This is a genomic window from Planktothrix agardhii, assembly GCF_904830935.1.
Classification (GTDB): domain Bacteria; phylum Cyanobacteriota; class Cyanobacteriia; order Cyanobacteriales; family Microcoleaceae; genus Planktothrix; species Planktothrix agardhii.
In genome coordinates, this window is sequence record NZ_LR882952.1 from 4195514 (window position 1) to 4426199 (window position 230686).

Below are 230686 nucleotides of genomic sequence, written 5' to 3' on the forward strand. Positions count from 1 at the left end.
AGCAAAAATACGATGAAGCCAAACATACTATTACCCGCTTCATCATGGGTATGGGCGACTGTTCCATGCCCTTCTAAGGCATGACTTGAGACTACATTGAGAGCATCAATATCAGTGGGATTCATGGACTATCTCCAGCGCATCAGGGTTAGCAACCAACGGTTCTGATTTCCCGTAACCATAGGGTTCAGCAATTACAATTGGCAATTCTTCAAAGTTTTCTGCTGTTGGAGGTGATGATAGTAACCATTCCAACCCAATAGCTCGCCAGGGATTTTTCGACGCTTTTTCCCCCTGCACCCAAGATCCAATCATGTTGAGGAGAAACGGCAATGTAGACATCCCCAACAAAAACCCCCCCAGACTGGCAATTACGTTCCAGAAGGCAAATTCGGGGTCGTAGGAGGCAACGCGGCGGGGCATTCCCTCTAATCCCATCGGGTGCATCGGGAAAAAGCAGATGTTAGTACCCAGGAAAGTTAGGGCAAAATGCAATTTACCCAAACCTTCGGAATACATTCGCCCGGTCATTTTCGGAAACCAGTGATATAGGGCGGCGTACATTCCCATGACCACAGCACCATAAATCACATAGTGGAAATGTCCGACCACAAAATAGGTATTGTTGACATGAATATCAATGGGGACTGCTGCCAACATAATCCCGGTGATCCCGGCAAACACAAACATCACCAAACCACCCAAGGCAAATAACATGGGGGTATTTAGGCGCAATTTGCCACCCCAAACCGTTGCCACCCAAGCAAAAACCTTAATTCCAGTGGGAACTGAAATCAACATCGTAGTTGCCATAAATACCATCCGCATCCAACCAGGAGTGCCACTGGCAAACATATGATGCACCCAAACAATACCGCTCAAACCTGTAATTACTAGCGAGGAGATAGCAACAACCTTGTAGCCAAATAATGGTTTGCGGGCATAGACGGGGAAAATCTCGGAGAAAATGCCAAAAATTGGCAAAATTATCACATAAACTGCCGGGTGAGAATAGAACCAGAAGAAGTGTTGGAATAGAATGGGATCGCCCCCCTTCGCTGGGTCAAAAAAGCTACTCCCAACGGTAAGATCGAGTAACAACATCACCGCCCCGGCGGTTAGGGCAGGTAGGCCAAATAGTTGAATAATTTGGGCTGCTAATACCGTCCAGACAAATACGGGCATCCGAAACCAGGTCATTCCCGGGGCGCGCATCTTAAAAATGGTGGTGACAAAATTTACCGCCCCCATGATCGAGGACACACCGGATATCGCCACCGCCAATATCCACAAAACTTGGCCGTTAATCAGGTTCCCGGTAGGATTTTGGAGACTCACCGGAGGATAGGCCCACCAACCCGATTGGGAGGGGCCGCCGGGAACAAAGAAGCTGGCCATGAGGATCACCCCAAATACCGGAACCATCCAAAAGGCCACGGCATTCAAGCGGGGAAAGGCCATATCCCTGGCCCCAATCATCAAGGGGACGAGATAGTTGGATAATCCTACCAAGGAGGGGAATGTCCACAGGAATAACATAATAGTCCCGTGCATGGTGAACATGGCGTTGTAAACGGCACGGTCAAGCAAATCGGCTTCCGGGGTGATCAGTTCACCACGAATAATCATGGCCAGAATACCGCCAATTAAGAAGAAAAAGAAGGATGTTACTAGATATTGAATCCCGATCACTTTATGGTCGGTACTGAAACCGAAAAATCTCCGCCAATTTTCAGGACTTTCGTCCATGGGTTGTTGGATATCCGCGATCGCATCAACAGAAATATTTGTCATGGTTTATAAGTAATCGTTGTTTAGTTAGGCTGTTTTAATTTGATGTAGGATCTTGATATACAAGCCTTATTTTGAATGGATTTGAAAATCAAACCTCTCTAACATGATTTGAATGATGTTTTTGTGATTGAATTTGGCATTATTCGATCCCAGAATTGGAATAATTGACTACGGGAGGAAGGGCTGGCTCAACGATTTTCCAGCGATCGCTATTATTTCTTTTGCTATATTCAGTAAAAGCGCGATTGTAAGCCGTTATAGGCTTTTGGGTTGCCGTATTTGCTAACCATTGTTGATAAGCGTCGGCAGACTCCACCACCACATCGGTTTGCATCGCCGCAAAATAAGTTCCGCTATATTGGGAATCCCGCAACCGATACCGTCCTTCCCGAATGGGCGTGAACTCAAAATCAATCACCCGACCCGGAATAATATCTTGTTTGACGCGAAAGGCAGGTACATAAAAGCCATGTAGCACATCCTCCGATGCTAGTGTCAGGCGCGCCCGTTCGTTGTTAGGTAAATGCAATTCCGTACTGGTAATATTTTGGTCGGGATAGTAAAATTCCCATACCCATTGACGGGCACGGACTTCGATGGGATGTATCGGTGTTGCCAAAGAAGCATCTAAGGGGGCTGCGATCGCCATTGACCCATGAATATGTTCCATCGGCCCCAAAATTGACATTTGGTCATAAATCTGGTAGCTGTAGGCTGCAATCGAGACCACTAGCACAAAGGGAATTGCCGTCCAGACTATTTCCAATGGCACATTCCCTTCGATGTGGGGGCCATCGCTGGTATCGTATTTGCCGGCCTGTTGAAACAATACTGAGTAGGTCAGTGTCCCCACCACTCCCAGAAAAATAAACGTCCCCAGCGTCACCAGAAAGCTGAATAACTGATCAATCAATTGGGCTTCTGCTGAGGCTTGGGGGGGAAACCAAGAATAGGATTGCTGTCCCATCCACAGGCTGATCAGGGCAAGGGCGATCGCAATGACGCCTAAAATTAAAATGGTACGAATTTTCATGTTTTCCCCTAGTTCAACAGCAAATTGGGATTTTCTCCGATCCGCAACAGCCGATCAGCAGTAATATGCACGCCAAACTCGGCTGCCAATTGCGCTCCCAGGGTTCCGTGAACGAACATCAAAGCGAAAATACCCAATCCGGCTACGAGGTAGAGCCACTGTACTTGCTGTGCTTGATCTTTACGCCATAGAAAGCGCTGAAACCCTCGCCATACAGTCATTGCCACGATTAACAGCAATAATACAACCCCACCGACTCCGTGCCAAAGCATGGTTTCCATCGCTTGTAAGCCCCAGGCGCTTTTGACATCTGCCTCTGGTGATGCTAACATGATTTCGTAGAAACCTGCTGCTACGGTAAAGAAGGTGATGATGGCGGCGGCGAGCATATTATACCAACCGACATCGAAGAAATTTGACCGGGTGGCGGGAATTGCTAAAAATTTGAAGATGGGTTTTTCCAGGGGAAATAGTACACCTACGATATCAAAGGCGATCGCCACAATAAACAATCCCAGGGTCAGATGCACTAGGTTAGGATGAATGGGCAGGGCGTAAGGTAAGCCATTAGCACCCAATTGTCCCTGGAGTTGGTCGATTAAATCATTATTCATTACAACAAGCCCTCCCGCACGGCTTCAACAACTCGAACTGTATGTAGTCCATAAACCCACACCAGCACATCTCCTAAATAAACTTGGAAAAATACTATTCCAGTTAACAGTATATTTACTCCTAAAAACGAGGGGGGCAAGGTTTTGGGATCGCGCGATCGCAATACATAGCGCCAGGCGGTAATTGCTGCAATAATCCCAGATAATGACCATCCTAGTATTGTATGCAGGTTCAAGGTTGATTCTGCTGCTGAGTAGGGTTCGGCTAATCCCGCTTCAATCTGTCCAAAAATAATAGCAATGAAGATGGAAATTGTCGCAAAAAACAAATTCCACCAACTGACTTCATACAGTCTAGGATTGCGGGTGACATAGCCAATTACATCACATAAAACCGCAAACAACACCATAGCAATCACAAAATGCACTACGATTGGGTGCATCGTGTCAGGATAGGGCAAATTATGGTCGTTAAGTGGGGGAAGATACTCGAACATGATATTTTTAATCTTGTAACTAAACCTAAAAATCCAGAATAAATTGCATCAAACCACTTAAAATAAATCAACCTGTCCGGTTGACAGCAGTTCTATAAAAGTTACTATGATCAGAAGTACCAATTCAGATCACAAAAAATTGCTTTGTCTTTAGGTCATATAATTTTAGCCTCATCCTCCTTTCTCGTTTTTAGTCAATTAATAATACATCATTTTGAGATAACTTGATTGAATTGAGTATATCAGCAATTTTGAAGCTGTATATCTTGTTCAATAAGTTTGACGAGTTGTCTTTTTCTAAATGCAGGATTTTGGGCAAAAATCAAGTGCTATAGCTACCCAATATACCGATTAAATATTGGCGATTTATAACATTTGACCTGACCTACTTTGCCCAAAATACAGTCAGGATGGTAGATATTTTTGTAACAAGCTATACATTATATCCGATGATACCGGAATATCTTCCTTTTCATCGGATAAATAGAACAAAATCCAGACAAAATTGTTCTATTTTTCCCTATTTTAAATATTAATTTAATTTTTAAAACCTTTGTAGTGCGAGGGTGATTGTTCCCTAGGTTGTATGTTTTAAATGCTGAACAGCTTATTGCGTACAGAAATATAAAATTGAGGTACAATCATAGAATATTTATCAATTGTACATCAACAAAACCGATGAATGAATTAGAACCGACGGTAGAAGAACTCAAGGATTTACTGGAACATCATGATCATGAACATTCTAGTCATCCCCATATTCATAGTCAAGAATCTTTGCGGAAAATAGTCAATCGTCTATCACGCCTAGAGGGACATATTCGAGGTGTCAAAACAATGGTACAGGAAAATCGTCCCTGTCCTGATGTCTTAATCCAAATTGCCGCGATTAGGGGAGCTTTAGATCGGGTAGCTAGAATTATTTTAGATGAACATTTGAGTGAATGTGTCGCCCGGGCTGCTAAAGAAGGAAATATTGATGTTGAAATTGAAGCATTAAAAGTGGCATTAGATAGATTTTTACCATAAATCAGTCATCAGTTTATTACGAATTACGAATTACGAATTATTACCCTAAGTTTAATTATGAAAAACAAGATCATTTTTGGTTTAATTTGGCTAGGATTTATTCTGTATGCGTTTATTTTTGCACCGCCGGATCAACCTGAAACTTTGGATTTAATCAAAAATCTATCAATGGGAAACTGGACAGGAATTAATCCGTTAATTATTGCCCTATTTAATATTATGGGAATTTGGCCGTTAATTTATAGTTGTGTTCTATTTATTGATGGACATGGACAAAAAACTCCGGCTTGGTTGTTTGCAACTTTATCTTTTGGGGTGGGTGCTTTTGCGATTTTACCTTACCTAGCTTTGCGCCAACCCAACCCTCAATTTTCAGGAAAAAAATCATGGTTTATAAAAATATTAGATTCTCGAATTACGGGACTATTATTAACATTAGGAACAATTATACTGGTGATTTATGGTTTAACCCAAGGCAATTGGGAAGATTTTATTCAACAGTGGCAAACTAGCCGTTTTATTCACGTTATGAGTCTGGACTTTTTATTATTAAGTATTTTGTTTCCAGTTTTATTAACAGATGATCGAGCTAGAAGAGGAATGGAAAAATCTGTAATATTGGAGTGGATTAGCTTAATTCCTTTGTTTGGGGCACTATTTTATTTAACAACAAGAGTACCTTTAAATGATCAAACTGAGTGATAAGAATTATTTTGCTGATCCCAAAATCATCAAAACATCATCTATAATAAACTTCCAATATTCTCAATTGAGTCTATTCTCCGTTTCCCGTTTTCGACAAAACCATGAACAAGCGTCTAGCATCTTGGAATTCCTATTTTCCTCTCATCCTAACTAGCTTTCTGATGAGTGCTTGTGGAGGTGAACCCCAAGCGGCGGCTCCTCCACCCGTCACGGTCAGGTTAGCAACCGTAGGCATGAGTAATGTTAGAGATACCAGCGAATTTAATGCCAGGGTCGAAGGAATTGAGAATGCGGTGATTCAACCCCGTGTTAATGGCTTAGTGAAACAGGTTTTTGTCCGCTTAGGCGATCGCATTTCCCAAAATACTCCCTTAATTGCAATTGACGGACAACAACAACAGGCGAATTATGAGGGTCAATTAGCCACTGTGAGCTCCAGAATCGCCCAACTCAATAGTGCTAGGGCTAATTTGGATGCCCAACGAGCAGAATTACAGCGAATACAGGCTCAACTGACCTATCAATCCCAAGAAGCGGATTTACAAGATGCTCAACAAAGCCTCGCCGCCGAAAAAAATGAAAAACAGCGATTAGAGTACGAATTAGAATATACCTCCGTTGCCGATGAGCTAAAAACCGCCCAAGAGAATGTACAGGTGGGAATCAAGGAACGCGATCGCCGACGGGCGATTATGGATGAACGAAAAAGAGCTTATGATCGTTATAAAGAACTGTATGACCAAGGGGTCGTATCCTCAGAAATCTACGATCAAAAATTGCGCGACTATCAAGCAACGGAATCGGATTTTGCCGCTCAAGAACGGGAGATTATGTCCCTCCAGGCGCGGGTAAGAACGGCCCAACAAAACCTAGAACGTCAAATTTCCACCTTAAATACCCAAATTGAGACGCAACAAAGACGGATCGATGCTTCTGGAGCCAAAGTTGAAAGTGCCTCGCAGAATTATAATCGTCAAGTCTCAACCCTGAGCGCTCAAATCGCCAGTCAAGAAAAGGTGATTGTGGCTCAAGAATCTGAGGTACAAAGACTCCAGCGCGATATTGACCAAGCTCGGTCAACCGCAACGGCTGGACAAATCCAATTGGGATATTATCAAATCAATGCCCCGATTGATGGGATAGTCGGGGAGGTAATGGTCAAAGCTGGAGATTTTGTCGATAGTCAAACTACAATTACCACCATTCGACAAAATGATTTATTAGAAGTTCAAATTAATATTCCCATTGAACGCCTTTCCCAAATTAGATCAGGAACTTTAGTCGAGCTTAGATCTCAAGAAACCGGAGCATTAATCGGAACCTCCCAGGTGTCCTATATTTCCCCCAGTGCGGGGACAGGAACCCAAACTATTTTAGTTAAAGCGATTTATGATAACCGTAATAATAGACTCCGAACCGATCAAATTGTCCGTGCTAAGGTAATCTGGGAACAACAATCGGGAATCACCGTTCCCGTAACTTCGATTAGTCGAGTTGGCGATCAAAGTTTTGTCTTTGTCGCCCAAGAACAAACTCAGGACGGGAACACTCGATTAATCGCTAAACAAAGACCCGTGCAGTTAGGCAGTATTCAAGATCAGAGCTTTGAAGTTCGCTCGGGTTTAAAAACTGGAGAAAAAGTGGTTATAGATGGCGTGGTCAAGTTACGAGATGGCACACCCATTACGGATAAAAAACAGCAACCCACCACCGACGCCCCCTCACCCGGAAAACAATAAATTACCTGGTTAATCGCCAACCCCCCACTAACTGCCAACCCCTGAGAAGATTGCTATGCTTCTGTTTGTTCAAACTTTTATTAAACGACCTGTCCTAACGACAGTCTGTAGTATCCTGATTATTTTGGTGGGTGCTATCTCGATTCCCCTGCTGCCGATTACTCAACTTCCTAACCTGGCGAATACCCAAATTAGTATTGTTGGGGTCAACACTGGGGCGGATGCGGAAACAACGGAAACCACCGTGACCACGATCATCGAGAGGGAAATTAACGGGGTGGAGGGGATGAAATATCTTTCCTCCAGTACGGGAAATAACGGCATCAGTAATATTTCCGTGTTTTTTCCCAATGATGTTGATCGGAATATTGCCCAAGTTAACGTTCAAAACCGAGTCGCTCAGGCTGAGTCTAATTTACCTGATGTTGTCAGGCAAATTGGGCTTTCGGTGCAGGCGTCATCCCCTAGTATTCTATTGGTGATCGGTTTTTATTCTGATACAGACGAAAGCGGAAAACCGATATATGACACCACATTTATTAGTAATTATATTGATCTTTTTATTGTTGACCAATTGAGCCGGGTTCCTGGGGTGGGTCAGGTGACAATCTTTGGAGAGCGCAAATATGCCATGCGGCTATGGCTTGATCCATCTCGAATGGCCGCCAGGGGATTAACGGCCCAGGATGTGGCCTCAGCATTAAGAACACAAAACGTCCAGGTAGGGGCCGGAAAAATCGGTCAACAACCCACACCCGCCGATCAACTCTTTGAAATTCCCCTACAGGCTGCTAGTCGCCTCCGCACCGTCGAGGAATTTGAACAAATGGTACTCAAAACCACCGACAGTGGAGAGTTAATCACCATTAAGGACGTGGGCCGAGCCGAGTTAGGGGCAGAAAATTATGATTTGGAATCGACCTATAATGGCAAACCGGCAGTGGGTTTGGGGATTTATCAACTTCCGGGTAGTAATGCCCTAGAAACCGCCGCCCAACTTAAAGCCACAATGGCGGAACTGAGTAAAAATTTCCCACCGGGCGTTAACAGCCAGATTGCCTATGACACCACCCTATTTATTAATGTGTCTCTGAGGGAAGTGGCAATTACCCTGATTATGGCTATTGCCCTAGTGGTGCTGGTGATTTTTGTATTTTTGCAGGATTGGCGAGCCACCTTAATTCCTGCCGTTGCTATTCCCGTGGCTCTGATTGGGGCGATGGCTGGGTTGAAAGCCCTGGGCCTGGAACTAAATACTTTAACCCTATTTGCTTGTACCTTAGCCGCAGGTTTAGTCGTGGACGATGCCATCGTGGTTGTCGAAGCGGTGATGATCAAAATTGAACAAGGGATGAAACCTCTGCAAGCCGCCCTAGATGCCATGTCAGAACTGACCGGGGCGATCATTGCCACCTCGATTGTTTTGCTGGCGGTGTTTGTTCCGGTCTTGTTTTTCCCAGGAACAACGGGGGTAATTTATAAACAATTTGCGGTGACAATTATTTTTGCGGTGGTGTTTTCTACCTTTAATGCCCTTTCCTTTTCTCCTAGTATGGCAGGGCTATTGTTACGTCGCCAAAAGAAAACCGGGGGGCCTTTGGGGTGGTTTTTTGACCAATTTAACCGAGGTTTTGGGTGGGTACAGGAAAAATATGCTGGAGTTGTTACCTTTCTCACCAAGATTAATGCTTTGGTGATGATTATATTTGTGGCCGGGTTAGCAGCAACGGTATTTGTTTATCAACAAGTGCCATCGGGGTTTGTCCCAGAAGAAGATCAGGGCTATTTAATCGTGATCTTTCGGACTCCTGATGGGGTGTCCCTCAACTATACCGCTAGGGCTGCTGAACAAATTGTGGATCGGACTTTGGCAATTCCTGAAATTGAAAGTGTGTTTGCGATTCCTGGGTTTGGTTTTGAGGGACAGAATCCCAGTCAGGGGATTGCTTTTGTGTTACTCAAACCTTGGGATCAGCGACCGGATGCCTCTCAATCGGTGTTTGGGGTTCTAAGACGATTAAATGGGTCGTTACAATCTATTCCTGAAGTTCAAGCCTTTGCGGTGAATGCTCCCCCGGTGCAGGGTTTGAGTACCACCGGAGGCTTTGAATTTCAGTTATTAGATACAACCGGAAATTTACCGATTCAATCCTTAGTGGAAAATGGCAATCGTTTAATTGGAGCGGCTAATGCTAATCCGACTTTTGCCGGGGTATTTAGTCAGTTTTCTGCTAGTAAGGCTCAGAAAAGGGTTGAGGTATTGCGCGATCGCGCTAATGCTTTGAATGTGGATGTGAACCAAATCTTTAGTACCTTACAAACCTATTTGGGGTCATCATATATTAATGACTTTGTTTTAGGTCAACGTCAATATCGGGTTGTGGCTCAAGCGGAAAAACAATTCCGCGCCCGACCGGAGGATATTACTCAATTATATGTGCGTTCCCGGGATGGAGAGATGATTTCCCTGAGTAATTTGGTGAAACTCACGGATTTTGTCGGGCCAGAAACTATTAACCATTTTAATATCTTCCGTTCCATGCTAATTCAAGGAAACCCGGCTCCTGGATTTAGTACGGGTCAAGCGATCGCTGTTATGGAAAAATTAGCCTCTGAGGTCTTAGACCCCGGTTTTGATTATGCTTGGCAGGGTAGCGCCTTGGAAGAAAAGTCTTCTGGGGGGGCGGCGATTTTAATTTTCGGATTAGCATTTATTATGGCTTTTCTGGTGCTATCAGCCCAGTACGAAAGTTATATTGATCCGATGATTATTATGTTATCGGTGCCTCTGGCGGTCTTGGGAGCGATGGCCGCGGTTTGGTTCCGGTCGAATGTTCTCTTGCAAGGGACGGTCTGGCCCCTGATTACTAATGATGTTTATGTGCAGGTGGCCTTGGTGATGTTGATTGGTTTGGCTTCTAAAAACTCGATTCTGATTGTGGAGTTTGCCAACCAACTGCGGGACAAGGGTTTAAGTATTACCCAAGCCGCAATTCAAGCGGGGGAACAACGGTTCCGACCGATTCAAATGACTGCTATTTCTAGTTTGATCGGGTTCTGGCCGTTAGTTATTGCTTCTGGTGCGGGTTCTAGTAGTCGTTGGTCATTGGGTACGGCTATTTTTGGGGGTTTATTAGCAGGAACCCTATTAAGTTTGTTAATTACTCCAAACCTTTATATTACGGTTAAAACCCTAGAAGAACGTTTTCTGAAAGGGAAAAAATCCGATAAATCTAATAACAATAAATCGGATAAAAATCAACCTCCCTCTCCACCGGAAGATCCCCATTCTCCGGGTAAAACTTCTGAGACTTTAGCCACCTCGGATAATGGTTCTATTCAACCAGATAGCAGTTTAAGTAAACCCTAAATTGTTACCGATCAATCATGATAGACTCAAGTTAACCCGGTTAGGAGGACTAGCATCCACAATGGCTAAAGATGTTTTCCATCAACAGGTTAGAAATGCTTTAATTAAAGATGGATGGGTGCGATTCGTTTAACCAAAAATAAGCTGAAAAGATTATGGGACGGTTAACCCAGTTGTTAAGACTGGTGATAACTGATTACATTTATGGGTGAGCCACCATGCGGCAAGTCCCATCCCTCAAGTGCTGAGGTGAAAGCATAACCCCTAGTTTGTTTGGGTAGCATCCATCAGGCTAAAGCGGGGTTAAAAGGTAGAACTACTAGAAGCCAAATCCAGTAACTATCGAGCAAGAAGTCTATGCGTAGCGAAAGCAAAGATGTGTCTGAACCATCGTAATTTTAAATGGTGCAATGGCTAAATCAAGATTAAACCCGTTAAAAATACGGTAAAAGACTGATTAGCACCAAGCCAAAAGGCAAGGATAGGGCATAAGCGGTTCCATTCTCCGACTTATAAGCACCGCCCAATAAACCCGGTGGATAGCATCACGCTAAAGATTTCAAACAAATGTGTAATCGGAACGAAGTAATCCCCATATATCTCTGGAGAGGTAGAAATCCAGTAAGTAGCTAACGAACGATATATGGGGAAGGGATGGTATCAAAAGCGAATGCTTTTTCGCATTAGCGAATCCATAAAATTACAAATTGATTTGGCGGCAGAAAGTGCGATCGGTGCAGAAAAAGATTCCGAAAAAATTGCTGTAGAAATTAAAAGCTTTATTGGAGACTCTGATATTAGCTCTTTTCACACTGCCTTGGGACAATATCTTAACTATTGTCAAGCCCTGGAAGAAAAAGAACCGGAGCGCATTGTTTATTTAGCAATTCCTTCTGAAACTTATAAGGATTTTTTTCAACTTTCTTTCATCCAACGTGCTTTGAGACGTTACCAAGTCAAGCTAATAATTTATGATCCAAAATTAGAGGAGATTAAGCAATGGATAAAGTAGAACATTATCGACAATTGATTAAACAAATTCTGACCGAACACGCCGAGATCGCAACGACTGAGGATACGGTGAAGGCAGAGTTAATCTTTGATAGTGAACATGACCATTATCAACTCGCTTATGTGGGTTGGCAAGGAGATAAGCGGGTATTTGGCCCGGTGATACACTTTGATATTCAAGAGGGCAAAATTTGGATTCAGTATAATGGGACTGAAGACTCTGTTGCCCAGAGATTGGTGGATATGGGCGTACCAACTTCAGATATTATTCTGGGTTTTCATTCCCCTTTCAAACGCCAATTTACGGGTTATGCAATGGGCTAGTTTAGTTGTATAAATGATAAAAAAACTGGGCCGAAGTTAACAGGTATTATGATGGCTATGGTTAGTCGTAAACTTTCAATCATCAATCCTCTATAAAATATGTCAAACGCATCGCAACAACCCAAACAGTCTAAACCTCAATCTCAACCTTTGAGTTTAGATGCTTTATTAGAACGAGTTGAACGCTTAGAACAGAAGTTAGATAAAGCGTTATTATTATTAACGGATGTATACCGATACCAAAAATTACGGGATTTTTTAGAAGCTGGAAATTGGAAAGAAGCAGATCAAGAAACCACAAGAATTATGTTAGAAATCATGAATAAAAATAGCCTAGACGATATTATTCCTGATGAGATTATGATTTTTCCCTGTAGTGCATTAAGTCTACTTGATCAACTATGGATGAGTTACAGTAAAGATCGTTTTGGCTTTAGTGTTCAACAACAAATTTATACCCGGTTGGGAGGAAATGATGATATTTCTGATATTGATATGAAAGTTTTACAGGCGATGGAGGCTGAATTTGGATGGAGCGTGAATAATAAGTTATTAGATTATGAAGATCTTGATTTTAGTTCAGAAGCTCCTGTGGGGTGTCATCCTTCTGGATGGTGGCGATCGCCATACGGGGGAAAAATGGCGGTTTATTTTATTGCTCGTTTAATTAGTTGCGGTGTTGATTGATCTGGAGAATTTATGAATTTCAATGGATTTAATCACTGGTTGAGTCAAAGACAAATTCAACTCTTAGAATCCGCTTATCAAAGCGCCCAAGAAATTAAAGCCCTAGAAGATAAATATTTTCAGGGATGGGAAGTTTTATTAGAAGGTGCGATCGCTCATTTTGGACTCCCAGAAAGTAGAGTAGCGGTGAATGCTTTTATTGCAACGGTTCCCGTGATTATTGATTCTTGTATCAAATTCTGGATTTTTAGCTATCTCACCCGTTATTCTCCGGCCGCTTCTGCTATTTACGAACGCATGAATACCTAATCTATATATAATTTGTAGCCTGCTGATTAATAGTTCCCATAAAAACTTATATTTTCAGTATGTCAGTTGAATATATCAGTATTTTATACTAACAAGGAAAGCCCCCATTTATCAAAGATTAAGCCTCTAAAATTCTACAAGTTGCATCAACTTTTTTTAATTTTTGTAAACAAGATTAAAAATATAGTTGAAAAACTGAAAAATAGAGCTACTTTTAGAATATAAGGCTATGATTGCAAAAAATTATATTTAGGGTTATCCAAGGCAGGTCATTATGAATATGCGACTGGTAATTTTTTCTGGAATGATGATGATGATAGTAGGTACAATTGCCGGACTAGGTGCTTCTAAATACAGCGAGAAACACTATCAATGCTGTAATATCGGCCCCGCCTTGGACTTAGGTTATAGTCAGTCAAGGGCTCCCCGGACTTATGCTATAGCAGGGGCGGCAATGGGTTTCATTTTTGGTTCTACCCTAGAGTTAGTCAGACAATCTACACCTCAAGAAGCGAAAAAGCGATAATAGGGAATGGGGATCACGGATTTAAGAGGATTTCACGGATTTCACGGATTTTAATCTGTGTTAATCTGCGTAATCATCTTCAATCCGTACTTTTCGGTTTTGTTAATAGCTTAATCGGCAATTGTGTGAATCTTCAAGAAATTTGTGCCTTTTGCTTTCTTGGTTGGAACACCTCCAATAATTAATATTTTATCCCCAATTTGAGCTAATGGCCCTTCTAGTAATTTAGTTTGGGCGAGATCAATTAATCCTTCAAAAGAGTCCACTTGATGTTCTAATAAAATCGGTTTAACACCCCAAACTAAGTTTAAACGGTGATAAACCTTTAGATTGGGAGTTAGGGCGATAACGGGAACTTTAGGTCGTTCTCCTGCTGCTAAAATAGCCGTATATCCTGTGCTGGTATAAGCAACAATACAATGCAAATTCAAGACTTTATCAATCGTATTTAAAGCTTCACTTAAAGCATGAGTTTCATCGGACATCACCGGAGGATAATTTTTAAACTCGATTTCCGGTTCGACATCACTGGCAATTCTGGATAACATTTGTACTGCTTTCACCGGGAATTTACCAACAGCAGATTCTCCAGATAACATGACCGCATCCGTACCATCAATAATTGCATTCGCAACATCACTTGCTTCTGCACGGGTGGGACGTGCACTGTGAATCATACTATCTAACATTTGGGTAGCAGTAATCACTGGAATCCCTTTTTGATTACACATCCGAATGATTTGTTTTTGCAATAATGGCACTTTCTCAGGACTCATTTCTACCCCTAAATCCCCCCGTGCTACCATTAAACCATCACATTCATTAATAATAGATTCTAAATTGGCGATCGCTTGAGGTTTTTCAATTTTTGCCATGACCGGAATATCCGATGCGCCCTTTTCAATTAATAATGCTTTTAAGGCTTGAACATCCTCCGCACGGCGAACAAAACTCAAAGAAACCCAGTCTACACCCTGGGAAATTCCAAAATCTAAATCCTGTTGATCTTTTTCCGTTAAGGAGGGAAGACGCAAAATTAGACTCGGTAAATTAACTCCTTTTCTACTTTTTAGGATTCCCCCTTCAATCACCCGACATATAACGGCATTTCCCTGAATTTCTTCTATTTTTAATTCTAATAATCCATCATCTAGTAAAACTTGCGCTCCGAGGTCGGCTTCTTCTGCTAAATAGGGATAATCAATGGGGGCTGTATTCGGTTGATTGTCAAAATTATCTAAGGGAACTAAGGTTAATAATTCTCCTTGAACTAATTCTATTTCTTCCGATGGTAGCTTACCAATTCTAATTTTTGGGCCTTGTAAATCTTGTAATAAAGTAATCGGGGCATTGCATTCTTTGGAAACTTGCCGCAACAATCCTACCATTTCCGCATGATCTTCATAACTACCATGGGAAAAATTTAATCGGGCGACATTCATTCCCGCATTCACCATTTGACGAATGATCTCTGGGGATTTACTAGCAGGGCCAATAGTCGCAACAATTTTTGTTCTGTGGTGTAAAGGTTTGATCATTTTCTCTCCTCAATTAACAGTTGTAAACAGGGGACTATATTCAGCAATATCTGCGATTAATCTGATTGATCAAATAACAATCTAGGATTAATTATAGCAAATTTAGCAATTTAATTCAACAATTATATTGATTATTTTTTTGAATTGACCAATCCATGTTTAATTTAATGACATTTAACATTTTCTTAACCTTTTATTGATTGAATTAGGCGATCAAAATAGCGATTTAATAAGGGAAACAATAAACTATGGAAATAATTTAAAATTTTCATTTCTAACCCGGGAGCGATCGCAAATTTATTTTTATTAATTCCTCGAATAATTGCTTGAGCAATATCTTCTGGTTCCCAAGGTTTAACAGTTCCCGTAATTGCTTTTGTTTCTAAAGGTTTGGTTTTATTTTCAGCGATTAATTGCGGGGTATTTGTATCAGGAGGATAAACAATAGAAACTTGTATTCCCAAGGGTTTTAATTCCCCGCGCAAGGATTCTGCTAACCCTCTTAAAGCAAATTTAGTTGGACTATAGGTTGTATAACCATAAATCCCAATTAATCCCGCTCCCGATGAAATTATAATAATTTTACCATATTTTTGCTCGATCATTTTAGGTAAAATCTCTCGAATACAATACAGAGATCCCCAATAATTAACAGCCATTGTTTGTTCAAATATTTCAATAGGAAGTTCTTGAAAATAACCAGGATATGCCATACCCGCCGAGAGAATTAAAATATCCACACTCCCCAAAAGATTAATTGCTGTTTCTATTATATTTTCCACTTCTTCCCGTACAGAAACATCCGCCGAAAGGGTAAAAACCTTCTGATTTTGAGATAATTTTACTGCTTCAATTTCTATTTTAGCTTGGTCGAGAGTTTTTTGATTTCTAGCAATAATTGTTAAATTTGCACCTAAACTTGCTAATAATTGAGCCGTTGCTTTACCAATTCCACTCGAACCTCCGGTAATAATAATATTTTTTTGATTAAAATTCATATAATTAAAAGAAGGTATAGTCTAGTTACTCTAGTTACTCTAGTTCCCTGGTTCTACCAGGGAATTTATAAAGGGAGGCTCTGCCTCCTCTAAACTCCTATATTAAATCATATTTTGGGGTTAATATTAGGAAAGAGGCAGAGCCTCTTTTTTTTGTTTCTAGGTAGAACCTAGAAACGAGGTTAAAGCAGGTTAGGGACGGAATAAATGGGAATGTTCCGGGTTATATAATTTAGATCTTAAAGTTGAAGTATGGGGAGTTTTTGCTAACGCAGGACTAATAACATATAATGTAGTTCTAATTAAGTTTTCTTCCTGGGTCACTTGTGCCATTTTTTCTAAGGGAACTACCCGGATTTTCTCATCAGGCCATCCTAAACGATAACAAATAGCAATCGGCATTTCTGGGGGATAATATTTGATTAACTTTTGCTGAGTTTCTTCCACATAACGCGCACTCAAATATAAACATAAACTGGCTTTATGAGCCGCTAAACTTTCTAATTCCTCATCCGCAGGAACACCAGTTGCTCTCCCACTCACCCTGGTTAAAATAATCGTTTGGACTAATTCTGGGATAGTTAATTCTATTTTTAATTTGGCTGCTGCATCTTGAAAAGCACTAATTCCAGGGACAATTTCAAACTCAATTTCTGCTTCTATTAACTGTTGTATTTGTTCATAAATAGCCCCATATAAACTCGGATCACCCGAATGTAATCTAACAACAGAATACCCTTTATCAACTCGTTCAATCATAAAAGGAACAATTTCTTCTAAAGTTTTATCAGAGGTTTTAACTAATTCTGCATCCGCTTTAACCCCTTTTAAAATCTGTTGAGGAACCAAAGAATCGGCAAATACAATCACATCCGCCGAGGCTAATAATCTTTGAGCTTTCACAGTTAATAACTCTGGATCACCTGGGCCAGCCCCAACAATATAAACCGCAGCTTTGAGTAATCCGATATCGGGTTCCATAAGGTTCTAAATTTCTTGAAATTGATGCTAGATTTTTACTTTTTCCGGATCTGAATTGATTTACCGAGAAGACAAGAATGGTAGATGCACCCTGGTTAAAGCCCTAGACTCAATTGTCAGGGCTTTTTTATTCGGATTCCGAGGGATGGGATTTCTGTACAATATCGGGTAAGGTTCGCTTCAATCCATATAACCAAATTAAACCGAATAACCCTAACATCATTCCCGTTAAACTGACCAGTTGAGCAATTTTTAAAGATCCCAACATTAAACTATCCGTGCGTAATCCTTCAATCCAAATTCTACCACTACTATAGGTCAATAAATAGACCAAGAATATTGTCCCTGGTTTTAAAAGATATTTGCCTTTTAAACCTTTTAAAAATAAGGTAATTAATAGGGCAAATATAGTTAAATTCCACAGGGATTCATACAAAAAAGTCGGGTGAAAATATTCGTAGGATTCAAAACCATCAGGGCGACGCTCCGGCGGAATATAGAGTTTCCAAGGTAAGTCCGTTGGACTTCCGAAGGCTTCAGAATTAAAAAAGTTACCCCATCTGCCGATAGCTTGACCTAAAATCAAGGAAGGGGCAATTATATCGGTTAATTGCCAAAAGGGAATTTGTTTGATTTTAGCGAATAGTAAAGTCGCTATTAATCCGCCTATAATTGCTCCATGAATGGCAATTCCTCCCTTCCAAATTGCAATAATATTACCGGGATTCTGGGCATAACTTTCCCATTGAAATACCACATAATATAGTCTAGCAAAAGGAATCGCCCCAATCACTAACCAAATCGCTAAATCTCCTATGAGTTCGGGATCAATTTGGCGACGACTGGCAAGATACCCAGATAAGGATACTCCAATCAAGACCGCCGAGGCAATTAACAAGCCATACCACCGAATTGATAACGGCCCAATTTCAAAGATGATGGGGCCGGGAGAGGTAAATTGAAATGCTAGAAATAAGGAATTTGTATCCATAATAGCTGATTTTGAGCCAAGCCATTTTATCATCTCCTGGGGATCAAAGGTCAGGTTTAATTTTTTTTCCTAGAATAAAGTTGATCAAAATATTATATCAAAGGAATTTTAAGATATTTTAATCGAGAAAATGGGTACAATAGGATTTATTATGCTTTTCGTCAATTTTTAACCCTTTAGATGAGATCGAATCAATCATTTTTATGATTTCCGGGTATGGATTTCCCCTGAAACGGTTAATGTTAATTTGTTTTAATTTTAATTTCTCCTATGTCTTCCTCCAATTTACCCCCCAATTCATCGGATTTAGCATCGGGATTAGCTGCATTAAAACAGAAGGATTATCAACAGGCGATCGCTTTTTTAGAACCTATTGCTCAATCTCAGGATTCGGGTCAATTCAAGGCGCAAATGGGGTTAGTGATTGCCTATGAACGCACAGGAAATACTAAATTAGCGATTAATTTATGTCAGAGTTTAACTCAATCTCAGCAGGAAAATATTAAAAATTGGGCTACGGATTATTTAAGAAAATTATTAAAACGCAATCCCCCTAAACCCCAAAATATTAACCCTAATATTGAACCTCAATCTTCAGAATTACCCCCTATTTCAGAAACGGGTTTTATCCCCTTAAATCCTAATCTACAACCCACAAAAGCTAAATCAACTCTAGCTAAAACTCCCAAACTTTCTTCCCCAGCACCTCCGAAAAATTCTCCGAATCCTTCTTTATCTCAACCCACGCCTTTAAATATCAAAAAAACCGAAAAAATCCCCCCAAATTCTAAAGCAAAAATTCCCGTTTCTCCGATTAATTTAGAACCGGAAATTATTTCACCTCCTCCCCCTCCCCCAGTTCAAGAATGGCAATGGCGACAAGCGGGACGAGCTACGAATTGGCAACAGCTTAAACCCTTACAATCGAGTCTTTTTAAACTAGAACAATTATTAATGGCTGTCGGTTTAACTTGGTTTATTCCGATTATTTTTGCTTTTATTAATAATAGTTTAAATCAAATTTGGATTTGGCAACCTATTTTAAATACTTGGGAACAATTATCCCGTCAACCTTGGCAAATTGTTTTGATTATTTTATTTATTTTTGCTGTAGGTTGGATTTGGCAAACTTCCCGATTGTTTGCTGAACTTTTCCTAACTGTTTTAGCAATTATTTGGTTAACTCCTCGTTTATTAGAGGAATTAATGAAACTCACGAATGATGGTTTATCTTGGCTGCCTATTGTACAACCTATTCCTTTATTTTATTATAACCCAACTCAAACAGTTTATATCACAATATTCGGTTTATTTCTATTCTCTCCTTGGTTATGGGATGGACTACTTAAACTTAGTTATGGATTAAAACCTTTACCTTTAACCACATTATTTAATCAGAGTCAAGAAACCAATAAACTATTAAGAAATTATTGTCAAAAGAAAAAATTTAAAGTTCCTCAAATTAAACTATTACCCATTGATGATCCGGTAATTTTTTCCTATGGAAGTTTACGACGATTTGCCCGAATAGTGGTAAGTCAAGGATTATTAGACCAATTAACAGAAGATGAAATTGCTGTGATTTTTGCCAGGGAAATTGCCACCATTGGGGAATGGGATTTCGCGGTGATGTCTTTTGCTACCCTGGTCAGTCAAATTCCCTATTTAATTTATTGGTATTTAGCAGAATTAACCGAAAAATTACCCAATCTTAATATTCCGATTCCAGCCAGTATCCGAGGTATTTTATATCAAATTTTGAATGCGATCGCTATTTTTATTTGTCCTTTATGTTATGGATTATATAAACTTTTAAGATTTCCCTCCTTGTATTTATCCCGTCGTCGAGTTTATTATAGCGATCGCATTGCTTGTAACCTGACTGGAAATCCTAATGCTTTAAGTCGTGCGTTGTTAAAAATAACGATGAAATTATCCCAAACTATTCAAAATCAAGGACAAACTAACTTTATCTTAGAATCTTTCGATAGATTGATTCCGATTAATCATCAACAAGCTTTAACCTTTGGTAGTTTAACAGCTTACAGATCAATCAATTCTTTATTAACCTGGGATTTAACTAATTGTTACACCCCCGAATTAACCTTAAATCAATCCCATCCCCTAATCGGAGAACGCTTAAAAATCCTCGGTCTTTATGCGAATTATTGGAAATTAGAACCCGAATTTGATCTATCGAATATTACCCCAGCTAAACCCCCCAAATTACTCACCAACAATTCCCCATTATTACTACAAGGAGCACCGTTTTTTGGTATTCCCGCCGGAATGATCATTGGGGGAATCATTTGGTTAATGGGAGGAGTTTGTTCTCTTTTAGGACTATGGCAGTTAGAATGGTTATGGGGAGACTATTGGATTATGGCAGGTTCAATTACCATTGGTTGTGGTTTAGGTATTTTAACTCGGATTAATTATTTTTTTCCTGAAATCAAACCCCCTAATATTTTAAATCAACCTAACTTATCAGATTTGGTGAGCAACCCCCAGACTATTCCCGTTGATAGTCAACCGATTTGTTTAAGGGGTCAACTCCTCGGTCGAAGGGGTTTAAGAAATACCTTTGCTCAAGATTTAATCCTACAAACCCCAAGCGGAATTATCAAACTCCATTATCTCCCCGAAAAAACCCCCCTGACCAATTTTTTGCCTAGAATTCGTCATCCCCATGAATTAATCACTCAAAATATTAAGGTAACGGGATGGTGGCGACGGGGGGCGATACCTTGGGTGGATGTGGAAACCTTAGAAACCTCCGATTCTAGGACAGTGCTACGAGGCGGACATCCCCTGTGGTCAACGATTTTAGCCGTTATTCTAACCCTATCGGGGGTTTATCTAGCATCTCAAGGAGGCTGGTAAAAAGAAGTTGATCCAGAAAGATTGCTTTTTTTGACCGATTAGTGATACATTCTTTAACCAAAGAGTCAAAACAACCTTATTCCTTTTTGGATAGAGTTATTCTGATTACTCTGTTGATGAAAGTTCAGAAAGTTTGCCAAATCAAATACAAAAATCTTGGCAGAACCCTAGAACTATGTTCCATGATGTGCTATCCTAGGGATTGTCTTATGATGATCCGGTACTGGAAAACCCAATAGCAAAGGTTCTAGGTTCCATTCAATAGCCTGACTAATACGAGGCGAAGCAGCAACTTAAAGAAGTGATCCAATTTTTGTTGAATGCTGTAATCAACTATTGGCAATGCAAAGTCAGGAAGTTAACATTCGGTGAGTTAACTTTATATGGTTTTAGCTATAGGAAGTTAAATCTATTTTTGAACACAGAGATAACAAGACTCTATAGCATTAAGTTTTGACAGATGGCAAAAAGTTTACAAGACAACCTAGCAAACCCGCTTTCCCTACATGATAAGTTCAACATGGAGAGAATAATAGGACTTTATCTTAATTTTAAGATGAAGTTGGTTGTTGAGTTTAATTTAACCAACCCAAGTGCTGATGGCTTGGGGGTTGATCCTCAACTTGTGTTTTTAAACAACACAGGTTGGGGATGATTTCGTTTACTTATTTTTCATTTAACTTGGAGGTTCTACTTATGTCCGTTCGTCTTTATATTGGTAATCTTCCTAAAGAATTGGAACGCAAAGAATTACAAGATGTCTTTGCAGAAGAAGGAGATACCGTTTCTGCTAAGGTGATTACCGATCGCAAAACTGGCAAATGTCGGGGTTTTGGATTTGTAACGGTGCAGACTGATGAAGTCGCGGATCAAATTGTTGAGAAATATAATGGGGTAATGTTTAGAGAAAATGCTCTAAAAATAGAGAAAGCATTACCTCGGAAAAAAGGAAAAGGTGACGGTGTTGGTGAGGGTGAAAACGGTGGGGAAGATGATCAACCCCAACAACAGCAACAGCCAGTTCAACAACCGATTAAATCGTCGGGTAATATGCCTAAAAGTGGCGGTAGTAGTAAAAACCGGAATAAAAAATCTAAGCATTCTTCCGGGGGTCAAACTTCTACATCGAAAACTAGCGGTGATGATTCCTTCCAACCCGATCCTCGTTGGGCTAATGAATTAGAAAAACTCAAACAAATTCTAGCTGCCCAAGCCGCCAATCCTTAATTTTATTGGCTTTTTTGGAATAAGAATGAACCCGCCTGAATCAATATTGAGGGGGGTTCTTTTTATTGAAGTCAATTAGAAATATTTTTTTCAGTGGAAATAATTAATTTTCTAATATTACAATACAGTATATCTGCATTGCTTTTCAGTAGGGAAAGATGTGATTATAGAAGTTGTTACAGTTAGTATTTAATGAACTGTTGAGCATTTAAACTGCATATTTTAGAGGCTGAAACCCCTTATTGGCTTGGATAGCCTCGAAAATTTAGATAATTAACAGCTTACTAATTATTAATATTTAAAAATTTGTATAATGGAGGTTCTTCTTCATATTTAGAAGAAGGTGAATCTTTTTTGCACTCTCCAACGCTGCTTTTAACTGCGTTGCATCCCGACCGCCAGCTTGTGCTAAATTTGGTGTTAGGTTTTGTTAACAATATCTACCTAAAAACTTAAATTTTAGCACCCGCTACTAACTGAGCCACTAATGGTTGATCTGTTGATAACTGACTCACAGCTAATACAGAAAACCCTAATAAATTTCCGGCTTCATCCACTCGTTCCATAATCGCATCATTATCGGTTTCTCGCATATAACCCGGTTGATCCGAAAATAAAACTTCTAAAAAATCGCCTTCTTTATCAAAATAAACTTTTACAGTTGAGGCCATAGTTGCTATCCTTTCTAAATCTAAAAATATAAAAAGCCCCTCTCCTAGCAGGGGAGGGGTTAACTTAACTTATTTCAACCCATCAACTAACTGGGTTTTTGCACTCTCCAACGCTGCTTTTAACTTTGTTGCATCCCGACCGCCAGCTTGCGCTAAATTCGGACGTCCGCCACCGCCACCGCCGCAAATTTTAGCAATGCCACCAATAAATTTACCCGCTTGTAAGCCTTTATTATTCACCGCTTTACTAAACGCCGCGACAAAATTAACTTTACCATCGGTGGTCGCTGAACCCAAAACAACGGCACTTTCTCCTAACTTTTGTTGTAGCCTTTCTGCGGCGGTTTTTAAGGATTCTGCATCGGCATCATGGAGTTCTGCTACAATTAATTTAAACTCACCAATGGTTTCAGCAGTGGTTAATAATTGTTGGGAATTGGCGATCGCTAATTCCGCTTTAACTCCTTCTAATTGTTTCTGAGTTGCTTTTAACTCCTGTTGTAAATTATTAATCCGTTCGGGGAGTTCTTCGGGTTTGGCTTTAAAGCGATCGCCTAATTCCTTAACCACCGTATCCCGTACTTTCAAATAATCTAAAACCGCCTGTCCCGCCACCGCTTCTATGCGTCGAATTCCTGATGCAATACCCGTTTCCGAAATAATCTTAAATAGACCAATTTCGGCGGTATTACTAACATGAATTCCCCCGCATAATTCCATCGAAACCCCCGAATAATCGACCACCCGCACAATATCAGAATATTTCTCTCCAAACATAGCGATCGCACCTTTAGCTTTAGCGGCTTCGATCGCCATTTCTGCAATAACCGCCGGATGTGCTTCGGTGATCCAACTATTAACTTGATCTTCAATTTGTTGCAATTCTTCAGCAGTTAACCCCCTGGGAGAATTAAAATCAAATCGTAAACGCTCAAAATCAACTAAAGAACCCGCTTGAGAAATTGAGGGATCTACTATTAATTTTAACGCCGATTGTAACAAATGGGTGGCAGTATGATTAGCTTGGGCACGACGACGACAGGCGCGATCAATTTGGGCGGTTAAGGTCATTCCTGGGGTAACTATTCCCCGTTCAATTCGTCCGAAATGGATGAAAATATTGGATTCTTTTTTAACATCTTCGATCTGAATTACGGTATCACCATAACTCAAATAACCGCGATCGCCAACTTGTCCCCCAGACTCGGCATAGAAGGGGGTTTTATTCAAAATAACTTGAATTTGTGTTCCCGCTTCTGCTATTTCTACGGGTTTTCCATTCACTAAAACCGCTTCAACTTTGGCATCAGATGTTAATAAAGTATAGCCTAAAAATTCCGTGGGGTGAATATGTTCTGCTAATTGATCTAAACTACCTTGAACGGTTAAATCAATAGTTTCATGGGCATCTTGAGAACGGCGGCGTTGTTCTTCCATTGCCGTTTCAAAGCCTTTAATATCAACAGTTAAGCCATTTTCTTCGGCAATTTCTTGGGTTAATTCTAGGGGGAAACCGTAGGTGTCATATAAAACAAAAGCATCTTGACCAGAAATTTCACCCCCCTCTAGTCCCTGCTTGGTAAGGGGGGAAGAAATATCTGTAGCCTCCCCTTTGGTAAGGGGGAGGTTGGTGGGGGTCGCCTGACCGGAATTACCCCCCTCTAGTCCCCCCTTATTAAGGGGGGAAGTTGTAGCCTCCCCTTTGGTAAGGGGCAGGTTGGTGGGGGTCGCCTTCGCAATAATTTCTGCTAACAGTTTTTCACCCCGTTCTAAGGTTTCTAAGAAACGGGTTTCTTCTCTTTGTAACTCTGCTTTAATTGCGGTTTCCCGTTGACGAACATTGGGATAAATAGCTTCTGATAATTGAATTGCAGTTTCAGCTACCAAGGTTGTAAATTCCTGATTAATTCCAATTAACCGACCATGACGAACTACCCGCCGAATTAACCGCCGGACAATATAACCCCGTCCAATATTAGACGCATTAACCCCATCGGCAATTAAATGCACAACCGCCCGAATATGATCCCCAATAACTTTGAGGGAAACCTTGGTTTTATCATCGGATTTGTGATAGTCTATTTGGGCAATTTCCGCCGCGGTTTTAATAATAGGAAAAATTAGATCGGTTTCATAATTATTAGGAACTTGCTGTAAAATTTGCGCCATGCGTTCTAACCCCATGCCCGTATCAATATTTTTATTCTGTAATGGGGTTAAAATACCATCATTATCTCGGTTATATTGCATAAATACTAAGTTATAAAACTCAATAAACCGAGAATCATCCTCTAAATCAATATTATCCTCGCCGCGTTCGGGGTGAAAATCATAATAAATTTCTGAACAGGGGCCACAGGGGCCAGTGGGGCCAGATTTCCAGAAGTTGTCCGCTTCTCCCATGCGTTTAATGCGTTGGGGAGATACCCCAATTTCGTCGCGCCAGATGGCAAAAGCTTCGTCATCTTCCTCAAACACACTCACCACTAAACGTTCAGGCGGTAACTCAAAAACTTTTGTAGAAATTTCCCATCCCCAAGCGATCGCTTGTTGTTTAAAATAATCTCCAAAGCTAAAATTACCCAACATCTCAAAAAAAGTGTGATGTCTGGCCGTTCTGCCTACATTTTCAATATCATTAGTACGGATACATTTTTGGGAGGTGGTGGCGCGGGGAAATTCGGGTTGTCGCTGTCCCAGAAATATCGGTTTAAAGGGTAACATCCCGGCAATGGTTAATAAAACCGTCGGGTCTTCGGGAACTAAGGAGGCACTAGGCAGAATTTTATGCCCTTTTTCGGCATAGAAGTTGAGAAACTTTTGCCGAATTTCGCTGCCTGTGGAATACTGAGGAAAAAAAGTCATAATACTCACGGTAAAAAAATTAGACCAACCTTTCAGAATAAATGAAAGATCAAACCTTACATCGGATAATTCCTATTTTAATTGTTAGTTTGTCTGCGGTGGGGGGTGCGGTCGGAGGAATTTGTTTTCGGCAAACTGTCATCGTTGAAAGGTTTCCTACCCTTTTGCCTCGGTTGCCCTTTGCCAATGCCTTGCCACCCCAGGAAATTATTGCTGAGAATGAAGTCCGTCCCTTGCCTGGGAAACTGGATCAGGTGTTAATGTTTAATAGCAATAGTCCAGAATGGGTGAAACAGGAAGGAATTTTACTCTCAACCTTTCCGGGAGGATGGCGGGGTGATCCCGAAGCTCATTTAGAATATCGTTTAAATGGGGAGTTTGAAGTATTTACACATCATTTTACCCACACTCCACCGGATTTAAAAACCTTGTATTTGGGGTTAATGGTTCATAATCCCGATAATGAACCTGTTACCGTTGAAGTATTACAAGCGGCAAGTTATTTATTGGAGCCTGATGCTCCGTTTAAAGAAAAGCCTGCCATGAGTGATAATTCCAAGGGTGAGATTTATTCCGGGCCAGGAATTCGGGCTGTTGATGATGTGTTAAGGGGAAAACGGCAGTCGGAATTTCCGAAAACCCTGGAAATTGCCCCTGGGGAAAGTCAAATGTTGATGAGTTTACCGATTCCGGTTAAGGGGTTAGAGCGTCGGGTGAATGGACGTTCTAGCTTGATGCGGTTAAAAGTCCGGGGCAAAACCGAAGATTCTCCCCCGGCTTCAATTTATCTGGCTAGTTTAGCCCAATTTGCGAAAATAGAACCTGATGGTAAGGAGCGATCGCCAACTTTAGAAGAATGGCAACAGTTACTTGACAATGGTAGTTTAGCACAACCCCGCGATAAAATTCCAACTCCTCCAGAACAAATAGGAGGTCAGTTAATTTATAGTCGAGTTGCAGGTATTCAAAAAGGGGCAAAATGGTCAGCAGATTTAGTAGATGAGGGCAAAGATTTTCTGACTATTCCTGATAGGGGAAAAGGTATTTCTTTTCTGATTAGTACAGTTAGAGCGGGAACATTGGGAACAAAACAAGTCCAAGCCGCACCATTAATTGTTCGTTATCCTGATACCGCATATCAATCTCATGGTAATTATGGAGTACACTATGATTTACAGATTCCCCTATTCAATGTAACAGATAAAACTCAAACAGTAGCAGTTACTTTGGAAACTCCATTCAAGGAAGAAAATTTATCAAAAAATGGATTAATTTTTCGACAACCCCCCTTAGATTTTCCATTTTTTCGAGGCACAGTTAGGTTAAGATATGAAGATGAACAAGGAAAAAATATTGTAAAATATATACATTTATGGCATCGTCGAGGGCAAATTGTTGACCCGTTAGTTCAATTAAAATTAAACCCGAAATCCTCCCGTTTTGTTAGAGTTGATTTTCGTTATCCTCCCGATGCTACACCCCCCCAAGTTGTGACCATTAAAACTTTAAATTAATCATCTCCTAGGACGAAATAGGTAGAAAGTGGAAAATTTCTGATAACTGATCTGAAAATGATCGGGTAATGATTGATAATAATAAGGAAAGCACCAATACAGGGATCTCCAGCAATGATAACAGGCGAGTTAAAATCCAAAGTTGATAAATTGTGGACAACCTTTTGGAATAACGGCATTAGTAACCCCCTGTCGGTGATTGAACAAATATCCTATTTACTGTTTATTAAACGCCTAGATGACCTACAATTAGCCCAAGAGAAGAAGATCAAACGCTTAGGGGGGCCATTAGAAAATCCCACTTTTACCCCAGAAAATAATCATTATCGTTGGTCTGAATTTAAGCATCAAAAGCCTGCTGATATGTTAGTTACGGTCAGGGATTATGCCTTTCCTTTTATCAAAACTATCGGTAAGGAAGGGGGGACTTATGCCCAACACATGAAGGATGCTGTATTTTTAATTGCTAACGCCGCCCTATTAGCAAATGTAGTAGCACAAATTGACCTAATCTTTGAATTACTCAATCAACAAGCGAGTCAATCTCAAGATAAAACCTATATAGATTTACAGGGAGATCTTTATGAATATATGTTATCAAAACTCACCACCGCCGGAACTAATGGACAGTTTCGCACTCCTCGCCATATTATTCAAATGATTGTCGAATTAATGAATCCTAGCGCCCATGAGGTAATCTGTGATCCCGCTTGTGGGACGGGGGGCTTTTTGGTGGGGGTGGCGGAATATTTGCGCCAGCAAAAAGATAGTGAGGGTAACTATATTTTGCATAATCCTGTTAATCAGAAGCACTTTAATCAGGAGATGTTTCACGGTTTTGACTTTGATGCTACCATGTTGCGAATCGGCAGTATGAATATGATGTTACATGGCATCGAAGATCCGAAAATTGAGGCGAGGGATTCCTTAGCAGAGGAGCATTCAGAAGTATCGGAAGCTTTTACTTTAATCTTAGCAAATCCCCCTTTTAAGGGATCGTTAGAAGCGAATACCATTGCTAAGGATTTAATCAAAATTATTAATACCAAAAAAACCGAGTTATTGTTTGCGGCGTTATTTTTGCGGTTATTAAAAAAAGGCGGAAGGGGGGCGGTAATTGTGCCGGATGGGGTGTTATTTGGTTCGTCTAATGCCCATAAAACCCTGCGTGAAACCCTTGTAGAAAATCATAAATTAGATGGGGTGATCTCCATGCCTTCGGGGGTTTTCAAGCCCTATGCTGGGGTTTCTACGGCGGTGCTGATGTTTACTAAAACGGGGGTAGGAGGTACGGATGGGGTTTGGTTTTATGATATGGGTGCGGATGGTTTATCGTTGGATGATAAGCGTCAACCTGTGGAGGAAAATGATATTCCTGATATTATTGCTAAGTGGCGCGATCGCGATCTAAATAAAGATATTGACCGCAGCAGTAAGGCTTTTTTTGTGGCGAAGGAGGAAATAGTTAAAAATGGTTATGATTTATCGATCAATCGTTATAAGGAGGTCGAATATGGGGAAGTTAGTTATGAGTCTCCGGCAGTTATTTTAGGTAAATTAAAGGTAATCGAAGGGGAGATTATGGCGGATTTGGAGGTGTTAGAGGGAATGTTAGGTATATTATAAATACTGTAAAATGTTAATGAACAATTAATGAACAATACCATGAGATATAAATACACTGCTAAATATACAAAAATCCCATCGGGATATATGGGGCAAATTATGGAATGGCAAGAAGTGGTTACGGAGGGAAAAACGGTTACAGAGTGTCGTTTAATGCTCGAAGATGCTTTAAATGAAATGATTTTAGCTTATCAACAGCAAGGAAAAACTATTCCTTCAAATGATAGTGATATTATTGAAAGTTTATTCATTGAGGTTGCTTAATGTCGGTAAAAAGAAGAGATTTAATTGAATACTTGGAAAATAATGGTTTTTATCTTTTACGAGAGGGAGGAAATCACTCTATCTATACCAATAATACAATTACTCTCCCCGTTAAGCGACATAAAATCTTTGACAGAATCACCGCTAATGAAATTTGTAAACAGGCTGGATTAAAGAAAAAATTTTAATTATCACAAATGATTTAGGACTACTCTAAAAAAAGAGGTTATTTCCAGATAAACTTGAGTTGATTATAATTTAGTGTAGGAGGTGGTTGTCAATCAAATTCTTCTTTTGTCCATTTTTGCTATAATGTCTAAAATAGTCAATCTTTTGAGATCATGAAAAGCTATACCCTGAAGCAAACCAGAAATCAACATGGTGAAGTCTTTGATCAAGCAAAAGTTGAGCCTGTGTTAATCACCGAGCAAAAACGTCCCAGCTATGTCATTCTTTCCGCAGAGTCTTATCAAAAACTAATTGATAAACTGGAAGAATTGGAAGATTTACATTGGGGGCAACAAGCACAAACTGCCCTAACTCAATCTTCAATGGTGGGAAGTGAGGAATTTAGCACAACTTTAGAAAGATTTGCCAATGGCTAAACTTGATAGGTGAATTAACTGAATTTAAAAATAAAGGTTATCAGGCATTGGTTAAAGATTCAAAAATTCTTAATTCTATAGGTTGGAATATTATGGAAGTTGTAGTAGTAAACAGTAAAGAGGATATTTTTGAGCAATTACGGAAGCATCAAAAAACCTTAGAAGGTTATGGGGTAAGGCGATGTGGGTTGTTTGGTTCGTTTCGGCGTGGGGAAGCCACAGAAAACAGTGATATTGATTTGTTGGTGGAGTTTAAGCCGGAGTTGAAAACTTTTATGAATTTTATGGATTTATGCTTTTTCTTTGATGATTTATTTGGGCGTAAGGTAGATGTCTTAACTCCTGAGTCTTTGAGTCCTATCTTTGGGCATAAGATTTTAGCGGAGGTGGAATATGTTTCATTCTCCTGATGATTATTTAGGTCATATTCTCCTAGAAACTTCTTTTATCCTCGAAGTATCTGAGGGTTTGGAGAAAGAAGTTTTCTTGGACAACCCCATTTTAACAAGGGCACTCGTGCGTAGTTTGGAGATTATCGGGGAGGCGACGAAAAAGTTACCGGATGATTTTAGGCAACAATATTCTCAAATTTCTTGGAAGCAGATGGCGGGGATGAGAGATAAGTTAATTCATGATTATTTTGGCGTTGATTATAATTTAGTCTGGGAGGTAGTTATTAATCAAATTCCTCTGTTACATCAGCAAATTCAAGATATCCTTAATCAGTTACAGGAATTAGATCCTCCCTATCCCCGTTAGAAAAGCGGTAAATTTTAGATAATATGTTAAGATCGCTATAGTTGTATTCAATTGCAGGGGTAATCAATTTTTTTTATGAATATTAAGCAGTTAATTGAGGCAGAATTGGATCATTTATCAACTCAGGAATTACAGGAATTTTATGAGTTGTTAAAAAGTCGTAGTCAAGACAAAAAAAAGGTTGATCATGATTCTGATTGGGATAAACTTTCCCAAATATTAGATGAATGTCAAATTGAGACTGGGATTACTGATTTAGCTGAACAACATGATCACTATATTCACGGCACTCCTAAACGGGAAAATTAATTAATGAAAAAAGTTTTTGTGGATACTTCCGCTTTTTTAGCATTATTAAATAACTCGGATACATGGCATAAAAAAGCTAAGGAGATAGAATTATTTTTAAATCAAAATCGTTATCTGTGGGTAACGACAGATTTTGTAATTTTAGAATTAGGTGATGCTCTATGTAGTGTTTATTGGCGTTCTAAATTTACTAGATTTGTCAATATCATTAGGGATTTAGAATCAATATCAATCATCCCTTTAGAAAAAAATTTATTCAATCAAGGATTAGCTTTATATGAATCAAGACAGGATAAGGATTGGGGGTTAACGGATTGTATTAGTTTTGTGATTATGCAACGGGAAAATATCACGGAGGCTTTTACTACTGATAAACATTTTGAACAGGCGGGGTTTATTCGTCTATTAACTTAATTAAAGGAAATTAAATTATGAATGATTTATTAATAAAACGTATTACTATAGATCCTAATATCTGTCATGGTAAGCCTTGTATTCGAGGTTTAAGGTATCCTGTGGAATTTATTTTGGAGTTGCTCAGTTCAGGAATGACTACAGAGGAAATTTTAATAGATTATGAGGATTTGGAATTAGATGATATTTTAGCTTCGTTATCTTTTGCTACAGAATAATTATTTAATTGTTTTTACTTCTTAATATCATTATTTTTTTAAAGGAGATGTCAGGATGGAATTAGTAAAATTAGGTAAAGTTGCAGACTTTATCAATGGTAAAGCATTTAAACCCTCAGATTGGGAAGATAAAGGGAAAAAAATTATTAGAATACAAAATCTTAATGATTGTTCTAAGCCCTATAATAGAACTTTACAAAATGTCGAAGATAAATATTTAGTATATCCTAATGATATTCTTGTATCATGGTCTGCCAGTTTAGGTGTTTTTGAATGGAAAGACTCTGAAATAGCGGTACTTAATCAACATATCTTTAAAGTTGTTCCTGATGAAAAATTAATTTGTAAACCATATCTTAAATATGCTTTAGATAAATCTATTGATTTAATGCTTAAATATACTCATGGTTCAACTATGAAGCATATAAATAGACAAGAGTTTTTAAATATAGAAATCCCCTTACCCCCGATCGCATCTCAACGTACAATAGCGAATATATTGGATAAAGCAGACGAAATCATCAGGAAAAGGAAAGAAGCGATCGCTCTTACCGAACAACTGCAAAAATCCATCTTTCTCGATATGTTCGGCGATCCTGTTATTAATCCTAAAGGTTGGGAGGTTGAAGAATTGAATAATGTTATTTCTATCATTTCAGGTCAAGTTGATCCAAAAGTTGAACCTTTTATTGATATGCCTCACATTGGCGGAGAAAATTTGCAGTCCAATACTAATAACATCCAAAATATAAAAACTCCTAGAGAGTTGAAGTTAAAAAGTGGAAAATATTTATTTCAGTCTGGAAATGTTTTATATTCAAAAATTCGACCATATCTCAATCAAGTTGTTATTACCGATTTTTCAGGTGTATGTAGTGCCGACATTTATCCATTAAGAGTTATAGAAACAAAAATTAAAAATGATTTTCTCATTTATTTACTAAGATCAAAATTCTTTTTAGATTATGCACAAAAACATTCAACAAGAACAAATATCCCTAAAATAAATAGACCTACTTTATTAAGTTTTAGATTTCCTTGTCCACCGATAAACATACAAAAAGATTTTTCAGATAAGTGTAATAAGATAACTCAAATACAAAAGAATTTTAACCAGTATTTGACAGAATCAGAAAATTTATTTAACTCCTTATTGCAAAAAGCATTCAAAGGTGAATTATAGATGAATAAAACCCAAACAAAAATTATCTGTCAAGGAGAATATATTTATGAATACAAAAAACACCCCATCAGAAAAAGAGGATAACGTAAAACGGTTATTTTACCTGTATTTCTGCCAGATGTCTGATGTTATATGATTTAAAACGCCATCTCAATAGAGACAGTTTAGATTTTAGTTGTGCTTCAGTTGCTCCTAGTGGCTAGTGGCCCATAATTTATGTTATACTATTTATAGCCAAACAATTATTAATAGTAAAATGTCCACAACTATTTCTTTAACTATTAATTTACCTCAAGAACTGGTCAATGCTTCAGAAGAACTAATCAAAGCGGGTAAAATCAAAAATTTTGATGAATTTATCGCTACTGCGGTACAAAATGAACTGCTTAAAAATAATTTTTCTGAAGATTCTTTATCCGATGAAGATCCGATTTTTGGTTTAGGGAAAAATCCCGTTAACGCTGGGATAATTGACGCTTCTAATAACTTAGACAAAACTACTATAAACTTTTAAAAACATGAAAAATATCATCATTAAAATATCGGAGAATATGACTAATTTAGAGATAGAAAAAATCAAGAGAAAAGCTAAAGCTAGTGATAACCTCAGTAAATTAATGGATCAAGCTAGTGAAGAAGCTCAAGCCAGAGGTTTAACCCCTGAAATATTAGAGAAAATATTAAACGAGAATGAATAACATTAGAATAGTTATAGATGTCAATGTAATCATAAGTGCATTATTGTTTCCTCAAACTAAACCAGAAACATCGCCATGTCATCCAACTTCGACTTTTTAAAACCCGACTTTCCCGAAATCTACGAAAGTGCCACCCGTGTCGAAACCCTGGCCCTAACCGATAGCCGTGCTTGTTGCTTCTATGCCCGTTATACCCTTGAGCAAGCCGTTATCTGGCTATATGATTATGACCCCTATTTAATACTACCCTACGATAATAATTTAGGGGCATTAATCCACGAACAAACATTCAAAGATAACCTACCTCCTAACCTTTTCTCAAAAGTTCGCATCATCCACACCATGGGCAACCGTGCCGCCCACAGTAACGAAAAAATCAGCGAAAAAGACGCAGATTATATTACTCAAGAATTATTCCATTTTCTCTATTGGCTTTGTCGCTACTACTCCCCCAACGGTAAAAACCTGCCTCAACTCCAATATATTCCCCCCGCTTCTACTCAGGAAAAGGTTAGAAGTGATCAAAAAACCCTTGCCCAACTGCAAAAACTAGAGCAAGAATTATCCCAAGCTCAAGAAATAGCAAGAATTGCCCAAAAAACACAGCAACAAACAGAAGCAGAATATAACCAAATTAAAGCAGAAATTAGTCAACTCAAACAGGCAAATAGTAACGTTAAAGATCACCATGACTATAACGAAACCGATACCCGTAAATACTTAATTGATGTATTACTTAAAGAAATGGGTTGGGATTTAACTCAACCCCATTTTACCGAATATGAAATCACCGGAATGCCCGAAGCTGTTAACCCCACGGGTAAAGGCTATATTGATTATGTATTATGGGATGATAACGGCTTACCCCTTGCTGTTATTGAAGCTAAACGTACCCAAAAAGACGCAAATCTAGGTAAACGACAGGCCCAACTTTATGCTGACTGTTTAGAAAAACAATTTAATCAACGCCCGATTATTTTCTACACTAACGGCTATCAAACCTATCTCTGGGATGATGGCAACTATCCCCCGCGCCTGGTGGAAGGCTTCTTAAAAAAAGATGAATTACAAAGGATAATTTATCGCCGCAGTCACCGAAAACCCTTTGAGATTGTTTTACCCAATCCAGAAATAGCCGGGAGAAGCTACCAACTCGAAGCCCTGAAACGAGTCACCGAAACCTTTAACAAAAAAGCCCGGAAAGCCTTGCTAGTCATGGCTACAGGCACAGGGAAAACCAGAACTGCGATCGCCCTAGTTGATATATTAACTAGAGCTAATTGGATTAAAAGAGTCTTGTTTTTGGCTGACCGCACCTCTTTAATTACCCAAGCTAAAAGAGCGATTCAGAAACACTTACCCCACGCCACGGCTATAGACTTAACCCAAGAAAAAGACGTAAGCGGTGCTGATATCATCCTCTCCACCTACAAAACTATGATGAATCGCATTAACAACGATATTCTTTTTTCTCCTAGTAGCAGAGGGGGTGAGGTTAAAACTTTCGGAGTCGGTTATTTCGACTTAATTATTATAGATGAAGCCCATCGCAGTATTTACCAAAAATATCAAGCTCTTTTTACCTATTTCGATGCTTTATTAATCGGTTTAACCGCCACTCCCAGAAACGAAATTAACCGAGATACCTACGGCATTTTTGAATTAGAAGCGGGTAATCCCACCTTTGCCTATGAATTACAAGATGCGATCGCCGATGGTTATTTAGTGCCTCCCACGGGTATCAATGTACCCTTTAAATTTCTCCGTAGTGGGGTGAAATATGCGGATCTTACCCCAGAAGAAAAAATAGAATATGAAGAAAAATTCTATAACGAAGAAACAGGGGAAATACCCAAGGAAATTAACGCCGCCGCCCTCAATCGTTGGTTATTTAATATTGATACGGTGGATAAAGCCTTAGAAATTCTTATGGATTGGGGTTTAAAAATCCATCAGGGCGATCGCCTGGGCAAAACTATTATTTTCGCCCGAAATCATCAACACGCCCAATTTATCGAAGAAAGATTTAACTATAACTATCCCCAATATAAAGGCAAATTTGCCCGTGTTATCGACAGCCATGACAATTATGCCCAAAGTCTACTCGATGACTTCTCAGAAGCCGAAAAAGATCCCATGATCGCGATTTCTGTGGATATGTTAGACACGGGGGTAGATATTCCAGAAGTGGTGAATTTAATGTTTTTTAAACCCGTTTACTCAGAGGTAAAATTTAATCAGATGATCGGCAGAGGCACTCGTTTATGCCCTAATTTATTCGGATTTGGCAAGGATAAAACGGAATTTTTGATATTTGACCTATGCGATAATTTTGCTTATTTTAATCAAGCAATCCCCGAAAAAGAACAATCCCCGACTGAATCATTACAAACTCGACTCTTAAAGGCAAAATTAGAGTTATGGGACTGTTTAAATACCGCAGAAACGACAACCCTTGGGAATAATCCTCAAAATCGCGTTAAAGAGTCTCAAGCGTCCTATACTGTCGTTAAAAGTGATAATCTTAAGGAAAAAATACTAGATGAATTATATCAACACGTTGCCAGTATGGAAGACAATAATTTTCTAGTGCGTCGTTACTTAGAAACCGTTTTAACATTCCGTAAGCGGGAAAAATGGCAGAATTTAAACCCAGAAGATCGGCAAGTTATTGTTAATACCCTGATCCCCCTACCCAATACTTTACCCGGAGAAAATCCTCGAATTAAAAACTTTGATCTGCTGTGTCTGAAAATTCAGTTAGCCATCCTGAAAAATAGCCCAAATTTTGAAAGGTTACGGGATCAAGTCAGGGATTTATTAACCCGTTTAGAAACTAAAAAAACGATTCCTATTGTTAAGAATAAATTGAATTTAATTGAACAAGTACAGACAGAAAGATGGTGGCAAGATGTGACGGTTTATTTAGTAGAAGAAATGAGGCTAAATCTGCGGGATTTAATAGTGTTAATTGATCAACGGGATGAAATCATTATCTATACTGATTTTGAGGATGAATTAGGGGATTTAGAAATATTAGAAGTACCTAACCGTCAAACAGGTTTCAGCCGATCTCAATACCGAAAAAAAGTAGAAAGCTATATTTTAGCCCATCAAGATCATATTGCGATCGCTAAGTTAAAAAGAAATCTACCTCTAACTGATACTGATTTACAGGAATTAGAAAAGATGTTATTTACCTCAGAGGCGCTAGAATCTAGGGATAAATTCGAGTTAGTCTATAGTAAAAATGTTAACCTGAAAAGTTTTATTTTGGAATTGGTGGGTTTAGACAGAAACACCGCCAAACAAGCCTTTAGTAAATATTTAGAAAATAACAATCTCAATGCTAATCAAATTCGTTTTATTGAACAAATTATTAACTGGTTAACCCAACGTGGGGTTATGAAGCCCTCTCGTTTGTATGAATCCCCTTTTACTGATATTCACACCGCAGGATTAGATGGAGTTTTTAACAATGAGGATGCTAATAATATTATTACCATAATTCGCTCTTTTGATCAACCGATAGAAACAAGTTTTTACTCTGCTTGATTGAAAGACTAGGTTTTTATTATATTAAATAACTCCAGCTTGAAATATTTGTTCAGCCGTTAAACTTAACTCTGGAAAAACCAAGGACTGAATACAGGTATTTTCTCGAAATTGAGTAACTTGGTATTCTCCATCGACTAAAAAGTAAACAGAAATAGTCGGTTTTTTGGGATTACCAATAAATTTACGAGCACCCAGGGCTAGATAATCTACAATCCAATATTCAACAATTCCAATATCTTCGTACTCCCCATATTTTTTATAATAATCATCCCGCCAATTAGTGCTAACGACTTCAATCACTAAAGGGATAGACTTACCCAAACTTACAGTAGAATATTTCTTCCAAAAAGGTTCATTCACTAAATTAGAACGATCCAATAATAAGATATCTGGCGAATAAGCCGACTCACTTGAAGCTGATTTAACCAGTGCCGTTTTCGGAATAGAATAAGAAAGATGGAGGCGCACATATTCTAAAGTCAGTTTTTCAGCTAAAAACCCCACAATATTTTCATGTTCTCCCGTCGGTTGTGGCATTTCAATAATTGCTCCTTGATGGAGTTCATAACGTTTGTTGTCCGGTTTCCACTGGATAAATTCAGCAAAATTTGTTGGTTTTGGTAAGGATTGAACCATAGTTTATATCAATTGCAATAAATCCGAGTTAGTAGTCATTTAAAAAAATAATAAGCATTTATATTTTAGCACAAAATTGACCTGTTTAAAAAGGGGCAAGGTGGGAGTGTTCTTGTTTTGCTGCTGTGATATATAATAGCAAGTCTAAATAGGTTGTAATAAACTCTATGACTAAAACCATTACCGTAGGGGCAATTTATGAATTGCCCCTACCACAAATCAAATAGGATTGCTATAGGTTAAAATAGGTAATATTAAAATAAACAGATTAGAAAAAATCAAGGGTATAACTCCTACCCATTTCCAAAATGTAGGATATTCAACCCCCTACATTACATTAAAGAATAATATAAAAATCAATGTTTGGAAAAACTTAATAAGTACCTGAACAAAATTAATTACACATCCTCTACCCTGTTCCCTCCCCCCCTAGCCCCGCGTGCACGGGGGGTTTGGGGGGGCTGTTCCCTCTCTCAACTAGGTAATTTATTTTGTGCAACTACTTAGAAGTTGATCATGTGTTTTTGATTGACCCGGAGGGAAATTGTTGTTTTGCGGGTTATGTGGCATGGGTTCGTCGTAAAAAATTCTATCGAGCTTTACAGCAAATTCGGAATGATTTTCCTGGGGTTTAAAGAGAAATCGGTTTTAATTTAATCATTTAATTAAAATATCAAAACCAATTTTTAGTTTTATTTCTTTGAGATTGAACAACAATAAACAGGGCAATAACCCCTAAACCAATTGTCATTCCAGGTTCAGGAACACTAGCAGCTTTAAGTGGATTATTCGGTTTATTTAACTGTTCTTTACCATCCTCTATTTGACGATTAAATCGATCCTTAGAGGCTTCTGCGTCTTTCAAGGCTTGACGTTGTTCATCATTCACTAGAACAATCATCGAAGAATAGGGGGTAACAATATTATAGGTCTTGGCGATCGCATGAATAGCATCTAATTTAGCTAATTGTTGTTCAGGGTTTTTCTGACTTAATCCCCGAACTAATAATCGCGCTGCAATTTGTTCAAACCCCTGGGATTTTTGAGCTTTTTCCGTCGTTTTTTCCATTAACCAAGCATAGCCATCCGCCACGGTTAAAACCTGGGGTTTTTCTGGATTTTTGCCAGGTTTAGATTGAGTTGAACCTGCCAATTTTTGGGTTAATTGTTCCGTTGTCGCCACCCGTTTCATCACTTCCGAAATATCGGTTGAAACCCCACCTCCATTATGTTGAATGATCTTTAAAGTTCCATCTTCATAAGCACCAGCCAGGGAACCCAAATGCACAATCCATAGGGGAACTGAAAGTTGAGGAACCCCGGTTTTATCTTCCGATAATTCATAACTTCCCTCATCACTAATTAATACAATTCCGTCGTAGGTTTTATTTCCTCGCAACTGTACAAACTGGCGCAACATCTCTTTAATTTGTAAGGTTCCATAAAAGACTTTTTGATTCACCTGAAACCGTGGCAAATCATTCATAAATTGGGGTTGATTTCCCGCCGTTGCTGTTACAAATAAATCAGCCTGATTCTGAGGAATAATATTCTGCTTAAACCAATCTAAGGTTTTCGCTAATTCCTGTTTATGGGTTCCCATACTGCGAGAGGTATCCAAAATAATCGCAAATCGTTGATTTTGGGGTAAAATATAATCCTTTTCTGCTAAGGGTTGAACCGTAATTTTATAATCATCTAAACTGACTTGATGGGATTGAATTGACTGTTGAGAAACTGGTAAATTAGCCTCTAACCAATCCTTTTCAAATCCTTTAATTGATTTTTGATTTCTAATTCTTTCCGTGGCTTTTGTCCAGAAAATATTACGTTTTTCTCCCAATTTAGGTAACGGCCATTGATTCCCCTGACCCATGACTTTATAGGTTAACCACAGATGCAATTCTGCGGGAGGATTAGGATTATTTCTATCCCAAGAAACTGATTTAGGCGGAATCGGAAATGCACGCAGTCGATAATGTTGGGTTCCCACCTGTTCTAACAATGCCGGGTCAACGGGACGTTCCCGTTTAACCTGAGAATTATACACTTTTTGAGCCGCACCCCTCGGAGAAACCGTAAAGGGAAAACGGGTAGCTTTATTATTAGTATCTCCTAACCAAAGTCCCGTAATTACGGCGGTTTCAGGTAAGGTGAAAGAGTAAAAAATCTCCTCTACATCCTTAGTTTGATTTTGATAAATTTCGTGGATTTCCACATCTCCCCAGTCCCCCTTTTCTTGAACAGTAACCTCTTGTTTGGCTAACCAAACTTTTTTCTGATTAATATTCAATAAGCCTGCTTTAGCATCATCTAAAATAACTGTAGATTTAAGCGCGTGTTGAATTGCCAGACGTTCTCCTTTTTCAATCGGAGCATCAAAAAAATTAGCATATAGTTTCTCAGCCTTATCCACATCCTTATCTAAATCTCCTTGATAAAGAAAGGGAGACATCAATTGATTATAACTATTTTGAAGACCATTTAATAAGGGTTGAGGTAAATTGAAAACATCTTTATACATTGCCTCAATAGAATTACTATCTTTAACGGCTCCTAAATAACGATATGGGGATAAATAGGCGTTAACTAATCCTCTACGAATAGATTCAGATTGGGCTAATAATTCTTGTTTTTGCGGTTCGGTTTGGGGAATATTTTCTAACTTTTGAAAGGCTAAAACTTGAGGTTGACGCAGAAAACTAATTAATAATACAGTCCAAAGGGTTACAACTCCTAATGAGATTTGGACGGTGCGAGTCCGACCATATTGGGCTGAAAATTTGCGTAAAATTCGTTGTCCTGAGTGAACATAAAGGGCAACTAAAGCCGAAGGCATTCCTAAAAATAATGTTGCTGTTCCGGCGCAAAGAATCGTCATCACAGCAAAACCTAACAAGAAATTATGAGTTAAATCCCACCACAAATATTCTAACCACTGAAATGAAAAAAACTGTCTTAACAGAACAACAGCAGCCGGAACTGCATAATATAGCAGAATAATTCCTAAATAAAATCCGACCAATAACATCAGGCTATGGATAGCTAATTGTATTCCCGATAAAATTCGAGATGTTTTATGCTGTTTTTCTCCTAAATATCCCCAGACTAATTCTACAAAAAAGGCAGTAATACAAATTAAAATAGTGGTTAATACGAAACGACTAGCTAGGGTCATTTCCCGCAGAATAAATAATCTTACCAGACAGAATAAAAATAGCGGTGCTTCTACACCATAAAATAACCGGATTAACTCTACAGGTCTTTGACGAAAATGCCGATTTGCAATAATTACGCAAACGGTGGGAATTGCAATTAAAGCCAGGATGGTTAGAGTAAATTCTAGTTCGATTTCTCCAGCAAAGGTCGCTAAGACCAGAAAAATTGCTAGAAAAGGTAAAATCCAAATATAAACAACGGTGAGGAACGTGATATTCCACAACCAAAAAATTAATCCGAACAGGGCATGAACGGTTTTAGTTATATTCATATTACCCGATTAGGCTATGTATCAAGGTAGAAGATTCAACCGAAAACTATCGCAGCCACTCTATCATCAAGTATAGCAGGAGGCAATAGGGAATAGGCAATCTCGCTATAGGTAAATACTTACTATGAGCAGCTTTTAGCTTTCAAGAATGTCCTAATAGATGCGGCAACTGCTATATAACTCTCTACAATTGAGCTATCACCGATTACTGAATTGTAAAAACAGAAATTATAAAAAAAGCTCAGGTATGATTACCTAAGCTTTCCTTATTTAGATGAAATCGAGGATATCCTGGGAATCAGTCCTAATCCAAGGGGTCAAAAAGCCATTTAATAGCGACCACGACCACCGCCACCGCCACCGCCACCATAGCCACCGCGACTGCCACCGCCACGATTGCCACCGCCACTTCCTCGGTCTTCTTTAGGTTTGGCTTTGTTAACTTTCAAATCTCGACCCATCCATTCCGCTCCATCTAGTGCTTCAATAGCTGCTGTTTCTTCTGTGTCATTTTCCATTTCCACAAAAGCAAAGCCACGTACTCGACCTGTTTCACGATCTGTCGGGAGTTGAACCCGCTTAACATTACCGTACTCTTTAAAGACCCCTCTTAGATCTTCTTCATTAACTTCATAAGAAAGATTGCCGACATAAATAGACATAGGGTATCTCCAAAATCAAAATAGTGCGGAGGTTAGAATTTCGGAGAGAAGCCTGTCCAAACCAAACGGGAAATGCCCATCAAGACTACAAACAAAAGCTACAACCGAATTTTACTCTCATTAATCACTCTAGTATAACCTATTTTTAACTAAATTGACAATTCTGAAACAATTAGCAAAATTTGGGCTTGAGTGAGGAACCTTTTAATCTAGGGATTCAGCCCTATCTAGCAACCTCAACTAATCTTAAATCAAAAAGCCTAGATATTACGACCTAACCAATAAAAAAGCTCAGGTATCGCGTATCGCGACCTAAGCCTTTTTATTGAGATGAAATCAAGGAGACCCTCAAAGTCAATACTAATCGAAGGGGTTAAAAAGCCATTTAATAGCGACCACGACCACCGCCACCGCCACCGCCACCACCGCGACCACCGCCACCGCCACCACCATAGGCGGAACGACCACCAACACCTGGTCCTCGGTCTTCTTTAGGTTTGGCTTTGTTCACTTTCATGGTTCGACCCATCCATTCCGCTCCATCAAGCTCTTCAATGGCTTTGTCTTCTTGCGTTTCAGTTTCCATTTCCACAAAAGCAAAGCCTCTGACTTTTCCTGTTTCACGGTCTTTAGGAAGTTGAACCCGTTTAACCTCACCGTACTCTTTAAAGACATTTTTTAGATCGTCTTCACTAACGTCATAAGAAAGATTACCGACATAAATAGACATAGGGTATCTCCAAAATCAAAATAGTGCGGAGGTTGGAATTTCGGAGAGAAGCCTGTCCAAACCAAACGGGAAATGCCCATCAAGACTACAAACAAAAGCTACAACCGAATTTTACTCTCACTGATTACTTTAGCACAACCTGTTGAAAAACAGGCACTTACACTCCTGCAACAATCCTGGGGATTCGTCTGGGAATTTTTTCTCCACTGAGGACTACTTTTAGTACAAATATAAGCATTCATTCTGCTATCCTTGTCCTTGCCGCAAGCTCCTCAAGCGTAAATTTTTTCCCAGTCCGGGAGTGGGTTTTAATGTCTTGCACTGACAACTTTCACTCTAAAAAATTACAGGGCAGAAGAGAAGTCAAATTTTAGTAGCTTCGTGAGCTATTTCTGTTATTTCCCCAGCCACGACCAGAATGATCAGAAGGCTTGCGATCTTCTCTAGGTCTGGCTTTATTCACCTTCAGGACTCGACCCATCCATTCTGCTGAATCGAGTTCACCAATTGCTTTGGTTTCTTCGTCATCCGTTGCCATTTTGATGAAGCCAAAACCCCGTTTTCTTTGGGTTTCCCGGTCAATGGGAATTTGAACATCTGTAACGGAACCATATTCACCAAACACTTGAGTGAGGTCGGTTTCTGTTACGTCGTAAGACAGATTGCCTACATAAATCGTCATTAATTACCTTTTCAGTCAAAAATCAAGGGGTGTGCGGAGATTGGAATTCGGAGGCAAGCGGGTAGAACTTACACTAAAGAGCGAAAACATTCCTGATGCCGTAGCAAACTAGGCTACCGATATCTAATCCTTATTAGAATCATAACATTCTTTTTGGGAAATGCTGTATCTATCTTTTGGTAGACTTAATTTTCATGACTTGATTGTGCTTAAACTGAATCCTATCTAGGCTCCGATCCGATTGTTACATATTGTGAACTACCTACACTGACCTGATGGTACAGTGTAGGCTTCCCAATTCAATGGGGACTGCCTCGGACTTCATGGATTTTTTACGTCCCGAAGATTTTGGTCTTACATCCCCTCCAAGGGCAGAGAATCTCGTTTTAAACCAACTTTTTACTTTTTTCACCCCGGCTTAAAAGCACGGGGCGTGATTATTTCTACACAACTTCAGTTAAAATTTTCGACTTTCAAACCCAACCCGGGGACAATTCATTTCTAATTCCCAAAAGTCAGTCAATCCCATCTTAATTGTTTGGAATGGGACAGGTCGCATAAACGGAATCGGATCGTAATCGGGGTTATCGGGTTCATCGGGGGCAGTTGTTCTAGGGGGGGCGGAATTAGTCGGGGGACGACGGGATTCTTGGGGTTCGTCGGTAGTCGAGGCAGAAGTGCTGGCGCGACGTGAGCCCAAGGGAACCACTTTGTTTTGAGTCGGGGTGGCGGGATCGAAAGTTTGGGTGGGTCTGGAAAGATCCATTTGTGCCGGATAAATCCGTTGGGCAGTCAGTTCTGCCCGCTTTTCCTTAAATCCTTCCTGTCGTTCAATGGTATTCATTCCCAAACGACCTTCGATAATAATTTGATCTCCTTGATGATATTTTTCGTGAACTTCCTGCGCGAAATTTCCCCATGCGATTACTTTTAAAGTGGCGGGCGGATCGACATCCCGTAGTCCGGGAAACTGAACCAACATTTCAGTAAGGGCAATTTGATTATCGGGGGTATAACGAAGTTGCGGATCTTGAATGATCTCCGCCATTAGAATAATACTGTTCATTTTTTGATCAATAAATTTGTTTGCCGTGGGAGTGTTCTCCCTCACTATTCATGAAACTCTCCCCAAGAGTTGAGTTTTTTCAATCATGACATTTTTATTGGAAAATTTAAACGGTTTTTGATTAATTTTTTACCCTAAATATCTTCGCGGTGATCCATCCCTTGGGATTGATTCACAAAATCATGAACTAAATTGCGGTATTCTCGCAGGGTCGTATCAACCCAATCTCGATCAACACTATTGGCAAAAATATGAACCTGCGGCTCTCCCGCATCGGGTAAAACCAGAACCCAGTTATCATCTTGGTAGTTAATTAATTTGACTCCATCAATTAATTCTAGGTTGTCGGGGGAATGGGTTTCGACTAAATGCCGCATTAATGCTCCTTTAATTGTCCAAGGACAACGCACGGTATAGCGACGATGGACGACATGGGGTAAATCCGCCCGTACTTGGGTTAGTGAGCGCTCTTGGCTGGTTAACAGTTCAATAATTTTAGCAATGGAAAACATCGCATCAAACCCGGGATGCAGTTGGGGAAAGATAAATCCCATATCGCCACTGCCACCTAAAACTACGTTAGGATTGCGGTGACAAGCTTCCATTAAGGCCGTTGGGTTTGCCTTGGTACGGATGACTTTAGCATCGTAACGACGGGCAATTTGTTCGACGGCCGAAGATGTATGCACCGGAACTACGATGGTACTGCGGGGATGGGAAGTTAAGACCATATTCACCATCAAAGAGGTTAAAAATTCCCCTCGAATGGGACTTCCGGTTTCATCTACTAACATAAATTGTTCCCCATTGGCATAAACCTGGGCTCCAAAATTAGCCCGTAGCGCTTCTACAACTCGTCCTAATTGATCGAGTAAATTTTCTCGTTCAGGAACCGATAAAGCGGTATGATTTAAACTAGCATTTAAAACCACCGCATCACAGCCAAATTTAGCTAAAAGTTGGGGTAAAATTGCCCCAGAAACCGCATAAACATAGTCAATAACTACCTTGGCGTTACTGTAGCGTAAAATTTCACTATTGATATGTTTACTAAAACTGGCACTATAAATATCTAATAAATCAACCGTATAACTGACGTTACCAATTTCAGGAATTTGCGCCCGTCTCAAATCTTCCTTGAAATAAGCCCCTTCAATTTTTTTCTCCTTGGCTTTGGTAATACTAATTCCTTTATTATCCAAAAATTCAATTAATAAATAGTCTGCCCGTTCTGGGGAGAGGCGAACGTGAATTCCCCCCGCTACATTTAAAGTAGGAATAGCCGTGCGAGTGATGGGAATGGCGGTGGCATCTAAGTTAATAATATTCACCCCAACGGACATTAAACCTGCCACTAAAGAACGAGTCACCATCCGAGAAATCGGCCGTTGATCCCGGGAAACTGCTACCAAAGAACCGGGTTTTAAAGTTGACCCAAAAGCCGCCCCCAATTTAACCGCAAATTCCGGGGTAATATCAATATTTGCTAATCCTTGCACCCCCCTTTGACCGAATAAATTGCGTTGGGCCGTATTCCCCCAAATTAAATTAATATTCAGGGTAGCCCCGGATTCGATTTTTTTACTTGGCCAGACCCGCACCCCCGGACTAATTTGGGCTTCTTCCCCGACACTGGATAAGGAGCCCACCACCGCCCCTTCGAGGACATGGGCACGACGTCCCACCCGCGCACCCCGGGCAATTACACAGGCCCGTAAATGGGCATCATCCCCAATAATCGCCCCATTCCAAATAATTGGCCGTTTGATATTGGCATCGGCCCCGATGGTGATATTATCGCCAATCACGCTTCCGGCTTCAATTTGTGCCCTCGCCCCAATGCGACAATTCCGACCAATCAAAACCGGGGTTTCGATCACGGCGGTTTCATCAATAAAGGTATTTTCTCCAATCCACAGACCCGGAGAAGGTTCGGGGTAGGCAATTTTCAGTTTCACTTTCCCCATTAAGGCATCATAATGGGCTTCTCTATAGATGTCTAAATGACCAATATCACACCAATAATTATTAGCAATAAACCCATACATGGGTATCCCTTTTTCTAGGAGTAAGGGAAATAAATCTTGGGAAAAATCACATTCTTGATCAAAGGGAAGATACTCTAAAACTTCTGGTTCTAAAATATAGGTTCCGGTATTCACCGTATCGGAGAAAACTTCACTGGCGGCGGGTTTTTCTAAAAAGCGATTAATTCGATGATTTTCGTCGGTAATGACCACACCAAACTCAATGGGGTTGGGCATTCGGGTTAGAATCAAGGTGGCTTTGGATTGTTTCTGCTGATGAAATTCTATGGCGGCAGTTAAATCAAAATCCGTAACACTATCTCCACTAATTACTAAAAAGGTTTTATCTAAAAGTTCGGCAATATTTTTGACACAACCTGCGGTTCCCAGGGGTTGATCTTCTTCCACCGCATAAGTGATTTGTACCCCTAAATGACTGCCATCATGAAAATATTCTCGCATCACATCGGGAAGATAATGCAATGTGGCGATCACTTCTGTAATATTATGTTGTTTGAGGAGATTGATAATATGTTCAGCAATCGGACGATTGAGTATGGGTACCATCGGTTTAGGCAGATCGCAGGTTAACGGTCTTAGTCGTGTTCCTGATCCACCGGCCATTAGCACTGCTCGCATATATCCTCCTGATTGATTTAGCTTGATTTGGTGATCCGGTGTTTTTCGGATTTGATCACAGCTAGGTTTATAATTAAAAACCTTCTCAATATATAGAATAGCAAATTTCCTATGGAATTGCTTCCCTTTTAACCTATGTCAACCCCAATCACCATTCTCTAAGATTAACTGCTAGAATAGACCTATGTTTACTGTGTCTATCATCCTTTAGGTATAAAATATTTCAGACATGAATTCCCTAATTACCCTAGTATTAGTCGTTATTTATGCAGGTGGAATCTGGAAATTTTGGACGGGGTTTGAAAATACCAACTTCAACCGCAGTTTCCAAAACCGTCTGATCTTCTCCCTGTTATGGCCAGTTTTATTTGTATTTAATCCTTCCTATCGGAAAAACTTTAAAAAAGCATTGAAAGGCTCAAAATAGACTGATATAGCAATTCGCGCCGATGTCATAATCTTTGATTGTGGCGGTTTGGTCTCCAAACCTAGGGGTTTTTTTCACAAATCTTACAATGAATGGCTAAATCTTCTAATTCATCGGGTTTTTTCAATTTGTCTGTGAGTTCCGACCCTTTAGAAAGGGCGATCGCTTCGATTGCCAATCGTTTTAATCAAGAATATCAAGGGGGATCTTTTGATTTACCTCCAGAGGTTGAAACGATGGCAATTTTTCGCGATCGCATAGCTGGAACTTTATCAGAAAAAATCACTTCTCCCTTTTGGGAAATTGCCAAACCGCAAAAAAATCAGCACTGTTTAGATATTGGTTGTGGGGTCAGTTTTCTAATTTATCCTTGGCGAGATTGGGGAGCTTTATTTTATGGTCAAGAAATTAGTACGGTGGCAAAAGACGCCCTGAATATTCGAGGGCCACAATTAAATTCTAAACTGTTTAAAGGAGTAACTTTAGCCCCCGGTCATCAATTGCAATATGAGGCAAATCAGTTTGATTTAGCGATCGCCACCGGATGGAGTTGTTACTATCCAATCAGTTATTGGAAATTGGTTTTAAAAGAAGTCAAGCGGGTAGTTAAACCCGGGGGAGATTTTGTTTTTGATGTTCTGATTCCCGATGCTGAATTAGCCGAAGATTGGGCAATATTAGAAACCTATTTAGGCACAGAAGTTTTCTTGGAAACCCTAGAAAATTGGGAAACGATCATTAAAGAAACGGGGGCTAAAATTTTAAAACGCCAGCCCGGAACTTTGTTTCAACTCTATAAAATCCGCTTTTAAACGGAATCATGATCATTGACGTATTGTTAATTGGTGCTTTAGGATTTCTGGGGAGTTTTGGTCACTGTTTGGGAATGTGCGGCCCCTTAACCGTTGCTTTTTCTGTTTCCGATGAATCCCTCTCCCCTGGCAAAATTCCCTGGCAATTTCACCTATTATTAAATTTCGGCCGGATTCTTAGTTATGCCTTAATTGGGGCGATGATTGGCGGGTTGGGTTCGGTTTTAATTGCTGGGGGACAAATGGCAGGAATTGGCAGTATTTTTCGCCAAGGGATGGCGATTTTTACTGGAATTCTATTGATTATTTTAGGATTAGCTCAAATTAATCCTACCGTCTTTCGTCGTTTCCCGATTATCCATCCCTTATCCCCGAAAAATTTACATAATTACCTAAGTAAAATCATGGTAAATGTATCTTTACAAAATCATGTTTTTACTCCAATTTTATTGGGATTAATTTGGGGTTTAATTCCCTGTGGTTTTCTCTACACAGCCCAAATTAAAGCCGCAGAAACAGGAAATTTAGGGTTGGGAATGCTAACTATGTTAGCCTTTGGACTCGGAACTTTCCCGACAATGTTAGGGGTGGGATTATTAACCGGAAAATTCACCGCCGACCGTCGCGGTCAACTCTTTAGACTGGGGGGATGGATTACTTTATTAATCGGAATTTTAACCCTATTAAGAACCGGAAATCATATTGATTATACTGGTTATGGATCTTTAATTAGTTTAATGTTCGCCTTAATTGCCCGTCCAATTAGTCGGTTATGGTCGCAACCTTTAAAATATAGACGCTTTTTAGGAGTTGGTGCATTTGTATTAGCTATTGTTCATACGGTGCAAATGTTAGATCATACGTTTCAATGGAATTTAACTGCTTTTGAATTTATGATTCCCCAACATCAACTGGGAATAATAGCGGGGGGATTAGCATTATTATTGATGATTCCGGCGGCGATCACCAGTTTTGATCATATTCAAAATTATTTAGGAATATTCTGGCGTAGAATTCATTTATTAGCCGTACCCGCATTAATTTTTATAGTGATTCATGCTCTGTTTATTGGTTCTAATTATTTTGGTAGATTTGATCTAACATTTTTTGATCAATTAAGAGGTTTTATTTTTATTATTGTAACTTTAATGGTATTATTGATTAGGTATCTGCCTATTTGGTCAATATTGGGATTAGAAAAATTTTATGTTGCGCCCCTTAAGCAAAAATAAGTCTTTAAAATTATTATTAATTATTGGAACATTCCTCTGTGTTCAACCCCTACAAAAATTCTCCTATTCTAACCCGGCTATTGCCCATGAAGTAGAAGTGTCTGGAGATGTGGCGGTAACATTCCACCTAGAACCTAATCATAATCCCCGGTCAGGAGAAAAAGCAATAGTTTGGTTTGCATTAACCCGTCGCGGCGGAAAAATCATTCCCCTATCTGAATGTAATTGTCAATTGGCGATTTATCGAGAACCTAGGTCATCAAATACACAACCATTAATGCAGCCCCAATTAAAAGCTATTTCTGCGGAAAAATATCGGGGTATTCCTGGAACAGAAATTATATTTCCCCAAGCTGGAATTTATCAATTAGAATTGAAAGGAACTGCTAAAAATAATAATGATTTTAAACCTTTTAAAACCAGTTATTCTGTGACAGTTCGATAAATTTTAACCAAATTTTATCACCAGGTAGGGGCGGGTTAGAGTTAATCTTTCCTTCTCACAAACAATCTACCTAAACCCGCCCCTACGGGTTAATAATGATTATATACAGACCTTGGCCCCCAGCCGTCCCCCGAAACCCGATGTCTGCAACTCGAAAAAGTTAGAAGATCGTTGCTGCGGTGATCCACCTTTCAGATAAAATGGTATACGCGACATCCAAATAAGGAAAAATAGGACATGAGTGATACGTTTGACAGAGTGAAGAAAATTGTTGAAGAACAATTAGATGTTGAAGACATCAAAATCGTTCCATCAGCAAGCTTTACCGAAGATTTAGGGGCTGATTCTCTGGATATAGTGGAACTGGTGATGGCGTTAGAAGAAGAATTTGAAATCGAAATTCCTGATGAAGCAGCTGAAAAAATTCTGACAGTTCAAGAGGTTGTAGACTACATCAAAGACAACGTACCAGCATCAGCTTAATCTTTTAAACTGATTTAAAATCAACATAAAAAGCGTGGGATTAGCCGTTTTTCAGTACCGCAGGAACTTTACTGCATCCGACTGTCTGAACTAGGCAATCCTAACCCATTTTAATTTAACTGCTGTTATAGCGTTAGTTTTGGTTCTCACTGACGTTCTGCATTTTGGGTGATCAATTTTTGAATTGAATATCATGACTACGATGAATTTGAAGCGGGTTGTTGTAACTGGTTTAGGGGCAATTACTCCGCTTGGAAATACTAAGGCTGAATATTGGGACGGGTTAATTAACGGACGCAATGGAATTGACCTAATTACCCGATTTGATGCCTCAAAACACGATTGTCGCATTGCTGGTGAGGTAAAGGGATTCGACCCCTGTGATTACATCTCGCGCAAGGAAGCCAAGCGTATGGATCGCTTCGCTCAGTTTGCGGTAGCGGCTAGTCAACAAGCTGTTTCTGATGCCGGATTCGTGATTAATGACTTAAATGCAGAACAGGTGGGTGTCATTATTGGAACGGGTATTGGCGGACTGAAGGTGCTTGAAGATCAGCAAGAGATCTATTTAACTCGTGGCCCCGATCGCTGTAGTCCGTTTATGATCCCGATGATGATTGCTAACATGGCGGCCGGACTCACGGCGATTCATACCGGGGCAAAGGGGCCTAATTCCTGTTCGGTGACGGCCTGTGCAGCTGGGTCAAATTCCGTGGGCGATGCCTTTCGTTTAATTCAACGGGGCTATGCTCAAGCGATGATTTGTGGCGGCACCGAAGCGGCCGTTACTCCGTTATCGGTGGCGGGATTTGCAGCAGCCCGGGCACTTTCTACTCGCAATGATGAACCCCTAATCGCCTGTCGTCCCTTTGATCGGGATCGAGATGGATTTGTCATGGGAGAGGGGGCCGGAATTTTACTCTTAGAAGAATTAGACTGTGCTTTAAGTCGAGGTGCCCGGATTTATGCGGAAATGGTGGGTTATGGGATGACCTGTGATGCCTACCATATCACCTCCCCTGTTCCTGGGGGAGAAGGGGCTAGTAGAGCTATTTCCTTGGCGATGAAGGATGCCGGAATTACCCCGGAACAAATTAGTTATATTAATGCCCATGGAACTAGCACCGCAGCTAACGACACTACGGAAACCGCCGCCATTAAACGGGTATTAGGCGAGAGTGCTTACAAGATAACGGTAAGTTCAACTAAATCAATGACCGGCCACTTGTTGGGGGGATCGGGAGGAATTGAAGCGGTGGCGACGGCGATGGCGATTGCGGAGGATCGGGTACCTCCGACAATTAATTTGGATAATCCAGATCCCGAATGTGATTTGGATTATGTTCCTCATCACAGTCGCGCCCAAGTTGTGAATGTGGCTTTATCCAATTCCTTTGGATTTGGGGGTCATAATGTCACCTTAGTATTTAGAAAGTTTCAACCGTGATCTGGCAATTTTTACCAATTCAGCCACCCTTGTGGCGTAGTGAAAAATCCACTCGCCTTCGGGCAGTGGAGGATGTCAACAAATCCTAGTAGTATAGAAACATCAATAAAATTGAATAATTGTCAATTTTTTAGTTAGCTTAGAGAGGTTATCCTTGAGTCAATCACTAGACGCCATTGTTCCCCACGGTGGACATCTAATTAATCGTATTGCAACTCCTGACCAACGACAGGAATTTTTGGACAAAGCAGCACATTTACCGATAGTTGAGTTGGATGAGCGATCGCTTTCTGATTTAGAATTAATCGCTATTGGTGGTTTTAGTCCCCTAACTGGGTTTATGGGACAGGCGGACTATAAAACCGTTGTTGACCAAATGCACCTGAGTAATGGTTTACCCTGGTCAATTCCGATCACTTTGTCTGTGTCTGAGGAGGTCGCCTCGAACCTAAAAGAAGGAGGTTTGGTGCGTTTAGATTCCCCCGGCGGTGAGTTTGTTGGGGTTTTGGAACTGACGGAAAAATATTCCTACGACAAGGAAACTGAAGCCCTGAAAGTCTACCGTACCACAGACGAAAAACATCCTGGGGTGAAAGTCGTTTATGATCAAGGGGGAATTAATCTTGCTGGCCCAGTGTGGTTATTAGAGCGTCAATCCCATCCCTACTTCCCGAAATATCAAATTGACCCGGCTGAATCTCGGGCAATATTTAGAGAAAAAGGCTGGAAAACTATTGTTGGATTTCAAACCCGAAACCCCATCCATCGCGCCCATGAATACATCCAAAAATGTGCTTTAGAAACCGTTGATGGCTTGTTTTTGCATCCTTTAGTTGGGGCGACAAAATCCGATGATATTCCGGCGGATGTACGGATGCGCTGTTATGAAATTTTGATTGATCATTACTATCCTAAACAACGGGTGATTTTAGCAATTAATCCGGCTGCAATGCGTTATGCTGGCCCCCGGGAAGCGATTTTTCATGCGCTGGTGCGGAAAAATTATGGCTGTACTCATTTTATTGTGGGTCGGGATCATGCCGGGGTGGGTGATTATTATGGTACTTACGATGCTCAATATATTTTCGATGAGTTTGAGCCGGGGGAATTAGGTATTACTCCGATGATGTTTGAACACGCTTTTTACTGTAAGGTGACGGAAGGAATGGCAACCAGTAAAACCAGTCCCAGTTCACCGGAACAGCGAGTTCATTTATCGGGAACTAAGGTACGAGAATTGCTCCGTCGGGGAGAACTTCCACCCCCGGAATTTTCCCGCCCCGAAGTTGCTAATGAATTAATTAAAGCAATGAAAACAAATAATCAGTAGTCAGTTATTAGTTATCAGTTATCAGTGTAATAGTTGATATTATAGTTAATAGTTAATTAGCTGTTTTTAAATTATTACCTAATAACTGATATAGCAACCGCCAAGGCAGTTAGGACACCAGACGGATCTTAGAACCCAGACGGTGAAGTATTTTCCCCCCAGATCCGGCTTCCCTGTTCCCTGCTATAACGGTTCCAGAGGCGCCGTGGCAATTCTAAACACTGATAACTGATTACTGATTACTGATAACTGATTTTTGGTAATGGGACTAAAACGACGGGAATTTTTACAACGGACTGGCTTACTCCTGGCGGCACTGGGGATTAATCAAAGACTGTATTATCGTTCTGATCAAGCCGCTTCACAGCCAGCCCGACGGAAGTTAGCCCTATTAGTTGGAATTAATCAATATCCAACTGCAAATCGCATTCAAGAACCGTTGCAAGGCTGTTTAACGGATGTGGAATTACAACGGAATTTGTTAATTTATAAATTCGGTTTTCAACCCGATGATATTGTCACGTTAACAAATGAAGCAGCTACTAGAAATCAAATTGAATCGGCATTTATTTTCCATTTAATTGAACAGGCTAAAACCGGGGATTTAGTGCTGTTTCATTTTAGTGGTTATGGTAGTTGTATTCCCCGTGATAATTCGGTTGATAATCAATCTCAAATTCAGCATTCTTATCTTCCTGTTGATATTGCTTTATCAGAAACGGAAACTGTTAATGATATTTTAGAAGATACCTTGTGGTTATTATTGCGATCGCTAAAAACTTCTAACATAATTACTATTTTAGATACAAGCTTTATTTATCCAGGATATCATCAACAAGGGACTCTAAAAATTCGCGCTATTCCCAGTCCAACCACCGTTGAAATTAATCCAGCAGAATTAGATTTACAAAATCAACTATTATCTAGTTTAGGCATTTCTCGTCAAGAATTAGAACAAAGAAAACCAGGTTTACCAGGGATAGTTTTATCCGCATCTAAACCATCCCAAATCGCCACAGAAGCTCGATGGGATGGCTTTAATGCAGGATTATTCACTTATATCTTAACCCAAACCCTCTGGGGGGCAAGTTCACCCCGGAATTTATCAGATCAAATCCGTCGGGTTGCGGGAGAATTTGAACAAATTGTGGGATCATCTCAACAACCCCAACTGCGCCGCACATTAACGGGGTCTAATTCTAAAACTGAATCAGAATTTTCTTTAGGGAATTTATGGATTAATTCTCCTCCGGTTGATGGTGTAATTACCGGAGTTGAAGATAATGGCAAAACAGCCAAAATTTTATTAACTGGTCTGCCAGCTTTTGTGTTAGATTCCTATAGTTTAAATAGTGTATTAACGATTATATCAGAGTCAAATTCTTTAGAAAATCCTATCTATTTACAATTGCGTTCTCGCACTGGATTAAATGCCAAAGCGCAAATAAAAAATAATAATTCAACGTCATTTTTAGGATTAGAAATCGGACAAAAAGTGCAAGAATCAATTAGAATTTTACCTCGAAAAATTGATTTAAAAATTGCCTTAGATCCGAAATTATCTCGAATTGAACGAGTTGATGCAACCAGCACCTTTTCCGATTCTCCTCGGATGGCAATTGTAGCAGGTGATCAACCTGCGGATTATGTCCTGAGTCGCGTTACTGATACCACTATTGCCCAAACTTTGAACCCACCCTTATCCCCTTTATTTCAGGGCAGATATGGGTTATTTTCTAAGGGTTTAGTCTTACTTCCCGATACCGTTGGCGAAGGAGGAGAAGCGGTAAAAGTTGCGATACATCGGTTAATTCCCCAACTAAAAACCCGGTTAGCAATTAAGTTATTAAGATTAACAGAAAATGAACGTTCCTCCCATTTAAAAGTAAAAGCGTCTTTAAATTTATTATCCCCCCAATCTCAAGTTTTAATTAAACGAAAAACCACAGGATTTTTTAATACTATCAATCGAGAAAATGCTAATAATATTAATTCTCATTCTAGTTTAAATCAACATAAGATTACCGCTTCCGAAAATATTGGTATTGTCAGAGTAACTCTAGGAAGTCGTTTACAATATCAACTCCAAAATCAAGGAGAATTTCCGGTTTATTTCCTAGTATTTTCTCTGAATAGTGAAGGAGAAACTTATATTTTTAATTCAGGTTTTGACCCTCAACAACAACAAATTACACCCGGCAAATCCTTGAGTTTACCGACCAATAATATTTATAGTGGAAATTCTTCCACAGAAATGATCGGAGAAATGGTCAAAGGGTCAACCAGATTAGTAGAAACCCACGTTATTTTAAGTCATAATCCCTTCTTAGAAACATTAGAAATTTCAGATAGAAATATTAATAAAAATGAAGGTATGTTAAAATTTAATCGAGTTTCTAATCCTTTGAATATTGTGGATGCAATTTTACAAGATTTGAATAGAGGTAGTCAACCAACCTTAGAAAAAATGGGAATTATCACCGATGATTTAGCCCTGGATATTAATAGTTGGGCAACGTTTAATTTTGTTTATCGGGTTGTAGGATAGAAATTAACAAAAAATTATGTGAATTAGCGTTGAAATTATCCAGCTTTAGATAATACCTCGTCCTAATACTTTTCTCTTTAATGCTAACACACGGGGACGCGCTCCTTTGCCGGAAAAACCTAAGCCTTCTCGAAAGATTTCCGGCATATAAAAACGAGCTATATCTTCTTTTTCTTTATCTTCATAAATCACTCATGTCCTCTAATATTCTAACGGTTTTTGGTTCCATACCAAACGTTTCTACAGCAATTTGATAAAAGTTATCTTCTACACTAAATTCTACAGGTAATGTAGAATCACCTATATCAAGCTGAATAATAAATTGTTCCTCTTGATACCAATCCCCAAACCATTCTTTTAAAATAGTATTAATTTGAGGTTTATAGCCATTAACCTGTTATTATCCCTTAGATTATAGAAATTAATTAACTGAGATTGATATAGATAATCCCCCCTGAGTAGCAAGAGGGATTGGAGAATTTAAACACCCACAATAGAATGATTATAAACCTGTTCAATAACAGTTGCTAACCGTTTCATCCCTTCTGTAATTTCCTCATTTGTAGCAGTTAAACTAATCCGAATACATTGGTTTTTATGACTCCACTCTCCTTGTAAACCCGGGAAAAATGAACTACCCGGAACTACAATTACCCCCACTTCTTTTAACTGTTGATACAGTTCCCAGTCAGTTATCGGTAAATCTTTAAACCACATCCAGGCAAAAATTGCCCCTTCTCCCCGATGTAAAAACCAGGGTAAATTTTTAGGCATAGCTTGATTTAATGCTGTTTCCACAACGGTGAATTTCTGTTGATAATAGGGACGAATTACCTCCGCGGCAATTTCTGATAATGCTCCAGAACCAATAGCACGGGCGGCAATAGCTTGTCCATAACGGGGGGAATGAATACACATATTGGTTTGAAATGCTTCTAATACTTGAATTGTGATTTCATTGCCAATAGCAATCCCTAATCGTTCCCCTGGTAATCCTGCTTTTGATAAACTAATACAGTGAATAATATTATCGCCAAAAACTGGTTTCATTTCGGTGAAATTTAGGGCAGGAAATGGGGGAGCATAAGCAGAATCAATAAATACTGGAACGTTAAAATTAGCAGCTAAATTGGCAATTTTTTTAACTTCTTCTTCGGTTAAAACGTTTCCACTGGGGTTACAAGGACGGGAAAATATAACACATCCTGTGGTTTCATCAATAATTAATTGACTAAAATCAGGACGATATTTAAAATGATGATTGACTTCATCAATATCTAACTTTGGTTGATAGGAAAAAACCGCTTCAGGAATTAAACTCACACCCCCATATCCGGTATAATCAGGACTCAAAGGAAGAACAATTTTTTTCAATTTACCATCGGTGGTATATCCGCCAAAAGCATTGGTAGCATAGAAATAAATTGATTGACTACCAGGTGTAATTAATACATTGCGGTCGGTTAAATTTAACCCGTAACGAGAATTAAAATCCTCAACAATGACATCAATAAATGGTTGATATCCCTGACTAGAACCATATCGACAAACGACTTCCCCATATTCAGGACTTGATAGTAATTCTGCGGTACAATCTCGCCACAATTGTTCAACTTCGGGCAAAATTACCGGATTTCCTGCACTTAAATTAATAAAATCTTTGCCTTTTCCTAATCTTAAAGTTTCAATAATATCTTTCATAATCGCACGAACTCCCGTTAAATGAGACATCCGTTCGCCAAATTGTGTCAAAGCAGGATTCATAGTTTTATAACCAAATTAATTAACATCATCCCCCTATAATTAGGAGATAGTAGGTAGGAGCTAGAATTATAACCCGAAATCCGATACCCACAACTTTAGTGATGGAATCTGACATCTGTTAATCCTCATTTGATCAATCTTAACCTTAGAATTGAAAATATAGAATAGTTTTCAACCAGAATATTAGGATTTTTTGTGTCTATGGTAATTTGGCAAGCTGATTTTTATCGTCGTCCCCTCAAGGATGCAAGCGGACAACCTCTTTGGGAGTTGTTAGTCTGTGACGAAACTCGCCAGGTTGAGTTCATAGCGATGTGTCCTCAGTCGCAAGCAAATTCAACTTGGTTAATAGAACAATTGCAACAAGTAATTGTTACTCAAAAACCTGATAAAATCCAAGTGTTTCGTCCCCAGTCTTTAAGTTTATTAGAAACGGCTGGCAAAGGATTAGGAATTGTAGTGGAACCCTATCGAAATACCAAGACATTAAAACAATGGTTAACTGAACGTTCAACACAATATTCTCAGTCAGAATATTATACAGCAGAACCCTATAATCCTGTGAAATTAGAACAAATGCCACCTTTACCATTACCCGATAAATTATGGGGTGATAGTTGGAAATTTGCAAGTATTTCTGCCGGAAATTTACAAGAATTTTTTGCCGACCGTCCGATTCCTATTGTACAAATTCAGGATAATTTTTTACCCATAAATATAGGTTTAGCATCGGTAGTAGCGATTCCTGGGATTATTATTAATGGTGGTAAAAAATCAATGCAATTAGCCAGATGGTTAGAGGAAATTCGACCCTTTGCTTTCAATTATATTGCAGGTTCTCCTAATGGATTGATCTTAGAATCAGGTTTAGTTGATCGTTGGGTGATGGCAACCTTTGAAGATGCGGAAGTTATGGATTCTGCTAAAACCTTTGAAGTCAGAAAACAGTTAGCAAAAGGATTACATTTTCTATTAGTTCAACCGGATGATTCGGGGATGACTTTTACTGGTTTTTGGCTATTACAAGGGGAAATAAAAAACTAATGACTTGATAAATTGGGTTTCTTGAATAAACCCGATTTCTGAATAGTCTACAGTTTAACTTCTACAATTTCAGCTTATATGATAGATTGATCATTGTAAAATGAATAGGTCAGATGATTGGGGAGGAATAATCCGGGGTGTTTGACAGTATTTGCAAGTTTCTGGCAGAAAATTTTTCTGAAGATTTGGCGAGTTGGTTGTTGGGTTCTCCCGTTGCATTAACTGAGTTGAGTCCCCAAGAGTTATCATTAGAACCAATTCGGGCTGATTCTTTAATCTTACTGCAATCAGATGATCTGGTTTTGCACACAGAATTTCAAACCGAACCCGATGCTAAAATCCCCTTTAGGATGTTAGATTATCGAGTAAGGGTCTATCGTCGTTTTCCCAACAAAGTCATGCGTCAGGTGGTGATTTATCTGGGTCAAACTAATTCTCTTTTAGTTCAAGAAAATAGTTTTCGTCTGGAGAATACGTTTCATCAGTTTGAGGTGATTCGTCTTTGGGAACAACCGCCGGAACAGTTTTTAAATGTAACAGGATTGTTACCTTTTGCTGTACTTAGTCAGACCGATGATCCGACCATGATATTAAGTCAAGTTGCTGAAGTAATTGAGGGAATTACCGATCAACAAGTTCAAAGCAATCTTGTTGCGGCCTCGGCAATTTTGGCGGGTTTAGTTTTAAATAAAGATACAGTGAAAAGACTTTTAAGGAGTGATCTTATGAGAAATTCAGTCATTTATCAAGAAATTCTACAGGAAGGGAAATTGGAAGGGAAATTGGAAGGGAAATTGGAAGGGAAATTGGAAGGCAAATTGGAAGGGAAAGAAGAAGTTGCTTTAAATTTATTACGAATGGGTTTTAGTTTAGAGCAAGTTGTTCAAGCAACGGGATTAAGTCTTGAAAAGATTCAATCTTTGTAAATTAGCTTTGACAGCATTAATGATTGATTAATGGAGGTGAACAAAATGCAAATTTATTTTCCTGAATCAGGATAACGAATAGTTCAGCTAAAATGACATCTAAAAATATTGTTTTTTGGATGTTATTTTAGTCTAAATTAAGGGATAATAGATTTTGTCTAAACTTCAGAAAAAATTACGATTACCTCAACACCATGCTGTCTTTTCTTCGTAACGACCTCAACCAACTTCAGGCCTATGCTCCCCACCCAGGAGGCAATTCTGGCAGTCCGATCGAGACTCAAATATTAGACCGTTTAGATACTAATGAATGTCCCTATGATTTACCTGAAGAATTAAAACAAAAGCTGGCTTGGACATATCAACATGAAATTGAAACTAATCGTTATCCTGATGGTAGTCATTTTCCGTTAAAAATAGCTATCGCTAATTATATTAACGAGATTATTTCTAATTCTGAGGCTTTTGTCAATCCTGAGCAGATTTCCGTTGGCAATGGGTCAGATGAATTAATTCGATCCATCTTAATTGCCACTTGTTTGGGGGGAGAAGGCTCAATTTTAGTGGCTAATCCTACCTTTTCCATGTATGGAATTATTGCCCAAACGTTAGGGATTTCGGTTGTTGGTATAGGACGGGATAAAGATACCTTTGAGATGGATTTAAACGCGGCTAAAACTGCGATTGAAACAACACAAAATCCTCCGATTCGAGTTGTATTTGTAGTTCATCCTAATTCTCCTACAGCGAATGCTTTAACGGATAATGAATTAGACTGGTTGCGTCAGTTACCAGAACAGATTTTAGTGGTAATTGATGAAGCCTATTTTGAGTTTAGTCAAACCAGCGTTATAGAGGAGTTAAAACAGCATCCCAATTGGGTGATTTTACGCACATTTTCTAAAGCATTTCGTTTAGCTTCCTTGCGGGCTGGATATGCGATCGCCCATCCTGAATTAATTACCGCTTTAGAAAAAGTTCGGCTTCCCTATAACCTTCCTAGTTTCACACAAACGGCTGCATTATTAGCATTAAATAATTGTCAAGATTTGCTGAAAGTTATCCCTGAAATTTTAGCAGAAAGGACTAATTTAATTAATGCTTTAACTGAAAATAAACAATTAAAAATTTGGCGAAGTGATGCTAATTTTATTTATATTAGACTCACTGATGAACAAAATTCTGATCAAGCCTTAAACCAGATTATGCAGCAATTAAAAACCAAAGGAACATTAGTTCGTCACACCGGAGGAGGACTAAGAATTACCGTTGGTCGTCCTAACGAAAATCAACGCACCATTGAACGATTATTTTCTATTCTATAGTTAAGTAAAAAAAAGGTTTGGGCGGGTTTGTACAAATTACGATGATTAGTTTAAGATTTGGGTGAACCCGCCCTTACAATGGATTTATTGTTGATTTTGTATTAATTATGCAACGCTATTTTAAGATTTTAATGTTATTTTGGGAAACTGCGATCGCAGCAGAACTAGAATATCGGATTAACTTTCTGATTTCTGCTATCACAAGTTTAGGAAGTTTAATTGGCAGTATTTTTAGCCTATTTTTATTTTATAGAACGGGTTACAGTTTTGAAGGATGGAGTTGGGAAGAAGCCTTAGTTGTTTTGGGAATATTTACAATATTACAAGGATTTTCAACCACAATATTAGTTCCCAATTTAAACAGAATTGTGACTCATGTTCAAGATGGAACCTTAGATTTTGTATTACTTAAACCCCTGAGTAGTCAATTTTGGCTATCGACTCGTATGGTGTCGCCTTGGGGAACACCTGACCTAATTTTTGGGTGTTCAATGGTTGCTTATCAAGGGAGTAAACTAGGCTTAACCTGGAAAGATTATTTAGCAAGTTTATTACCTTTATCTTTTGGAATGATGAGTTTATATAGTTTATGGTTTATCTTAGGCGCGACCAGTATTTGGTTTGTGAAAATTTATAATGTGACGGAAGTATTACAGGGATTATTAGAAGCCGGAAGATATCCAATGGTGGCTTATCCTATGGCTTATCGTTTCTTTTTTACCTTTATTATTCCTGTCGCTTTTTTAACAACAATTCCAGCAGAATCAATCCTAGGAAGAAATAATATATCCTGGGTGGTAGGTTCGGGATTTTTAGCCCTGGGATTATTATTTATTTCGGCTAGATTTTGGCAATTTGCCTTAAAATTTTATACCAGTGCATCGAGTTAATTTTAAGTACGATTGAAACTTACCAAGTAGAGGTAAGCGCCCTAGTAGTGAGGCGTTCACGCCTCTTTAAGATGCGTCGCATCGCAACAACGGACGCCATATTTTAATTGTTCCGTCTTGACTCCCGCTAACTATTGTTTGATTATCGGGACTAATGGCAATGGAATAAACAATACCTGTATGTCCGGTTAAGGTACAAATTTCTTCTCCTGTTTCTATCCCATAAATGACCCAAGATCGTAATATAAGCTAAAAGCTCAGGAATATGAGAGTGCTTACCTAATTCATCTAACCTAATTGCTTCCTGTGCAAATAATTCCGATGCTTTTTGCCAAGTATCAGCATCTTGAGATTGGGGAAAAAATTGTTTAATGACACAGCGCGGTTTAGAAGGTTTATCGTCATCAACGGCTAAAAATGTTTTCCCAAATCCCCCTTGTCCAATGATATCAATAGCTTGATATCGATCTTTTAACCGTAGTTGATTCCCACAGGTTAAACAAAATTGACTCTGATCAGAATTATAGAGTTTAGCACATTCGGGATTTAAACAATAAGCCATAGAAAAACTTCTAGTATTCCCATCCAATTGTAGAGTATGCCATTAGATCCGTCATAGTCCCCTTGATCATCTTTCTTTGTGTCTTAGTACCTTTGTGGTTATTTTAATATAACAATAGCTGGCAGGGACTTAAAAAGAGCCATTGCCAGTCTAAAGTGTGTACGTTCAAATTTAGTCTCAGGACTTATTAAAAACAATATCCCTGGGATTATTCTTCGTCGTCTCCAGCTTCAACTTGTTTGAGGTGAATATGCTTACGTCCGAGAGAAATTTCAAACTCATCGCCAGCCGTTAAATCCATTTGTTTTGTATAGGCTGCACCAATCAACAAGTTTCCATTTGATTGCACACTAATTCTATAACTAGCAGAGCGTCCACCCCGGCCGTTTCCTTGTTGTTTGCCATCTAACTCAATTCCCTCAGCATCAATTAAAGCATTGAGGAATTTCATCATGTTGACACGCTCAACATTATTCTTAGTCAGGGTGTAGTAACCACATTCTCTAGCTTTTTCTTCTTTGCTCAGATGTTCAAGTCCTTTGACTTTATCGAGTAAAGCTTCCCCAGTTAGAGGCTGAGGTTGAGGATCAGAACTTTTCTTTTTAACCATTAACTGTGCCTGTAAATGTTTTACAAAAGGTCTTGACTTTTATCGTGGGTGGGTGATAGATCACCCAGATTTTTTAGCTAGATCCTTGCTTGAGAAACTATATTACACTAATTAAGGAAATTATTCACCTATTTTAAAAATTTTTTATTGGATCTAATTAGGGTCAAGGAGTTGAGTGGAAGGGTGGGACATCCAACAACTCAGGATCGGGTTCAGCTATCAGCTTTTCGGGAATAGCATTAATCCCTATAGCATCAACTCAAACTCCCCTTTAAATCCCAAAATTTCCTGTTCAGACTGATGAGAAGTTATCAACTCCAGACTAAACTCTTGAGGCGGATCTTGCTGCGCGATCGGTTAGAGTTGTGGTGAATTTCGTTTAGGTATGCTCAAATTGGTAGAATCACCTCAAGACCATCTTTAGCCTTTAAAACTCCATTGCCAAGTTATCTATTTTATTACCCAGAATGAAGTTAACGACACGGGGACACTATAGCGTTAAAGCCTTGCTTGATCTATCCTTACAACGGGGGATGGAGCCGACTTCTGTGAATGCGATCGCACGACGTCAAAATATTCCTGCACCCTATCTGGAAAAACTCCTGATCGAGATGCGACGATCGGGGTTAGTTGAATCAGTTCGAGGTGCTCAAGGAGGCTATCAATTGGCAAAATCTCCAGCCCAAATCTCCCTAGGACAAATATTAGAAGCAGTGGGAGAAACTATTGAACCTTTACCCCGCCATCAAGCGGATATTGAACAAGCAGAAGACTGGGTAACTTTTACCCTATGGAATCGGTTACACCAAAAGCTGAAAGAGGCACTCTATGGGATTTCCCTCGAAGATCTCTATTATGATGCTCGCAGTTGGCAAGCCGCCCAGGGGGAAGAAACAAGTTTTGTGGTTTAGGGAATTTTGCACCCCAGAAGTTGAGTTCCAGATTGATTGTCCTTTTCTATTTATCAATTGTCCATGACGGATTTTAATTCCCTAATCATTATATTGATTGCTGCTGTGGGTGATTATCTGATTGGAGATCCCAAAAATTGGTTACATCCAGTGCAGGTGATGGGGTGGATAATTACTTACTATACTCAAATTTTCTTTAAATACTTTGATCAACCGAGAATTCTGCGGGTGGCGGGGGTATTTCTGACCCTAATTGTGGTATTGGGGAGTGCTTTGACAGTGGCGTTAATTAGAGAGGGGGTACGGGTGCTAGTTGTCAAATTTTCGGGGCCTGAAATTTTGACCATTGCGGTAGAAAGTATTCTCCTGGCCAGTTGTTTTGCGGGTCGGAGTTTAAGGGATTCCGCCGAGGATGTTTTATATTGGATTGATCAAGGAGATTTAGTTACGGCTCGTCAACGATTAAGTCGTTATGTAGGTCGAGATACCGAAACCCTATCGGAATCAGAAATCCTTAGAGCGGTTTTAGAAACCGTGACAGAAAATGCCACCGATGGCGTCATGGCTCCTTTATTTTATGCCTTAATTGGTGCGGTATTACCTGGGGTCGGTAGTGTCCCTCTTACTTTTGCCTACAAAGCCGCTAGTACCCTCGATTCTATGGTCGGTTATCGAGAAGCACCCTATGGGGATATAGGATGGTTTAGTGCCAAATTAGAGGATGTTTTAACTTGGCTTCCCTGTCGATTAACGGTGATCATGATCGCTATATTATCAGGAAAACCTGGTTATGTTTTCAGCATTTGTCAACGGGATGCTGTTTTTGATCCGAGTCCCAATGCGGGATGGAGTGAATGCGCTTATGCCGCCGCCCTGGGGGTACAAGTAGGGGGAGAAAATTCCTATCGGGGGGTGATTAAACAGAAACCTTTCTTGGGAGATCCTCAACAACCGATTACATCAACTACCATTAAACAAGCATTACAACTGACTCGATATAGTTTTTTAATCACGTTAGGATTATTTACAGGGGGATTTATCCTTTTCAACATGGGAAATTAATCCCTAAGTGCTTAAAAAAAAATCAAGATTGTTAATTTTTAATCTAAAATGACAAAAATTGTTGAAATTCTGTCTGCGGCTGAAATCCGACGAACCGTCACCCGGATGGCTTCACAAATTGTTGAAAAATATGGGAATTTAGACAATATAGTTTTACTCGGAATCTATACCCGTGGGGTTCTATTAGCGGAACTTTTGGCTAATCAAATTGAAGTCTTGGAACAGTTGCGGGTTCCGGTGGGGGCATTAGATATTACGTTTTATCGAGATGATTTAGACCAAGTGGGAATGCGAACTCCAGAAAAAACTAAGATTCCCTTTGACTTGACAGGAAAAACCGTGGTTTTAGTGGATGATGTGATTTATAAAGGCAGAACAATTAGGGCGGCTCTCAACGCTGTAATTGATTATGGACGTCCTGAAACCATTGGGTTAGCGGTTCTGGTGGATAGGGGTCATCGCCAACTTCCGATTCATCCTGATTTTACAGGTAAAAAGCTCCCCACCGCCAAGGAAGAACAGGTGAAGGTCTATTTAGAAGATCTGGATGGGCGGGATGCCGTTGAATTATTATCTCCTATTTCTTAGTGAAAATCTTTGAAAAACCCGTTGTTGCGCTTGATCGCTCTTAGTAGTTGTTGCGGTTGAGCGCTCTTATTCAGAGCTTTAGCAGCAACAACAAATTTTTTTAATATAGAACAGCCCCCGGGGAACAGGGGGGAAAATACTTCACTGTCTGGTAAAATAGGAAAGTAGAGCTAGGCTAAAACCTAAATTTAGGCGTTTTTGAATTAAATGCTTTCGCCAAGTGTCATAAGTAGGAGCCTGAGATAAAACAAAACCCGAAGAAAATATCTTGAATTTTGTTTGAATAAATTCACCAAATTCTGATAGTCTTGATTCAGTTGTAGTCATGGGTTACTTGGGTTTCCTGAAGGAGATTCATACAATCTTACGAGGAGCAATTATTTTACAATTACCTGGAATTGAATTTTATAATAACTGTGAATAATAATCCACGCCAAGTTGCATTTTTAGCACTCCGAGACATTAACCGACGAGGGGGGCTCGCAGATGTGGTTTTAGATCAATGGCTTCGTGAATCCGATCTATCAGATATTAACCGACGCTTAACCACGGAATTAGTATATGGTTGTGTGCGTAGACGGCGATCGCTTGATAGTTTAATTGATTACTTAGCCCCAAAAAAATCCCATCAACAGCACCCGGATATTCGTACTATACTACATCTCGGTTTTTATCAAATTTGCTATCTGAATCAAGTTCCTAATTCGGCGGCGGTCGATACCAGTGTTGAATTAGTTAAACAGAATGGACTAACCCATTTTAGTGGTTTTGTCAATGGGATATTGAGACATTATATTAGAGAATCTGAAAAATGTCCTGTAGAAACTTCTGATTCTTTTAACTCTGTTTTTACCCCCTTTAAATTACCCCAAAATCCCATAGAAAAATTAGGAATTATCTATAGTTTTCCCGACTGGCTAATTCAATTTTGGTTAGATACTTTAGGATTAGCAGAAACCGAACAGCTTTGTAATTGGTTTAATCAATCTCCCACTATTGATTTAAGAATTAATCCCCTACAAACCACTTTAGAAACCGTAGAATCAGAATTTCAATCTAGGGGAATTTCTGTTAATAGAATTTCCGGTTTACCCCTAGGATTAAGATTAACTGGTAGTATCGGATCAATTAAAGATTTACCCGGTTATAATCAAGGTTGGTGGTCAATTCAAGATGGTAGCGCCCAATGGGTTAGCTATTTATTAGATCCCCAACCCGGAGAAACTATTATTGACGCCTGTGCCGCCCCGGGTGGAAAAACCACCCATATTGCTGAATTAATTCAAGATCAAGGTCAAGTTTTAGGCTTTGATTCTATTAAATCCAGACTGAAAAAAATCAAGCAAAATTTAACTCGATTAAAACTTAATTCCATTCAAATCAAAGCAGGCGATGCTAGGAAATTAGATGGGTGTTTCGAGATAGCTGATCGGCTATTATTAGATGCTCCCTGTTCCGGTTTAGGAACCTTACATCGACGGGCGGATGGACGATGGAAACATGATCTTCAAAATATCCAAGACCTGTCTCAATTGCAGTTAGAACTATTAGAAACAACTCAAAATTGGGTCAACCCAGGTGGCTGTTTAGTCTATGCAACCTGTACTCTCCATCCTCAAGAAAATGAAACCATAATTCAAAACTTTTTAAGTCAACATTCTAACTGGAAAATTCAAACTCCCCCGGAAAGTTTTTGTTTAACTACCGAACCGGAAGGCTGGATTAAAATTTGGCCCCACAGACAGAATATGGATGGATTTTTTATGGTAAAATTAATCAAAGATCTAACTTAATTATTATTAACTTTATGCACCTAATTTTATGTCATAAAACCGTTGATTTTGATGCCCTCGGTGCAGCGGTGGGATTAACTCGAATTTACCCCGGAAGTCGAATTGTATTAGCGGGGGGAAGTCATCCGGCGGTGAGGGATTTTTTAGCCTTATATCGAGATGAATTTGCTTTAATTGAACAGCGCTCTGTGAATCCAAATAAAATTCATTCGATTAGTGTTGTTGATACCCAAAGTTGCGATCGCTTAGGAAAAAGTGCCGAATGGTTTAAGTTAGCCAATTTATCCGCCATTAGAATATACGATCATCATCCCGATACAATATCCGATATTCCCGCCACAGAAACCTATATTGAATCCGTTGGGGCGACGACAACCTTAATTGTGGAAATGTTAAGAAATCAACCCCAAAAACCACTTTTAACCACCGCAGAAGCGACGGTAATGGCGTTAGGAATCCATTTAGATACGGGTTCCTTAACCTTTCCCCATTCCACCGCTAGAGATGCCATAGCATTAGCTTGGTTAATGGAGCAAGGCGCTAATTTACCCGTGATTGCTGAATATGTAGAACCCGGTTTACCCCAGAAATTACAAGAGTTATTAAGTCTAGCCTTAGAACAATTACAAAAATCAACAATTAGAGGTTATACCGTCGCTTGGATATTATTTAAAACTGATGAATATGTGCCAGGATTATCAACTTTGGCATCAGAATTAATTGATTTAACCGAAAGTGATGCCTTACTATTAGCTAATCAATATGGTCGGGGAGAAGGAGATCGATTAAGTATTATTGGACGCTCTCGAATTGAAAAAACAAACTTGAATGAATTGTTTAAACCTTATGGCGGTGGTGGTCATACCCGGGCGGCTTCAGTCGCGTTAAAAGAAGGCAATTTTTCAGAGATTTTAGAGCAATTAGTTGAACAATTAAAAGCACAAATTCCCCACCCGCCAACGGCGCAGGAATTGATGTCCTCTCCGGTGAGAACCATTCGCCCCAATACCTCCGTAGAAGAAGCCCATCGGATTTTATTACGTTATGATCATTCCGGTCTTTCCGTGGTGGATGAACAGGATCAATTAGTAGGAATTATTTCCCGTCGAGACTTAGATATTGCCCTGCATCATGGCTTTAGTCACGCCCCGGTTAAGGGCTATATGACACCACAATTAAAAACCATTACTCCAGAAACAACCCTACCCGAAATTGAAGCCTTAATGGTGACTTATGATATTGGTAGATTACCAGTTTTACAAGATCAAAATTTAGTGGGAATTGTTACTCGAACCGATGTTTTAAGGTTACTTCATCAACAACAACGGCCGCAGAAATCAATTTTTAAAGGCTGTATTCCGGGGTTGACCTGTACCAGTGTGGAAGAATTATTAGAAGAAAAATTAGCCACACCTTTATTAACTTTACTAAATCGCCTATCATTTTTAGCAGAAAAACGCGGATGGCAGGTTTATTTAGTTGGGGGTGCGGTACGAGATTTATTATTAGCAAAATCGGAAACAACGGTATTACTAAATGATATTGATATTGTCGTGGATGGCTGTTATAAAAATGCTAATTTCAGCCCGGATATTTCATCATCTGTTTCTCCGGCGGTGGAATTAGCCCAGGATTTACAAAAACATTATCCCGCAGCAAGATTAGATGTTCATGGACAATTTCAAACCGCGGCTTTATTATGGCATAATGACCCAATTTTAGATTCCCTTTGGATTGATATTGCCACCGCAAGAACGGAATTTTATCCCTATCCGGCGGCTAATCCTCAAGTCGAAGCGAGTTCCATTCGTCAGGATTTATACAGGAGAGATTTTACAATTAATGCCTTAGCATTGCGGTTAACTTCTCCTCAAGTTGGCGAATTATTAGACTTTTTTGGGGGATTAGCGGATTTAGAATCTGGAAAAATTCGGGTTTTACACGCGAATAGTTTTATTGAAGATCCGACTCGAATTTATCGAGCGGTGCGGTTTACAGTGCGGTTGGGATTTGAAATTGAAGCTCAAACTCAAGAATATATTAGTTATGCGATTAGTAGTGGAATTTATCAAAAACAACGGGAAGAAAGTAATAAATCCTTTGATCAAAATCGTCGAATTCCGGCTTTAGAAACCCGTTTAAAAAGTGAGTTAAGATATATTTTTCAATCTCCCGATTGGAAACGTTCGTTAAAACTTTTAGGGGAGTTAAAAGCGTTACGGTGTATTCATCCCAGCTTAGAATTAAGTCCGCAGTTATGGCGACAAGTACGGTCTGTTGATCGCTGTTTACAACGCTTTGATCCCGAAAACAATTTAAACCATTGGGAGGTTCGTTTGGAGGTATTAGTAGCTTATTTATCCCCAGAATATCGGGAAAAAGTGGCACAGAATCTTCAGCTACAGGCGGGAACTATTGAACGGTTAAAAAGTTTAGAATTAGCTAAAAATCAGATGCTTGAAAATATATATAAATTGGAAAAAAATAGTCAGTTTTTCTGGTTATTTAAACCCTATAATTTATCAATGTTAATTTTAATGGCGGTGCAATCTCCTCGACAAGTCAGAAAGCGAATTTGGCAATATTTAACCCAATGGCGAGACATTCAACCCCCCTTAAATGGTAATGATTTAAAGGCGATGGGATATAAACCCAGTCATCAATTTAAGCAAATTTTGGATGATTTGTTAACGCTTACATTAGATGGAGAAATAGGCGATCGCGCTGCTGCTGAAGCCTTTTTAGAACGGAATTATCCGTTATAGCAGTAGTCAAGGGAGTTAGGATTAGGACAAAGTTTATTAATGAGAAAAATAGCAGGTTGACAAAAGTTAATTATTTTCATGAATTTTATAGCGCTACGCATTACAGTTAGAACATTTCTAAATCCTGAAACCCTTTCACTTCTTACTGTTCCCTGTTCCCTTGCGCGTAGCACTATAGATTAAATTAATATTGAAATCGGAGAAATGAACTCAATTTAACTTGATCTCTACCATTTCTTTTCGCTTTATATAGAGCTTGATCAGTTGCTGAAAATAAGGTTTCAATATTGATTGCATCTACACCGGGAATCGCAGTGGCAACTCCTAAACTAATGGTAATAATTGGTACCCGACGGTTTGGCAATTTATCAGTTTTAAAAGGCAGAGCTAAGGCATTAATATTCTCGCGCACAGATTCTGCAATGTACATTGCACCTTTAGCATCGGTTTGAGGGAGAACAATCACAAATTCTTCACCCCCATAGCGGGCGACCATATCCCCCGGACGTCGAACCATATCACGAATAGCCTGCGCTACGGCCTTTAAGCAGTGATCTCCGGCTTGATGACCATAGGTGTCATTATAAATTTTAAAATGATCAATATCACATAAAATTAAAGATAATGGGGCAATTTCCCGCATCATTCGTTTCCATTCAATATCTACGGAGCGATCAAATTCTCTGCGGTTAAAAACCTGGGTCAATGTGTCAATATAAACTAGGGATTTTAACAGTTTATTTTCTTCTTGTAGCTGTTTTAAATTAATGGGAGTATTATGGTTTTCACTGAGAATTTGGGTGCTAAAATAGAGACGATAGAGTTCACAGGATGGTGTACAGTAGTTTTCATTAAAATCAACAAGGTTTAAACTATATAATTGATAGGCAATGATCGGTTCTAGTTGTATATCTATTTTAGAGGTAGCAACCCGTTGCATGGCGATCGCCAGTTCGGTTTTTTTATGTAGAATCAGCCAAATATATTGTAAGTGTTCTTTGTAAATTCCCTCTAGGGTTGGAGCTTTTTTTAATAAGTCTTCTAGGCTGATTAAATTATTGGCTAGATGATAAATAGCCAGATGCAATAAATAGGGATGTCCTCCGACTAAATGGGTTAATTTTTGAATTTGAGGATCACTAAAATTCAGGTGATAACGTTCAGCCAGATTTTGAACTTGATTAACCGTAAACGGAGGCAATTCAATGGACAATCCCATATTAAAAGGAGATTGATTAATATTTAAAGACACATAAAATTCCGTCGATTGAACCAAAAATAAGTGTATATTTTTCCAGGTCTGGTTATGTCGAGATTGTTCATACCAAAATCGAATTAAAGGTAGAAAATTCTGAGTAATATTTGTATGTTCAAATACAATATTTAACTCATTGAAAACCAGGAATAGTGGGCAACTAATTTGTGGGAAAATATAGAGTTCAAAATAGAGTGTAGAACTCACTTTACTTCCCATATCTTCATCCCAATATTCTTCTAATTTGGGTTCCAGTTTTAATTGTCGAGCTACATTAATACACAGCCACCGCAGAAATTTATGACTACTTTCAAAAATTTCTTGATCGACTTGCAGAAAATCAATTAAAACGGTACGGTATCCCAAGGTTTCTGCATAATCTATTAACCTTAACATTAAGGAACTTTTTCCCATTTTTCTTGGCGCTGTGACTCGCAATAAGCTCCCAGATTTTTCGAGTTCTGTATAAGCCAATTCTTCACTAGGAGAGCGACGAATATAGAAAGGAGAATTTAAGGCGAGGGGACGGTCAGGAAATATTAATGTGTTTTTTGGTAACATTTTTTTGGGGGAAAGCATAAATTATTACATGGGTTGAGTTTAAATCTGGAAATAAAATCAAGTTTCAAAAGAAAGGATGCTAGTTAAAGTATGAAAAGATATAATTTAATTAGTATAGATCACTGCTTGTTTAAATTCAACAGATTTCCCCAAATACCAATCAATAGAAAGCTCTCACGCCGATTATAGCAGGGAACACCGGAACAGCCCCCCTAGCCCCCCGTGCACGAGGGGCTAGGGGGGGGAGGAACAGGGGACAGGGAATGAGTTTCAGGATTTAGAAGTGTCCTAACTTTAATGCGCAGCACTATAGACCCCTCCTAAACCGCTTTTCCCAAGGAGCAAAACTTTTGTTAAAGGAGATTCATGGGGTCTAATTCGGGATTTAATCAAGGGTTTTAGACTGAATTTGCGACTTCAGTTAAAATCACAACTTAGACATCAGGATAAGCCATTTTATAGGGATTGACAATCTGGTCAAATTCTTCACTGGAAATATATCCTAATTCCAAACAAACTTCCTTTAAAGTCAGATTTTTTTCCAGGGCAATATGGGCAACTTGGGCAGCATGATCATAGCCAATTTTAGGAGCTAAAGCTGTCACTAACATTAAAGATTGTTCAACATAGCTGTTAATTTTATTTCGATTAACTTTTAATCCAGCTAATAAGAAATCCGTAAAATTATGACAACTATCGGATAAAATAGCCACCGATTGAATGAAGTTAAAAATGATCATCGGTTTGAACACATTTAACTCAAAATGCCCATGGGAACCTGCAATAGTAATAGCAGTATCATAACCTATTACCTGGGCAGCTACCATGGTGATCGCTTCGCATTGGGTTGGGTTAACTTTCCCCGGCATAATTGATGAACCGGGTTCATTTTCAGGTAAGATTAATTCCCCTAAACCACAACGGGGGCCACTGCCTAAAAACCGAATATCGTTGGCAATTTTCATCAAGGAACAGGCTAGGGTTTTTAATGCCCCACTAGCCATAACTAGACCATCATGGGCGGCCATGGCTGCAAATTTATTCGGAGCAGAAATAAAGGGTAATCCGGTTAATTGACTAATCTGATTAGAGACTTTTTCTGCAAATCCTTTCGGGGTATTTAATCCGGTTCCGACGGCGGTTCCACCAATGGCTAATTCATATAAATCTGGTAAAATAAGTTCAAGACGCTTTAAATCTGCATCCAGTTGAGCCACATAACCGGAAAATTCTTGACCTAAAGTTAAGGGTACGGCATCTTGTAAATGGGTTCTGCCAATTTTAACAATATCGGCAAATTCATCGACTTTTTTTTGTAACTCATCTCGCATTTTTCTGACACTAGGAATTAACCTTTGGGTCACTGCTATCGCCGCCGCAATGTGCATGGCGGTAGGAAAGGTATCATTAGAAGATTGGGACATATTAACATGATCATTGGGATGAATTGGGGTTTTACTGCCTAATATTCCGCCGGAAATTTCAATCCCTCGATTAGCAATAACTTCATTAATATTCATATTAGATTGGGTTCCACTTCCGGTCATCCAAACCTTTAAAGGAAAGTGATCATCAAGTTTGCCATCAATCACTTCATCGGCGGCTTGAACGATTAATTGAGCTTTGTCTGCGGGGAGTTTTCCTAATTCTTCATTGGTGATAGCCGCGGCTTTTTTCAGAATCCCAAAGGCGGTAATCACTTCCTTGGGCATTAAATCATTGCCTATATTAAAATAATAGATAGAACGTTGAGTTTGAGCGCCCCAATAGCGATCGCTTTTAACCTCAATTTCTCCCATACTATCGCGTTCTTTCCGGGTCGGTTGTTCTGTTGTCATGTTGAGAGTTCTCCTAATTTTAGGCAATTAATTATTTTACTTTATTATAAACTAAGACCTAACCCCCCAGCCCCCTTATCTAAAAGGGCAGGGGAAGAATTTAATGCTATTAAAGATCGTTATAATTTAATACTGTTTCATTGCCCTTTCCATCGCCCTTTTATCATCTTTTTGACGAATATCATCCCGTTTATCGTGGAGTTTTTTGCCTCGGCCAACGGCAATATCAACTTTAACTCGGCCTTCCTTGAGGTACATTTTCAGGGGAACTAATGTTAACCCCTTTTGTTCGACCTGTCCCAATAGTTTATTAATTTGTTCTTTATGCAGCAATAATTTGCGGGTGCGACGAGGATCATGGTTAAAATAAACACTGGCCTTTTCAAAGGGCGAGATATGGGCATTCAATAGCCAAGCTTCACCCCCCCGAATTAAGGCATAGGCATCTTGCAGGTTGACTTTACCCGCCCGAATTGACTTGACTTCCGTTCCCTCAAGGGCGATGCCCGCTTGATAGGTCTCTAAAATCTCGTAAAGATAGCGGGCTTTGCGGTTGTCGCTAACAATTTTATATCCTTCGCTGTTTTTAGTCATGTTTTCAATTTAGCAGATGATTGGGTCGAAGGTCTAAGGGTTATGGTTAATTATAGCAATTTGCGACTTTTTTTAACCGAAATGAATAGAAAACAAGTTAATTAAATCAACCAATATATTCCTTGAGCTAGAGGGTAAAATAATTTATTTGCTTTAAGCTGAGTGAGTAATAAAAGCAAATTCAATTAATTTAATCAAAGTTTAGGAATCATCAAAATGCGGAAATTAATTCAAGCTCTACGGTCTATATCCTTCAAAAATATTTTAGGTGTGTTTTTTGCGGGATTATTAATGTTTATCAGTACCGCCTGTAGTAATACTCCTCCCACGGCTCAGTCACAGGGAGAGGGCAGTTCCAATCAAGCTAAAGGATTAACCAGTGAACTTCCTAGCTCGGTTAAATCTAAGCAAACAGGTGAGATGTATGCCTATAACAACAGTGACCAAGATATCGTGAAACGGGTCAAGGATGTATCAGAAAAAGTTAGTGACTCAGCCAGTAAAATGGCCGGGGATTTGAAGGAAGGAACCCAACAAAATATTAACAAGGCTGAAGGTAACACCAAACAAGCTCTAAATCAAGTCCAGAAGGGGGCGGAAAAAACCTCAAAGGATATTAAAAATCAGGCTGCTAAGGGTGCTGGAAAGGTCAAAGATACAGCAGCAGATTTTCAACGGGGGATACAAAAATCCTGATCAATTGGCTAGATAATTGACTCAGTTGCTATATCTATCTAAAGGTAGATGTGTCCACAAATCCTGTGGGGTTAGATTGTAACAACTATCGCACGTTCTCAATTCGCGCTTTCCCCAGTCAACCAAAAGCTGGGGATTTTTCATCACTTTTCCCTGTTCCCTCCCCCCCTAGCCCCCACGGGGGGTTTGGTAGGGCTGTTCCGGTGTTCCCTCCTATAGTTGTTTAAAGCGTTCAGTCCCCAAAATTTTAATTAATTGGAATTAGGATAGTAAATTCTGCTCCTTCTCCGGGTTTGGAATTATAGCAGTTGCCGCATCTATTAGGACATTCTTGAAAGCTAAAAGCTGCTCACAGTAAGTATTTACCTATAGCGAGATTGCCTATTCCCTATTGCCTCTTGCTATACAACTCATTTGACCCTGATGACGTTCAACAACAATTAAGTAACTAATTGATAGACCCAAACCCGTCCCACTACCGAACAATTGAATAAAAAGCCTAGGTAGAACTTAGGGGTTTTAAACCCATTTTTCTGATAACAATCTTATACCCAAAAAACCTGCTTTCTTCAAGAAACCAGGTTTTTACTTAATTCTGAATGGAAAAAGCACTTGGGAGTCTGGCCGAGTTTCGACCCCAAGTGCTTCTTCTTTATTAATTTCACTCCTCACACTCCTCAAATATACACGATTATTTTGGGATGTCAAGGAAAAACTGAAAAATAAAATTTCCAGCCCGGCTCAAGAACGTTTCAAATCCTTAGACAACAGACGGTTGAGGCTGGAATTGGAACATGGAATAAATCACATTTCGGCGAATATCGGTCATCATATCCAAGAACAATTCATATCCCTCGCTCTTATATTCAATTAAGGGGTCTTTTTGTCCATAACTCCGTAAACCGACCGACTCCCGTAGCGCGTCCATTTGTTGTAAATGCTCCCGCCACAGGGTATCAATTTGTTGCAGGATGAAGAAGCGTTCAGCTTCGCGCATTAACCCCGGTCGGATTTGATTAACTTGGTTTTCTTTCATATCATAAGCATTGCGTAACTGTTCATGGAGGAAAGTTTTAATTTCATCTACCGATAAATCCACTAATTGTTCGGCGGTTAAATCGGCTAACAGATAGACAAATTCCTTGGATTTAGTAACAAGACTCTCTAAATCCCATTCTTCCGAAGGTAAGTCAGGATTGATATAGGCTTCCACGATATCATCCATGGTTTGTTCCCCATATTTAATCACTTGTTCCTTCAAATCTTGCCCTTCTAAAACCCGTCGGCGTTCGGCATAAATTGCCCGCCGTTGGTTGTTCATAACCTCATCATATTCAAATACCTGTTTACGGATATCGTAATAGTAGGTTTCAACTTTTCGTTGGGCATTTTCCAGCGATCGGGTTAATAATTTAGACTCAATGGGCATATCTTCATCCACATTAAAAGCATCCATTAATCCGGCCACTCGATCGCCCCCAAAAATCCGTAATAAATTATCCTGTAAACTCAGGAAAAACCGCGTGGAACCCGGATCACCTTGGCGTCCAGCCCGTCCCCGCAATTGATTATCAATCCGGCGAGATTCATGGCGTTCGGTTCCAATTACATGAAGTCCACCATATTCCACCACCTCATTATGTTCCTGTTTGGTGAAGTTTTCGTACTCATGAACGATCAGGTTATAGACTTCTCGCAATTTTTGAATTACCGGGTCATTGGTGGGAGCTTTTTCCGAAGCAACGGCTAATAAATCCTCCGCTTGTAACTCTGCTAAATTGCGTTCTCCATGAACTCCCACGGCAAAATCAACCGCATCTTTCAGTTTTTGTTCAGTGGGTTTGGATAATTCCGTTGGGAATAATTGAGTAGTTACTTTCCAGGTTTTAGGTTTTTTACTCTGATCAAATCCTTGGGCTGCGGGGCGACGACTCCCTGCTCCCCCGACAAACGCTAATTCCTTTTCATCATCGGGTTTAACAAGTTTAGGCATCAAATACTCGCGCATTTTGAGCCGTCCCATAAACTCCGCATTTCCCCCCAAAATAATATCCGTTCCCCGTCCGGCCATGTTAGTAGAAATAGTCACAGCCCCTTTGCGTCCGGCTTGGGAAATAATTTCCGATTCCCGTTCGACGTTTTCGGGTTTAGCATTTAATAAATTATGGGGAATTTTGCGTTGTTGTAATAAATTCGAGAGAATTTCTGATTTTTCTACGCTCGTTGTTCCGACTAAAACCGGACGGCCTTCTTTATGTAAATCCGCACATTCTTCAGCAATGGAAGTCCATTTTCCTTCTTCGGTTTTATAGACCACATCGGGTAAATCTTCCCGTCCGGTAATCCGGTTGGTCGGAATAATAGTAACTTGCAGCTTATAGATGCGTTCAAATTCGGCTTCTTCAGTTTTTGCAGTTCCGGTCATCCCCGATAATTTGGGATATAATAGGAAGAAATTCTGATAAGTAATAGTAGCTAAAGTTTGGGTTTCCGGTTGAATATCTACCCGTTCTTTAGCTTCAATGGCTTGGTGTAAACCGTCACTCCAACGCCTTCCGGGCATCACCCGTCCGGTAAATTCATCCACGATAATGACTTCCCCATTACCGATAATATAGTTGACGTCTTTAATAAATAATTCTTTGGCTTTTAAGGCATTAAAAACAAAGTGCGCCCAAGGATCATTAGGATCATATAAATCTTGAACCCCAAATAGTTCTTCCGCCCGGGCAAAACCTTCATCGGTCATCAGAACATTACGGCCTTTTTCATCGACTTCATAATGTTCTTCTTTTTCCATCATTTGAGCAACTTCCGCCGCCCGCATATATTTTTGACTCGGACGTTCCACCTGACCAGAAATAATTAAAGGCGTCCGGGCTTCATCAACTAAAACCGAGTCTACTTCATCAATAATGCAATAGTTGAACACCCTCTGCACAACTTCATCCATGGAGATCGCCATGTTGTCGCGCAGGTAGTCAAACCCCATTTCACTGTTTGTACCGTAGGTAATATCACAGTTGTAGTTTTTCTTCCGTTGGTCGGGACTCATTTCCTGCTGAATTAGCCCCACACTTAGCCCCAGGAATCGGTGGATTTGTCCCATCCATTCGGCATCCCGTCGGGCGAGATAATCGTTGACGGTGATGACGTGAACCCCTTTTCCGGCTAAGGCGTTGAGGTAGGCCGGAAGGGTGGAAACCAGGGTTTTTCCTTCTCCGGTTTTCATCTCGGCAATTTGCCCCGTGTGGAGGATAATCCCGCCCAGGAGTTGGACGTCAAAGTGTCGCATCCCCAAAACCCTCTTTCCGGCTTCGCGGACAACGGCAAACGCTTCTGGGAGAATTTCATCCAGGATTAGGTTTTCGTCGTCTCGGTTTTTAGCTTTGGATAATTTTTCCTTAAATTCCCCTGTCTTGGCCCGCAGTTGTTCATCCGAGAGGCTTTGAATTTCTTCCTCTAAAATGTTGATATCCGTGACAAGAGGCTGATATTTTTTAAGTTTACGCGCATTCGGATCGCCTAACAGAGCTTTTAACATGGCAAGAACAGGATATAGTTACGAAAATTTATTGGTTTTGAATAAATCATTGTTGATTCTAGCATTTCCTGGCTGCATCTGTTTCACCTGACACCGTTGACCCTAATTCAATCCGGACTGCACTCGCCATAAACCCGCATAAATACCCGGCGCTTCTAAGAGGTTTTCATGGGTTCCAGATTCGACTAATTTTCCCTGTTCCATCACATAAATACAGTCGGCATTTCTAACCGTTGAAAGCCGATGGGCGATCGCAATTGTTGTCCGATTTTTGGTAATCTTTTCTAAGGATCTTTGAATGGCTGCTTCGGTTTCATTATCCACGGCCGATGTCGCTTCATCTAAGATTAAAATAGGCGGATTTTTTAAGACCGCCCGGGCGATAGCAATTCGTTGTCGCTGTCCGCCGGATAATTTCTGACCCCGTTCCCCTACAATTGTCTCATATCTATTTGGTAAATCCCGAATAAATTCATCGGCTTCGGCGATTTTTGCGGCTTCAATAATATCAGTTAAGGACGCATCAAAGGAGCCATAAGCAATATTTTCGGCAACGGTTCCATGAAACAGAAAAACATCCTGACTGACTAAGCCAATTGCTTGGCGTAAATCCTCTAATTTCAACTGGTTTAATTCAATTCCATCTATAGTAATTACCCCGGCATTAATTTCATATAACCTCAATAATAGTTTTACTAAGGTACTTTTTCCCGACCCCGTAGCACCGACAATGGCAATAGTTTTTCCGGGGGGAATTTTTAGGGATAAATCTTGAATAATCTGATTTCGATTTTGATAGGAAAAATAGACATTTTTTAACTCTATTTCTCCCCTGACGAAAGCCACAGGTAGGGCAATATCCCCGGTATGAATTTCTATTGGAGTATCTAATAAATTCATCACCCGGTTAATAGAAGCCATCGCCCGTTGATATTGATCAAAGGTATCTCCAAGGCGGGTTAAAGGCCATAATAATCGTTGAGTAATAAACACTAAAACGCTATAGGTTCCTACGGCTAACTGTCCTGAAGTTACTTGTAAACCTCCTAATAATAAGGTGGCAATAAATCCAAATAGAATCAAACTTCTAATTACTGGAACATAAGCGGAAGATAGGGAAATTGCTCGGCGATTACTTTGGCGATAGGCTTCACTATGTTCGGTAATTCTTTGGATTTCATACTGTTCGGCGGTAAAACTTTTAATAGTAGTAATACCGCCTAAATTATTCGCCAGTTGTCCATTCAATAACCCAACTTTTTCCCGCACATCGGCATAACGAGGAGCGAGTAATTTCTGGAACCAAACCGAACCCCAAACAATAAAAGGCATCGGAAACATTGCCCACCAAGCAACGGTTGGTGCTAAAATAAAGAAGGCTGCTCCAATTACAATTACCGTGGTAATTACTTGGATAATTTCATTCGACCCCATATCTAAAAACCTTTCTAGCTGGTTAATATCATCATTTAAAATTGACATTAAACCGCCACTACTACGTTCTTCAAAATAGGCTAATTCTAAGTTTTGTAAATGTCCGTAAGCATCTAATCTGAGATTATGTTGCAAGGTTTGGGCTAAATTTCGCCATAAGACTTTATAAGCATATTCAAAAACCGATTCTAAACTCCAAATTATTAAACTTAAAAACGATAACATCAACAATTGATTAAATGCTCCTTGAATCCCCCACTGGGATAGGAAGGAAACCTTGGGGTTAATCACAACATCAACGGCCCATCCAATTAATACCGGAGGGGCTAAATCAAAGATTTTATTTAAAACCGAATAAACCGTTGCTAACCCAATCGTTTTTTGATAGGGACGAGCATAAACTAGAAACCGTTTTAAGGGATGATTGGGTTGAGACAAGGGACAATCCTAAAATGATTATTTCTCTATTATATAATAGTAATCAGTTTCTTACCCATTACCTATAGCAACCGCCTAGGTTTGCTGTATCAGTCTATGTCCTAACACCCCAGCCGCGGTTGCTATAATTCAGTTTTGACGGGAAGTAGGAGGAACTTCCGGCTCAGGAGATGAAAGGGTTGTTGGAGAATTTTGCTCGGATTTATTAAAGCTCATGGCAACTAATGAAAATCCTAAATAAGCGGGTAAAATAATCGCAGTAATAAAAGCCAAAACAGTTAACCAAGACCCTAAATTATTAGATTTTCCATAGGTAGAACGATAGGGATCTTGCTTGATTTGATAGGGGTTTTCTTGAGTTTCTAATCTTCTTAAACGTTTAAATCTAACCCGTCGGTCATCTAATTTTTCCACTAAAATCCAGCCCGTTTCTGCTTCTTCCTGACATAACCGTTTAAAAACAGTGGGATTGCGAAATACATCTTGACTGGCGCGGACAATCTTGTATTCCCATTCCTTAACTAAAGGTTCAGGGGATTCAGGATTAGAATAGCCATTAGATTGTACGGATTTTGCACGCATTTGTTTAATATCTTCTGAGTCGTAACGAGTCAATGTTTCTTCCTCCTCCTGTTCTAATTCTACATTTATTTGGATGGAACAGAGCCAGTTAGCGAGTAAAACCGCATCAATTCCTAGACTACTGACCATCAGACTTAATACAGCAATCTCGCTCATAATTAAGCTGGAGATAAATAACCTTCAATCCACAAATCACAACCCACAGAACCCCAAGTCATTCTTTCTAATAAAAGTGCCTCTGTCATTTGAGTAAAACCCAAATCTCCCACGGGAGAAGGCGCCCCACTTCCCCCAATAATTTTAGGGGCAATAAAGGCTAAAATTTTATGAATGCTGCCATCTTTGAGTGCATTGGTGGCTAGGGTTCCCCCACATTCCCACAACACCGATAAAAATTGACGTTTGTAGAAATAAGTCATGACTTGGGCGGGTGTCAAGGGCGACAATTCCGCGACCTCTACCCCCTTATTCTGTAGAAAATGTTGGAAATCTGGATTTATACCCTCCTCTGTTATAACTAAAGTTTTCGCCTCTTGAGTGTCCCATAAATGGGCTTGTTTGGGTAAATCCAAGGTGCGACTCATCACCACTCGCAAGGGGTTGGGTTCCCCAGCATCGTGGGTTGTCAGCAAAGGATTATCTCGTCGGACGGTATTTCCCCCAACAATTACCGCATCACAGGCGACTCGTAACTGATGAACTTTTTGTCGGGCTTCTGTTCCCGTCACCCAATAACTATGACCCGTTGTAGTGGCAATTTTTCCATCTAAGGTCATCGCATATTTCCAAATTCCTAGGGGTTGATGATGCAGAATTTGATGCGTAAATGCTTCATTTAACTGTTGACAATCTGCTGTTTCTATGCCTACAATTACCTCAATTCCTGCATCTTTTAAACGTTGAATTCCTGTACCTGAAACTAAGGGGTTGGGGTCAACCATTCCCACTACAACCTTAGCTATTTTTGCTGCAATTAGGGCTTCTGTGCAGGGGGGAGTCCGACCAAAATGATTACAGGGTTCTAAATTCACATAAACCGTTGCTCCCTTTGCTTGTTCTCCGGCATTTCTCAGGGCAAAAACTTCGGCATGAGGTTCACCCGCCCCCGGATGAAATCCTTCTCCAATAATTTTTCCGTCTTGAACAATTACAGAACCGACTAGAGGATTAGGTGCAGTTTTTCCTAATGCTTGACGGGCTAATTTCAAGCATTGCTGCATCATTTGTTGATCAAAATTTAAGGTCATAGAATAGGGAAGGGGGAAAGGGTAATGGGTAATGAGTAATGGGTTTTGGGTAATGGGTAATGGGTTTTGGGTAATAAACTGTTAACTGTTAACTGATGACTGATAACTGATAACTGATAACTGATAACTGATAACTGATAACTGATGACTGGTGACTGATAACTGATGACTGGTGACTGTTTCAACTGTCTTCAATGGCTGGAAGTTGGGGTAAGATTTGAGATTCGGGAAGTTGGGAAATAGTGAAAATTGAAGTTCCAGACTGGGATTGATTTTGGGCTTTGGTGAGTAAATCAACCGTATCGCCTAAAGCCATAGTTAAACTATTGCGAGTTTCCAGGTGAGCGGTTTTTTCGGTATCCAAGGCTTCAACAAGTTGATGAATTTGTTCACGAGAGCGATCGCGTTCTAACATCACCTCAATTAATTTTGCCTTAACTTCATCCAAAGTTTTTAACTGATCAATTTCTTGACGAACTGCGACCCGCACCTGTAACTCATTGGGAAGTGGAGACAGGCGTTGCCATCGTTCCAACTCTCCCCGCAGTTCTCCCACTTGTTCTAAATAGCGTCCGGCTTCTTGGCGTCGTTGTTGGGCTTCAGTATTGTAGCGTTGTCGCCATTGGTCGGAACTTTCGACCGCCGCGTTCAGATCCAGTTGGGTTTGTGCCAACTGTTGTTTCAAGCGTTTAATTTCATCAAGCCACTGCCGAATATCCTGGGTCATAGAACTGGGAAAAATAAAAAATCGGGCAATTATTGATTCTAAAATTTTATCATCTAATTTTAGGTTAAATTGGTTAAATTAGATTGAAATACTGTTCAATGTAAACTTTAAGGAAATTGGGTTATATATTATTTAATTCTGATTGAATCCCATGAATATTTTAATCATCTCCTCTACGTTTCCCTATCCACCCAGTCGAGGAGGAACGGAAATTAGAACCTTTAACTTGCTCAAATATCTTCATTCTCGCCATCATGTTACTCTAATCACCCAACGACATTCGGGGGTTAGTGATCAGGATGTTGAAGAATTGCGTCAATGGGTGAGTCAACTGGTGGTTTTTCCCCTCCCTCCCGAACCTCCGACTTGGGCCATTGCTAAGGTGGGTCGGTTTATAAATTCCCTGGTCAAAAGTACCCCTCCCAATGTGCTTCATCGTTATTCAAAAGAAATGCAAACTTGGATCGATCAAGCGGTTGAACAGGGTAAAATTGATATAATTACTTGCGAACATAGTGTTAATGAAATTTATATTCGACCGTCCTATTTAAACCAAGTTCATACCGTTGTTAATATTCATAGTTCCGTTGTCGGTTGGACTCGTAATCATTTAGAAATGGGGGCTTCTCCCCATCCTCAAAGAGATCAGATTTATTTACAATTACTCCTAGAACGTTATGAAAAACGTTATGCAGCTAAATTTCATGATTTAGTTGTTACCACCGCAGATGATGAAAAACAATTCCGCCAATTTCAACCCCAAGGAGAAATTCATGTAGTTGCTAATGGGGTGGATTTAGAATTATTTCCGATGCGATCTTTTGATCCTAATAATCATAACTTAGTATTTGTGGGGGCAATGGACGCCTCCCATAATATCGACGCCGCCAGATTTTTCAGCCAAGAGGTTTTACCCATCCTGCAAAATTCCTATCCCGATACTACCTTTACCATTATCGGAGCCCGACCCGTACCAGAGGTTCTACAATTAGCTAATCATCCGGGTGTTATCGTCACCGGGGGAGTCCCCCAGGTCGTCGATTATTTGCATCAGGGGACAGTCTGTGTCACCCCCCTCCGCAGTGGCTACGGGATTAAAAATAAAACCCTAGAAGCCATGGCCGCAGGAGTTCCCGTGGTGGCCAGCGATCGCGGTTTAGAAGGTTTGGCCGTTGATGGGCCCAATGATCCCCATCGCGCTCTCCGGGCTAACACCGTGGCAGAATATGTAGAAACCATTAGCCGACTGTTTGAACATCCCCATCTGAGGGAACAATTGTCGCAAAATGGGAGATTATTAATAGAAACTGAATATACTTGGGAACGAGCCGGTGAACTTTATGAACAAGTATTGCTGCGTCGTTAGCCTAATCCCATCCTAATCCGAATCCATGATGAATCCTTTAGAGACAGGTCATCAACCCTCGCCTAGAAAAAAGAGTCAACCCCAAAAACCTCAGCCTAAAACAGCCAAAACCTCCGCCAAATCAGGGCAACAGCGTCGTCCAAATCGACGTCCCCAAACGACTGCTTTACCTGCGGGGAAAAAAACAGCCCCCCAACCTCCGAAATCTAAACCGTCCCAACCGATTAGCAGGTTATGGAAAAAATGGATAGCCGACGGGGTTGCCTTTACTTTACTATTCGGAGGAACAGGATTAATTGGAGGCTGTGCCTGGTTTAGTTATCAACTAATTGTTAATCCTGATATTGGAGTTTGGTTAAATCAATTGTTACCCAGTTGGACACAAATTCCCCTACAACGCCGCGACTCAATTGTTACCTTAGATGAAATTAATCAAGCCCTCAAAACAGAAGGGTTCATGGTGGGGAAATCCCTAACTTTACCGAGGGTTGATTCCATTTCAAAAACGGGGAATGAGCAAAAATCCGCAGTCCCATTTAACTCTTTATTGATAAATTCAGATGCTATTGTTCAAAAGTCGAATGATTTATTAATTCCTATTTTAAAAACCCGTGACTCTAGTGTTACCCATCCCTGCGAAGGGGGTTGTCAAGAAATTGTGCAAGTGCGGGTTTATGAAGCAGTTCAAACCCCCTATCAACGCCGGGGTAGCACTCAATATTATCGGTTAATGCAGCAGCTAGAAATCAAGGGGCCAGCCGAATCTTTTGTAATTGCATCGTTAATTGGAACCGAATCTAATCAACAGGGTTCTAATAAGCCCTTACCCCTAACTCGACTGACACAATTTAAAGGAAAAGTTCCTCAAGGGGGGGTCTGGTTTAATCTTAATAGTGAGCGGTTGGTGGGAGATAAAACCGTTCCTTATGGACAGATTCTGCATTACAATCCGAGTCGCCATTATTTGAGCATGATGTTAGAATGGAAAAGTGCCGCCGGACAACAACCGATTTGGCAGGAAGTCACCGGAGGCAAAGATCCAGAATTATTAATTGAACAAACTATTGGGCTAGAGCCTCAATTTAGTATTTATCAAGTCCAACCTTTGCAATTTATTCCTAACCCGATTCAATTAACGGCTATTTCTTTAGATGAGATATTTTTAGATAATTATAATTATCGACAGTCTTTAAGATTGGCTCGTAGTGGGTTATGGTCGCCAGCATTGAATTTAATTAAACCGTTGAAAAAAAATATAGTCTCTGGAAATAGTCCTAATTTGAAATGGTCAACAGCCGTTCAAGCCCAGTTAGATTTAATTGAATTTCATGCTAAAATTACCAAAGCTCAAGCCGTTGCAGCCTGGGCAAGTCCGAGTCAACAGGTATTAGCTAGTTTGATTGATGGACGCTGGACGGAAGCCCTAGAAGTGTTAAAAAATAGCCCAGGAAATCAACAAGAAATTACCAATTTATTAAGATCAAATGGCGGACGGATTAAAAATCGTCTGAATGCTGCTTTATTAGAAAATCCAGAACAGTTGGAATTAAAAACCTGGGGAACTTTAATTATTGCGGCGGAAAATGGTAGAAATCGAGCGATTAATTGGTTAGATGAACAACCGAAAACCGAGCAGAAAGACCGCCAAGAAATCCTAGAATTATTATTAAAATCAATAGAATAAATTCATTGAAAATAATTCACTTTCCTTCGACCGATAGGGTCAAGTTTATAAGTACCTAAACAATTAGGTACTTATAAAACCTGCCCCCATCAAAATGGGAGCAGGCCCTTGTACAGATGGGGAACACACTCGTTTTCAATCTCCCAGATTCGTCTTATAAGAAACTGGAATCCAAACTTTTTGCTTCTTCTTCTGTTTGGGGTAAATGTAAACCACATTCCTGTTTTAAACCCCGGAAACGAGTATCCCGTTCATTTTCGTCCGTTGCCATTAAAGGACGGCTAGAATGCCAATCTCCCACGGTGGTATAACCCAGATCAAAATAGGGATGGTAGGGTAAATCATGGGCAGTTAAATATTGGTAAATATCCCTAGAATTCCAAGACAAAATCGGATGAACTTTGTATCTTCCCGAATGTTGAACAACTGGATTTAATGTTTTCCGATGATGGGTTTGATCGGCGCGTAATCCCGCTAACCAAGCCGTAGCATTTAATTCTTTTAAAGCCCGTTGCATCGGTTCAACCTTACGAATTTTGTCGTAATAATTTAAAGATTCAATATCATCTTTTTCCCATAACCTACCCTGTAAAGCTTCCATTCGTGCCGGACTCATGGGAGATTGATATACTTTTAAATTCAGGTTGAGACGTTCTGTTAACTGTTCGGCAAAAATATAGGTTTCTGTGGGTAAATAACCCGTATCAACCCAAATAATCGGAATATTCGGAACAACGCTAGTGACTAAATGCAACATCACTGCCGCTTGAATTCCAAAACTGGTACTCATGACCAAGCCATCACCAAATATTTCTGCCGCCCATTTGATCATAGTAACGGCATCGGCATCAATCAATTGCTGATTAGTTGCATTCAAATCGAGTTCGAGTTGTTGAATCGTTTGAATTGCCTTATGCTCTGAAGTTTGATCCCGATGATCACGGTGGTATGGAAAAGGGGTGTGACCGTTAGTAACGGGAGAAGATATAGATCCGAGATTCCCGTTGACATTGGGATCAATCAGATTCAATTGTGGCATAGTTTTTGTGGTTTCCCTTGTTATCGATATTGAGAATAAATTAAGCTAACCAGACCTTTATACTCCAAATTTTCTAGTTTCGATCCTGATCTTACAACAACCTCGCACAAAGCCCACGCACTTCAGTCGTGGGATGTAGTGCGACCCCCTTTAGGGGGTGTGAGGGTTTTAATGTAATCCCTAAGAACTTCAGCCATTGATAATCCTTCTGATTCAGCATGACTTTTGAGACGTTCATATTCTTTCTCGTTAACATTAAACTGAATTTTTTTTTCCCCTTGACATACTCTATTTAAGACTCTATTATCAGAGTATAGCAAGGATGTTCCTCGCTTATCTGGTCAGATGTTCTGACCTCCTTCTGTTCGAGTCGGGTTTCCAGATAATCCATCAACACCTTCTCAGCTAACAGCCAACACCCTAAGCTATGCTGGTGTTGCTGATATATGCTGATGATTCTTGTATGACTAGCACCCTAGCTCCTGTTCCCTTTGTGGATTTGAGTTTAATCCACGAACCGCTTAAACCCGAAATTCAAGCTGCGATCCAGGCTGTAGTGGATAAGGGTGACTTTGTTTTAGGTCAAGCCCTAACAGAATTTGAAATCGCCTTTGCTAAAGCCTGTGGTGTACCCTATGGGGTAGGAGTAGCCAGTGGAACCGATGCGATCGCTCTGGGTCTACAAGCCTGTGGAATTAAACCTGGGGATGAAGTTCTGCTTCCGGCTAATACTTTTATTGCTACCCTGATCGGGGTATTACACGCGGGGGCTACTCCGATATTAGTCGATTGTGACCCCCATACGGCACTGATTGATCTCAATCATGCAGAGCAGGTGGTAACAAAAAAAACCAAAGCCATTATTCCGGTGCATCTCTATGGCCAAATGGTTTCTCCCCATCAACTGTTTGCTTTTGCCGCGTCCCATGATTTAATTATTTTTGAAGATGCAGCCCAGGCACATTTAGCCGAGCGAGAAAGTTATTGTGCGGGAAGTATTGGGTTAGCCGCAGCTTTTAGTTTTTATCCGAGTAAAAATTTGGGCTGTTTTGGGGATGGGGGAATGGTTGTGACCCAGAATGAAATTGTGGCTCAAAATCTCCGCAGTTTACGCAATTATGGGGCTCCTCAAAAATATCTCCATACCGAAAAAGGAACAAATAGCCGTCTTGATACCTTACAAGCTGCCATTCTAAATGTTAAGTTACCCCATTTAAACACTTGGAATCACGATCGCAATTTTGCCGCTGAAAAATATGATGCGTCACTTCTATTATTGCGAGAACGGGGTATTATTCCGATTGAAAATCAGAGTGCGGATGGTCATGTTTATCATTTGTATGCGATTCGGGTAACGGAAGAATCAGCCATTAACCGTGATACCCTCAAAGACAAATTAACGGGACAGGGAATACAGGTCGGAATTCATTACCCAATTCCTTGCCATTTACAACCGGCTTATCAATATTTAGGTTACAAAGAAGGAGACTTTCCTCAAGCTGAAAAATTAAGTCAACAAATTCTATCCTTACCCATATATCCTGGATTAACAACTAACCAAATTAATCGAGTTTTGACATCAATTCAGTCTGCTATATCTTAGCTACTCCTAAATCCATTGGGCGAGAAGACCTCGCCCCTACTTTTAGATATCAGGTCAACGGTTAACCGTCAATAATTGTATGAAAATCAATCATAAAATTCCAATCACGCTGGAAAAATCTCTATTAAATTGGATGATTGTTATATTAATGGTGTTATTGTATGCACCACTTTTAATACATTGGTATGACGGTTGGCTGCATAAAACGATCAGCATTGAACATGAATATTTTAGTCATGGTTTAATCGGTTTACCCTTTGCAGCTTATATTGCCTGGACAAAACGGCATCAGTGGAAACGTTTACCCAATACTAGCCATCCGTTAGGAATCGGATTAATTGTGATAGGTAGTATTTTTTATTGGAGCGGTTTATCTGATTTAGTTAATCTTTCTTTTCCTTTAATGTTGGCAGGACTTTGCCTATCTTTTAAAGGAATTGAAGGCTTAAAATTACAGAAAATGCCCTTAGTATTTGTATTACTAGCAACCCCGAATCATTTACCCTATTTAATAGAACCCATCGCCTTACCCTTGCAGAAATTTATTGCTAATGTGGCTGGATTTATTCTAATTCAATTTAACTTGAATGTCCATGTAGAACAAATTTATCTGTTTGTGAATGATCAAATTGTTGAAGTTGCCCCGCACTGTGCTGGGTTAAAAATGTTATTTACCAGTTTGTATGTAGGATTAATGTTGCTCTATTGGACAGGACTTTTAGACTCAAAAAAACTAAGTATTTTCTTTCTAGTTAGTGCGGGCTTAATTAGTATTATTGCTAATATTATTCGCAATACCTTATTAACGCTGTTTCATGGCACAGGTCAAGATGGGTTATTTTCCTGGCTCCATGAAGGTTGGGGCGGAGATTTATATTCAGCCTGTATGTTAGGTTTATTGGTAGTATTAATTAATGGTTTACAACATTATACTGGAATTGATTCCTAAGACCCATTAGAACAACCCGATCAATAAATATTTATTGATTACTGATAGGGTGAGGAGACTTCAATCCTACCGATAAAAAATAACTGATATAGCACTACCAATTAAGGTATTTGACAATAATAAACCTTGTAACCTGCTCATAACCTACTATTCCCTATTCCCTATTCCCTAGCTCTATAACTGATATGATTCTACGACAAAAACAGTCTAAAATTATCATTGTCATCTTAATGATAATATTATTAATCGGTGCAGCAATGCCGGGCTATATTAATAAAAAATGGTCATGGATGGATATGCCCCAACTCAAAACCTTGCCCCAACTTCAAACTATTAGAAAACAAGGTTTGACGATTCCAGGATGGCAAACAGTTAAAATTGAATCCTTGGGTGCGGGCAGTAAAAAGTGGTTAAAACAAGAAATAAAACGGGATAATCAGACAGCAATAGTATTATTATTTCCCCAAAATTACTATAAAGATCAGCCTCAGTTGGAATGGATGGATCTGAATGGATTTCTAGGGTGGAAAACCGATGATTTCAGTGACGATCGCTTTTCCATAAAATCCACCGCCCAAAAATTAGACCCGGCTGAAATTGAAGTTCAATTTTTTAGAGCCTGGACTGCAACTCAGACCTGGGCCGTGACTCAGTGGTACGCTTGGCCTAACGGTGGAAATCCCGCCCCCAGTCGTTGGTTTTGGATTGATCGTTGGGCCCAACTTAGTAAGCATCGCGCCCCCTGGGTGGGTGTTAGTCTTTTAATTCCGATTAAACCCTTAGATAATATTAAGGATGTCTGGCCCCTGGCCGTTTCTCTGGGTGAAAGTATACAAGCCTCCTTAATGGCTGAAGCCTTAGCTACCACAACTCCTTAATGGATGTTGCTTGATTATTTAACTATGAATCATCGTTGTCGCCAGACCTTTGTATCCCTATTCCTCACCAGTCTTTATTCCAGCAGTTGGATAGTCTGTTTTACCGCCTTGCTTTGGGGCTTTTCTAGCCAACAAAGGGTTTTAGCCCAAACCGTCAATCTTCCAGAAAAATGTGTAATTCCCCAAGGAGTAGTCAATCAACCCTATCCGGGGGCAAAGTTACGACCACCGAGCTTCCCCCAACCCACCTGGCCCCAAATTATACAACTATTTGAACGGGCGGGGAATCCCGTTTTAGACCGTTCTGCACAACTTCCTCCCCCAATTGATAATATTTATTTCCGGCGTTTAAGTGAAAATCGCGGGGTCAATTATCGTCTTGGCCCAGGGGATCAACTGTATATTGATGTGTTTATTAATGGCCAGCGTTCCAATGACCTGAGTGTTCCCACCACGGCCGTTACCCCCGATGGTGCGATTTTATTACCTTTAATTGGAGCCATTCGGGTTCAAGATTTAACCTTGGAACAGGTACAAGTCATTATTAATAGTCGTTTAAATCCTTTTGTTCAAAATCCCCAAACTAATATGGCTTTATTAACCCAACGTCCGGTAAGGGTGACGGTGACGGGGGAAGTGGCCAGACCCGGATTTTACCCCTTAGCCAGTCCCGAACTCCCGATCGCCCTGACAACAGCCCAGGGAACCACAACGGCGGCGGATTTAAGAATGATTAAAATTCGGCGTACCTTAGCGAATGGTCAAGTGGTGGAAACGGATGTGGATTTACTGACGCCATTATTATTAGGCGTTAGACCCGTAGATTTGTTACTCGAAGATGGGGACGTAATTGTGGTTCCCTCCCAGGAGGTGCGGGCCTATCAAGGGCCAACTCGGAATATTTTAGAAACCTATAGTTTGGCCGCCGCCCCAAATGCTGTGAGTGTAACCATTGTCGGAGATGTCACCCGACCCGGATTTTATCAACTTCCTCCAGGTAGTGGACAGGTAACAACGGCTATCCAGGCCGCAGGTGGGGCAAGAATCACCTCGGATTTGCGGTCGGTTTTGATTTGTCGAATTACGACCGATGGTCGCTTAATCGAGGATATTATTGATTTATATACTCCCATTCAAGAGGCAACGGCTTTACCGAATGTGTCTTTACAGAATGGCGACGCTATTATTATTCCGAAATTACAACCGGATGAAAAGTCAGGTTATGATCAACGGTTGGTGGCGACATCCAACTTAGCTAGTCCTCAAATTACGGTGAGAATTTTGAGTTATCCTGTGAGTACGGTGGGAACGGTAGCTTTACAAAATGGCAGTAGTTTTATTGATGTATTAAATTCCGTTCCTTTGAATTTAGCGGATTTACAGGAAATTGCTTTAATTCGTTATGATCCAGAAACCGGAAAACCCACAAAACAACTTTTAAATGGTAAAAATGTATTAGCTGGTGATGCCACGGATAATGTTTTATTACAAGACAATGATGTGATTGTTGTTAACCGCAATTTAATCACTCGCGTGAGTTTTGTTTTAAATACTTTTACTCAACCTTTTCGCGATATTCTCGGATTTCTGTTATTTTTCCAACAGTTACAAAGCGGGGTAGAAAATCTATTTAGTCCCAGTGGTAGTAGTAGTGGTAGCAGTAATAGTAACAAGAAAAAATAAGCAGTTAATACCTATCATCCTATTTTTTATTTATTCTTACCCATTACCCATTACCCATATTATTATGACTTTACCGATTGTTAAACGATATTTAATTGCTTTTGATCAATATAAATTGGCGGGTTTTGCCACCTTTACTGTCGCGTTAGGGGCATCGGGAGCCGCTGCAATGTTGATGGAACCTCCGGCTACTCCTCCCTATAAAGCAACGGGTATTCTGATGGGTCAAAGTAGTCCGGTGATCTTTTCTAAAACCGGGGAAGTTATTCAACAACAAGGACAACAACTAGCACCGGAAATGTTGCTTCCTGAAAGTGTAGTAGATCCGCTGCTCAAAGAATTTAATATTCCACCGAATGATTTAAAAAAAAATTTAGGAATTAAACTAGAACCAGCCAAAGCTCCGGGAAGGGATAGTGAGGGTTCTCCGATGAAACTTACTGTTTCTTATCAAGATCCTAATCGAGAACGATCGGTAACTTTTGTGAATAAATTGATGGAGAAAATGCGACAACAAAGTCGTGTTATTAATACTCAACAATTGAATAGTATTATTAATCTAATTCAAGAAAGATTAAAACCAGCCGAAGCAGAATTGAGACAGGCAGAAAAAGAGTTAGAAAATTATGATAAACGGGAAGGAGCAACTATTTTAAGTTTAGAAGGTGGCTCCTTACCCACAGCAATTTTAGCCAATGAACAGCAGCAAAAACAGATTGACTTACAGCTAAGTGCCCTAAACGCTCAAGTGGCAAGTTTGGAATCTCAGTTAGGTTTAAATGCTGACCAAGCCTTTGTAGCTCAAGCCTTAGCCTCTGATCCAATTATTGCTCAACTGCGGGTTCAATTGTATGAAATTGAATCACAATTAGCGGTTTTACGCAAGGATTATAAAGATCAACATCCTTTAGTTGCAGAATTAGTCAAACGTCAACAAGCCGCCGAAAAACAGTTACAATCTCGAGCTTCAGAAGTATTGGGAGGAGGTGGAATTGCGGCTCCTTTAGTCAGTGTGGATAAAATTCGGGTTGATTCTTCTCTTGATCCAACTCGTCAACAATTAGCTCAAAGTTTAATTGAGTTAAAAACTCAAAAAGAAAGTTTAGAACAACAATTAAAATCATCTGAAAAAACTGGAGAAGACCTGAAACAAAACTATGCCACAATTCCGAATAAACAAACAGAAAAACAACGGCTAGAACAGCAAGTTGCTTATAAAAAAGCCTTGTATGATCAAATGCAGGTAAAGTTAGTGGATGCGAAAGCGGCTGAAGCTGAAATAACCAGTAGTTTAGCGATCACCAAAAACGCACAAGCTCCTGATATCGAAGTTCCTAAAGCGTTGAGTATGGCTTTAATTTTGGCAATGGGAGGACTCGGAGGAGTTTTAGGCGGGGCGGTGATTATTTTTGTCTTGGGAATGTTGAGTGGGAAATTCTACACTTGGGAAGAAATTCAAGGAGCTTTCAAAGAGCGCGAAGTTCCGTTTTTGGGAGTTGTGCCTAATGTGTTTTTATTCCCAGAAGATTATGTTTTACCGTTGTTACTCAAACGTTATTCCCCCTATTTGGAATTTTATGAAAAAATTCGCAGTAATTTACAACGGGTTGGCAATAAATCTCCTAAAGTTATTTTAATTACCAGTGTGGGAACCGGGGAAGGAAAAACTTTAAGTGCCTATAATTTAGCGATCGCCTCGGCTAGAAGTGGCAAACGGACTCTATTAATTGAAGCTGATTTGCGATCGCCCTCGGAAGTAGAATCCCTGGGATTAGTCCTCGATTCCCACAGTGCGGTGGAACCCCTACAATATTATGGGGATTTATATGGCTGTATTCGTTTAGTTCCCGATGTCGCTAATTTATATGTGATTCCCAGTCCGGGGGGAGTGCGTCACCCAGCAACGGTTTTAGAATCGAGTGAATTGCGCCGCTTATTAGAGGAAGTCCGCTATCGGTTTGATTTTGTGGTGGTGGATAGTCCGACTTTAGAAGGCAATAATGATGTTTTAACCTTGGAACCCTACACCGATGGGATGGTGATCGTGACTCGCCCAATTTACACCGCCTCGGGGCTATTAGGAGAGGTTACGGACAGATTAATGGATACCGAGTCAGCCGATCCCAAAAAATATCGGCCGCGACTTTTAGGGGCAATTGTGAATGGGGCGGATATTTTTGTTGACTACTTTGAGGAAGACTCCCTCGAACATGACCAACCCGTTCGAGCCCAACCTCGTCCTCGACCCGCATTAAAACCCAAAGCCCCGAATAAGAAGCAGAAACGATTACCTGCTAGGGCGCGGAAGTAGAGGATCAGGTAATTGATTTAAGGTTTTAGGTTGCAAAATCAAAAATTGTGTTATAGTAGTGAATGACCTGGACTTATGCGATTGGAACGCCCAAATCTTGTCAGAACCGGAAGGTAGCAGCAATACGGGATGCTTCTGATAGGCGTAAACTCCGGGTCACTTTTTTGAGACGATATCGGGATTGAACACGAATTAAAGACTAAGTTGATTAACCGTTAGCCAGCAAGTGTTTAATTAATAATATTTTAAGAAACTGGAGTCATTATGCCGGGTTTCGGAGATCTTGTCCAAAAAGCGGTTTATTTAGGGGTAGGTTTAGCCTCCTATGCGGGTGAAAAAGCTAGTAAAACCCTGGCAGAATTACGCACAGATGCCCAAAAACTAGCCGATGAGCTAGTCAAGCGGGGGGAAATGACCACAGAAGAAGCACGTCGTTTTGTGGAAGATACGATTCAGCAAGTGCAAAAACCAGGGAATGAACCGACGCCCTCAGCAAAAAAAACAGAACCTCGTCGGATTGAGATTTCGGATGATGATGATTCTGGGGATGATGGAGTGGGTCAGTTAAAAGACAAGGTGCGGGATTTACAGGAGGAATTGCGTCGTCTCCAGAAAGATTAGGAGGTTGACCCGACAAAAAAATTCAAGGTGAAGGGTTAATTAAATTGCGCTATACTAGAATTCTGGTATAGCTGTTTTTTGCTATATTTTATAGAAATTATTCAGAAAACTGGTTATCAGTGTCATGGAAGATTGGTCAAAAAGTATTGTAGAAGCGATAGAAACAACCGTTTCTGACATGGAGAAGTTTTTTACAGACGTGACTGAAGAATTGAACGAAATATTAAACGAACTCACCAAGATATCGGAAGAAATTACCGATGAGGTACAAAATAAAATTCTTCCCGAACTTGATGAATATATCAATGATATCTTTGAACCGATTATTGATATTTATTTGGATTTGGATTTAGGTCTGAATTTAGATATTGATACCGAGGACGAACATTTTGATCCCTTTGTCACATACATTCAACCGACAGAAACCGAACATCCGGCCTGTCGAGGATGCCAACATTATCACGGACAAGTTTATGGGGGAAATTTATTGGTTTGTGGAATGCACCCGATGGGTGCTGAAGCAGAAACTTGTCCAGACTGGGAAGGGGAATAGGGATCACGGATTTAAAAGGATTTCACAGATTAAAATCTGTGTTAATCTGCGTAATCTTCTTAAATCCGTGATAGGTAATGGGGATTGATTTTTTTGGTGTTCTAATAATTTAGTTTCTGACTTGAGATCATGAGTTAATAAATTCACTATTAACTGATAACTCTTACACTGATAACTGATAACTGATGACTGATGACTGATAAATGTATTCCTCAAATTCCCTTATCTTTGCATCTGCGAGAGTATCAACAGCAAGCTGTGAATAACTGGTTTGCTAATCGAGGGCGGGGAACGTTAAAAATGGCAACTGGAAGCGGTAAAACTATTACTGCTTTAGCGATCGCTACTCAGTTATATGATCAAATAGGATTACAAGCAATTATCATTATTTGCCCCTATTGCCATTTAGTAATTCAATGGGAAAAGGAGGCTAAAAAATTTGGATTACAACCGATTTTAGCCTTTGAAAGTGTACACCATTGGCAAAAACAATTATCGGCGGAACTCTATCAATTAAGAGCCGGAAATCAGTTTTTTTTAACGGTTATTACGACTAATTCTACCTTAATTTCTGAAGGTTTGCAATCGCAAATTCGTTATTTTCCTGAAAAAACTCTGATCATTGGGGATGAAGCCCATAATTTAGGAAGTCCCAAATTAGAAGAAAGTTTACCTAGAAATATTGGCTTGAGATTAGCCCTTTCTGCTACTCCTGAACGACATTTTGATCAAAGTGGCAGCGATGCTATTTTAGATTATTTTGGGCCTGTTTTACAACCGGAATTAACTCTAGCTGAAGCGATTCGTCAAGGGGCGTTAGTGCGGTATTTATATTATCCGATTTTAGTAGAATTAACTGAAGCTGAAAGCAGAGCTTATCATAGGTTAACGACTCGAATTGGTTGGGTATTGACAAGGGATAAAGACTGGGAAAATAACGAAAATATTACCGCTTTGTTAATTCAAAGATCTCGGTTAATTGCCTCCGCCAGTAACAAGTTAGATGCCCTACGCCAGTTAATGAAAACCCGGTTACATACAACCCATACTTTATTTTATTGTGGGGATGGAAGTGTAGAAACCCTAGAGGATTATTCTCCTCGACAATTGGAAGCAACGGTTGAATTATTAGGAGCAGAATTAGGTTATCGGGTGAATACTTATACCGCCGAAACCCCTTTAATAGAGCGAGAAAAATTACGCCGACAATTTGAACAGGGAGAATTACAAGGGTTAGTTGCTATTCGGTGTTTAGATGAAGGAGTTGATATTCCAGCGATTAAAAATGCGGTAATATTAGCAAGTAGTTGTAATCCTCGACAATTTATTCAGCGACGGGGGAGAATATTAAGACCCCATCCAGGGAAAGAACGGGCGACGTTATTTGATATGATTGTATTACCACCAGATTTAGATAGAAATACCTTAGAAGTTGAACGGAATTTGTTAAGAAAAGAGTTAAAACGGTTTTTGGAATTTGCCAATTTAGCTGATAATGCTGGGGAAGCGAGATTAAAATTACTTCAGTTACAAAAACGATATGGGTTATTAGATTTATAATCTTATTTTGGATTGCAAATTCCGTTGTTGTGCTTTAGCACCCCTCCCCGGAGCGCTGAAGCGCAACAACGGGCAACAATAACAATGGCAAGAAGTTGACAAAATATTGTAATATTGAGGGTAGTGCCGACTGCCATAATAAGGGTATAATTAAAATGTTTAAATATTCTGAAAGTATTATTACCACTATTGCTAATGTTTTCTCTGAGAAAAAATCCACCTATGGGGATAATATTAATCCTAAAGAAGCTCAAGACCCGATTATCAATGCTTCCCCGGAAGTGCGAGAAATTATTGAACGGGTATTACAAGCCGAACGAGATAAACTATATATGAAAAATCCCCGTAATATTAATGATGATATTCTCAAAATTATTAAGGATGTGGTGAAATGAAATTAATTTCGATTCAACTCTGCAATTTCCGACAATTTTATGGGAAAACTCCAGAAATTCATTTAGCTTCTGGAGAAAGAAATACAACGGTTATTCATGGTAATAATGGAGCCGGAAAAACCACCTTAATGAATGCTTTTACTTGGGTTTTATATGAAAAGTTTAGTGCCGCATTTTCTATTTCTGAACATCTCGTCAATAAACGAGCTTTAAATGAAGCTGAACCCGGACAAGGAGTAGGATGTTGGATAGAATTAATCTTTGAACATGATCATAAACGATATTTAGTTAAACGAATTTGTCGAGCATATAAAAATGGGAATGATATCGAACAAACCCCTAGTCAATTATATATGCAAGTGGCTGGAGATGACGGACGCTGGGGAATGCCTCCTCATCCACCGGAGGAAATTATTAATCGAATTTTACCATTAAGTTTACATCAATATTTCTTTTTTGATGGAGAGAGAATTGAGCAAATTGTTAGAGATGAACGCAAACTAGAAATTTCTGACGCGACTAAAGAATTATTAGGAGTAGAGGTTTTAAATCGAGCTATTAAACATTTAGGGGAAGCCAAAAAATCCTTAGAAACGGATTTAGCAATTATTGGAAATCCTGAAACTAAAAAATATTTACAAGACAAGAAAAAAGCGGAACAGGAAATTGAGAGATTATCCCAAAGACAGACGGAAATTAACCAAGAATTGGAGAGTCTAAAACAGATAAAATGTACTTTGAGTGAGCGATTATTGGAGTTGGGGGGCGCGGCGGAATTACAAAGGTTGCGGGATGAATTAGATCGCAAAAGACAATCATTACGCGAACAACTCCATCAAGCTCATATTGCCATTAATCGGGCTATTTCTACAAAAGCCTATACGGTTTTAATCCCAGAATTAACGGCAGAATTTAGAAGTTTATTTTCAGGTTTACGAGAACGGGGAGAGTTAAATACCGGAATTACAAAACAGTTTGTGCAAAATTTATTAGAGCAAAAACAATGTATTTGTGGGGCTGAATTAATTCCTGGAAAAACTGAATGTGAACAGGTTCAACACTTATTAAATCGGTCTGGAACTGCGGATATTGATGAAACAGCGATTCGTTTGAGTACCCAAGTCGATGAATTAGATAAACAAGGGATTCAATTTTGGGAAGAAATTAATCGTCAACAACACAATATTCAAACGAATAGAGAAGAATTACAAAGAATTGAAAATGAACTCGATAGTATTACCAATAAACTCAGAAAATTTCCCAATGAGGATATTCAAGAATTGCAAAAACGTTTAGATGAAATTGAACTTAAAATCAGTGAACTGAATCGAGAAACGGGTTCAAATCAACAACAAATTGAAACATTTACACAGACTATTGAGAGTTTATCTCGACAAATAGATAAACAGCAAATGAATGAAACGAAACAACTGTTAGTTCAAAGAAGAATTGCGGTGACTCAGGATACAATTCTGCGTTTAAATGAAGTCAAAGACCGTTTAGACCAACAGTTTCGCTGTCAGTTAGAAAAGCGGGTTCAAAAGTTATTTAGTCAAATTTCCTTTACCCCATATTTACCTAAATTAACTGAAAAATATGAATTAAAATTAGTAGAAACTACCGCCGGAGAGGAAGCAGAAGTCGCCGCTTCCACGGGGGAAAATCAAATTTTAAGTTTATCGTTTATTGGGGGAATTATTGATGGAGTCAGAGAATGGAGTCAAAAAAATACCTTAATGGGGCTAGATAGTAGCACCTTTCCGATTGTTATGGACTCTCCCTTTGGTAGTTTAGATGAAATTTATCGCCGACAAATTGCCAATATTATTCCTCAATTAGCGAATCAATTAATTGTTTTAGTAACTAAAACCCAATGGCGGGGAGAAGTGGCGCAAGAGATGGAAAAACGCATCGGACGAGAGTATGTTTTATCCTATAATTCTCCTAAAACCGATTGTGAAGAAGACTGGATAGAATTAGCCGGAAATCGTTATCCTTTAGTCCATCAAAGTCCGAATGAATTTGAATATACGGAAATTTTAGAGGTAGAATATGATTTTTAAAGGCATAAAAAACAAGCAACAGGAGTTATGAATATGGTACAATTTCATCTTAATTTAAAGTTGCCAACCAGTTCAGAGTTACCTTGTTCTGCTGATATTCCTGTGGATAACGAAATTCAAAATTTTATTCCTAATTTTCTATTATTTTTACTGGAATTTATTTGGCAATCTCGCCAAGATTGGTTTTTTGCCGTTGATATGGGGATTTATCACACGACGGGCATTAATCCCTTAGTTCCTATTGTTCCTGACGGGTTTTTAAGTTTAGGAGTAGAACGTCAGAAAGGAGGAAATTCACGGTCAAGTTATGTAGTTTGGGAAGAAAACAATATTGTTCCCATTTTCACCTTAGAAGTTGTTTCTAAAACACCTGGAGGAGAGTATGAGGAAAAAATGGTAATTTATGCCCGTTTAGGGGTACGTTATTATATTATTTATAATCCCGATTATTGGCAACGAGACAGACATCAACCCTTAGAGATTTATTATCTAGTTAACGGACAATATCACCTCCAAATCGGTGAACCCTTTTGGATGGCGGAAATTGGCTTAGGAATTGGAAGAACTACTGTTAATATTGGCGGAATAAAACGAGAAATTTTATCTTGGTATGACCGCCAAAATGTTCGATATTTAACTCCAGAAGAATTGTTACAACAAACTCAACAAACCTTAGCAGAGTATCGACAACGTTTTGGTGAATTATCTTAAGAGATATAACAGTCACACAAACAGCATGATTGAAAAAGACTGATACTCAAACATAAACTTGTGTCTCTCTTTTACTCCCTATTCCTTATTCTCCTGGGGATTGTTTTGCCAGATATACTTATTATATAAGATAATTTTATTGTTTTCTATAGGATAAATTGTGCTGATTTTTTACGAGATATCCCTTTGACGTCAAAACGTTTACAAAATTTTATACTCAAGCTTTCATCCTAGGGTTACGCTTAAAAATCCGCAGTTGCAATGAGAGAGAAATGGACTATTTGACAGAATGGACAGAAAGTGGCGTAGATGAAGAACTCACTCAACTGAATGTGATTCCTTTAGAGGGGTATCGTCCGTTAGATTATCTTCTCTATTCTGATACTATTCCTAGATTAAATACAGGTCGGATATCTCAGCCTATGCTCAACCGTTATCAGCATCTTTATGATGGGGGTTGGTGGTGTTCTGGGATGGATATTTTGACTGGAAATCCTGATTTATGGGGATGTTTTAAGCCCATCAAACCCCGTTTAACTTCAGACCAAAGCAAATTAATTAAATATGAACATCCCCCTAACACACCTATGGGAATTTTTGCACTAAGAATTTCTCGAACCATTTGGGAGCAAATTGCTCAAAAATATGGGGTTAAAATCAATTCTTCTGACCTCCGACCCCATCAACCAGACTTAGGTTTTTGGCACTGGGTGATTACTCATCCTGAACTGCCTTTATGTATTACTGAAGGGGCGAAAAAAGCCGGAGCATTACTAACAGCAGGATATATTGCGATTGCACTTCCAGGGATTCATAGCGGGTATCGAGTTCCTCGAGATCAATATGGAAATAGAATTGCTAAACCTGTTTTGATTCAGCAGTTACAGCAGTTCGCAACTCAAAATCGTAAAATTTATATGGTATTTGATGAAGATACTAAACCTAAAACAATTAAAGCCGTTAATTCAGCTATTCAGCAAACGGGATATTTATTCATAAAAGCAGAATGTTCTGTATATATAGTTACCTGGAATCCAAAGTTAGGTAAAGGGGTTGATGATTTAATTATAGCACAAAGTCAAACTATATTTGATCAGGCTTATCAAAATGCAATACCTTTAGAAACTTGGAAGGCTTTTTCATTTAATCGGTTAACTTATCCGGCAGATATTGACCTAAATAGTCGTTACTTATCCTCAATAAAAATACCTGAATCTGCTAAATTAATCGCGATTAAATCCCCTAAAGGAACCGGAAAAACTAAAATTTTAGAAAACATAGTTGAAGAAGCAATTAAAAATGGTAAGTGGGTATTAGTTATCGGTCATCGAGTTCGACTGATTGAAGCCCTTTGTCAACGGTTCGGATTACAATACATGAAATCGGCCGTTGATACCCCTAATTCGGCGTTAGGATATGGATTATGTATTGATTCTCTGCATCCTAATTCTGGGGTTAAATTTGAAGCAAAAGACTGGTCAAATGGGTTAGTTATTTTAGACGAAGTTGAACAAGTATTGTGGCATGGATTAAACTCAGAAACCTGTCAAAATCATAGGGTTTCTATTCTTAAATCATTTAAAACCCTGATGCAAAATGTTTTAGGGGGAAAGGGTCAAGTGGTAATTTCCGATGCGGATTTAAGCGATATTTCTATTGATTATTTGACTAGCCTATCGGGTATACATCTGCAACCTTTTATTATTCAAAATGAATGGCAACCCTCAAATAATGAAGCCTGGAAAATTCATAATTATTTAGGAAATACCCCCGACCAACTCGTGAAAGACCTAGAACAACATATTGCCGAAGGGGGGAAACCTTTTGTATGTTTGTCAGCCCAAAAATTAGCCAGTAAATGGGGGACTCGCACCCTAGAAACCTATTTAAAAACCCAATTTCCCGATCGCTCTATTCTAAGAATAGATTCCGAATCCTTAGCCGATCCCAATCATCAGGCTTATGGTGCAATTTCTAACTTGAATCATCTGCTAAAACAGTATGATATTGTATTAGCGTCGCCCTCAATTGAAACGGGAGTTAGTATTGAGATTAATAACCATTTTACCTCGGTTTGGGGAATATTTCAAGGGATTCAAGCGGAAAATTCTGTTCGTCAAGCCCTGGGACGAATTCGAGAGAATATTCCGCGATTTATTTGGATGGCAAACCGAGGATTTAATCAGGTAGGAAATGGGGCAACCTCCATGAGTTCTTTACTTAGTAGTGGACAAAAATTAACCCGCCTAAATATTCGTCTATTACAACAATCTGATTTTGAAGAATTAGATGATTTAGAAATAGGATTTCAAGCGGAATCCTTAATGGGTTGGGCAAAAATGGCAGTCCGATTTAATGCGGGAATGGCGCGTTATCGAGAGACGATTTTAACCGCGTTAATGGCAGAGGGTCATCAAATTATTGAGATACCACAAGCCAAAAAAATACCCAAAAATTCGATTAAATCCACTCAAAAATTTAAACCCGAATGTTCAGAACGTCCTAGTCTCAACGAACTAATTCTAGCAGTCAAAGATCAGAATTATCAAGCAGAATCCGTGGCGGTAATTAACGCCCCAGATCTGAGCGATAGTCAATATTACTATCTCCAACAACAATTAGTTAAAATCCCCGAAGAACGTCGGGCTATCCGTAAACATGAGTTAAAATTACGCTATGGTATTGCTGTTACTTCCGATGTGATTAATAAAGATGATCAAGGATGGTATGAACAACTCAGAATCCATTATTTCTTAACCGTTGGTCGTTCCTATTTAATCGGTCGAGATGCCCTGATTGCTAGACGGTTAATGGAACAGGGACAGGGAAATATTTTTGCTCCTGATTTTAACCGTTCCCAGTTAGGAGCTATCATTGGAATTATGGAATTATTGGGGATTCCTGCTTTACTCAAAAATCCAAAACGAGATTTAAAAAATACCGATGCTGACTTACAAACTATTGCCGAAATAGCCCTAAAAGATCGCAATGCCATCAAGACTATTATTGGTATTGGGCTGGCTAAAAATTCAAGTCCGATTACTATTTTACGGCGGTTTTTAGATAAAATTGGTTATCGTTTAACCTGTGTACGATCCCAAAGTGAAGGTAAAAAACGAATCCGAGTTTATCACCTGGTTGACCCCCAAGATAACCGAGAAGAAATTCTACAACATTGGTTAAAATTAGAGGGTCAATATCCGGGTCAATTAGACAGGATTTTACCTGAAAATACTCCTACTCCTGACCCTTTCCGATTTACTCCTAACTATATCCAACTCTCTTTATTTATGCCAGGTAATAGTTAACAACGGAGGAAAAGACTTCACCGCAAGCGATTTGCTGCATCAGTAGTCTTTCCCTCCCTGTTCCCTTTTACTAAAACCTCAATCCTCAATTGATCGAGTGATTAAAACACCCGATTGAGGTTGAATCATTAGACATTTACGACAAAAGCGGTTTGTGGCTTTTGGGTATTGAACTTTTATTCAACTCCCCCTATCTTAGCTAATGTTGATTTAATCGTCAAGTCCCAGAGGGAAAAAATTTTTTGATCCCAATTTCCCCATCTCTACCCCCTTCCGACCCGTAGGCAGTAGACTGGTGGTAGAGGGTTGAAATTTTATTCAAATCAGCGTACTATCGGAATCGGGAGGAATGTACTATGGAACAAACCTTTGGAAAGCTAATTCGTCAGGCGCGGAAAGAGAAGTTCTACTCACAGCGTCAGTTAGCGGCATTGCTGGAAGTGGATTTCACCTATTTATCTAAGCTAGAGAATGATCGCGCCGATTACTCTCCTAAAGAAGATGTAATTAGGGGTTTAGCGAGAAATCTGGGTTTGGATGAGGAGGAATTGATCTTTTTGGCGGGGCGAATACCTCAGCATTATGAGAAATTTCTCAAAGAAAATAATAAGAGTATGACGGCTCTATTCCGCCGGATGCAAGAAAATCCGAACTTTGCCCAGCAAATTTTTGAGGCTGCGCGGGAGGTAGAATAAGTGAGTATCCTGAAACCCTATCGCTTTTATCGTCGAGAGTCGATTGAGCGTCGGGCAAATGAGATTTTGCGACGGATGCAAGCCACACCTAATTTTGCCCCTGAGTGGCCGTTTGAGGCTTCTTTGGTGGCAGACTTTCTGGATTTAGGGGTGGTTTGGGATTGCATTGTGCCCGATGAACAGGGGGCGATCGCGGCTCGAATTTTGCCCACGGAAAGACTAATTGAAATTAACGAAGAAATTCAAGAAAAACCCAAGGGCTTTATTGAGTCTACCATTGCTCATGAAATCGGTCATTGGGTATTACATATTGATCATGATCAATTAGAGTCTGGAGCGTCAGAAACTTCTGAAAATCTATTAGATGAACCCTTTGTTTGTCGAGCTACAATTGAAGATGCTCGTTTAGCATCTATTGAATGGCAAGCTCAATATTTTGCCAGTTGTTTGTTAATGCCACGCCCAATTTTAGAAGCCAAACGAGTCGGTCGAGATTTAACCAATTGGCAACACCTTTATACCATCAAAGATGAGTTGGGGGTGAGTATTTCTAATTTAACTAATCGTTTACAGGAATTAGGTTGGATTTCTATTCCTAAAGGTGAACGCACGATTTACCCAGGAAAAGCTGCCTAAAATCTTGTTTAAATGCAGAGCCTTAAAATGCTTTTATGGAGGCTTTTCCCCTTTTATTCCTAAACCGAGGATATTGCAAACTGTTTGATAATCGTAGTAATTTTAATAGTTTTTAGGTGCAATTAACTTGAATTATAAAGGAGCAAGATCGGCAATTTTAGCTAATTATTGACAGTTATTAAATCCCAATACGACTCATAAACAAGGAATTATTGAAAGTTGGGAACACTATGACGGTGACGGAGGCAAAATCATTTTTTATGTAAAAGAATTTGATAGACTGCTAGAATGGGTTGGTGATGGAACAGGAGAAAAAGGATATTGTTGGTCAGAGAACTAAGGTGATAATTATGTTAGAATTTATACGAACCATAATTCAAAGTATTCAACCCTTTTTAGTCCCAACTTGCTTTGTTTTGGCTTGGGGATTATTTATATTGATAACTTGGAGTATTGTCGCCGCCTTGCGGGATACGGTGAAACAAGCCAAACAAATGCACCAAATCCCCTGTGCAGATTGTATCTTCTTTACTGGAGACTATCACCTCAAATGTCCGGTACAACCAACCATTGCCCTATCTGAAGCTGCCATTAATTGTCCAGACTATAGAAGTTGTCACCCTAATTCTTCCCTCTAATCACCCATACCCCAATTAGGAATGGAAAACCAATAAAGTGACTAATTGAGCAATAGTTTACGATAGATCAAGGTTTCCAGGGTTTAATTGTGCAAGTTATTTATTTTTGATTCCTTAACGTATAATCAAAAACTTAATGGTTAATCCTTGAGATTCAGACTATGAATATCCTCCAACTCGATGCTAATAATTTTAATCAGGATTTAACTATTAGCATCAAGGAAGATGAGAAAAATGTCAAAATTGACTATAAGCAGGGAACAGGCTGCGTCGTGAGCTTGTCGAACGAGAACAGGGAACGCCGGATCTGGGGGGAAAATACTTCACCGTCTGGGTTCTAAGATCCATCTGGTGTCCTAACTGCCTTGGCGGTTGCTATATTCCCTCTTTTTTGCCCTGTGCTATACAGCTTACTGATCGGTGTTGTTAACTCACCCATGAAGACGACTGATATAGCAGTCGCCAGACCTATTAGGACATTCTTGAAAGCTAAAAGCTTCTCACAGTAAGTATTTACAAGAGTGTCCATTGCCTATTCCCTATTGCCTCTTGCTATAACCACCTGAGCCGCAGTTTCACCCGTCCGCACCGCCCCATCAAAAAAACCAGGCCAGCGCTCGGCGATCTCCGATCCAGCCCAATGAATCCGTCCAACCGGGGTAGCAATAGCATCCCCGAAATTTGTCCAGACACCCGGTGGCATAAAAGCGGCATATCCTCCCCCGACCCAGGGATTGGCTGGCCAATCCACAATATCAAAGGTGCTAGGGGATAGGGCCTGATCCCCCAAATAAGCCGCCAGATCGGATAAAATTGCCGAACGGCGTTCTGACTCATTTAAAACCTGCCAACGATGATAGCGATCGCCCATCACAAAAGTAGCAATAACTCCTTTCCCACTGCGAGGATCGGAGCTATCGGCAAATAGTTCAATCCACTGGCTGTTACCCATCCCCACACCCGCCAGTCCTTTTTCCCGCCAAAAGGGAGACTCGTAGGAAATCAAAATTTTAGCCAGGGTTCCCATGGGAAACCTTTGGGTAAGCTGTTGACGGGTTGCAGGTAAAGGCGGATCATAGCTAATCCGACCACTGAGATGGGGTGGCATGGCGACAATCACAAACTTGGCTTTATAGCTGTTTTGCCCGGTTGTAACTTCCACACCTGCTTGATCCTGGCTAATCTTGACCACGGGTTCATTGATCTGAATTTTATTCCCCAATTCCGTCGCTATTATCCCAGGAATCTGTCCCGCCCCACCGTGGATCAATTCCGCTTCTGGATGCTCCGATTGCGAGGCACAACGATGACCCCAAAGAACGTGCAGCAGTGAGACTTCACCCGGTTCCGCCGGCCCTAGGAACCCAACGGCACGAACCATGTAGGAAAAGTACCAATGACCAAAATCGGTTTTGGTATTTTCACCGATCCACTGGGCAAAGGTTTGAGCATCAAGCCGTTTATGCTCAGGATTTCGACCGGGGTATCCCGAGGGTAGGGACTGGGAAAGTTCCTCAAAACGATGCCAAGCCTGCATTGCATCGTCCCATTCTTCCTGACTAATCTCAGGACGTTCTCCTTCGGGAAATCCTTGAAAGAAGCCCTTAAATTCTGACCGATTCCCATTATATAAAAAGACTGTTTTTCCTTCTAATGGTGAAGGAAAGCGTGAGATTTTATACTCATCCAACAGAGCCAGAAACCGATCTTGGGTCGGCCCAACCCATTGACCTCCAAAATCAATATATTGATTCGGTGCAATCTGTTGACCATACATCCGTCCACCAATCCGATCCTGTGCCTCCAAAACTAAAATCTGATGACCTGCCCTTTGAAGGTTTCGTGCGGCAATCAGTCCAGACAATCCAGATCCTACTATGATGCAGTCATAGTTGGTAATTTCTGTTTCTAACATCGTTAATACTTTAAAAATAAAATTGAGATGACTGATAACTGACTAAAAGGGCATTAATTGTTTAATTGCCTTACTCGCCACATCTCCGTAGCGCAGTTGACCACAGAAAATTTTACTCATGATTTTCGTAGCGGCGGGCATTTTTACCCCAGCCTTATAAGCAACTTTGGGAAAACGATAGAATGCACCCCCTAAACGGCCAGCCCAGACCATATCTGTACCCCATTCTTCCTTCATGATTTGGGTATAGCCTTCTAAGGCATTACTAACACCGCCTAAAGCCTGATCAATCGCCTCTGCTGCTTTAACCCCACTCAGAATTGAAGGACGAATTCCCTCGGCGGATAAAGGATCAACTAAACTGGCGGATTCTCCAGCAATCACAGCATTTTGGGTATGTAAATTTTTATCTCCATCCCATAGACATAGAGGATGGTCATAAATTGTCGAACTTCCTAAACCTGCTTTACTGGCATAATCCAGTAAGTCCTGCTTCAGATTTTTAGGTTCTCCCCCGATAAAAGTCGCAACACTCAGGGAATAGCCATCAGCCTTGGGGAATCCCCAAATACTACCATTTTTCACCATGCCAAATTCAAAACTGGGTAACAACGGTTGATCCGTCACCACTTCCATAAATTGACTTTGGCGCAGTTTAGACTGTTTCAAGCCAAGCCATTTTGCCATTGAACCCTTAGCCCCATCTGCCCCAATTAAATATTTAGCCGTTAGGGGTTCAGTGGTAGTATTTACTTGCCAATGATCACTTTTAAATTCAATCCCGGTAACTTCTGTATTGTCCTGTAGTTGCGCCCCTTGACCCTTAGCTTGTTGGATCAGAAATTGATCAAATACATCCCGTCGCACCATCCACATCGCAACCGGAATATCAGATTCCACCGGATCATTTAATTGCCAGGTATAGCGAATTCGCTCCACCGTTGTCGAAATTGCTGGGCTAAAATCAAAATCAAACCATTGGGCGATCGCCGGAGAAACACCTCCTCCACAGGGTTTTAAGCGGGGAAAAGTTTCTCTTTCCAAAATTAAAACCGAACGTCCGCGTTTGGCTAAATGATAGGCTGCTGCTCCTCCGGCTGGGCCAGCACCAACAATAATACAGTCAAATATTGTTGCCATAGAATTGGTAATCAGTTATCAAGTATCCGCATTATCAGTCAAGAATTCATCCGTCAATCAATTAACTCTTACACTGATAACTGTTTACTATTACCTATTTTTGATGATTTTTTTTGTTGAGGGTTGGGTGTTAACTGTTAATCACAACCCTCAACATCAGTGTTAAACCGTGGTAATGTCTTTTTCTTTCAAAGCCAAGGCTTCATCGATTTTAACGATGTACTTGTCTGTTAGTTTCTGAACGGAATCTTGTAAATCAGCAGCTTCGTCTTTGGAGAGTTCACTACTTTTTTCCTGTTTCCGAACAGAGTCAATGGCATCCCGACGAATATTTCTGACCGCGACTTTCCCTTCTTCAGCTAATTTAGCCACTTGTTTGACTAATTCTTTCCGTCGTTCAGTGGTTAAGGAGGGGATATTCAGACGGATCACAGAACCATCGTTATTTGGTGTTAACCCAATATCGGAGAGTAAAATCGCTTTTTCGATGATATTGACCATATTGCGTTCAAAGGGCTGAATTGCAATGGTCGTGGCATCGGGGGTGCTAATATTCGCCACAGATTTTAACGACATGGGACTGCCGTAATATTCCACGATGATTCGATCTAATAAACTGGTATTGGCTCGTCCAGTTCGGATAGTATTGAAGGAGCGTTGAGCCGCCTCCAATGCTTTAACCATGTTATCTTCAACTTCAGCTAACTTCACACAAACCTCCAACTAAGGTTCCAACAGGTTCACCACTCACCGCCCGGCTGATATTGCCCCGCACAGTGAGATCAAATACAACAATAGGGATATTATTTTCTTTGCACAGCGCGATCGCTGTACTATCCATCACTCGTAAATCATGGGTGAGGACGTAGCTGTATGTCAATGTTTGGTAACGTTTAGCGTCCGGGTTATGTTTCGGATCGCTATCATAGATGCCGTCTACCTTAGTGGCTTTAAAAATCACTTCCGCATCAATTTCGGCCGCCCTCAACGCTGCGGTGGTGTCCGTGGTAAAAAAAGGATTCCCAGAACCTGCACCAAAAATAACCACCCGATTGAGTTCTAGGTGGCGAATGGCTTTGCGTCTAATATAGGGTTCAGCGATTTCCTGCATGGCGATCGCCGTTTGCACCCGGGTCGGAACCCCAATTTGTTCTAAAGCATCTTGCAAGGTAATCGAATTCATCACCGTAGCAATCATACCGACATAATCGGCCGTGGCTCGATCCATGCCCCCGGCGGCGGCTTTCACTCCTCTAAAAATGTTACCACCCCCGACCACAATGGCGACTTGTACTCCTTGATTAACCACTTTGGCTACTTCCTGAGCTATGTCTTGAACCACCGATGGATCAATGCCATAGCCCAAATCTCCCATGAGGGCTTCGCCACTTAATTTTAGTAAAATGCGTTTGTACGCTGTTCCCATTTGTACCCCCATAGCCTTTGTGTTGATCAACATCGCCAATTTTCGTGAACGGATTGGGTTTATCGTTACCCGTCGCTTAGACATTGGGGTTATCATATCAGGATATATTCAGTCATTAGTCATCAGTTATCAGTTATCAGTTATAAATTTACCTCTATTGTTTCAGTTTTTTGGATTTAGATCCAATTGTTAAGACCTGAGATATTTGTCTATGGTTTTCCGAGCTATCAATGTCTCCATTTAATTGAGCAACCGATCGCATCGGTGCGTTCAGTCGTAATTGGTTCGTTGTTGAGAAGTTGGGCGATCGCATTTTTTAAATAGGGGACAGTGACATTTTCAGCGAATTGGGAATTATCATCAATTAAGCCCTGATAGCGCACAATTCCTTCCCGATCCAATAAAAACGTTTCCGGGGTATTACTTGCTCCAAAACAATGGGCTACCTCTTGGGTAATATCTCGAATATAGGGAAAATTCAATCGCTGTTCTGTAGCAAAACTTTTCATATTTTCAAAACTATCATCGGGATATTGGGTAGCATCATTGGCATTAATTCCGACTAAAATTACACCCCGTTCTTGATAGTCTTTTTGCAACTGTTTCAGGCGATTTAAGTAGGAATGAACATAGGGACAATGGTTACACATAAAAATTACAACAACGGCTCTATATTCTTTTAAATAACGAGCTAAATGATGAACTTCATCATCAATTCCTGGCAATTCAAAATCTGGAGCATAGCTGTTAATTAAAGTATCCTGCATAGTTAATGTTTTCACCTAATTAAATCTGTATATTTCATTTATTTTTATTTCTAATCCTCAATTCTTCTTCTAACTTTTGACTGATCTTTTCACTGACTAATTGATTCCCAGAGGGGCTCAAATGAATATGATCTCGATACAGAGTTTCGGGTTGAGAAGTTGCTTTAAAGATCGGCAAAAAATCAATATAAACCCAATTTTGAGCTTGGGTGAATTCCGTTAATCGTTGACGGGCTTTAATTTCATAATCCCGTGATCCCGGTTCACCGACTTCTCGCAATAAGGGGGTCATGGCTAATATAAAGTTAGCATTATTTTGACGAGCGATCACCTCAATCCCTTGGATCTTATCCAAATTGTATCCCACCGGGTCAGAAGGTTGGGGTTGTTTGGCGGCTGGAATCGGTTCACAGAGTTTTAAACGGCGATTAAACACCTCCACTAACGCTAAACGAGGTGGCTTATTAGGGTAGTTGCGATCGCGCCCTACAACGCCGGGATTCGGGGGTTCAGTGAATAAATCATCGGTATTGAGCAATAACACAATCACCTCCGATCCAAACATCCCGAACCGTTGTAAATAGGCCAGTTGATTCGGTGGCCCCCAGGAATTAGCAGCCACATTCAGGACTTCCCCCTGCCCCTGACGACCTAGCTGTTGGCCAATCAAAGCCGACAGAGTTTGAGATTGGTCTGTCCACCATCCCCCATTCACCAAAGAATCCCCCAATAACATCACCCGCCGCGTCCCAGAAATGGGCAGGGAAGTAATAGAGGCACTTCGCATTGAATATTGATTAATTTCAATCTGGTTGCCATAACGACGGGTTTTCTGGTTTGGGGCCAATAAATAACCAATGTCCGAGTCCGCCAAATACAAGATGGGAGAACCCAATCCAAAACGAAGGCGTAACCCAATCTCCACCGCCATCAAAACAACAAGCAATATTCCCAACAGGACTAGAACAATTTTCATTAGTAATCAGTGATCAGTAATCGGTGTAAAAATTTGTCTTAGCGCGTCTGTACGAGTTAAGAGTTGACAGATGATAAAATTATAAAATGTGATGTATTTATTCATTTTCAGACTACCCATGCTCTGCCTTAGCCTTGGGCATAGAGGTGAAGCACTAAAACTTTGGTGGAAATATGTAAATCTGTGGACTTAGATCAAATCTTTAAAACTCCAAATCCTATTATCGGTGTTGTACATCTGTTGCCCCTACCGACATCTCCCCGTTGGGGAGGAAATCTTAAAACGGTTATTGACCGCGCCGAACAAGAGGCAACGGCCCTGGCTTCGGGCGGGGTCAACGGCATCATCGTCGAGAATTTTTTTGATGCTCCCTTTGCTAAGGATAAAGTTGATCCGGCTGTTGTCAGCGCCATGACCCTGATTGTGCAGCGCATTATGAACTTAGTGACACTGCCCATTGGGATTAATGTACTGCGGAATGATGCCCATAGTGCCTTAGCCATTGCAGCCTGTACGGGGGCTCAATTTATCCGCGTTAATGTCTTGAATGGCGTTATGGCTACGGATCAAGGGATTATCGAAGGTCACGCCCATGAGATTCTGCGTTATCGACGGGAATTAGGTAGTGATGTCAAAATTTTAGCCGATGTTTTGGTCAAACATGGTCGTCCCTTGGGATCTCCTAACCTGACAACGGCTGTCCAAGAAACCATTGAGCGGGCCTTGGCTGATGGGGTAATTCTGTCCGGTTGGTCTACGGGAAATCCCCCCAGTTTAGAAGATTTAGAACTAGCCCGGGCGGCAGCCAGAGGAACTCCTGTATTTATTGGTAGTGGTGCTAGTTGGGAAAATGTGGGAACCCTAATTCAAGCTGCTGATGGGGTGATTGTGTCCAGTTCCCTAAAACGCCATGGACAGATTCATCAACCGATTGATCCCAGTCGAGTCAGTCAGTTTGTCGAAACAACCCGCCGGAGCGTGAATCAGTTATCAGTGATCAGTCATCAGTTATCAGTCAAAACAAAAAATAATTAGTGAAATAGTTAGTTCAACTCTTGACTCCTAACTGTTCGCTCTTACACTGATAACTGATAACTGTTTATTGATCACTGATTTATGGGACGTTCTACCCCTTGGATTCATCGCTGGTCACGGCTGATTATTGCGACGATTGCTTTAATCGGTGTGATTGAAAATATCTATTTAACCAGTATTAAACTCTTGGGTGGGACGGCGGTTTGTCCCACTTCTGGCTGTGAAGAAGTTCTCAATAGTCCTTATTCGATGGTTTTGGGTTTACCCTTGACTCTATTTGGATTGTTTGCCTATACGACGGTTTTACTGTTGGCTGTTGTGCCTTTGGTTTTTGATCCTACGACCCAAAAAGCCCGTCGCCAAGCTGTGGAAACTCAAACGGGGTTTCTTCTATTTCTTGTAACTACTACTATGGTCTGTTTCAGTAGTTACTTAATGTTTGTGTTATTTTTCAGAATTCAGGCAATCTGCCCCTACTGTATTGCCTCGGCTCTTTTCTGTGTTAGTCTATTTGTTTTAACTTTAATCAGGCAAAATTGGGAAGATCTGGGTCAACTTGGGTTATCGGGTCTTGGGGTAGCAATGATTACCGCAATTGTAGCTCTGGGTTTATACAATAGTGTTGGCGACATCAATACTGCTAACGCTTTTAGTGATAGTGGTGGTAATACGGGGTTAGCAATTACCACCACATCCGGGCCAGCAGAAATCGCTTTAGCCCGTCACTTGACTCAAAGTGGGGTCAAGGAATATGGGGCCTATTGGTGTTCTCACTGTTATGATCAAAAACAACTCTTTGGCAAAGAGGCGTTTGCTATAATTAATTATATTGAGTGCACTACTGACGGCAAAAATTCTCAAACCCAACTTTGCGAAAAAGCCGGAATTCAGGGTTTCCCGACTTGGGAAATTGGGGGGAAGTTATACCCTGGAATTCAACCATTAGAAAAATTAGCTGAATTATCGGACTATCAGGGGCAACGGGAGCAGGGGAAGTAAAGAGAGCAGGGGAGGTAGGGGGAGCAACCTATTACCTATTACCTATTTGTAATTCGTAATTCGTAATTCGTAATTCGTAATTCGTAAGATAGTGACTTTAAACAGATAAATAAATGGGATCGTTGCAACCGATGTTCAAGAGATTTAAAGGTTATCGTGGTCAAATTGTCCCCGTTTTCAAACGCTGGTTATCTCAAGAAGGTCGAGTATTGGTTACGGCTTCCGGTGTAACGGTGGTGGTGATTTTTATTAGATTTTTAGGGATTTTGCAACCGTCAGAATGGGCACTTTATGATCAATATTTTCGAGTACGTCCCTTAGAATCTGTAGATGATCGGATTTTAATTATTGGGATTGATGAGCAGGATTTACAACAGTATGGGTATCCAATTTCCGATAGAACTTTGGCTCGACTATTACAAAAAGTTAATCAGGGTAAACCGCAAGCTATTGGTTTAGATATTTATCGGGATTTACCCATTGAACCCGGACAAGCAGAATTAGCCAAGGCTTTCAAAACCATTCCCAATTTAATTGGCATTGAATTAGTAGAAAATAGTGGGAAATCTGGGGTGCGTCCTCCTGAGATTTTAGAAAATAAAAATAAAATTGGTTTTAATAATGTACCTCGAGATGCTGACAGCAAGGTTCGCCGGGGATTACTCTATCTTACAGACACAAAAAATAAGCAAAAGTTTCACAAAAGTTTTGCTTTACAACTAGCTTCAATTTATTTAAAAAATCAAGGAATTGAGTCTAAACCTTCTCCCAAAAATCCTAATGAATTACAATTTAAAAACACGGTATTTCCTTGGTTTAGACCCAATGATGGTTCCTATATTAGAGCCTACGATGGCGGTTATCAATTCTTGATTAATTTGCGGGGGCCGGCGGGAACATTTCCTTCGATTCCGATGCGAGATATTTTAGAAAATCGAGTTTCTCCTGATTTAATTAAAAATCGAATTGTGATTATTGGTTCTACGGCTCCGAGCATTAAAGATTCAGAATTTACCTCCTATAGTGATGGGATATTTAAGTCTTCTGAACCGATGTATGGTGTTGAACTACAAGCCCAATTAACCAGTCAAATTATTAGTTCGGTTTTAGATGGTCGAACCTTAATTAAAGTCTGGCCAGAACCCTTAGAATGGCTGTGGATTTTCGGATGCTCTTGGGTGGGGGCTGCTTTGAGTTGGAAACTTCAATCCCTCCGTCGTTCGGTATCTTTAATCATTTTAATTAGTATTGGGATTACCGGGGTTACTTATCTGGCTTTTCTGCGAGGGTGGTGGATTCCTGTGGTTCCGGCTAACTTGGCTTTAATCGGGTCTGCGGGGGTAATTATTGCCCATTTAGCCCATTTACAAGGACAGTTAAAACGGTCTACCGAATTTTTACAAAGTATTATTAATACGATTCCCGACCCGATTTTTGTGAAAAATAAAGATCATCAGAAAATTGTGTTAAATCAAGCCTATTGTAAGTTTGTGGGTTATCCGTTGGATGTGTTGATGGAAAAGAGTGATGACCAACTTTTTCCTAAACATGAAGCCGAACTGTTTCGTCAACAAGATGAAATGGCATTTAATACAAGTTGGGAACAGGAAAATGAAGAACAGTTAACCGATATTAATGGGATTACCCATTATATTGCCACGAAGCGATCGCTCCACCGAGATGCGGCGGGAAATCTCTATTTAGTAGGGGTGATTCGAGATATTACAGAACGTAAACTGTTAGAAGACAATTTAAAACAAATTGCGGCTGAATTGAAGCGGTCTAATGCAGAATTGCGGGTTTCCGCCGAACATGACCCCCTGACCGGACTTCCTAACCGAATTTTATTCCAAGAACGTTTAACTCAATCGCTAGAATGGGCTAATCGTCAAAATCGGATGGTGGCGCTGTTATTTTTAGACCTGAATGACTTTAAGCACGTCAACGATACCCTCGGTCATCAGATTGGAGATTTACTCCTGAAAACCATTGGGGATAGACTCAAGGGGTGTTTGAGGGGGAGTGATACGGTTTCTCGGTTGGGTGGGGATGAGTTTACCGTGATTCTTCCAGGTATTCCCAGTAAGTCGGATGTCGCCAGGGTATCCCAAAAAATCCTCGATACTATTATTCAAGATATGGTTTTAGAAGGACAGAAAGTTTTGATTACCACTAGCATCGGAATTAGTTTGTATCCAACGGATGCTCAAGATATGAAAACCTTAATTAAATTAGCAGATACGGCTATGTATCGGGCTAAGGGCACGGGAAAAAATTTGTATGAGTTTTACAAAGAGGATTAAGATATAGGTAAAATTTTTTCCTTAGGTATTCCGGTGTTCCCTGTTCCGGTGTTCCCTGCTATAACTAAAAACAGTCAATATCAAATTCACTCTAATTAAGAAGGACAAAATAACAATGCCTTTATCTGTTGGGACAGATGCCCCTAGCTTTACCGTCAAAGATACCAATGGGAATACCGTTTCTCTATCTGACTTTGCACGTAAAACCGTTGTCCTGTATTTCTATCCTAAAGATGATACCCCCGGTTGCACCAAAGAAGCCTGTAGTTTCCGCGATAACTATACAGAATATCAAGGCAAAGATATTGTGGTTTTAGGGGTGAGTATAGATGATGAATCTTCCCACCAACAATTCACAGAAAAATATAGTTTACCCTTCCCTTTATTAGCTGATACTGACGGAGCCATTACAAAAGCTTATGATGTAGATGGCGGTGGCTATGCTAAACGGGTTACTTACGTTATTGATGGCGAAGGTAAAATTATTCACGTTGATGCAGCAGTTAATACTGCAACCCACGCCCAAGATATTTTAGCGCTTGTGGGTGGTTAATTGTAGTCAAAATTATCCGTATTTCTGAATCTGCCGCCCATAGAATGTTCTGGGGCGGTTTTCTTACTAAGTTTAACCTATTTATTCAATTAGATCAGGGAGTTGTAAACATGGTGACTTATCTCGGCTCAAAAGATATTCTGATTGATCAACCTGTTGTTTTAGTCGGAACTTATGACCCGCAAAAACATGAAACTGTTGCGGTTATTGCAGAAGATAAATATGTTTTGACCGTTGATTTTAATGCCAAAGCTGGAATTTGGTCTGTGAGTCTGGAAAATGGATTTAATACCGCCGGAAAACGATGGTTAAGACTCCAGGGCAGAGATGATAATAATAATGTAATTGCTGACTTAGTGATTGATTTAATGGTCAATCAAGAAGGAATTAATACCCGATCTGCCTATACTCTTATTCCCCAACAAGATACGTTATTAAAAATTCAACCCATTGATTCATCTCAATTAAATGATCAACAAAAACAATCCCTAAAATTAGGGGAAAGTTTAGTTGTAGATACCATAGAATTAGTTAATGATCATCTTAAACTCGAACTAAATAAACCCTTACCCAATTTAGGAAAATTTGTCTATGTCTATCAACCCCATATTTTAGTTACAAAAGGGTCAAAACTATTATGGTTTAATCAAAATCAACTACCCGAACATAGTCCGGGGAATCAATTATTATGGGTGACACAAATCACTCCTTTAAAAATGAAACCCGATGATTTATCTCAGTTAGCATCGGATCAATTTATTGAAATGCCTCAAGGCAGTGCTTATACTATTATTGGATATGCCTGTGTTGCCGATCATTTTCGCGTCACCCTTAATCAACAATTTCCCGGCTTTGGTCAATCAGGATATCTCTATCGCCATCACGTTAAAATCTTAGAAAATACTCAAGAAATTGCCTTTAATAATAATGCAATTACCTGCATGATTATTAATACCACACCTTTAAAAAAACGTCCGATTGATTCAGCTTATTTAGACTCCTCCGAAAAAATCACCCTGAAGGCTGGAATGATTTATGGTATCCAAAGTTATACGTCCGAATCCGGTCATATTAAAGTAACTTTAACCGAAAACTTTCCCAATTTTGGCAATACTGGATATTTATATCCTGATTTTATTACCTTGAGTCAGGGAAATATTCCCTTAACTCCTAATAAGACTTTAACCTATCAAGGGTCAACGGAATTTTTAGTGAATGCACCTATTGTTTTGAGGGGAACTTTTGATCCTAAAACCACCGCAGAAATTACTTTATTTGCAGAAGATCGATATGCTTTTAATATTGATTTAGATTGGCAAAAAAGCACATGGGAAACTCAAGTTAATCAAGGATTTAGTGATGCGGGATATCGGTGGTTACGGTTAAAAGCCATTGACTCACAGGGGAATGTTACCGCCAGTCAAGTGATTAATATTACGGTCAGTGAAAATGCCATGACCGTCGGAGAATCCTTAACTTTAGACATACTTGAAGATACCTTATTTAAAATTGTTCCCTTTGATTCAGCGTCTTTAAATCAACAGCAAAAAGTAGCAATTAAGGCAGGTCAAACCTTCAAAGTCTTAAAATATGGTTTGGTTGACGGTCATCTAAAAATCGTCTTAGATAATGCGATTCCTCCGGTGGGAAATTTTGGTTATATTTATACCAATCATTTGAGATTGAAAAAAGGATCGGAAGTGTTTCGGTTTGATATTGAGGAAGTTCCCGATACCGATATTAATGCTCAAATGTTGGTGACAGAAACCACAAAAATCAAAGCTCAACCTGTTGATTCTTCTGATTTAGAACCTCGACAATTTGAACAATTATTATTAGGGCAAACCCTTGCTATTAAGGGTTATGCTTCAATTAAGGGACATTTTCGAGTCACTTTAGCCCAATCAATTCCTAATTTTGGGACAGTGGGTTATGTCTATTGGCAGCACGTTAAATTAATTCGAGAGGGTCAACAAATTGCTTATGATCCTGATGCGATTACCTTAACTGTTTTAGAAAAGACCGTTTTGAAAAAACAGCCAATTGATTCTAGTCAATTAAAAGAATTTGACCGCACAAGTTTACCTTTGGGACGGGTTTATGGTGTAAAAAGTTATGGTTTAGAAAATAACCATATTAAGGTTTCTCTGTTGGAAGAATTGCCTAATTTTGGGAATACGGGTTATATATTTCCTCAGTATGTTCAATTCAAGCGGGGAGGACGAGTTTTTAACCCCCTACCGCCTCAAGTTGAATTAAATGTACCTTACTTTTCTCAACGAGATAATCCCCGTTTTTATTGGTCTACTTGTAATGTTACATCTATTGCCATGGTGATGTATTATCATGGTGTGCGCTCGAAATGGGGCGGACAATTGGAAGATGAATTATTACAATGGTGTTTTAATTATGCCGGAACTGGGTCTCAAACTGATCATAATGTTTTGTCGGCTTTAATTCGGGCCTATGGATTTAAAACCAGTTTTAGCACCACTCGATATTGGTCAGATTTGAAAAATGAATTGATTAATCGTCGTCCGGTTGTAATTGGTGTGGATACGACTCCATCGGGTCATATTATAACAGTTATTGGCTATAATAGTCAAGGATATATTGTTAATGATCCTTGGGGAGATGCCTATACTGGATATTCTAATACTGAGGGTCGGCGGATTATTTATTCCTCCGGTTATATGAATCAAGTTGCTGGGCCAGATGGTTCAGTTTGGGCACATTTTATTGAACCTTAATTAGTTTAGGGAACAGGGAACAGGGAACAGGGGGGAATAGATAGGGCGGGTTTTGGTAGATTTTTTGAGGGTATCAAAGATTAATTCGGAACCCGCCCCTACGATGTTAATTTTTAGGATAAAAATAGTTTATAGGCTGGGTTTTTATTCTCATCCCAATAGCGATAACCTAAAGTATCTAAAAAAGCTTGCCATTCTCCCATTTCTTCGGGAGGAACCTGTATTCCTGCCACAATTCTGCCATAATCTGAGCCATTATTCCGATAGTGAAATAAACTAATATTCCAGTTAGGACTCATGGAACAAACAAACTTCATTAACGCCCCCGGACGTTCGGGAAATTCAAAGCGATAGAGTAATTCATGATGGGCTAAAGTAGACCGTCCCCCGACCATGTGGCGCAGATGTAATTTAGTTAGTTCATCATCGGTTAAATCAATAGTTTTAAATCCATTTTCCTGAAAATATTCGATTATTTGTGCCGCATCTTCCCGATTTTTAATCTGCATTCCGACAAAAATATGAGCTTCTTTTTCATCAGCAATGCGATAGTTAAATTCCGTTAAATTGCGTTTACCAATACATTCACAAAACTTCCGCAAACTACCAGGTTCTTCGGGAATAGTAACCGCAAAAATTGCCTCTCGGCGTTCTCCAAATTCGGCTCTTTCTGCTACAAATCGCAGGCGGTCAAAATTCATATTTGCCCCACAAGCAATAGCAATTAGTGTTTCTCCTTGAATTTTTTCTCTTTCAACATAAGCTTTAGCTCCTGCTATTGCTAAGGCTCCCGCAGGCTCTAAAATTGAACGGGTATCTTCAAAAACATCTTTAATGGCGGCACAAGTATCATCCGTATCTACTAATATAATTTCATCCACATATTCTTGACATAAACGAAAGGTTTCTTCCCCCACTTCTCGCACCGCTACCCCATCAGCAAATAATCCCACCTGTGATAATTTAACCCGATGTCCGGCTTTTAAAGATTGTGACATCGCATCCGCATCCACGGGTTCAACTCCAATAATTTTAATTTCTGGGCGTAATCTTTTAATATAAGCGGCAATTCCTGAGATTAATCCCCCCCCACCAATAGCAACAAAAATAGCATGAATTGGTTGTTGATATTGTCGTAAAATTTCCATCCCAATTGTACCCTGTCCAGCAATTACATAGGGGTCATCAAAAGGGTGAATAAAGGTTAATCCTTTTTCGGTTTCTAGTTGACGAGCATAGGCGCAAGCTTCATCAAAAGTATCTCCATATAATATTACTTCACCGCCTCTTGCTTTGACGGCATTAACTTTAACTTGGGGGGTGGTTACAGGCATAACAATTATTGCTTTTGTGCCTAATTTAGATGCCCCTAAAGCCACACCTTGGGCATGATTTCCCGCCGATGCTGCTATCACTCCTTTCTTTAATAAATTGGGGGAAAGATGAGCCATTTTATTATAAGCTCCCCGCAATTTAAAGGAGAAAACAGACTGCATATCTTCTCGTTTCAAGAGTAGTTTATTATTCAAGCGGGCGGAGAGGTTGGGAGCGGATTCTAGGGGTGTTTCTTGGGCAACATCATAAACACGGGCGGTGAGAATTTGTACTAGGTAGTCGCAAAGCATGGGTTCAGGAATTGGCAGAATGAACTATAATTTTAATATATCGGTGGTGTTATTCGTCAATAAAAGTTGTAATCCATAGTCAGAGCCATCTATTATGAATCCTAATATGATTAACTAATAAGAACACAAAAAAGGTTCTATAAGGAGTTAGTCGTCTGAATAAGGAGCAGTTACAAAAAGATGCGAGGTACATTCGAGAAACATACATTAAAAAACCGATTCGTAAAGGAAATGTTGCTGTTGCTGAACTACATCTCCAAAATGGTGTATCCTTTGGTGCTGGAGCTACATCAAAAGAGCGTCCTATTTCGATACCTAAACCCAAGTCAAAAGGAGGACAATTTGAACCGAAAATTGATTCTCGTACTCAACGTTTAATGAATACCGATGCTGAATACAAAGTTTTATCTATCATTGCAGAAACACTGGAAATGCTTTTTGATCTAAAAATATCAGGAAATCTCTATCTTTACACTGAACTTCAACCCTGTGAAAGTTGCAAGTCTATTATAAATCAATTTGAGGATAAGTTTCCTAATATCACGGTTCAACTTTTCTGGGAATTACCCTATCCACCCTGAGCATTAAAGGAAGAATATTCATGAAATCAAGCCAATTCAATCATCAGATCAAAACCTCTTTCATCAATCCTATGACTGATGATTTTCAATCTTTACTGGCTCAAATCAAACAAGAACATTATCGAGATCTTTATGAGCCTGAAGCTAATATTACAGTTCCACTTTCTGATGTTGTAAATAAAGTATTAGAAGGGTTTAAAGTTGGTAATTCTACAATCTGCCATCTTCGTTATCTCTGGATGACATTAATTTTAACTTTGGCAGTAGAACCTACATTAGAATACTACTATCCCAAGGATTTTTTAACAAAAGATATTATAACTTCTTTGGAGTTATGGATAGTCAATTTTTACAAGAGTAACACAATTGATAAAAAACATAAAAATAATTTAATTAATGATTGGTACAATAAAGTTATAGAACACTATGAGTCTTTGCCTTATCCAGAAGTTGTTAGTTTTCAGATTATTTATGAAGCAATAGATGTCTTTCAGAATGCAATTCGTGTTTTTGATTATGACCAAGCCAAAGAAGCCTTACTAGAAATTTTAGAGGATTGTTTAGAAGGTTATGCAATTTTTCCGGGTTCGGAGGGAAGACGAGATTTATTTGATTGGTGGCTGCTGGAGGTTGTTCCTGCAAGTTGGAATTTATCACCTCTAAAATCTTTCTATGTAGTAGATAGGTTAATTCATCAAGATCAAATTACAATCCGTCAAAAAAAGAGCTTGGAAAAAGTTAGCAAAATGTTAGAATCAAAACTTTTAGAAAATTCCGATATTCTGCGAGATTCGGATAATAAATATAAATTTGATCAATTTTTTCACAATTTTAGCTCCAGCTATGATATACTTAAAAAGTATGATAATCATACTTTAGTAAATAATTATGTATTAAGAATTAAATAATAATCTCAATGAGTGAACAACAAGAAATTAAACAGGAAATGGTAGTGGATCTTTTGAAGCTACTCCAAAATGAAAACTCTAATGCTCAAGGAATTATGGAAGATTTAGGAGAGGAGGAAACTTATGGAGAGGAATATGTTAGCCAACTTCAAACTGTTTATAGTCGTTTTATCCAGAAAAATTACTTTCAAGTTGGACAACTGGTAAAGTGGAAAGAAAATCTTAAAAATAGAGAGTTACCTTATAAAAATCAACCCTCTATTGTGATTGCAGTTTTAGATGAACCCATTGTTACTAATGAAGATGCTTCTGGAAGTCCTTACTTTAGGGAAACTTTAGATATCATTTTAGGGATATTAGTTAATCAGGAAACTTTTTTAACTTTTTATTATGATAGTAGAAGGTTTGAAGTTTACTAGATTCAATGTAGAAAATAGGGGTGAAGATTGTTTGTTTTAATAAAAATGGATAATTGCTCAATTTTAAATTTTAGTAAAGAAACCCTGATTTTCTATTTTAACAAAGGTGAGTTATTATAATAATTGTTGAGCAAATGCGATCGCTTCTTCAATTTGTCTTAGGGCTTGCTATTAATTAGAGGCAGAGCCTCAAGAAAACCGGGTTTTTTATACTTCATCCATCTGAAAATCGCTGTAACACAGAGCATGGTATAATACTCACAAAGCAAACTCTAACTTCCACACCACCTATCTAACAAGCAAAAATATGGATATTTATGATTTCGTTAAAGTAGCCAAAGATATTTATTGGCTGGCAAACAGAGGCAGCAATCCTGATGGGATTAGTGGCGAGACTTTAGCGTTTTTTCAGAGATTTAAGAAAGCTTATGAAAATAAAAGCTCTGAGCAAATACGCAAACTCATTTCAGATTCTTATTCTGGAAATCTATTAGAAGCGACTAATAAAGAAGAACTGATTCAAATATTTAAAGATAGATTTGAAAACCTCCCTCAACAATGTGGTTTAAATTTAACGATCAAAATTTTAAGAGTTATAGAAAGTACAAATAACTAATGAAATCAAAGAGTAAGACGATGCTCTACCAATCAAAACTTACACAGCCACTCAGAAGCAAATTAATTTTAAAAATATACTAAATTATAGATAGCCAATTTCAATCTATAGCAATCCTCAACCGATGTAAAAACAACCGCCACAATTGTACAATCAAAAACTGCTAATCAATTTGAGAACAAAAAACCGTGAAAATTCTAGTAGTTGGAAATGGGGGACGGGAACACGCCATCGCCTGGACATTACTCCAGTCGCCCCAGGTTGAAAAAGTGTTTTGTACCCCGGGAAATGGCGGGACAGCTACCCTCAAAGGCTGTGAAAATTATCCGATTTCCGTAGAAGATTTTGAAAGGATAAAAAACTTAGTTCAAAATCAGGATATTTCCCTGGTTGTAGTCGGGCCAGAATTACCCCTTGCTTTGGGAATTACCGACTATTTACAACAACACAATATTAAGGTATTCGGCCCCAACCAAGCCGGGGCGCAACTCGAAGCCAGTAAAGCCTGGTCAAAAGCCTTCATGGAAGACGCTGGAATTCCCACGGCTAAGGCGGCTGTTTTTACCGATGCAGCCAGCGCTAAAGCCTATATTCAAACCACCCCTATTGTAGTCAAAGCCGATGGGTTAGCCGCCGGAAAGGGTGTCACCGTTGCGACCACCGTGGAAATGGCCCATGAAGCCATTGATACTATTTTCGCCGGGGAATTTGGCCAGGATAACCTGCGGGTGGTGGTGGAGGAATTCTTAACCGGACAGGAAGTATCCGTACTCGCCCTAACCGACGGGTTAACTATTCGGCCATTAGTTCCAGCCCAAGACCATAAACAGGTCGGAGAGGGGGATACTGGCCCCAACACGGGGGGGATGGGGGCCTATGCTCCCACACCCCATCTCCCCCCGGAACTGCTGTCTCGCGTGCAACAGTCGGTCTTAGAACCCACTTTAGCCACCCTGCGTCAACGGGGAATTGATTATCGGGGGGTGGTTTATGCCGGGTTGATGATTTCCCCGGAAGGTGAAATTCAGGTATTAGAATTTAACTGTCGGTTTGGCGACCCTGAAACCCAAACGGTTCTCGCCCTGTTAGAAACTCCCTTGGAAGAAGTCTTACTCGCCTGTTGTGAACAGCGCTTAGAACAGGTTTCTTTAATATGGAAATCGGGGGTTTCTGTGTGTGTGGTATTAGCTTCTGGGGGTTATCCCGGTTCCTATCAAAAAGGCAAAGTTATCACTGGAATAGAAGATGCAGAAGCATCGGGGGCTATAATATTCCATGCGGGAACCCAACTACAAGACGGCCAAATTCTTACTGATGGCGGACGAGTTTTAGGGGTTACGGCCGTTGGGTCTACCTTCCAAGAAGCTATCACCCAAACCTATAAAGCGGTTAACTATATCAATTTTGAAGGACTTTACTATCGTCGAGATATTGGTTGTCGGGTGACGGTTGATGGTTAAGCTGTTCAGGAGCTAAATTCTCTATCCCGAAATCATACAATTCTTGCAGTGCGGGCGTCTTCGCTCGCTATAAATAATAATATAGCAATTATGGATATTATCGAGATTATTAAATCGGAAAATTTTGAGGCTGATACTCCCCAATTTGCAAGAGTTCTAATTATTACTTTAAATTAGAGGAAGCTGAGATTGATATAATTGTAAAAGATGTTGACCATTAAAATGAATTAAATGGGTAACATCTTCGGCCACCCAAACATCAGCCTCCCAAGCAATTTCTGTCAAATATCCGACCATTGCTTTCCGACTCAGAAATGCTGTCACCATCACTAAAGGAATTTTTGAACTTTTAAACAACGTTTCAAGCTCTTTCTTTCGTTTGGGATTAATAGGGCCATGAGAAGTAACAGCTTCAATTAAAATCAACCAATTATTGGCTGTAAAATGAATGATCACATCTGGCATTTTACCATGATAATCAATAGTAATCCCTAAATTGGCGAATATAGATTTATCAAAGTGAGCGAATTTTTCATCGGTATCTCCTACATAAATCAACCTTCCTCCTGGTGTAAATCGAGGTGCAAATTCAGTAATAATTTTTTCAATTAAAACATTTTGACCACCCGGTGAAAGTGTTTTGATTTCTCCTTCAATAAGAATAGGAATCCGAGACATTTCTCGTTCTGTGGCATAACGATCTTTCAAAGATTGAATAGAAGCAAGGTAAGTTTTAATCATTTTTTTCCATTCTGGATTTCCATAACTTCGTAATAATTCTAAAGCACTTTCTTCAATTTGATAAACGGTTTTAGGACTATTAATTGGACGATTAGATTCATCAGGGTTGGCAACAATTAAAGCAGCATCTAAAAATTGGTGAATGGTTTGGCGACGGACAGTTTCTCTCGTATTTGGTTTATAATTTTTACCATAATATTGTGCCATAAATTCCATCATGGGTGTAATTCCCATTAAGGGAGATGCAGCAGACTCCCATTTATCATTAGGTTTAAGATTTAGTAAAGCCAGTAATGTTAATGCTGACCGTTCATTCCGTTGTGCTTTGGGAAATTCCAGTTGTTCAAGGATATTTAAAGCTTGATCAATTCTGGATTTGATTAAAATCGGATTATTTTCTGTAAAATCTGTCATATTCAATAATTCTTTCTGAATTAGTGTATCAATATTTTCTTGAGAAGGAAACAAATTATTAATCTGTTCCCCTAACCATAATAACTGTTCTAATTTAGGATAATTCAAATTTCTGAAGTCAGTTGCATTCACTTGAGTATTTCCATTAAACAGCCGGAAAAATGAATCGACAAGACTTGAATTTAAGTAAATTGCTAGTCCCCGTGCTAGGGTCAAGGATAATCCTTGTCCGTTTTGATGAAAATAGTTAAGGTGATTTTCAAAACCTACCCATTTAGTATTAATAGTATTGGCATCATAAACCGCAGCAACCACTCGCTTTTTTTCCTCTTTAGAAGAAAACCGCTTTATCAAAACATAATGTTCATTAGGAACTAATAGATTAGCTGTTTCTTCGGTTTTAACTAAAGATTGAGGCTTCTTTGTTACCGTTGGATATTTAATATATCCCCATGAAAAATGCACTGGATAAATTAGGGGTATATTCCCCTCTTTTAGTAAAGGTCTTAAATATTCCTTGGCTCGAAAATCTACAACTCGTCCCGTTGAAACACTTATTCCCAAATCTTTTAAAGTACATGGAAAACAGTCCATCTGTTGTACAATTTGTTGACTCAATATATTAGGTAAAATTCTAATAAATTGTTCTGTATCCCGGGGATTTACAATTTCCTGATAAGGCAAGCTATGGGACAAAATCAAGTCATCCTCTGCACTATCGCTACTATTAATCAGAACAGTAGATTTTTTTTCAGTTTGTTTAATCGCGTGGATAATTATTGTTTCTTGTAGGACTTCATCATCCCGGAATGCTTCCTGTCGAGATTCAAAAAGATGCACTTGAGATAATGCCATTTGCTCTAAGAACATTCTACGAAAATCTCGAAAATATAACCCATTACAAAAACTTCTAGGTATAATGGCAACAAGTTCTCCATCGGGAACTAATAATTGCATTGCTGAGGCAATAAACCCCGGATAAATATTACTGGTTTCTAATCCGATAGAACGTAATAACATCCGATTTTTTGAGTTAGCATTAATTTTAAAATAAGGTGGATTTAAAATGGCGTGAGTAAAGGCAATATTTTCACTCTGATCAAATAAGTTAGGCTGAAGTTGATTGACTGCTGCCTCAATAAAATCAGTCGGGCGAATTTCATAATTCAAGGCAATATTGGCTTTTTCACATTCTTTCGCACATCGATTTAAAGTTTGTTGCAGATAGTTTAAGAAAAATGTTTCAATTTCATAGGCAATAATTCTTAACTTTAAAGGACGTTTTTGGAGTTGACAAATAGTATCAACAAATGCAGCCGATAATGAACCTATCCCTGCCCCGGCATCCAGAAGACAAATTTCTGGTTTCTGCCAATTTTCAAACATTCCTGCCATTAATTCTGCCACAGCAGACGGTGTTAAAAATTGCCCCATGTTCCGTTTTTGTGAACTGTCTAATTTCTGACTTGCTAACAAGCGCAGTAAATCTACTTCAGCGAGAAACTGATGATCAAAATCAGGGGGTGAACTTAGACTAGGAACTTGGAGTTGAATCACGGTTAACTGTTAGGGAATGGTTAGAACCTAGAATAAAGGGATTGAACAATCATGTTATACTAAAATTATTACTTATATAATAAGATTATGGATATTATCGAGATTATTAAACAAGATTATCAACAATTTCCTGATCACCAAAGCTATCATATTTATGCCGATAACGTTTATTTTAAAGACCCCATGAATCAATTTAACGGGTTAAAACGTTATCAACAAATGATTGGGTTTATGAAAACTTGGTTTTTAGACATTCAACTGGATTTACACAATATTACTCAAACTGATAATTTAATAGAAACCCGGTGGACACTCAGTTGGACAACTCCCCTACCCTGGAAACCCAGAATTTCTATCCCAGGACGGAGTGAACTCAAGCTCAACGCCCATAACCTAATTGAAAGCCATATCGACTATTGGGACTGTTCGCGCTGGGATGTGGTGAAACAGTTATTCTGACTAAAAACCCGCTAACATTAAATAATGTAAACAAATTTTAAGTTTAAACGGTATGCGCGTAATTTTAATGACGGGTAAAGGTGGCGTGGGTAAAACCTCCGTTGCGGCGGCAACAGGCTTACGCTGTGCGGAGTTGGGGCATAAAACCCTGGTATTGAGTACCGACCCCGCCCACTCCCTCGCTGATAGCTTTGATATGCCTTTGGGACACGAACCCCGTCTCGTCCGACCTAACCTGTGGGGGGCAGAATTAGATGCCCTGATGGAACTTGAAGGCAACTGGGGGGCGGTGAAACGCTATATTAGTCAGGTATTACAGGCGCAAGGACTTGATGGAGTTCAAGCGGAAGAACTGGCCATCTTACCCGGCATGGACGAAATTTTCGGTCTGGTGCGGATGAAACGCCATTATGATGAAAAAGATTTTGAAGTTTTAATTATTGATTCAGCCCCAACGGGAACAGCGTTAAGACTGTTAAGTTTACCTGAAGTGGGGGGTTGGTATATGAGAAAATTTTATAAACCGTTACAAGGAATGTCGGTGGCGTTGCGTCCTCTATTTGAACCGATTTTTAGACCTTTGACCGGGTTTTCTTTACCTGATAAAGAAGTTATGGATGCACCTTATGAATTTTATGAAAAAATTGAAGCTTTAGAAAAGGTTTTAACCGATAATATGCAAACCTCGGTACGTTTAGTTACCAACCCGGAAAAAATGGTAATTAAAGAATCTTTACGCGCCCATGCCTATTTAAGTTTGTATAATGTTTCTACGGATTTAGTGATCGCAAATCGGATTATTCCTGAAGAAGTGACTGATCCATTTTTCCAAAAATGGAAAGAAAATCAGAAACAATATCGTCAAGAAATTCATGATAACTTTAGACCCTTACCTGTTAAGGAAGTGCCGTTATTTTCTGAGGAGTTGTGTGGGTTTAAAGCCTTAGAAAGATTAAAAGAAGTGCTATATAAAGATGAAGATCCTAGTCAGGTTTACTATAAGGAAAATACACTTCGCGTGGTGGTAGACAATAATGAATATACGCTAGAATTGTATTTACCAGGAATTCCTAAAGAGCAGGTTCAATTAAATAAAACCGGAGACGAACTCAATATTAGAATTGGTAATCATCGCCGGAATTTAGTTTTACCCCAAGCTTTAGCTATGTTGCAACCTTCTGGGGCAAAAATGGAAGATGATTATTTGAAAATCAAGTTTGCCAATGGGGTGAAAGTGTAAAGTTTAGAAATCTGGTTTCTTAGACAATAAGTAGGTGGGCGTAATTAAGCATCAGAAGCGAGGACACACTAAGTAGTTACACAAAATAAATTACCTAGTTGAGAGAGGGAACACCGGAACAGCCCCCCCAAACTCCCCGTGCACGGGGGGCTAGGGGGGGAGGGAACAGGGTGGAGGATGTGTAATTAATTTTGTTTAGGTACTTACCTACTTCCTCTGCTATCCTAATCCCCATCCTGAGCAATCGGCGACAAATATGGCAAACTCTAATATAATTTCAGATTATGACACTATAGGAATCATCAATCATTAATGTTAGATCTTGATAATGTTCTTGAATCTTCTCGACATATAGAGTTAAATCTTCTCGTATTACTACCGATTTTAATTGCCCTAGAAGCAGTATTGTCGGCTGATAATGCTATTGCTCTCGCTTCTATTTCCTGTGGATTGGAAGATCCAAAACTTCAAAATAAAGCCTTAAATATTGGTTTATTTTTAGCTTTTATTTTACGGATTATCTTAATTATTACTGCGACTTGGGTAATTAAGTATTGGCAGTTTGAATTATTAGGGGCTTTATATTTACTTTGGTTAGTATTTCGATATTTTTTCAATAAAAGTCAGGAAGATGACTCAGAAAAAGTTATGCGTTATAAGTCTTTCTGGCAAGTTCTCCCCCTGATTGCTGTAACGGATCTTGCTTTTTCTCTTGATAGTGTTACTGCCGCGATTGCAATTTCTGATAGAGCTTGGCTGGTGATTACGGGAGCTACTATCGGAATTATTATTTTGCGATTTATGGCGAGTTTATTTATTAAGTGGTTAAAGGAATATGTCTATTTAGAAACTGCTGGATATTTAACCGTTGGTTTAGTGGGGTTACGATTATTAATTCGGGTGATTGATTCGGCTTTAGTCCCGCCGGAATGGTTAATGGTTGTTCTCACCCTAGGTTTATTTGCTTGGGGATTTTCCCAAAGGGTTGCGGATGCCCCTAATAATCATAATAATAGTTAATCGTTAACGGTTAACCCATAATTGTTAACCGCTAACTTGATGAAATCTACTCGACCAACCAGGGTTTCATAGTTGATTCCCAATTGGCTAATTCAGCATCGGTAAACCAAAGGCTAATTTCCCGTTGTGCGGTTTCAATGGCATCGGAACCATGAATAATATTACGGCCAATACTTACGGCAAAATCACCCCGAATTGTACCCGGTTCGGCGGTTAAGGGGTTGGTTGCTCCAATAATTCTACGAGCAGAAGCCACAACGCCATCTCCTTCCCAGACCATAGCCACTAAGGGGCCAGAGGTAATAAAAGACACTAAATCCTTGAAAAAGGGTCTTTCTTTGTGGATATCATAGTGGCGTTCGGCTAACTCCTGACTGGCAATGATTAACTTCAAGCCAACGAGGGTAAAACCTTTGGCTTCAAAGCGCCCAATAATTTCCCCTACGAGTCTGCGCTGTACGCCATCGGGTTTAATTGCAATAAATGTCCGTTCCAAGGAAATCTCCTTAACTGTGATTCAAGTTCACAACTTAGATTACCGTATACTTGGCAACAGAGGGCTGGTTAATCTTAACTTAAACCGCTACACTGTCTGATGGTTGCTCAATGGCAAGGATAGAAATAGATGGATGTCAATGCACTCGCCCCTAAACCCCAGACACCAGAGGTTGTAACGGAGTCCCCCCAGGTCACGATGAAAAAGACCTGGACAGTTGAAGATAGCGAAAAACTCTATCGCATTCAGGGATGGGGTGATCCTTATTTTTCGATTAATGCTGCGGGTAATATTACGGTGTCCCCGAAAGCGAACCGAGGGGGATCTTTAGATTTATTAAAATTAGTCGAATCCCTGAAAAGTCGCAATATTGAGTTACCTTTATTAATCCGTTTTCCTGATATTCTTGAAGACCGAATTGAACGATTAAATGCTTGTTTTGCAAAGGCGATCGCCCGTTATAGTTATACAGGGGTTTATCGGGGGGTTTATCCGGTTAAATGTAATCAAGAACGGCATTTACTTGAAGATTTAGTCCGGTTTGGTCAACCCTATAATTTTGGCTTAGAAGCGGGATCAAAGCCTGAATTATTAATTGCTTTAGCCCTATTGAAAAATTCCAATTCTCTATTAATTTGTAATGGCTATAAAGACCAGGAATATATTGATACTGCCATTTTAGCCCAACGCTTGGGACAGACCGCGATTATTGTTTTAGAACAAATTGAAGAAGTGAATTTAGTCATCGCTGCGAGTCAACAATTAGGCATTCGTCCGATTGTGGGAGTCCGGGCTAAATTGAGTACCAGGGGAATGGGACGTTGGGGCGGTTCAACGGGCGATCGGGCTAAATTTGGCTTAACTATTCCTGAAATTATGGACGTGGTTGAAAAGCTGAAAAAAGCAGAAATGCTAGACAGTTTACAACTGTTACATTTTCATATTGGTTCTCAAATTTCTTCGATTAGTGTGATTAAAGATGCCCTGCAAGAAGCTAGTCAAATTTATGTGGAATTGGCGAAACTAGGAGCAAATATGAAATATTTGGATGTGGGGGGCGGTTTAGGTGTCGATTATGACGGGTCTAAAACCAATTTCCACGCCTCTAAAAACTACAATATGCAGAATTATGCTAATGATGTTGTTGCCGAGGTTAAGGAGGCTTGTGAGGAGCGAAAATTACCAGTTCCCACATTAATTAGTGAAAGTGGACGGGCGATCGCTTCCCATCAATCGGTGTTAGTATTTGATGTGTTAGGGAGTAGTGATATTCCCATAGATGAACCCCCGGTGATTACCGAAAAAGATCATCTAATTTTAAGGAATTTGGATAACACTTATCAATCTATTAATCAAGATAACTACCAAGAAGCCTATCACGATGCTACCCAATTTAAAGGGGAAGCAATTAGTTTATTTGGATTTGGTTATTTAAGTTTAAGCGATCGCGCCAAAGCTGAAAAAATTCATTGGGCTTGTTGTCGGAAAATCTTAGAAATTGTCAGAAATTCCGATTATATTCCCGATGAATTAGAAGACTTAGAAAAGATTATGGCTTCGATTTATTATGTCAATCTTTCGGTGTTCAAATCTGCCCCCGATACCTGGGCAATTGATCAATTATTCCCAATTATGCCGATTCATAGATTAGATGAAGAACCGACAAAACGGGCAACTTTAGCGGATTTAACCTGTGATAGTGATGGCAAAATTGATCAGTTTATTGATTTACGAGATGTGAAATATGTTTTAGAATTACATTCTTTAGAACAGAGTGAAGATTTATCTCAAAATCCCAATCAAAAACAACCCTATTATTTGGGAATGTTTTTAGCGGGTGCTTACCAAGAAATTATGGGAAATCTGCATAATTTATTTGGGGATACGAATGTAGTTCATATTAAACTTACTCCTCAAGGATATCAAATTGAAGCGGTGATTAAGGGAGATACTATGCAGGAAGTTTTGGGTTATGTTCAGTATGATACAGAGGATTTAATTGAAAGTATTCGTCGCCAAACCGAACAGGCGTTAGAACAAAAACGGATTAGTTTAGAAGAATCTCAACTGCTATTACAAAACTACGAACGCAGTTTGCGGCGTTATACCTACCTCCATTAACCCCGTAGGGTGCGTGCGGTTCGCTTACGCACCAAACCAATATTAAATGGAATTATAACCGCTAAAGATGATCCCCCCTAACCCCATTAAAAAGGGGAAATTAGGAGGGATAATTTAGTAATTTCAGATAACCTTTTTTCCCGCAAGACAAGTTATTATTATTCAATAAAACTATTACGAGAATAATAATTCGACTAAAAATCATCCTACTTTGCGTTTGTTCATATCTGCCAGAAATAGCTGTTGATATTTCAAGAATTTGTCATGCCATTCTTTAAAACGGCGATCGCCATCACGGACTAACATTTGACGATATTCTTCGGAAGGGATATAACGCTTTTTAGTTGCCATAGTGCTGATCCATTAAATTATTTTTAGACTTTATTTACATGGTAAAATACTAACATAATCTCGCCCTATTTATCTCAGTCTTGAGGATGATTTTTAGGCTTAGAAACCGGGCAGGGCTGTTTCATTCTCTAAGAAAAACTGTGTGACCTCTCCCCCAACCCCTCTCCTGCGAGGAGAGGCGCGCCTCGCCCCTACAGGGGGATAACTTGATCATTAACAATATTATTCTAACAATTCAGAATCAGGCAACTGTTCTAATTCTTCAGCAATTAAAGTTTGCAAATCTTCGCCACAATGGGTTTGTAGATGAATCATTGCTGTCAATAATTCGGCTAAACTATCCCCCTTTTCACTATTGTTTAATTGGTTTCCTGTTTTAATTTTATCTAAAAGCTGAATGACTATTTGACATTCTTCGCCCAACTCCGTTAACAAGGTTTCCAAGGTTGAACTTTTAATAAAAGATTTGCGATCGCTAATTTGCATTATAACCTCCTAAGTCGTTTTAGTGCTTGTTGAACTCCTTTCTCAAAAGCGCGGATTTCTGTTTGCCAATGTTTAATTAATCCCTGATCAGGATAATCCTTTTGTAACTCCTTGTTGATTTTATCTTCATGTTCAGCAATTCTCCTTTGCAAACTACGAATTGCTTTTTTATGGTTTTGATTCCCCATTGTCAAATTGATTATTTTGAATATTGTAGCACAGGTTCATCTTGTATATCCCTCTTCTGTCACTCTTTGGTTTTTCCTATAATTAGTAACCCACATTTCGCAGATATTTAAGCAAATCTAATTGAAGATAAAACTTAGTGAATAAATAGCAATTATTTATGTTTAGTTAAATAGCGGTAAACTAGCTATATAATTTGATAGTAAAGCCTCGGAAGTTCACCGAAAAATTGGAATGGGTTCCTATTTTTTAGAATTAGTGGAAAATTTGACCCCTATCTGCGGAATGTGGGTTTGAATATTTGGCATTGATGCAAACTTTTAACTGTTCGGCTAACACTTGAACATGGGGTTCCGCCATAATTGTGATATGATTACCTAACACATAATGAATATCCACTGCTTCCGAAGAAAACTCACTCCAGCCGAGGGATAAATCCTCGGAACACTCAGCCACTAAATCACGATTGGGATCATCGGGTAAATCCTCGTTAGCGCGTAGAATCGTAATTTTGTTGGGATAAATTTGTTTAGGGAGATAATCAACTAAACATAAACAGCTAGTTTTATAGGCTTGTACAATATTTTCAAGTTGTGTAGTTTTCGCATTAGGAGGAAGCATATTCGCCATTTTAAAAAAGTTTAAAACGTATTTTAATTGTTCCTCCACAGTCAAGGATTGAAGGGTTTTATAGGAAATATCTACAGTTTTATCTAAATAAACTTCTATACCTTTGCTCACTTCCGCTAACCATCTCGCATGATCCCAATTGATATAATCAAGCAACATTTGCTTATCTTTATAAGTTGGGGCTGAGGAATCAATTATGGCTAGTAATGCCACTTTTTGACCCTGCTGAACTAACTGTTGAGCCATTTCAAAAACCACATTTCCCCCATAGGAATGTCCCCCTAAAAAGTAAGGGCCTTGGGGCTGTAAATCTTGCATGGCTTGAATATAAATACTAGCGATCGCCTCAATCTGAGTAATTGCTCCAAACTGTTGATAGAGATCATTTTCAAAACTATAAAAAGGCTGATCTTTTCCTAAATAACGTCCTAGATGGTAAAAATAAAAGGGTCGTCCTCCCGCCCCTGGAACACAGAAGAAAGGCGGCTTGGAACCATTGGGTTGAATGGGGACTAAACAAGACTCACTAGAGTTATCTGAATCGCTTTGGATAATGGTTGCTAATTGTTCAATAGTGGGGTTTTGAAACAGTGCTGTTAAGGCAATTTCTTTGCCAAACTGTTCCTTAATTTGGGTCGTTAAATAGGGAGCCAAAAGGGAGTGACCACCAAGGTCAAAAAAGTTATCCCGAACGCCAATTTTGTCAATTTTTAAAACTTTTGACCAGATTTGTACTAGGCTTAATTCTAGCTGACTACGCGCCTCAATGAATCTGTCTGAATCACTGGTGTTACTAGGAGCCTTTAACGCACGGCGATCAATTTTTCCGTTAGCTGTTAAGGGCAAAAATTCCAGCATCACAAAAGCACTCGGAACCATGTAGCCAGGCAATTTATGGGTCAGGAACTGACGGAAATCTTCGCTTGTCATTGTCACCCCTAGCTTTGGCACAATGTAAGCAACTAACCGCTTGTCTCCTGGATTGTCTTCACGAACAATCACACAAACCGACTGTATATCTTCATTTTGACTGATTACAGCCTCAATTTCCCCCAATTCAACGCGAAAACCGCGAATTTTCACCTGATTGTCAATCCGCCCGATATATTCAATATTACCATCAGGCAAATAGCGAGCTAAATCTCCCGTTTTATAAAGACGAGAATCTGGGTAATTACTAAAAGGATTAGGAATAAATTTTTCTTGTGTTAATTCGGGACGGTTAAGATAACCTCTGGCTAATCCTGCACCACCAATATGTAATTCTCCTACTACACCAACGGGAACGGGTTGCAGGTTTTTATCTAGCAAATAGATTTGGGTATTTGCGATCGCCTTACCAATGGGAATAGTTGTCGCTGTAGAAGGTAAGTTCTCCACTAAATACCAAGAAGAAAACGTCGTATTTTCCGTTGGCCCATAGACATGAAGCAACCGTTGCGGCGCACCTTTCGATCGTACCTCTTGTACCCATTTAGGATCAACTGCTTCACCCCCAAAAAGTAAGCATCGTAAATTATTAAAAGCTTGCGGAACTAAATTGGCTAACTGATTGAATAGGGCTGTCGTTAAAAATAAGACACTAATCTGGTTTTCCTTTAAACTTAGGGCAAACTCTTGGGGTGAGAGCAAAACTGATTTAGGGAGAATAATAATCTTAGCCCCGTTAAGCAAAGCCCCCCAAATTTCAAAGGTGGCAGCATCAAAAGCAATATTGGAAGCCTGAACAACGCAGTCATCAGGAGTGAACTGGATGTAATTGGTATTTAATATCAGGCGATTAACTGCTTGATGAGTGACGACAACCCCCTTGGGAGTTCCCGTAGAACCAGAAGTATAAATGATGTATGCTAAATTATCCGCAGAAACCGCGCTGTTAAGATTCTCTTGATTAATTTGTTTCCAATCTTTGTCTAAACAGACAATAATAGCCTGATGATTCGGCAGGGAAGGAAGCAAAGATTGCTGAGTTAACAGTATTTTAACCTGAGTGTCTTGGAGCATGAAGCTAATGCGTTCCAGGGGATAATCTGGGTCAATGGGAACATAAGCACCTCCTGCTTTTAATATCCCCAACAATCCCACAATCATTTCTAAAGAACGTTCTATACAAATCGCCACTAGCTCGTCAGTTTCTACCCCTAAAGATTTTAGGTAATGGGCTAATTGATTAGCACGACTATTTAATTCTGAATAGGTTAATTGTTGACCTTCAAAAACTACTGCTACAGAGTCGGGGTTGTGTTTTACCTGTTCTTCAAATAATTGATGAATACATTTATCCTGGGGATAATCTGTTTGAGTTTCGTTCCAGGATACCAATAGTTGATGACATTCTGCATCACTCAACATCGGTAATTCAAAAATTACCAGGCTGGGATCAGCGGCGATCGCGGTTAAGAGATTTTGAAAATGTTGACCCATTTGGGTAATAGTGCCAGCAGTAAATAAATCCGTGCTGTAGCACCAAGCCGCCTCTAAACTATCAGAAACTTCCCAAAAATTGACTTCTAAATCAAATCGAGCCTTAGTATCAATCGGTAAAGGCAAATTCTCTATTTTTAAGCCCGACAAACTGCCCTCCGACTGGGGAGTATTTTGCAGAGAAAACATCACCTGTACCAAAGGATTACGGCTTAAATCACGGTCTAATTGTAACCTTTCTACTAACATTTCAAAGGGCAAATCTTGATGAGCATAGGCTGATAGGGTCGTTTGCTTTACTCGTTCTAATAACACCAGAAAACTGGGATTTCCCGATAGATCGCCCCTTAAAGCCAACGTATTCGCAAAAAAGCCCATCAATTTCTCGATCGCGGAACTATTGCGATTAGCGATCGGAGAACCCACCAATACATCTAATTGACCACTATAACGAGAAATTAGAACAAAAAAAGCCGCCAGTAAAGTCATAAATAGGGTTGCTCCTGACTCCTGGCTTAACTGTTTAAGACGTTGGGTTAAGCCTCGATCTAGTCGAAAAACCGCCCCATCACCTCGGAAACTAGGAATGGGGGGACGGGGATAATCCGTCGGCAGTTCTAAGATAGTCGGCGCATCTGTCAACTGTTCTCGCCAGTAATTAAGTTGACGCTCCAAGACTTCACCTGTGAGCCATTGACGTTGCCACACAGAAAAATCGGCGTACTGGATAGATAATTCAGCGAGAGGGGAAGGCAAACCCTGGACAAAAGCCGCATAAAGTTGAGATAATTCACCGAAAAAGATGCTCAAAGACCAACCATCGTAAATAATATGGTGCATCTTCAACAGCAATACATACTCTTGGGAACTGAGTTTAAACAAAGTAAATTGTGCCAAAGGTTCCCCCGCCAGATCGAAGGGTTTTAAGGAGAGGGCGATCGCAATTTCCCGCAGACGTTCTGTTTGTTTTTCTGTTGATAAAACCTGTAAATCTTCAAGAGGTAAACTAACGGGGGAAGGGGGAGCAATGCGCTGAATGGGTTGCCCTTCTACCATCGGAAAAGTGGTTCTTAAAACTTCGTGACGGCGAATCAGTTCGCTGAGGCTCTGTTCTAAAGCAAACAGATTCAGGTTTCCTTCTAACCGTAGAGCTTCCAACAAATTATAGGAATGACTATCGGGGGAAAGTTGGTGTAGAAACCAGAGTCGCTGTTGAGCAAAAGAGAGGGGTAAATCCTGATCCCGTGACACAGGAATAATCTCTAACTCAACAGTATTAGTAGGGATTTGTGCTGCTTTTAAAAAGTCCAGAATTTCAGTTTTTTGAGCCGCGATCGCCGCTTTAATTTCCGTCGTCATGGCTCCTTTGGGAGCTTGATAACGGAGTTTTTCTTCCTCAAGCCACAGTTTAATATTTAAACCCTTCAAATAAGATAAAAATTCGACTGTTTTCATAATTCACCTTCCTCATAATCGTCTAAGCTTTCAGTAATCGCTGGTTGTCCCTGCTGTGCAACGACAAGAAGTTCAATAATTTGGGCTAAATTAGCGACGGTTGGGTATTCTAGCAAATTTTGCAAAGACAATTCCACTGAGAAAAGATCGCGGGAACGGGAGATAACCTGAGTCGCTAACAAAGAATGTCCTCCAAGTTCAAAGAAATTATCCTTAATACCAATCCGCTCCAATCCCAAAACTTCACTCCAAATTTGGCCCATTTGGCTTTCAATGGGGGTACGCGGTGCCAAAAAGCTCGTGGCTAGATTGCGCGTAGCTGTATCAGGTGTCGGTAAGGCCCGCCGATCTATCTTGCCATTGGGAGTCAGAGGTAGAGCATTGAGCAGGACAAAAGCCTGGGGAACCATATAACTGGGTAGCTTTTGTTGAACAAATTCTCGCACCTGCGGTACTAGCTTCTGGACTAACTTGCCGTACAGAGGATTATTCGTGTAATCAGTCCAGGATTTAGGAATAACTGTCTCATTGTCCCAAAAACTGGGGTATGGTTGGCTATCAACTGCGCTCATTGCAGATTCTAGGATTGAACTCTGGCGATGGAAAACCAGATCAAAGGAACCGTCTTGACTTCCTTCCCACCAACTGAGGTGAACGGTGTAGCCGAATTTTTCTCCCAGTTGCCACATTTGCTCAGGATTAATCCCCATCCTTGGCTTTTCTTTTAACAATTGCCGCAATTCTCCCACCGTCGAAACGACCGGCGGATTTTCTAACCAGTCTAAAATTTGTAGGGCTTCTTGTACTCGTTGATTGGGGACATCCCTGATGCCTAACCATTCTGGCTGTTCCAGTTTCAGTTGATCTTGCAGTTTTGCTAAGGAAAACTCATCTCGTTGCCAATTTAACCAAGGAATAACCGTTTTTTGAACATCATTACCCAAATATAAGGTCACATCATAGCGGAATTGGGTTAACTCATTGTCAGCCTGACCCCGTTTGGGTACGATCTCTACCCAAGAAATTTGAGGAAAACGTTGTTTGAGAGCGATAAAAAACTGAGGCTCAATTAGCAATTCTTCTTCGGTGGCGACACTCTGATTCACCTGCTTTTGCCATTGTTCAAGGGTTTTGTCCGTTTCAGCGCGAGCTAACTGTACGGCAGCATGGTATGGCTCTAGTAAGGGCAGACTACGGATATCACCCAGGAAAATCTTTCCCTGAGCCGCGATCGCCTTCATGATCCCTTCGAGAACCTGTAACAGATAATCCACACTAGGGAAATACTGGACAACGGAGTTAATAACCACCGTATCAAAAGCTGCTTGGGGAATCCCTGCCAAATTATCGGCTGTTCGGTGGAATAATCTTACTTTTCCCGCTAAACCCTCAATTGTGCCGCATAACCGTTCCAGGTTGTCAATGGTGGCAGAGGAATAATCGGCTCCCCAATATTCCTGACAATGTTTAGCCACAGGAAACAGCAATAATCCACTTCCGCAACCAATTTCTAACACTCGTTGCGGTTTTCCTGCAAGAATTCGGCTCACGGTATTCTCAACCCATTCTCGCATTTCTGCGGCGGTCATCGCTTGCCCCGTATAACTACTATTCCAACCACTAATATTAAAGGTGGGGTCATCGGTTGTAGATTGGGATTGACGATAGGAATCTTCATAAATCGTTTGCCAATCACTCACATATTCACTCTGCCATTGGGCAAGCTGTTCGGGTAAAACTTCACCCTTGAGAGCAGGAACCAAATACCCTACTAAATTAGTATTAAGCTTGTCATGATCATGATCACTTGCATGGTCAGCACGGGCAATCACAATCGCCTCTTGTACTAAGGGATGTTGGCCCAAAACGGCTTCAATTTCCCCTAACTCGATACGGAAACCCCGCACTTTAACTTGGTTGTCAATCCGTCCCAGGTATTCAATCTGACCATCGGGTAAATAACGGGCTAAATCTCCCGTTTTATATAATTTTGACGGCTGCTCTCCCCCCTTATCAAGGGGGGTTAGGGGGGGATCAAGGGAGACAAACGGGTTAGAGATAAACTTCTCGGCGGTCAATTCTGGGCGATTCAGATAACCCCTGGCTAAACCCGCACCGCCAATATGTAATTCCCCTGGTACTCCGATAGGAACTGCTTGTAAATGAGGGTCTAAAATATAAACCTGCACATTGGGAATGGGGCGACCAATGGTTATTTTTTCGTCAAAAGGCGTACATTTTGCGATCGCGGTACAAACACTCCCCTCCGTTGGGCCATAACCATTAAAGAAATTTCGTCCTTGTGACCATTTTTTCACCAACTCAGGAGAACAGGCTTCCCCTGCAACAATGATAGTTTGTAAAGAGGGGAGATTTTCCCAGGGTAGAACCGCTAATGCCGAAGGTGGTAACGTAATGTGGGTGATGGCATGATCCCGTAATCGCTCCATTAAGGGTAAACCAGGCATTAACGCTTCTTTGGTTCCCAAATAAAGTGTCGCTCCTGCTCCCAAAGCCATCAAAATTTCCCAAATACAAGCATCAAAACTAAAGGAAGCAAACTGAAGCACTCGACTTGAGGGATGCACACCAAGGGTTTCAATTTGAGCTTGAGCGAGATTGCACAATCCTTTATGTTCTACCATCACGCCTTTGGGTTTACCCGTAGAACCAGAGGTATAAATCACGTTGGCCAAATTAGAGGGGGTTACTTTTGCCGTCAGGTTATCCTGGCTAGGTTGGGCAGTTTTTTCCCAAATTTCCTCTAAAAAGAGTGTTTGGCCTTGATGGTTGGGGAGTTTATCAATTAGTGAATGTTGGGTGAGCAGTAAGGGGATTTGGCTATCCTCTAGCATAAACTGTAGGCGTGCTTGGGGATATTCGGGGTCAAGGGGTAGATAGGCCCCACCTGCTTTAAGAATGCCTATTAAGGTGACAATCATCTCTAGGGAGCGTTCGACACATAAACCGACTATTACCTCCGTTTCTACGCCTAGAGAGCGTAAATAGTGCGCCAATTGGTTGGCTCGATTATTTAATTGTGCATAGGTCAATTGTTGATTTTCAAAGACTACGGCGATCGCGTCGGGGGTGCGTTCTGCCTGTTCTTCAATCAATTGATGAATACATTTGTTGTAGGAGTAATCGGTTTTTGTCTCATTCCACTCTTTTAATAGTTGATGTTCTGGGGGGGTTAATAAGGGAAGTAAGGCTACTGGTTGCTGTGGATTTTCTACAATTGCTGCTAACAACGTTTTGAAATGAGTCATCATGCGGGCAATAGTTTCCGCATCAAATAAATCCTTGTTATAGGAGCAAAAACCACCCAATCCTTCGGGGACATCCCACAGATAAAGCTCTAGGTCAACCCGCACCGAATCAAGTCCTGATTGCATATCCTCAATTTTTACATCAGGAAAGTCCCAGGGAGAGCTAGGAGCATTCTGAAGGGCAAAAACTATCTGTATTAAAGGATTACGGTCTAAATGCCGCTCAATTTGTAATTCTTCGACCAACATCTCGAAGGGTAAATCCTGATGGTCGTAGGCGTTTTGAGTCGTTTGTTTAACTTGTGCTAGAAAATCCTCAAAGGTCGGTTCTTGGGACAAATCAAATCTTAATACTAGGCTATTGACAAAAAAGCCAATTAATTTTTCGATTTCGGTGCGGTTACGGTTGGCGATCGGCGAACCAATGACTAAATCGGTTTGTCCACTATAGCGAGACAGTAATACGGCAAAACCTGCCAGTAAGGTCATAAATAGGGTACTACCAGACTCTTGGCTGAGTTTTTTAAGCTGTTGCGTTAGTTTACTGTCGAGTTGTAGTTTTTCCGTACCACCACGAAAGGTTTGTATGGCTGGACGGGGGCGATCGCCCTTGAGTTGGTGCAGTAGGGGAATTCCCTTTAACTGTTGTTTCCAGTAGCTTAATTGCCGTTCTAATACTTCATTGGTTAACCATTGACGCTGCCACAGGGCGAAGTCTGCATACTGTATCGGTAAAGTCGGTAAATCTGCCTTCGTTCCTGTGCTGAAACTGCGATAATAGGCTGATAATTCATCAATTAAAACCCCTAGTGACCAACCATCCGCCGCAATATGGTGAATCGCTAATAACAGTACATATTCATCCGCCCCGACTTGCCAGAGTTTGACCCGTAATACTGAACCATTGGCTAAATCAAAGGGTTCGGAGGCCGCTTCTGTCAACAGTTGCTCTACTTGCAGGGGCTGGCTTTGTACTACGGGTAACGTAAAGTTGATGCTAGAGGCGATCGCTTGAATCGGTTTATTATCCTTGAGTTTAAACTGAGTCCGTAAAGGTTCATGGCGTTGAATAATTGCCTGAAAAGCTTTTTCTAGGGCTTTAACATTGAGATTTCCTAGCAAACGCATTGTTAGATCAATGGTGTAGGCTCCACTTTCTCCTTCTAACTGATTGACAAACCAGAGGCGCTCCTGAGCCCAGGAGAGAGGAATGTCATCCTGTCGGTTAAGGGGTACTATTGCTGGAAGTTTTAGCCCTGAGCCAGTTTGCAGTTCTTTTAAAATCACCGCACTTAACTGGGCAATGGTTGGCGATTCAAACAGATAACGTAGGGGTAACGCAATTTGAAAGGCTTGCTGACAGCGAGAGATAACCTGGGTAGCTAAGAGGGAATGTCCCCCTAATTCAAAGAAATTATCCTCAATACTGACTCGTTCTAATTTCAGTACCTCACCCCAAATCTGCGCTAGTTTTTCTTCAATGGGGTTACGGGGAGCTATATATTCACCTTGGCTCTGTAAATCGGGAACGGGTAAGGCGCGGCGGTCTATTTTGCCATTGGGAGTAAGGGGTAAGGCTTCTAAGATAACGAAAGCATTAGGAACCATGTAATCAGGTAACTTAGCTTTCAAAAATTGCCGTATTTCGTCAATTGTCAGGATTATTTCAGGTTGGGGTACAAGGTAAGCAACTAGGCGTTTATCTCCTGGGTTATCTTCACGAGCAATCACACAAGCCGACTGTACATCTTCATTTTGGTTGAGTAAGGCTTCGATTTCTCCCAATTCAATACGGAATCCCCGAATCTTAACTTGATTATCAATGCGTCCTAAGTATTCAATATTACCATCAGGTAAATAACGGGCTAAGTCTCCCGTTTTATATAATTTTGACGGCTCATTGCCATCCTTATTAAGGGGGGTTGGGGGGATCACTTCATCCTTCTCAAAAGGATTAGGAATAAATTTTTCTTGGGTTAATTCGGGACGGTTAAGATAACCTTTAGCTAATCCCATACCACCAATATGTAATTCTCCTACTACACCAATCGGGACAGGTTGGAGATTTTTATCCAGCAAATAGATTTGGGTATTGGCAATCGCTTTACCAATGGGAATAGTTGTGGCTGTAGAAGCTACGTTTTCCACTAAATACCAGGAAGAAAACGTTGTATTTTCCGTTGGCCCATAGACATGAAGCAACCGTTGTGGCGCACCTTTTTCTAGTACCTCTTGTACCCATTTTGGTTCAACTGCTTCACCCCCAAATAGTAAGCAGCGTAAGCTACTAAAAGCTTGCGGAACTAAATTGGCTAACTGATTAAAAAATGCTGTGGTTAAAAATAAGACACTAATCTGATTTTCCTTTAAGCTTAGTGCCAATTCTTGGGGTGAGAGCAAAACTGATTTAGCGATAATAATAATCTTAGCACCGTTAAGTAAAGCCCCCCAAATTTCAAAAGTAGCGGCATCAAAAGCAATATTAGACGCTTGCACAACCCGGTCATCAGGAGTAAACTGGATGTAATTAGTATTTAATACCAGTCGATTAACTGCTTGATGAGTGACGATAACACCCTTGGGTATTCCTGTAGAACCAGAAGTATAAATAACGTAGGCTAAATTATCCGCAGAAACTGTGCTGTTCAGATTCTCCAGACTTGCCTGATTAATTTGTTGCCAATCTTTGTCTAAACAGATAACAATAGTCTGATGATTTGGCAAGGAATTCTGTAAAGATTCGCAGGTTAATATTATTTTAACCTGGGTATCTTGGAGCATAAAGCTAATGCGTTCTTGGGGATAATCTGGGTCAATAGGAACATAAGCTCCACCGACTTTAAGAATAGCCAATAATCCCACAATCATGTCTAAGGAACGCTCTAGACAAATCCCCACTAATTCATCTGGTTTTACTCCTAATTTCCGCAAATAATGGGCTAATTGATTAGCACGACAATTTAATTCATTGTAGGTTAATTTTTGCTCTGAACATACCACTGCTACCGCGTCGGGTGTGCGTTTTACCTGTTCCTCAAATAACTGATAAATACACTTATACTCAGGATAATCAACTTGAGTATTGTTCCACTCAATTAATAACTGATTAGTCTCACTTTCTGTCAGTAAGGGTAATTGGGAAATCCGCGCTTGAGGATTAGCCACAATTCCCCCTAATAAGTTGAGAAAATGCCCTGATAATCGCTCAATAGTGCTACTCTCAAACAAATCAGTATTATATTCCCAGACACCTTTTAAGCCATCATCGGTGTTAACCATAGCTAAGGTTAAATCAAATTTAGCTGTAGTATTTTCCGGTGGCAAATCTGTCACCGTTAATCCCGTCATTGCAATCTCAGACTTGGGTGTATTTTGCAGGACAAAAGCGACTTGAAATAGGGGAGTATGGCTCAAATCCCGTTCCGGTTGCAACGCTTCGACTAACATTTCAAAGGGTAAGTCTTGATGCGCGTAGGCATCCATTGTCACTTCCCGAACACGGGTTAATAACTGACTAAAACTCGGATTATCTGATAAATCCGTCCGCATCACTAAAGTATTAACAAAAAAGCCGATTAAACCCTCAATTTCGCCGCGATTACGGTTAGCAATGGGAGTTCCCACTAAAATATCCCCTTGCCCTGTATAACGATAAAGCAACGCATCAAAGGCGGCCAATAGCGTCATAAATAATGTCGCCCCTTGTTGGCGGCTCAATTCAGTCAAGGCTTGGCTGAGGGCGGGGGACAGGGAAAATTCTTGATAGGCTCCGACAAAACTCTGCACCGCAGGTCGGGGGTGGTCTGTGGGCAGAGATAATAAAGCAGGAGCATCGGCTAGTTGATTTTGCCAGTAATTTAATTGAGTTTGCAGTACATCCCCTTGTAACCATTGTCTTTGCCAAATTGCAAAATCTGCATACTGAATCGGTAAGGGAGCTAAATTTGCGGGCTGATTTTGAGCATAAGCATTGTATAAGCTGGTCAGTTCGTGAATAAATACTTCTATTGACCAACCATCACTGATGATGTGGTGCATACACACTAACAAGAGGTGTTCCGTCTCCGATAGCACCAATAAAGTGATTCTGATTAAGGATTCTTTGGCTAAATCAAAGGGTTGAGTGGCTTGTTTTTGCTTTAATTGCTCTGTTTTTTCTGCTTGCTCCTGGATGGGTAAATCTTGTAAATCAACGACCGATATTGTCTCCCTTGTTGTTTGAATAATCTGAGTCGGTTGTCCATTAATGGTGACAAAATTAGTCCGTAATACCTCATGGCGATCGCAAATTGACCATAAACTTTGTTCTAAGGCTCCTTGGTTGAGGTTTCCTTGTAAACGCAATACCATCGGTATATTGTACAAGGCACTATTGGGCTGCAACTGGTCTAAAAACCATAAACGCTGTTGAGCAAAAGATAGAGGTAGTTCTGTATCCTTAGTTCTCGGTAAAATCGGGGGGACAGTTAGGGTTAGGTTTTGTTGCTGTAATGGTTCAATGAGATGGGCTAATTCCGCCACCGTCGCCGCCGCAAATAGGCTCCGCAAAGGGAGTTCTATCTTAAATAAACTACGAATACGGGACACCAATTGAGTTGCCAGTAAGGAATGTCCCCCAATTTCAAAGAAGTTATCATAAATTCCCACTTGCCCTACTTTTAGTACCTCTGTCCAAATTTGCAGCAACATCTCCTCGATCGCATTGCGGGGTGCTACATATTGATCGCGGCGATCGCCTTCTAAATTCGGTGCAGGTAAGGCGCGGCGATCGACCTTGCGATTAGTGGTCAGGGGTAAAGATTCCAGAAAAACGAAAGCTTGAGGAACCATGTACATAGGCAAATTACCAGCCAGGAACTGACGTAGTTCACTAATCATCGGTATCCGTTCATAATGAGAGGATATCACGATGTAGGCAACTAAATACTTTTGCCCTGGAAGGTCTTCACGAATAATCACACAGGATGTCTGCACATCAAGATGTTGATTGAGTATCGCCTCAATTTCTCCTAATTCGATACGGAAACCGCGAATTTTAACCTGATTGTCAATCCGTCCAAAACATTCAATGCTACCATTCGGCAGATAACGGGCTAAATCTCCCGTCTTATACAAACGATTGAAAGGTGCAGCAGCAAAGGGATTGTCAATAAATTTTTCAGCCGTCAATTCTGGACGATTCAGATAACCCCGCGCTAAACGAACACCGCAGAGATGCAGTTCTCCCTTAACTCCAATGGGTGCAGGTTGCAGATTTTGATCCAATATATAAGCCTTGGTGTTGGCAATGGGACGACCAATCAGAACCGAATTCATTTTTTCTGACTGAGAATCCAGCAAATCATGGACAATCGCGGTTACAGAGGCTTCTGTGGGGCCATAGACGTTAATACATTCAACTCGTTTTCCGACCCATTCACGCCAAATATTGACGGTTTCGGGTAAAACGGCATCTCCTCCCACTGCTACGACCCGCAGACTGGATGGCACGGTGGCAGAAGATTGTGAAACGGCGATCGCCCATTCATGCCAATAGGCGGGAGTAATATTTAAGAGAGTTAGGCTTTCTTGTTCAATAAAATCGGCAAAATCTGTCAAGGTTGGGAACATTTGCCAGGGTCTTAAGACTACCGTGCCACCTTTTAGCCAGGTGGGGAAAATTTCTTCCGCCGCCACATCAAAACCAAAGGATGCAAACTGTAAGACGCGATCGCTTTCGGTTAAACCAAATATTTCACTGATACCCCAACTATGGTTAACCAAGGCTTCGTGGGTTAACATCACTCCTTTCGGTTTACCCGTTGAACCAGAAGTGTATAATACACAGAGTAAATTTTCTGGTACTACTTCACTGACGGGATTTTCCAGACTTTGAACTGTCAAGCTCTCGGCAGATTTATCTAATACAATTACCCCCACATCTTCGACAGGTAAAGAACTGAGCAAACTTTGTTGGGTTAGCAGTAGGGAAATTTTGGCATCTTCAGCCATGTAGGATAATCTTTGCTGAGGATAATCGGGATCTAAAGGGACATAAGCTCCCCCCGCTTTGAGAACGGCTAATAATCCGACAATTACTAACAGCGATCGCTCCAAATAAATGCCGACCAAAATCTCTGCTCCCACTCCCAGAGATTGTAAGTAATGGGCTAATTGATTGGCTTGAATATTTAACTGTTGATAGGTTAATTCCAGACCTTCAAATACCACTGCTACGGCATTCGGTGTTCGTTCTGCTTGTTCTTCAAATAAATGATGAACACATTGATGGAAAGGATAATTTTTTTCTGTGGTATTCCAATCTTTTAATAATTGTTGTGACTCTACCTCTGTTAACAAGGGTAGTTGGGAAATTTGCTGTTGAGGGTTAGCAACAATGGCTTCTAGCAATGTCACAAAATTCCCCGCCAATCTTTCAATGGTGCTACGCTCAAACAGGTCTGTATTGTACTCCCATACTCCCCTTAATCCTTTATCGGTATTTTCCATTCCCAAGGTTAAATCAAACTTAGCCGTTGCACTTTCTGTTAACAAGGGACTGGCGGTTAATCCTATTAATTCTAACTGGGATAGGGGTTCATTTTGCAGTAAAAAATCTACTTGAAAGAGGGGAGCATGGCTTAAATCTCGTTCTGGTTGTAAGACTTCTACTAACATCTCAAAAGGCAAATCTTGATGAGTATAAGCATCCATTGCCATTTCTCGAACGCGAATTAATAACTCATTAAAACTAGGATTCCCTGACAAGTCAGTTCGTAAAACTAAAGTATTGACAAAAAAGCCGATTAATCCTTCCAATTCACTGCGATTACGGTTAGTAATAGGCGTTCCAATTAATATGTCTTCCTGTTCCGTATAACGATAAAGTAAGATATCAAAAGCTGTTAACAGGGTCATAAACAAGGTGACACCCTGTTCTTGAGTCAGTTGGGTGAGTTTTTGGCTTAATTCCCAGGAAAGGGTAAAGGGAAGATGGGCACCAGCAAAACTCTGTACAGCAGGTCGAGGTCGGTCTGTGGGCAGGGATAATAACGCGGGAGCATCTGCTAACTGTTTTTGCCAGTAATCTAACTGACGTTGCAGAATATCTCCCTGTAACCACTGTTTTTGCCAAAGAGTGTAATCACCGTACTGAATCGGTAACGGCTTTAAAGATGAGGGCTGATTTTGAATGTATGCGTTATAGAGGTCGGTTAATTCCTGAAGAAAGACCCCCATTGACCAGCCGTCACTGACAATATGGTGCATACAGACTAATAAAATATGTTCTGTCTCAGATAAGATGACTAAGTTTGCTCTGATTAACGGGTCACGGGCTAAGTCAAAGGCTTGAATGGCCTGGTTTTGGATTAACTCCTGGGAGGCAATTTCCTGTTCACTGCTAGATAAGTGTTGTAAATCAACGATGGTCACTGTCCAGGGGGTTTGCGTTTGTATAACCTGAGTAGCGACACCATCAACGCTAATGAAGTTAGTCCTTAAGGCTTCATGGCGATCGCAAATTTCCTCTAAACTCTGGATCAAAACGTCTTGATTAAGGTTTCCCTCTAAACGCAAAGCGAGGGGAATATTGTAAAAAGAACTATCGGACTCAAATTGATCTAAAAACCAAAGACGAGTCTGGGCAAAAGATAAAGGTAATTCTGCATCTTTTTCCCTGGGTAAAATAGGGAGTTCCGTTCGTTCTTCCTGTTCCGAAACTCGTTTGATAACCTGAGCTAATGCGGCTACGGTCGGGGCAACAAACAACTCCCGTAAAGGCATTTCTACCTTGAAAGCTTTACGGATGCGCGAAATCAGTTGAGTTGCTAATAATGAATGTCCGCCCAACTCAAAGAAGTTATCGTGAATACCTACCTGTTCAACTTTTAGGACTTTTACCCAAATAGAAGCCAAAATCTCTTCAATGGGGTTACGCGGCGCGACGTATTGTTCTTCGCTTTGGAAGTCGGGAGCAGGTAAGGCACGGCGATCCACTTTACCATTAGACGTTAGGGGTAGGGATTCCAAAATGACAAAGGCACTAGGAACCATATACTCTGGTAACTTAGCTTTCAGGAATTGCCGCAGTTCCGTAACAGGAAGCAAACTTTGCTCTTGTTGGGCAGAAATCCCCTCTGCTTGGGAGACAACGTAGGCAACTAAACGTTTCTGTTCTGTCTCATCTTCCCTGGCCATAACAATAGCGGTTTTGACTGCGCTGTACTGACTGAGAACAGTTTCAATTTCTCCTAATTCAATGCGGAAACCCCGAATTTTTACTTGATTGTCAATCCGTCCTAAATATTCGAGATTACCGTCAGGTAAATAACGCGCTAAGTCTCCCGTTTTATAGAGACGAGAATCTGGGGAATTACTAAAAGGATTAGGAATAAATTTTTCTTGTGTTAATTCGGGACGGTTAAGATAACCTCTTGCTAATCCTGCTCCACCTATGTGTAATTCTCCTGGAATACCTACAGGTACTGGTTGAAGATTGGAGTCTAAAATGTAGATTTGTGTGTTAAATATTGGGCGACCAATGGCGGGTGAAAGACTATCATGCTTTTCTCCAGAAACTACTACCCCTGAAGTTGTAACGACTGTGTTTTCAGTGGGGCCATAATTATTTACCACCTGAAAAGGAATGAAATTTGACGGATATTGATTAAGCTTATCTCCCCCTGTCAAGAGAGTTCGCAAAGAAACATTAATTTCTGTCCATTCAAGCAATAATAATTGCTCGGCTATTGGTGTTGGTAGAAAACTGATGGTTATTTTTTTCGCTGCTAACCATTTTTGTAATTCCACTAGAGATGTCAGGATTTCAGGTTTGACTAAATAAATACTTGCTCCGGCAGTTAAATAAGGCCACAATTCCCAAACAGCAGCATCAAATCCCGTTCCAGCTAACTGAGTAGCTTTGTCTAGGTTCGTAATTTCAAAGGTGTTTTGATGCCAGAATACTAGATTTAGTAATCCCTGATGGGTAACTAATACTCCCTTGGGTATTCCTGTAGAACCAGAGGTGTAAATTACATAAGCTAGGTTACTAGATTTAATGGTCGTAATTAGATTCTTTTGCTCCTCTTTAAAAATTACTGGCAAGTCAGCATCTACACAAACAATATTTATATTTGCTTGAGATTCACATAATTTATCAATCAATTTTTGTTGAGTTAGCAATACCTTCAAACCAGCATCTTCTAACATAAAGCTTAGACGTTCCTGGGGATATTCAGGGTCAAGAGGAACATAAGCCCCACCCGCTTTTAATATCCCCAATAATCCGACAATCATCTCTAAAGAACGTTCTACACAAATCCCCACTAATTCATCAGGTTTAACACCTAAAGATTGTAAATAATGCGCTAACTGATTAGCTCGACAATTTAACTCATTATAGGTTAATTCTTGCTCTTCAAATACCACCGCTACAGCATTAGGAGTTCGTTCAACTTGTTCCTCAAATAACTGATAAATACACTTATCAGTAGGGTAATCTACCTCAGTATTATTCCAGTCAATCAATAACTGTTGTTGTTCAGATTTAGTTAACAAAGGTAATTGAGAAATTCGCTCACCTGGATTAGCAATAATTCCCTCAAGTAAAGTCAGAAAATGACCGTTCATTCTTTCAATAGTCTCACCATTAAATAGGTCAGTATTATATTCCCAATGTGCAGTCATTCCAGCTTCTTTTACTTGTATAAACAAACTTAGATCAAACTTAGCCTTTTTAAATTCCAAAGGCTGAGAGGTGGCTTTTATCCCCTCTAAATCTATTTCATTTAGAACTTCATTATCTAACCCAAACATTACCTGAAATAAAGGAGTATAACTCATATTTCTTTCAGGTTGTAAGGCTTCCACTAACATTTCAAACGGCAAATCTTGATGGTCGTAAGCATCGGTTGCGGTCTCTCTTACCTGTTTTAATGTCTCGCTAAAACTTGGATTTCCTGCTAAATCTGTTCTTAAGACCAAGGTATTAACAAAAAAGCCGATCAACCCATCCAGTTCACTACGAGTACGGTTAGCAATGGGAGTCCCAACTAAAATATCCGTTTCTCCCGTGTAGCGATTGAGTAGGATATTAAAGGCAGTCAAGAGGGTCATAAATAAGGTGACACCTTTTTCACGACTCAACTTATTTAACCCTTGACTAAGTTCTGGGGAAAGGATACATCTGATTCTATCCCCCTCAAAACGTTGTTCTGGGGGGCGGGGGCGATCGCTGGGTAGATGTAATAAGGCTGGTGCGGCAGATAACTGTTTTTGCCAGTAATTTAACTGATTTTGCAGGATTTCTCCCTGTAAATACTCCCTCTGCCAGAGGGCAAAGTCGGCATACTGGATCGGTAACTCTTTTAAAAGAGGATTTAAACCTTTAGTATAGGCATTATAAAGAGTTGTCAATTCCTGAATAAATACCCCCATTGACCAACCATCAGAGACAACATGGTGCATACAAATCAGCAACAAATTTTCTGTGTCTGATAACTCAAGTAGGGTAGCCCGAATGAGGGATTCATTCGCTAAATCAAAGGGTTGATGGCTGTGAATTTCTAGCCATTGTTTGAGGGCATTCTCTTCTCGATAGTTTTTGCTTTCCTTATCATTAATAATGGTTAATTTCCAATTGCTTTCTGGTTTGATTATCTGCACAGGATTTCCGTCAAGGGTAAGGAAATTGGTGCGGAGGGATTCGTGACGCTGAATAATTTCTTGTAAACTCTTTTCTAGGACATCTATTTTGAGTGTTCCCTCTAAATGCAAGGCAAAGGGAACATTATAAAAAGAACTGTTGGGTTCTAATTGATCTAAGAACCATAAACGCTGTTGAGCATAGGATAGGGGCAATTCTTCAAAATTCATTTTCTTTTTCTTGGTAAAATAGCGGGAATGATGGGTAATTTTTCCTGTTTTAACTGTTCAATTCCTTGGGCTAATTCAGCTAGGGTTGCTGTGTTGAATAACTGACGTAGGGGAAGCTCAATTTTCAGGCGATCGCGAATCTGTGCTACTAATTGAGTCGCCAGTAAGGAATGTCCTCCAAGTTCAAAGAAGTTATCATTTATGCCCACTTTCTCTACTTTTAGAACTTCTGACCAAATATTTACCAATATCTCCTCAATAGGGGTACTAGGGGCAACATATTTGTCTGATATGTCTAAATTTGGTGGGGGTAAAGCACGACGGTCTATTTTACCATTAGTAGTAAGGGGTAAGGCTTCTAAGATAACGAAAGCATTAGGAACCATGTAATCAGGTAATTTAGCTTTCAGAAATTGGCGGATTTCGTCAATTATGATTGTTATTTCGGGCTGGGGTACGATATATGCGACAAGACGCTTATCCCCCGCCGTATCATCCCAAACTAGCACCACCGTCTCCCAAATCTGGGGATGAGATGCCAATAATGCCTCAATTTCCCCTAATTCAATACGGAATCCCCGAATCTTAACTTGATTATCAATGCGCCCTAAATATTCTAACTCTCCATTAGGCCAATAACGAGCTAAATCTCCCGTTTTATACAATTTGTTGGAATGTTCAAAGGGACTAGAAATAAACCTTTCTGTTGTTAATTCAGGACGATTGAGATAACCTTTTGCCACTCCTGCACCGCCCACATACATTTCCCCAGGCACCCCAACGGGTACGGGTTGTAAATATTGATCGAGTAAGTACACCTGTAAATCGGGAAGAGGACGACCAATGACACTGGCTGTACTATTAATATCAGCCATACTTAAGAGGCGATAGGTGACATGGACGGTCGTTTCCGTAATTCCGTACATATTAACTAATTGGGGAAGTTGGTCGCCGTGTCGGTCAAACCAAGGCTGTAAACTGTTGATTTCTAAAGATTCTCCGCCAAAAATTACCAAACGTAAACTTAAATCGGTCTCTGTGACTGAATCCTTCCCAACCTCTCTTAATAAGGGGGAAATGTCCCCTTTTACGGATTCTTCAGCTTGAATTAACTGGCGGAAAGCGGTAGGGGTTTGATTGAGAATCGTTACTTTTTCTTGGCACAATAACTCATAAAATGATTCGGGGGAACGAGTCACTAAATAAGGGACTATTACCAGTCGTCCACCATAGAGTAAAGCCCCCCACATTTCCCACACGGAAAAGTCAAAAGCGTAAGAATGGAATAGAGTCCAGACATCTTGGTAATTAAAATGATACCAGGAGTCTGTTGCCGCAAACAGTCGCACGACATTAGCGTGATTGACTAAAACCCCTTTCGGTTTACCCGTAGAACCCGATGTATAGATAATATAGGTTAAATTATCGGGTTTTACTCCGCTTTCAGGGTTTGACGTGATATTTTGAGCGATTTTTTCCCAGTCCGTATCTAAACAGATAAGTTGTGCTTGATGTTGAGGAATAGACTCGACTAATTTTGCTTGAGTTACTAATACTTTCACCTGAGAGTCTTCTAACATAAAGTTTAGACGTTCCTGGGGATATTCAGGATCAAGAGGGACATAAGCCCCACCCGCTTTAAGAATGCCTAATATTCCCACGATCATCTCTAAGGAACGTTCAACACAAATTCCCACTAAAGTATCAGGTTTTACGCCTAATTCTTGTAGATAATGAGCTAATTGATTGGCACGGGTATTTAATTGCTGGTAAGTTAAAGAATTATTTTCAAATACCACCGCGACATTATGAGGAGTCCGTTCAACCTGTTCCTCAAATAGCTGATGGATACATTTATCCTGGAGATAATTTTCGTGAATATTATTCCAATCACCTAATAACTGTTGTTTTTCAAATTTTGTCAGCAGAGATAATTGGGAAACTCGCGCTTCTGGATTGGAGATAATCCCCTCTAGTAATGTTTGAAAATGCCCCAATAGACGAGTAATTGTGCCATCATCAAATCGGTTAGTATCATAGCTAATTCTCACCAGCATTTGTTGACGAGGAACAGCGACAACTGTTAGGGGATAATTAGTTCGTTCAACCCCCCGAAAATTATCTAGCTCCAAACTCTCATGGTTTGATTTAAGTCCAGTCTTCAAAGTATTACTTTCAAAGACTAGAATACTCTCAAATAAAGATGTGCCGCGAGGAATATCACTCCATCCCTGAATGTCTGCCAATGAACTATAAGAGTATTGTTCCCACTCAATTTGCTGCGCTTGTAAATCCTTTAATAAATCCAGCACTTGAGTTTCTGCTGAAACTTGAACTCGCATGGGCAATGTGTTGATAAATAGCCCCACCATTGATTCAACTCCAACCAATGATGGCGGACGACCTGAGACAGTTACACCAAAAACGACATCGTTTTCTTGGCTATAGCGAGACAGTAATAATCCCCAAGTTGCCTGCACTAAATTATTAAGGGTTAAGCGATTTTGTCGTGCGAAAGACTGGAGTGCTTCTGTTGCTGATAGGGTTAACTGAATTTGTTGCTCACCATAGTTGATATTGCTATTTTCGGTCTTAGGTAACAGTTTTTCCACTGTCAAAGGAGTTGCTGCGGTAAAACCTTGAAGTTTTTGTTTCCAGAATTTTTCAGCAAGTTCTTGATCTTGTTGCTGTAGCCAAGCGATATAATGACGATAGCTTAGAGGAGATTGATATCGAATAGTTTCTCGTTGAGAAATTGCTTCATAAAAGTTTAACAGGTCATTGAAAACCAAAGGAAGTGACCAAGCATCAAGCAATAAATGATGGGAACTAAAAACAAATTGATGGGTATTTTTATCTAATTTGATCAGATGCAGGCGCATTAAAGGAGGTTGAGATAATTGTAGGCTATGCTGTTGATCACTCTCTAAAAAAACCTTTAATTGCTCTTGCTGTTCTTGCTCAGATAACCCTTGCCAATCATCGTTTTCAACAGTAATTTTTACCTGTTTATATACCACTTGTACAGGTTTGTTCAAAGATTCCCAAATAAATGCCGTTCGGAAGATAGAATGTTTTTCTACTATTTTTTGCCAAGCTTGTTCAAAGGCTGCTACCTCCAAATTTCCCCTCAAGGTGCAAATCATCTGCTGAAAATATATCCCTGAATCTGGAGCATACAAACTATGAAATAGCATTCCCTGTTGCATGGGAGATAGGGGATAAATATCCTCAATATTTTGTTTGTTAATTTGGCTAGGTGCTGATGTCATAGATTTGCTAATAATTTATCGAGTTCTGTTTGACTAAATTCTAGTAAGGGAAAATCTGTAGGAGTATAACCTCCATTGTCAGGGGATGTACAATGAACAATTAATTCTTGTAAAACTTCCACAAAATCCTGGGCAATTTTCTCAATGGTTGTGGATTTATGGACATGGGTACTGTATTTCCAATCTATTTGCAATTGTTCGTTGATAACGATCGCGTTAATATTCAAGAGATGAGGACGTTGACCTTCCAAACTGTGGTCTAGTCCACTAGATTCACTAGCGAGTTGTATCAGGGAGTTTTGGTTGAGTACTTGACTGAATTGCCCCAGATAATTAAAGCTAATTTCTGCTTGGGAAAGTGCTGCAAGTTGGGTCACAATTTCTTGATCCCGACGTAGGTAACGTAACAAACCGTAGCCAATCCCTTTGTGGGGAATTGCGCGTAATTGTTCCTTGACAGATTTTAACGCATTTCCGAGATTTTCTTGGTCTATTGTTTCGATTTTTAATATGACTGGAAACATTGTGGTAAACCAACCGACGGTGCGGGATAAATCTACATCCTCAATAATCTCTTCTCGCCCATGACCTTCTAAGTTGAAAAGCACGGAGTCAGTGTTTGTCCATTTGCTCAAAACCAGCACTAAAGCGGTTAGTAAGACATCATTAATCTGAGTTTGATAAGCTTTGGGAACATCTTGAAGGAGTAATTGAGTTTGGGTTTCATTTAATGAGACTGATACTGTACTGATAGATTTTACTGTGTTAGTTCCTCCTGAATAATCTATCGGAATAGGGGAAATTAAGGTATGAGATGCTCTCAACCAGTAAGCTAATTCAGCCTTTAAGAGATCTGACTGGGCATATTCTATCAGATGTTGCGCCCAATCTTTGAAAGAAGTGGTTTTAGGGGGAAGTTTTATTTTTTGTCCTTGACTTAATTGCTGGTAAGCTGTTTGCAAATCTTCTAACAAAATTCGCCAGGAAACACCGTCCACCACTAAATGATGGATGATAATTAATAATCGCGCTCTTTTGTTTACTCCCAAGTCGAAAAAGGCAATTTGTACCAGATTTTTTGATAGATTTAAACTGCCCTGTAAAGATTCCACCTTAGTTGCGATCGCAGTTTGTTGCTCATTATCTGAGAGGGCTGATAAGTCTATAAAATTAACAGAGATGCGATCGATTGAAGCAGAGTAAATTGCTTGCCAATTGTCGCCAGATTGAGTAAATCTTAAACGCAGTGCATCATGATGTTTAAACAATTCCTGCCATATTGGTTCCAAGTATTCCGACTGGAAATTAGATGGCACTGATAATAGATAGGACTGATTAAAGTGATGTGATTGGCATAAGTTTTGCTCAAAAAAACAGTGTTGAATAGGTGTTAAGGGCATTTCACCCGTAACGAAGCCTTGTTCTATCTGAAATTCTTTACTTGTCCCCGTCACGGCGGCTAATTCGGCAATGGTTTGATGGGCAAATAATTGTTTAACGGTTAGTTGTAGTCCAGTTTGTTTTGCTCTGGCAATAATTGAAATACTGAGGATGGAATCGCCGCCAAGTTCAAAAAAGTTATCATCAATGCCAACTTCCTTGACTCTCAAAACTTGCGCCCAAATGGTTGCTAGTGTATCTTCAATGAAAGTACGAGGAGCTACATATCTATCTGAGAGTTCGCTACTAAATTCAGGGGCAGGTAAGGCGCGATGGTCTATTTTTCCGTTTTGTGTGAGGGGTAAAGCTTCCAAGATAACAAAAGCATTGGGAATCATATAATCTGGTAGCTTGGCTTTTAGGTATTGCCGCAATTCGCTAGTTAAGGCGATTATTTGATTTGCTGGGACAATATAAGCGACTAAAGATTTACGACCTGGAATATCTTCACGAACAATAACAACAGATGCCTTGATCTGAGGATATTGGTTTAATAATGTTTCTATTTCTCCTAACTCAATACGGAAACCGCGAATTTTTACTTGATTGTCAATGCGTCCTAAATATTCAATATTGCCATCAGGTAAATAACGAGCTAAATCTCCCGTTTTATATAATTTACTTCCTTCTGCTTTATCGAATAGGTTAGGAATGAATTTTTCTTGTGTTAATTCTGGTCTGTTAAGATAGCTTCTGGCTAACCCTGCCCCCCCAATATGCAATTCTCCTGGTACACCAATCGGAACTGGCTGTAAGTAAGAGTCTAAAATATAAATTTGAGTATTAGAGACAGGACGACCAATAGAAACTTTCTCCTCGTCCTTAGTAAATCTCGCTACAGTCGCACAAACAGTTGTTTCCGTTGGCCCGTAAGCATTAAAGAAATTTCGTCCTTTTGACCACTCAGTTATTAATTTTGCGGTACAAGCTTCACCACCGACGGTTAGAGATTGTAAATTAGGTAAGGGTGCTTGAGGTAAAACAGATAAAGCCGAAGGAGATAAAAAAGCGTGAGAAATTTGGTTCTCCGTTAAGAAATCAACCAATATTTGACTAGGTAATAGGGTTTCTTTTTGGGCTAAATACAAACTAGCACCTGCGGCTAAAGCAGTGGCAATTTCACCAATAGATAAATCGAAACTTAGGGAACCAAACTGGAGTACACGACTATTGTTTTGAATTTGAAAAACGTCACTCCAAGCCAAAGCGAGATTAACAATGCTTCTGTTTTCAATCATCACCCCTTTCGGTTTTCCTGTTGAACCAGAAGTATAAATCACATAGGCTAAACTATCAGTTTTAGTTTGAGAACTGGGATTATCTGTTAACAAGAGTGAAAAACTTTGTTCATCTAAATACAATATTTGATTAAGATTTGTTAGGTTAGTTAATAGTAATTTTTCTTTAAGAAAACCTTGAGTGAGTAACAATAATATGCCAGAATCTTCTAAGATAAACTGAAGGCGTTCTGGTGGATATTCGGGATCAAGAGGGACATAAGCCCCACCCGCTTTAAGAATGCCTAATATTCCTATTATCATTTCTAAAGAACGTTCGACACAAATTCCCACTAAAGTATCTGGTTTAATCTGATAGTTTTGACACAGATAATGGGCTAATTGATTAGCACGATTATTTAATTCCCGATAAGTTAAGGATTCATTTTCAAATACCACTGCCACATGATTAGGAGTCCGTTCTACTTGTTCCTCAAATAGCTGATGAATGCACTTTTCATCAGGATATGCTTTACCAGTATCATTCCATTCTACTAACAGTTGATGACGCTCCCTTTCTGTTAGTAAGGATAATGTCCCGATTGGTTCTTGTGGATTAGCAACAATTGCTTCTAACAAAGTCTGAAAATGACCACTCATGCGGGCAATTCTGTCTTGATCAAATAAATCTATGTTATATTGCCAAAATCCTTGGAGAGAGTTTCCTTTTTCTGTATTTATTTCCCACATTTGTAAGGCGAAATCAAACTTGGCGTTAACATTATCTAAAGATAAAGGCGAAATTTTTAACCCAGGAGTTTCTAATTCCTCCATAGCCACATTTTGTAAGACAAACATCACCTGAAACAGAGGACTATGACTAAGACTGCGCTCTATTTGCAAAGTTTCGATAATTTGTTCAAAAGGAACGTCTTGGTTAGCATAGGCATTCCTGCAAACGGAACGCACTTGTTTCAATAATTCTTCAAAACTGGGATTACCTTCTAAGCGAGTTCGCATCACTAGGGTATTAACAAAAAAGCCAATTAGCCCTTCTAATTCTTGATAGTTACGACTGGCGATCGGTGTTCCTATCAGGATATCATTCTGATCACTGTGGCGGAATAATAGAGTAACATAAGCCGCCATCAAGGTCATAAATAAAGTCGTTGCTGATTTGTGGCTGAGTTCTTTTAGGGAGGCTGTTAGTCTTTCATCTATCTGGAAAGAAAGACAACCCCCTCGAAAGGTTTGTACAGAAGGACGGGGTCTATCCGTCGGTAATTCTAGCAAAGGAGGGGCGGCTGCTAACTGTTGTTTCCAGTAATTAATTTGGTTTTGAATAGTTATAAAACCTTGGTTTTCTCCTTGTAACCATTGCCGTTGCCAAAGCGTAAAATCGGCATATTGAATGGGTAATTTGGGGAGGACAGAAGCATGACCAAGCAAAAATCCTTGATATAAACTGGACAATTCTTTGATCAATACTCCCATTGACCAGCCATCACTAATAATGTGGTGCATAGTCAATAATAAAGCTGATGATTCTGATTTAAGTTGCACGAAGGTGACTCTTAACAATATTCCCGTCGTCAGGTCAAAAGGTTGTAATTGATCTTCAGTTGCGAATAGTTGCAATTGTTCTGACTGTTCTTGTTCTGATAATCCTTGTAAGTCTATAACCGAGATTTTCAGCGTGGCGTGGGGAGCAATTACCTGTACTGGTGTTGCTTCTACTTCCTGAAAATTAGTGCGTAGAATTTCGTGGCGATCAATAATTTCGTTGAGGCTACGTTCTAAAATTTCTAGGTTGATACGCCCTTGAAGATGAACCGCTTTAAACATATTGTAAAAAGGGCTATCTGGTTCTAATTGGGCTAAAATCCATAGTCGCTGTTGAGCAAAAGAAACGGGAAAAGTCTGAGATTCAGTTGGATTTTCTCGACTAATTTGAGGAATATTATGGTTATTGTTCGGGTATTTAAAAGACTCTGCTAATTGCCAAGTTACATTGCCTAAAAAGTCACTATTGTAGTAATCTTTCCATTGATCAACTGTATCAGGATTAATGCTTTGATGTTGGTGAAATTTTACATCTCCTATCATTCTAGATTCGGCATAAATGCCATCAGTCATGCGCTGCTTTTTCTCTTTGTAGGGTTGCAGCATATCAGGATTAAATTCTACTCCTAAAAACTGGCATAAATTCTCTATTGTCTTTTGTGGCTGCTTAACTATATCTTCAAATTTAACTTGATACTGACGTTGTGGAGAAACTTGTTGTAAAAATTCAAGAATATTTTGATGGCTAATTAGCCAAACAAGTTCCGCAAGTTCTCGCCGTTTGAAGGGATGTTCATAGGGAAAAGTTTGCTCTACTCTAGCTTCTTCATAGGAGCGCATCGTTGCTAAGGGATGACGCACTAGATGAATGTAAAGCGGGTTATGGAAATTTCTTTCTGCTCGTTTGAGGGTTTCTAAATCTAGGGAATAGGATGGGGTTTTGTCTATCAAGATTTTATCTCCCAACCATTCCTGTAGAAGACGGTAAAATTGTTTGCTGGTGAGATTTTTGTCTTCTAATTCCTCCATAATGGCGATCGCTTCTTCCGCATTACACCCCTTAATTTCCATGATGGTGCGAATCGTTCCTTCCATCCAGAAGTTGTAACGCCCAGAAAATTGAGCTTTTCGTTCCCCAAGGGTATTAAACCCTAATAGTTCTAATTCTGGAGGCGCAAAAAGCTGTGGATTTCCTCCTAAGATGACGCGGAGTAAGGTGGAACCACTACGATAGGGAGAAAGGATAAAGATGGCTGGTGGATTTTTGCTATTGTCATCCCTTTCATCATCTACTGTGCTGGTAAGAGCAGGAATTAAAGAGCGCATTTGTAACACTTTAGCTTCATCAATTCGCTCTTGGGATAAATCGTTAATTTCTGTTATTGCTTTACCCAGTATTTTAGCAATGGCTTTTGGATAATGTTCTTCTAGGTAAGCGGCTAATCTCCTAACAGTTTTCTGGTCGAATAAAATAACAAAGTGAATAATTTCGCTCAATTGTGCTTGCAGTTTATTAATCAGAATTGCGCCTCGAATTGAATCCCCTCCCAGTTCAAAAAAGTCATCATCTATCCCCACTCGGTCAAGTTTAAGAACTTCTATAAATAGAGACGCGATTGCTTTTTCTAGAGGAGTACGAGGAGCCACAAACTCTCCATCTAACTGACGTTGACGCTGTTGTTGGCCAGCAATCTCTTGGAGAATGAGTTCAGGATTGTATAAATTTTGGGCAATATTTTCAAAGAATTGATAATTCAAGATTCGATAGCTTAAACTATCTGATTTAGCAGTTGTTTCTTCTAAATTTATCTTCGTCTTCTGGTTTAAACTATCTACATTAGATCGGGGACTAAAAATAGTTTCAGAGGCAATTTGAGCAGAAAACTCAAATAAAACACCATCTTTTTTTTCTTGCAGGAGTCCTTTCTCAATACCCGTTAAAAAATCACAGATCGGTTTATTTTTCGGGGTAGATTTATAAAAAAGCTCGACTTTTGCTAATCTTTTTTCTTGGGCAACCGTTCCCAAATAAGCCAACATTTGATGTTCTACACCGCGACCCAATACCCGACAACTGAGTAAAAAAGTATCTACAATTAGGGAATCTTCCTGGGCAGTAAATAATAGTAAACCCACTAAACCATAGTCCCCAAAGCGATCTTTTACCTTAACCCCCCGACAGTCCAATTCCCCTGAATTACAAAGTTGTTTAATTTGGGATTCTGAGCGTCGGATAGTTGTTAAGTTAAATTGGTTAGTCCGTTGAGTGAGTTGAGCAACTCGCGTCAATTCCTCCTTTTGTACGGGGGAAATCTCTATTTCTAAGTTAAGTTGGGCAAGAAAATCTTCAAAAGAAAGGGAATTTTCTTGCAAACGCTGACGCTGAATATTTTGTTGATAAAGATTCGTTCTTTGTTGGTCTTCTTGAGTGGTTTGAAGTTGATCAAAAGCCCAAATATGATCTAAAAATTGGGGGATTTTTTCGCTCTCTTGAGGAAGTTGTAATGTCAAAACTTCGGGACAGTTAGCCCTAACTTTAGCACACTCTATTGGGTTATCATCAATAAAGATAAAACTATCTAACCCTAGTTGCAATTCCTCGGCTAAAGACTGCAAATTTTGAGATTTTTCTTGCCAGTTAATACGCCAATTGACTAAATGATTTCGCTGAAGCAACATATCGGGATGTTGTTCAAAGACAGCAAAGACATCATCGGCTTGATTCTTACTACATAAACAGATTAACTTTCCTGTTGCTTGCTGGGCGATGATAAATTCTTGTAAAGCTCGAAATGGAGCATCAATTTTGACTCCTTTAACTCCATCTTCTCCACAAATTCCATTCCACAAAGTATTATCGCAGTCCAGGGCAATCACTTTGTAGGGAGAGCTTTTCAACGCTAAAATTTTTCTAGCTAATATTGTCCCCAAAGCTGTGAAAAAGGTTAGATTATAGGGAATATGTCCTAATTCGTCTCCGTAGGGATCATAATACTCCTGCACAGGATAGGTTCTGAGTAATTCTTGACTTTTAATTAGACAGATGCTAGGGTTTTGCTGGAGTTCTGTTTCTAATTGTTCTTGTAATTTTTCATGTAACCCATTGAACGCTTTCTCATCGGTGGGAGAGGGGGGACAAATGCAGACCAGGTAGGGATTTGGCGATCGCGTTATCGCTGTTTTTAAGGCATTGGTAAAATCTTTAACAGTTTGCTCGATTTGGGCTAGATTTTGTCCCCATTCTTGTGATAGCGGATTGTGATTTAGGTTGAGACGAGTTGCATAAATGTTAAAGAGTCCTGAACCATGAAGCATTGATTCTTCATCAACAACAAATCTAAAGCCTTTGTCTTCAAGCAAGCGCAGGACTTGTTTAAGTGTACTTCCTTCTTGGTCATGCACCTCCATAACTATTTGTTTAATCAACGACCAGTGATGGTTGTTAATTCCTTGGAGAATTGCCAATTCACTTTTTTCAGCATCTAGTTTTAGTAAATCTATTTTTTTAATCTTGTATTCTTCAATAATTTCTGAAAGAGTTCGCAGTTGAACTTGATAAGTTTCTTCCTTTAATCTGTCTTTAATAAATTCATCCGCTAGTTTTTCTAATGACTCCTCATCCAGAGAATGATCCCGTTGGAGCATATTAATAATTACTGAGCGAATCGCCTTTTCATCTTGCTCTGCATCAGCCGCAAAACTTGAAAAAACTGAGGAACGAGGATAAAAAGTAAAGGTTTCTTCTCGGCGTTCACCCCCTAATCCACAGTTAAAAAGATGGGTATTTGGGCAGTAGAGTTTGGCATTAATCTGTAATTTATCAAAGGCATGGGGGGCTGGTTCAAAGGCATAAATAGTCCCTTTTGGGGATTTTTGTTGAGCAAATAAGGTGAATAGACCAATATTCGCTCCGACATCTATAATACAGTCGTCCTCGTTTAAGACGATTCCATGTCTTAAATAGACGCGATCAACAAAAATTTCTTGATAGAGATACTCGGTTTCGTACTGGTTAAGGTGGGCGATTTCTATGTGATTTGGCAATCTATAACGTAAGCGTTGACCAAACAATTGTGTTTTGAGAGAATCATCAACGGTTAGTTGGAGACGGTTTTTAGTTCCTTGCCAGTCTTCAAACCTCACTAAAACGACATTAACTCCATTTTGATTCGTCGCTAAAAGACTCGATGGATTGAGTAATTCTTGAAAGATTTGATTGTACTGAGCGAATTCTATTGAATCAGGAAATCCCATTGCCTTGAGCCAATAGGAGAGAGAATCTTCCACTGGTTCACTGGTAAATGTGGCTGTGATAGCGATTTTCTGATTAGCAAGGTCTGGCATCGTTGGCATGGGCTAGTCTGTCGGCAGCGTCAACCGATCATTCTAGCTGATTCTATTCCCAAAAACTTTTTTTTGTCAATCTTTAAAAAGCGGCCCTAGTTAAGGATCGGGTTTGAAACCCAAATTTTCGATAAAACTGGACTAGGTATTGATTGTCAGAATAATGCGCCCGTAGTAAGATAACTGGGAGCCAAGAAGTTGTCAAACTCGAACTAGATTAAAATCTTTTCAATCTTGCCTGTTTAGCCCAATTCAAGAGCATTCAACCTAAAATTGTCCTTATTGCTGAAAATATGTCACCCCAAGTCTCTCAAGATCAAGCGACAACTAATCCTATCTCCAATGTCACCAAATTTTGGGCAAGTGTAAAGGCGATCGCAGCCCCCTATTGGTATCCGACTATAACGGGGGGAAGAGCTTTTTCCGATGTGATTAAATCTTGGGCAATGCTGATTTTATTAATCGGGATAATTCTAACCGTTGTGGGTTTAAATGCCTTGAATAGTTTTGTGAGTAATTATTTAGTTGATGTCATCATTGCCAAGGATGATTTTGATAAATTTGTCAAAACTTTGGTGGTTTTCGCGGTTGGACTGCTCTTTGTTACACTTTTGGTTGGATTGCTTAAATTTCTCAGAAAAAGAATCGCTCTGGATTGGTATGAATGGCTCAATAGCTGGATTCTAGCAAAATATTTCAGCGATCGCGCTTATTACAAAATTAATTTTAAATCCGATTTAGATAACCCAGATCAACGCCTATCCCAGGAAATTGAGCCAATTACCAGTAACGCCCTCAGTTTTTTTACGGTTTGCCTAGAAAATGTCCTAGAGATGATCACTTTTTTAGTAATTCTCTGGTTCATTTCTCCTTTTGTTGCCATTCTTTTAGTCGTTTGGACAGTCATCGGTAACGCCATTGCTATCTATCTAAACCAAGCCTTAAATAAAATTACCCAAGAAGAATTAGAACTTAAAGCTAATTACAATTATGCTCTAACTCATGTTCGGACTCATGCGGAATCAATCGCTTTCTTTGATGGAGAAACCCAAGAATTAAATATTATTCAGCGTAGATTTAATAATCTTTTGAACAGTGCTAAACATAAAATTGATTGGGAGAGAGGCACAGAAATATTTAATCGGGGCTATCAGGCAGCGATCCAAGTATTTACCTTTGTCATTCTAGGGCCTTTGTATATGAATAGTGATGGCATTAGTTTCGGACAGGTCGGGCAAGCCTGTTTAGCGGCTAATTTGTTTGCTAGTGCGCTAGGGGAATTAATCAGTGAATTTGGGACTTCGGGACGATTTAGCAGTTATGTTGAACGTCTATCGGAATTTTCTCAAGCCCTAGAAGAAGTCGTTAAACAACCCGAAAATGTAAGCACGATTAAAACCATCGAAGAAAACCATTTTGCCTTTGAAAATGTGACTTTGCAAACTCCCGATTATGAACAGGTAATTGTTGAAAACCTTTCCCTTTCTGTTCAGCCTGGGCAAGGTCTATTGATTGTCGGGCCGAGTGGTCGGGGTAAAAGTTCCTTGCTTCGGGCGATCGCTGGTTTATGGAATGCAGGAACAGGCCGATTAGTGCGCCCCCCCCTAGAAGAAGTATTATTTCTGCCCCAACGTCCCTATATAATATTAGGAACCTTGCGAGAACAGTTACTTTATCCCAATCGCAATCAAGAAAAAAGTGAGGCAGAATTAAGAGAAGTTTTACAACAAGTCAATCTCCAAAATCTGTTAAATCGAATCAATGGTTTTGATACAGAAGAGTCTTGGGAAAACGTTTTATCTCTAGGAGAGCAACAACGTTTGGCTTTTGCTAGGGTATTAATTACCCGTCCCAGTTTTACTATCCTAGATGAAGCCACCAGTGCTTTGGACTTTAAAAATGAGGGTAATTTATATCAGCAATTACAAAAAACTAACACAACTTTTATTAGTGTCGGACATCGGGAAAGTCTCTTTAACTATCATCAATGGGTTTTAGAACTTTCTGAGGATTCCCATTGGCAACTGCTGACAGTTCAGGACTATCGGCGACAAAAAGCTGAAGAAATTAGTAGTGTTCCTGGCGATAATTCCCAAGCTAGAGTCGAAAATTCACCTCATCAGCAAGCCGCAATGAAACCTCAAATTAATTCTTCCGAGGAACTCCTCCTTGAATCTCCAACGACAACAATCCTGACAGAAGAAGGACTTTCCCACGCACAAATGACGAAATTAAGCAACTATTCCGTCAGTAGTATTAGAAACCTAGCCAGTCGGGGAAAATCCATTACGGGAAATGATGGACTTACCTATCACTATGATAAAGACCCTAAAATCTTAAAATGGCTAAGAATTTAGCCGATAAGGGATGGGTAAAAACAACTTCAAACCATCACATTAATTTAGGAGCAAAAATGACTCTAACTTTAGTTAACGAAAAAGAATTATTACAGGAAATAGTTCTTTCCTCCTCAAATTGTTGAATTTTAAAATCTAAACTTTCTTGTAAAGGATTAGGTAAAGTAATCATTCTGTCAATAATTTGAAACAGCTTGATAATCTTTTCTCTCGTTAAGCCCCGATCATACAACCCTCGAATTAAAGACCACTTCCAAGTTCTACGGCGGAGAGGATGTCAACAGAAAAGTATTAATCAAGATTGGCAGTAATTTTTCCTTTAATAGCTGAAATTGCGACAGTTCTAGGGGAAGCCAAATAATTTTTAGCGGTAGGGTCGCCACTACGTCCTTTAAAATTACGATTGGTGGCATAGACTCCCGTTTCTTCCTTGTCTAATACTCCCTTTCCTGAATTAATACAAGCTCCACAACCAGATTTGAGCAGTTGCGCCCCAGATTCTTCAAAAATAGCAAGATAGCCCAATTCTTCGGCTTTTTGACGTACCTCCATTGAAGCTGGCACTACGAATAAATCTACCCCCTGGGCAACCCGACGATCTTTTAATACAGCCGCCGCTTGAGCGAGATCGTAGAGTTTTCCGCCAGTACAAGAGCCAATAAAAGCTTTGGTGATGGGAACATCTTCTAATTGACTAATGTTAACTACCTGATCTGGTTTAGGGGGACGGGCAACCTGGGGTTCCAAATGGCTCAGATCGAATTGATAAACAGCCTCATACTCGGCATCGGGGTCAGCGATGCCAAAGGCACGCTTCGCGCACGCGTCTTCAAACCCAATTGGTGTGCGACTGGTAACATAATGGTTTGTCACCTCATCCGCCGCAATTAAACCACACATAGCACCACATTCAATAGCCATATTAGCCAAGGTCAGGCGTTCATCTAAGGGCAATTGTTCAATGATAGAGCCACGAAATTCCATAACTTTACTGGTGGCTCCCCCACAGCCCAATTTGCCTAGAATAAACAAGATAATATCCTTGGCACTAATCTGAGGAGGAAGGGTTCCCGATAACTCAAACACCAGGGTTGGCGGGACTCGTATCCACATATCCCCCATTGCAAAAATATTGGCCATGTCTGTGGTTCCTACCCCTGTGGAAAAGGCTCCTAAAGCTCCATAGGTACAGGTATGGGAGTCCGTTCCTGCAATGATCATTCCAGGGCGAATAAATCCTTTTTCTGGCAACAAAACATGACAGATACCAGCCGCTTCCCCTGGGGAAACCAGATCAAATAGATGACAGCCTTGAGCTTGGGCAAATTTGACCATCTGCTCATACATAACCGGGGCTTTGTTATCAAGGCGAATGTCATTAATTTGGATAAAGTGATCAGCGACTAATACCACCCGTTGCGGATCCCATAATTGGGCGGTTTTTCCATAATTGTCATAAAATACCTTCGCGACCGAACTAGCCACCGCGTCATGGGATAAAGCCAGATCAATCTTGGCAAACACCCCTTCCCCTGGTTTCACATAATCATTGCCCGAAGCTTTTGCTAACATCTTTTCCACCCTGGTCATGGGACGGGCAGGGGTGACACTAGGCGGAATTTTAACCTTGCCTTGACGACGCTTTTGATTAAAGGCCATTAATCCCCCAGCAGTGGCGATCGCTTCTACCACAGGGTTTTGTTCCGTCTCCCCAATAATTTCTAAGGAGAGTCCAATATTAATACTATTGCGATAGAAAATTTCGGCGAACGATCGCGCTTTAACTTTTTTGATGCCAGCCGCTTTTAGGGCAATGGGGGCAATTTCTCGACTTGATCCACAGCCAAAATTATTCCCTGCTTCGATCTCATCATATTGTAGTAGTTCTCCCACGCCAATGATGTGTTCTAAAGCATATTGTTTTAAGTGGTCTGGATCATCATTAGTCCCTCTTTTAGCGGGAATAATATCGTCAGTATTAATATCATTTCCCAGGTACAGGATTTTGTTAGCATCAGTCATGGATTAAACTCATTATTCAGTAGGTTGTTCAAGGGAAATTTCTTCAAGGAATAGGTCAACGAGGGTAGCCGTATTGACCAAAGTTTCGTGGTTTTGAGGGAACAAATCGGCGGTGCGGTATCCTTTGCCTAACAGTCGCTCCTGGGCCTTGAGAATCCGTTGGGCTGCCTTGATTTCTCCCCATTGTTGTAGCATCAAAAAACAACCCGCTAGAGTACCCAGGGGGTTGGCAATACCCTTGCCAGCAATATCTGGGGCAGTTCCATGAATGGCTTCATACATCCCCAAACCCTGGTTATTGAGACTGGCCGATCCCAATAATCCAATGGAACCCACCAACGCTCCACCAATATCACTGAGAATGTCCCCAAACATATTCCCTGCCAAAATCACATCAAATTGTTGAGGATTGAGAACCAGTTGCATGGCTAAGTTATCAACGAGCATTGGGGACACCACCACATCAGGAAAATTGGTAGCTTCCTCTTGTACCAATCGAGTCCAAGGAATCTGAGGTAGGGCATTTTCTTTGTGGGCAACGGTAAGTAAACCTCGACGTTCCTGGGCTTTTTGGAGGGCTACCTTTGCAATACGACGAATTTCCTGATCGTAATACCACATGGTGTGATAGCCGTAGGCTCCCTTTTCATCCGTACCCCGACCTGCTGGGCCAAAATAGATGCCACTGACCAATTCTCGAACGATTAAAATATCGAGATTTTGTACTTTCTCAGGTCGCAGACTGGATGTATGCAGTAAACCTGGGCAACTGCGAATGGGTCGCAGATTAATAAAAAAGTCGAAGTGCCTCCGTAGTTCTAGAAGTCCCCCTTGACTCACTGCCCCAAAAACAATGCCATCAGACCCTTCACACTGTTGGCTAGTTTCTGGGGGAAAAGTACTACCTAATTTTTCTAAGGCCATGCCACCGAGCAAGCCATAGTCTATAGTTAAGGCAAATCCCTCAAGTTGGGCAACTTGGCGCAGAATGGTTAAGGACGCTTCGACGACTTCAGGCCCAATACCTTCTCCTGGGATGGCAACGATACGATAGGATGATTTATTCAAAGATGCCATTTTTCCATAACTCCACCACCTCCTCGGCGGTAAAATATCGTTCTTGTTCTACAGCTAAGGTTTTGATCACAGAGCGCATTTTCTCATATTGTTCCTTGGGTTGGGGATGATTGAGTTCTTTTTCAAATAGATAACGGAAATTGCTGGCACCACTCCATTTTCCAAAGAGAATTTCAATCGTGTTGTGGGGCAAGACGGCATAACTTTTGGGATCTACTAACAACGAATTGACGTGAATGCCAGATTCATGGCGTTGTGCTTGTTGGGAGTAAGGAGCGGCGGGACGAATGCCTTTTTGTTCCATATAATCCAGAACTGGGGCGATCGCTTCATAGTTAATGCCTTCGACTTCAATGCCAAAGCGAACTTTTAAGCCGTTTAATACCTGTTCAATGGCAACATTTCCTGAACGCTCACCAATGCCGCCAAAGGTTCCCGAAACGATGGTCGCGCCTGCCATCACTGATTGGAGGGTATTTTCTAAAGCTAAGCCTAAATCATTATGGTAGTGTACTCCTAGATTGACCCCTGTGGTACTTTGCAAGAGATCGTTAACCCAAATATAACTTTTTTCGGGACTGAGAACCCCAACGGTATCAGAGAGGTAACAGTCTTCAACATAAGGACTGAAGGTACGCAAGCACTCAACCAAAAAGTCAAAATCAGCCCTTGAGGCATCCTCGATCGCAAATTTTACCCTTAATCCTGCTCCCTGAGTTGCATAGCGTAAATGGTTAACAATTTCATCAATGGCATTTTGACGGATTCGGTTAATAATGTGGTCAGGAATATGATCATCAATGGTCTTTCCTTGAAACTCTTTCATCTGAGAGATTTCCCGATCGCGTAGAAAGAGTAAGCGATCAGAAAGCCCTTTAAAAAGTACAATCTGACTAAGATCACAGTCTTTAGCTATATCTATAAAGTCCTTTTTGATCGGGGTAGCCGCCACAATTTGATGCTTTAATCCTTGTGCTACTAAGGTTTTGACTAATTTTGTTTCGTCATCACAAACACAGGGCATTATTTCGATCTCAGACACCCCTGTTTGGGCAATTAAATGGGCAAATTCTTGTTTCATTTCATAGGGGAAGAACAATCCAGCCTGTTGTTCCCCATCTCGTAGGGTCGTATCTGAAATTTTAATAGGAAGGGTTTGCATTTTTTCCTCTAATTCATTGAAATTGCCACAAATTCCTGCCGATACATCGAATGGCTTACGGCATTGATGTTACTATCAATGTTGAATGTTGACAATTGATTTTGATTAACTTCCCTGATTTTTCTTCAGTATTAGACCAGTTTAACTTTTCAATTGATTGGTATTTTTCTTTTCCTCCTGTGTCATCTAGTAAACGATTCTTTTTGAATGGGCAATAATAAATTTTTCCTAATTCTTCAATCATTGCCATTAGTTTTTGTGACCCATACCAGCTATCCATAAGGACTTTTGCGAAGGGGAGTTGTTTTTCTGTCACCAGATTGTTCAACATATCAGCTACATGATCTAGTTTGGTTTTATTATCATATTCTGGATCATATATGCGATAATCAATTACCCAAAATAAACCCAGTTCTGGATTAACATAAACACAGTTAACCAGCCCAATACCTGACAGTACACGATGTTCTGTTTCGCTATATTGACGACGGACTAATTCAATTTTTTCCCCGAACCTTTTATCCAATACTGTATCATCAAAAATGATCGCACTATTTTCACTGATTTGGATATATGATGTTATCATTCTATAACAAATGGGTTGCCACGATGCAACCCCCCTCCTAGAATCTAAGGATTGAAACAGAAAATTACAGATTTTTAAAGTATGAAGCTAGCAGCGCGAGTAGAAAAAGTTCCACCGTCTGTAACGCTGGCGATCTCAGCGAAGGCAAAAGCAATGAAAGCTGAGGGGATGGATGTCTTAAATTTTAGCGTAGGCGAACCGGACTTCGATACCCCTCCACATATTGTTGCTGCGACTAAAAAAGCCTTGGATGAAGGCAAAACTCGCTATGGCCCAGCAGCAGGGGAACCCCTGTTACGATCATTAATTGCCCAAACCTTAAGTAAAGAAACAGGTTTAGACTATAAAAGTGACAATATTATTGTTACTAATGGGGGTAAACATTCCCTCTATAATTTGATGGTGGCGGTGATTGATCCAGGAGATGAAGTAATTATTCCGTCTCCCTATTGGTTGAGTTATCCTGAAATGGTAAAACTGGTGGAAGGGATTCCGGTTATTGTGCCAACGGGTGCAGAAACTGGTTATAAAATCACCCCGGATTTATTGCGCCAAACTATTACACCCAAGACCAAACTTTTTGTTTTGAATTCTCCTTCTAATCCGACGGGAATGGTGTATACCCCAGAGGAAGTTCGCGCCTTAGCTGAGGTTGTTGTAGAAGCGGGTATTTTAGTGGTTTCGGATGAAATTTATTCTAAAATTATTTATGATGATGCTCAACATTTAAGTATTGCTGCTGCCCATCCTGAAAGCTATAAATCTACTTTAATTAGTAGTGGTTTTGCCAAATCTTTTGCCATGACGGGCTGGCGTCTGGGTTATTTAGCCGGAGATGTGGATATTATTAAAGCCACAACTCGTATACAAGGTCATAGTACCTCTAATGTTTGTACTTTTGCTCAATATGGGGCGATCGCTGCTTTAGAAAACTCCCTCGATTGTGTGGAGGAAATGCGTCTAGCTTTTGCGAAACGACGAGAAGTAATGTTCAATTTATTAAATGCAATTTCAGGAATTAGTTGTCTAAAACCTGATGGTGCATTTTATATGTACATTAATATTGAAAAAACAGGTTTAAATTCCGTTGAATTCTGTAATTACTTACTAGAAGAAAAACAGTTAGCCTCCGTACCCGGCCATGCTTTTGGAAATGATAACCATATTCGTTTATCTTACGCAACGGATTTAATCACGATTGAAAAAGGAATCAAGCGATTAGAGGAATTTGTTCATTCTAAGATTAAGGTATAATCAATTAACGACTGGGTGGTAGAGATAGGGGCTGTTTAGGCAAGGATTTTCCTTGACTAGAATCTCCGTTTTTTTCAACAGTAGATCCTAATTGATTATCCTCATAAATTAGAGGATCAGAAGATAGAAATAACTCCCGAATCAGTCTGGCGGCGGCTCGTTGAGCTAATTCCCCCGCCACTTTTTGGCTCAGGTTTTGTACTTCTGGTTTAACCATTAAACCAGGAACTCGCTGGACTAATAGCATGGGATCAAAGCCTTTCGTATCTTGGAGAATACCCACAATTCTTTGAATTTGTTCTAAATTATTCTGATTGGGGGTGGTTTGAGGGGCTGTGGTGGGAGTTGGGGAGACTTTGACTCCCATCCATTCCGCTACTTTAGATTGGGCTGTGGTCAACGCATTACGAGAGGCTGTATCAATACCTTTAACCAACTCATTCCCTAACTGTTCTCGAATCAATTCTCCCCGCTCTGAAAATAAAAAGTCGAGGGTTTGATCCAGCATTTGGTTGATATCATAATCCTCGCTATTTTGGGCATTTTTGAGTAAATTTTCCAAACGATTCCATCGAAATGATCCATCTTTAAACAATAAATCTTTTAAGGAGGTTCTTAACTCAACGGAAGGATCGGTTAAAAGTCTTTTTGCTACATAAGGATAGGCTTTACTTAATACTTTAAAATTGGGATCAACGTTAATAGCAATCCCTTCTAAGGTGACTAAAGACCGAATAATTAAGGCGTAATAAGCCGGAACTTGGAAAGGATACTCATACATTAATTCCGAGAGTTGATCCGTAATACTCTTAAAATTTAGTTCGGCAACACTTGCCCCCAAAGCATTACTAAACACCTCTGCTAAAGCCGGAATAATCGGAGTTAAATCGGTTTCAGGCTTTAAAAATTCTAACTTCACATAATCTTTCGCTAATCCTTCAAAATCCCGATTAACTAAATGCACAATAGCCTCTAATAACCCATATCTTTGATAGGGTTTGACCTCGCTCATCATGCCAAAATCGAGATAGACTAATTTTCCTTCAGGACTGGCTAATAAATTACCTGGATGGGGATCGGCATGGAAAAACCCATGTTCCAATAATTGCCTTAAAGAACATTGTACCCCCACTTCAATTAAGTAACGGGCATCAATTCCTCGGGCAGTAACTTCTTCTAAATTGGTTAATTTAGTTCCGTTAATCCACTCCATGGTTAAAACCCGTCGCCCGGTATAACCCCAATAAATTCTAGGCACATAAATATCGGGAATATTACCGTAAAGTTGTTTAAATCGTTCGGCATTTCTGCCTTCGTGGTTGTAGTCCATTTCTTCATAAATTCTTTCCCCAAATTCATCCATGATGGCGACTAAATCACTGCGGATAAATTTGAATCTTTTCTTTGCAAACTGGGCTAGGGTTCGTAAAATATAAATATCCAGGGCAATACTTTCGGATAAACCTGGACGTTGAACTTTGACTGCAACGGTTTCTCCGGTTTTTAATTTGCCTTTATAAACCTGTCCCAAGGAAGCCGCAGCTAGGGGATCGGCACTTAATTCTGCATAGATATTATCGGGGTGATCGCCTAATTCTTCTTCAATAAATTGATAGGCAACTTCATTGGAGAACGGGGGAAGTTGATCTTGTAATTTGGTTAATTCGTCTAAATATAAAGTAGGCATAACGTCGGGCCGGGTGGAGAGGGCCTGTCCAACTTTAATAAAGGCTGGGCCGAATTCGGTTAATATAGTTCGCAGTTGAATTGCCCGTTTTCTCTCGGTTTTAACTTTTTTTCCCCGTTTGCCATCAAACCATAATCCTAGGGCGAAGGAACCGAATTTCCAAATAATTCTAAATAGGCGTCCCCAGACTTGGAACAATCGAGAACGGTAATAGTCGGCAATGGCAACGGGATCGTAACGTACCGTAGGTTGATCCGATTCCTTGTGGATGGTTCCCTCTGGCCGGGGATGATGTTCGTCCATGGACTTGGAGGAAACATCAATGGTGGCAGGGGAAAATGATCCGTTTGGTTCGAGTTGGGTAATAGTCATGGGGTGAATTTAAGTCAAGCCGGGGCTGAGTTTTGAATTTATATGAACTATTGTAACAACATTCCTATCAGTCATCAGTTGTAGGGGCGGGTTCATCAAGATTTAAGTGATTAACAAAGATCTCAAAGAACCCGCCCGTACCAGTTAACAAGATTCCAATAGTAGAACATCTCAATCCAGATTTTCTGTTTCTCGGTTGGGTGCAAGTCGGTTGCATATATTCAATAAATGGAGACGGGTACTCACGGGAAGACGGGGTAGGGGGACTTCCAGATTTGGCCAGGTGGGTAAATCAAAACAGGGACAACAATTGGGGGGCATTCCGGCAACTTTCACCGGAACCATTAGGGAACACCGCCCACAGGATTCGATTTCCCATTGGGAGGAAAGTAGGTCTTCAATGGTTTGCTCGGTTCCCTCTAAATAGCATTCTCCAGACTCGGGGGATAGAATTTCGTTCCAGCATTCCTCAAACTGTTGGCTATACCTTTCTCCTTGAACCACCGTTAGCGGTAGGCGGGAGTCTGCGCCGTTGCGAATGAATACTTTTTTGCCTAACTGAAACCAGTGAGCCAAATATTGTTTAACTTGATTTTCGGAAGCCATGATTTTAATTTTTTGAGGTTTTATAGCAGGGAACACCGGAACAGCCCCCCCAAACCCCCCGTGCACGGAGGGCTAGGGGGGGAGGGAACACCGGGGGAAAATACTTCACCATCTGGGTTCTAAGATCCGTTTCTGTCCTAATGTCCTAACTGCCTTGGCGGTTGCTATAACAGCTAAATTTAAAGATGATGGGGCAGAACTTTAACTTCAAATCAAAGGCAATTAACTATTTTTATATTTTTTGAGTTAAATTATATCGGTTAAATTCACATTAGAACCAAAACTAAATCCATACTAATCCTATAATTTTATTGATAATAAAATCTATATATTACAATTTTTCTAGGAAGTTAGCCTCGATTAGAATTGATGAGATAGCTTTATTAAAAGCAGATGAACTTGTATTAACCAACCCCATTATATCATTTAATCATGAATATGGATAAAAATATATTAATCTTGGCAAAAATTAATAAATATATTTTTGTTTTTTAAATCTTCATTTATTTTAGCAATAATTATATTAAATAATTATGTTTTTTTCTTTTAATAATCAATGATTAATTTTTAATTAAATTCGCTATAAATTTATTCTGTGCAGGGCTTTTGAAACCAAAATCTTAAAAGTTGTTAATAGATTGGATATTTAGCTCATTTCTCCGATAAACTCAATAAGCAGATCAGTCCAGAAGTCACAAACTATTATGTCTAGTACAACCTCGCAACCTTCAAATTCCGTAACAACTCCGATAACCCGCCATCAAATTGTCATTGTTGGGGGAGGAGCCGGAGGAATTACCGTCGCCGCCCAACTAATGCGGAAAAATTCCAGCCTTGATATTGCCATTATTGAACCCTCGGATAAACATTACTATCAACCCGCTTGGACGTTGGTGGGTGGGGGAGCCTATAATATTGAAGATACAATTAAGGATGAAAAGGACTGTATTCCGGCGGGTGTGAAATGGATTAAAGCTTATGCGGATAAATTTGAACCCGAAAATAATTTAGTGATTACAAAAGATGGTCAACGAATTAATTATCAATACTTAGTAGTTTGTCCGGGGATTCAAATTGATTGGCATTTAGTTGAGGGATTAAAAGATGCGATTGGGAAAAATGGAGTCACCAGTAATTATTCCCTAGAATATGCCCCCTATACTTGGGAATTGTTGAAGAGTTTTAAAGGGGGAAATGCAATTTTTACCTTTCCATCTACACCAATTAAATGTGGAGGAGCCCCCCAAAAAATTATGTATTTAGCCGATGATACTTTCCGCAATAATGGGGTGCGGGAAAAAAGTCGGGTGATGTATTGTACGGCGGTGGCTAAAATGTTCCCAGTTCCGGGCTATTGTGAAGCCTTGGAAAAAGTGGTGGAACGTCGAAATATTGAGGTAAATTATAAGCATAATCTCAAAGCAATTAAACCGGAAACAAAGGAAGCCATTTTTACCGTGACAACGGATAACGGTGTGGAGGAAGTCAGTATTAAGTATGATTTTATTCATGTCACACCGCCCATGAGTTCCCCTGATTTTATTAAGAATAGTCCCTTAGCGGTGCAACCGGGGGGATGGGTAGATGTGAATAAAAATACGTTACAACATAATGTTTATCCGAATGTGTTTGCCTTGGGAGATGCGTCTTCTTTACCTATTTCTAAAACGGCGGCAGCAATTCGGAAACAAGCACCTGCTTTAGTGGAAAATCTTTATGGGTTAATTCATGCTCAAAAACTAACGGGAAGTTATGATGGTTATACCTGTTGTCCGTTAATTACGGGTTACGGAAAAACGATTATGGCGGAGTTTACCTACGAGAATAAACCCGACTCTAGTTTTCCTTTTGATCCTACCGAAGAACGTTATATTATGTGGTTAGCCAAGCTTTATGTTTTACCTTGGTTATATTGGAATCGGATGTTAAAAGGTGCGCCATTTGAAGCGGAACGTTTGAAGAAGTTAACCGGAAAATAACGTAGTAAGCCCTTTAGGGCTTCCATAGACAGTTGACTATTAACAGTCAACCGTCAACCATTAACTCTTTAAAACTCAATGGTTTGTGGGGCTCTGGGGAAGGGAATTACATCCCGAATATTCCCCATTCCCGTCATAAATTGTACCACACGATCAAATCCTAATCCGAATCCCGCATGGGGGACGGTTCCATATTTCCGTAATTCCAAATACCACCATAATTCCTCTGGGTTTATTCCCAAGGTTTTCATCCGATTTTCTAACATTTCTAACCGTTCTTCCCGTTGGGAACCTCCGACAATTTCCCCAATTTTAGGAGCTAAAACATCCATCGCTCTAACGGTTTTTCCATCCTCATTTAAGCGCATATAAAAGGCTTTAATTTCTTTGGGATAGTCCGTAACAATTGTCGGCTTTTTAAAGTATTCTTCCGCTAAATAACGTTCATGTTCTGATTGTAAATCTAAACCCCAACTGACGGGATATTCAAACTGTTTATCCGCTTTTTCTAAAATTGCGATCGCTTCGGTATAAGTAATTCGTCCAAACTCATTATTAATAATATTATGAGCCGTTTCTAATACCGATTTATCAATCCTTTCATTAAAAAAATCCATATCTTCAGGACATTTTTCTAATACCGATTTAAAGATATGTTTTAAGAAATCTTCGGCTAAATCCATATCCCCTTCTAAATCACAAAAAGCCATTTCTGGTTCAATCATCCAAAATTCCGCTAAATGGCGAGAAGTATTAGAATTTTCCGCCCGAAATGTCGGCCCAAAAGTATAAACATTCCCAAACGCCATCGCCATAATTTCTGCTTCTAATTGCCCACTTACGGTTAAATAAGCAGGTTTTCCAAAGAAGTCTTGATCGTAATCAACCTGTTGAGATTCAGTTAGGGGAATATCCTTTAATTTAAAGTTAGTTACACTAAACATTTCCCCCGCTCCTTCACAATCACTACCAGTAATAATAGGAGTATGAACCCATAAAAAACCCCGTTCTTGGAAGAATTGATGTACCGCCGAAGCACAGGCATTTCTAACTCGAAAAACTGCCCCCAAGGTATTAGTCCGGGCGCGTAAATGCCCAATTTCGCGGAGAAATTCAAAGGAATGACGTTTTTTTTGTAAAGGATAGGTTTCGGCGTCTGCTTCCCCATAAACTTTGACATCAGATGCTTTTAATTCTATCCGTTGTCCCTTGGCGGGAGACTCTACTAATACCCCGGAAATTTCCACCGAGGCACCTGTATTTAGTTGTTTTAAAATATTCCCATAGTCGGCTAAATCGGGATTTAATACCACTTGCAAATTAGCCAAAGCTGAACCATCATTGACTTCTACAAAGGTAAATTCTTTCAATTCCCGTTTGGTTCTGACCCAACCCTGAACCGTTACGGTTTCGTTAAGTTTACCCGTTCTCAAAAGTTGAATAATTCTGCTCACTGTCATGGTTTTATCCTTTTGGCTACTATTATATAGTAATCCTAAATAGGTTGTAACATTTTAATACTGACATCAAACAGCCAGAAGTATTATCCCAGATCTCTCCCCCCCGTGCACGGGGGGTTTGGGGGGGCTGTTCCCTTTTGATCAGGGATTTTAAACACAACTCAAATAGGATTGCTATATAGTAATCCTAAATAGGTTGTAACATTTTAATACTGACATCAAACAGCCAGAAGTATTATCCCAGATCCCTAGCCCCCCGTGCACGGAGGGTTTGGGGGGGCTGTTCCCTTTTGCCCAGGACTTTTGAACACAACTCAAATAGGATTGCTATATTATTCCTAGATTAGCGAAAAATGGAGCGAGCGCCACTAAAATAACATTAATTAACTAAATCCATGTTCAGCTAAAAACTCTGGGGTAATTTCTGTTAAGGTGGAAATTGCTGGGATATTATCATAACTTTCAACATAATTCAAGTTTCCTTTGAGATAACTTTGGAGAAATTTCCCGACATATTTTCCTAAAATATCTGCTTCAATATTAACCCAACTTCCCGGTTGTAAATAGCGTAAATTGGTTTCTTGATAACTATGGGGAATAACCGCCACTTGAAACCAATTACCGTCAAGATCACAATCAGAAATTGTTAAACTAATTCCATTGACTGCAATACTTCCTTTTGGCACAATATAAGGAGCAATTTGACGCCGCCAAATATTGGCGTCACTAACAGGAGCGCCAAACCGCATTTCCCAAGAAGTTGCTGTCGAAGTAACGGACTGGAGACACCCGACTCCATCAATATGACCCGTAACAAAATGTCCCCCTAACTTACTTCCGGCTCTTAGGGACGTTTCTAAGTTAAAATAACCTTCTAAACTCTGTCCCAGTTTTGTCCGGTTTAAGGTTTCAGGAGACGCCGTGGCGATAAACCCTTTATCCCGAATTTCTACCACCGTCAGACAAACTCCATCCACTGCTACACTATCACCGATGGCTAAATCCTTTAAAATTAAGTCCACATCCCCCAAGACGCAACTAATTTGGAATTGATCTTGTCCTAGAGGTTGAAGGGTTGCCAGCGCTTGAATAAGTCCTGTAAACATAGAGCAGTTAGTTGTTAAAGGTTGAGGTGTTCAGGGTTGAGGTGTTCACGGTTAACGGTTAATACCTCAACAGCTAAAATCCAATGTCGATTCCGACAAAAATCAAGGCATACTGGAATAGAGTTGGTATAAGTATCTATGGCTTAACCACTGAGCTTGTCGGGAATATTTGATAGAGAGGCTAATAAACGTAATGATTGAAATGAAAGTCGCTGGAATTGCACTCGACGCGGCTACACGCAGCCCGATTATTCTACTGCGAGATGCGGTCGAGAGACGTGCTTTACCGATTTATGTTGGCCAGGATCAAGCCAAATCGATCCTCGGTGCTTTAGAAAATCATAAACCACCCCGACCCCTGACCCATGATCTATTTGTTAATCTTCTCGAAACTTGGGATATGACCCTGGAAAAGATTATCATTCATTCCTTGCAAGATAGCACGTTTTATGCTGTGTTAATTGTCCGTCAAGGAGAAATTAGGAAGGAAATTGATGCTCGTCCTAGTGATGCAATTGCTATTGCTTTACGCACCGATAGCTCAATTTGGGTTATGGAAGAAGTCATTGCAGATGCTTCTATTCCTGTGGATAGGGATGCGGATGAAGCAGAAAGACGAGCGTTTCGAGACTTTATCTCTAACTTGAGTCCTTCGGATTTAATCAAACGTTCAGAACTGAATAAAACCGATGAAACACAATAGGAGAGTCGGGGGAGAAGTCCGTCCTCACTTGCTAACAAGAAAGAACAGTTAATCATCAATATATCAATAATGCGTTATAGACGGTTTGGCAAAACGAACCTAGATTTTTCTGTATTTTCTTTGGGTACAATGCGTTATTTGGTATCTTCAGAAAATGCCTATTTAACAATCAAAAAAGCGATTTCTCTGGGGATAAATCATATTGAAACCGCACAGGGTTATGGTGAAAGTGAATCTTTTTTAGGGGCGGCAATATTAGGGGGTTTGTCAATAGAGCGATCGCAATTTTATATTACGACTAAAATCACCCCCGATTCTAACCCAGATGTGTTAGAAAAAAAAATTGATCAATCCCTAAAACGCCTAAATTTAGATTATCTCGACTGTCTAGCAATTCATGGAATTAACACCAGAGAACACCTAGAACAAACCCTTCAAGGACTATCAGGAGTTGAAAAAGCGATCGCCGATGGTCGAGTACATCATTTAGGGTTTTCAACTCATGCTCCCCTAGAGGTAATTTTATCGGCAATTCAAACAGATTTATTTCAATTTGTCAATCTGCATTATTACTATTTTTTTCAAAAAAATGCGATCGCCATTGAGTTAGCTGCTCAAAAAGATATGGGAATTTTTATTATTTCTCCGGCGGATAAAGGTGGACAACTTTATTCTCCTCCAGAAACCTTAAAAAACCTCTGTGATCCGATTTCTCCCCTAATATTAAATTACCGATTCTTATTAAATGATTCCCGAATTACAACTTTAAGTGTAGGGGCGACGACCCCCGAAGAATTAGAATTAGATCACCCTTTAAAAGTAGCCGACCAAGAAATTGAATTAACCCCAGAAGAAATCGCTATTTTTCAACAATTAGAAACCCAAAAAATAGAACGTTTAGGAATAACAAAATGTAGTCAATGTGATCAATGTTTACCCTGTCCAGAACAGATTAATATTCCCGAAGTCTTACGATTAAGAAATTTAGCCCTGGCTTACGATATGATCGAATTTGGAAAATATCGTTATCAAATGTTTGAAAATGCCGGTCATTGGTTTCCAGGTAATAAAGCAAATCGTTGTAACGACTGTGGCGACTGTTTACCCCGTTGTCCTGAACAATTAGACATTCCTACCTTATTAAAACAGACCCACGAACTTCTCAAAGGTACAGAAAGAAAACGACTTTGGGAATAGAAATTATCTTCCTTCGTGTCTTTGTGGTTAACTTAATCCTATCATAATTTATGAATTTAATCAATAAACTAGCTAAAGTTTTTATCTGTATCTTGATTTTTAATAGTTTAATTTATCCAGTACGATCGCAAACATCTCCAGAAATTTCCCTGAATAAACCGACAAAATCCTGTTTTTCAGAAGATGCTGTTTTACCCTTTCCTCCTGTCTCTCAAACCGAACCTAGTATCCCTAATCTTTGGTTAGCTGAAAAACTCTATGAAGACAAAGTTATGAAAACTTGGTATATTGAAAATAATGTTGTGCAACTTTCACCTAATATTTATTTAGATGCTCTTATAACATTAGTAGTAGACCGAGAAAAATGGAATGCACAACAGTATTTAGGACAATATGTATTGGTAAATAGATTTGCGACCGTAGCTCAAAGTTATGGTTATAATTTGCGAGTTTGTAACCTTCAAGGAGATTTACTTGGCTATTATTACTGTGATTTTACCAGATATCCTTTAGACTGTAAGGTTAAAATTAGATCTACTGGTTTAAGAAGAAGGGATTTTAAATAATTGTTTAAACCTAGAAGGTGAAATATTTTCTTCCGATGTTCCCTGTTCCCTAATATATCTTTGCTATAAACTTAAACGATTAGGAGTCAAATAATTATGATTGCTCAAACTGAAACAAAAATCTACACTCCTGAAGAATACCTAGAACTAGAAATTGTCTGTGAAACTCGCAACGAATATCGCAATGGAGAAATTATTCCTATGACTGGTGGAACACCTCAACACAACAAAATTAGCGGAAATCTCTATATTATTTTAAGCCTTGCTCTGAAACGTAAACCTTATGAAACTTTCCATGTTGATCAACGGCTGTGGATTCCAACTATTAACATCTATACCTATCCTGATATTATGGTACTGCAAAAGCCCATAGAACTGCAAATCGGACGAAAAGATACAGTGATTAATCCTGTTTTTATCGCCGAAATTCTATCTAAATCTACCCAGAATTATGACCGTAGCGAAAAATTTGCCACCTATCGAACTATCCCAACTTTTAAAGAATATTTATTAGTGGATCAATATCGGATTCATGTTGAACATTATGTTAAAACTGGTGTGAATCAATGGACATTTTCAGAATATGATGATCCGAATATTACTTTATCTTTAAATACCCTGGAATTACAAATATTAATTGCTGATCTTTATGAAAATATTGATTTTATCAATTCCTAATAGAATGATTCCCCCCTTTTTTAGTTGAGGGGGAATCTTTTTAAAAATCTGCTGGAATTAACTGTAATCGGCCTAAATCTAAATCCTCAGAAGGAATAAAATGGACTTCCAATAAAGCCATCATATCCTTAAATTGGGGTTGACCTCGGGAAGCACCCGTTAATCCCATAGCAATAATTAAACCACACCAACCCTTGGTTTCTTTACAGCGTTGTTCCCATTTTTTCCGGGCTTCTTGATGCACCGGATCATCTTCAATAAACTCCCCAAATAAATGTAAATCTCCATCTTCTGTTTTAAGAATTCCCAAGTCATAATTGCAGCCCCGAGTCGGATCTTCACCCGGATTAAAACAAATTCCTTCGAGTCCGCCCGCATCTTGTAAACTGCGAATTAATACCTCAGCTTTCGGTTTAGTAGTTTGAATCACAACCACTGGTAAACCATCGCCAGCTTCTGTAATTTCTGTTTCTGCGGCTTGATGAAATTGGGTATTACTTCGCAAATATTTAGCAGTTTTCCAGGGGATAACTCCCAAACTCAAGAAAGACTTGGGCGGGACTAAATCATCGCGTAACCGAGGAACATCGACGTCCATGTCCTCATCATCATCTTCGTCATCATCCGCCACCATTGACCCCAACTCCGAAGCAATATCGGGTAAAGTTTCCACCTTTACCGAGACCTGTTTTTTCTCCCCATCGGGCAAATCTACCGGAATCCGATACCGACGGTTTAGACGAGGAAACTCATATCGGGCTAATTTTTGACGATGATCCCGTAAAAAGCGATGTAAGGCTTCTAAAGCAATTAAAACAGTCGCCGCTTCTTCATCATACAAAATTGAACGCAATCCTTCTAAGGGATGAAGATTACCAAAATTGGGCTCGATTTCCGATGGGGATAAATTAGTGATACTGACAAAATCATCATCATCCTCGTCCTCATCTTCATCAAAACCATCGGTGCGATCAAAAGTAACAAATAAACAGTCCTGAGTTAAAAAAGCTTCCTCTAAATTTTCATAGGATTTATTGCGAATAATTCTTTCTCGAAACCGTCTTAACGAGTCCAAAGAACGATACAACAATACCCCATAATCCATTCCCAGTTTACCCAAAGTGGAAATATATAAGGTATTAACACCAAATAGGTTTAATTCAACTGAAATAATCTGATGATCTCCTAAATGTTCCCAAGGAGCATCTTGCCAAATTTGATAGGCTTTTTCCGTCACCACTTTTGCATATTGAGCTGGGAGTTGGGGCGGGCGGCTCTGGGCCACTTCCTGTAACCCTCGAAAAATTTCATCAATCAGAGGTAAATCCGGGACATATTCAATGACAATATCTAAATCTTGGAGAACCCCCCGCAGAAAAAATTGAATTTCCCGATCTTTGACCACTATTTTTTGGGGACGGGCCACGGGCGCGGAACTTTGGGGATGTTCGATGGCCCTGAGTAGTGTCCTTACAATTGCTTCTGGCCCCATATCTGATGCCACCATATCCATTGCTCGCACCATCCCCTGAGATCCATCTACCCAAATAATACATTCGCCCGTAGCTTCGGAGTCTGTGTCGGTAGTAGGACTGGCATCGGTTGCCATTGGACGCCGATCTCCTTCCCACACACTGGGAATTTGGGGTAAATTTTTGAGCCTACGGACGGTTGAGTGATTGAGAGTTGCCATCAAATTAATCTTAATCTTGGGGTAGTTTCACCAGTTTCGATGGTGCCACACAACGAATAGCTTAAACTCGCCATGTTGTAATGCAATGCTGTATCCATCTTATAGGAAAAATCCCAGAAAAATCCGTCGCTTTAGGACAGTCCATGGCAAAATCCTACACTCTGTCTTTACCAAGGACTACCCACGATTGTAAACCCTGACCAAACACTGTAGTTTGAAAAATTAATTAAGGGTATCAAAATTCGTTGTCAATTCTATTTGATGATTCGGTTTCAATCAAATCCTTGAGCATCGGATTAAGATTTTTGGGTCGATAATCGGGATCGGCGTTAAGTCGTTTGATAACACTATGATGAATAATAATTTCAGAAGATTTTGGCGATCGCCATTCCTCACCACCCAGAGAATAAACGCCAGTAAGACTATTATCAAATTTAGCCGTTATATCTGGCTTAATCTGGAATTCTTCACTTTCATTTTCAGGGAAACAAAACTCTAATCCTAACTTTTTAGCTTGGTTTATCATCCATTCTAAAGGATAATCCGATAGTCCCTGATATTCTTTAATTCCCCCACCGATACAGTTATGTTCACCAGAAAACCAGACTTCTTTAACTATTTGGTCAGGATTTTTTTCATTTCTCTCCATGACAGCTAAAGGAAAATTTTTGGATTTCTCATCAATGGCAACTGCATGAAAAGCATTTTCTACAATGGGACTTAATCTATTATCAAAAAATTCATATCTCTGATTCCATGGTTTGGCAATTGGTAGCCAAGGGGTTAAATCAGGAATACCTAATTTTCCTACTGTATCCCAACAGCCTAACATTTTAATTGGTACACGATACTGTAGATAGTCTTTTTCGGTATCAATTTTTTTGGAATTTTCTTCACGGAATTTTTGAGCTTTTGGATGATTGGGACTAATTTTTACATCTCGATAAAGCTGATAGGCTTTAGGAATTTCCCGAATCTTGGAACGTTTTAACAAACCACACTTATGGATCATACCCACTAAAGAGCGAACGATGTAGGCTCCACGACTAAAACCCATGAGGTAGATTTCGTCCTGGGCATCTACGTTATAGTTCATACATAAAAAGCGATAGGTTTCTTGAATAATTCTGTCAATTCCCCATCCAAAAGCACCTTCGCCTAAACGTTTGATTAAATTATCTAAATTATCTTCTTCTTCTGTGCCATATCCTGGTAAATAAAAGACAATTTGCGGTGTTTGATCGTCGGCTGCATATTTAACTGATCGGGCAAATTTGATCACATTATTTGGATAGAAACTGGCGGGTTGATTCCAAGTTCCATCACAGCAAATCACTAATCGTTTTTTCTGAATGCCAGAATAAAGTTGATTGGATTCTAGTGTTTCATCATTAGAGATTTGTTCAATAATTATGGGTTGAGTTGATTCTGAAATCGGTTCTAAGATTTCCGATTCTGATGTTAGCTCATCGGTAATAATCGGTTCCGAGGTTTCTAATATTGGTTCTAAGATTTCCGATTCTGATATTAGCTCATCGGTAATAATCGGTTCCGAGGTTTCTAATATTGGTTCTAAGATTTCCGATTCTGATACAGGTTCATTAGTGGTCATAGGTTGACTAGATTTTTTAGTTTTAGTTCTGGTTTTAATTTTATTTTTAATCCTGGGAGTTTGTTCAATTTTTTTGGCAGGTAATTTCTCTAATTTCCAACTTGTTCCATAAATTATGCCATCGTTAGTATAGCTGGTTTTGTCATTAACATCCCCATTTAGAGGTAAATAGGCTAATAATCCTAGTTCATCACCGACTAAACGCCGATTCATGTCCTGTTTAATTTCTTCTTGGGTGCGAGCTTGATTCCAAATATAAAATTCAGCCAGGGAACCCTTCCAATGATGAGAACTATTGACAGAAGAACCAATGACCAGTTTTTTGATCCCCGTTAATGGTCTATTATGCCCGTTCCCTCGATGCCAGACTCCTCCATTCCGATAAATGTACATTCGCCCGGTGGTGGAATTTTTCACAAAAGCCCAATGAGTCCACCCATTATATTCTCTGAGTCTCACGGTTTTATCAATGCGATCAAACCCATCCTGATTTCCGGCGTCCCAAAAAATCCGAGTATCTGTTTCATCCCACCAAGGCAAACTAATTTGTAAGACCCGAGTATTTTGATTATTATAAGCCTCAAGAATACTGGTTTGTTCGGTCAAACTGTTTCCGCCCTTAGCCCAAAATTCGATAGTGATGGCTTTGTCCAGGTCGGGAAAACTTTTAGATAACTCTATGTGGTCACTGATACCATCAAAAACTAGGACTGATTTTTGTTCAGACATTAATTTTATCCTAATAAAATTATTAAAGGGTTCTGCACGGGTTTTAAGATATTTTACCTTTGTTTTACCTGTTTTTCTTGCATCATCAAGGAATTTGGCGTAAATCTAAGGTTAATGGATATTCAGGATTTAATTTTAAATGGGCAACTTTAATCAATCCAGATGTGTGACCCATGGCTACAAATCGTTCTAACATTCGACTTTCTGCTTCTCGATGATTAATCGGAAATTGTTGATATATTTTACCATTGGGAGGACTCACAAAATAAGTACAACCCCCAATGGAACGGTTTGACTCAGTATCAACAATATCAAAAATTAAGGGATCATGGGGATCAATAGCAGGATGCAATAAAGAAGTATAGCGTCGCGCCCGAAACCTTACCGCACCGACATATTCCCCTGGATTTCCAGTGGATTTTAACGGAATGGGACGACCCTGACAAGTAACAATATATCGAGCCGAATAACTATCAATATTAGCAGAATTTCCTAAAGCATTTCTTAATATAATTTGTACCCTTTCCATGGAGGAATCTACATAACGGGCCGTACTTCCTGACGAGCTTTCTTCTCCTAAAACGTGCCAAGGTTCAATTCCATGACGCAGTTCTAATTCTACCCCCTCTTTTGTGATTTCTCCATAACGAGGAAACCGAAATTCAATAAAAGGAGCAAACCAATCAAATTCAAATTCATAACCAACGGTTTTTAAGTCCTCAATAATTGTTTTTAAATCCTCTCCTAAATAATGGGGTAACATAAACCGATCATGTAGAGTTGTTCCCCAACGAATTAATGAATGGGTATAGGGTTTTTCCCAGAACCAGGCTACTAATGCCCGAATTAATAACATTTGTAATAGGTTCATCTGGGGATGGGGAGGCATGGCAAAAGCGCGAAATTCTAATAATCCTAATTGATTTTTAGGGTTTTCAATTGGGTATAATTTATCAACACAAAAAGCTGAACGATGGGTATTTCCAGTAATATCAACTAATAGGTTTCTTAATAAACGATCTACTAATTTAGGAGCAATATTGGCTTGATATTCCAACTGTTGAAAGGCAATTTCTAACTCATATAAACTTTCATGTCTAGCTTCATCCACCCGGGGAGCTTGACTGGTTGGCCCGACAAATAAATCACAGAATAAAAACGATAAACAGGGGTGATTTTGCCAATAGGTAATTAAACTTCTTAATAAATCGGGACGACGTAATAACGGGCTATCATAAACAGTTTTTCCGCCTATGGTAACATGGGCACCTCCCCCGGTAGGAATTCGTCGTCCATCTAATAGATATTTTTCCGTTCCTAAACGGGATAATCTGGCTTCTTCATATAAAATATTTGTAATTTCGACTAATTCTTGCCAGTTAGAGGCGGGATGAATATTAACCTCAATTACTCCCGGGTCTGGGGTAATTTGAAAGCCGATAATTCCTGTATTTACTGGGGGTGTATATCCTTCTATTAGCACTGAATATTGAAGTTGGGCAGTGGTATTTTCAATGGCTGTAATTAAATCTACAAAACTCCGAGGAGAGGAAATTGGAGGTAAGAAAACGTGAATTTTTCCCTGTCTAACTTCCACACTTAAAGCCACCCTAATTGAATTAATTGGAGATTCTAAGGGTTCAAAATTCGGAATAATTGGCGAATGAGTTAAGGGAATAATTGCTTCTGGTTCAAGTTGATCATTTTGCCAATCTAAAGAACTTAAAGGTAAGCGAAATCCTATCGGTAAATTTCCAGTTAAAAGTTCTATTTTGTTGGGAGTAGAAAGTCGCCATTGGCAACTACTCCAATGAATATTTTCTGCTTTTTTAACTGATAAAATAGGTAGTGTATATCCAGATATAATATTAGAATTTAGTTCGTAAGCTGAAATAATAAAATCGGATTTAACTCCTAAATTTTTAGCTAAAGATTCAATAAAAATTTGGGCATTTTTTGAGGTATAATTATTGTTTTTATCCTCCTGAGCATAGAGTTCTCGATTATGCCATAAAGGGATTCCATCTGTTCTCCAATAACACCCTAAAGTCCAACGGGGCAAGGCTTCACCTGGATAAGATTTTCCTAATCCATAATGAAGTAATCCACCTTTATGAGCAAATTTAGCTTCTAATCTATTCAGCAGTTGCCAAGCAATTTTGCGTTTTTCTTCTCCTAATGCTGTAACGCGCCATTGGGAAGATTCAAAATCATCAATTGAAACAAATGTTGGTTCCCCACCCATAGTTAAACCGACATTTAAACGTTGTAAATTATCTTCAACTATTTCGCCTAAATAATTAATTTGTTGCCATTGTTCTTGATTATAAGGTTTAGTAACTCTAGGGATTTCGTGATAGCGAGAAACTGTTACTGAAAAGTCTAGTTTCGACTCGCAAGGTTCAAAAGTTCCCTGGACTGGACTGGCATCTTGGGGGTCAGCCACACAAACTAAAGGAATATGACCTTCAGCAGTAATTAAACCTGATGTGGGGTCAAGTCCTATCCAACCTGCACCCGGAATATAAACCTCAGCCCAGGCGTGTAAATCAGCATTATCATAAACTGGCCCTGGCAACCCATCCAAGGGGGGAATATCATTAGTAAGTTGAATTAAATATCCCGAAACAAATCGAGCCGCTAATCCATAATGGCGTAAAATTTGAACTAATAACCATCCCGTATCTCGACAGGAACCGATTTTTTTCTCCAGGGTTTCTTCACAGGTTTGGATACCAGGTTCTAATCTGATTTGATATTGGATATCTTGAGCTAGTTTTTGAATTAAATCCAGTAAAAAATTAGAAGTATAAATATCCTGTTGACGATGAATTTCTACCCAATTTTTTAGTAATTCTCCCGATTCCGCAATCTCTAAAAATGGACTAAGTTCTTTTGCTAGACGGGGTTCATATTCAAAATGATAGTGAGTAGCGTAGCTTTCAATTAAAAAATTAAAGGGATTAATTGGTTGAATTTGGGCAATTAAATCAACTTCAATTTTAAGATAATCTGTGGTTTGGGGAAAGTTAACCTTAGCCAAAAAATTGCCATAATGATCCTGTAACCAGGTTAGTTGATAGTCAGAGGGGGAAATATTCAGAGCATAACTCAATATCGGTGTCCGACAATGGGAAGCAGGACGCAAGCCAATGGTCTGAGGGCCAAGAATTACCGGACGTTCAAATTGATAGGAAATCTGATGGTTAAGACTAACTTTAATAGACATTTTTTAGATATATTAGATATACAATATTAGCTAACGAATAAAAACTGTTAACTGATGACTCTTAACTGATGACTGATTACTTACAATTGATGACCACAATTAGAACAAAATCGGTCTTCCGGTTTTACCGATGTCCCACATTGACTACAAAAAGACTTAGGATTCTCCTCCGATGAACCCGACCCCATTCGCATAGACATCGGGTTCATATTCATCTGCATATCCCCCATTTTTAGGTTCATGGGTTTCATGGGTTCCATTTTCATCGGTTCCATCGGTTTTAATGGAGAAACAGATACCCTCGTGACTTCCTGAACCGTGAGTTGTTGAGAATCAGTCACAGAGGGCATTTCACCCAGAATACTAACGCTAGTCCCTTGAATTTGTAGGCTTCTTTCCCCCTGTTCGGATATGACTTTGAGTACCAGACCATAAGGAGTCTGGAACACCTGGGGGGGTGAACTCCAAACTCCGGTTGTAAAACTGCTACTCGCTTGTTGCTGTTGTCCAGGGCCACTGCTAATGAGGGTGACAACAGTTTGTGCGCCCTGATTTTCTAAATAAACGCTTTGACCTGTCCCTAGCTCGCATACATAGGCCATAGGAAGGCTCCTTTGTCAACTCTATAGTGCTATTTTGCATTGTAGGGTCGAGTTTCTCAAAGGATAGGGTTTCTTAACAATTGTATTAGGAATGACCCAAGCCAAACGTTATTGATATGTGTATTCTTCACCGCTACAAATCTTTTCTCCGGTGTCCACTGATTCAGTACCATCTTCAAAGACAGCCCGAAAGTCATAGTTACAATCTTCTCGACCATCATCTATCTTAATAGTTATACTGTCGCCAGGGTTAAGAACATCAACGCCAAGAATATCATCTTCCCAATCTGAGGTACTGGGAGGGGAAGCATAAAATTCTGTCATCACTTTATCAGTCCCATTGATCAATTTAAAAGTTACAGCCTCCGATTGTGCGATCGCTTTTGAATTTGTTAAGCTGATTCCTGGTACCAATATTGCTGTCGCTAGTAACAGAGTAGAAAGACATTTATTTTTACCAAACTGACTAATCATTACAGGTTCCTCACCAAACAATGGAATTGCTATAGAACTATATTTACCTTGATGAATGGTTTTGTCAAGAGGGCGGAATTTAAGTCTAATTTGATGTCAGACTAAAGATGATCCACTCCCCATCAACAATTGCAATCGCCCCCCCAGGAAAAGGGTCAGTTTGGGTACGATTTGGAGCACTAATTAAGGCAGTTAATTTTTCAATTTGTTCAAAATTAGCAGATTTTTGCATAACTTTTTGTAAGACTTTCCGACTCACTCGACGTTTTAGAGCTTCATGGGTTGGGCGCAGGGCTAAACGATTTATTTTTAATCGATCTTGACTGCCATTTTCCCAAAATACCACCTGTTGAAATAGGGTTTCTGTCAGTTCTTCTAAATAGTCTACTTCCGATCGCAATAATTCTGCGGTTTGGGCTAGATGAGATTCGACTTGGGGGTTAAAATGGGTTTGTAAATAGGGTAAAAGTTCTTGGCGAATTCGGTTACGAGCATAATGTAAATCATTATTGGTAATATCTAGCCAAATCTTTAGGGCTTTTTCTTGACAAAAATGCCCTGTTTGTTCCCTAGTAATATCTAATAAAGGACGAACTAAAATTATCGAATTTGTTGATATAGAATCCAGAGGACGTTGCCAAGTTAAGGCTTGTAAACCATCGGCGCCACTACCTCGAATTAAGTTATAAAGTAGAGTTTCAGCCCGATCGCTTTTGGTATGACCTGTAACAATATAAGCATAATTATTGCTTTGAGCAATTTCAGTTAAAACCTGATAACGCCATTCCCTAGCTGCGGCTTCTGTAGCGGGAATAATATCGGCGGTTTCTCGATAAAAGGGAATTTGCCAACTATCAGCTAATTGTTCAATATAATCGGTATTGGCTTGAGAATCAGAACGCCAACGATGATCACAATTAACCATAGCAATTTGCCAATGCCATTTGGGTTGTAAATCTAATAATAATCTAATTAAACATAAGGAATCCTGTCCCCCCGATACCGCCACTAATAAACGTTTAGATCGAGGTAAAATATTGCGATCGCGTAGGGTACGATGGAGTTGGGTATGTAATAGAGTCCATTCGGAAAGATTAGACATGATTATTCGTAAAAGCAGGGAATAGGGAATAGGGAATAGGGAATAGGGAATAGGGAATAGGGAATAGGGAATAGGGAATAGCCCCCCCAAACCCCCCGTGCACGGAGGAGCCCCCCCAAACCCCCCGTGCACGGAGGAGCCCCCCCAAACCCCCCGTGCACGGAGGAGCCCCCCCAAACCCCCCGTGCACGGGGGGCTAGGGGGGAGGGAACAGGGTAGAGGATTTGTAATTAATTTTTTTAGGTACTTACCCAAATTTAGATGGCTTTTATAACGTAATTTCTTCTCCTTGTTCGGTAAAAATTACCTCATTAATTTGCCAATTAGAATTACCAATAATTGTTTTTCTCAAACTCCCAAACAAGGCTAACTGTTCACAACTAGACAAGGAACTAAACGTTCGATCCGCATTGGTAGGAACGCGAAAATCAATCGTCACAACCTGTTTTTCTGGATCTACATTTACCCGATAATTAAAAGTAAAATCCGAACTACTTTGTTGTGCTAAAACCTCTGTGATCGCCCTTTCTAAAGCCTGTTTTTTGGGAACCGTAATTTGTCGAGGAACTAACTCAGAACATTGAGTATCCACCTGATAAATGGTCACGGGAACCGTGTCAGCATTGGAAATAGCTTGTTTTTGAGGTTCAGAGGTCGGTTGAGGGGAAACGGTGGCTGTAGGCGTCGGTGAGGTTTCAGTTTCTACCTCCGGGGTACTACAACTACTTAAGCTAAGAATAGTAACACCAAGGATACAAGCGGTCAAAAAGGATTGGATACTGTTCATAGTTCAAAAGGTATTCTAAAAATAACTATTAGTTTATTGTTCAAGCCTTGAGGTTTATTTCCGCTTTGAACGATCACCCAGTATAATTAAATATTGGATCAAAATTCCGATGATTTTAAACCTCAAATTTTGATTCCAAAATCCTATAATTGCTAATTATTTGACAATGGCTACTGCTCCCTGGACTCGCCGCCATATTTTATCCCTAGCTGACTTTACGGCGACGGAATATAATAACATTTTACAAACCGCCACTAGCTTTCGAGAAGTCTTAGGACGTCGCACCAAAAAAGTCCCCGCCCTCCAAGGTCAAGTGGTCGCCAATTTATTTTTTGAGCCCTCAACCCGGACTCGGAATAGCTTTGAACTCGCCGCCAAAAGACTATCAGCAGATACCTTAAATTTTGCTCCGGGGACTTCCTCCCTAACCAAAGGAGAAACCATTCTCGACACCGCTAAAACCTATTTAGCCATGGGGACGGATATGATGGTAATTCGTCATAAACAGGCTGGAGTTCCCTTTGCGATCGCCGCAGAATTAGACCGTTTAAATGCAAAAGTAGCGGTTTTAAATGCGGGCGATGGTCAACACGAACACCCATCCCAAGCACTATTAGATTTATTCACAATTTGCCGAATTCTTGACCCAGACAACCCTCAAATTGAACAATTAAATGGCAAAAAAATAGCCATTGTCGGAGACATTTTACATTCTCGGGTCGCCCGTTCTAATATTTGGAGTTTAACCGCTACCCAAGCGGAATTACACTTAGCCGCTCCCCCGACTTTACTCCCAGAATTATTTGCTGAATTTGGCAAAAATCGCCCCGGAAAACTATTTTTACATTGGAATTTAGATGAAGCTTTGGAAAATGCCGATTTTGTCATGACTTTGCGCTTACAAAAAGAACGGATGACCGCCCATTTATTACCCAGTTTACGCGAATATCATCAATTATTTGGTCTGACCCACGAACGCTTAAAAGCCTGTAAACCAAATGTGAAAATATTGCATCCTGGGCCAGTAAATCGAGGGGTAGAATTAAGTTCTGAATTAATGGATGATCCCGAATTGAGTTTAATTTCCCAACAAGTAACCAGTGGAATTGCAGTTAGAATGGCACTATTATATTTAATTGGAGGGGGAAAACCTAATTAATTATTATGGAATTTTTATTAAGTACCTAAACAAAATTAATTACACATCCTTTACCCTGTTCCCTCCCCCCCTAGCCCCCCGTGCACGGGGGGTTTGGGGGGGCTACCCCGTGCACGGGGGGTTTGGGGGGCTGTTCCCTGTTCCCTCCCCCTTCTATCAACTAGGTAATTTATTTTGTGCAACTACTTAATAATTTCCTAATATTTGCCTTAATTGTTTCAATTCAACCTCGGTTAAATCTCGCCATTCACCGGGTGCGAGTCCTGTTAAACTTAAATGGGCGATCGCAACTCTAACTAACCGTAATGTTGGAAACCCCAGCGCCGCCGTCATCTTCCTGACTTGACGGTTACGACCTTCAGTTAAGGTTAATTCCAACCAAGCCGTAGGGACGGTTTTCCGAAACCGAATCGGAGGCTCACGAGGAGATAAACTGGGTTCAGTAGAAAGTAGTTTAACCTGGGCGGGTTTTGTCCGATAATCTGATAATTGTACCCCCTGAGTTAACTGTTGTAACACCGTTTCATCTGGTATTTTTTCCACCTGTACCCAATAGGTTCGTTGATGGGCAAATTTAGGATCAATTAAGCGATGTTTCACAAAATTATCATCAGTTAAAAGTAACAATCCTTCACTATCTCGATCTAACCTTCCCACAGAATAAACTAAAGGAATAGAAATAAAATCCTTCAGGGTTTTACGAGTAGTATTGGTGGGATCATAATCCGTAAACTGACTCAAAACATCATAGGGTTTATAAAATAAAATATAGCGATAAGACATATAAAAATGACATAATTGTTATTATTATATTGACGAAAACATCAATTTCTCTTATAATGGGGATAAATTCCCTGAGAGCTTGGGCAGACAAACTGCAAAAAATTGTTAAGCTCGTCGATATCCGGGGATATCCATAATAGTCAGAACCCCAGCATAACTGCTACCATACCAGTTATGCACACTAGCGGCTAGTATGGCTAGGATGTCAAAATTAACCGTTACTTAAAATTACAGCGAATGGCTAAAGATACTAAAGATAATTCTAGTTCTGAAAAGAAAAAAGCTCTAACCCTTGTTTTAAACCAAATTGAGAAAAGCTTTGGCAAAGGGGCCATTGTTCGGTTAGGGGATTCCACCCGCATGAAAGTGGAAACCATTCCCAGTGGTGCATTAACCCTAGACCTAGCCTTGGGGGGCGGTTTACCCAAGGGACGGGTAATTGAAATCTATGGGCCAGAAAGTTCGGGTAAAACCACCTTAGCCCTCCACGCAATCGCCGAAGTCCAAAAAGCCGGAGGAGTAGCCGCCTTTGTCGATGCCGAACACGCCCTAGATCCCAGCTATGCGGCTGTCCTAGGGGTGGATACGGAAAATTTACTGGTTTCTCAACCGGACACCGGAGAAATGGGCTTAGAGGTGGTGGATCAACTGGTACGGTCTGTGGCCGTTGATATTATTGTAATTGACTCCGTGGCTGCCCTAGTTCCCCGGGCTGAAATTGAGGGGGACATGGGGGACTCCCACATGGGTTTACAAGCTCGGTTAATGAGTCAGGCGTTACGCAAAATTACGGGAAATATTGGTAAGTCGAATTGTACTGTTATTTTCCTCAACCAATTACGTCAAAAAATTGGTGTTGTCTATGGAAACCCCGAAACTACAACCGGGGGGAATGCCTTAAAATTCTATGCCTCTGTACGTTTAGATATTCGTCGAATTCAAACCTTAAAACGGGGAACGGATGAATACGGAATTAGGGCTAAAGTTAAGGTAGCTAAAAATAAAATTGCCCCTCCTTTCCGTATTGCAGAATTTGATATTATTTTTGGAAAAGGCATTTCTACTTTAGGCTGTTTAATTGATTTAGCCGAAGAAACCGGGGTATTAAAACGCAAAGGAGCTTGGTATAGTTACAACGGCGATAATATTGGTCAGGGACGGGATAAAACCCTCACCTATTTAGAAGAAAATGCCACCTTAGCTAAAGAAATTGAACAAAAAGTTAGAGGGGCTTTAGATAGTGGGGCTGTGGTTTCAGCTAATTCTGTCATCCAGGTAGATAGCCATGATGATGAGGATATTGATGCCAGTTCAGAAGAAGAATAACCCTATGTAGTAAGCCCTAAAGGGCTTAGAGTCCTAAAGGGCTCAGAGTCCTAAAGGACTCACTACAATAGACCCAATTTTTGCAGCGCCACTTCGGCGGCTTTTTTTTCCCCATCCTGTTTCCGCTTCCCTTTTCCATAGCCATATACCTTATCCCTAACCCGGACTTCAATACAAAATTCCTTAGCATGATCTGGCCCAGATTCTCCGATCACATAATATTTCGGGTTTTCACCAGATTTTTCTAAGGCCCATTGTTGAAAGCGGTTTTTACAATCAATTAAGGTTTGAGGGGTGGTTTCCGACTGGGGAAAAACCATTTCATTCGCCACAGCAGAAAATAACGGATGTATGAACTCTCGCACAGCGTCAATATGGGTATCTAAATAATAGGCTCCAATATAGGCTTCAAAGGCATCACTAAGTAAGGAAGGGTTGGTGCGTCCACCGTCTCGAATTGCCCCTTTTCCTAACCGTAATAACTCCCCTAAATTAAATTGTACTGCAAATTTAGCCAGTTGTTTTTCATCAACCAACACAGACCGTAAACGGGTCATATTTGCCTCACTCATTTTAGTCATATCTTCGGGATAGCGCTTTTTAAATAGCAATTCTCCCACTAAAAATCCTAGGACGGCATCCCCTAAAAATTCTAATCTTTCATTGTCTTCTCCAGCATTAGGATGTTCATTCAAATAGGAGCGATGGGTTAATGCTTGTAATCGCAATTGTTCGTTTTTGATCTCTGGTAATTTGGTCATAAGCTGTTAAGTATCTAAATTAGTTATTGTTAAATCGTAAAGCCTGTATATTGCAAACTTCTCTTGCTACAGCATACGGTTTAAATGCTTAACAGCTTAATCATATCCTATTCATGCGATCGCAATTTTTCTCAACTTAGACTAAAATCAATTCTCCATTACAATCTTGAATAATTCCCTCCTGAATTACCGCCTTTACAAATTTGCTGAATTTAGAATTTCGATGAATTCATCAATATGATAAGCATAATCAACGGCTTTTTTTAATTCTTCAGCAACATTATTCATCCAAATCAATATTACTGATATTCCTGATTCCTTTAGATACTGAACTAAGGATAAAAAATCTCCATCTCCTGTTATTAGAACTACAGTTCTAATGCTTGGATCTGATAAAATATGCTTCTTACAGTCTTGAATAATACGGTGATCAACCGCATTGTTTCCTGGAAAAATATTAATCATTTCAATTCCTATCTCAGAAAGAGTTTGTTCAAATGGCTTTTTTTCGTCTTTCCAATAAGCGTAAGCATTGCTAATCAATAAATTGCCTGTTTGAATTAACCATTGATAGAAGTGTTTAATTTTGCTAGAAGAAGTTTTACCGTTTTGAACATCCCAATAAAGGGCTGTATGAGTTGTCATCATTGATTTTCAGTGTTATTTTTAATTAAACACCCAGCATTAATCAAGTTTTGAATTCTAACCCTTCAGACCCTTTTACCTGAATTAAGACCTATTAGAAATTTCCGAGTCCAAATACAGAACTCCAAAACCAGCACTTTCAGCAAAGTGTCCAAAGGATTGAATTAAAACCCTTAGTTTTGATTGTGTTTGGCTAAAGTCTCAGGTATCGGAATCAGGAATATAGCAGCAGGCAACATAGAGAGGACAAGGCACAAGTGTAAAACGCTTAACAATTAAGGATCACAGCCATCATCAATGTCCTAACTGCATTACCAACTGCTATATTCCTGATTCCGATAGATGAGACAGAAGTCAATTTTCCACTCAAACCTATTACTAGGTGACTCCACTATAATCAAGCCATCCGAAAATGTCAAGTATTTTTTTTGCTATTTTTAGGTTAGGGCGGATAATTTAAAACTCCAACAGGGGATAAATCACTCTGTCGGAGTCTAAAAACCTGCTATAAGAGTTCAACCTGCATAATACCTTCGCCAAAAAGTTTAACTATATCCTCCTTAATATCTTCCTTTGTGTCTTGGTGTCTTTGTGGTTCTTTCTACAGGAAAAATAACGAAGGTATTGCTCACAAACACAGGGTTGATCCCAGGAAAAACCCCACTTTGTAAGATCGATCGCCAACAGAAATAGTTTTTTGTTAAAAAACTCAGATTTTATTACAGTTTACTAAAACATCCTTCCCTGAGATTAGGGATTTTCGTCAGTATTGTTTTCATTTTCTTTATCTTTTTTATGGCTATTCTTGCCACCTTTGCGTCCAATGGCTGCCATGTGTTCACGATTTTGGCTGACCGCTTTACCGCCTTTGCGTCCAGCTTCTCTGGCTTCTTCGGAAGTAAATTCATGAGCGCGTCCCGATTCATGGGCTGCTTTACCGCCTTTACTAGCAATTTCCCGTTGCTTTTCTTGATCCATTGAAGCAAATCCACGTTTTTCCGTAGCCATGATTTTCTCCTTATTTTTTATTAATTGGCTAAACACTACTGTATCTGTGTGATTAAGATTAACCTTCTACCAGAAGATAGACTTAACCTTTTTCACCAATAAACCGAAACCCTACTATTAATGGTAGCATTTCTAATTTAACTCATGGGGAAATGTTCTATTTATTTAACTAATATCTGCTCCATACTCAGACCAGAGAATTGTGCTTACCCCTAATAAACAATGGTATAAAATAAATCTTTCATTTTTTCCTTTCCCACCTGAGCAAATAATTGATCAAGGGAACCCGCATCCGCAATTAAATGACCTTTTTCTAAAGCCACCCATCTGCCTCGATAATCTTGACGGTGCCGAATCACCCAATTCAGATTTAAAGGGGTATCAGGATTGCGGGAGAGTTGATAAAAAGGCACATTGGGTGACGATAAAATTCTAGCATAACGTTGAATTTTATCGTGATTCGGATAATCTTGACTGGCTTGATTAGAAAGGGTTTGAGCTTGATTAAAATTCCCTTGACCTAACGCCAAATCAATCGCTTGAATTAATTCTTCTGGTGTATCAGCATTCATCCTAAACCAATTCTTCCGGGTGTTCTTGTATCCAATCTTCCCACAAATCCGGGCGACGTTCACGGGTGCGTTGAAGTTGTTGTTGTCTTCGCCATTGCTCAATTTTGCCATGATGTCCTGACAATAAAACATCAGGAACGGGTATTCCTCTAAACACCGCCGGACGAGTATAGTGAGGATAATCTAGTAATCCCTGTTCAAAACTTTCAGCTTTGAGAGATTCCTCCTTTCCCACCGTTCCAGGTAATAATCGCACAACTCCATTTAAGAGTGCCATGGCTGGAATTTCTCCCCCGGTCAGAACAAAATCCCCCAAAGAAACTTCCCGGGTTACTAAGGAGATAATTCGTTCATCAATGCCTTCATAATGTCCACAAATTAAGACAATCTGATCACAGTTTAACGCTAAATCTCGGAATAGCTCTTGGTGCATTTGTTCCCCTTGGGGGGTCAAAAAAATCACTTCCCGACGGGGTAATATGGGTAAGGACTCAACCGCCGCATAAATCGGTTCTGGTTTTAAAACCATCCCCACACCGCCGCCAAAAGGTTCATCATCGACTCGGTGATGTTTGTCCTGGGTGAAATCCCGGGGATTAACTAAATGGACATGAGCAATTTCTTTCCCCAGGGCTTTACTCAGAAGACCTGAGCTAAGGGGAGACGTAAAAAAATCAGGGAATAGAGTAATAATGTCAAAACGCACAGTATTATTAATTGATCAATTAGGCTTAAAATTTTTTTAAGCTCAAACTTGTAACAAACATTTCATAGTATATGATAGTCCATAAACTAAAATATTTGTTAATTTGTATCAAAATATACTAAAATGGGTCAGCTTTTTTGAATCGGGCTTTGCTACCCGAATTGGGTTCGGTATGAATTTCGCCCTTGAAACAATTAGGAGTCCAAGGCTGATCCTTGAGGTGACTATCCCTAAAAAACCCGTTACCGTTCTTCTCCAATCAGAGGAATCCACCCGGTGGATTCCGATCGGGGAGAGTCGGAGATCAGGTCTTTGTTTCCACAGGGAAATCAAAATCAGCCCCATAAAAAAGGATGGCTAACCTAATCACTCCCGTGGCTGAACCCAGTATAGATTGATTCGAGGAGACACACTATGCAGCAGTTGACATCTCAAGCCCTTGAACAAATGATTCCCCAACAAACCAAAACCTCTATCATGATTATTGGTGGAGCCGAAGACAAAGTTCATGGACGTGAGATTCTGCAAACCTTTGTTCACCGGGCTGGTGCTTCCAACGCCCACCTTGCCATCATTCCCTCTGCCTCCCGCGAACCAGTGGTTCAGGGAGAGAGATATAAAAAAATCTTTGAGGAAATGGGGGCCACATCCATTGAAGTCTTTGATATTCGGGAACGCCATCATTGTGAAGATCCCAAGTGGCACGCCTTCTTAGAAACCTGTACCGGGGTATTTATGACGGGGGGGGATCAATTGCGGCTTTATAGCTTATTAGCCGATACCCTGCTGATGGAAAAAATTAGAACCGGAGCCAGACAAGGGCGCATGGCCTTGGCTGGAACCAGTGCTGGAGCCGCCGTAATGGGCCACCAAATGATTGCCGGAGGCGGAAGTGGGGAATCTCCCAATCGCTCCCTGGTAGATATGGCAACGGGCTTAGATATTGTGCCAGAATTAGTTGTAGATCAACACTTCCATAACCGGAATCGCATGGCACGGTTAGTGAGTGCTGTCGCAGCCCACCCCGACAAAATTGGCATTGGCATTGATGAGGATACCTGTGCCCTATTTGAAGCCCAAGGTTTACTGCGGGTCGTAGGAAAGGGATGTGTAACCATTGTGGATACCCACGAAATGTCCTATACCAATTTAGTGAATGCTGGAGCCACCGATCCCCTAAGTGTATTCAATTTGCGGGTACATATTCTATCCTATGGTGATCAGTATAACTTTCACTCCCGTCGTCCAAGTTCTGCTCCCAGTGTGTAAATTGACATACATGATCGGTGAACTTTGCCAAATTCAAGGTTTTCCCCTCTAATTTGAAGATGGGAAACCCTGATTAGGGGTGATTGGGAATCGGCAAGTCTCGAAAAGAAAATCGGAAATCCCCAACTGCTCTGATCTAGCAAAGTTCAATAGTTCTGAAAAACTGTTCACTGCAAACAGTTTACAAGTCACCTTAGCTAGAAATTTAATAAAGCGGACTATCATCCCGGCCCATTCGGAGCATTATACTCACACCAATATGAAAATTCTTAAAATACAAACCTTAAGAGGCCCTAACTACTGGAGTATCCGACGCCATCAACTGATTGTGATGCGTTTGGATTTGGAAGAATTAACGGAACGCTATAGCAGCGATATTCCAGGCTTCTATAACGGCTTAACTTCCGCTCTCCCGAGTTTAATTGAACATCACTGCTCACCGGGTGTCCGAGGGGGGTTCCTCAGTCGGGTAGAACGGGGAACTTTAATGGGACATATTATCGAACACATCGCCCTGGAACTCCAACAGTTGGCCGGAATGACCGTAGGATTTGGTCGCACCCGTGAAACCTCCAGTCCGGGGATTTTTCAGGTGGCGTTTGAATATGATAACGAACACGCTGGGCGTTATGCGGGCCGAGCCGCTGTCCGACTGTGCCAAAGTATTGCGGATACGGGAACCTATCCCAGCGAAGAACTTGCCCAAGATATTGAAGATCTCAAAGAATTAAAAGCTCAAGCCTCCCTTGGCCCTAGCACAGAAACCATTATTAAAGAAGCCGAAGCCCGGGATATTCCCTGGCAACAACTGAATGCTCGGTTTATGATTCAGTTTGGTTATGGATGTTATCAAAAACGGATTCAAGCCACCCTCAGTAACCAAACCGGAGTTTTAGCCGTAGAGTTGGCCTGTGATAAAGAAGGGACAAAACAAATTCTCCGAGATGCGGGGGTTCCGGTTCCCAGAGGAACGGTGATTCGCTATTTGGATGAACTCCAAGATGCCATTCATGAAGTCGGAGGCTATCCCATTGCCATTAAACCCCTCGATGGCAACCATGGACGGGGGATTACCCTGGATATTACCAAATGGGAAACGGCGGTCATGGCCTACGAGGAAGCCAGTAATGCCTCTAAAACCCGCAGTGTGATTTTGGAACGCTTCTATACAGGTCGGGATCATCGGGTGTTAGTGGTGAATGGCAAAATGGTAGCCGTGGCGGAACGGGTTCCGGCCCATGTAGTCGGGGATGGCAAATTAACCATTGAACAATTAATCGAAAAAACCAATCGTGATCCCCGTCGGGGCGATGGCCATGATAATGTCCTCACCCGAATTGTGGTGGATAAAACCGTGCTGTCCATGATTGCGGAGAAAGGTCATACCCTAGAAAGCGTTATGCCCCCCGGAGAAATCTGTTTTCTGCGGGCTACGGCTAACTTAAGTACGGGAGGCAGTGCCATTGACCGCACCGATGAAGTTCACCCGGATAATGTCTGGCTATTTGCTCGAATTGCTAAAATTATCGGTTTGGATATTGCCGGAATTGATGTGGTGACGCCCGATATTTCTAAACCTCTGCGGGAAGTCGATGGGGTGGTGGTGGAAGTGAATGCCGCCCCGGGTTTCCGAATGCACGTCGCCCCCAGTGAAGGTTTACCCAGAAATGTTGCAGGGGCGGTGATGGATATGTTGTTTCCCCCTGGCCAGCCCAGTCGCGTCCCGATTTTGGCCGTCACCGGAACCAATGGCAAAACCACTACTACCCGTTTGTTAGCTCACATCATTAAACAAACCGGGTTAGCGGTTGGCTATACAACTACCGACGGGATTTATATTGGGGAACATTTAGCCGAACCTGGGGACAATACCGGGCCCCAAAGCGCCCAACTGATTCTGCGTGATCCGATGGTAGAAGTTGCTGTCCTTGAATGTGCGCGGGGTGGGATTCTGCGGGCGGGGCTAGGGTTCGATACCTGTGATGTCGGTGTGGTCTTGAATGTGTCGGCGGATCATTTGGGCTTGGGGGATATTGATACCCCGGAACAAATGGCGAAGGTGAAAAGTGTTGTGGCTGAAGTAGTGATGCCGAAAGGCTATGCGGTGTTGAACGCTGATGATCCGTTGGTGGTACAAATGGCCGAACGGGTAAAGGCTCAAATCGCCTATTTCACCATGAATCCTGATAATGAAATTGTGTTGAAACACACGGAATCCGGGGGATTGGCAGCCGTCTATGAAAATGGCTATCTGTCTATTTTAAAAGGAGATTGGACGCTACGGATTGAACAGGCGGTGAATGTTCCGATCACGATGAATGGTCGCGCTCCGTTTATGATTGCTAATGCTTTGGCCGCTTGTTTGGCCGCCTTTGCCCAAGGGGTAAAAATAGAGCATATTCGGGCGGGTTTGTCAACCTTTATCGCCTCGACTTCCCAAACCCCCGGACGGATGAATTTATTTAATATGGGGAGTTATCACGCCCTGATTGATTATGCCCACAACCCGGCAAGTTACATAGCATTAGGGGCGTTTGTGAAAAATTGGCCGGGGCATCGGATTGGGGTGATTGGTGGCCCAGGCGATCGCCGGGATGAAGATTTTGTCACCTTGGGTCAATTGGCTGCGGATATCTTTGATGAGATTATTGTCAAGGAGGATGATGATACCCGGGGCCGAGAACTGGGTTCGGCAGCTCAGTTAATCAGCCAGGGGATTCAGCAAGTTTTAGGCACTATTCCTGGCCGTCAGGTACGTTATGAAACAATTCTTAATGAAACCCAAGCGGTGAATACGGCTTTGGATCGGGCTGGGGCGGGATCGTTAGTAGTGATTCTACCCGAAAGTGTGAATCGCGCGATTAAATTAATTGAGGTTCGTAACCCCATTCAGGAGTCTATTGACAATTCCCATTCTCCGAGTCTTAATTCCTCAACGGTGATCCAATCTTCGATCACACTGTAGGGGCGGGTTCGAGTTAACCTTTGCTACCCACAAACAACCTCCCAAAACCCGCCCAGACATCACCCCAAATTAACGATTAATTCAATATTATTCTGGGGTTGGGCGGGTTTATAATGATTAGTTGTTGGAAACGGATATTAGTACGGAACCCGCCCCTACGGGGTTTGAAGAAATTAGGACTTGTGGGAATTCTGTTCCGTCTCAGAGGAGACTGAATCAGAAATATCTGGGGGGGTAGAGAATCCATCTTTAAACCCCTTAAGACTTTGGCCCAAACTTTTCCCAATTTCAGGAATTTTTTTAGGGCCAAAAATTAACAGCGCCACCACTAAAATAATTGCAATTTCTGGCCAACCTAAACCAAACATAATCTTTAGCTGCCTTTATAAAGGGATAAGTCAACCTTCATACTAAACTGATATAGCAATCCTATTTGAGTTGTGTTTAAAATCCCTGATCAAAAGGGAACACCGGAACAGCCCCCCCAAACCCCCCGTGCACGAGGGGCTAGGGGGGGAGGGATCTGGGGTAATACTTCTGGCCGTTTCATATCAGTATTGAAATGTTACAACCTATTTAGGATTGCTATATTCTATGATATGAGTCTGAAACGTTTAAAATCCTACAATGGTTAACACCTCCTTCCCCTCGATTCGAGAACAACAGCACTCTCTCATCCGCCAACTCGCCAACCAAATTCAGGTTAGTTGGAGCCAGTATCTCGATTTGGAACCCTACCATTTACCAGAAGATTTAGGATATGTGGAGGGACGCTTAGAAGGGGAAAAACTGATCATTGAAAATAAGTGTTATCAAACCCAACACTTTCGGAAACTCCATTTGGAATTGGCTAAAGTTGGCCAAAACCTGGATATTCTCCATTGCGTGATGTTTCCGAGGGTGGAATATGATATCCCCATGTTTGGGGCTGATTTAGTCGGGGGACGGGGCCAAATTAGTGCGGCTATTGTGGATTTATCCCCTACCCATTTAGACCGTAGTTTACCGTTACCCTATCAACAGCAATTACAACCCCAACCGCAACAACAGTTTTCCCAACCCCGTGAAATTCCCACTTGGGGGGATATTTTTTCGGAATTTTGTTTATTTATTCGACCGACAACACCGGAAGAAGAAACTAAATTTTTGCAAATTGTGACGCAATATTTGAAAGTTCATTGTGAATATGCGATCGCTCAAAACCCGATTTCTGAGGAACAAAAATCGGAAATTATTGCAGGTCAACAACGGTATTGTACTCAACAACAACAAAATGATAAAACCCGCCGTGTCTTAGAAAAAGCCTTTGGTGAAGAATGGGCTAATAACTATATGACAACGGTTTTATTTGATCTGGCTCCCAGCTAACTTAAGTTAATTTAGTAGATTCTGATTTACTGCTTTTTTTGCGTTGAGTTTTCCCTTGAGTTTTGGCTTGGGTTGTTTCTTCATGATGAGTTTCATGGGGTGGTGATTTCATCCCCGCAGGTCGAGTTGTACGGAAGGTAACATTGACTCCTTCATTCGATTGTTCTAATACCAATAAAGGCGTTGGTTTGGCTTTTTGATCCCATTCAATATGAACAATTCGTCCTTGAATAGTGGGTTGCCAATTATCATGTTCATCACTGGCGCTTAAATAGGTTTCTAAACAATCAATAATTTCATTAATTGTAGTTGATGTTGATTGAGTGGGTAATTTCATCAGTCGTACTTGAATCCGAAATAACACCCGTTTTTTAGAGTCTCCAGCAATACCCGTTTCATATTCTACATCAAAGATAGAATCGACTTGACGGGCTGTTCCTGCGGTGCTTTGTTCTCCAACAGCCGTTTGAGTTGGGCGGAGGGCGATGGAAATTTGTTGTTTAACTTTCATCTTAATTTGAACAATAATGGCATAGTGGAAAACATCCTCCGCCATCCGCATTCTCAAATAATCTAAGTTAAATTCCCGTGAGTGAATTAAATCCGGGTTTTTCTCCATTTTGGCAACCGTATCGACTGCCAATTTATATTTTTTCTGTAGCTCTTTATTTCTAAATATTTCTGTGTTTACCTGTTTAGTTAAAACCTTAGTTTTTATTTTGAAAAAAACTATACTTCCTAATAGTAAAATAAACAAAATACCCGTCGCCCCCATCCAGATTAGATCCGTACTCATTTGGGGACTTTTAGCAGGAGGTTTTGGGGGCTTTGCTGCCAGCAAAGGCTGAACTAGGATAATTTGATTAGACATAAGTTATAATCACTTAATTTTTAGAATTTGCGATAAAACCGTTGCAACCGATCCAGAATAGGTTAAAATGAAAATGGCATGGATAGTAAATCTTTAGTTGTCCAACGATCAGATTAAATTTATTTTAATGGCTTGTTTTTGATCCCTTAATTTCAGGTAATTCATAAATTCCATACCTGTACTGTTTGATCAAATTTCAGGCTATTAAGAAAAACAAAAATACACCTCTGGTCTTGCCATGATAAATCTATTTAACTCTAAGTTATCAAAAATTCTGTTACATTGTCTAGGATTTAGAAAAAAAATCAGCAAACAGTTCAGGTCAGTTCAATTACTATGATTACACTGATTCTGTCCTAAATAGGAAAATCGACAGTTTCCCCTCTACCGCCCCACCCTGGTTGATCTTTAATACTCTACTGCTATTCTAGCCAAGAGTGTTTCCTGTTCCCTTAATTTTACTGTTGCGTTGTGAGTTACGAACCCCTACACCACAAATACCGTCCCCAAACCTTTGCCCATTTGGTCGGACAAGAGGCGATCGCAACTACCCTCACGAATGCGATCGAATCTCAACGCATCGCCCCAGCTTACCTATTTACCGGGCCGAGGGGAACGGGAAAAACCTCCAGTGCGAGAATTTTGGCCAAATCGCTGAATTGTTTGGCCAATTCCACTCCAACGGCCGCACCTTGCGGGGTTTGTGAGGTTTGCAAAGGGATTACTAATGGATCAACTTTAGATGTAATTGAAATTGATGCGGCTAGTAATACCGGGGTTGATAATATTAGGGAATTAATTGAGCGATCGCAATTTGCTCCGGTTCAATGTCGTTATAAAGTATATGTTATAGATGAATGTCATATGTTAAGTACGGCAGCATTTAACGCCCTATTAAAAACCTTAGAAGAACCTCCAGATCGAGTTGTATTTGTATTAGCAACAACTGACCCACAACGGGTTTTACCTACTATTATTTCCCGGTGTCAACGGTTTGATTTTCGACGAATCCCCCTAGATTCCATGATCAAACATTTAAAATATATTGCCCAACAAGAAGCTATTAATATTGCTGATGATGCGGTTTTTATGGTGGCTCAAATTGCTCAGGGGGGGTTAAGGGATGCTGAAAGTTTATTGGATCAACTTAGTTTATTATCCGGTGAAATTACGGTTGAAAAAGTCTGGGATTTAGTCGGGGCGGTTCCTGAACGGGACTTAATCAGTTTATTAGAAGCGATTGATTCTGGGGATACGGCTATTATTTTAGACTGTATTCGTAACTTATTAAACCGAGGACGGGAACCTTTAATTGTCCTGCAAAATTTAGCCGGATTTTATCGAGATTTATTAATTGCTAAAACCGCATCAACCCGTTCTGATTTAGTCGCACTGACTCAACCGACTTGGGAACAACTTTGTCAATTTTCCCACCGTTGGGATAGTACAATTATATTAGCAGGTCAGAAACATTTACGCGAAAGTGAAGTTCAAATCAAAAATTCAACTCAACCGCGTTTATGGTTAGAAATTATCTTATTAGGTTTACTTCCATCGGCGTTACAAAAATCTGTTATAACTCAAACGGTTACTGTTACCCAAACTCCTCAAAAAACCGTCCAAAACCAATCGGAAACCGTTCCATTTGTACAACGTTCAGAACCTTCAAACCCGTCACAAAACCCAGTTAATTCTCCCGTTTTTCAACCTACATACACCCCCGAACCTCAACCGCAAGTTAAAGCAGAAATTCCCGCACCACCCGCAGAACCGCCTATTGTTACTAATGCTAATTTAGATCAAATTTGGCAACAGGTATTAGATTATATTCAACCCAATGGAACAAAAGCTTTCTTTCGGCAACAAGGACATTTAATCCAGTGTAATTCTGATATTGCATATATTAAAATGAATTCTGAACCTGTACTAAAAATGGCTAAAGAGAGAATATCGAATTTAGAAAAAGCATTTCAACAGGTTTTCGGTCATCCTATTAAAATTAATTTTGATAGTAGAGGCGGAAATTCTATTAATCAAATTCAAGACGTAACTCCCCCGTCGCCCACCTATCCCCCCATCGAAAATCCTAGGGTTTATTCGCCTGAAGTTGTACAAACTCCTGTAATTAATACTCAAGAACAACAACAAATTTCTGAATCTCCAAATCAGAATATTAATAAACAGAATCAAATCGAAACGATTAATAATCATTCATTTAAACCGATTGAAAAAGTAGAAACAGTTCCTATAAGTCCTGAACAAGCAGATACTCAAGCTGTTGCGATCGCATCTCAAAAATTAGTTGATTTTTTTCAAGGAAAAATGATTGAATTAGAAGAAAAACCCACATCTAAAACCGCTACTTTATTAGACAAAAAAGCTGATGCTATTGAAATTAATGAAAATGAAAACTTTATAGAAATTGATGATCTGGATGAAGAAAATGATGATGATTTTTGATCTAGCAGGGAACAGGTACTCGGTTTTTACCCGTAGGGGCGGGTTCTGTAATAAATTATGATACTTACAGATAACTTTAATAAACCCGCCCTCTTTCTCTTTCTGTAGCAAACATTTAGGGATTTCTTCTAATTATTCCAGCGAGCGAGGACGCTCGCACTACAAGAAAAACCAACTCATTTATTGAGCAACTAGGGAGGTTTTTTCTAAGGGGAAACCTAACTGTTCTCGCTGTTCTAAATAGCGTTGGGCGACTCGTCTAGCTAAATTTCTAATTCGACCAATATAACGAGTTCTTTCTGTCACCGCAATCACTCCTCTAGCATCCAATAAATTGAAACTATGGGAACATTTAAGAACATAATCTAAACTCGGTAAAACTAATCCTTTTTCGATTAATTGTTCCGCTTCCTGTTCATATAATCCAAACAAAGTAAACAAAAATTCTGGGTTAGATGCTTCAAAATTATAGGTACATTGTTCTATTTCTCCCTGGAGGTGAACATCCCCATAATTAATTTTATCTGTCCAAGAAATTTTAGTCATCGCATCCACATTTTGTAGATACATGGCTAGACGTTCTAAACCATAGGTAATTTCAATAGAAACGGGACGACAATCAATACTTCCGCATTGTTGAAAATAGGTAAATTGAGTAATTTCCATCCCATCTAACCAGACTTCCCAACCCACACCCCAAGCCCCTAAAGTGGGAGATTCCCAGTTATCTTCTACAAAGCGAATATCATGATCTTCGGGGTTAATTCCTAATAGTTTCAAGGAGTCTAAATAAACCTCTTGAATATTATTAGGAGAGGGTTTAATTAACACTTGATATTGATAATAATGTTGAAAACGATTGGGGTTTTCTCCATAACGGCCATCGGTGGGACGACGACAGGGTTCGACATAGGCGACCGACCAGGGTTCCGGGCCAATGGCGCGTAAAAAGGTATGGGGGTTCATGGTTCCCGCCCCTTTTTCGGTATCATAGGATTGGGCAATCAAACAGCCGCGATCGCTCCAAAATTGATTCAGGGTAGCAATAATTGATTGAAAATTCACGGGATGTAATTTGATCTAATTGTTTTTACGTTAATCAATTTTACCATTAATTTTTAGGCATGGATGAAATGCCTTTAAATAGCATTACTAATCCTCCAATTAAAATTGCGATCGCTATTACCCCCATGACCGCATCTAATACCCCAGTATTTTCCATTTATTGTTAATTTCCTATCATTATTCTGATTCTACCTTAACACAATTCGTTTTTATTGATAGAATAAATATATCCATTAATTCACCGAAAGGCAACATCAATGAAAATCGCCCTTTTAGAATGGACAATCGAAGACTATCATCGCATGATTGATGCTGGAATTCTGGATAATCGATCTGTTGAATTATTGAATGGTCAGATTATTAAAATGTCTCCCGAAGGAATTTTCCACGCTTATTTTAGTGATGCTACAGCAGATTATTTAAGAAATTTATTAGGAAATCGGGCAAAAGTTCGGGAAGGAAAACCGATTACGTTATTTCAATCGAGTTCTGAACCCGAACTCGATCTTGCTATTGTTGAACCCTTGGGAAGTGTTTATTTAGAACATCATCCCTATCCCAATAATATTTTTTGGTTAATTGAGTTTTCTAATTCTAGTTTAACAAAAGATTTAGAGCAAAAAAGCAAAGTCTACGCAACAGAAAATATTCGAGAATATTGGGTTGTGAATTTGCAAAATCAAACGTTAATTGTATTTAGAAATCCTCAACAGGGTGATTATCAATCTCAAGAGATTTTAACTCAAGGAGACATTTATCCTCTGGCTTTTCCTGATATGGCGGTTTCTGTTCAGAGGTTATTAGTTGTTTAGTTAGAAAGCGATTACAACTTTTCCAAAATTATTACAGGAATTAAAATACTACTGTTCATGATTTTAGAATATGTTGTGCTATTTTTATAGCTGTTGGTGCGCCCTTGGGATTAGCTGATGCAAAACACAGGAGATATAGAGGTGTATTTTGGGAATTAAGCAAAAGTAGAGGATTTTCAGCTACACCTGCAAATATAATTTTTAATCTTTCAATAAAAAATCTCCCTATTAATTTATAGTCAGCAATTTTTTCCGTTTCTGTATAAGTTCCAAATAAGTTAGTTTTTTCAGAAATTGTATAAAATGTATCCCACCAACTTGTTGTTCCAAATGTTTCATTCAGTTTGTTTCTAACGGATTCACTTATATTACCATCTCGCTTGAGTAATCGATTAATCGCTATTCCTACGGGAAACAAATACCATAAATCAATTGCTTGAGTTTGGGCTATTGCTTCAATAGTCTTCCAAGGAACTTGCATTCCAAAAGGATCAAGGAAAAGAACCGCACGATGTCGTTCCCAATTAGTATTTTGATTACATTTTCTTTTTAGAAATGTATTAGCATCCGAATGAACGATTTCAATTTTGTCGGATAAATGGTTAAATTCAATTTTGAGATTATTTAATTCTTTTATTTTTTCCTCATCTTTTTCTACAAAAATATATTTATTAAATTCTGGTTTAACTTGAAGAGCAATTTTGGCAGAACCTTCTATAAATTGTTGAGATTCTGGATCAATCAATTCAGGCAACATTAGCTGACCTTGTTCATCAGGAGTATTAAGTGTTCTATATCCAGTTCCAGCAAAAGCATCTATGTAAGCATATTGGAGAGGGTATTTATTCATAATTGTTGAGTAAGCAACAAGATACTTTTTGACTCTACTCAGTTTTTCTTCTGTCCAATCTCCTCCAAAACGTTGCTTTTTCATAATCTTTATCCTTTAGCTTGCAATTTATTAAAATGTTGAAAATAAAATCAAAATATGATAAGGTAACAGAGTGGATATTTTAATAGATATCAGAAACTAACTTTGATTATCTTTGTTTTGGTTGAAAACTGTTATGTCTATTATCCAGGGAAACGAGAAAATAGTCAATCCCCTACAAAAAAGCAATTTAAACAAGAAGGGATTATGCGATTATGTGATTAATATTGCATCTGGCTGTTTGCATGGATGCACGTTTTGCTATGTTCCCTCAACACCTGCTATTCGTACCCGACAATCACAACTTAAAGAAAAAGGTGTGGATAATCCTCAAATGGACTGGGGAAAATATCTATTTATTCGTGAGGAGATTCCTGAGAAATTAAAAAAAGTTTTAAAAGGCAAAAAAAAATGGAATGAAACTCCATCAGGAAAGGGTGTTGTTTTACTTTGTTCAGGGACTGACCCTTATCAAAATCAACAGGTAGCAAAAATTACTCGTGATACAGTTAAGACTTTACAGGAAAAGAACAAGAGAATTAGAATTTTAACTCGCAGTCCTCTATGGGTAAATGATCTAGATCTTTTCAATTATCCTAATGTAACAGTTGGTATGAGTTTACCCTATTTAGATGATGAACTCAGTCGTCAAATTGAACCCCAGGCCCCTCCTCCATCTAAACGCTATGAAGCTTTATTAAAAGGCAAAAAAGCCGGATGTCGCCTTTATATTGCGATGGCACCCACTCCGCCCACTTTAACTTTAGATAACTTTAAAAATTATTTAGATAAAATCATGACTTTAGAACCAGAAGTAATTTTTTGGGAACCAATTAATGCGCGAGGAACTAATGGAAAACGAATGATTGCAGCAGGCTTAGACTGGGCAAATTCTATCATGACTAAACGTTCCTGGTCAGAAGATTTTTTAAGGCAATGGGAAGATATTGAAACGGCAGCCGAAATAGTGGGTTGTAAAGATAAACTTCATATATGGCCCGATCCAGAGTTAAAAAAATATGTCGATAATCCTCAAAAAGTTATAGATTGGTTACATCGTCCAACAATTGAAAACTGGGTTTGATATTTGCCTATAAAAATTATGTCAGGAGTATTTTATACATAAAAAAAATAAAGTTATAATAAAAATGCTATACTTTAACGATATTCGCCATCTTTCTCTAATCTGTGAGGATGATTATAATGCCAACCTTAACTATAACAACAGAACAAATTATTGATCTAATCCAACAATTGCCATTAAAAGAAAAACGGATCATATTGCTAGAACTTGTGAAAGAAACAGAAACCAAACGTCAAGAACGCTTAGACTATGGTGAAAGTCAATTGCGGAGATTGTGTAATGAAAGAGGAATCAATTGGAATACTTTATCTGACGAAGAACGCGAGGATTTTATTAATGATTTAATTCATGAGGATAGACCATGTATCCAATAGTCGTATTTGATACGAATGTATTGCTATCTGGTCTGGGTTGGCGAGGTAGTCCTTATCGATGTTTGGAATTAGCTAGAACGGGTCAAATTAAGGCGATCACTTGTCAAGAATTATTGGATGAGTTGCTGGAAAAGTTAGAGCAAAAACTCAATTTTACAGATTCTCAAATTACAGATACTTTATCCGATTTATTGAGTTTCTTACAGGTCGTCAAAATTTCTAATACTCTTAATGTTATCATCACTGATCCTGATGATAATATGGTGTTAGAATGTGCGGTTGTTGGTCATGCAAATTATATCGTAACTGGAGATAAAAAACATTTACTTCCTTTACAAAATTATCAAGGAATTGAAATTGTGAATGCAGCAAATTTTTTGAGTTTAATGGGTCAGGGGCGGGTTTAGGTAGGTTAAGGGTGGGATTTTAATATTCTTACAGAACCCCCCTACGAGATGGTTTGATCGATAATGCTATGTGTTTCCATTCTTTTTTACAGAATATTATTGTCATTTAATTAATAAAAACTTTAGAAAAACTAAGAAGTCTGGAAAATATTTTGTACCATTTGTTGATTAGAACGCATCACAGCATTATCTAACGCTGCAACTTCTCCTGAGTCCAAATACCACCCTAACGCCCCTAAATTATCCTTAGCTTGCTCTAGGTTTTTTGCCCCAGGAATCGGAATTGTACCTTTACAAATACACCAATTTAAAGCAACTTGGGTTAAAGTTTTAGACCGAAATTCAGCAATTTCTTTCAGACTGGCTAAAATCGGTTGAATTCCGGGTAACAATTTTTTAAATAATCCCCCACGAATTCCTTTTGGTAAAGGGGTATTTTCTGAGAATTTTCCGGTTAATAATCCTAACCCTAACGGACTATAGGCAATTAATTGAATGCCTAATTCATCACAAACTTTTTTTAACCCTAATTCCGTGACCGGATAGGTTGATAATAAAGAATATTGTACCTGTAAAGTTGAAATCGGAATCCCCCGATCTGCAAATTTTTGATAAACTTTTTTTAACCGTTTCGGCCCATAATTCGATAAGCCAATTCCTTTAACTAATCCCTGTTCATATAAATCTCCTAAACCCGCTAATAAATTCCCTTCTTGCCAAGGAGCGTAATTAGCTGTAGACCAGTGCATTTGAACTAAATCGACATTTTTTCCTAACCGTTTAGCTGAATTTTCAGAGGCATTAATCATTGATTTGCGGGTTAATCTCCAGGGATAAGGAGCTAATTTTGTGGCGATACAAATTTGCTCTTGATTTATTCCTTGATATTCTTGAGAAAACTGTCCTAAAAGCGATTCACTGCGTCCATTTAATTTCCCTGTACCGTAGGAATCTCCCGTATCAAATAAGGTGACACCCTGACTGACACACAAATTAAATACTTGTTGTAACTGTGTATCCATACTGGGATCATAACCCCATAATAGGCGATTTCCCCAGGCCCAGGTTCCGCATCCCATTTTAGGTAAAGATAGGAGTTGATGATTGTTCATAATCACGATTAATAACGATAATAACTGCTCATATTATAAGACAATTAAATCATTATTTTAAAAAAATAGTAAGGAACCACAAAGGCACTAAGACACGAAGGGATAATCGGATTTTTCCGTTAGTAATATGCACATCCCAGATGATGTTTAATGGCTTTGATCTAATAATAACAAAGTTTGTAATAATACATTGGCTCCTTGGGTACAATGTTCGGGGGATGTATATTCGGCTTCGGAATGACTAAAGCCTCCTTGAGAGGGGACAAAAATCATTCCCATATTGGTAATTCTGCCGATTTCTAAGGCATCATGTCCGGCGCGACTGGGAAGATAATCATAATTTAAGTTTAACTGTTTACAAACAGATTCAATACTATATTGAATTTCAGGAGTCGCTAAGGTTGGTTTAACACTGAGTAAGGGAGTTGTTGAAATTGTGGTATTAGTTGAATGGGCGATCAATATTATCTTATTGTGCAATTGTGCCAACATTTCCTGTAAACAATTATCAGATAAATCTCGCATATCTACAGAAAGTTCTACCTGTCCGGGGATAATATTAACTGCATTGGGTAAAACATTAAGATATCCTACGGTTGCTACGGGTTGGGAAGGCATTTTTAACGCTATTTCTCGCACTGCTAAAATTAATTCTGCCGCCGCTATTAACGCATCCTGTCGCATTTCCATGGGTGTTGTTCCGGCGTGGTTGGCTTTTCCAATAATCGTAATTTTTAGGCGCTCCATTCCTACCACACCCTGCACAATTCCAATAGAAACCCCCTTTTGTTCTAATATGGCCCCCTGTTCCACGTGCAGTTCCACAAACGCCACCAGATCTGCCCGTGACCGTCGCGCTGTTGCTAGGTTATCCCAGTTGCCTCCCACCCGTGCTAAACATCCTTGAATCGACTCTCCTGCCTTTGATTGATAACGATCTGGAGCATCAAGTAACACCGTTCCTGCGATCGCCTGAGCACCAATCATGGTACTTTCTTCGTCGGCAAATACTATCACTTCTAGGGGATGATGGAGTTGTAGATTATGGTTTTTTAATGTGTGTACTACTTCTATGCCAGCTAATACCCCCAAAGCTCCATCATAGCATCCGCCCGTGGGTACGGTGTCGATATGGGAACCTGTCCCTAAAGCTGGAGCCGTGGGACTTTTGCCCTGATAGCGACCGATGAGATTTCCGGCTACATCGGTGCTAACGGTCATTCCCGCCTCTAGCATCCACTGTTTGACGGTAGCACGCCCCTCCAAATCCTCCGGGGAAAAGGCGAGGCGACAAATACTACCCGAAGGTTGTTGACCGATTTGGGCTAAAGTGTTGATTCGGTGATGTAGGCGATCGCTATTAATACTAATTTGGGTAATCTTATCCATAATTTGATTCTCCTGAAAACCAATAAATCAAAATTTAATCTTTTTTTAACATCTATTTTTTATTCTTTCCACCATTCTCTTGATTTCCGTACTAGAATACTGTATAAAATGTACTTTACAAGCTCAAAAACCACTATAAATTCCTATAGCGATCGCGCCATAATCAGTTATCAGTGTAATAGTTAATTAATTGACTAATAAATCCTCATTACCCATTACCCATTACCCATTACCCATTATCCATTACCCAAAACCCATTACCCATTCCCTTCTATGACCAATACTAAACGGATCTTTATTTGTGGTTCGGCCCTCCAGGGTCAACCGGATCATAAAAACTTAGGGGAAGCAAAATTGATTAAATCGGCTAAAACCCTACCCATATATCGCTTACACGCGGCGGGCAATGGTTGGCATCCGGCGATTTATGAAATTGGAGAAGACGGAATTTCTATCCCCGGAGAAGTGTATGAAATCTCGCACACCCAGTATGAGCATTTACTGGTTAACGAACCTCCGAATATGTATCCAGGGGACATCAAGTTAGAAGATGGGGAAGTCTTAACTGCGATACTGTATCCGAGGGAATTAATCGAACACTATCAATGGCCAGATATTTCTGCTTTCGGGGGTTGGGCTGCTTATAAAAAATCAAATCCAATTTAATGCGGTAAGGGGTCGCCCGCTATAGTAGTAGTTTACCGGATTAGTCTTTGTGCTAAAATCAAAAAATCTAGTTTATTCTTCCCATAAAAGAGCGATAGCAAATCTAACTAATTCCCCCATCAACGAAATTCTTTCCGTTGGACTGGTGACCTGTTCCCAACGGAATAAACTCTCTTTAAATAGGGGTTCTTGTTGGGCGCGTTGCACAATACCTTGAATAATCACTTGATGTTGTAAATCCTCAAGTTCCACACCATTTTTAGCCAGGAAATCTAATAATCTTTGGACACTAACCACAAATTTTTCCGGTTCCTGCGATCGCAAAATCCCTTGAATTTGACGAGAAATTTCTTGATATAAAGTTTGATGATTATTCCCTTCAATTATAGCAGGAGAGATCACCGCTTCAGGAATTCCATCCAAATCTACGGCCGCGTTAAAAATAGGAACCTCCAAATTTAATAACCCTAAAATGTCCGATCGCTTCTTTACAAGTTTCTGCTTCATGGCCGGATAGGACTTTAAAATCTGTTGACTCAGAAGTTTAGCATTGACTAAATAATTTGCCCTAACATAAAGTAAAAAACTATCCGGTTGAGTTTCAAATCCTTGAATGCTCAACTCAAGTTCATGACTCTCCTGTTCTACTTTAACTAAAGTATAAACCAAGGCTTCCCAATTCGGATATTCCGTAAATTCCACCGGAATTAACTGGCTATCTTCTGGGGAATCTTGAGCCAATTCTCCAGGTAAAAAATTTCGGTCACTGGGATAACGATTTTTGGGTTTTTTATTCGTATAATCAAAATCAGTATAAACATATTCACACTCTACTTTATTCATTTCAACTTCTGATTTTTGCCAATTATAAATACAACATCCCGTTAATTTAGATCCCTCTAAATTTGTTCTAATTAAACGACTTTCGATTAATAAAGTATCTCGTAAATCCGCCTCGCTTAAAATTGTATCTCCCAGATAAGCACCGCTTAAATCCGCCCTGCGAAGGTTTGCCCCCCTTAAATTCGCTTCGGTTAAATTTGACCAAAGTAGATAAACTTCCTCTAAATTTGCCCGTAATAAATAAGCCTTTTTAAAACTGGTTTTTAATAAATAAGCTCCGGTTAAATTTCCTCGACTCAAATCCGCCCCATCAAGAACCGCATCGGTTAAATCTGCTCCCGTTAATACTACTCGGTGCATATCCGCCCCCGTTAAATTCGTAGACCTTAAGGTGGCACCATTTAAGTCTGCTTCCGTTAAGTTGGCTTCAATCAGAATGGCATCTTTTAAATTAGCCCCCGCTAACTGAGATTCTCGTAAATTTGTCCGAGTTAAATTCGCTGCCACCAAACTTGCCCGAGTTAAATTTGCCTCCATTAATTCTGCACCGATTAATACAGCATTATTTAATTTTGCCTGTTCTAAATTAATCTGATCCAATTTCGCGCCCGTTAAATCCGCATTACTTAAATCCGCTTCAATTAAAACTGCCCAATTCAAATCCGCCTGTTGTAAAGTAGCAAATCGTAAGTCCGCCTTTGTCAGATTTGCACCACTTAAATTGCTTTGATTTAGATTACTTTGGGTTAATACCGTACTGTGTAAATCAGCCCGACGAAAACACACTCCCACTAATTGAGTTTTGCTTAATACCGCCCAACTGAGGTTAACGCCTGTGAGGTTCGCGCCTGTGAGGTTAATCTCCTGCAAATTGACACCGCTTAGGTTCACCTCACTTAAATCAATATAGGTAAAATTGCGCTCTCCCGCTTGATACCGATCTAAAAATTCTTGTCTGTTCATGGGACAGCTTGGAACAAGGCTGAAAAGGGTTCATCAACAGTCTATCTTGTTTTTCTGGCCGTGATCAGGGGGATTGGCTTCCCATCCTGACCCAAAATTGTCATCACCCTAAAATTTTTCATTTACCCCTAGACAGACTCTAAATGATCTGTTAGTATATTTAATTGTCACGCTTGGAGAGGTGGCTGAGCGGTCGAAAGCGACAGATTGCTAATCTGTTGTACGGCAGGTAACTCCGTACCGAGGGTTCGAATCCCTCCCTCTCCGTTGTTTAGTATTGAGAAACCCGGTTTCTTTACCGAGGATAAAGCCAATCTTGGATTTCTTGGGTTAACCAGGCGCATTCCTCGGCCACAAATACTTCGCCAATTCTATAGGTTTGGGAAGTAGTGCGAATTACCACCTCATATTTAGATTCTTTTTTTTCCATAAAAACACCGATAATATTACCTATAAAACCCGACTGTAAAGGATATTGAATTCCCCTAGATTTTCGGATAATTCTAAATTCATGGTGATCAAATTCAACCCAGGTTTTTTCATCAATTAAAAATAATATCCAAAGGAAGCCAGAAGCAAATAGGAGTGAAAACAAAAACCAAAATAACATGGGATTGTTAAAAAATATTGGTATAAAAACCGATAATAAGAAACCTAAACCAAAATAAATCATCAAAAAATGCAAACACCCCATTTCCATTTTAAATAGTTTTCCTAACCCTTTGGGCGGGAGATAAATATTTAAACGCTGTGAAGTTTTATCTAGGGAAATTCTACTGTAAAATGGTTGCTTCAGTTTTTGAATTAAAGCGCTTTGGGGGGTAGTATCAGGATTGATTCGAGGACGAATTTTTCCGGCTTTTAACAATTCTAAAGCTTCCCGGGCAGTTGGCAATCGGTTTTCTAAGGAAATTTCTGTTATTTGTTCAATCCATAAAACAAAATTCCGATTTAAACTAACCAGATCTGCAAATTGAATTCGAGAATTCTGTTGAGGTAAATCCGCCGGAGAAGTATTAGTTAATAAATGAATTAATGTGGCTCCTAACGCATATAAATCCGAGGCAGCGACCGCCCGTCCCCAAAATTGTTCTAAGGGTGCATAACCACTGGTTCCGACAACGGTAAAAGTCACTCCTGTCACCGATGCTTGCGCTTGTACGGCTCCAAAATCTACTAAATAAATCTGTTCGGAACCGTCTAAAATTAAATTACTCGGTTTAATATCTCGATGCAAAACCGGAGGACTAAGTTCGTGCAAATAAATCAATATTTTTAAGATATCTTTGGCTATTTTTTTAACTTTGGCTTCAGTAAAACGGTGCCCTTTTTCTAATAGGTCTTGGAGGGATGAACCGGGAATATAATCTTGCACTAATCCAAACCAAGGTAAGCCCCCACCTAGATTTTGATCTATAGAAAAATAATTTCGATAACGGGGAATACGCGGGTGATTTAAGGCTTGTAAAACCTGGGCTTCTCGTTCAAAAAGTTTTAATTCTTCCCAAGCCATTTGGGGGCTAAACGCTAATAACTTTATAATAACTTCTTCTTGAGTTTCTTGATCCATTGCTAACCAAGTTTGGCGTCCGGCGGCGGTACGTCCATATTGATGCTGGAGTTGATAGCGGTCTTGGAGGATTTGTTGTTGATTAAACATATTTAATCTTATGCGTAATTCCTGTTTTACACTGATAACTGATTACTGATAAATGACTAATATGATGAAACAGGTTCCTTCAACGTAAGCGGGCTAAATTATTTGAAGTTTTCTTGGGAAATATTTGGCTTAAAAATCAATAACTTCTGGTAAAAACTCAGGGTCAATAACTTGGATAATAGGATAAGGACAATCTACTGGAAATCTATCCAATGGCAATCCTGTTTCATTACTAGCAGCTTTCTTCCCCCGCCGATAACACTCCGCTAAAACTTCATTTGGAAGCGACTTCAAACTAGGACTTTCTTCGAGTAAATCAGCAATCCGATTTCGTTGTTCATCAATCGTATTTTGCCAAGAACCGCTACGCAAATTAGCTTGATATTGCCATTTGAGTAAATGGTGTAATAATACCTCCAAACGACTTTTCAATTCCCGGCGATCTGATTTTCCCAAACTTTCAATTTCCTCAATGACAGCCTCCCAATCCACTTCTCCAAATTGTCTCCCACGAATAAGTTGTACAGTCCGTTCTGTCCAGGCTAAAAAGTCTATTTCATATAACTTAGATAGGATTTTCGGAGTAGTGGTCATGATTTTTTCCTAATAAAAGGTTCCATTTCTAGTTAAAATATGTGGGATTTTAATACAGCAAAATCACCCTTGCTGTAGCTTCCCATAACACTGCTCAAAGATGAAACAGGTTCCTTCAATTGTAGTCCAATTTCTTCTCACCCTTACAATCGCTGGTTTAGGATGGTATGCTCTGGCCGCATCGGTACGCATACAAGCCGCAACTCCCCAAAAAGCGACTTCCCCCTCCTCCATCCCTCAACCTCAACCTCCTCAACCTCAACCTCAACCCACCATCGACCCCCAACCGGAAGCCCTACGCAATAAACATCGAATTGTGGTAGTTGGAGATAGTATTACCCAAAGTGGAGGACAATATGGCGGTTATGTCTGGCTATTACAACGCTATTTGAATTTACTATATCCTGATAAACCCGTTGAAATCATCAGTTCAGGTGTTTCTGGAAATACTTCAACCCAACTGAATGAAAGATTTAAACAAGATGTTTTAGACAAAAAACCCGATTTAATTACAATTAATATTGGGGTGAATGATGTTTTACAAAGTTTTCAAACTCCGACGACCGCAAGACCAAATATTCCCACAACCCAAGAATATCAGCAAAATTTAACCGCTATGGTACAGGCGGCAACCTCAAAAGCCATTCCAGTTTTATTATTATCACCTACTATTATTCATGAAGATCTCAGTAGTCGAGAAAATCAACGGATTGCGGAATATATCGCGGTAATGCGGGACGTTGCTATGCAATATCGCTGTCAATTTATTGACTTAAATATTCCCTTTCGTCATGTAATTATCACCTATCAACGCTATGGGGGACAGGGACAAAATCTATTAACTCGGGATGGGATTCACCCGAATATTGCCGGACATCAAATTATTGCCTATAATATTCTCAAAAGTTGGGGTGTGCCTGAACCCAAAATCCAAAGTTTAAAAGTCAGTAATTAATTTAATCTTCCATAGCAATTATTATCGGTGTTGATAACCAGGGTTAGGGTATAGCGCTACGCGCAAGGGAACAGGGAACAGGGAACAGGGAACAGGGAACAGGGAACAGGGAACAGTAAGAAGTGAAAGGGTTTCAGGATTTAGAAATGTCCTAACTGTAATGCGTAGTGCTATATCATCCCCAGCATCAGTAATTCCCCCTTTTTGGGAATAGTTTAGAATTGTTAATTTTAATTTGGGACTATCCAATAATGCTGATTTACGCGATAATCAATAACGTCTGAAATTTTCACACCCATTAAGAGGTTAAACTACAAACATCAGAATCCAGTTATTGCGATTATCGTTTATTTTTGTCAGACCCTAAAGTTATAACATCTATTACTGAATATGAAATTACAAGACATTTTAGGAACCGAACAACGTTATGATGTGAAGGTGATCACATCGGATCAGGACTTAGCCCGTCAAATTCAGGTAATTTTAATTAATTTAACCTTGCTTGACCCCCCATCAGATGGCAGCTTTGGACAGAAATCCACCGCAGCTCTGCATCGGTTTCAAACCTTAATGGAATGTGAGGAACCCGGATTTTTAGGGGCGAGAACTGCCAAAAAATTAATAGAAACCAAACGGGAACAACTTCCTACCGATGTTCCGGTTCTTAAAATTACCCAAGAAACAATTTTAAAACTCAGACCCGTGACATCTTCCCAATTAAGTGAAGCTGAGAAAAAAGGCATAAAAGCAGGTCAAGAATTCAAACTTCTAGCCTATGAACCCCTACGCGGTCATATTAGAGTCGCTTTTCGGGGAAATGAATTTGGGGAACAATCAATTTGGTATATATTTGATCAACACGCTGAAATTTATCAAGGGAAAGATTTAGTTTATCCGAAACCCCGTCCTAAAAGTATCAAACTCGCTAATTTTCCCTATAAATCTCAACTGGATAACCTTTATAATCCCACCGGGTCTTGTAATGTGACTTCCATCGCCATGTGTTTGCAATATTTAGGTATTCCTCGGCGTAGCAGTAGCGGTCAATTTGAAGACGAGCTCTATGAATATGCCATCAAAAAAGGCTATAGCCGCTGGAGTCCCTACGACTTAGCCAAAATTGCCCGAGATTATGGGGCTAAAGATTACTTTTCCGAACGAACAACTATAGAGGAATTACAAGACTGGTTAGCTGATGGTAAACCGGCGGTACTTCATGGTTATTTTACTGCCTTTGGTCATGTTATGCCCGTGGTGGGTTATGACGAAAAAGGCTTACTGGTACATGACCCCTATGGAGAATGGTTTCCTTCGGGATATCGCACGGATTTGAGTGGTGCTTATTTACCCTATTCCTACAATTTAATCCGTCGAGTTTGTATGCCCGATGGGAATTTTTGGGTACATTTTATTTCGACTTAATTTCTTGTTTCTGGGGCTATCCTCAAAGTCCCCCTTGAGATGGGGGATTGAGGGGAAGCTGACGAATCCTTAAACAGATAGTTTAGGCATAGCACCCCTAGGTTTGATTAGCTATCTTTAATATAAAGTAGGGAACACCGAATTAGAAACAACTTATGCTGTTTCTAATTCGGGAATTAATGGCTTTTAAACAGGAAAATTAGTGCGATCGCGACCAAGGGAAGTTAAGGGTTTTGTTGGGCGAGTTTCTATTAGCGGAACTTCGGCTTGATCATAAATGTGCCATTGTTCAATTTTATGATTGCGGAAAATCGGCGCCGCCCGTTGAACTTCATCTTTTGTACCACTGATCACCACAACGGAGTCACCCCGATTTAGGCGATCATTATAGATTTTGGTCTGTTCGGTGGGAATACCGTCTCCCATACCATCAAAGCGATCGATCATTTCAATATCCGCAAACTCTTGTCGTTTCGGCTGATGAGAGACTAAACGAATCTGAGTTAAGGGGAAACCTGTACTTCTTAAATCCGTAATCGCCTGTTCGGTATCCTGTGGATTGGAGAACACACCCATCGCCCGTTTATTGCCGTTGGTATGTAGGGAATGGTCTGAATTAGGGAAAGTAATATCTCGGTTGAGGTGTTCCGGGGACATGGAGGCAAGACCGGGGGCATCATAAACCCTGTATTCGCGAATATTATGGGTTTGTAAAATTTGGTGGGCGCGGGCAAGATCCGCCTCGTTGCCATCGACAATCACCAAATATTCACCGCGACCGATGCAGTCGTTATAGATTTTGGCATCTGCTTCAGGAATTCCCAGGCCAATTAATCCCCCTAATAAACCTCCGGTGGCAACCCCAATCGCTGTCCCGGCTAAGGTAGTTGCGATCGCTGTAGCAGCGGCTCCCGCTAACATAATCGGGCCAATTCCAGGGATGGCGACACTGCCTAAACCGACTAATAACCCGGTTAGTCCACCTAAAACCCCCCCAGTGGTCACACCTAAAGCAGCCCCTTCTTCGGCTTTATTATCAACTCGGTTGGCAACGTGATTCTCGGAAACGGAATCACTGATATCGGCTCCAGCAATGTTGTCCTCATGAATTGCATCTTTTGTCATCACAGAAATCTGATTCATCGGAAAACCAGAGTCTCTCAAGGCATAAAGAGCTTCTTCGGCCGTACTCCGGTTCGGAAATACACCTACGGCACGCCGATTTTTAGTCGCCACAGAATTAGACTGACTGATGACCATAATATTGTTCCTTGAAAATATCTTATTTGTTTGTGTTTGTAGCTTCAACAAGATCGACTCAAATTATTAAGTTTTAGTGCTAAAAACAAGACGACAAATTCTGTCGTAAGGATCAACACTACAATTTTTTTTAAGTGACCCTATCTCCTCAAAACGGTCTGAGGTTTACAGGCATTTAATTATGAATTTCAACTTCCATAATCACTACGTTAACGAGATCAGAGATATTTGCCCTCTGTCTTTAGAGACAAGTTTTTATCAGTGATCAGTAAACAGTTATCAGTCATCAGTTTAAGAAGTTATCAGTAGTCAGTCATCAGTGCAAGAGTTAGCTGTTAATAGAATGACTATCTACTATTCATTTCTTAACTGATAACTGATCATTGATGACTGATTATTAAGTTATGTCTAAAGAATGGTGATTTTCCTGATAGTTTGTTTTATAATAAGTAAGTGTGTATTTACTCTATTCAAACAAAACACCGAAAATCTTAGGTAATTTAATAAAATGCAACACAATAAACTCCCCAACGATCCCCTGTGGTTTAAAGATGCCATTATTTATGAAGTTCCAGTTCGCGCCTTTGCTGATAGTAATGGGGATGGCATTGGAGACTTTATTGGGTTAACGGAAAAATTAGATTATTTACAGGATTTAGGAGTAACGGCTCTCTGGATTCTTCCCTTTTTTCCCTCCCCCTTGCGAGATGATGGTTATGATATTGCTGACTATATTAATGTTAATGGAATTTACGGGAATTTAGAGGATTTTAAAGCCTTTTTAAATGCCGCCCACGACCGCGGAATTCGGGTGATTGTCGAATTAGTAATTAATCATACTTCCGATCAACATCCTTGGTTTCAACGGGCAAGATTAGCCCCCAAAGGTAGTAAAGAACGGGATTTCTATGTCTGGAGTGAAACCCCAGAAAAATATCCAGAAGTCAGAATTATTTTCCAAGATTTTGAAACCTCAAATTGGGCTTGGGATAGTGTGGCAAAATCCTATTATTGGCATCGGTTTTATTCCCATCAACCGGACTTGAATTATGAGAACCCAGAAGTCATTACTGCAATTTTAGAAGTCTTAGATTTCTGGATGGAAATGGGAGTCGATGGAATGCGACTGGATGCCATTCCCTATATTTTTGAACGGGAGGGAACCAGCTGTGAAAACTTACCCGAAACCCATAAACTATTAAAACAATTACGCAGTTATTTAGATACTAACTATGCTAACCGAATTTTCCTTGCCGAAGCCAACCAATGGCCGGAGGATGCGGCGGCTTATTATGGCGATGGGAATGAATGTCACTTGAATTTTCACTTCCCCTTAATGCCTCGATTATTTATGGCTTTACGGATGGAAGATAGCTTTCCAATTATTGATATTTTAAACCAAACTCCCGCAATTCCTGATAATTGTCAATGGGCATTATTTTTAAGGAATCATGATGAATTAACCTTAGAAATGGTAACAGATGAAGATCGGGATTATATGTATAAAGTTTATGCTCAAGATCCCCAAGCTAGAATTAATTTAGGCATTCGTCGTCGCCTTGCGCCTCTATTGGGAAATGATCGCCGTCAGATTGAATTAATGAATAGTTTATTACTCTCCTTACCCGGAACTCCCGTACTCTATTATGGGGATGAAATTGGCATGGGAGATAATATTTATATTGGCGATCGCAACGGCGTCAGAACCCCGATGCAATGGACTCCAGATCGCAATGCTGGGTTTAGTCGAGCGAATCCGCAAAAACTCTATTTACCCTTAATTTTTGATTCTGAATATGATTATAAAGCCGTTAACGTAGAATCCCAAAGTAGTAATCCTAATTCCTTTTTATCTTGGATGAAACGGATTATTGCCATGCGAAAACGGTTTCAAGCCTTTGGACGGGGAACCTTTGAAATCTTACATTCAGAAAACCGTAAAGTTCTGGTTTTCACCCGCACCTATCAGGGAGAACATCTGTTAATTGTAGCTAATTTATCTCGATTTGTACAATCGGTGAATTTAGATTTATCTGCCTTTAAAGGCATGGTTCCCGTGGAAATTTTTGGCCGGACAGAATTTCCTAAAATTAGTGATTCTTCCTATTTTATTAGTTTATCTCCCCATGGGTTTTACTGGTTTATGCTCCAGTTTGATCCGAAAGTGGCTTTATTGCCTCGACCTCAAGCCCAATTAACCAATTTTATTGTTCAAAATAATTGGCAAGAAATCCTTACCCAACCCAACTTAAAAACCCGTTTAGAATCTATTTTACCCGCCTATATCTATCGCTGTCGTTGGTTTCTTTCTAAATCTCGTATTCTCCAATCTGTAAAGATTACAGAATTCATTCCTATTCCCTATCAAGATAGTCAAGCGGTGATTATTTTATTGCAAGTGGAATATACAGAAGGATTCCCAGAAACCTATCTAATTCCTTTAGCTTATGCGGAGGAGAAATTAGCAGAAACCCTGAAAATAGAAACACCACAATTGATTTTAGCAACGGTACAACAGAATACAGAAACCGGAATTTTATTAGAAGTGGGGCAGAATCTTGACTTTTTAAGTTTACCCTTAAAAATGATTATTAATTCTGATCGTTATGCGGGTCGATTTGGTAATTTAATTGCCACCACAACCGATGCCATAAAACAACAGAATTTAGAGCAAAAATTAGACCCCCATTTATTAAAAGAGGAGTATGATAATTCCTTTGTAGTTTATGGCGATCGCTTCCTGTTTAAACTATTCCGTCGAGTAGAAGAAGGTATCCATCCCGAGTTAGAAGTTCGTAAATTTTTAGAACAAAAACAACAGTTAGGATATACAACGCCATTACTGGGTGGATTAGAATATCGTCGTCACCGAGGAGAATCCCTCACATTAGGGTTTCTTCAGGGGTATATTCCCGATGCGATTCATGCTTGGAATTATACCTTAGATAGTTTACGAGATTACTTTGATCGGGTAGTCTTACAACCGAGTCAAGATTTAGAAATTTTGTCTTCACCCCGTTCTTTCTTTGACCTCTATCAACAACCGATTCCCGAAGAAGTTTTACTCTTGATTGGTTCCTATTTAACCAGTGCAGAACTTCTGGGAAAACGCACCGCAGAATTTCATATTGTTCTAGCGAGTAATCCCCGTAATTCTGACTTTGCCCCGGAACCATTTTCTACCTTTTATCAACGTTCAATTTATCAATATTCTCGTAATTTAACCGGACAAGTTTTGCTAAAATTCAGGAAACAACTGGAAACTTTAACCCCGGAACTTCAACCCCTAGCCCAACATATTTTGAATAATCAAAACTATATTTTGGGTCGGTTTCAAAGCCTATTAAATTTGAAAATTACCGCCCTGAGAACCCGATGTCATGGTAACTATTCTTTGTACGATGTCTTGTATACAGGAAAGGATTTTATTATCATTGATTTTGAGGGAGAATCCTATCGGTCACTCAGTGAAAGACGGATGAAACGTTCCCCCCTGCGAGACGTCGCGGGAATGTTACAGTCTTTTGATTTTGCTACTCGTTTCGCCCTGCGGGAAGAAGTGAAAAATGGCATGATTCGCCCAGAGAATTTAGGCCTGATGGAACATTGGGGTCAACTATGGTCAAGTTGGGTCAGTGCTGCTTTCCTCAATAGTTATTTAGAAACAGCATCCCAAGATCGTTTTTTACCCCAAGGAAAACAGGAACTTAATGTCTTATTAGATTGTTATTTGTTAGAAAGAACCATTCAGGAATTAGGCTACCATTTAGATTATCGCCCGGAATTATTAGATATTTCTCTCAAGCGATTAGTCTCTAGTCTTCACTAACATATTTAGGACTTACGCAGGGCCTAAGAAACCGGGTTTCTACTTAGAAACTGTTGGTGAAAACTAGATATGGTTTAATCACTTAGGAGATAAAACAATGGAACCGGAATACGATCTGTCAAAAATGAAAAAAAGACCTAATCCTTTTGCCAAACAGTTAAAAAAACAGGTCACTATTTCTCTCGGAATTGATGTGATTGAATATTTTGAAACAATGGCTCAGGAAAAAGGTATATCTTCCCAGGAACTAATTAATCTTTATTTGCAAGATTGTGTTGTTTCTAAGCGGCAATTATCTCTAAATTAGCGACAGGGTGCGACTGGTTAAAGGATTATTTTGTTACTCGTCCAGAGGAAAAACAAAAGTTAAAAGTGTGTCAAGATCATCCCAAGTCTAAATAAATTAGGACTCACGCAGGGTTAAAGAAACCGGGTTTCTGATGAGTGACTATTGGGGAAAACAGGGGAATTTTAAGCTGATTCCAATCCACCGTAAAGGCTAAAATAATTGCGGTTGCAGTTGCTAATCCTAGAATCACTGAGGTTTCTGTTCCCTGTTCCCTTAATTATCTGTACATGAAGTTGCCAATAAAGCCACTGGAAATACTGTTAAAATATCTCCTATTTTCAAGAAATGATTGCCTTTAATCCCTTGGTTTGTAATCATTTCTTTCCAATTAGTTGTCCAATCTTCCGGTAATTTAATCGCTGTATCCTGCCAAATATTGTTCCCTAAAGGAAACTGTTTTGGTTCAACTAAACTTGTTAAAAATCGGGGAACAACGGTAATTGTAATTGTCTGACCATAGGTGCGACCAAATGCCAAAATATGTTCCCCATAGTCTCCCGTTACCTCTAAGGGAATGTAAGTTCCCTGTTGATAAACTTCCAGATATTGTTTACGAATGGCTAACCCTTGAGTAATTAAAAATAATTTAATCCGTCCATCTTTAGGGGTCTGTTTTAAATCCTCAATTAAAGACAAAATATCCTTCTGAGAACGGCTTTTAATTTCCTGAATAAACTCGATCCGTTTTTGATAATCAACGGGACGACGATTATCCGGGTCAACTAAACTAAAATCCCAGAGTTCTGTTCCTTGGTAAAAATCCGGTAAACCCGGGCTAGTAATTTTAATTAAAGTTTGGGATAGGGAATTAAATATCCCATAAAAGGCTATTTTTTGTTTGAATTTTCTGAACTCTTGTAAAAACTTATTGTTCTCAGAAGGGTTCAAAATTTTATCAATAAAAGCTAGATAACCTTCCTCATAAACCGAGTCAGGACGTAACCAAGCCGTATGAAATTTCGCTTCTCGGACAGCTTTAATCGCAAACTTTTTGACCCGTTCTACAAATTCGGGATATTTGATTTCATCAAAGGGATAGGAACCGATTAAATTTTGATACAAGAAATATTCATCATTCCCATCAGGAATAATTCGTCCATTGGTTTCTGTTTTCTGATCACGATTTAATGCCATCCAAGTTCTAACTTGGGCTTCCCATTCATCAGGAATTTCAGAAATAACGTTTAACCTGGCGCGTAAATCTTCGCTGCGTTTAGTATCATGGGTTGAGGTGGTATTCATTGTGTGAGGCAAACTTTTTGCCCGTTTTTTATTAAATTGATGCAGGGTATCGGGACTAATCCCAAAATGATTTGGTGCGCCCCCGACTTCATTTAAAGAAACAAAACGGTTATAAACATAAAATAGGGTATCTTCCACTCCTTTTGCAGTTAATGGCCCGGAAAATTGTTGAAATTTCATCACAAAATGTAGCCATATTTTTTTGTTTTCCTCACTTAAATAGGGGTCATATTCTAGTAATAAAAACTTTTCAATTAAATTGAGTTCGTTAATCAGTTCAGGATGTTTTCCTTTGGCTTCTTGAACCGCAAACTGAACATAATATCGATCTGCTTC

Annotated in this window: 180 protein-coding genes, 1 tRNA gene, 1 other RNA gene and 2 pseudogenes (2 of these 184 cut by a window edge); 101 read left to right on the forward strand and 83 right to left on the reverse strand. The window is 39.8% G+C overall.

The annotated features are described in order from the left end of the window. From NMG88_RS19345 to NMG88_RS19365, 5 genes are all read right to left on the reverse strand, one after another. Nucleotides 1–125: the beginning of a cytochrome c oxidase subunit 3 gene (locus NMG88_RS19345; RefSeq protein ID WP_254035712.1), read on the reverse strand. It extends 502 nt beyond the left edge of the window; 125 of the gene's 627 nt are visible here — the first part of the coding sequence; it begins with the start codon at nucleotides 123–125; the stop codon falls past the left edge of the window. Continuing rightward, entirely contained in the window at nucleotides 112–1794 is a 1683-nt protein-coding gene (gene ctaD / locus NMG88_RS19350; RefSeq protein ID WP_254035713.1) for a cytochrome c oxidase subunit I, read from the reverse strand. The genes NMG88_RS19345 and ctaD overlap by 14 nt, the downstream gene beginning before the upstream one ends. 139 nt (nucleotides 1795–1933) lie before the next feature. After that, nucleotides 1934–2827 (reverse strand): cytochrome c oxidase subunit II, encoded by an 894-nt coding sequence (locus tag NMG88_RS19355; RefSeq protein ID WP_026785956.1) that lies wholly within the window; start codon nucleotides 2825–2827, stop codon nucleotides 1934–1936. 8 nt (nucleotides 2828–2835) lie between these two features. Then, nucleotides 2836–3441 carry a DUF2231 domain-containing protein gene (locus tag NMG88_RS19360; RefSeq protein WP_026785955.1) on the reverse strand — a complete coding sequence of 202 codons (606 nt, stop codon included), beginning with the start codon at nucleotides 3439–3441 and terminating at the stop codon, nucleotides 2836–2838. Beyond that, on the reverse strand, nucleotides 3441–3938 hold the full coding sequence (locus NMG88_RS19365) for a DUF2231 domain-containing protein (RefSeq protein WP_026785954.1): 498 nt from the start codon (nucleotides 3936–3938) through the stop codon (nucleotides 3441–3443). The genes NMG88_RS19360 and NMG88_RS19365 overlap by 1 nt, the downstream gene beginning before the upstream one ends. A 678-nt stretch (nucleotides 3939–4616) precedes the next feature. Between NMG88_RS19365 and NMG88_RS19370 the strand changes: the two genes are divergently transcribed. The 10 genes from NMG88_RS19370 (at nucleotide 4617) to NMG88_RS19415 (ending at nucleotide 13638) form a co-directional block, all read left to right on the forward strand. After that, the gene (locus NMG88_RS19370) at nucleotides 4617–4967 is read left to right on the forward strand and encodes a metal-sensing transcriptional repressor (RefSeq protein ID WP_254033263.1); all 351 of its coding nucleotides are present in this window, start codon (nucleotides 4617–4619) and stop codon (nucleotides 4965–4967) included. A 57-nt stretch (nucleotides 4968–5024) separates the two neighbouring features. Next, nucleotides 5025–5669, forward strand: coding sequence for a hypothetical protein (locus tag NMG88_RS19375; protein WP_026785952.1), 645 nt, complete (start codon nucleotides 5025–5027; stop codon nucleotides 5667–5669). A gap of 104 nt (nucleotides 5670–5773) precedes the next feature. Then, nucleotides 5774–7411 carry an efflux RND transporter periplasmic adaptor subunit gene (locus tag NMG88_RS19380; RefSeq protein WP_254035714.1) on the forward strand — a complete coding sequence of 546 codons (1638 nt, stop codon included), beginning with the start codon at nucleotides 5774–5776 and terminating at the stop codon, nucleotides 7409–7411. Nucleotides 7412–7466: 55 nt separating this feature from the next. Further along, nucleotides 7467–10781: an efflux RND transporter permease subunit gene (locus NMG88_RS19385; RefSeq protein WP_081846421.1), complete on the forward strand. Its 3315-nt coding sequence runs from the start codon at nucleotides 7467–7469 to the stop codon at nucleotides 10779–10781. A 1-nt stretch (nucleotide 10782) separates the two neighbouring features. Then, nucleotides 10783–10914 carry an element excision factor XisH family protein gene (locus NMG88_RS19390; protein WP_235753699.1) on the forward strand — a complete coding sequence of 44 codons (132 nt, stop codon included), beginning with the start codon at nucleotides 10783–10785 and terminating at the stop codon, nucleotides 10912–10914. A 537-nt stretch (nucleotides 10915–11451) separates the two neighbouring features. Beyond that, on the forward strand, nucleotides 11452–11793 hold the full coding sequence (locus tag NMG88_RS19395) for an element excision factor XisH family protein (RefSeq protein ID WP_227351204.1): 342 nt from the start codon (nucleotides 11452–11454) through the stop codon (nucleotides 11791–11793). Further along, entirely contained in the window at nucleotides 11781–12116 is a 336-nt protein-coding gene (locus tag NMG88_RS19400) for a XisI protein (protein ID WP_042156192.1), read from the forward strand. Before NMG88_RS19395 ends, NMG88_RS19400 begins: the two co-directional genes overlap by 13 nt. A gap of 99 nt (nucleotides 12117–12215) precedes the next feature. Then, the gene (locus tag NMG88_RS19405) at nucleotides 12216–12803 is read left to right on the forward strand and encodes a GUN4 domain-containing protein (RefSeq protein WP_042156191.1); all 588 of its coding nucleotides are present in this window, start codon (nucleotides 12216–12218) and stop codon (nucleotides 12801–12803) included. Nucleotides 12804–12815: 12 nt separating this feature from the next. After that, complete coding sequence (locus NMG88_RS19410) at nucleotides 12816–13112, forward strand: hypothetical protein (RefSeq protein ID WP_227358154.1); 297 nt, start codon at nucleotides 12816–12818, stop codon at nucleotides 13110–13112. Nucleotides 13113–13386: 274 nt separating this feature from the next. Next, nucleotides 13387–13638 carry a hypothetical protein gene (locus tag NMG88_RS19415; RefSeq protein WP_042156186.1) on the forward strand — a complete coding sequence of 84 codons (252 nt, stop codon included), beginning with the start codon at nucleotides 13387–13389 and terminating at the stop codon, nucleotides 13636–13638. Between the two features lie 110 nt (nucleotides 13639–13748). On the opposite strand, the gene pyk is transcribed toward NMG88_RS19415, so the two are convergent. From pyk to lgt, 4 genes are all read right to left on the reverse strand, one after another. Beyond that, entirely contained in the window at nucleotides 13749–15176 is a 1428-nt protein-coding gene (pyk, locus tag NMG88_RS19420; protein WP_330943331.1) for a pyruvate kinase, read from the reverse strand. 185 nt (nucleotides 15177–15361) lie between these two features. Beyond that, nucleotides 15362–16174 carry an SDR family oxidoreductase gene (locus NMG88_RS19425; protein WP_254033266.1) on the reverse strand — a complete coding sequence of 271 codons (813 nt, stop codon included), beginning with the start codon at nucleotides 16172–16174 and terminating at the stop codon, nucleotides 15362–15364. 192 nt (nucleotides 16175–16366) lie between these two features. Continuing rightward, entirely contained in the window at nucleotides 16367–17155 is a 789-nt protein-coding gene (cobM, locus tag NMG88_RS19430; RefSeq protein ID WP_026785943.1) for a precorrin-4 C(11)-methyltransferase, read from the reverse strand. Between the two features lie 127 nt (nucleotides 17156–17282). Next, nucleotides 17283–18146, reverse strand: coding sequence for a prolipoprotein diacylglyceryl transferase (gene lgt, locus NMG88_RS19435; RefSeq protein WP_026785942.1), 864 nt, complete (start codon nucleotides 18144–18146; stop codon nucleotides 17283–17285). A gap of 270 nt (nucleotides 18147–18416) precedes the next feature. On the opposite strand from lgt, the gene NMG88_RS19440 reads away from it, so the two are divergent. From NMG88_RS19440 to NMG88_RS19450, 3 genes are all read left to right on the forward strand, one after another. Next, nucleotides 18417–21029, forward strand: a complete 2613-nt coding sequence (locus NMG88_RS19440) for a zinc metalloprotease HtpX (protein ID WP_227381202.1) — start codon at nucleotides 18417–18419, stop codon at nucleotides 21027–21029. A gap of 460 nt (nucleotides 21030–21489) precedes the next feature. Beyond that, on the forward strand, nucleotides 21490–21684 hold the full coding sequence (locus NMG88_RS19445) for a hypothetical protein (protein ID WP_042156174.1): 195 nt from the start codon (nucleotides 21490–21492) through the stop codon (nucleotides 21682–21684). A 41-nt stretch (nucleotides 21685–21725) separates the two neighbouring features. Further along, nucleotides 21726–22256, forward strand: a complete 531-nt coding sequence (locus tag NMG88_RS19450) for an RNA recognition motif domain-containing protein (RefSeq protein WP_235751971.1) — start codon at nucleotides 21726–21728, stop codon at nucleotides 22254–22256. A gap of 452 nt (nucleotides 22257–22708) precedes the next feature. On the opposite strand, the gene NMG88_RS19455 is transcribed toward NMG88_RS19450, so the two are convergent. Further along, a complete protein-coding gene (locus NMG88_RS19455; RefSeq protein ID WP_083621239.1) occupies nucleotides 22709–22927 on the reverse strand; it encodes a DUF2283 domain-containing protein in 219 nt (72 codons plus the stop codon). A 69-nt stretch (nucleotides 22928–22996) separates the two neighbouring features. Then, nucleotides 22997–25792 (reverse strand): alanine--tRNA ligase, encoded by a 2796-nt coding sequence (gene alaS / locus NMG88_RS19460; RefSeq protein WP_254035715.1) that lies wholly within the window; start codon nucleotides 25790–25792, stop codon nucleotides 22997–22999. Nucleotides 25793–25833: 41 nt separating this feature from the next. Between alaS and NMG88_RS19465 the strand changes: the two genes are divergently transcribed. The 14 genes from NMG88_RS19465 to NMG88_RS19530 all read left to right on the forward strand — a co-directional run bounded on the left by NMG88_RS19465 (nucleotide 25834) and on the right by NMG88_RS19530 (nucleotide 36937). Then, nucleotides 25834–27306: a DUF3370 domain-containing protein gene (locus NMG88_RS19465; protein ID WP_254035716.1), complete on the forward strand. Its 1473-nt coding sequence runs from the start codon at nucleotides 25834–25836 to the stop codon at nucleotides 27304–27306. A 114-nt stretch (nucleotides 27307–27420) separates the two neighbouring features. Then, on the forward strand, nucleotides 27421–28932 hold the full coding sequence (locus tag NMG88_RS19470) for a type I restriction-modification system subunit M (protein WP_254035717.1): 1512 nt from the start codon (nucleotides 27421–27423) through the stop codon (nucleotides 28930–28932). A gap of 27 nt (nucleotides 28933–28959) precedes the next feature. Beyond that, entirely contained in the window at nucleotides 28960–29196 is a 237-nt protein-coding gene (locus NMG88_RS19475) for a type II toxin-antitoxin system HicB family antitoxin (RefSeq protein ID WP_238558118.1), read from the forward strand. Further along, on the forward strand, nucleotides 29196–29384 hold the full coding sequence (locus tag NMG88_RS19480; protein ID WP_026785933.1) for a type II toxin-antitoxin system HicA family toxin: 189 nt from the start codon (nucleotides 29196–29198) through the stop codon (nucleotides 29382–29384). The genes NMG88_RS19475 and NMG88_RS19480 overlap by 1 nt, the downstream gene beginning before the upstream one ends. A gap of 153 nt (nucleotides 29385–29537) precedes the next feature. Continuing rightward, on the forward strand, nucleotides 29538–29801 hold the full coding sequence (locus NMG88_RS19485; protein WP_026785932.1) for a type II toxin-antitoxin system Phd/YefM family antitoxin: 264 nt from the start codon (nucleotides 29538–29540) through the stop codon (nucleotides 29799–29801). 2 nt (nucleotides 29802–29803) lie between these two features. Next, nucleotides 29804–30211 (forward strand): nucleotidyltransferase family protein, encoded by a 408-nt coding sequence (locus NMG88_RS19490; protein ID WP_235751975.1) that lies wholly within the window; start codon nucleotides 29804–29806, stop codon nucleotides 30209–30211. Further along, a complete protein-coding gene (locus NMG88_RS19495; RefSeq protein ID WP_026785930.1) occupies nucleotides 30195–30560 on the forward strand; it encodes a HepT-like ribonuclease domain-containing protein in 366 nt (121 codons plus the stop codon). The genes NMG88_RS19490 and NMG88_RS19495 overlap by 17 nt, the downstream gene beginning before the upstream one ends. A gap of 75 nt (nucleotides 30561–30635) precedes the next feature. Then, on the forward strand, nucleotides 30636–30869 hold the full coding sequence (locus NMG88_RS19500; protein WP_235753547.1) for a hypothetical protein: 234 nt from the start codon (nucleotides 30636–30638) through the stop codon (nucleotides 30867–30869). 3 nt (nucleotides 30870–30872) lie between these two features. Continuing rightward, nucleotides 30873–31283, forward strand: a complete 411-nt coding sequence (locus NMG88_RS19505) for a type II toxin-antitoxin system VapC family toxin (protein WP_214559071.1) — start codon at nucleotides 30873–30875, stop codon at nucleotides 31281–31283. Nucleotides 31284–31300: 17 nt separating this feature from the next. Continuing rightward, nucleotides 31301–31501, forward strand: a complete 201-nt coding sequence (locus NMG88_RS19510; protein WP_026785927.1) for a DUF433 domain-containing protein — start codon at nucleotides 31301–31303, stop codon at nucleotides 31499–31501. 55 nt (nucleotides 31502–31556) lie between these two features. Then, a complete protein-coding gene (locus NMG88_RS19515) occupies nucleotides 31557–32684 on the forward strand; it encodes a restriction endonuclease subunit S (RefSeq protein ID WP_254035718.1) in 1128 nt (375 codons plus the stop codon). Between the two features lie 256 nt (nucleotides 32685–32940). Further along, nucleotides 32941–33198 carry a ribbon-helix-helix domain-containing protein gene (locus NMG88_RS19520; RefSeq protein WP_235751981.1) on the forward strand — a complete coding sequence of 86 codons (258 nt, stop codon included), beginning with the start codon at nucleotides 32941–32943 and terminating at the stop codon, nucleotides 33196–33198. A 4-nt stretch (nucleotides 33199–33202) separates the two neighbouring features. After that, on the forward strand, nucleotides 33203–33382 hold the full coding sequence (locus NMG88_RS19525; RefSeq protein WP_254035719.1) for a hypothetical protein: 180 nt from the start codon (nucleotides 33203–33205) through the stop codon (nucleotides 33380–33382). Between the two features lie 75 nt (nucleotides 33383–33457). Then, entirely contained in the window at nucleotides 33458–36937 is a 3480-nt protein-coding gene (locus NMG88_RS19530) for a DEAD/DEAH box helicase family protein (RefSeq protein WP_254035720.1), read from the forward strand. 24 nt (nucleotides 36938–36961) lie between these two features. Here the strand turns inward: NMG88_RS19530 and NMG88_RS19535 are convergent, their stop codons facing one another. Continuing rightward, nucleotides 36962–37576 (reverse strand): Uma2 family endonuclease, encoded by a 615-nt coding sequence (locus NMG88_RS19535; RefSeq protein ID WP_227364822.1) that lies wholly within the window; start codon nucleotides 37574–37576, stop codon nucleotides 36962–36964. A gap of 491 nt (nucleotides 37577–38067) precedes the next feature. Here NMG88_RS19535 and NMG88_RS19540 point away from each other — a divergent pair, with 491 nt between their 5' ends. Beyond that, entirely contained in the window at nucleotides 38068–38211 is a 144-nt protein-coding gene (locus NMG88_RS19540; RefSeq protein WP_158442311.1) for a hypothetical protein, read from the forward strand. Nucleotides 38212–38249: 38 nt separating this feature from the next. Here the strand turns inward: NMG88_RS19540 and NMG88_RS19545 are convergent, their stop codons facing one another. From NMG88_RS19545 to NMG88_RS19570, 6 genes are all read right to left on the reverse strand, one after another. Continuing rightward, a complete protein-coding gene (locus NMG88_RS19545) occupies nucleotides 38250–41066 on the reverse strand; it encodes a TIGR02921 family PEP-CTERM protein (RefSeq protein WP_254035721.1) in 2817 nt (938 codons plus the stop codon). Between the two features lie 329 nt (nucleotides 41067–41395). Next, entirely contained in the window at nucleotides 41396–41728 is a 333-nt protein-coding gene (gene rbp / locus NMG88_RS19550; RefSeq protein WP_042156146.1) for an RNA-binding regulator, read from the reverse strand. A gap of 385 nt (nucleotides 41729–42113) precedes the next feature. Continuing rightward, entirely contained in the window at nucleotides 42114–42458 is a 345-nt protein-coding gene (gene rbp, locus NMG88_RS19555) for an RNA-binding regulator (RefSeq protein ID WP_042156144.1), read from the reverse strand. A 370-nt stretch (nucleotides 42459–42828) separates the two neighbouring features. Continuing rightward, nucleotides 42829–43140 (reverse strand): RNA-binding regulator, encoded by a 312-nt coding sequence (rbp, locus tag NMG88_RS19560; protein WP_042156142.1) that lies wholly within the window; start codon nucleotides 43138–43140, stop codon nucleotides 42829–42831. Between the two features lie 457 nt (nucleotides 43141–43597). After that, nucleotides 43598–44206 carry a single-stranded DNA-binding protein gene (locus NMG88_RS19565; protein WP_042156140.1) on the reverse strand — a complete coding sequence of 203 codons (609 nt, stop codon included), beginning with the start codon at nucleotides 44204–44206 and terminating at the stop codon, nucleotides 43598–43600. A 134-nt stretch (nucleotides 44207–44340) separates the two neighbouring features. After that, the gene (locus tag NMG88_RS19570) at nucleotides 44341–46872 is read right to left on the reverse strand and encodes a mannose-1-phosphate guanyltransferase (protein WP_026798186.1); all 2532 of its coding nucleotides are present in this window, start codon (nucleotides 46870–46872) and stop codon (nucleotides 44341–44343) included. Between the two features lie 229 nt (nucleotides 46873–47101). On the opposite strand from NMG88_RS19570, the gene NMG88_RS19575 reads away from it, so the two are divergent. The 8 genes from NMG88_RS19575 to NMG88_RS19610 all read left to right on the forward strand — a co-directional run bounded on the left by NMG88_RS19575 (nucleotide 47102) and on the right by NMG88_RS19610 (nucleotide 55596). After that, complete coding sequence (locus tag NMG88_RS19575) at nucleotides 47102–47299, forward strand: hypothetical protein (protein ID WP_026785914.1); 198 nt, start codon at nucleotides 47102–47104, stop codon at nucleotides 47297–47299. Nucleotides 47300–47391: 92 nt separating this feature from the next. Continuing rightward, a complete protein-coding gene (locus NMG88_RS19580) occupies nucleotides 47392–48111 on the forward strand; it encodes a class I SAM-dependent methyltransferase (RefSeq protein WP_042156137.1) in 720 nt (239 codons plus the stop codon). A gap of 8 nt (nucleotides 48112–48119) precedes the next feature. Beyond that, complete coding sequence (locus NMG88_RS19585; protein ID WP_264477069.1) at nucleotides 48120–49343, forward strand: urease accessory protein UreH domain-containing protein; 1224 nt, start codon at nucleotides 48120–48122, stop codon at nucleotides 49341–49343. Then, nucleotides 49318–49788, forward strand: a complete 471-nt coding sequence (locus tag NMG88_RS19590) for a hypothetical protein (RefSeq protein ID WP_042156135.1) — start codon at nucleotides 49318–49320, stop codon at nucleotides 49786–49788. The genes NMG88_RS19585 and NMG88_RS19590 overlap by 26 nt, the downstream gene beginning before the upstream one ends. A 237-nt stretch (nucleotides 49789–50025) precedes the next feature. Beyond that, nucleotides 50026–50271: an acyl carrier protein gene (gene acpP, locus NMG88_RS19595; RefSeq protein WP_042156134.1), complete on the forward strand. Its 246-nt coding sequence runs from the start codon at nucleotides 50026–50028 to the stop codon at nucleotides 50269–50271. Nucleotides 50272–50464: 193 nt separating this feature from the next. Continuing rightward, the gene (gene fabF, locus NMG88_RS19600; protein ID WP_254035722.1) at nucleotides 50465–51718 is read left to right on the forward strand and encodes a beta-ketoacyl-ACP synthase II; all 1254 of its coding nucleotides are present in this window, start codon (nucleotides 50465–50467) and stop codon (nucleotides 51716–51718) included. 154 nt (nucleotides 51719–51872) lie between these two features. Further along, a complete protein-coding gene (gene sat, locus NMG88_RS19605) occupies nucleotides 51873–53048 on the forward strand; it encodes a sulfate adenylyltransferase (RefSeq protein ID WP_042156129.1) in 1176 nt (391 codons plus the stop codon). Nucleotides 53049–53310: 262 nt separating this feature from the next. Next, nucleotides 53311–55596 carry a caspase family protein gene (locus tag NMG88_RS19610; protein ID WP_254035723.1) on the forward strand — a complete coding sequence of 762 codons (2286 nt, stop codon included), beginning with the start codon at nucleotides 53311–53313 and terminating at the stop codon, nucleotides 55594–55596. Nucleotides 55597–55641: 45 nt separating this feature from the next. Here the strand turns inward: NMG88_RS19610 and NMG88_RS19615 are convergent, their stop codons facing one another. Both NMG88_RS19615 and NMG88_RS19620 read right to left on the reverse strand, forming a co-directional pair. Further along, on the reverse strand, nucleotides 55642–55788 hold the full coding sequence (locus NMG88_RS19615) for a hypothetical protein (RefSeq protein ID WP_167541240.1): 147 nt from the start codon (nucleotides 55786–55788) through the stop codon (nucleotides 55642–55644). A gap of 288 nt (nucleotides 55789–56076) precedes the next feature. After that, nucleotides 56077–57360 (reverse strand): valine--pyruvate transaminase, encoded by a 1284-nt coding sequence (locus NMG88_RS19620; protein WP_042156126.1) that lies wholly within the window; start codon nucleotides 57358–57360, stop codon nucleotides 56077–56079. A 201-nt stretch (nucleotides 57361–57561) separates the two neighbouring features. Here NMG88_RS19620 and NMG88_RS19625 point away from each other — a divergent pair, with 201 nt between their 5' ends. The 4 genes from NMG88_RS19625 (at nucleotide 57562) to NMG88_RS19640 (ending at nucleotide 61545) form a co-directional block, all read left to right on the forward strand. After that, the gene (locus NMG88_RS19625) at nucleotides 57562–58404 is read left to right on the forward strand and encodes a Tab2/Atab2 family RNA-binding protein (protein ID WP_042156124.1); all 843 of its coding nucleotides are present in this window, start codon (nucleotides 57562–57564) and stop codon (nucleotides 58402–58404) included. A 137-nt stretch (nucleotides 58405–58541) separates the two neighbouring features. After that, entirely contained in the window at nucleotides 58542–59330 is a 789-nt protein-coding gene (locus tag NMG88_RS19630; RefSeq protein WP_042156122.1) for an Rpn family recombination-promoting nuclease/putative transposase, read from the forward strand. A 194-nt stretch (nucleotides 59331–59524) separates the two neighbouring features. Further along, nucleotides 59525–60655, forward strand: coding sequence for a histidinol-phosphate transaminase (locus tag NMG88_RS19635; RefSeq protein WP_254035724.1), 1131 nt, complete (start codon nucleotides 59525–59527; stop codon nucleotides 60653–60655). A 107-nt stretch (nucleotides 60656–60762) separates the two neighbouring features. Continuing rightward, nucleotides 60763–61545 carry an ABC transporter permease gene (locus tag NMG88_RS19640; protein ID WP_042156118.1) on the forward strand — a complete coding sequence of 261 codons (783 nt, stop codon included), beginning with the start codon at nucleotides 60763–60765 and terminating at the stop codon, nucleotides 61543–61545. A gap of 66 nt (nucleotides 61546–61611) precedes the next feature. Here the strand turns inward: NMG88_RS19640 and NMG88_RS22760 are convergent, their stop codons facing one another. The 3 genes and pseudogenes from NMG88_RS22760 to NMG88_RS19655 form a co-directional block, all read right to left on the reverse strand. Next, nucleotides 61612–61791: a WD40 repeat domain-containing protein gene (locus tag NMG88_RS22760; protein ID WP_081846488.1), complete on the reverse strand. Its 180-nt coding sequence runs from the start codon at nucleotides 61789–61791 to the stop codon at nucleotides 61612–61614. After that, a pseudogene (locus NMG88_RS19650) lies at nucleotides 61790–62107 on the reverse strand (4-Cys prefix domain-containing protein); the annotation flags it as partial. The pseudogene NMG88_RS19650 and the gene NMG88_RS22760, both read right to left, overlap by 2 nt. Before the next feature lie 208 nt (nucleotides 62108–62315). Further along, on the reverse strand, nucleotides 62316–62717 hold the full coding sequence (locus NMG88_RS19655) for an AbrB family transcriptional regulator (RefSeq protein WP_042156114.1): 402 nt from the start codon (nucleotides 62715–62717) through the stop codon (nucleotides 62316–62318). Between the two features lie 467 nt (nucleotides 62718–63184). Between NMG88_RS19655 and NMG88_RS19660 the strand changes: the two genes are divergently transcribed. The 3 genes from NMG88_RS19660 to pyrR all read left to right on the forward strand — a co-directional run bounded on the left by NMG88_RS19660 (nucleotide 63185) and on the right by pyrR (nucleotide 65278). Further along, on the forward strand, nucleotides 63185–63628 hold the full coding sequence (locus tag NMG88_RS19660; protein WP_026795654.1) for an Rrf2 family transcriptional regulator: 444 nt from the start codon (nucleotides 63185–63187) through the stop codon (nucleotides 63626–63628). Nucleotides 63629–63691: 63 nt separating this feature from the next. Then, the gene (gene cbiB, locus NMG88_RS19665) at nucleotides 63692–64690 is read left to right on the forward strand and encodes an adenosylcobinamide-phosphate synthase CbiB (protein ID WP_026795653.1); all 999 of its coding nucleotides are present in this window, start codon (nucleotides 63692–63694) and stop codon (nucleotides 64688–64690) included. 48 nt (nucleotides 64691–64738) lie between these two features. Continuing rightward, nucleotides 64739–65278, forward strand: coding sequence for a bifunctional pyr operon transcriptional regulator/uracil phosphoribosyltransferase PyrR (gene pyrR / locus NMG88_RS19670; protein WP_026785894.1), 540 nt, complete (start codon nucleotides 64739–64741; stop codon nucleotides 65276–65278). Between the two features lie 141 nt (nucleotides 65279–65419). Here the strand turns inward: pyrR and NMG88_RS19675 are convergent, their stop codons facing one another. Continuing rightward, nucleotides 65420–65605, reverse strand: a complete 186-nt coding sequence (locus NMG88_RS19675; RefSeq protein WP_042156111.1) for a hypothetical protein — start codon at nucleotides 65603–65605, stop codon at nucleotides 65420–65422. Between the two features lie 89 nt (nucleotides 65606–65694). Between NMG88_RS19675 and NMG88_RS19680 the strand changes: the two genes are divergently transcribed. Then, nucleotides 65695–67071 (forward strand): 16S rRNA (cytosine(967)-C(5))-methyltransferase, encoded by a 1377-nt coding sequence (locus NMG88_RS19680; RefSeq protein ID WP_235752180.1) that lies wholly within the window; start codon nucleotides 65695–65697, stop codon nucleotides 67069–67071. A 14-nt stretch (nucleotides 67072–67085) separates the two neighbouring features. Continuing rightward, nucleotides 67086–69836 carry a CBS domain-containing protein gene (locus NMG88_RS19685; protein ID WP_042157830.1) on the forward strand — a complete coding sequence of 917 codons (2751 nt, stop codon included), beginning with the start codon at nucleotides 67086–67088 and terminating at the stop codon, nucleotides 69834–69836. Between the two features lie 184 nt (nucleotides 69837–70020). Here NMG88_RS19685 and NMG88_RS19690 read toward each other — a convergent pair whose 3' ends face one another. The 3 genes from NMG88_RS19690 to smpB all read right to left on the reverse strand — a co-directional run bounded on the left by NMG88_RS19690 (nucleotide 70021) and on the right by smpB (nucleotide 74084). Beyond that, nucleotides 70021–71670, reverse strand: a complete 1650-nt coding sequence (locus tag NMG88_RS19690; RefSeq protein WP_254035725.1) for an AAA-like domain-containing protein — start codon at nucleotides 71668–71670, stop codon at nucleotides 70021–70023. A 416-nt stretch (nucleotides 71671–72086) separates the two neighbouring features. Then, nucleotides 72087–73490 (reverse strand): class II fumarate hydratase, encoded by a 1404-nt coding sequence (gene fumC / locus NMG88_RS19695; protein WP_254035726.1) that lies wholly within the window; start codon nucleotides 73488–73490, stop codon nucleotides 72087–72089. A gap of 126 nt (nucleotides 73491–73616) precedes the next feature. After that, complete coding sequence (gene smpB, locus NMG88_RS19700; protein ID WP_026785886.1) at nucleotides 73617–74084, reverse strand: SsrA-binding protein SmpB; 468 nt, start codon at nucleotides 74082–74084, stop codon at nucleotides 73617–73619. Nucleotides 74085–74300: 216 nt separating this feature from the next. Between smpB and NMG88_RS19705 the strand changes: the two genes are divergently transcribed. Next, a complete protein-coding gene (locus NMG88_RS19705; RefSeq protein ID WP_254035727.1) occupies nucleotides 74301–74780 on the forward strand; it encodes a hypothetical protein in 480 nt (159 codons plus the stop codon). A gap of 760 nt (nucleotides 74781–75540) precedes the next feature. Here the strand turns inward: NMG88_RS19705 and secA are convergent. The 5 genes from secA to NMG88_RS19730 all read right to left on the reverse strand — a co-directional run bounded on the left by secA (nucleotide 75541) and on the right by NMG88_RS19730 (nucleotide 82752). After that, the gene (secA, locus tag NMG88_RS19710; protein WP_227381216.1) at nucleotides 75541–78324 is read right to left on the reverse strand and encodes a preprotein translocase subunit SecA; all 2784 of its coding nucleotides are present in this window, start codon (nucleotides 78322–78324) and stop codon (nucleotides 75541–75543) included. Nucleotides 78325–78426: 102 nt separating this feature from the next. Then, nucleotides 78427–80196 (reverse strand): ABC transporter ATP-binding protein, encoded by a 1770-nt coding sequence (locus NMG88_RS19715; protein ID WP_235757632.1) that lies wholly within the window; start codon nucleotides 80194–80196, stop codon nucleotides 78427–78429. A 129-nt stretch (nucleotides 80197–80325) separates the two neighbouring features. After that, entirely contained in the window at nucleotides 80326–80934 is a 609-nt protein-coding gene (locus NMG88_RS19720) for a hypothetical protein (RefSeq protein ID WP_042156100.1), read from the reverse strand. A gap of 2 nt (nucleotides 80935–80936) precedes the next feature. Continuing rightward, nucleotides 80937–82025, reverse strand: coding sequence for a bifunctional diaminohydroxyphosphoribosylaminopyrimidine deaminase/5-amino-6-(5-phosphoribosylamino)uracil reductase RibD (gene ribD / locus NMG88_RS19725; protein ID WP_081846487.1), 1089 nt, complete (start codon nucleotides 82023–82025; stop codon nucleotides 80937–80939). A gap of 181 nt (nucleotides 82026–82206) precedes the next feature. Beyond that, nucleotides 82207–82752 (reverse strand): hypothetical protein, encoded by a 546-nt coding sequence (locus tag NMG88_RS19730; RefSeq protein ID WP_042156099.1) that lies wholly within the window; start codon nucleotides 82750–82752, stop codon nucleotides 82207–82209. A 151-nt stretch (nucleotides 82753–82903) separates the two neighbouring features. Here NMG88_RS19730 and NMG88_RS19735 point away from each other — a divergent pair, with 151 nt between their 5' ends. Together NMG88_RS19735 and NMG88_RS19740 are read left to right on the forward strand one after the other, a co-directional pair. Next, a complete protein-coding gene (locus NMG88_RS19735; RefSeq protein WP_042156097.1) occupies nucleotides 82904–84118 on the forward strand; it encodes a glycosyltransferase family 4 protein in 1215 nt (404 codons plus the stop codon). Between the two features lie 25 nt (nucleotides 84119–84143). Then, nucleotides 84144–85802: a hypothetical protein gene (locus NMG88_RS19740; RefSeq protein ID WP_071782819.1), complete on the forward strand. Its 1659-nt coding sequence runs from the start codon at nucleotides 84144–84146 to the stop codon at nucleotides 85800–85802. Between the two features lie 154 nt (nucleotides 85803–85956). Here NMG88_RS19740 and cysH read toward each other — a convergent pair whose 3' ends face one another. Then, a complete protein-coding gene (gene cysH / locus NMG88_RS19745) occupies nucleotides 85957–86841 on the reverse strand; it encodes a phosphoadenosine phosphosulfate reductase (protein WP_027248880.1) in 885 nt (294 codons plus the stop codon). A gap of 122 nt (nucleotides 86842–86963) precedes the next feature. Further along, a complete protein-coding gene (locus NMG88_RS22765) occupies nucleotides 86964–87161 on the reverse strand; it encodes a ribbon-helix-helix protein, CopG family (RefSeq protein WP_367186230.1) in 198 nt (65 codons plus the stop codon). Between the two features lie 143 nt (nucleotides 87162–87304). Here NMG88_RS22765 and NMG88_RS19750 point away from each other — a divergent pair, with 143 nt between their 5' ends. The 16 genes from NMG88_RS19750 (at nucleotide 87305) to NMG88_RS19825 (ending at nucleotide 105445) form a co-directional block, all read left to right on the forward strand. Further along, on the forward strand, nucleotides 87305–88444 hold the full coding sequence (locus NMG88_RS19750) for a DegT/DnrJ/EryC1/StrS family aminotransferase (RefSeq protein ID WP_027248879.1): 1140 nt from the start codon (nucleotides 87305–87307) through the stop codon (nucleotides 88442–88444). A gap of 79 nt (nucleotides 88445–88523) precedes the next feature. Beyond that, nucleotides 88524–89393, forward strand: a complete 870-nt coding sequence (gene crtB, locus NMG88_RS19755) for a cyanoexosortase B (protein WP_026798213.1) — start codon at nucleotides 88524–88526, stop codon at nucleotides 89391–89393. 185 nt (nucleotides 89394–89578) lie between these two features. Further along, nucleotides 89579–90271 (forward strand): cyanoexosortase B system-associated protein, encoded by a 693-nt coding sequence (locus NMG88_RS19760; protein WP_036832020.1) that lies wholly within the window; start codon nucleotides 89579–89581, stop codon nucleotides 90269–90271. A 24-nt stretch (nucleotides 90272–90295) separates the two neighbouring features. Further along, nucleotides 90296–91954: a polysaccharide biosynthesis/export family protein gene (locus tag NMG88_RS19765; protein WP_227351180.1), complete on the forward strand. Its 1659-nt coding sequence runs from the start codon at nucleotides 90296–90298 to the stop codon at nucleotides 91952–91954. A 64-nt stretch (nucleotides 91955–92018) separates the two neighbouring features. Then, nucleotides 92019–94265 (forward strand): GumC family protein, encoded by a 2247-nt coding sequence (locus NMG88_RS19770; RefSeq protein ID WP_042157826.1) that lies wholly within the window; start codon nucleotides 92019–92021, stop codon nucleotides 94263–94265. A 64-nt stretch (nucleotides 94266–94329) separates the two neighbouring features. Continuing rightward, an RNA gene (gene ffs, locus NMG88_RS19775) (signal recognition particle sRNA small type) lies at nucleotides 94330–94426 on the forward strand. Between the two features lie 103 nt (nucleotides 94427–94529). Then, entirely contained in the window at nucleotides 94530–94886 is a 357-nt protein-coding gene (locus tag NMG88_RS19780) for a phasin family protein (RefSeq protein WP_027248876.1), read from the forward strand. Nucleotides 94887–95010: 124 nt separating this feature from the next. Continuing rightward, a complete protein-coding gene (locus tag NMG88_RS19785; protein ID WP_042156092.1) occupies nucleotides 95011–95439 on the forward strand; it encodes a hypothetical protein in 429 nt (142 codons plus the stop codon). Nucleotides 95440–95631: 192 nt separating this feature from the next. Further along, a complete protein-coding gene (locus NMG88_RS19790; protein WP_042156091.1) occupies nucleotides 95632–96999 on the forward strand; it encodes a DNA phosphorothioation system restriction enzyme in 1368 nt (455 codons plus the stop codon). Between the two features lie 155 nt (nucleotides 97000–97154). Continuing rightward, nucleotides 97155–97394 carry a hypothetical protein gene (locus NMG88_RS19795; RefSeq protein ID WP_042156089.1) on the forward strand — a complete coding sequence of 80 codons (240 nt, stop codon included), beginning with the start codon at nucleotides 97155–97157 and terminating at the stop codon, nucleotides 97392–97394. Then, the gene (locus NMG88_RS19800; protein WP_227364848.1) at nucleotides 97391–99457 is read left to right on the forward strand and encodes an AAA family ATPase; all 2067 of its coding nucleotides are present in this window, start codon (nucleotides 97391–97393) and stop codon (nucleotides 99455–99457) included. The genes NMG88_RS19795 and NMG88_RS19800 overlap by 4 nt, the downstream gene beginning before the upstream one ends. A 33-nt stretch (nucleotides 99458–99490) precedes the next feature. Continuing rightward, the gene (locus tag NMG88_RS19805) at nucleotides 99491–100168 is read left to right on the forward strand and encodes a Uma2 family endonuclease (RefSeq protein ID WP_042156087.1); all 678 of its coding nucleotides are present in this window, start codon (nucleotides 99491–99493) and stop codon (nucleotides 100166–100168) included. A gap of 272 nt (nucleotides 100169–100440) precedes the next feature. Beyond that, nucleotides 100441–103476, forward strand: a complete 3036-nt coding sequence (locus tag NMG88_RS19810) for a plasmid replication protein, CyRepA1 family (RefSeq protein WP_254035728.1) — start codon at nucleotides 100441–100443, stop codon at nucleotides 103474–103476. A 356-nt stretch (nucleotides 103477–103832) separates the two neighbouring features. Further along, nucleotides 103833–104171: a helix-turn-helix domain-containing protein gene (locus NMG88_RS19815; protein ID WP_026785861.1), complete on the forward strand. Its 339-nt coding sequence runs from the start codon at nucleotides 103833–103835 to the stop codon at nucleotides 104169–104171. Then, entirely contained in the window at nucleotides 104172–104807 is a 636-nt protein-coding gene (locus NMG88_RS19820) for an ImmA/IrrE family metallo-endopeptidase (protein ID WP_042156083.1), read from the forward strand. It begins immediately after the preceding gene. A 350-nt stretch (nucleotides 104808–105157) separates the two neighbouring features. Continuing rightward, complete coding sequence (locus NMG88_RS19825) at nucleotides 105158–105445, forward strand: hypothetical protein (RefSeq protein ID WP_235752184.1); 288 nt, start codon at nucleotides 105158–105160, stop codon at nucleotides 105443–105445. 532 nt (nucleotides 105446–105977) lie between these two features. On the opposite strand, the gene NMG88_RS19830 is transcribed toward NMG88_RS19825, so the two are convergent. The 6 genes from NMG88_RS19830 to NMG88_RS19855 all read right to left on the reverse strand — a co-directional run bounded on the left by NMG88_RS19830 (nucleotide 105978) and on the right by NMG88_RS19855 (nucleotide 111669). Next, entirely contained in the window at nucleotides 105978–107360 is a 1383-nt protein-coding gene (locus tag NMG88_RS19830) for a flavin monoamine oxidase family protein (protein ID WP_042156077.1), read from the reverse strand. A 42-nt stretch (nucleotides 107361–107402) separates the two neighbouring features. Next, nucleotides 107403–108491: a geranylgeranyl reductase family protein gene (locus NMG88_RS19835; protein WP_026785851.1), complete on the reverse strand. Its 1089-nt coding sequence runs from the start codon at nucleotides 108489–108491 to the stop codon at nucleotides 107403–107405. A 171-nt stretch (nucleotides 108492–108662) separates the two neighbouring features. Next, nucleotides 108663–109211: a ribosome recycling factor gene (gene frr, locus NMG88_RS19840; protein WP_254035729.1), complete on the reverse strand. Its 549-nt coding sequence runs from the start codon at nucleotides 109209–109211 to the stop codon at nucleotides 108663–108665. Continuing rightward, entirely contained in the window at nucleotides 109198–109926 is a 729-nt protein-coding gene (gene pyrH / locus NMG88_RS19845) for a UMP kinase (RefSeq protein ID WP_042157824.1), read from the reverse strand. The genes frr and pyrH overlap by 14 nt, the downstream gene beginning before the upstream one ends. A 227-nt stretch (nucleotides 109927–110153) precedes the next feature. After that, nucleotides 110154–110693, reverse strand: coding sequence for a thioredoxin family protein (locus NMG88_RS19850; RefSeq protein ID WP_254035825.1), 540 nt, complete (start codon nucleotides 110691–110693; stop codon nucleotides 110154–110156). Between the two features lie 34 nt (nucleotides 110694–110727). Next, nucleotides 110728–111669 carry an SGNH/GDSL hydrolase family protein gene (locus NMG88_RS19855; protein WP_227358150.1) on the reverse strand — a complete coding sequence of 314 codons (942 nt, stop codon included), beginning with the start codon at nucleotides 111667–111669 and terminating at the stop codon, nucleotides 110728–110730. A 183-nt stretch (nucleotides 111670–111852) separates the two neighbouring features. Here NMG88_RS19855 and btpA point away from each other — a divergent pair, with 183 nt between their 5' ends. The 5 genes from btpA (at nucleotide 111853) to NMG88_RS19880 (ending at nucleotide 119309) form a co-directional block, all read left to right on the forward strand. Further along, nucleotides 111853–112704: a photosystem I biogenesis protein BtpA gene (gene btpA, locus NMG88_RS19860; protein ID WP_043936839.1), complete on the forward strand. Its 852-nt coding sequence runs from the start codon at nucleotides 111853–111855 to the stop codon at nucleotides 112702–112704. An 81-nt stretch (nucleotides 112705–112785) separates the two neighbouring features. Beyond that, entirely contained in the window at nucleotides 112786–113703 is a 918-nt protein-coding gene (locus tag NMG88_RS19865; protein ID WP_235760313.1) for a vitamin K epoxide reductase family protein, read from the forward strand. A 113-nt stretch (nucleotides 113704–113816) separates the two neighbouring features. Continuing rightward, on the forward strand, nucleotides 113817–116006 hold the full coding sequence (locus tag NMG88_RS19870; protein ID WP_227364855.1) for a CHASE2 domain-containing protein: 2190 nt from the start codon (nucleotides 113817–113819) through the stop codon (nucleotides 116004–116006). 115 nt (nucleotides 116007–116121) lie between these two features. Further along, a complete protein-coding gene (locus NMG88_RS19875) occupies nucleotides 116122–116559 on the forward strand; it encodes a peroxiredoxin (RefSeq protein ID WP_042156068.1) in 438 nt (145 codons plus the stop codon). Between the two features lie 110 nt (nucleotides 116560–116669). Continuing rightward, nucleotides 116670–119309, forward strand: coding sequence for a C39 family peptidase (locus tag NMG88_RS19880; protein ID WP_042157821.1), 2640 nt, complete (start codon nucleotides 116670–116672; stop codon nucleotides 119307–119309). Nucleotides 119310–119422: 113 nt separating this feature from the next. On the opposite strand, the gene ilvA is transcribed toward NMG88_RS19880, so the two are convergent. Beyond that, on the reverse strand, nucleotides 119423–120934 hold the full coding sequence (ilvA, locus tag NMG88_RS19885; protein WP_254035730.1) for a threonine ammonia-lyase, biosynthetic: 1512 nt from the start codon (nucleotides 120932–120934) through the stop codon (nucleotides 119423–119425). Nucleotides 120935–121311: 377 nt separating this feature from the next. Here ilvA and NMG88_RS22770 point away from each other — a divergent pair, with 377 nt between their 5' ends. The 5 genes from NMG88_RS22770 to purD all read left to right on the forward strand — a co-directional run bounded on the left by NMG88_RS22770 (nucleotide 121312) and on the right by purD (nucleotide 124918). Continuing rightward, nucleotides 121312–121515, forward strand: a complete 204-nt coding sequence (locus NMG88_RS22770; RefSeq protein ID WP_227351174.1) for a deaminase domain-containing protein — start codon at nucleotides 121312–121314, stop codon at nucleotides 121513–121515. Between the two features lie 20 nt (nucleotides 121516–121535). Continuing rightward, the gene (locus tag NMG88_RS19895; protein WP_042156062.1) at nucleotides 121536–122423 is read left to right on the forward strand and encodes a hypothetical protein; all 888 of its coding nucleotides are present in this window, start codon (nucleotides 121536–121538) and stop codon (nucleotides 122421–122423) included. Nucleotides 122424–122431: 8 nt separating this feature from the next. Continuing rightward, a complete protein-coding gene (locus tag NMG88_RS19900) occupies nucleotides 122432–122842 on the forward strand; it encodes a hypothetical protein (protein ID WP_042156060.1) in 411 nt (136 codons plus the stop codon). A 307-nt stretch (nucleotides 122843–123149) separates the two neighbouring features. Next, the gene (locus tag NMG88_RS19905; protein ID WP_042156058.1) at nucleotides 123150–123458 is read left to right on the forward strand and encodes a hypothetical protein; all 309 of its coding nucleotides are present in this window, start codon (nucleotides 123150–123152) and stop codon (nucleotides 123456–123458) included. Between the two features lie 188 nt (nucleotides 123459–123646). Next, nucleotides 123647–124918, forward strand: a complete 1272-nt coding sequence (purD, locus tag NMG88_RS19910; RefSeq protein ID WP_254034269.1) for a phosphoribosylamine--glycine ligase — start codon at nucleotides 123647–123649, stop codon at nucleotides 124916–124918. Between the two features lie 168 nt (nucleotides 124919–125086). On the opposite strand, the gene NMG88_RS19915 is transcribed toward purD, so the two are convergent. Beyond that, a complete protein-coding gene (locus tag NMG88_RS19915) occupies nucleotides 125087–127630 on the reverse strand; it encodes a BsuBI/PstI family type II restriction endonuclease (protein WP_254035731.1) in 2544 nt (847 codons plus the stop codon). 87 nt (nucleotides 127631–127717) lie between these two features. Between NMG88_RS19915 and NMG88_RS19920 the strand changes: the two genes are divergently transcribed. The 3 genes from NMG88_RS19920 to NMG88_RS19930 all read left to right on the forward strand — a co-directional run bounded on the left by NMG88_RS19920 (nucleotide 127718) and on the right by NMG88_RS19930 (nucleotide 130349). Then, entirely contained in the window at nucleotides 127718–128089 is a 372-nt protein-coding gene (locus tag NMG88_RS19920; protein WP_042156053.1) for a C6orf136 family protein, read from the forward strand. Between the two features lie 52 nt (nucleotides 128090–128141). Beyond that, nucleotides 128142–129329: a TRC40/GET3/ArsA family transport-energizing ATPase gene (locus NMG88_RS19925; RefSeq protein ID WP_026785837.1), complete on the forward strand. Its 1188-nt coding sequence runs from the start codon at nucleotides 128142–128144 to the stop codon at nucleotides 129327–129329. Nucleotides 129330–129641: 312 nt separating this feature from the next. After that, the gene (locus NMG88_RS19930) at nucleotides 129642–130349 is read left to right on the forward strand and encodes a DUF475 domain-containing protein (RefSeq protein ID WP_042156049.1); all 708 of its coding nucleotides are present in this window, start codon (nucleotides 129642–129644) and stop codon (nucleotides 130347–130349) included. A gap of 46 nt (nucleotides 130350–130395) precedes the next feature. On the opposite strand, the gene ndk is transcribed toward NMG88_RS19930, so the two are convergent. Beyond that, nucleotides 130396–130845: a nucleoside-diphosphate kinase gene (gene ndk / locus NMG88_RS19935; RefSeq protein WP_235753043.1), complete on the reverse strand. Its 450-nt coding sequence runs from the start codon at nucleotides 130843–130845 to the stop codon at nucleotides 130396–130398. A 198-nt stretch (nucleotides 130846–131043) separates the two neighbouring features. Between ndk and speA the strand changes: the two genes are divergently transcribed. After that, a complete protein-coding gene (gene speA, locus NMG88_RS19940; protein WP_320056778.1) occupies nucleotides 131044–132966 on the forward strand; it encodes a biosynthetic arginine decarboxylase in 1923 nt (640 codons plus the stop codon). A gap of 201 nt (nucleotides 132967–133167) precedes the next feature. Here speA and NMG88_RS19945 read toward each other — a convergent pair whose 3' ends face one another. The 7 genes from NMG88_RS19945 to NMG88_RS19975 all read right to left on the reverse strand — a co-directional run bounded on the left by NMG88_RS19945 (nucleotide 133168) and on the right by NMG88_RS19975 (nucleotide 164469). Further along, nucleotides 133168–133317 (reverse strand): hypothetical protein, encoded by a 150-nt coding sequence (locus NMG88_RS19945; protein WP_162832337.1) that lies wholly within the window; start codon nucleotides 133315–133317, stop codon nucleotides 133168–133170. A gap of 222 nt (nucleotides 133318–133539) precedes the next feature. Next, nucleotides 133540–133803, reverse strand: a complete 264-nt coding sequence (locus tag NMG88_RS19950; RefSeq protein WP_026785833.1) for a hypothetical protein — start codon at nucleotides 133801–133803, stop codon at nucleotides 133540–133542. After that, nucleotides 133803–133991, reverse strand: coding sequence for a hypothetical protein (locus NMG88_RS19955; protein ID WP_026785832.1), 189 nt, complete (start codon nucleotides 133989–133991; stop codon nucleotides 133803–133805). The genes NMG88_RS19950 and NMG88_RS19955 overlap by 1 nt, the downstream gene beginning before the upstream one ends. 253 nt (nucleotides 133992–134244) lie before the next feature. Further along, nucleotides 134245–138498 carry a non-ribosomal peptide synthetase gene (locus NMG88_RS19960; RefSeq protein WP_254035733.1) on the reverse strand — a complete coding sequence of 1418 codons (4254 nt, stop codon included), beginning with the start codon at nucleotides 138496–138498 and terminating at the stop codon, nucleotides 134245–134247. Next, nucleotides 138495–152624: a non-ribosomal peptide synthetase gene (locus NMG88_RS19965; protein ID WP_254035734.1), complete on the reverse strand. Its 14130-nt coding sequence runs from the start codon at nucleotides 152622–152624 to the stop codon at nucleotides 138495–138497. Before NMG88_RS19965 ends, NMG88_RS19960 begins: the two co-directional genes overlap by 4 nt. Then, nucleotides 152621–155896, reverse strand: coding sequence for a non-ribosomal peptide synthetase (locus NMG88_RS19970; RefSeq protein WP_254035735.1), 3276 nt, complete (start codon nucleotides 155894–155896; stop codon nucleotides 152621–152623). Before NMG88_RS19970 ends, NMG88_RS19965 begins: the two co-directional genes overlap by 4 nt. Then, on the reverse strand, nucleotides 155893–164469 hold the full coding sequence (locus NMG88_RS19975) for a non-ribosomal peptide synthetase (protein ID WP_254035736.1): 8577 nt from the start codon (nucleotides 164467–164469) through the stop codon (nucleotides 155893–155895). The genes NMG88_RS19970 and NMG88_RS19975 overlap by 4 nt, the downstream gene beginning before the upstream one ends. A gap of 284 nt (nucleotides 164470–164753) precedes the next feature. Between NMG88_RS19975 and NMG88_RS19980 the strand changes: the two genes are divergently transcribed. Then, nucleotides 164754–166817 (forward strand): ABC transporter ATP-binding protein/permease, encoded by a 2064-nt coding sequence (locus tag NMG88_RS19980; RefSeq protein ID WP_235752192.1) that lies wholly within the window; start codon nucleotides 164754–164756, stop codon nucleotides 166815–166817. 34 nt (nucleotides 166818–166851) lie between these two features. On the opposite strand, the gene NMG88_RS19985 is transcribed toward NMG88_RS19980, so the two are convergent. The 5 genes and pseudogenes from NMG88_RS19985 to NMG88_RS20010 all read right to left on the reverse strand — a co-directional run. Continuing rightward, the gene (locus NMG88_RS19985; protein ID WP_235752193.1) at nucleotides 166852–166989 is read right to left on the reverse strand and encodes a hypothetical protein; all 138 of its coding nucleotides are present in this window, start codon (nucleotides 166987–166989) and stop codon (nucleotides 166852–166854) included. A gap of 119 nt (nucleotides 166990–167108) precedes the next feature. Continuing rightward, entirely contained in the window at nucleotides 167109–168839 is a 1731-nt protein-coding gene (locus NMG88_RS19990; protein WP_278047057.1) for an aconitase/3-isopropylmalate dehydratase large subunit family protein, read from the reverse strand. A gap of 12 nt (nucleotides 168840–168851) precedes the next feature. Continuing rightward, nucleotides 168852–169916: an isocitrate/isopropylmalate dehydrogenase family protein gene (locus NMG88_RS20000; protein WP_254035737.1), complete on the reverse strand. Its 1065-nt coding sequence runs from the start codon at nucleotides 169914–169916 to the stop codon at nucleotides 168852–168854. After that, nucleotides 169900–171078: a 2-isopropylmalate synthase gene (locus tag NMG88_RS20005; protein WP_235752195.1), complete on the reverse strand. Its 1179-nt coding sequence runs from the start codon at nucleotides 171076–171078 to the stop codon at nucleotides 169900–169902. Before NMG88_RS20005 ends, NMG88_RS20000 begins: the two co-directional genes overlap by 17 nt. Before the next feature lie 97 nt (nucleotides 171079–171175). Next, a pseudogene (locus NMG88_RS20010) lies at nucleotides 171176–171676 on the reverse strand (transposase); the annotation flags it as partial. A 69-nt stretch (nucleotides 171677–171745) separates the two neighbouring features. Here NMG88_RS20010 and NMG88_RS20015 point away from each other — a divergent pair. Continuing rightward, nucleotides 171746–172918 carry a pyridoxal phosphate-dependent aminotransferase gene (locus NMG88_RS20015; RefSeq protein WP_042156283.1) on the forward strand — a complete coding sequence of 391 codons (1173 nt, stop codon included), beginning with the start codon at nucleotides 171746–171748 and terminating at the stop codon, nucleotides 172916–172918. Between the two features lie 4 nt (nucleotides 172919–172922). Here NMG88_RS20015 and NMG88_RS20020 read toward each other — a convergent pair whose 3' ends face one another. Next, nucleotides 172923–174977 (reverse strand): ABC1 kinase family protein, encoded by a 2055-nt coding sequence (locus NMG88_RS20020; RefSeq protein ID WP_227381180.1) that lies wholly within the window; start codon nucleotides 174975–174977, stop codon nucleotides 172923–172925. 171 nt (nucleotides 174978–175148) lie between these two features. Continuing rightward, the gene (locus tag NMG88_RS20025; RefSeq protein WP_042157883.1) at nucleotides 175149–175583 is read right to left on the reverse strand and encodes a hypothetical protein; all 435 of its coding nucleotides are present in this window, start codon (nucleotides 175581–175583) and stop codon (nucleotides 175149–175151) included. Between the two features lie 704 nt (nucleotides 175584–176287). Here NMG88_RS20025 and NMG88_RS20030 point away from each other — a divergent pair. Continuing rightward, complete coding sequence (locus NMG88_RS20030) at nucleotides 176288–177562, forward strand: NAD(P)/FAD-dependent oxidoreductase (RefSeq protein WP_268951677.1); 1275 nt, start codon at nucleotides 176288–176290, stop codon at nucleotides 177560–177562. A gap of 68 nt (nucleotides 177563–177630) precedes the next feature. On the opposite strand, the gene asnS is transcribed toward NMG88_RS20030, so the two are convergent. Both asnS and ribE read right to left on the reverse strand, forming a co-directional pair. Next, entirely contained in the window at nucleotides 177631–179022 is a 1392-nt protein-coding gene (asnS, locus tag NMG88_RS20035) for an asparagine--tRNA ligase (protein ID WP_227351230.1), read from the reverse strand. A gap of 383 nt (nucleotides 179023–179405) precedes the next feature. Continuing rightward, nucleotides 179406–180128: a riboflavin synthase gene (ribE, locus tag NMG88_RS20040; RefSeq protein WP_026788670.1), complete on the reverse strand. Its 723-nt coding sequence runs from the start codon at nucleotides 180126–180128 to the stop codon at nucleotides 179406–179408. Nucleotides 180129–180321: 193 nt separating this feature from the next. On the opposite strand from ribE, the gene NMG88_RS20045 reads away from it, so the two are divergent. From NMG88_RS20045 to NMG88_RS20060, 4 genes are all read left to right on the forward strand, one after another. Continuing rightward, complete coding sequence (locus NMG88_RS20045) at nucleotides 180322–180831, forward strand: bifunctional nuclease family protein (protein ID WP_026788671.1); 510 nt, start codon at nucleotides 180322–180324, stop codon at nucleotides 180829–180831. Between the two features lie 69 nt (nucleotides 180832–180900). Continuing rightward, on the forward strand, nucleotides 180901–182028 hold the full coding sequence (locus NMG88_RS20050) for an aldo/keto reductase (RefSeq protein WP_027248931.1): 1128 nt from the start codon (nucleotides 180901–180903) through the stop codon (nucleotides 182026–182028). 50 nt (nucleotides 182029–182078) lie between these two features. Continuing rightward, complete coding sequence (locus NMG88_RS20055) at nucleotides 182079–182594, forward strand: hypothetical protein (protein ID WP_027254349.1); 516 nt, start codon at nucleotides 182079–182081, stop codon at nucleotides 182592–182594. Between the two features lie 96 nt (nucleotides 182595–182690). Further along, nucleotides 182691–183272, forward strand: a complete 582-nt coding sequence (locus NMG88_RS20060; RefSeq protein ID WP_042156292.1) for a Uma2 family endonuclease — start codon at nucleotides 182691–182693, stop codon at nucleotides 183270–183272. 40 nt (nucleotides 183273–183312) lie between these two features. Here NMG88_RS20060 and NMG88_RS20065 read toward each other — a convergent pair whose 3' ends face one another. From NMG88_RS20065 to NMG88_RS20095, 7 genes are all read right to left on the reverse strand, one after another. After that, the gene (locus NMG88_RS20065) at nucleotides 183313–184965 is read right to left on the reverse strand and encodes a DUF6930 domain-containing protein (protein ID WP_254035738.1); all 1653 of its coding nucleotides are present in this window, start codon (nucleotides 184963–184965) and stop codon (nucleotides 183313–183315) included. 235 nt (nucleotides 184966–185200) lie between these two features. Continuing rightward, nucleotides 185201–187306, reverse strand: coding sequence for a phospholipase effector Tle1 domain-containing protein (locus NMG88_RS20070; RefSeq protein WP_227351232.1), 2106 nt, complete (start codon nucleotides 187304–187306; stop codon nucleotides 185201–185203). Between the two features lie 85 nt (nucleotides 187307–187391). Further along, on the reverse strand, nucleotides 187392–190535 hold the full coding sequence (locus tag NMG88_RS20075; RefSeq protein WP_254035739.1) for a transglutaminase family protein: 3144 nt from the start codon (nucleotides 190533–190535) through the stop codon (nucleotides 187392–187394). A gap of 80 nt (nucleotides 190536–190615) precedes the next feature. Further along, the gene (locus tag NMG88_RS20080; RefSeq protein ID WP_026797016.1) at nucleotides 190616–191137 is read right to left on the reverse strand and encodes a zinc ribbon domain-containing protein; all 522 of its coding nucleotides are present in this window, start codon (nucleotides 191135–191137) and stop codon (nucleotides 190616–190618) included. A gap of 108 nt (nucleotides 191138–191245) precedes the next feature. After that, on the reverse strand, nucleotides 191246–191611 hold the full coding sequence (locus tag NMG88_RS20085) for a hypothetical protein (protein ID WP_042156298.1): 366 nt from the start codon (nucleotides 191609–191611) through the stop codon (nucleotides 191246–191248). Nucleotides 191612–191696: 85 nt separating this feature from the next. Further along, nucleotides 191697–192713, reverse strand: a complete 1017-nt coding sequence (gene tilS / locus NMG88_RS20090) for a tRNA lysidine(34) synthetase TilS (protein ID WP_254035740.1) — start codon at nucleotides 192711–192713, stop codon at nucleotides 191697–191699. Between the two features lie 268 nt (nucleotides 192714–192981). Continuing rightward, a complete protein-coding gene (locus tag NMG88_RS20095; RefSeq protein ID WP_042156300.1) occupies nucleotides 192982–193500 on the reverse strand; it encodes a hypothetical protein in 519 nt (172 codons plus the stop codon). A 166-nt stretch (nucleotides 193501–193666) separates the two neighbouring features. On the opposite strand from NMG88_RS20095, the gene NMG88_RS20100 reads away from it, so the two are divergent. After that, entirely contained in the window at nucleotides 193667–194659 is a 993-nt protein-coding gene (locus tag NMG88_RS20100; RefSeq protein ID WP_026797019.1) for an aspartate carbamoyltransferase catalytic subunit, read from the forward strand. A gap of 186 nt (nucleotides 194660–194845) precedes the next feature. Here NMG88_RS20100 and NMG88_RS20105 read toward each other — a convergent pair whose 3' ends face one another. Further along, complete coding sequence (locus NMG88_RS20105; protein ID WP_235753092.1) at nucleotides 194846–195442, reverse strand: pseudouridine synthase; 597 nt, start codon at nucleotides 195440–195442, stop codon at nucleotides 194846–194848. Nucleotides 195443–195679: 237 nt separating this feature from the next. Between NMG88_RS20105 and recA the strand changes: the two genes are divergently transcribed. Beyond that, nucleotides 195680–196768, forward strand: coding sequence for a recombinase RecA (recA, locus tag NMG88_RS20110; RefSeq protein WP_254035741.1), 1089 nt, complete (start codon nucleotides 195680–195682; stop codon nucleotides 196766–196768). Nucleotides 196769–196830: 62 nt separating this feature from the next. Here recA and rnc read toward each other — a convergent pair whose 3' ends face one another. From rnc to trmD, 5 genes are all read right to left on the reverse strand, one after another. Further along, nucleotides 196831–197529, reverse strand: a complete 699-nt coding sequence (gene rnc, locus NMG88_RS20115) for a ribonuclease III (protein ID WP_042156307.1) — start codon at nucleotides 197527–197529, stop codon at nucleotides 196831–196833. A gap of 195 nt (nucleotides 197530–197724) precedes the next feature. Continuing rightward, complete coding sequence (locus tag NMG88_RS20120; RefSeq protein ID WP_254035742.1) at nucleotides 197725–198177, reverse strand: NYN domain-containing protein; 453 nt, start codon at nucleotides 198175–198177, stop codon at nucleotides 197725–197727. Nucleotides 198178–198924: 747 nt separating this feature from the next. Then, complete coding sequence (locus NMG88_RS20125; protein WP_036833253.1) at nucleotides 198925–199182, reverse strand: KGG domain-containing protein; 258 nt, start codon at nucleotides 199180–199182, stop codon at nucleotides 198925–198927. Nucleotides 199183–199394: 212 nt separating this feature from the next. Then, nucleotides 199395–199754 carry a hypothetical protein gene (locus NMG88_RS20130; protein WP_254035743.1) on the reverse strand — a complete coding sequence of 120 codons (360 nt, stop codon included), beginning with the start codon at nucleotides 199752–199754 and terminating at the stop codon, nucleotides 199395–199397. Between the two features lies 1 nt (nucleotide 199755). Further along, nucleotides 199756–200460, reverse strand: a complete 705-nt coding sequence (gene trmD / locus NMG88_RS20135; RefSeq protein ID WP_254035744.1) for a tRNA (guanosine(37)-N1)-methyltransferase TrmD — start codon at nucleotides 200458–200460, stop codon at nucleotides 199756–199758. A 414-nt stretch (nucleotides 200461–200874) separates the two neighbouring features. Here trmD and NMG88_RS20140 point away from each other — a divergent pair, with 414 nt between their 5' ends. Beyond that, nucleotides 200875–201729: a cyanophycinase gene (locus tag NMG88_RS20140; RefSeq protein ID WP_026788691.1), complete on the forward strand. Its 855-nt coding sequence runs from the start codon at nucleotides 200875–200877 to the stop codon at nucleotides 201727–201729. A 259-nt stretch (nucleotides 201730–201988) separates the two neighbouring features. After that, nucleotides 201989–204694 carry a cyanophycin synthetase gene (cphA, locus tag NMG88_RS20145; RefSeq protein ID WP_254035745.1) on the forward strand — a complete coding sequence of 902 codons (2706 nt, stop codon included), beginning with the start codon at nucleotides 201989–201991 and terminating at the stop codon, nucleotides 204692–204694. A gap of 173 nt (nucleotides 204695–204867) precedes the next feature. On the opposite strand, the gene tatA is transcribed toward cphA, so the two are convergent. Beyond that, nucleotides 204868–205062 (reverse strand): twin-arginine translocase TatA/TatE family subunit, encoded by a 195-nt coding sequence (gene tatA / locus NMG88_RS20150; RefSeq protein WP_026795770.1) that lies wholly within the window; start codon nucleotides 205060–205062, stop codon nucleotides 204868–204870. A gap of 259 nt (nucleotides 205063–205321) precedes the next feature. On the opposite strand from tatA, the gene NMG88_RS20155 reads away from it, so the two are divergent. After that, on the forward strand, nucleotides 205322–206062 hold the full coding sequence (locus NMG88_RS20155) for a phycocyanobilin:ferredoxin oxidoreductase (RefSeq protein ID WP_026788694.1): 741 nt from the start codon (nucleotides 205322–205324) through the stop codon (nucleotides 206060–206062). 1 nt (nucleotide 206063) lies between these two features. Here NMG88_RS20155 and NMG88_RS20160 read toward each other — a convergent pair whose 3' ends face one another. Then, nucleotides 206064–206933, reverse strand: coding sequence for a hypothetical protein (locus NMG88_RS20160; protein WP_042156317.1), 870 nt, complete (start codon nucleotides 206931–206933; stop codon nucleotides 206064–206066). Nucleotides 206934–207404: 471 nt separating this feature from the next. Between NMG88_RS20160 and NMG88_RS20165 the strand changes: the two genes are divergently transcribed. Next, the gene (locus tag NMG88_RS20165; RefSeq protein WP_254035746.1) at nucleotides 207405–209393 is read left to right on the forward strand and encodes a DNA polymerase III subunit gamma/tau; all 1989 of its coding nucleotides are present in this window, start codon (nucleotides 207405–207407) and stop codon (nucleotides 209391–209393) included. 180 nt (nucleotides 209394–209573) lie between these two features. On the opposite strand, the gene glyQ is transcribed toward NMG88_RS20165, so the two are convergent. Further along, nucleotides 209574–210458: a glycine--tRNA ligase subunit alpha gene (gene glyQ / locus NMG88_RS20170; protein WP_042156321.1), complete on the reverse strand. Its 885-nt coding sequence runs from the start codon at nucleotides 210456–210458 to the stop codon at nucleotides 209574–209576. A gap of 257 nt (nucleotides 210459–210715) precedes the next feature. On the opposite strand from glyQ, the gene NMG88_RS20175 reads away from it, so the two are divergent. Then, nucleotides 210716–211270, forward strand: a complete 555-nt coding sequence (locus NMG88_RS20175) for a Uma2 family endonuclease (RefSeq protein ID WP_254035747.1) — start codon at nucleotides 210716–210718, stop codon at nucleotides 211268–211270. A gap of 55 nt (nucleotides 211271–211325) precedes the next feature. Here NMG88_RS20175 and NMG88_RS20180 read toward each other — a convergent pair whose 3' ends face one another. After that, nucleotides 211326–212204, reverse strand: coding sequence for a three-Cys-motif partner protein TcmP (locus NMG88_RS20180; RefSeq protein ID WP_026797031.1), 879 nt, complete (start codon nucleotides 212202–212204; stop codon nucleotides 211326–211328). Nucleotides 212205–212337: 133 nt separating this feature from the next. On the opposite strand from NMG88_RS20180, the gene NMG88_RS20185 reads away from it, so the two are divergent. From NMG88_RS20185 to NMG88_RS20195, 3 genes are all read left to right on the forward strand, one after another. After that, nucleotides 212338–213285, forward strand: coding sequence for an SPL family radical SAM protein (locus NMG88_RS20185; protein ID WP_040957289.1), 948 nt, complete (start codon nucleotides 212338–212340; stop codon nucleotides 213283–213285). 119 nt (nucleotides 213286–213404) lie between these two features. Then, a complete protein-coding gene (locus NMG88_RS20190) occupies nucleotides 213405–213659 on the forward strand; it encodes a hypothetical protein (protein ID WP_026788701.1) in 255 nt (84 codons plus the stop codon). Continuing rightward, complete coding sequence (locus tag NMG88_RS20195; protein ID WP_026797032.1) at nucleotides 213647–214066, forward strand: putative toxin-antitoxin system toxin component, PIN family; 420 nt, start codon at nucleotides 213647–213649, stop codon at nucleotides 214064–214066. The genes NMG88_RS20190 and NMG88_RS20195 overlap by 13 nt, the downstream gene beginning before the upstream one ends. Nucleotides 214067–214197: 131 nt before the next feature. Here the strand turns inward: NMG88_RS20195 and NMG88_RS20200 are convergent, their stop codons facing one another. After that, nucleotides 214198–215178, reverse strand: coding sequence for an aldo/keto reductase (locus NMG88_RS20200; RefSeq protein WP_042156327.1), 981 nt, complete (start codon nucleotides 215176–215178; stop codon nucleotides 214198–214200). Nucleotides 215179–215325: 147 nt separating this feature from the next. Next, a complete protein-coding gene (locus tag NMG88_RS20205) occupies nucleotides 215326–216567 on the reverse strand; it encodes a Zn-dependent hydrolase (protein ID WP_026788703.1) in 1242 nt (413 codons plus the stop codon). A 273-nt stretch (nucleotides 216568–216840) separates the two neighbouring features. Between NMG88_RS20205 and NMG88_RS20210 the strand changes: the two genes are divergently transcribed. Beyond that, on the forward strand, nucleotides 216841–217233 hold the full coding sequence (locus NMG88_RS20210; RefSeq protein WP_227351246.1) for an allophanate hydrolase-related protein: 393 nt from the start codon (nucleotides 216841–216843) through the stop codon (nucleotides 217231–217233). A gap of 72 nt (nucleotides 217234–217305) precedes the next feature. Here NMG88_RS20210 and NMG88_RS20215 read toward each other — a convergent pair whose 3' ends face one another. Beyond that, nucleotides 217306–219039 carry a pentapeptide repeat-containing protein gene (locus tag NMG88_RS20215; RefSeq protein WP_227351247.1) on the reverse strand — a complete coding sequence of 578 codons (1734 nt, stop codon included), beginning with the start codon at nucleotides 219037–219039 and terminating at the stop codon, nucleotides 217306–217308. Nucleotides 219040–219214: 175 nt separating this feature from the next. On the opposite strand from NMG88_RS20215, the gene NMG88_RS20220 reads away from it, so the two are divergent. After that, a tRNA-Ser gene (locus NMG88_RS20220) sits at nucleotides 219215–219306 on the forward strand. A 28-nt stretch (nucleotides 219307–219334) separates the two neighbouring features. Here the strand turns inward: NMG88_RS20220 and NMG88_RS20225 are convergent. Both NMG88_RS20225 and NMG88_RS20230 read right to left on the reverse strand, forming a co-directional pair. Next, nucleotides 219335–220699 carry a serine/threonine protein kinase gene (locus tag NMG88_RS20225; RefSeq protein ID WP_227398094.1) on the reverse strand — a complete coding sequence of 455 codons (1365 nt, stop codon included), beginning with the start codon at nucleotides 220697–220699 and terminating at the stop codon, nucleotides 219335–219337. 129 nt (nucleotides 220700–220828) lie between these two features. Then, the gene (locus NMG88_RS20230) at nucleotides 220829–221293 is read right to left on the reverse strand and encodes a DUF29 domain-containing protein (protein ID WP_026797037.1); all 465 of its coding nucleotides are present in this window, start codon (nucleotides 221291–221293) and stop codon (nucleotides 220829–220831) included. 100 nt (nucleotides 221294–221393) lie between these two features. Between NMG88_RS20230 and NMG88_RS20235 the strand changes: the two genes are divergently transcribed. Both NMG88_RS20235 and NMG88_RS20240 read left to right on the forward strand, forming a co-directional pair. Further along, entirely contained in the window at nucleotides 221394–222248 is an 855-nt protein-coding gene (locus NMG88_RS20235) for an SGNH/GDSL hydrolase family protein (RefSeq protein ID WP_052369673.1), read from the forward strand. Nucleotides 222249–222638: 390 nt separating this feature from the next. Then, a complete protein-coding gene (locus NMG88_RS20240) occupies nucleotides 222639–223670 on the forward strand; it encodes a C39 family peptidase (protein WP_042156336.1) in 1032 nt (343 codons plus the stop codon). Between the two features lie 186 nt (nucleotides 223671–223856). On the opposite strand, the gene NMG88_RS20245 is transcribed toward NMG88_RS20240, so the two are convergent. After that, entirely contained in the window at nucleotides 223857–224930 is a 1074-nt protein-coding gene (locus NMG88_RS20245; RefSeq protein ID WP_227364765.1) for a hypothetical protein, read from the reverse strand. Nucleotides 224931–225438: 508 nt separating this feature from the next. Between NMG88_RS20245 and treS the strand changes: the two genes are divergently transcribed. Beyond that, the gene (treS, locus tag NMG88_RS20250) at nucleotides 225439–228759 is read left to right on the forward strand and encodes a maltose alpha-D-glucosyltransferase (protein ID WP_254035748.1); all 3321 of its coding nucleotides are present in this window, start codon (nucleotides 225439–225441) and stop codon (nucleotides 228757–228759) included. Nucleotides 228760–228856: 97 nt separating this feature from the next. Next, entirely contained in the window at nucleotides 228857–229066 is a 210-nt protein-coding gene (locus tag NMG88_RS20255) for a hypothetical protein (RefSeq protein ID WP_026788711.1), read from the forward strand. A 255-nt stretch (nucleotides 229067–229321) separates the two neighbouring features. On the opposite strand, the gene treY is transcribed toward NMG88_RS20255, so the two are convergent. After that, nucleotides 229322–230686, reverse strand: the end of a protein-coding gene (treY, locus tag NMG88_RS20260) for a malto-oligosyltrehalose synthase (RefSeq protein ID WP_254035749.1). The gene runs 1440 nt beyond the window's last position; 1365 of the gene's 2805 nt are visible here — the last part of the coding sequence; its start codon lies off the right edge, out of view — the gene reads right to left on this strand; it ends in the stop codon at nucleotides 229322–229324.

Bases quoted from the DNA above. Each gene is read 5' to 3' on its own strand.
- NMG88_RS19780 (WP_027248876.1), top strand. From the start codon at position 94,530: ATGCCGGGTTTCGGAGATCTTGTCCAAAAAGCGGTTTATTTAGGGGTA.
- NMG88_RS19400 (WP_042156192.1), top strand. From the start codon at position 11,781: ATGGATAAAGTAGAACATTATCGACAATTGATTAAACAAATTCTGACC.
- fabF (WP_254035722.1), top strand. From the start codon at position 50,465: ATGACTACGATGAATTTGAAGCGGGTTGTTGTAACTGGTTTAGGGGCA.
- NMG88_RS19875 (WP_042156068.1), top strand. From the start codon at position 116,122: ATGCCTTTATCTGTTGGGACAGATGCCCCTAGCTTTACCGTCAAAGAT.
- NMG88_RS19800 (WP_227364848.1), top strand. From the start codon at position 97,391: ATGAAATTAATTTCGATTCAACTCTGCAATTTCCGACAATTTTATGGG.
- NMG88_RS20060 (WP_042156292.1), top strand. From the start codon at position 182,691: ATGATTGCTCAAACTGAAACAAAAATCTACACTCCTGAAGAATACCTA.
- NMG88_RS19640 (WP_042156118.1), top strand. From the start codon at position 60,763: ATGCAACGCTATTTTAAGATTTTAATGTTATTTTGGGAAACTGCGATC.
- treS (WP_254035748.1), top strand. From the start codon at position 225,439: ATGCAACACAATAAACTCCCCAACGATCCCCTGTGGTTTAAAGATGCC.
- NMG88_RS19370 (WP_254033263.1), top strand. From the start codon at position 4,617: ATGAATGAATTAGAACCGACGGTAGAAGAACTCAAGGATTTACTGGAA.
- NMG88_RS20200 (WP_042156327.1), bottom strand. From the start codon at position 215,178: ATGAACAATCATCAACTCCTATCTTTACCTAAAATGGGATGCGGAACC.
- NMG88_RS19355 (WP_026785956.1), bottom strand. From the start codon at position 2,827: ATGAAAATTCGTACCATTTTAATTTTAGGCGTCATTGCGATCGCCCTT.
- NMG88_RS19395 (WP_227351204.1), top strand. From the start codon at position 11,452: ATGCTTTTTCGCATTAGCGAATCCATAAAATTACAAATTGATTTGGCG.
- NMG88_RS19825 (WP_235752184.1), top strand. From the start codon at position 105,158: ATGTTAGAATTTATACGAACCATAATTCAAAGTATTCAACCCTTTTTA.
- NMG88_RS19565 (WP_042156140.1), bottom strand. From the start codon at position 44,206: ATGAACAGTATTATTCTAATGGCGGAGATCATTCAAGATCCGCAACTT.
- ilvA (WP_254035730.1), bottom strand. From the start codon at position 120,934: ATGCTTTGCGACTACCTAGTACAAATTCTCACCGCCCGTGTTTATGAT.
- NMG88_RS19405 (WP_042156191.1), top strand. From the start codon at position 12,216: ATGTCAAACGCATCGCAACAACCCAAACAGTCTAAACCTCAATCTCAA.
- NMG88_RS20050 (WP_027248931.1), top strand. From the start codon at position 180,901: ATGCGTTATAGACGGTTTGGCAAAACGAACCTAGATTTTTCTGTATTT.
- NMG88_RS19580 (WP_042156137.1), top strand. From the start codon at position 47,392: ATGGCTAAATCTTCTAATTCATCGGGTTTTTTCAATTTGTCTGTGAGT.
- NMG88_RS19975 (WP_254035736.1), bottom strand. From the start codon at position 164,469: ATGCCAACGATGCCAGACCTTGCTAATCAGAAAATCGCTATCACAGCC.
- NMG88_RS19590 (WP_042156135.1), top strand. From the start codon at position 49,318: ATGTTGCGCCCCTTAAGCAAAAATAAGTCTTTAAAATTATTATTAATT.
- cphA (WP_254035745.1), top strand. From the start codon at position 201,989: ATGAAAATTCTTAAAATACAAACCTTAAGAGGCCCTAACTACTGGAGT.
- NMG88_RS19425 (WP_254033266.1), bottom strand. From the start codon at position 16,174: ATGAATTTTAATCAAAAAAATATTATTATTACCGGAGGTTCGAGTGGA.
- NMG88_RS20005 (WP_235752195.1), bottom strand. From the start codon at position 171,078: ATGCAAACCCTTCCTATTAAAATTTCAGATACGACCCTACGAGATGGG.
- secA (WP_227381216.1), bottom strand. From the start codon at position 78,324: ATGTTAAAAGCTCTGTTAGGCGATCCGAATGCGCGTAAACTTAAAAAA.
- ctaD (WP_254035713.1), bottom strand. From the start codon at position 1,794: ATGACAAATATTTCTGTTGATGCGATCGCGGATATCCAACAACCCATG.
- NMG88_RS19465 (WP_254035716.1), top strand. From the start codon at position 25,834: ATGAAAGATCAAACCTTACATCGGATAATTCCTATTTTAATTGTTAGT.
- NMG88_RS19410 (WP_227358154.1), top strand. From the start codon at position 12,816: ATGAATTTCAATGGATTTAATCACTGGTTGAGTCAAAGACAAATTCAA.
- NMG88_RS19385 (WP_081846421.1), top strand. From the start codon at position 7,467: ATGCTTCTGTTTGTTCAAACTTTTATTAAACGACCTGTCCTAACGACA.
- NMG88_RS20195 (WP_026797032.1), top strand. From the start codon at position 213,647: ATGTATCCAATAGTCGTATTTGATACGAATGTATTGCTATCTGGTCTG.
- pyrR (WP_026785894.1), top strand. From the start codon at position 64,739: ATGACAAAAATTGTTGAAATTCTGTCTGCGGCTGAAATCCGACGAACC.
- NMG88_RS19895 (WP_042156062.1), top strand. From the start codon at position 121,536: ATGAAATCAAGCCAATTCAATCATCAGATCAAAACCTCTTTCATCAAT.
- cysH (WP_027248880.1), bottom strand. From the start codon at position 86,841: ATGCCACAATTGAATCTGATTGATCCCAATGTCAACGGGAATCTCGGA.
- ribE (WP_026788670.1), bottom strand. From the start codon at position 180,128: ATGTTTACAGGACTTATTCAAGCGCTGGCAACCCTTCAACCTCTAGGA.
- NMG88_RS19660 (WP_026795654.1), top strand. From the start codon at position 63,185: ATGAAGTTAACGACACGGGGACACTATAGCGTTAAAGCCTTGCTTGAT.
- NMG88_RS20160 (WP_042156317.1), bottom strand. From the start codon at position 206,933: ATGTCTAATCAAATTATCCTAGTTCAGCCTTTGCTGGCAGCAAAGCCC.
- smpB (WP_026785886.1), bottom strand. From the start codon at position 74,084: ATGACTAAAAACAGCGAAGGATATAAAATTGTTAGCGACAACCGCAAA.
- rbp (WP_042156144.1), bottom strand. From the start codon at position 42,458: ATGTCTATTTATGTCGGTAATCTTTCTTATGACGTTAGTGAAGACGAT.
- NMG88_RS19365 (WP_026785954.1), bottom strand. From the start codon at position 3,938: ATGTTCGAGTATCTTCCCCCACTTAACGACCATAATTTGCCCTATCCT.
- NMG88_RS20140 (WP_026788691.1), top strand. From the start codon at position 200,875: ATGCAGCAGTTGACATCTCAAGCCCTTGAACAAATGATTCCCCAACAA.
- NMG88_RS19655 (WP_042156114.1), bottom strand. From the start codon at position 62,717: ATGGTTAAAAAGAAAAGTTCTGATCCTCAACCTCAGCCTCTAACTGGG.
- NMG88_RS19805 (WP_042156087.1), top strand. From the start codon at position 99,491: ATGGTACAATTTCATCTTAATTTAAAGTTGCCAACCAGTTCAGAGTTA.
- NMG88_RS19945 (WP_162832337.1), bottom strand. From the start codon at position 133,317: ATGGCAACTAAAAAGCGTTATATCCCTTCCGAAGAATATCGTCAAATG.
- NMG88_RS20125 (WP_036833253.1), bottom strand. From the start codon at position 199,182: ATGGCTACGGAAAAACGTGGATTTGCTTCAATGGATCAAGAAAAGCAA.
- NMG88_RS20020 (WP_227381180.1), bottom strand. From the start codon at position 174,977: ATGACTATTACCCAACTCGAACCAAACGGATCATTTTCCCCTGCCACC.
- NMG88_RS19505 (WP_214559071.1), top strand. From the start codon at position 30,873: ATGAAAAAAGTTTTTGTGGATACTTCCGCTTTTTTAGCATTATTAAAT.
- pyk (WP_330943331.1), bottom strand. From the start codon at position 15,176: ATGATCAAACCTTTACACCACAGAACAAAAATTGTTGCGACTATTGGC.
- NMG88_RS19440 (WP_227381202.1), top strand. From the start codon at position 18,417: ATGTCTTCCTCCAATTTACCCCCCAATTCATCGGATTTAGCATCGGGA.
- NMG88_RS20235 (WP_052369673.1), top strand. From the start codon at position 221,394: ATGAAACAGGTTCCTTCAATTGTAGTCCAATTTCTTCTCACCCTTACA.
- lgt (WP_026785942.1), bottom strand. From the start codon at position 18,146: ATGGATACAAATTCCTTATTTCTAGCATTTCAATTTACCTCTCCCGGC.
- NMG88_RS19475 (WP_238558118.1), top strand. From the start codon at position 28,960: ATGAACAATACCATGAGATATAAATACACTGCTAAATATACAAAAATC.
- NMG88_RS20245 (WP_227364765.1), bottom strand. From the start codon at position 224,930: ATGGTCATCAGTCAGTCTAATTCTGTGGCGACTAAAAATCGGCGTGCC.
- NMG88_RS19960 (WP_254035733.1), bottom strand. From the start codon at position 138,498: ATGAAAACAGTCGAATTTTTATCTTATTTGAAGGGTTTAAATATTAAA.
- NMG88_RS19900 (WP_042156060.1), top strand. From the start codon at position 122,432: ATGAGTGAACAACAAGAAATTAAACAGGAAATGGTAGTGGATCTTTTG.
- NMG88_RS19980 (WP_235752192.1), top strand. From the start codon at position 164,754: ATGTCACCCCAAGTCTCTCAAGATCAAGCGACAACTAATCCTATCTCC.
- recA (WP_254035741.1), top strand. From the start codon at position 195,680: ATGGCTAAAGATACTAAAGATAATTCTAGTTCTGAAAAGAAAAAAGCT.
- NMG88_RS19445 (WP_042156174.1), top strand. From the start codon at position 21,490: ATGGCAAAAAGTTTACAAGACAACCTAGCAAACCCGCTTTCCCTACAT.
- rbp (WP_042156142.1), bottom strand. From the start codon at position 43,140: ATGACGATTTATGTAGGCAATCTGTCTTACGACGTAACAGAAACCGAC.
- NMG88_RS19535 (WP_227364822.1), bottom strand. From the start codon at position 37,576: ATGGTTCAATCCTTACCAAAACCAACAAATTTTGCTGAATTTATCCAG.
- NMG88_RS19855 (WP_227358150.1), bottom strand. From the start codon at position 111,669: ATGAAAATTGTTCTAGTCCTGTTGGGAATATTGCTTGTTGTTTTGATG.
- NMG88_RS19880 (WP_042157821.1), top strand. From the start codon at position 116,670: ATGGTGACTTATCTCGGCTCAAAAGATATTCTGATTGATCAACCTGTT.
- NMG88_RS20030 (WP_268951677.1), top strand. From the start codon at position 176,288: ATGTCTAGTACAACCTCGCAACCTTCAAATTCCGTAACAACTCCGATA.
- NMG88_RS19760 (WP_036832020.1), top strand. From the start codon at position 89,579: ATGATTCTACGACAAAAACAGTCTAAAATTATCATTGTCATCTTAATG.
- NMG88_RS19510 (WP_026785927.1), top strand. From the start codon at position 31,301: ATGAATGATTTATTAATAAAACGTATTACTATAGATCCTAATATCTGT.
- NMG88_RS20075 (WP_254035739.1), bottom strand. From the start codon at position 190,535: ATGTCTATTAAAGTTAGTCTTAACCATCAGATTTCCTATCAATTTGAA.
- NMG88_RS19455 (WP_083621239.1), bottom strand. From the start codon at position 22,927: ATGGCCTCAACTGTAAAAGTTTATTTTGATAAAGAAGGCGATTTTTTA.
- NMG88_RS19785 (WP_042156092.1), top strand. From the start codon at position 95,011: ATGGAAGATTGGTCAAAAAGTATTGTAGAAGCGATAGAAACAACCGTT.
- NMG88_RS20065 (WP_254035738.1), bottom strand. From the start codon at position 184,965: ATGGCAACTCTCAATCACTCAACCGTCCGTAGGCTCAAAAATTTACCC.
- NMG88_RS20255 (WP_026788711.1), top strand. From the start codon at position 228,857: ATGGAACCGGAATACGATCTGTCAAAAATGAAAAAAAGACCTAATCCT.
- NMG88_RS19685 (WP_042157830.1), top strand. From the start codon at position 67,086: ATGCACCTAATTTTATGTCATAAAACCGTTGATTTTGATGCCCTCGGT.
- tatA (WP_026795770.1), bottom strand. From the start codon at position 205,062: ATGTTTGGTTTAGGTTGGCCAGAAATTGCAATTATTTTAGTGGTGGCG.
- NMG88_RS20095 (WP_042156300.1), bottom strand. From the start codon at position 193,500: ATGAACAGTATCCAATCCTTTTTGACCGCTTGTATCCTTGGTGTTACT.
- NMG88_RS20080 (WP_026797016.1), bottom strand. From the start codon at position 191,137: ATGGCCTATGTATGCGAGCTAGGGACAGGTCAAAGCGTTTATTTAGAA.
- NMG88_RS19690 (WP_254035725.1), bottom strand. From the start codon at position 71,670: ATGCTTTCCCCCAAAAAAATGTTACCAAAAAACACATTAATATTTCCT.
- NMG88_RS19380 (WP_254035714.1), top strand. From the start codon at position 5,774: ATGAACAAGCGTCTAGCATCTTGGAATTCCTATTTTCCTCTCATCCTA.
- NMG88_RS19620 (WP_042156126.1), bottom strand. From the start codon at position 57,360: ATGAATCCTGCTTTGACACAATTTGGCGAACGGATGTCTCATTTAACG.
- NMG88_RS20190 (WP_026788701.1), top strand. From the start codon at position 213,405: ATGCCAACCTTAACTATAACAACAGAACAAATTATTGATCTAATCCAA.
- NMG88_RS19480 (WP_026785933.1), top strand. From the start codon at position 29,196: ATGTCGGTAAAAAGAAGAGATTTAATTGAATACTTGGAAAATAATGGT.
- NMG88_RS19500 (WP_235753547.1), top strand. From the start codon at position 30,636: ATGAATATTAAGCAGTTAATTGAGGCAGAATTGGATCATTTATCAACT.
- cobM (WP_026785943.1), bottom strand. From the start codon at position 17,155: ATGGAACCCGATATCGGATTACTCAAAGCTGCGGTTTATATTGTTGGG.
- acpP (WP_042156134.1), top strand. From the start codon at position 50,026: ATGAGTGATACGTTTGACAGAGTGAAGAAAATTGTTGAAGAACAATTA.
- crtB (WP_026798213.1), top strand. From the start codon at position 88,524: ATGAAAATCAATCATAAAATTCCAATCACGCTGGAAAAATCTCTATTA.
- NMG88_RS19375 (WP_026785952.1), top strand. From the start codon at position 5,025: ATGAAAAACAAGATCATTTTTGGTTTAATTTGGCTAGGATTTATTCTG.
- NMG88_RS20000 (WP_254035737.1), bottom strand. From the start codon at position 169,916: ATGGCATCTTTGAATAAATCATCCTATCGTATCGTTGCCATCCCAGGA.
- NMG88_RS19795 (WP_042156089.1), top strand. From the start codon at position 97,155: ATGTTTAAATATTCTGAAAGTATTATTACCACTATTGCTAATGTTTTC.
- NMG88_RS19415 (WP_042156186.1), top strand. From the start codon at position 13,387: ATGAATATGCGACTGGTAATTTTTTCTGGAATGATGATGATGATAGTA.
- NMG88_RS20015 (WP_042156283.1), top strand. From the start codon at position 171,746: ATGAAGCTAGCAGCGCGAGTAGAAAAAGTTCCACCGTCTGTAACGCTG.
- NMG88_RS20155 (WP_026788694.1), top strand. From the start codon at position 205,322: ATGGTTAACACCTCCTTCCCCTCGATTCGAGAACAACAGCACTCTCTC.
- NMG88_RS19930 (WP_042156049.1), top strand. From the start codon at position 129,642: ATGTTAGATCTTGATAATGTTCTTGAATCTTCTCGACATATAGAGTTA.
- NMG88_RS19575 (WP_026785914.1), top strand. From the start codon at position 47,102: ATGAATTCCCTAATTACCCTAGTATTAGTCGTTATTTATGCAGGTGGA.
- NMG88_RS19970 (WP_254035735.1), bottom strand. From the start codon at position 155,896: ATGACATCAGCACCTAGCCAAATTAACAAACAAAATATTGAGGATATT.
- NMG88_RS19515 (WP_254035718.1), top strand. From the start codon at position 31,557: ATGGAATTAGTAAAATTAGGTAAAGTTGCAGACTTTATCAATGGTAAA.
- NMG88_RS20045 (WP_026788671.1), top strand. From the start codon at position 180,322: ATGATTGAAATGAAAGTCGCTGGAATTGCACTCGACGCGGCTACACGC.
- NMG88_RS20240 (WP_042156336.1), top strand. From the start codon at position 222,639: ATGAAATTACAAGACATTTTAGGAACCGAACAACGTTATGATGTGAAG.
- NMG88_RS19830 (WP_042156077.1), bottom strand. From the start codon at position 107,360: ATGTTAGAAACAGAAATTACCAACTATGACTGCATCATAGTAGGATCT.
- NMG88_RS20215 (WP_227351247.1), bottom strand. From the start codon at position 219,039: ATGAACAGACAAGAATTTTTAGATCGGTATCAAGCGGGAGAGCGCAAT.
- NMG88_RS19810 (WP_254035728.1), top strand. From the start codon at position 100,441: ATGGACTATTTGACAGAATGGACAGAAAGTGGCGTAGATGAAGAACTC.
- ribD (WP_081846487.1), bottom strand. From the start codon at position 82,025: ATGACCTTAAATTTTGATCAACAAATGATGCAGCAATGCTTGAAATTA.
- NMG88_RS20085 (WP_042156298.1), bottom strand. From the start codon at position 191,611: ATGATTAGTCAGTTTGGTAAAAATAAATGTCTTTCTACTCTGTTACTA.
- NMG88_RS20100 (WP_026797019.1), top strand. From the start codon at position 193,667: ATGGCTACTGCTCCCTGGACTCGCCGCCATATTTTATCCCTAGCTGAC.
- speA (WP_320056778.1), top strand. From the start codon at position 131,044: ATGAAAAAGACCTGGACAGTTGAAGATAGCGAAAAACTCTATCGCATT.
- NMG88_RS19610 (WP_254035723.1), top strand. From the start codon at position 53,311: ATGGGACTAAAACGACGGGAATTTTTACAACGGACTGGCTTACTCCTG.
- NMG88_RS19485 (WP_026785932.1), top strand. From the start codon at position 29,538: ATGAAAAGCTATACCCTGAAGCAAACCAGAAATCAACATGGTGAAGTC.
- NMG88_RS19740 (WP_071782819.1), top strand. From the start codon at position 84,144: ATGATGAATCCTTTAGAGACAGGTCATCAACCCTCGCCTAGAAAAAAG.
- NMG88_RS19735 (WP_042156097.1), top strand. From the start codon at position 82,904: ATGAATATTTTAATCATCTCCTCTACGTTTCCCTATCCACCCAGTCGA.
- NMG88_RS19585 (WP_264477069.1), top strand. From the start codon at position 48,120: ATGATCATTGACGTATTGTTAATTGGTGCTTTAGGATTTCTGGGGAGT.
- NMG88_RS20230 (WP_026797037.1), bottom strand. From the start codon at position 221,293: ATGACCACTACTCCGAAAATCCTATCTAAGTTATATGAAATAGACTTT.
- NMG88_RS19730 (WP_042156099.1), bottom strand. From the start codon at position 82,752: ATGACCCAGGATATTCGGCAGTGGCTTGATGAAATTAAACGCTTGAAA.
- NMG88_RS20210 (WP_227351246.1), top strand. From the start codon at position 216,841: ATGACCAATACTAAACGGATCTTTATTTGTGGTTCGGCCCTCCAGGGT.
- NMG88_RS20175 (WP_254035747.1), top strand. From the start codon at position 210,716: ATGAAAATCGCCCTTTTAGAATGGACAATCGAAGACTATCATCGCATG.
- NMG88_RS19570 (WP_026798186.1), bottom strand. From the start codon at position 46,872: ATGCGAGCAGTGCTAATGGCCGGTGGATCAGGAACACGACTAAGACCG.
- NMG88_RS22770 (WP_227351174.1), top strand. From the start codon at position 121,312: ATGAATACCGATGCTGAATACAAAGTTTTATCTATCATTGCAGAAACA.
- NMG88_RS20225 (WP_227398094.1), bottom strand. From the start codon at position 220,699: ATGTTTAATCAACAACAAATCCTCCAAGACCGCTATCAACTCCAGCAT.
- NMG88_RS20185 (WP_040957289.1), top strand. From the start codon at position 212,338: ATGTCTATTATCCAGGGAAACGAGAAAATAGTCAATCCCCTACAAAAA.
- NMG88_RS19520 (WP_235751981.1), top strand. From the start codon at position 32,941: ATGTCCACAACTATTTCTTTAACTATTAATTTACCTCAAGAACTGGTC.
- NMG88_RS20130 (WP_254035743.1), bottom strand. From the start codon at position 199,754: ATGAATGCTGATACACCAGAAGAATTAATTCAAGCGATTGATTTGGCG.
- rbp (WP_042156146.1), bottom strand. From the start codon at position 41,728: ATGTCTATTTATGTCGGCAATCTTTCTTATGAAGTTAATGAAGAAGAT.
- NMG88_RS19530 (WP_254035720.1), top strand. From the start codon at position 33,458: ATGTCATCCAACTTCGACTTTTTAAAACCCGACTTTCCCGAAATCTAC.
- NMG88_RS19750 (WP_027248879.1), top strand. From the start codon at position 87,305: ATGACTAGCACCCTAGCTCCTGTTCCCTTTGTGGATTTGAGTTTAATC.
- NMG88_RS19815 (WP_026785861.1), top strand. From the start codon at position 103,833: ATGGAACAAACCTTTGGAAAGCTAATTCGTCAGGCGCGGAAAGAGAAG.
- NMG88_RS19705 (WP_254035727.1), top strand. From the start codon at position 74,301: ATGCGGAAATTAATTCAAGCTCTACGGTCTATATCCTTCAAAAATATT.
- NMG88_RS19765 (WP_227351180.1), top strand. From the start codon at position 90,296: ATGAATCATCGTTGTCGCCAGACCTTTGTATCCCTATTCCTCACCAGT.
- NMG88_RS20180 (WP_026797031.1), bottom strand. From the start codon at position 212,204: ATGAAAAAGCAACGTTTTGGAGGAGATTGGACAGAAGAAAAACTGAGT.
- NMG88_RS19950 (WP_026785833.1), bottom strand. From the start codon at position 133,803: ATGCAAATTAGCGATCGCAAATCTTTTATTAAAAGTTCAACCTTGGAA.
- rnc (WP_042156307.1), bottom strand. From the start codon at position 197,529: ATGACCAAATTACCAGAGATCAAAAACGAACAATTGCGATTACAAGCA.
- NMG88_RS19790 (WP_042156091.1), top strand. From the start codon at position 95,632: ATGACTGATAAATGTATTCCTCAAATTCCCTTATCTTTGCATCTGCGA.
- NMG88_RS19920 (WP_042156053.1), top strand. From the start codon at position 127,718: ATGGATATTATCGAGATTATTAAACAAGATTATCAACAATTTCCTGAT.
- NMG88_RS19955 (WP_026785832.1), bottom strand. From the start codon at position 133,991: ATGGGGAATCAAAACCATAAAAAAGCAATTCGTAGTTTGCAAAGGAGA.
- alaS (WP_254035715.1), bottom strand. From the start codon at position 25,792: ATGACTTTTTTTCCTCAGTATTCCACAGGCAGCGAAATTCGGCAAAAG.
- cbiB (WP_026795653.1), top strand. From the start codon at position 63,692: ATGACGGATTTTAATTCCCTAATCATTATATTGATTGCTGCTGTGGGT.
- NMG88_RS19470 (WP_254035717.1), top strand. From the start codon at position 27,421: ATGATAACAGGCGAGTTAAAATCCAAAGTTGATAAATTGTGGACAACC.
- NMG88_RS19495 (WP_026785930.1), top strand. From the start codon at position 30,195: ATGTTTCATTCTCCTGATGATTATTTAGGTCATATTCTCCTAGAAACT.
- NMG88_RS20120 (WP_254035742.1), bottom strand. From the start codon at position 198,177: ATGATGACAACTCATACAGCCCTTTATTGGGATGTTCAAAACGGTAAA.
- NMG88_RS20055 (WP_027254349.1), top strand. From the start codon at position 182,079: ATGAATTTAATCAATAAACTAGCTAAAGTTTTTATCTGTATCTTGATT.
- NMG88_RS19545 (WP_254035721.1), bottom strand. From the start codon at position 41,066: ATGAATATAACTAAAACCGTTCATGCCCTGTTCGGATTAATTTTTTGG.
- NMG88_RS19525 (WP_254035719.1), top strand. From the start codon at position 33,203: ATGAAAAATATCATCATTAAAATATCGGAGAATATGACTAATTTAGAG.
- pyrH (WP_042157824.1), bottom strand. From the start codon at position 109,926: ATGGGAACAGCGTACAAACGCATTTTACTAAAATTAAGTGGCGAAGCC.
- NMG88_RS19635 (WP_254035724.1), top strand. From the start codon at position 59,525: ATGCTGTCTTTTCTTCGTAACGACCTCAACCAACTTCAGGCCTATGCT.
- NMG88_RS19925 (WP_026785837.1), top strand. From the start codon at position 128,142: ATGCGCGTAATTTTAATGACGGGTAAAGGTGGCGTGGGTAAAACCTCC.
- NMG88_RS19990 (WP_278047057.1), bottom strand. From the start codon at position 168,839: ATGACTGATGCTAACAAAATCCTGTACCTGGGAAATGATATTAATACT.
- NMG88_RS19720 (WP_042156100.1), bottom strand. From the start codon at position 80,934: ATGAGCGAGATTGCTGTATTAAGTCTGATGGTCAGTAGTCTAGGAATT.
- NMG88_RS19905 (WP_042156058.1), top strand. From the start codon at position 123,150: ATGGATATTTATGATTTCGTTAAAGTAGCCAAAGATATTTATTGGCTG.
- NMG88_RS19625 (WP_042156124.1), top strand. From the start codon at position 57,562: ATGGTAATTTGGCAAGCTGATTTTTATCGTCGTCCCCTCAAGGATGCA.
- NMG88_RS20205 (WP_026788703.1), bottom strand. From the start codon at position 216,567: ATGGATAAGATTACCCAAATTAGTATTAATAGCGATCGCCTACATCAC.
- NMG88_RS19850 (WP_254035825.1), bottom strand. From the start codon at position 110,693: ATGCAGGATACTTTAATTAACAGCTATGCTCCAGATTTTGAATTGCCA.
- NMG88_RS19360 (WP_026785955.1), bottom strand. From the start codon at position 3,441: ATGAATAATGATTTAATCGACCAACTCCAGGGACAATTGGGTGCTAAT.
- asnS (WP_227351230.1), bottom strand. From the start codon at position 179,022: ATGACAGTGAGCAGAATTATTCAACTTTTGAGAACGGGTAAACTTAAC.
- NMG88_RS19770 (WP_042157826.1), top strand. From the start codon at position 92,019: ATGACTTTACCGATTGTTAAACGATATTTAATTGCTTTTGATCAATAT.
- NMG88_RS20070 (WP_227351232.1), bottom strand. From the start codon at position 187,306: ATGTCTGAACAAAAATCAGTCCTAGTTTTTGATGGTATCAGTGACCAC.
- tilS (WP_254035740.1), bottom strand. From the start codon at position 192,713: ATGTCTAATCTTTCCGAATGGACTCTATTACATACCCAACTCCATCGT.
- NMG88_RS20105 (WP_235753092.1), bottom strand. From the start codon at position 195,442: ATGTCTTATCGCTATATTTTATTTTATAAACCCTATGATGTTTTGAGT.
- fumC (WP_254035726.1), bottom strand. From the start codon at position 73,490: ATGACAACAGAACAACCGACCCGGAAAGAACGCGATAGTATGGGAGAA.
- NMG88_RS19985 (WP_235752193.1), bottom strand. From the start codon at position 166,989: ATGATTACTTTACCTAATCCTTTACAAGAAAGTTTAGATTTTAAAATT.
- NMG88_RS19675 (WP_042156111.1), bottom strand. From the start codon at position 65,605: ATGACTACAACTGAATCAAGACTATCAGAATTTGGTGAATTTATTCAA.
- NMG88_RS19870 (WP_227364855.1), top strand. From the start codon at position 113,817: ATGGGATCGTTGCAACCGATGTTCAAGAGATTTAAAGGTTATCGTGGT.
- NMG88_RS19865 (WP_235760313.1), top strand. From the start codon at position 112,786: ATGGGACGTTCTACCCCTTGGATTCATCGCTGGTCACGGCTGATTATT.
- NMG88_RS19450 (WP_235751971.1), top strand. From the start codon at position 21,726: ATGTCCGTTCGTCTTTATATTGGTAATCTTCCTAAAGAATTGGAACGC.
- NMG88_RS19965 (WP_254035734.1), bottom strand. From the start codon at position 152,624: ATGAATTTTGAAGAATTGCCCCTATCCTATGCTCAACAGCGTTTATGG.
- NMG88_RS20025 (WP_042157883.1), bottom strand. From the start codon at position 175,583: ATGGCTTCCGAAAATCAAGTTAAACAATATTTGGCTCACTGGTTTCAG.